The 230,686-nt window shown below is 35.0% G+C and carries 242 protein-coding genes, 5 pseudogenes, 2 riboswitches and 1 other annotated feature; of the genes and pseudogenes, 173 read left to right on the forward strand and 74 right to left on the reverse strand.

What is annotated here, in order from left to right; genetic code table 11:
- Positions 1–336 precede the first annotated feature (336 nt).
- The 3 genes from C794_RS01185 to C794_RS01195 are packed head-to-tail and all read right to left on the reverse strand — an operon-like array spanning position 337 to position 3,181.
- Positions 337–666 carry a thioredoxin family protein gene (locus C794_RS01185; RefSeq protein WP_017795308.1) on the reverse strand — a complete coding sequence of 110 codons (330 nt, stop codon included), beginning with the start codon at positions 664–666 and terminating at the stop codon, positions 337–339.
- Positions 667–684: 18 nt separating this feature from the next.
- Positions 685–2,820 carry a heavy metal translocating P-type ATPase gene (locus C794_RS01190; protein ID WP_017795309.1) on the reverse strand — a complete coding sequence of 712 codons (2,136 nt, stop codon included), beginning with the start codon at positions 2,818–2,820 and terminating at the stop codon, positions 685–687.
- Positions 2,810–3,181, reverse strand: coding sequence for an ArsR/SmtB family transcription factor (locus C794_RS01195; RefSeq protein ID WP_017795310.1), 372 nt, complete (start codon positions 3,179–3,181; stop codon positions 2,810–2,812). The genes C794_RS01190 and C794_RS01195 overlap by 11 nt, the downstream gene beginning before the upstream one ends.
- Positions 3,182–3,338: 157 nt before the next feature.
- Between C794_RS01195 and C794_RS01200 the strand changes: the two genes are divergently transcribed.
- The 4 genes and pseudogenes from C794_RS01200 to C794_RS01215 all read left to right on the forward strand — a co-directional run bounded on the left by C794_RS01200 (position 3,339) and on the right by C794_RS01215 (position 6,236).
- Positions 3,339–4,259, forward strand: coding sequence for an aminoglycoside phosphotransferase family protein (locus C794_RS01200; RefSeq protein ID WP_017795311.1), 921 nt, complete (start codon positions 3,339–3,341; stop codon positions 4,257–4,259).
- Positions 4,260–4,305: 46 nt separating this feature from the next.
- Positions 4,306–4,610 (forward strand): annotated as a pseudogene (locus tag C794_RS21325) (isochorismatase family protein); the annotation flags it as partial.
- Positions 4,611–4,830: 220 nt separating this feature from the next.
- Positions 4,831–5,783, forward strand: a pseudogene (locus tag C794_RS19565) (phosphotransferase enzyme family protein).
- A 123-nt stretch (positions 5,784–5,906) separates the two neighbouring features.
- Positions 5,907–6,236 (forward strand): YflT domain-containing protein, encoded by a 330-nt coding sequence (locus C794_RS01215; RefSeq protein ID WP_017795314.1) that lies wholly within the window; start codon positions 5,907–5,909, stop codon positions 6,234–6,236.
- Between the two features lie 53 nt (positions 6,237–6,289).
- Here the strand turns inward: C794_RS01215 and allD are convergent, their stop codons facing one another.
- On the reverse strand, positions 6,290–7,303 hold the full coding sequence (gene allD / locus C794_RS01220) for an ureidoglycolate dehydrogenase (protein WP_017795315.1): 1,014 nt from the start codon (positions 7,301–7,303) through the stop codon (positions 6,290–6,292).
- A 94-nt stretch (positions 7,304–7,397) separates the two neighbouring features.
- Here allD and C794_RS01225 point away from each other — a divergent pair, with 94 nt between their 5' ends.
- The 17 genes from C794_RS01225 (at position 7,398) to C794_RS01305 (ending at position 23,856) form a co-directional block, all read left to right on the forward strand.
- Positions 7,398–8,072: a GntR family transcriptional regulator gene (locus tag C794_RS01225; RefSeq protein WP_017795316.1), complete on the forward strand. Its 675-nt coding sequence runs from the start codon at positions 7,398–7,400 to the stop codon at positions 8,070–8,072.
- A gap of 28 nt (positions 8,073–8,100) precedes the next feature.
- On the forward strand, positions 8,101–9,114 hold the full coding sequence (locus C794_RS01230; protein ID WP_017795317.1) for a TRAP transporter substrate-binding protein: 1,014 nt from the start codon (positions 8,101–8,103) through the stop codon (positions 9,112–9,114).
- A complete protein-coding gene (locus C794_RS19570; RefSeq protein WP_017795318.1) occupies positions 9,114–9,599 on the forward strand; it encodes a TRAP transporter small permease in 486 nt (161 codons plus the stop codon). Before C794_RS01230 ends, C794_RS19570 begins: the two co-directional genes overlap by 1 nt.
- Positions 9,596–10,870 (forward strand): TRAP transporter large permease, encoded by a 1,275-nt coding sequence (locus C794_RS01240; RefSeq protein WP_017795319.1) that lies wholly within the window; start codon positions 9,596–9,598, stop codon positions 10,868–10,870. The genes C794_RS19570 and C794_RS01240 overlap by 4 nt, the downstream gene beginning before the upstream one ends.
- Before the next feature lie 15 nt (positions 10,871–10,885).
- The gene (locus C794_RS01245; RefSeq protein WP_017795320.1) at positions 10,886–11,902 is read left to right on the forward strand and encodes a zinc-binding alcohol dehydrogenase family protein; all 1,017 of its coding nucleotides are present in this window, start codon (positions 10,886–10,888) and stop codon (positions 11,900–11,902) included.
- 19 nt (positions 11,903–11,921) lie between these two features.
- On the forward strand, positions 11,922–12,995 hold the full coding sequence (gene uxuA, locus C794_RS01250) for a mannonate dehydratase (RefSeq protein WP_017795321.1): 1,074 nt from the start codon (positions 11,922–11,924) through the stop codon (positions 12,993–12,995).
- A complete protein-coding gene (locus C794_RS01255; RefSeq protein ID WP_139136376.1) occupies positions 12,992–13,843 on the forward strand; it encodes an SDR family oxidoreductase in 852 nt (283 codons plus the stop codon). The genes uxuA and C794_RS01255 overlap by 4 nt, the downstream gene beginning before the upstream one ends.
- 182 nt (positions 13,844–14,025) lie before the next feature.
- Positions 14,026–14,265 (forward strand): hypothetical protein, encoded by a 240-nt coding sequence (locus tag C794_RS01260; protein WP_017795323.1) that lies wholly within the window; start codon positions 14,026–14,028, stop codon positions 14,263–14,265.
- A 326-nt stretch (positions 14,266–14,591) separates the two neighbouring features.
- Positions 14,592–15,770, forward strand: coding sequence for a glycerate kinase family protein (locus tag C794_RS01265; protein WP_017795324.1), 1,179 nt, complete (start codon positions 14,592–14,594; stop codon positions 15,768–15,770).
- The gene (locus C794_RS01270; protein ID WP_017795325.1) at positions 15,767–17,227 is read left to right on the forward strand and encodes an SLC13 family permease; all 1,461 of its coding nucleotides are present in this window, start codon (positions 15,767–15,769) and stop codon (positions 17,225–17,227) included. Before C794_RS01265 ends, C794_RS01270 begins: the two co-directional genes overlap by 4 nt.
- An 86-nt stretch (positions 17,228–17,313) precedes the next feature.
- Positions 17,314–17,715, forward strand: coding sequence for a DUF3888 domain-containing protein (locus C794_RS01275; RefSeq protein WP_017795326.1), 402 nt, complete (start codon positions 17,314–17,316; stop codon positions 17,713–17,715).
- 50 nt (positions 17,716–17,765) lie between these two features.
- Positions 17,766–18,024: a binding site (T-box leader), on the forward strand.
- Between the two features lie 73 nt (positions 18,025–18,097).
- Positions 18,098–19,297, forward strand: coding sequence for an MFS transporter (locus C794_RS01280; RefSeq protein WP_017795327.1), 1,200 nt, complete (start codon positions 18,098–18,100; stop codon positions 19,295–19,297).
- A 165-nt stretch (positions 19,298–19,462) separates the two neighbouring features.
- Positions 19,463–20,473 (forward strand): serine hydrolase domain-containing protein, encoded by a 1,011-nt coding sequence (locus C794_RS01285; protein WP_017795328.1) that lies wholly within the window; start codon positions 19,463–19,465, stop codon positions 20,471–20,473.
- 608 nt (positions 20,474–21,081) lie between these two features.
- A complete protein-coding gene (locus C794_RS01290) occupies positions 21,082–21,555 on the forward strand; it encodes a GNAT family N-acetyltransferase (RefSeq protein ID WP_017795329.1) in 474 nt (157 codons plus the stop codon).
- 53 nt (positions 21,556–21,608) lie between these two features.
- Positions 21,609–21,995: a steroid Delta-isomerase gene (locus tag C794_RS01295; protein WP_017795330.1), complete on the forward strand. Its 387-nt coding sequence runs from the start codon at positions 21,609–21,611 to the stop codon at positions 21,993–21,995.
- 66 nt (positions 21,996–22,061) lie between these two features.
- A complete protein-coding gene (locus C794_RS01300) occupies positions 22,062–22,616 on the forward strand; it encodes a TetR/AcrR family transcriptional regulator (RefSeq protein ID WP_017795331.1) in 555 nt (184 codons plus the stop codon).
- 70 nt (positions 22,617–22,686) lie between these two features.
- A complete protein-coding gene (locus C794_RS01305) occupies positions 22,687–23,856 on the forward strand; it encodes an MFS transporter (RefSeq protein WP_017795332.1) in 1,170 nt (389 codons plus the stop codon).
- 301 nt (positions 23,857–24,157) lie between these two features.
- Here C794_RS01305 and hmpA read toward each other — a convergent pair whose 3' ends face one another.
- The gene (gene hmpA, locus C794_RS01315) at positions 24,158–25,378 is read right to left on the reverse strand and encodes an NO-inducible flavohemoprotein (RefSeq protein WP_017795334.1); all 1,221 of its coding nucleotides are present in this window, start codon (positions 25,376–25,378) and stop codon (positions 24,158–24,160) included.
- Positions 25,379–25,509: 131 nt separating this feature from the next.
- Between hmpA and nsrR the strand changes: the two genes are divergently transcribed.
- The 4 genes from nsrR (at position 25,510) to clpP (ending at position 27,804) form a co-directional block, all read left to right on the forward strand.
- On the forward strand, positions 25,510–25,956 hold the full coding sequence (gene nsrR / locus C794_RS01320) for a nitric oxide-sensing transcriptional repressor NsrR (RefSeq protein WP_017795335.1): 447 nt from the start codon (positions 25,510–25,512) through the stop codon (positions 25,954–25,956).
- Positions 25,957–25,973: 17 nt separating this feature from the next.
- Positions 25,974–26,333 carry a DUF488 domain-containing protein gene (locus tag C794_RS01325; RefSeq protein WP_017795336.1) on the forward strand — a complete coding sequence of 120 codons (360 nt, stop codon included), beginning with the start codon at positions 25,974–25,976 and terminating at the stop codon, positions 26,331–26,333.
- Positions 26,334–26,530: 197 nt separating this feature from the next.
- Positions 26,531–27,205: a sigma factor-like helix-turn-helix DNA-binding protein gene (locus C794_RS01330; protein WP_017795337.1), complete on the forward strand. Its 675-nt coding sequence runs from the start codon at positions 26,531–26,533 to the stop codon at positions 27,203–27,205.
- Between the two features lie 26 nt (positions 27,206–27,231).
- Positions 27,232–27,804, forward strand: a complete 573-nt coding sequence (gene clpP, locus C794_RS01335) for an ATP-dependent Clp endopeptidase proteolytic subunit ClpP (protein WP_017795338.1) — start codon at positions 27,232–27,234, stop codon at positions 27,802–27,804.
- A 329-nt stretch (positions 27,805–28,133) separates the two neighbouring features.
- Here clpP and C794_RS01340 read toward each other — a convergent pair whose 3' ends face one another.
- A complete protein-coding gene (locus tag C794_RS01340) occupies positions 28,134–29,291 on the reverse strand; it encodes an acyl-CoA dehydrogenase family protein (RefSeq protein ID WP_017795339.1) in 1,158 nt (385 codons plus the stop codon).
- A gap of 192 nt (positions 29,292–29,483) precedes the next feature.
- Between C794_RS01340 and C794_RS01345 the strand changes: the two genes are divergently transcribed.
- The 6 genes from C794_RS01345 (at position 29,484) to C794_RS01370 (ending at position 34,352) form a co-directional block, all read left to right on the forward strand.
- Positions 29,484–30,104 (forward strand): TetR/AcrR family transcriptional regulator, encoded by a 621-nt coding sequence (locus C794_RS01345; RefSeq protein WP_017795340.1) that lies wholly within the window; start codon positions 29,484–29,486, stop codon positions 30,102–30,104.
- Positions 30,097–30,690 (forward strand): GNAT family N-acetyltransferase, encoded by a 594-nt coding sequence (locus C794_RS01350; RefSeq protein ID WP_017795341.1) that lies wholly within the window; start codon positions 30,097–30,099, stop codon positions 30,688–30,690. The genes C794_RS01345 and C794_RS01350 overlap by 8 nt, the downstream gene beginning before the upstream one ends.
- Before the next feature lie 48 nt (positions 30,691–30,738).
- Complete coding sequence (locus tag C794_RS01355) at positions 30,739–31,404, forward strand: O-methyltransferase (RefSeq protein WP_017795342.1); 666 nt, start codon at positions 30,739–30,741, stop codon at positions 31,402–31,404.
- A 114-nt stretch (positions 31,405–31,518) separates the two neighbouring features.
- Positions 31,519–32,373: an alpha/beta hydrolase gene (locus C794_RS01360; RefSeq protein ID WP_017795343.1), complete on the forward strand. Its 855-nt coding sequence runs from the start codon at positions 31,519–31,521 to the stop codon at positions 32,371–32,373.
- A gap of 35 nt (positions 32,374–32,408) precedes the next feature.
- Positions 32,409–33,545 carry a DNA polymerase III subunit beta gene (dnaN, locus tag C794_RS01365; RefSeq protein ID WP_017795344.1) on the forward strand — a complete coding sequence of 379 codons (1,137 nt, stop codon included), beginning with the start codon at positions 32,409–32,411 and terminating at the stop codon, positions 33,543–33,545.
- A 45-nt stretch (positions 33,546–33,590) separates the two neighbouring features.
- On the forward strand, positions 33,591–34,352 hold the full coding sequence (locus tag C794_RS01370) for an aminoglycoside phosphotransferase family protein (RefSeq protein ID WP_017795345.1): 762 nt from the start codon (positions 33,591–33,593) through the stop codon (positions 34,350–34,352).
- Positions 34,353–34,365: 13 nt separating this feature from the next.
- Here the strand turns inward: C794_RS01370 and C794_RS01375 are convergent, their stop codons facing one another.
- The gene (locus C794_RS01375) at positions 34,366–34,785 is read right to left on the reverse strand and encodes a hypothetical protein (protein WP_017795346.1); all 420 of its coding nucleotides are present in this window, start codon (positions 34,783–34,785) and stop codon (positions 34,366–34,368) included.
- Between the two features lie 174 nt (positions 34,786–34,959).
- Here C794_RS01375 and C794_RS01380 point away from each other — a divergent pair, with 174 nt between their 5' ends.
- From C794_RS01380 to C794_RS01410, 7 genes are all read left to right on the forward strand, one after another.
- Positions 34,960–35,556, forward strand: a complete 597-nt coding sequence (locus tag C794_RS01380; RefSeq protein ID WP_017795347.1) for a DNA-3-methyladenine glycosylase — start codon at positions 34,960–34,962, stop codon at positions 35,554–35,556.
- A 108-nt stretch (positions 35,557–35,664) separates the two neighbouring features.
- Positions 35,665–36,120, forward strand: a complete 456-nt coding sequence (locus C794_RS01385) for a DinB family protein (protein WP_017795348.1) — start codon at positions 35,665–35,667, stop codon at positions 36,118–36,120.
- A gap of 5 nt (positions 36,121–36,125) precedes the next feature.
- Positions 36,126–36,548, forward strand: a complete 423-nt coding sequence (locus tag C794_RS01390) for a VOC family protein (RefSeq protein ID WP_017795349.1) — start codon at positions 36,126–36,128, stop codon at positions 36,546–36,548.
- Between the two features lies 1 nt (position 36,549).
- The gene (locus C794_RS19575; protein WP_017795350.1) at positions 36,550–37,314 is read left to right on the forward strand and encodes an ABC transporter ATP-binding protein; all 765 of its coding nucleotides are present in this window, start codon (positions 36,550–36,552) and stop codon (positions 37,312–37,314) included.
- A gap of 14 nt (positions 37,315–37,328) precedes the next feature.
- Positions 37,329–38,072, forward strand: a complete 744-nt coding sequence (locus C794_RS01400; protein ID WP_195891532.1) for an ABC transporter permease — start codon at positions 37,329–37,331, stop codon at positions 38,070–38,072.
- A 318-nt stretch (positions 38,073–38,390) separates the two neighbouring features.
- A complete protein-coding gene (locus C794_RS01405; RefSeq protein ID WP_139342871.1) occupies positions 38,391–38,612 on the forward strand; it encodes a hypothetical protein in 222 nt (73 codons plus the stop codon).
- A gap of 32 nt (positions 38,613–38,644) precedes the next feature.
- The gene (locus C794_RS01410) at positions 38,645–39,385 is read left to right on the forward strand and encodes an alpha/beta hydrolase (protein WP_017795353.1); all 741 of its coding nucleotides are present in this window, start codon (positions 38,645–38,647) and stop codon (positions 39,383–39,385) included.
- Between the two features lie 463 nt (positions 39,386–39,848).
- Here C794_RS01410 and C794_RS01415 read toward each other — a convergent pair whose 3' ends face one another.
- The gene (locus tag C794_RS01415; RefSeq protein WP_017795354.1) at positions 39,849–40,223 is read right to left on the reverse strand and encodes a hypothetical protein; all 375 of its coding nucleotides are present in this window, start codon (positions 40,221–40,223) and stop codon (positions 39,849–39,851) included.
- Positions 40,224–40,318: 95 nt separating this feature from the next.
- Between C794_RS01415 and C794_RS01420 the strand changes: the two genes are divergently transcribed.
- From C794_RS01420 to C794_RS01430, 3 genes are all read left to right on the forward strand, one after another.
- Positions 40,319–41,068: a nucleotidyltransferase domain-containing protein gene (locus C794_RS01420; protein WP_017795355.1), complete on the forward strand. Its 750-nt coding sequence runs from the start codon at positions 40,319–40,321 to the stop codon at positions 41,066–41,068.
- A 372-nt stretch (positions 41,069–41,440) separates the two neighbouring features.
- On the forward strand, positions 41,441–42,607 hold the full coding sequence (locus C794_RS01425) for a hypothetical protein (protein WP_017795356.1): 1,167 nt from the start codon (positions 41,441–41,443) through the stop codon (positions 42,605–42,607).
- A gap of 18 nt (positions 42,608–42,625) precedes the next feature.
- Positions 42,626–43,858 (forward strand): metal-dependent hydrolase family protein, encoded by a 1,233-nt coding sequence (locus C794_RS01430; protein ID WP_017795357.1) that lies wholly within the window; start codon positions 42,626–42,628, stop codon positions 43,856–43,858.
- A 74-nt stretch (positions 43,859–43,932) separates the two neighbouring features.
- On the opposite strand, the gene C794_RS01435 is transcribed toward C794_RS01430, so the two are convergent.
- Positions 43,933–44,142 carry a zinc ribbon domain-containing protein gene (locus C794_RS01435; protein WP_017795358.1) on the reverse strand — a complete coding sequence of 70 codons (210 nt, stop codon included), beginning with the start codon at positions 44,140–44,142 and terminating at the stop codon, positions 43,933–43,935.
- 152 nt (positions 44,143–44,294) lie between these two features.
- Between C794_RS01435 and C794_RS01440 the strand changes: the two genes are divergently transcribed.
- Positions 44,295–45,281: an aldo/keto reductase gene (locus C794_RS01440; protein ID WP_017795359.1), complete on the forward strand. Its 987-nt coding sequence runs from the start codon at positions 44,295–44,297 to the stop codon at positions 45,279–45,281.
- Between the two features lie 17 nt (positions 45,282–45,298).
- On the opposite strand, the pseudogene C794_RS21330 reads toward C794_RS01440, so the two are convergent.
- Positions 45,299–45,571, reverse strand: a pseudogene (locus tag C794_RS21330) (VanZ family protein); the annotation flags it as partial.
- Positions 45,572–45,724: 153 nt separating this feature from the next.
- Between C794_RS21330 and C794_RS01450 the strand changes: the two are divergent.
- From C794_RS01450 to C794_RS01490, 9 genes are all read left to right on the forward strand, one after another.
- Positions 45,725–46,753: a C45 family autoproteolytic acyltransferase/hydrolase gene (locus C794_RS01450; protein ID WP_017795361.1), complete on the forward strand. Its 1,029-nt coding sequence runs from the start codon at positions 45,725–45,727 to the stop codon at positions 46,751–46,753.
- Positions 46,750–47,184: an aminoglycoside 6'-N-acetyltransferase gene (gene aac(6'), locus C794_RS01455; protein ID WP_017795362.1), complete on the forward strand. Its 435-nt coding sequence runs from the start codon at positions 46,750–46,752 to the stop codon at positions 47,182–47,184. Before C794_RS01450 ends, aac(6') begins: the two co-directional genes overlap by 4 nt.
- A gap of 45 nt (positions 47,185–47,229) precedes the next feature.
- The gene (locus tag C794_RS01460) at positions 47,230–48,018 is read left to right on the forward strand and encodes an MBL fold metallo-hydrolase (protein WP_017795363.1); all 789 of its coding nucleotides are present in this window, start codon (positions 47,230–47,232) and stop codon (positions 48,016–48,018) included.
- Between the two features lie 39 nt (positions 48,019–48,057).
- Positions 48,058–48,489 carry a GrpB family protein gene (locus C794_RS19585; RefSeq protein ID WP_338112042.1) on the forward strand — a complete coding sequence of 144 codons (432 nt, stop codon included), beginning with the start codon at positions 48,058–48,060 and terminating at the stop codon, positions 48,487–48,489.
- Between the two features lie 74 nt (positions 48,490–48,563).
- Positions 48,564–49,220 (forward strand): uridine kinase family protein, encoded by a 657-nt coding sequence (locus tag C794_RS19590; RefSeq protein WP_017795365.1) that lies wholly within the window; start codon positions 48,564–48,566, stop codon positions 49,218–49,220.
- Positions 49,217–49,639, forward strand: a complete 423-nt coding sequence (locus C794_RS01475; protein WP_017795366.1) for a GNAT family N-acetyltransferase — start codon at positions 49,217–49,219, stop codon at positions 49,637–49,639. Before C794_RS19590 ends, C794_RS01475 begins: the two co-directional genes overlap by 4 nt.
- Before the next feature lie 100 nt (positions 49,640–49,739).
- Positions 49,740–50,405, forward strand: a complete 666-nt coding sequence (gene queC, locus C794_RS01480) for a 7-cyano-7-deazaguanine synthase QueC (RefSeq protein ID WP_017795367.1) — start codon at positions 49,740–49,742, stop codon at positions 50,403–50,405.
- A gap of 31 nt (positions 50,406–50,436) precedes the next feature.
- Positions 50,437–50,805 carry an iron chaperone gene (locus tag C794_RS01485; protein WP_017795368.1) on the forward strand — a complete coding sequence of 123 codons (369 nt, stop codon included), beginning with the start codon at positions 50,437–50,439 and terminating at the stop codon, positions 50,803–50,805.
- Between the two features lie 106 nt (positions 50,806–50,911).
- Positions 50,912–51,625 (forward strand): class I SAM-dependent methyltransferase, encoded by a 714-nt coding sequence (locus tag C794_RS01490; RefSeq protein ID WP_017795369.1) that lies wholly within the window; start codon positions 50,912–50,914, stop codon positions 51,623–51,625.
- On the opposite strand, the gene C794_RS01495 is transcribed toward C794_RS01490, so the two are convergent.
- Positions 51,620–52,054, reverse strand: coding sequence for a small multi-drug export protein (locus tag C794_RS01495; protein ID WP_026133682.1), 435 nt, complete (start codon positions 52,052–52,054; stop codon positions 51,620–51,622). The genes C794_RS01490 and C794_RS01495 overlap by 6 nt on opposite strands.
- Positions 52,055–52,173: 119 nt before the next feature.
- Here C794_RS01495 and C794_RS01500 point away from each other — a divergent pair, with 119 nt between their 5' ends.
- Positions 52,174–52,578, forward strand: a complete 405-nt coding sequence (locus C794_RS01500; protein WP_017795371.1) for an NUDIX hydrolase — start codon at positions 52,174–52,176, stop codon at positions 52,576–52,578.
- Positions 52,579–52,601: 23 nt separating this feature from the next.
- Positions 52,602–53,072, forward strand: coding sequence for a metal-dependent hydrolase (locus C794_RS01505; RefSeq protein WP_017795372.1), 471 nt, complete (start codon positions 52,602–52,604; stop codon positions 53,070–53,072).
- A 223-nt stretch (positions 53,073–53,295) separates the two neighbouring features.
- Here C794_RS01505 and C794_RS20610 read toward each other — a convergent pair whose 3' ends face one another.
- On the reverse strand, positions 53,296–53,616 hold the full coding sequence (locus C794_RS20610; protein WP_139136374.1) for a hypothetical protein: 321 nt from the start codon (positions 53,614–53,616) through the stop codon (positions 53,296–53,298).
- A 216-nt stretch (positions 53,617–53,832) separates the two neighbouring features.
- Between C794_RS20610 and C794_RS01515 the strand changes: the two genes are divergently transcribed.
- The 6 genes from C794_RS01515 (at position 53,833) to C794_RS01540 (ending at position 57,886) form a co-directional block, all read left to right on the forward strand.
- Positions 53,833–54,261, forward strand: a complete 429-nt coding sequence (locus C794_RS01515; protein ID WP_017795374.1) for an Rrf2 family transcriptional regulator — start codon at positions 53,833–53,835, stop codon at positions 54,259–54,261.
- 72 nt (positions 54,262–54,333) lie between these two features.
- Positions 54,334–55,239: an NAD(P)/FAD-dependent oxidoreductase gene (locus C794_RS01520; RefSeq protein ID WP_017795375.1), complete on the forward strand. Its 906-nt coding sequence runs from the start codon at positions 54,334–54,336 to the stop codon at positions 55,237–55,239.
- Positions 55,240–55,332: 93 nt separating this feature from the next.
- Entirely contained in the window at positions 55,333–56,442 is a 1,110-nt protein-coding gene (locus C794_RS01525) for a glycerol dehydrogenase (RefSeq protein ID WP_017795376.1), read from the forward strand.
- A 148-nt stretch (positions 56,443–56,590) separates the two neighbouring features.
- Complete coding sequence (locus C794_RS01530) at positions 56,591–57,004, forward strand: YhfM domain-containing protein (RefSeq protein ID WP_017795377.1); 414 nt, start codon at positions 56,591–56,593, stop codon at positions 57,002–57,004.
- Between the two features lie 125 nt (positions 57,005–57,129).
- Complete coding sequence (locus C794_RS01535) at positions 57,130–57,411, forward strand: ArsR/SmtB family transcription factor (protein ID WP_017795378.1); 282 nt, start codon at positions 57,130–57,132, stop codon at positions 57,409–57,411.
- A gap of 76 nt (positions 57,412–57,487) precedes the next feature.
- Positions 57,488–57,886 carry an ArsI/CadI family heavy metal resistance metalloenzyme gene (locus C794_RS01540; protein ID WP_017795379.1) on the forward strand — a complete coding sequence of 133 codons (399 nt, stop codon included), beginning with the start codon at positions 57,488–57,490 and terminating at the stop codon, positions 57,884–57,886.
- A gap of 484 nt (positions 57,887–58,370) precedes the next feature.
- On the opposite strand, the gene C794_RS01545 is transcribed toward C794_RS01540, so the two are convergent.
- A complete protein-coding gene (locus C794_RS01545; protein ID WP_017795380.1) occupies positions 58,371–59,018 on the reverse strand; it encodes a TetR/AcrR family transcriptional regulator in 648 nt (215 codons plus the stop codon).
- A gap of 220 nt (positions 59,019–59,238) precedes the next feature.
- Between C794_RS01545 and C794_RS01550 the strand changes: the two genes are divergently transcribed.
- Both C794_RS01550 and C794_RS01555 read left to right on the forward strand, forming a co-directional pair.
- Positions 59,239–59,973, forward strand: a complete 735-nt coding sequence (locus C794_RS01550) for a glucose 1-dehydrogenase (RefSeq protein ID WP_017795381.1) — start codon at positions 59,239–59,241, stop codon at positions 59,971–59,973.
- Positions 59,974–60,141: 168 nt separating this feature from the next.
- Positions 60,142–61,011, forward strand: a complete 870-nt coding sequence (locus C794_RS01555; protein ID WP_026133683.1) for a YitT family protein — start codon at positions 60,142–60,144, stop codon at positions 61,009–61,011.
- A 151-nt stretch (positions 61,012–61,162) separates the two neighbouring features.
- On the opposite strand, the gene C794_RS01560 is transcribed toward C794_RS01555, so the two are convergent.
- Complete coding sequence (locus C794_RS01560; protein WP_017795383.1) at positions 61,163–61,396, reverse strand: DUF5316 family protein; 234 nt, start codon at positions 61,394–61,396, stop codon at positions 61,163–61,165.
- A gap of 186 nt (positions 61,397–61,582) precedes the next feature.
- Between C794_RS01560 and C794_RS01565 the strand changes: the two genes are divergently transcribed.
- From C794_RS01565 to C794_RS01595, 7 genes are all read left to right on the forward strand, one after another.
- The gene (locus tag C794_RS01565; protein ID WP_017795384.1) at positions 61,583–62,032 is read left to right on the forward strand and encodes a PH domain-containing protein; all 450 of its coding nucleotides are present in this window, start codon (positions 61,583–61,585) and stop codon (positions 62,030–62,032) included.
- A 112-nt stretch (positions 62,033–62,144) separates the two neighbouring features.
- Positions 62,145–62,762, forward strand: a complete 618-nt coding sequence (locus C794_RS01570; protein WP_017795385.1) for a class D sortase — start codon at positions 62,145–62,147, stop codon at positions 62,760–62,762.
- Between the two features lie 163 nt (positions 62,763–62,925).
- Entirely contained in the window at positions 62,926–63,813 is an 888-nt protein-coding gene (locus tag C794_RS01575; protein ID WP_017795386.1) for an ROK family protein, read from the forward strand.
- Positions 63,814–63,907: 94 nt separating this feature from the next.
- Positions 63,908–64,414, forward strand: a complete 507-nt coding sequence (locus C794_RS01580) for a GNAT family N-acetyltransferase (RefSeq protein WP_017795387.1) — start codon at positions 63,908–63,910, stop codon at positions 64,412–64,414.
- Between the two features lie 167 nt (positions 64,415–64,581).
- Positions 64,582–65,157 carry a hypothetical protein gene (locus C794_RS01585; protein WP_017795388.1) on the forward strand — a complete coding sequence of 192 codons (576 nt, stop codon included), beginning with the start codon at positions 64,582–64,584 and terminating at the stop codon, positions 65,155–65,157.
- Between the two features lie 73 nt (positions 65,158–65,230).
- Positions 65,231–65,812 (forward strand): histidine phosphatase family protein, encoded by a 582-nt coding sequence (locus C794_RS01590; protein WP_017795389.1) that lies wholly within the window; start codon positions 65,231–65,233, stop codon positions 65,810–65,812.
- Between the two features lie 280 nt (positions 65,813–66,092).
- A complete protein-coding gene (locus C794_RS01595; protein ID WP_017795390.1) occupies positions 66,093–66,512 on the forward strand; it encodes a YwqH-like family protein in 420 nt (139 codons plus the stop codon).
- A 302-nt stretch (positions 66,513–66,814) separates the two neighbouring features.
- On the opposite strand, the gene C794_RS01600 is transcribed toward C794_RS01595, so the two are convergent.
- Positions 66,815–67,384 (reverse strand): LOG family protein, encoded by a 570-nt coding sequence (locus C794_RS01600; protein WP_017795391.1) that lies wholly within the window; start codon positions 67,382–67,384, stop codon positions 66,815–66,817.
- 183 nt (positions 67,385–67,567) lie between these two features.
- Here C794_RS01600 and C794_RS01605 point away from each other — a divergent pair, with 183 nt between their 5' ends.
- The 13 genes from C794_RS01605 (at position 67,568) to C794_RS01670 (ending at position 81,052) form a co-directional block, all read left to right on the forward strand.
- The gene (locus C794_RS01605) at positions 67,568–68,020 is read left to right on the forward strand and encodes a GNAT family N-acetyltransferase (RefSeq protein ID WP_017795392.1); all 453 of its coding nucleotides are present in this window, start codon (positions 67,568–67,570) and stop codon (positions 68,018–68,020) included.
- A 37-nt stretch (positions 68,021–68,057) separates the two neighbouring features.
- A complete protein-coding gene (gene cutA, locus C794_RS01610) occupies positions 68,058–68,378 on the forward strand; it encodes a divalent cation tolerance protein CutA (protein WP_017795393.1) in 321 nt (106 codons plus the stop codon).
- Between the two features lie 285 nt (positions 68,379–68,663).
- Entirely contained in the window at positions 68,664–68,948 is a 285-nt protein-coding gene (locus tag C794_RS01615) for a hypothetical protein (protein WP_017795394.1), read from the forward strand.
- 166 nt (positions 68,949–69,114) lie between these two features.
- Entirely contained in the window at positions 69,115–70,296 is a 1,182-nt protein-coding gene (locus tag C794_RS01620; RefSeq protein ID WP_017795395.1) for a glycoside hydrolase family 43 protein, read from the forward strand.
- 107 nt (positions 70,297–70,403) lie between these two features.
- Positions 70,404–71,531, forward strand: coding sequence for a GntR family transcriptional regulator (locus tag C794_RS01625; protein WP_017795396.1), 1,128 nt, complete (start codon positions 70,404–70,406; stop codon positions 71,529–71,531).
- A gap of 208 nt (positions 71,532–71,739) precedes the next feature.
- Positions 71,740–73,074 carry an ABC transporter substrate-binding protein gene (locus C794_RS01630; RefSeq protein WP_017795397.1) on the forward strand — a complete coding sequence of 445 codons (1,335 nt, stop codon included), beginning with the start codon at positions 71,740–71,742 and terminating at the stop codon, positions 73,072–73,074.
- 165 nt (positions 73,075–73,239) lie between these two features.
- On the forward strand, positions 73,240–74,757 hold the full coding sequence (arfA, locus tag C794_RS01635; protein WP_017795398.1) for an arabinosylfuranosidase ArfA: 1,518 nt from the start codon (positions 73,240–73,242) through the stop codon (positions 74,755–74,757).
- 308 nt (positions 74,758–75,065) lie between these two features.
- On the forward strand, positions 75,066–76,046 hold the full coding sequence (locus C794_RS01640; protein WP_017795399.1) for a carbohydrate ABC transporter permease: 981 nt from the start codon (positions 75,066–75,068) through the stop codon (positions 76,044–76,046).
- Between the two features lies 1 nt (position 76,047).
- Positions 76,048–76,890 (forward strand): carbohydrate ABC transporter permease, encoded by an 843-nt coding sequence (locus C794_RS01645; protein WP_017795400.1) that lies wholly within the window; start codon positions 76,048–76,050, stop codon positions 76,888–76,890.
- Positions 76,891–76,908: 18 nt separating this feature from the next.
- Positions 76,909–77,541, forward strand: a complete 633-nt coding sequence (locus C794_RS01650; RefSeq protein ID WP_017795401.1) for a YesL family protein — start codon at positions 76,909–76,911, stop codon at positions 77,539–77,541.
- Positions 77,542–77,567: 26 nt separating this feature from the next.
- Positions 77,568–78,770: a sn-glycerol-1-phosphate dehydrogenase gene (locus C794_RS19595; protein WP_017795402.1), complete on the forward strand. Its 1,203-nt coding sequence runs from the start codon at positions 77,568–77,570 to the stop codon at positions 78,768–78,770.
- On the forward strand, positions 78,760–79,014 hold the full coding sequence (locus C794_RS20920; RefSeq protein WP_017795403.1) for a DUF6171 family protein: 255 nt from the start codon (positions 78,760–78,762) through the stop codon (positions 79,012–79,014). The genes C794_RS19595 and C794_RS20920 overlap by 11 nt, the downstream gene beginning before the upstream one ends.
- A gap of 307 nt (positions 79,015–79,321) precedes the next feature.
- Positions 79,322–81,052, forward strand: a complete 1,731-nt coding sequence (locus C794_RS01670; protein ID WP_017795404.1) for an amidase — start codon at positions 79,322–79,324, stop codon at positions 81,050–81,052.
- Positions 81,053–81,378: 326 nt separating this feature from the next.
- Here the strand turns inward: C794_RS01670 and rsgA are convergent, their stop codons facing one another.
- On the reverse strand, positions 81,379–82,434 hold the full coding sequence (gene rsgA, locus C794_RS01675) for a ribosome small subunit-dependent GTPase A (protein ID WP_026133685.1): 1,056 nt from the start codon (positions 82,432–82,434) through the stop codon (positions 81,379–81,381).
- Between the two features lie 313 nt (positions 82,435–82,747).
- Between rsgA and C794_RS19600 the strand changes: the two genes are divergently transcribed.
- From C794_RS19600 to C794_RS01700, 4 genes are all read left to right on the forward strand, one after another.
- Positions 82,748–83,263, forward strand: a complete 516-nt coding sequence (locus C794_RS19600; protein ID WP_017795406.1) for a GNAT family N-acetyltransferase — start codon at positions 82,748–82,750, stop codon at positions 83,261–83,263.
- Positions 83,263–83,415 carry a hypothetical protein gene (locus tag C794_RS20615; protein ID WP_017795407.1) on the forward strand — a complete coding sequence of 51 codons (153 nt, stop codon included), beginning with the start codon at positions 83,263–83,265 and terminating at the stop codon, positions 83,413–83,415. Before C794_RS19600 ends, C794_RS20615 begins: the two co-directional genes overlap by 1 nt.
- A 340-nt stretch (positions 83,416–83,755) precedes the next feature.
- A complete protein-coding gene (locus tag C794_RS01695) occupies positions 83,756–84,238 on the forward strand; it encodes a DinB family protein (RefSeq protein WP_017795409.1) in 483 nt (160 codons plus the stop codon).
- Between the two features lie 16 nt (positions 84,239–84,254).
- Positions 84,255–84,914 (forward strand): HAD family hydrolase, encoded by a 660-nt coding sequence (locus C794_RS01700; protein WP_017795410.1) that lies wholly within the window; start codon positions 84,255–84,257, stop codon positions 84,912–84,914.
- A gap of 419 nt (positions 84,915–85,333) precedes the next feature.
- On the opposite strand, the gene C794_RS01705 is transcribed toward C794_RS01700, so the two are convergent.
- On the reverse strand, positions 85,334–85,906 hold the full coding sequence (locus C794_RS01705; protein ID WP_017795411.1) for a TetR/AcrR family transcriptional regulator: 573 nt from the start codon (positions 85,904–85,906) through the stop codon (positions 85,334–85,336).
- A 153-nt stretch (positions 85,907–86,059) separates the two neighbouring features.
- On the opposite strand from C794_RS01705, the gene C794_RS01710 reads away from it, so the two are divergent.
- From C794_RS01710 to C794_RS01720, 3 genes are all read left to right on the forward strand, one after another.
- Positions 86,060–88,123, forward strand: coding sequence for an efflux RND transporter permease subunit (locus C794_RS01710; RefSeq protein ID WP_017795412.1), 2,064 nt, complete (start codon positions 86,060–86,062; stop codon positions 88,121–88,123).
- Complete coding sequence (locus C794_RS01715; protein WP_017795413.1) at positions 88,110–89,933, forward strand: methyl-accepting chemotaxis protein; 1,824 nt, start codon at positions 88,110–88,112, stop codon at positions 89,931–89,933. The genes C794_RS01710 and C794_RS01715 overlap by 14 nt, the downstream gene beginning before the upstream one ends.
- Positions 89,934–90,064: 131 nt before the next feature.
- The gene (locus C794_RS01720; protein WP_017795414.1) at positions 90,065–90,607 is read left to right on the forward strand and encodes a ribonuclease FAU-1 family protein; all 543 of its coding nucleotides are present in this window, start codon (positions 90,065–90,067) and stop codon (positions 90,605–90,607) included.
- A 325-nt stretch (positions 90,608–90,932) separates the two neighbouring features.
- Here C794_RS01720 and C794_RS01725 read toward each other — a convergent pair whose 3' ends face one another.
- On the reverse strand, positions 90,933–92,219 hold the full coding sequence (locus C794_RS01725) for a helix-turn-helix domain-containing protein (protein ID WP_017795415.1): 1,287 nt from the start codon (positions 92,217–92,219) through the stop codon (positions 90,933–90,935).
- Positions 92,220–92,400: 181 nt separating this feature from the next.
- On the opposite strand from C794_RS01725, the gene C794_RS01730 reads away from it, so the two are divergent.
- The 3 genes from C794_RS01730 to C794_RS01740 are packed head-to-tail and all read left to right on the forward strand — an operon-like array spanning position 92,401 to position 94,447.
- Entirely contained in the window at positions 92,401–92,805 is a 405-nt protein-coding gene (locus C794_RS01730) for an NUDIX hydrolase (RefSeq protein WP_017795416.1), read from the forward strand.
- Positions 92,806–92,827: 22 nt separating this feature from the next.
- Complete coding sequence (locus tag C794_RS01735) at positions 92,828–93,805, forward strand: HD domain-containing protein (RefSeq protein ID WP_017795417.1); 978 nt, start codon at positions 92,828–92,830, stop codon at positions 93,803–93,805.
- Positions 93,806–93,817: 12 nt separating this feature from the next.
- Entirely contained in the window at positions 93,818–94,447 is a 630-nt protein-coding gene (locus C794_RS01740; protein ID WP_397351658.1) for a class I SAM-dependent methyltransferase, read from the forward strand.
- A gap of 43 nt (positions 94,448–94,490) precedes the next feature.
- Here C794_RS01740 and C794_RS01745 read toward each other — a convergent pair whose 3' ends face one another.
- Entirely contained in the window at positions 94,491–94,841 is a 351-nt protein-coding gene (locus C794_RS01745; RefSeq protein WP_017795419.1) for a winged helix-turn-helix transcriptional regulator, read from the reverse strand.
- Positions 94,842–94,990: 149 nt separating this feature from the next.
- Between C794_RS01745 and C794_RS01750 the strand changes: the two genes are divergently transcribed.
- From C794_RS01750 to C794_RS01790, 9 genes are all read left to right on the forward strand, one after another.
- Positions 94,991–96,049 carry an LLM class flavin-dependent oxidoreductase gene (locus C794_RS01750; RefSeq protein WP_017795420.1) on the forward strand — a complete coding sequence of 353 codons (1,059 nt, stop codon included), beginning with the start codon at positions 94,991–94,993 and terminating at the stop codon, positions 96,047–96,049.
- An 11-nt stretch (positions 96,050–96,060) separates the two neighbouring features.
- A complete protein-coding gene (locus tag C794_RS01755; protein WP_017795421.1) occupies positions 96,061–96,627 on the forward strand; it encodes an NADPH-dependent FMN reductase in 567 nt (188 codons plus the stop codon).
- A gap of 207 nt (positions 96,628–96,834) precedes the next feature.
- Positions 96,835–97,545, forward strand: a complete 711-nt coding sequence (locus C794_RS01760) for a response regulator transcription factor (RefSeq protein ID WP_017795422.1) — start codon at positions 96,835–96,837, stop codon at positions 97,543–97,545.
- Positions 97,532–98,533: a sensor histidine kinase gene (locus C794_RS01765; protein WP_017795423.1), complete on the forward strand. Its 1,002-nt coding sequence runs from the start codon at positions 97,532–97,534 to the stop codon at positions 98,531–98,533. Before C794_RS01760 ends, C794_RS01765 begins: the two co-directional genes overlap by 14 nt.
- A gap of 95 nt (positions 98,534–98,628) precedes the next feature.
- On the forward strand, positions 98,629–99,312 hold the full coding sequence (locus tag C794_RS01770; protein ID WP_017795424.1) for an ABC transporter ATP-binding protein: 684 nt from the start codon (positions 98,629–98,631) through the stop codon (positions 99,310–99,312).
- Positions 99,309–101,918, forward strand: a complete 2,610-nt coding sequence (locus tag C794_RS01775) for an ABC transporter permease (protein ID WP_017795425.1) — start codon at positions 99,309–99,311, stop codon at positions 101,916–101,918. Before C794_RS01770 ends, C794_RS01775 begins: the two co-directional genes overlap by 4 nt.
- A gap of 457 nt (positions 101,919–102,375) precedes the next feature.
- Positions 102,376–103,587, forward strand: coding sequence for an MFS transporter (locus C794_RS01780; RefSeq protein ID WP_017795426.1), 1,212 nt, complete (start codon positions 102,376–102,378; stop codon positions 103,585–103,587).
- 350 nt (positions 103,588–103,937) lie between these two features.
- Positions 103,938–107,006 carry an isoleucine--tRNA ligase gene (gene ileS, locus C794_RS01785; RefSeq protein ID WP_017795427.1) on the forward strand — a complete coding sequence of 1,023 codons (3,069 nt, stop codon included), beginning with the start codon at positions 103,938–103,940 and terminating at the stop codon, positions 107,004–107,006.
- A gap of 133 nt (positions 107,007–107,139) precedes the next feature.
- The gene (locus C794_RS01790; protein ID WP_017795428.1) at positions 107,140–107,658 is read left to right on the forward strand and encodes a GNAT family N-acetyltransferase; all 519 of its coding nucleotides are present in this window, start codon (positions 107,140–107,142) and stop codon (positions 107,656–107,658) included.
- Positions 107,659–107,699: 41 nt separating this feature from the next.
- Here C794_RS01790 and C794_RS01795 read toward each other — a convergent pair whose 3' ends face one another.
- Positions 107,700–109,151: a SulP family inorganic anion transporter gene (locus C794_RS01795; protein ID WP_017795429.1), complete on the reverse strand. Its 1,452-nt coding sequence runs from the start codon at positions 109,149–109,151 to the stop codon at positions 107,700–107,702.
- A gap of 213 nt (positions 109,152–109,364) precedes the next feature.
- Between C794_RS01795 and C794_RS01800 the strand changes: the two genes are divergently transcribed.
- The gene (locus C794_RS01800; protein WP_017795430.1) at positions 109,365–109,868 is read left to right on the forward strand and encodes a GNAT family N-acetyltransferase; all 504 of its coding nucleotides are present in this window, start codon (positions 109,365–109,367) and stop codon (positions 109,866–109,868) included.
- Positions 109,869–109,882: 14 nt separating this feature from the next.
- Here the strand turns inward: C794_RS01800 and C794_RS01805 are convergent, their stop codons facing one another.
- Positions 109,883–110,422 carry a dihydrofolate reductase family protein gene (locus tag C794_RS01805; RefSeq protein ID WP_017795431.1) on the reverse strand — a complete coding sequence of 180 codons (540 nt, stop codon included), beginning with the start codon at positions 110,420–110,422 and terminating at the stop codon, positions 109,883–109,885.
- A 210-nt stretch (positions 110,423–110,632) separates the two neighbouring features.
- Between C794_RS01805 and C794_RS01810 the strand changes: the two genes are divergently transcribed.
- The 15 genes from C794_RS01810 to C794_RS01875 all read left to right on the forward strand — a co-directional run bounded on the left by C794_RS01810 (position 110,633) and on the right by C794_RS01875 (position 124,934).
- Positions 110,633–111,373: a class I SAM-dependent methyltransferase gene (locus tag C794_RS01810; RefSeq protein ID WP_017795432.1), complete on the forward strand. Its 741-nt coding sequence runs from the start codon at positions 110,633–110,635 to the stop codon at positions 111,371–111,373.
- Positions 111,374–111,718: 345 nt separating this feature from the next.
- Positions 111,719–113,137, forward strand: a complete 1,419-nt coding sequence (locus tag C794_RS01815; RefSeq protein WP_268258097.1) for a tagaturonate epimerase family protein — start codon at positions 111,719–111,721, stop codon at positions 113,135–113,137.
- Positions 113,138–113,150: 13 nt separating this feature from the next.
- Positions 113,151–114,569 (forward strand): glucuronate isomerase, encoded by a 1,419-nt coding sequence (uxaC, locus tag C794_RS01820; protein ID WP_017795434.1) that lies wholly within the window; start codon positions 113,151–113,153, stop codon positions 114,567–114,569.
- Positions 114,570–114,865: 296 nt separating this feature from the next.
- Positions 114,866–116,455 (forward strand): L-lactate permease, encoded by a 1,590-nt coding sequence (locus C794_RS01825; protein WP_017795435.1) that lies wholly within the window; start codon positions 114,866–114,868, stop codon positions 116,453–116,455.
- Positions 116,456–116,536: 81 nt separating this feature from the next.
- Positions 116,537–117,247 carry a FadR/GntR family transcriptional regulator gene (locus C794_RS01830; protein WP_017795436.1) on the forward strand — a complete coding sequence of 237 codons (711 nt, stop codon included), beginning with the start codon at positions 116,537–116,539 and terminating at the stop codon, positions 117,245–117,247.
- A 43-nt stretch (positions 117,248–117,290) separates the two neighbouring features.
- A complete protein-coding gene (locus tag C794_RS01835) occupies positions 117,291–118,025 on the forward strand; it encodes a (Fe-S)-binding protein (protein ID WP_017795437.1) in 735 nt (244 codons plus the stop codon).
- Positions 118,022–119,458: a LutB/LldF family L-lactate oxidation iron-sulfur protein gene (locus C794_RS01840; protein ID WP_017795438.1), complete on the forward strand. Its 1,437-nt coding sequence runs from the start codon at positions 118,022–118,024 to the stop codon at positions 119,456–119,458. The genes C794_RS01835 and C794_RS01840 overlap by 4 nt, the downstream gene beginning before the upstream one ends.
- Positions 119,445–120,146 (forward strand): LutC/YkgG family protein, encoded by a 702-nt coding sequence (locus C794_RS01845; RefSeq protein WP_017795439.1) that lies wholly within the window; start codon positions 119,445–119,447, stop codon positions 120,144–120,146. Before C794_RS01840 ends, C794_RS01845 begins: the two co-directional genes overlap by 14 nt.
- Positions 120,147–120,529: 383 nt before the next feature.
- The gene (locus C794_RS01850) at positions 120,530–121,429 is read left to right on the forward strand and encodes a cupin domain-containing protein (RefSeq protein ID WP_017795440.1); all 900 of its coding nucleotides are present in this window, start codon (positions 120,530–120,532) and stop codon (positions 121,427–121,429) included.
- Positions 121,430–121,583: 154 nt separating this feature from the next.
- Positions 121,584–121,973 (forward strand): dihydrofolate reductase family protein, encoded by a 390-nt coding sequence (locus C794_RS21135; protein ID WP_017795441.1) that lies wholly within the window; start codon positions 121,584–121,586, stop codon positions 121,971–121,973.
- Positions 121,960–122,166 (forward strand): dihydrofolate reductase family protein, encoded by a 207-nt coding sequence (locus C794_RS21140; protein WP_017795442.1) that lies wholly within the window; start codon positions 121,960–121,962, stop codon positions 122,164–122,166. Before C794_RS21135 ends, C794_RS21140 begins: the two co-directional genes overlap by 14 nt.
- A gap of 1 nt (position 122,167) precedes the next feature.
- The gene (locus C794_RS01860; protein ID WP_017795443.1) at positions 122,168–122,770 is read left to right on the forward strand and encodes a dihydrofolate reductase family protein; all 603 of its coding nucleotides are present in this window, start codon (positions 122,168–122,170) and stop codon (positions 122,768–122,770) included.
- An 88-nt stretch (positions 122,771–122,858) separates the two neighbouring features.
- Positions 122,859–123,230 carry a hypothetical protein gene (locus C794_RS01865; RefSeq protein WP_017795444.1) on the forward strand — a complete coding sequence of 124 codons (372 nt, stop codon included), beginning with the start codon at positions 122,859–122,861 and terminating at the stop codon, positions 123,228–123,230.
- 375 nt (positions 123,231–123,605) lie between these two features.
- Positions 123,606–124,454, forward strand: coding sequence for a GNAT family N-acetyltransferase (locus tag C794_RS01870; protein ID WP_017795445.1), 849 nt, complete (start codon positions 123,606–123,608; stop codon positions 124,452–124,454).
- A 30-nt stretch (positions 124,455–124,484) separates the two neighbouring features.
- Positions 124,485–124,934, forward strand: coding sequence for a GNAT family N-acetyltransferase (locus C794_RS01875; protein WP_017795446.1), 450 nt, complete (start codon positions 124,485–124,487; stop codon positions 124,932–124,934).
- A 143-nt stretch (positions 124,935–125,077) separates the two neighbouring features.
- Here the strand turns inward: C794_RS01875 and C794_RS01880 are convergent, their stop codons facing one another.
- Both C794_RS01880 and C794_RS01885 read right to left on the reverse strand, forming a co-directional pair.
- Positions 125,078–125,569 (reverse strand): GyrI-like domain-containing protein, encoded by a 492-nt coding sequence (locus C794_RS01880; RefSeq protein ID WP_017795447.1) that lies wholly within the window; start codon positions 125,567–125,569, stop codon positions 125,078–125,080.
- Positions 125,570–125,838: 269 nt separating this feature from the next.
- Entirely contained in the window at positions 125,839–127,143 is a 1,305-nt protein-coding gene (locus C794_RS01885; protein WP_017795448.1) for a lysine N(6)-hydroxylase/L-ornithine N(5)-oxygenase family protein, read from the reverse strand.
- A gap of 116 nt (positions 127,144–127,259) precedes the next feature.
- Here C794_RS01885 and C794_RS01890 point away from each other — a divergent pair, with 116 nt between their 5' ends.
- Together C794_RS01890 and C794_RS19610 are read left to right on the forward strand one after the other, a co-directional pair.
- Positions 127,260–127,646: a hypothetical protein gene (locus C794_RS01890; RefSeq protein ID WP_017795449.1), complete on the forward strand. Its 387-nt coding sequence runs from the start codon at positions 127,260–127,262 to the stop codon at positions 127,644–127,646.
- A gap of 28 nt (positions 127,647–127,674) precedes the next feature.
- Positions 127,675–128,211, forward strand: a complete 537-nt coding sequence (locus tag C794_RS19610; RefSeq protein ID WP_017795450.1) for a P-loop NTPase family protein — start codon at positions 127,675–127,677, stop codon at positions 128,209–128,211.
- 27 nt (positions 128,212–128,238) lie between these two features.
- Here C794_RS19610 and C794_RS01900 read toward each other — a convergent pair whose 3' ends face one another.
- The gene (locus tag C794_RS01900) at positions 128,239–128,421 is read right to left on the reverse strand and encodes a hypothetical protein (protein ID WP_017795451.1); all 183 of its coding nucleotides are present in this window, start codon (positions 128,419–128,421) and stop codon (positions 128,239–128,241) included.
- A 130-nt stretch (positions 128,422–128,551) separates the two neighbouring features.
- Here C794_RS01900 and C794_RS01905 point away from each other — a divergent pair, with 130 nt between their 5' ends.
- From C794_RS01905 to C794_RS01935, 7 genes are all read left to right on the forward strand, one after another.
- Positions 128,552–129,316, forward strand: coding sequence for a MerR family transcriptional regulator (locus tag C794_RS01905; RefSeq protein ID WP_017795452.1), 765 nt, complete (start codon positions 128,552–128,554; stop codon positions 129,314–129,316).
- Between the two features lie 174 nt (positions 129,317–129,490).
- Positions 129,491–130,135 carry a hypothetical protein gene (locus tag C794_RS01910; RefSeq protein WP_017795453.1) on the forward strand — a complete coding sequence of 215 codons (645 nt, stop codon included), beginning with the start codon at positions 129,491–129,493 and terminating at the stop codon, positions 130,133–130,135.
- 45 nt (positions 130,136–130,180) lie between these two features.
- Complete coding sequence (locus C794_RS01915; RefSeq protein WP_017795454.1) at positions 130,181–130,660, forward strand: nucleoside deaminase; 480 nt, start codon at positions 130,181–130,183, stop codon at positions 130,658–130,660.
- Positions 130,661–130,753: 93 nt separating this feature from the next.
- Complete coding sequence (locus C794_RS01920) at positions 130,754–131,569, forward strand: NUDIX domain-containing protein (protein ID WP_017795455.1); 816 nt, start codon at positions 130,754–130,756, stop codon at positions 131,567–131,569.
- A 61-nt stretch (positions 131,570–131,630) separates the two neighbouring features.
- Positions 131,631–133,094, forward strand: coding sequence for a nicotinate phosphoribosyltransferase (locus tag C794_RS01925; RefSeq protein WP_017795456.1), 1,464 nt, complete (start codon positions 131,631–131,633; stop codon positions 133,092–133,094).
- Positions 133,095–133,112: 18 nt separating this feature from the next.
- Positions 133,113–133,940 (forward strand): ammonia-dependent NAD(+) synthetase, encoded by an 828-nt coding sequence (gene nadE / locus C794_RS01930; protein ID WP_017795457.1) that lies wholly within the window; start codon positions 133,113–133,115, stop codon positions 133,938–133,940.
- Between the two features lie 272 nt (positions 133,941–134,212).
- Positions 134,213–135,343: a CAP domain-containing protein gene (locus C794_RS01935; RefSeq protein ID WP_017795458.1), complete on the forward strand. Its 1,131-nt coding sequence runs from the start codon at positions 134,213–134,215 to the stop codon at positions 135,341–135,343.
- Between the two features lie 289 nt (positions 135,344–135,632).
- Here the strand turns inward: C794_RS01935 and C794_RS01940 are convergent, their stop codons facing one another.
- The 3 genes from C794_RS01940 to C794_RS01950 form a co-directional block, all read right to left on the reverse strand.
- Positions 135,633–136,475, reverse strand: a complete 843-nt coding sequence (locus C794_RS01940; RefSeq protein WP_017795459.1) for an aldo/keto reductase — start codon at positions 136,473–136,475, stop codon at positions 135,633–135,635.
- 251 nt (positions 136,476–136,726) lie between these two features.
- Entirely contained in the window at positions 136,727–137,080 is a 354-nt protein-coding gene (locus C794_RS01945; RefSeq protein ID WP_017795460.1) for a nuclear transport factor 2 family protein, read from the reverse strand.
- A 68-nt stretch (positions 137,081–137,148) separates the two neighbouring features.
- Positions 137,149–137,949: an AraC family transcriptional regulator gene (locus C794_RS01950; protein ID WP_017795461.1), complete on the reverse strand. Its 801-nt coding sequence runs from the start codon at positions 137,947–137,949 to the stop codon at positions 137,149–137,151.
- A 240-nt stretch (positions 137,950–138,189) separates the two neighbouring features.
- On the opposite strand from C794_RS01950, the gene C794_RS21270 reads away from it, so the two are divergent.
- The 6 genes from C794_RS21270 to C794_RS01980 all read left to right on the forward strand — a co-directional run bounded on the left by C794_RS21270 (position 138,190) and on the right by C794_RS01980 (position 143,824).
- Complete coding sequence (locus tag C794_RS21270; RefSeq protein WP_397351688.1) at positions 138,190–138,306, forward strand: RAxF-45 family protein; 117 nt, start codon at positions 138,190–138,192, stop codon at positions 138,304–138,306.
- A 139-nt stretch (positions 138,307–138,445) separates the two neighbouring features.
- Positions 138,446–140,332, forward strand: coding sequence for a ribosomal protection-like ABC-F family protein (gene abc-f / locus C794_RS01960; protein WP_017795463.1), 1,887 nt, complete (start codon positions 138,446–138,448; stop codon positions 140,330–140,332).
- Positions 140,333–140,498: 166 nt separating this feature from the next.
- The gene (locus C794_RS01965) at positions 140,499–141,659 is read left to right on the forward strand and encodes an AI-2E family transporter (RefSeq protein WP_017795464.1); all 1,161 of its coding nucleotides are present in this window, start codon (positions 140,499–140,501) and stop codon (positions 141,657–141,659) included.
- A gap of 331 nt (positions 141,660–141,990) precedes the next feature.
- Positions 141,991–142,362 (forward strand): GntR family transcriptional regulator, encoded by a 372-nt coding sequence (locus tag C794_RS01970; protein ID WP_017795465.1) that lies wholly within the window; start codon positions 141,991–141,993, stop codon positions 142,360–142,362.
- A 6-nt stretch (positions 142,363–142,368) separates the two neighbouring features.
- On the forward strand, positions 142,369–143,235 hold the full coding sequence (locus C794_RS01975) for an ABC transporter ATP-binding protein (protein ID WP_017795466.1): 867 nt from the start codon (positions 142,369–142,371) through the stop codon (positions 143,233–143,235).
- Positions 143,228–143,824 carry an ABC-2 transporter permease gene (locus C794_RS01980; RefSeq protein ID WP_017795467.1) on the forward strand — a complete coding sequence of 199 codons (597 nt, stop codon included), beginning with the start codon at positions 143,228–143,230 and terminating at the stop codon, positions 143,822–143,824. Before C794_RS01975 ends, C794_RS01980 begins: the two co-directional genes overlap by 8 nt.
- A gap of 199 nt (positions 143,825–144,023) precedes the next feature.
- Here the strand turns inward: C794_RS01980 and C794_RS20930 are convergent.
- Positions 144,024–144,434 (reverse strand): annotated as a pseudogene (locus C794_RS20930) (SDR family NAD(P)-dependent oxidoreductase); the annotation flags it as partial.
- Positions 144,435–144,458: 24 nt separating this feature from the next.
- Positions 144,459–145,199, reverse strand: a complete 741-nt coding sequence (locus tag C794_RS20935) for a TspO/MBR family protein (RefSeq protein WP_017795469.1) — start codon at positions 145,197–145,199, stop codon at positions 144,459–144,461.
- 125 nt (positions 145,200–145,324) lie between these two features.
- Here C794_RS20935 and C794_RS01995 point away from each other — a divergent pair, with 125 nt between their 5' ends.
- Both C794_RS01995 and C794_RS02000 read left to right on the forward strand, forming a co-directional pair.
- Positions 145,325–146,356, forward strand: a complete 1,032-nt coding sequence (locus tag C794_RS01995; protein ID WP_017795470.1) for an AbrB family transcriptional regulator — start codon at positions 145,325–145,327, stop codon at positions 146,354–146,356.
- Positions 146,357–146,375: 19 nt separating this feature from the next.
- Positions 146,376–147,221, forward strand: a complete 846-nt coding sequence (locus C794_RS02000) for a DUF72 domain-containing protein (protein ID WP_017795471.1) — start codon at positions 146,376–146,378, stop codon at positions 147,219–147,221.
- Positions 147,222–147,382: 161 nt separating this feature from the next.
- Here the strand turns inward: C794_RS02000 and C794_RS02005 are convergent, their stop codons facing one another.
- From C794_RS02005 to C794_RS02015, 3 genes are all read right to left on the reverse strand, one after another.
- Positions 147,383–147,757: a DnaJ family domain-containing protein gene (locus C794_RS02005; protein WP_017795472.1), complete on the reverse strand. Its 375-nt coding sequence runs from the start codon at positions 147,755–147,757 to the stop codon at positions 147,383–147,385.
- Positions 147,758–147,811: 54 nt separating this feature from the next.
- Positions 147,812–148,231 carry a YugN family protein gene (locus C794_RS02010; RefSeq protein WP_017795473.1) on the reverse strand — a complete coding sequence of 140 codons (420 nt, stop codon included), beginning with the start codon at positions 148,229–148,231 and terminating at the stop codon, positions 147,812–147,814.
- Positions 148,232–148,437: 206 nt separating this feature from the next.
- Entirely contained in the window at positions 148,438–149,955 is a 1,518-nt protein-coding gene (locus tag C794_RS02015; protein ID WP_017795474.1) for a BCCT family transporter, read from the reverse strand.
- Positions 149,956–150,151: 196 nt separating this feature from the next.
- Here C794_RS02015 and C794_RS02020 point away from each other — a divergent pair, with 196 nt between their 5' ends.
- Positions 150,152–150,745 carry a class I SAM-dependent methyltransferase gene (locus C794_RS02020; protein WP_017795475.1) on the forward strand — a complete coding sequence of 198 codons (594 nt, stop codon included), beginning with the start codon at positions 150,152–150,154 and terminating at the stop codon, positions 150,743–150,745.
- 102 nt (positions 150,746–150,847) lie between these two features.
- Here C794_RS02020 and C794_RS02025 read toward each other — a convergent pair whose 3' ends face one another.
- Positions 150,848–152,122 carry an MFS transporter gene (locus C794_RS02025; RefSeq protein WP_017795476.1) on the reverse strand — a complete coding sequence of 425 codons (1,275 nt, stop codon included), beginning with the start codon at positions 152,120–152,122 and terminating at the stop codon, positions 150,848–150,850.
- Between the two features lie 168 nt (positions 152,123–152,290).
- On the opposite strand from C794_RS02025, the gene C794_RS02030 reads away from it, so the two are divergent.
- Positions 152,291–152,689, forward strand: a complete 399-nt coding sequence (locus C794_RS02030) for a VOC family protein (protein WP_017795477.1) — start codon at positions 152,291–152,293, stop codon at positions 152,687–152,689.
- A 379-nt stretch (positions 152,690–153,068) separates the two neighbouring features.
- Here the strand turns inward: C794_RS02030 and C794_RS02035 are convergent, their stop codons facing one another.
- Positions 153,069–154,070 (reverse strand): LLM class flavin-dependent oxidoreductase, encoded by a 1,002-nt coding sequence (locus C794_RS02035; RefSeq protein ID WP_017795478.1) that lies wholly within the window; start codon positions 154,068–154,070, stop codon positions 153,069–153,071.
- Between the two features lie 207 nt (positions 154,071–154,277).
- Between C794_RS02035 and C794_RS02040 the strand changes: the two genes are divergently transcribed.
- Positions 154,278–154,790 carry a YfiT family bacillithiol transferase gene (locus C794_RS02040; protein WP_017795479.1) on the forward strand — a complete coding sequence of 171 codons (513 nt, stop codon included), beginning with the start codon at positions 154,278–154,280 and terminating at the stop codon, positions 154,788–154,790.
- 281 nt (positions 154,791–155,071) lie between these two features.
- Here C794_RS02040 and C794_RS19615 read toward each other — a convergent pair whose 3' ends face one another.
- On the reverse strand, positions 155,072–156,307 hold the full coding sequence (locus C794_RS19615; RefSeq protein ID WP_017795480.1) for an MFS transporter: 1,236 nt from the start codon (positions 156,305–156,307) through the stop codon (positions 155,072–155,074).
- Positions 156,297–157,334, reverse strand: a complete 1,038-nt coding sequence (locus C794_RS02050; protein WP_017795481.1) for an ArsR/SmtB family transcription factor — start codon at positions 157,332–157,334, stop codon at positions 156,297–156,299. Before C794_RS02050 ends, C794_RS19615 begins: the two co-directional genes overlap by 11 nt.
- 603 nt (positions 157,335–157,937) lie before the next feature.
- Between C794_RS02050 and C794_RS02060 the strand changes: the two genes are divergently transcribed.
- The 4 genes from C794_RS02060 (at position 157,938) to C794_RS02075 (ending at position 160,363) form a co-directional block, all read left to right on the forward strand.
- Positions 157,938–158,636: an SAM-dependent methyltransferase gene (locus C794_RS02060; RefSeq protein ID WP_017795483.1), complete on the forward strand. Its 699-nt coding sequence runs from the start codon at positions 157,938–157,940 to the stop codon at positions 158,634–158,636.
- Positions 158,637–158,827: 191 nt separating this feature from the next.
- Positions 158,828–159,304 carry a DUF2975 domain-containing protein gene (locus C794_RS02065; protein WP_017795484.1) on the forward strand — a complete coding sequence of 159 codons (477 nt, stop codon included), beginning with the start codon at positions 158,828–158,830 and terminating at the stop codon, positions 159,302–159,304.
- A gap of 10 nt (positions 159,305–159,314) precedes the next feature.
- Positions 159,315–159,530 (forward strand): helix-turn-helix domain-containing protein, encoded by a 216-nt coding sequence (locus C794_RS02070; protein ID WP_017795485.1) that lies wholly within the window; start codon positions 159,315–159,317, stop codon positions 159,528–159,530.
- 29 nt (positions 159,531–159,559) lie between these two features.
- A complete protein-coding gene (locus tag C794_RS02075) occupies positions 159,560–160,363 on the forward strand; it encodes a DUF817 domain-containing protein (protein WP_026133692.1) in 804 nt (267 codons plus the stop codon).
- A gap of 78 nt (positions 160,364–160,441) precedes the next feature.
- On the opposite strand, the gene C794_RS02080 is transcribed toward C794_RS02075, so the two are convergent.
- Positions 160,442–161,224 (reverse strand): 2-keto-4-pentenoate hydratase, encoded by a 783-nt coding sequence (locus tag C794_RS02080; protein ID WP_017795487.1) that lies wholly within the window; start codon positions 161,222–161,224, stop codon positions 160,442–160,444.
- Positions 161,225–161,248: 24 nt separating this feature from the next.
- Positions 161,249–162,412, reverse strand: a complete 1,164-nt coding sequence (locus C794_RS02085; protein WP_017795488.1) for a pyridoxal phosphate-dependent aminotransferase — start codon at positions 162,410–162,412, stop codon at positions 161,249–161,251.
- Between the two features lie 234 nt (positions 162,413–162,646).
- On the opposite strand from C794_RS02085, the gene brnQ reads away from it, so the two are divergent.
- On the forward strand, positions 162,647–163,993 hold the full coding sequence (gene brnQ, locus C794_RS02090; RefSeq protein WP_017795489.1) for a branched-chain amino acid transport system II carrier protein: 1,347 nt from the start codon (positions 162,647–162,649) through the stop codon (positions 163,991–163,993).
- Positions 163,994–164,046: 53 nt separating this feature from the next.
- Here the strand turns inward: brnQ and C794_RS02095 are convergent, their stop codons facing one another.
- The 4 genes from C794_RS02095 to C794_RS02110 all read right to left on the reverse strand — a co-directional run bounded on the left by C794_RS02095 (position 164,047) and on the right by C794_RS02110 (position 167,146).
- Positions 164,047–164,610 carry a 5' nucleotidase, NT5C type gene (locus tag C794_RS02095; protein ID WP_017795490.1) on the reverse strand — a complete coding sequence of 188 codons (564 nt, stop codon included), beginning with the start codon at positions 164,608–164,610 and terminating at the stop codon, positions 164,047–164,049.
- A gap of 11 nt (positions 164,611–164,621) precedes the next feature.
- Positions 164,622–165,725: a bifunctional diaminohydroxyphosphoribosylaminopyrimidine deaminase/5-amino-6-(5-phosphoribosylamino)uracil reductase RibD gene (gene ribD, locus C794_RS02100; protein WP_017795491.1), complete on the reverse strand. Its 1,104-nt coding sequence runs from the start codon at positions 165,723–165,725 to the stop codon at positions 164,622–164,624.
- The gene (locus C794_RS02105; RefSeq protein WP_017795492.1) at positions 165,718–166,473 is read right to left on the reverse strand and encodes a GTP cyclohydrolase II; all 756 of its coding nucleotides are present in this window, start codon (positions 166,471–166,473) and stop codon (positions 165,718–165,720) included. The genes ribD and C794_RS02105 overlap by 8 nt, the downstream gene beginning before the upstream one ends.
- Positions 166,474–166,555: 82 nt before the next feature.
- Positions 166,556–167,146 carry a TetR/AcrR family transcriptional regulator gene (locus C794_RS02110; RefSeq protein WP_017795493.1) on the reverse strand — a complete coding sequence of 197 codons (591 nt, stop codon included), beginning with the start codon at positions 167,144–167,146 and terminating at the stop codon, positions 166,556–166,558.
- Positions 167,147–167,320: 174 nt separating this feature from the next.
- Between C794_RS02110 and C794_RS02115 the strand changes: the two genes are divergently transcribed.
- Both C794_RS02115 and C794_RS02120 read left to right on the forward strand, forming a co-directional pair.
- Positions 167,321–168,154, forward strand: a complete 834-nt coding sequence (locus tag C794_RS02115; protein ID WP_017795494.1) for a MerR family transcriptional regulator — start codon at positions 167,321–167,323, stop codon at positions 168,152–168,154.
- Positions 168,135–169,868 (forward strand): ABC transporter ATP-binding protein, encoded by a 1,734-nt coding sequence (locus C794_RS02120; RefSeq protein ID WP_017795495.1) that lies wholly within the window; start codon positions 168,135–168,137, stop codon positions 169,866–169,868. The genes C794_RS02115 and C794_RS02120 overlap by 20 nt, the downstream gene beginning before the upstream one ends.
- Positions 169,869–170,052: 184 nt before the next feature.
- Here the strand turns inward: C794_RS02120 and C794_RS02125 are convergent, their stop codons facing one another.
- The 3 genes from C794_RS02125 to C794_RS02135 are packed head-to-tail and all read right to left on the reverse strand — an operon-like array spanning position 170,053 to position 171,949.
- Complete coding sequence (locus C794_RS02125) at positions 170,053–170,751, reverse strand: hypothetical protein (RefSeq protein ID WP_017795496.1); 699 nt, start codon at positions 170,749–170,751, stop codon at positions 170,053–170,055.
- The gene (locus C794_RS02130) at positions 170,748–171,626 is read right to left on the reverse strand and encodes an ATP-binding cassette domain-containing protein (RefSeq protein ID WP_017795497.1); all 879 of its coding nucleotides are present in this window, start codon (positions 171,624–171,626) and stop codon (positions 170,748–170,750) included. Before C794_RS02130 ends, C794_RS02125 begins: the two co-directional genes overlap by 4 nt.
- Complete coding sequence (locus C794_RS02135) at positions 171,623–171,949, reverse strand: GntR family transcriptional regulator (protein ID WP_083900543.1); 327 nt, start codon at positions 171,947–171,949, stop codon at positions 171,623–171,625. The genes C794_RS02130 and C794_RS02135 overlap by 4 nt, the downstream gene beginning before the upstream one ends.
- Positions 171,950–172,134: 185 nt before the next feature.
- Here C794_RS02135 and aroD point away from each other — a divergent pair, with 185 nt between their 5' ends.
- The 5 genes from aroD to C794_RS02160 all read left to right on the forward strand — a co-directional run bounded on the left by aroD (position 172,135) and on the right by C794_RS02160 (position 176,695).
- Entirely contained in the window at positions 172,135–172,902 is a 768-nt protein-coding gene (gene aroD / locus C794_RS02140; protein ID WP_017795499.1) for a type I 3-dehydroquinate dehydratase, read from the forward strand.
- A 315-nt stretch (positions 172,903–173,217) separates the two neighbouring features.
- Positions 173,218–174,159 carry a metal ABC transporter solute-binding protein, Zn/Mn family gene (locus C794_RS02145; RefSeq protein WP_017795500.1) on the forward strand — a complete coding sequence of 314 codons (942 nt, stop codon included), beginning with the start codon at positions 173,218–173,220 and terminating at the stop codon, positions 174,157–174,159.
- Positions 174,152–174,922, forward strand: coding sequence for a metal ABC transporter ATP-binding protein (locus C794_RS02150; RefSeq protein ID WP_039819562.1), 771 nt, complete (start codon positions 174,152–174,154; stop codon positions 174,920–174,922). The genes C794_RS02145 and C794_RS02150 overlap by 8 nt, the downstream gene beginning before the upstream one ends.
- Entirely contained in the window at positions 174,900–175,814 is a 915-nt protein-coding gene (locus C794_RS02155) for a metal ABC transporter permease (protein ID WP_017795502.1), read from the forward strand. Before C794_RS02150 ends, C794_RS02155 begins: the two co-directional genes overlap by 23 nt.
- Entirely contained in the window at positions 175,811–176,695 is an 885-nt protein-coding gene (locus C794_RS02160; protein ID WP_017795503.1) for a metal ABC transporter permease, read from the forward strand. The genes C794_RS02155 and C794_RS02160 overlap by 4 nt, the downstream gene beginning before the upstream one ends.
- Positions 176,696–177,239: 544 nt before the next feature.
- Here C794_RS02160 and C794_RS02165 read toward each other — a convergent pair.
- Positions 177,240–178,838 (reverse strand): catalase, encoded by a 1,599-nt coding sequence (locus C794_RS02165; protein WP_017795504.1) that lies wholly within the window; start codon positions 178,836–178,838, stop codon positions 177,240–177,242.
- Between the two features lie 197 nt (positions 178,839–179,035).
- On the opposite strand from C794_RS02165, the gene yfkAB reads away from it, so the two are divergent.
- The 3 genes from yfkAB to metA all read left to right on the forward strand — a co-directional run bounded on the left by yfkAB (position 179,036) and on the right by metA (position 182,158).
- Positions 179,036–180,166 (forward strand): radical SAM/CxCxxxxC motif protein YfkAB, encoded by a 1,131-nt coding sequence (yfkAB, locus tag C794_RS02170; protein WP_017795505.1) that lies wholly within the window; start codon positions 179,036–179,038, stop codon positions 180,164–180,166.
- A 161-nt stretch (positions 180,167–180,327) separates the two neighbouring features.
- Positions 180,328–180,819 (forward strand): NUDIX hydrolase, encoded by a 492-nt coding sequence (locus C794_RS02175; protein WP_017795506.1) that lies wholly within the window; start codon positions 180,328–180,330, stop codon positions 180,817–180,819.
- A gap of 427 nt (positions 180,820–181,246) precedes the next feature.
- The gene (gene metA / locus C794_RS02185; RefSeq protein WP_017795508.1) at positions 181,247–182,158 is read left to right on the forward strand and encodes a homoserine O-acetyltransferase MetA; all 912 of its coding nucleotides are present in this window, start codon (positions 181,247–181,249) and stop codon (positions 182,156–182,158) included.
- Positions 182,159–182,178: 20 nt separating this feature from the next.
- On the opposite strand, the gene C794_RS02190 is transcribed toward metA, so the two are convergent.
- From C794_RS02190 to C794_RS19620, 3 genes are all read right to left on the reverse strand, one after another.
- On the reverse strand, positions 182,179–182,970 hold the full coding sequence (locus C794_RS02190) for a DUF3891 family protein (RefSeq protein ID WP_017795509.1): 792 nt from the start codon (positions 182,968–182,970) through the stop codon (positions 182,179–182,181).
- A 71-nt stretch (positions 182,971–183,041) separates the two neighbouring features.
- On the reverse strand, positions 183,042–183,524 hold the full coding sequence (locus C794_RS02195; RefSeq protein ID WP_017795510.1) for a QueT transporter family protein: 483 nt from the start codon (positions 183,522–183,524) through the stop codon (positions 183,042–183,044).
- A gap of 8 nt (positions 183,525–183,532) precedes the next feature.
- Positions 183,533–183,577: riboswitch (PreQ1 riboswitch) on the reverse strand.
- A gap of 326 nt (positions 183,578–183,903) precedes the next feature.
- Complete coding sequence (locus tag C794_RS19620) at positions 183,904–184,098, reverse strand: hypothetical protein (protein ID WP_017795511.1); 195 nt, start codon at positions 184,096–184,098, stop codon at positions 183,904–183,906.
- Between the two features lie 384 nt (positions 184,099–184,482).
- On the opposite strand from C794_RS19620, the gene C794_RS02205 reads away from it, so the two are divergent.
- The 3 genes from C794_RS02205 (at position 184,483) to C794_RS02215 (ending at position 187,031) form a co-directional block, all read left to right on the forward strand.
- Positions 184,483–184,920 carry a VOC family protein gene (locus tag C794_RS02205; RefSeq protein ID WP_017795512.1) on the forward strand — a complete coding sequence of 146 codons (438 nt, stop codon included), beginning with the start codon at positions 184,483–184,485 and terminating at the stop codon, positions 184,918–184,920.
- Positions 184,921–185,142: 222 nt separating this feature from the next.
- Positions 185,143–186,003 (forward strand): VOC family protein, encoded by an 861-nt coding sequence (locus C794_RS02210; RefSeq protein ID WP_017795513.1) that lies wholly within the window; start codon positions 185,143–185,145, stop codon positions 186,001–186,003.
- Between the two features lie 71 nt (positions 186,004–186,074).
- Positions 186,075–187,031: a calcium/sodium antiporter gene (locus C794_RS02215; RefSeq protein WP_017795514.1), complete on the forward strand. Its 957-nt coding sequence runs from the start codon at positions 186,075–186,077 to the stop codon at positions 187,029–187,031.
- A 205-nt stretch (positions 187,032–187,236) separates the two neighbouring features.
- Here the strand turns inward: C794_RS02215 and C794_RS02220 are convergent, their stop codons facing one another.
- From C794_RS02220 to C794_RS02255, 8 genes are all read right to left on the reverse strand, one after another.
- The gene (locus C794_RS02220; RefSeq protein WP_026133693.1) at positions 187,237–187,833 is read right to left on the reverse strand and encodes an alpha/beta hydrolase; all 597 of its coding nucleotides are present in this window, start codon (positions 187,831–187,833) and stop codon (positions 187,237–187,239) included.
- Between the two features lie 4 nt (positions 187,834–187,837).
- Positions 187,838–188,284 (reverse strand): MarR family winged helix-turn-helix transcriptional regulator, encoded by a 447-nt coding sequence (locus C794_RS02225; RefSeq protein ID WP_017795516.1) that lies wholly within the window; start codon positions 188,282–188,284, stop codon positions 187,838–187,840.
- A 192-nt stretch (positions 188,285–188,476) separates the two neighbouring features.
- Entirely contained in the window at positions 188,477–189,412 is a 936-nt protein-coding gene (locus C794_RS02230) for an aldo/keto reductase (RefSeq protein ID WP_017795517.1), read from the reverse strand.
- A gap of 75 nt (positions 189,413–189,487) precedes the next feature.
- Entirely contained in the window at positions 189,488–190,255 is a 768-nt protein-coding gene (locus tag C794_RS02235; protein WP_017795518.1) for an ABC transporter permease, read from the reverse strand.
- Positions 190,252–190,992 (reverse strand): ABC transporter ATP-binding protein, encoded by a 741-nt coding sequence (locus tag C794_RS02240; protein ID WP_017795519.1) that lies wholly within the window; start codon positions 190,990–190,992, stop codon positions 190,252–190,254. The genes C794_RS02235 and C794_RS02240 overlap by 4 nt, the downstream gene beginning before the upstream one ends.
- 109 nt (positions 190,993–191,101) lie before the next feature.
- Entirely contained in the window at positions 191,102–192,697 is a 1,596-nt protein-coding gene (locus tag C794_RS02245) for a Vga family ABC-F type ribosomal protection protein (protein ID WP_017795520.1), read from the reverse strand.
- Between the two features lie 399 nt (positions 192,698–193,096).
- A complete protein-coding gene (locus C794_RS02250; RefSeq protein ID WP_017795521.1) occupies positions 193,097–193,930 on the reverse strand; it encodes an ABC transporter ATP-binding protein in 834 nt (277 codons plus the stop codon).
- Positions 193,931–194,271: 341 nt separating this feature from the next.
- The gene (locus C794_RS02255) at positions 194,272–195,237 is read right to left on the reverse strand and encodes an iron-hydroxamate ABC transporter substrate-binding protein (protein WP_017795522.1); all 966 of its coding nucleotides are present in this window, start codon (positions 195,235–195,237) and stop codon (positions 194,272–194,274) included.
- A gap of 210 nt (positions 195,238–195,447) precedes the next feature.
- On the opposite strand from C794_RS02255, the gene C794_RS02260 reads away from it, so the two are divergent.
- Positions 195,448–196,461 carry a FecCD family ABC transporter permease gene (locus C794_RS02260; protein ID WP_017795523.1) on the forward strand — a complete coding sequence of 338 codons (1,014 nt, stop codon included), beginning with the start codon at positions 195,448–195,450 and terminating at the stop codon, positions 196,459–196,461.
- Positions 196,458–197,480 carry a FecCD family ABC transporter permease gene (locus C794_RS02265; RefSeq protein WP_017795524.1) on the forward strand — a complete coding sequence of 341 codons (1,023 nt, stop codon included), beginning with the start codon at positions 196,458–196,460 and terminating at the stop codon, positions 197,478–197,480. Before C794_RS02260 ends, C794_RS02265 begins: the two co-directional genes overlap by 4 nt.
- Before the next feature lie 149 nt (positions 197,481–197,629).
- On the opposite strand, the gene C794_RS02270 is transcribed toward C794_RS02265, so the two are convergent.
- A complete protein-coding gene (locus tag C794_RS02270) occupies positions 197,630–198,070 on the reverse strand; it encodes a YaiI/YqxD family protein (RefSeq protein ID WP_017795525.1) in 441 nt (146 codons plus the stop codon).
- Between the two features lie 92 nt (positions 198,071–198,162).
- Between C794_RS02270 and C794_RS02275 the strand changes: the two genes are divergently transcribed.
- From C794_RS02275 to C794_RS02295, 5 genes and pseudogenes are all read left to right on the forward strand, one after another.
- Positions 198,163–198,672, forward strand: a complete 510-nt coding sequence (locus C794_RS02275) for a GNAT family N-acetyltransferase (RefSeq protein WP_268258094.1) — start codon at positions 198,163–198,165, stop codon at positions 198,670–198,672.
- Positions 198,673–198,696: 24 nt separating this feature from the next.
- The gene (locus C794_RS02280) at positions 198,697–198,960 is read left to right on the forward strand and encodes a DUF3219 family protein (protein ID WP_230199327.1); all 264 of its coding nucleotides are present in this window, start codon (positions 198,697–198,699) and stop codon (positions 198,958–198,960) included.
- Positions 198,961–199,019: 59 nt separating this feature from the next.
- Positions 199,020–199,580: a GNAT family N-acetyltransferase gene (locus C794_RS02285; RefSeq protein WP_017795528.1), complete on the forward strand. Its 561-nt coding sequence runs from the start codon at positions 199,020–199,022 to the stop codon at positions 199,578–199,580.
- A gap of 33 nt (positions 199,581–199,613) precedes the next feature.
- The gene (locus C794_RS02290) at positions 199,614–200,795 is read left to right on the forward strand and encodes a class I SAM-dependent rRNA methyltransferase (protein ID WP_017795529.1); all 1,182 of its coding nucleotides are present in this window, start codon (positions 199,614–199,616) and stop codon (positions 200,793–200,795) included.
- 13 nt (positions 200,796–200,808) lie between these two features.
- A pseudogene (locus tag C794_RS02295) lies at positions 200,809–201,267 on the forward strand (DinB family protein); the annotation flags it as partial.
- A 194-nt stretch (positions 201,268–201,461) separates the two neighbouring features.
- Here the strand turns inward: C794_RS02295 and C794_RS02300 are convergent.
- Entirely contained in the window at positions 201,462–202,094 is a 633-nt protein-coding gene (locus C794_RS02300) for a FusB/FusC family EF-G-binding protein (RefSeq protein WP_017795531.1), read from the reverse strand.
- A gap of 315 nt (positions 202,095–202,409) precedes the next feature.
- Here C794_RS02300 and argF point away from each other — a divergent pair, with 315 nt between their 5' ends.
- On the forward strand, positions 202,410–203,438 hold the full coding sequence (gene argF / locus C794_RS02310) for an ornithine carbamoyltransferase (RefSeq protein ID WP_017795533.1): 1,029 nt from the start codon (positions 202,410–202,412) through the stop codon (positions 203,436–203,438).
- Positions 203,439–203,496: 58 nt separating this feature from the next.
- Positions 203,497–204,660, forward strand: coding sequence for an ROK family transcriptional regulator (locus tag C794_RS02315; RefSeq protein ID WP_017795534.1), 1,164 nt, complete (start codon positions 203,497–203,499; stop codon positions 204,658–204,660).
- 50 nt (positions 204,661–204,710) lie between these two features.
- Here C794_RS02315 and C794_RS02320 read toward each other — a convergent pair whose 3' ends face one another.
- The 5 genes from C794_RS02320 to C794_RS02340 all read right to left on the reverse strand — a co-directional run bounded on the left by C794_RS02320 (position 204,711) and on the right by C794_RS02340 (position 210,195).
- On the reverse strand, positions 204,711–205,175 hold the full coding sequence (locus C794_RS02320) for a DinB family protein (protein ID WP_017795535.1): 465 nt from the start codon (positions 205,173–205,175) through the stop codon (positions 204,711–204,713).
- Between the two features lie 58 nt (positions 205,176–205,233).
- A complete protein-coding gene (locus C794_RS02325) occupies positions 205,234–206,709 on the reverse strand; it encodes a UDP-glucose--hexose-1-phosphate uridylyltransferase (RefSeq protein ID WP_017795536.1) in 1,476 nt (491 codons plus the stop codon).
- A 3-nt stretch (positions 206,710–206,712) separates the two neighbouring features.
- On the reverse strand, positions 206,713–207,708 hold the full coding sequence (gene galE / locus C794_RS02330; RefSeq protein ID WP_017795537.1) for a UDP-glucose 4-epimerase GalE: 996 nt from the start codon (positions 207,706–207,708) through the stop codon (positions 206,713–206,715).
- Positions 207,705–208,892: a galactokinase gene (locus C794_RS02335; protein WP_017795538.1), complete on the reverse strand. Its 1,188-nt coding sequence runs from the start codon at positions 208,890–208,892 to the stop codon at positions 207,705–207,707. Before C794_RS02335 ends, galE begins: the two co-directional genes overlap by 4 nt.
- A gap of 178 nt (positions 208,893–209,070) precedes the next feature.
- Positions 209,071–210,195 carry an amidohydrolase gene (locus tag C794_RS02340; RefSeq protein WP_017795539.1) on the reverse strand — a complete coding sequence of 375 codons (1,125 nt, stop codon included), beginning with the start codon at positions 210,193–210,195 and terminating at the stop codon, positions 209,071–209,073.
- 128 nt (positions 210,196–210,323) lie between these two features.
- Here C794_RS02340 and C794_RS02345 point away from each other — a divergent pair, with 128 nt between their 5' ends.
- Together C794_RS02345 and C794_RS02350 are read left to right on the forward strand one after the other, a co-directional pair.
- Positions 210,324–212,120 (forward strand): S9 family peptidase, encoded by a 1,797-nt coding sequence (locus C794_RS02345; protein WP_017795540.1) that lies wholly within the window; start codon positions 210,324–210,326, stop codon positions 212,118–212,120.
- A gap of 135 nt (positions 212,121–212,255) precedes the next feature.
- Complete coding sequence (locus C794_RS02350) at positions 212,256–213,851, forward strand: glutathione ABC transporter substrate-binding protein (RefSeq protein ID WP_017795541.1); 1,596 nt, start codon at positions 212,256–212,258, stop codon at positions 213,849–213,851.
- An 86-nt stretch (positions 213,852–213,937) separates the two neighbouring features.
- On the opposite strand, the gene thrB is transcribed toward C794_RS02350, so the two are convergent.
- The 3 genes from thrB to C794_RS02365 are packed head-to-tail and all read right to left on the reverse strand — an operon-like array spanning position 213,938 to position 217,178.
- Positions 213,938–214,822, reverse strand: coding sequence for a homoserine kinase (gene thrB, locus C794_RS02355; RefSeq protein WP_017795542.1), 885 nt, complete (start codon positions 214,820–214,822; stop codon positions 213,938–213,940).
- On the reverse strand, positions 214,819–215,880 hold the full coding sequence (gene thrC / locus C794_RS02360; protein WP_017795543.1) for a threonine synthase: 1,062 nt from the start codon (positions 215,878–215,880) through the stop codon (positions 214,819–214,821). Before thrC ends, thrB begins: the two co-directional genes overlap by 4 nt.
- Complete coding sequence (locus tag C794_RS02365; protein WP_017795544.1) at positions 215,880–217,178, reverse strand: homoserine dehydrogenase; 1,299 nt, start codon at positions 217,176–217,178, stop codon at positions 215,880–215,882. The genes thrC and C794_RS02365 overlap by 1 nt, the downstream gene beginning before the upstream one ends.
- Before the next feature lie 135 nt (positions 217,179–217,313).
- Here C794_RS02365 and C794_RS20780 point away from each other — a divergent pair, with 135 nt between their 5' ends.
- Positions 217,314–217,478: a hypothetical protein gene (locus tag C794_RS20780; protein WP_017795545.1), complete on the forward strand. Its 165-nt coding sequence runs from the start codon at positions 217,314–217,316 to the stop codon at positions 217,476–217,478.
- Positions 217,479–217,859: 381 nt separating this feature from the next.
- Here the strand turns inward: C794_RS20780 and C794_RS02375 are convergent, their stop codons facing one another.
- The gene (locus C794_RS02375; protein WP_017795546.1) at positions 217,860–219,023 is read right to left on the reverse strand and encodes an MFS transporter; all 1,164 of its coding nucleotides are present in this window, start codon (positions 219,021–219,023) and stop codon (positions 217,860–217,862) included.
- A 177-nt stretch (positions 219,024–219,200) separates the two neighbouring features.
- On the opposite strand from C794_RS02375, the gene C794_RS02380 reads away from it, so the two are divergent.
- Both C794_RS02380 and C794_RS02385 read left to right on the forward strand, forming a co-directional pair.
- Complete coding sequence (locus C794_RS02380; protein ID WP_017795547.1) at positions 219,201–220,022, forward strand: squalene/phytoene synthase family protein; 822 nt, start codon at positions 219,201–219,203, stop codon at positions 220,020–220,022.
- A 371-nt stretch (positions 220,023–220,393) separates the two neighbouring features.
- The gene (locus tag C794_RS02385) at positions 220,394–221,944 is read left to right on the forward strand and encodes a BCCT family transporter (protein ID WP_017795548.1); all 1,551 of its coding nucleotides are present in this window, start codon (positions 220,394–220,396) and stop codon (positions 221,942–221,944) included.
- 80 nt (positions 221,945–222,024) lie between these two features.
- On the opposite strand, the gene C794_RS21275 is transcribed toward C794_RS02385, so the two are convergent.
- The 6 genes from C794_RS21275 to thiW form a co-directional block, all read right to left on the reverse strand.
- Positions 222,025–222,678, reverse strand: coding sequence for a hypothetical protein (locus C794_RS21275; protein WP_017795549.1), 654 nt, complete (start codon positions 222,676–222,678; stop codon positions 222,025–222,027).
- A 142-nt stretch (positions 222,679–222,820) separates the two neighbouring features.
- Positions 222,821–223,441 carry a thiamine phosphate synthase gene (thiE, locus tag C794_RS02395; RefSeq protein WP_026133695.1) on the reverse strand — a complete coding sequence of 207 codons (621 nt, stop codon included), beginning with the start codon at positions 223,439–223,441 and terminating at the stop codon, positions 222,821–222,823.
- Between the two features lie 6 nt (positions 223,442–223,447).
- Positions 223,448–224,221 carry a hydroxyethylthiazole kinase gene (gene thiM, locus C794_RS02400; protein ID WP_017795551.1) on the reverse strand — a complete coding sequence of 258 codons (774 nt, stop codon included), beginning with the start codon at positions 224,219–224,221 and terminating at the stop codon, positions 223,448–223,450.
- A 28-nt stretch (positions 224,222–224,249) separates the two neighbouring features.
- Positions 224,250–225,044, reverse strand: a complete 795-nt coding sequence (gene thiD / locus C794_RS02405) for a bifunctional hydroxymethylpyrimidine kinase/phosphomethylpyrimidine kinase (protein ID WP_017795552.1) — start codon at positions 225,042–225,044, stop codon at positions 224,250–224,252.
- Positions 225,037–225,723: a thiaminase II gene (gene tenA, locus C794_RS02410; RefSeq protein ID WP_017795553.1), complete on the reverse strand. Its 687-nt coding sequence runs from the start codon at positions 225,721–225,723 to the stop codon at positions 225,037–225,039. Before tenA ends, thiD begins: the two co-directional genes overlap by 8 nt.
- Entirely contained in the window at positions 225,720–226,229 is a 510-nt protein-coding gene (thiW, locus tag C794_RS02415) for an energy coupling factor transporter S component ThiW (RefSeq protein ID WP_083900544.1), read from the reverse strand. The genes tenA and thiW overlap by 4 nt, the downstream gene beginning before the upstream one ends.
- A gap of 80 nt (positions 226,230–226,309) precedes the next feature.
- Positions 226,310–226,425: riboswitch (TPP riboswitch) on the reverse strand.
- A gap of 94 nt (positions 226,426–226,519) precedes the next feature.
- Here thiW and C794_RS02420 point away from each other — a divergent pair.
- From C794_RS02420 to C794_RS02440, 5 genes are all read left to right on the forward strand, one after another.
- Positions 226,520–227,560, forward strand: a complete 1,041-nt coding sequence (locus C794_RS02420) for a LytTR family transcriptional regulator DNA-binding domain-containing protein (protein ID WP_017795555.1) — start codon at positions 226,520–226,522, stop codon at positions 227,558–227,560.
- 111 nt (positions 227,561–227,671) lie between these two features.
- Positions 227,672–228,520, forward strand: a complete 849-nt coding sequence (locus tag C794_RS02425; protein ID WP_017795556.1) for an ABC transporter ATP-binding protein — start codon at positions 227,672–227,674, stop codon at positions 228,518–228,520.
- A complete protein-coding gene (locus C794_RS02430) occupies positions 228,517–229,218 on the forward strand; it encodes an ABC transporter permease (RefSeq protein WP_011064885.1) in 702 nt (233 codons plus the stop codon). The genes C794_RS02425 and C794_RS02430 overlap by 4 nt, the downstream gene beginning before the upstream one ends.
- Positions 229,219–229,569: 351 nt before the next feature.
- Positions 229,570–229,815, forward strand: a complete 246-nt coding sequence (locus C794_RS02435) for a hypothetical protein (RefSeq protein WP_017795557.1) — start codon at positions 229,570–229,572, stop codon at positions 229,813–229,815.
- Between the two features lie 16 nt (positions 229,816–229,831).
- Positions 229,832–230,200: a spore coat protein gene (locus tag C794_RS02440; protein WP_017795558.1), complete on the forward strand. Its 369-nt coding sequence runs from the start codon at positions 229,832–229,834 to the stop codon at positions 230,198–230,200.
- Positions 230,201–230,686 lie beyond the last annotated feature (486 nt).

Here is a 230,686-nt window from a genome sequence, read left to right on the forward strand (position 1 = left end):
AAAATCTAGCCTCGTTTTCTTTGTGTTTCAGTTTTTAATTTAATGAACCAATTTCATAATTAATATATTTAGTATAAAATTCGAATGTTGTGCTGTTTGATTTCCATTATAGACGGACGCGTTTTTAGCAGGCACGGCCTCAGCTAACTTGAAAAGAAGAACACTTTTCAAGTGGATCTTCAGTTCGTTATTCTGAGCAGGGGTCGCCGTCTTCCATTACAATCAAAGCCGAATCCAAGCAGCTACATTAAAGGAATAATAAACCATACTCAAGGAGTTTTTTCTTGATAACGTCTTTAAATTATTCAATACATGTCTAGTTAAATTGGGTTTGTACTAGATATCTAGTATAGCTCGTTCTAGGTTTTGTTTTAATTGATCGATACGAATAAATCGGCTTTCCCTAAATAATTCTTTTTGCTCTAGAAGCAAAAACATGGTAGGTACCGTAAATACTAGGTATTCTCCTGCAATTTCTTTCACTTCATCTGCATCGACTTTTCCTACTTGGATTTGTGGGTAGTCACTTAATAGCTCTTGAACCTTTGGCCACACGGCATGACAAACACTACAGTTTTCTCTAGAAATATATATGAATGATAATTGATTGTCCCTCGTAAATTCTCTAACCATCTCGATAGAAGTTAGTTGTGTGTATTCTTTCATACAGCGACTCCTTTTTAGTTATGCGTCATCTTTTACTCTAAGCAGGCGTAAGCTGTTGAGTGTTACGATTAATGTTGCACCAATATCTGCAAAGATTGCTAACCAAAGCGTTAACCATCCTGGAATAACGAGTAATAGGGCTGCTAGTTTAATTCCTAATGAAAAGATAATGTTTTCTTTAATAATTCTTAGCGTTTTCTTACTTAAGTTCATCGTATATGGTAATTTATTAAGGTCATCCGACATTAATACGATATCAGCGGTTTCTAAAGCGGTATCGGTACCTGCACCACCCATTGCAATGCCGACAGTAGAAGCTGCGAGTGCTGGAGAATCGTTAATGCCATCTCCTACCATCGCTGTTTTTTGATGGTTAGTTGATAACTCTTTAATGTACTTCAATTTATCTTCTGGCAATAGATTTGACTTAACATTGGTGACACCGACTTGATTTCCAATTGCTGAAGCAGTATTGTGATTGTCACCTGTTAGCATGACAGTATTCATACCAAGCTTATTTAGTTTTATCACTACATTTTTTGATGCTTCTCTAACTTTATCTGCAATGGCATATAACGAGAGAATATCTTGATTAGTTCCTAGAATGATCACCGTTTTTCCTTCTAATTGTAAGTCTTCTATTTGTTTTTGGATAGTTGAATCGATGGATGTGTGTAAATCTTTAAAAAAGTCAGGGCTACCAACGTAATAATCTTTGTTGTCTAGCGTAGCTTGAACACCTTTTCCTGTGATCGATTTAAAGTTTTCCATTTCCACATTTTTAAATATAATGTTATTCTCATCCGCTTTACGTATAATCGCAGCAGCTAGTGGATGCTGGGAACCATTTTCAATAGCGGCGATGAGTGATAAGTTATAATCTTCTTCGCCTTGATAGGATACAATATTGGTTACGTGCGGTACACCTTCTGTTAAGGTACCTGTTTTATCAAAAGCGATAGTCTGTAGTGATCCAGTCTCTTCTAAATACACGCCACCTTTAATCAGTACACCATTTTTAGCGGCATTACCAATTGCAGTAACAATTGCAACGGGAGTAGAGATTACAAGTGCACAAGGGCAACCAACGACTAATATAGCTAATCCTTGATATACCCAAGTACTCCAATCTCCTGTGATAGCTGAAGGAACAATCGCCACCATGAGAGCAACGAGCATGATTACTGGGGTATAGTATTTAGCAAATTTATCTACGAAAGCTTGTGAAGGCGCACGTTCCGCCTGTGCCTCCTCTACAAGATGAATAATCTTGGAGATAGTGTTATCTTCCACTTTTTTCGTAACACGTATTTCTAATAATCCATCTACATTAAATGTACCTGCAAAAACTTCATCGTCCGTCATTCGAGCAACAGGAATACTTTCGCCCGTAATAGCTGATTGGTTAACAGATGAAGATCCTTTGATGACAGTGCCATCCATCGCTATTTTTTGTCCAGGTTTCACAATCATAATATCGTTTATCTGTATGTCGTTGACATCGACTGTTTGCTCTATATTACCTCTGCGTATAAGTGCTTCGTTTGGTGCGATGTCCATTAGAGACTGAATGGAATGTCTCGCTTTATCCATAGAAAATCGTTCTAATGCTTCACTTATCGCAAATAGAATGACGACCGCTGCGCCTTCTAACCATTCTCCTATTAATGCTGCACCAATAACGGCGATAGTCATTAATGTATTCATATCAAACTGGAACTGGATTAAATTCTTGAGTCCTTTGATAAATAGAGAGTAGCCGCCAATCAGAATTGCTGCGCCAAAACCTATAGTTGGTATCATACTTTGTTCATTTAAGGAATAACTAGCGATAAGACTGATAACTATAATAAAAGCGGCAATGTAGAGACGGATATTGTCTTTTTGTTTCCAAAAAGAAATCTTCTTTTTGGATTTACGTTCTCTTTCATCTGAGATTTTTAGATTCTCAAACGAACCTGCTTTTTCTAAATCTTGAATGGTTGTATTTCCCTCAACATATACTTTAGATGCTCCAAAATTTACTTGAGCATTCTCAACACCAGGTAATTGTTTTACATTGTTTTCAAACTTTGCTGCACAGTTTGTACAGCTTAAACCTTGTATTCGATATGTTTCTGCATTAGGATTAGTGTTTATTTGACTATAAGACATGGTTTTCCCCCTCTTGATGATGAATTAGTGCAATAGATACAAGTTGACGAATATGATCATCATCTAGAGAGTAGAAAGCGAGCTTTCCTTCTTTACGGTAGTTCACAATTCCTTGTTTATATAACGTTCTCAAATGATGAGAAGCTGTTGCGACTGATGTCTCGATGATATTCGCAATATCACAAACACAAAGATCATCTTCTTCACATAAAGCATAAGTAATTTTCGCTCTATTTTGATCAGATAAGGCTTTGAATATTTTTGCCATACCTTCTAAATCATTGTTTTTCATCTTGGATTGAACACGATTAACCTTTTCTTCATTATGACAATATATATCGCAAGTATCTTTAGTTATCATAAAATTCACGTCCTTATTCAAATATTCATTTGATTGTATTGTATTACTAAATTTATTTATATTCAAGTATTCGTTTGAATGTTAGTTTGTATACTCTCATAAAGGAAAATAAAGATAAAGATAGAATAGTAAGTAGAGGTGGTTAAAGGGGGATATGATGACTAATCAAGGATTAATAAGAAAAATACCAGAATTACGTGAATGTAAGGAAATTATCCAAATTGAAAAAGGGTTCTCTGCTGATAAGAAATATATTATTCATACAGAGAAAAATCAGAAACGATTACTACGTATATTTGATTGCGCTGATATGAAGCAGAAACAACTAGAATTTATGGTGTTGAAGAAAATGGAAGAAAACCAAGTAGCCTGTTCCAGACCTAAAGCCATTGGTGAGGTGGGTCAGCATGGGTATATGATTACTTCATATATCGAAGGAGAAGATGCGGAAATAGAAGTCCTCAAACTATCTGAAGAAAAGCAATTTCAGGTGGGCGTAGAGGCGGGAGAAGAACTGAAGAAGATACATAGACTTCAAGTGCCACCACAGATTTCTTCTTGGTATTCCAGAAAAGTGATCAAACACCAAAGTTATATGGAAGCTTATCAAAATTGCGGAGTACAAGTAAAGAATGATGAAAAAATCATACGTTTTATTAAAGACCATATGCATTTGATGAAAGATCGTCCGAATGTATTTCAGCACGATGATTATCACCTTTCTAATCTGATTATTAATAACGGCGAGTTCGCAGGAGTCATTGATTTCAATCGATACGATTGGGGAGACCCTGTTCATGAATTCTTGAAAATTGGTATTTTTAGCCGGGAAATTAGTATTCCATTTTGTACTGGACAGATTAAAGGCTACTTCAGTGGAAGAGAACCGGATGAAGGGTTTTGGCGATTATATTCTCTTTATCTTGCAATGTGTGTGTTCTCGACAGTTGTATGGACATTGAAAACGATACCAGAGAATTTGAATCAGATGTTGGATAAAGTATACACATTTCTAGAGGATCACAATTATTTTGAAGAGATTGTACCGAAGTGGTATAGAAGGGAAGGAGGGTATTGATTTGATCAAGCAACTACTTTTAATTATTGATGTGCAACAAGATTTGGTGGAAGGAAATGATACAGAATCGCCTGTTTTCTTGAAGGATCAACTTATAAGTAATGTTAATACTGTGATTGAAAAAGCACATAAAGAAAATATTCCTGTCGTATTCGTGATGTGGCAGGAGGTAAAGGAGAGGGATTTGAAGTTCATCGCAACATACATGTACCGGAAGATGCGAGATTTTTTAATAAATCGGCAACAAATGCTTTCTACGGGACTGGTCTATTAGAGTATGTAAAGGCTGAGGAGTTTAACCATTTAATTATTATGGGCTGTGAAACCCAGCACTGTATTGATAGTGCTGTTCGAACTGCTACTATTAATGGCATGGATGTAACACTTGTCGGAGACGGACATTCAACGAAAGGCAATGAAGTGTTAAGTGGAGAACAAATTATCCGACACCATAATACAACCCTCCACGGTCATTATAATGTAGATCATTTTTCTGTCGTTCGGAATTCAAATGAAGATTTATTTATTCCTACTCATGATAACTATAGGTGAATAAAGAGGGAAATAATATATGAACACAAAAATACTCAAATTATTAAATGAGATATATCCACTGCAGATTACTGAAATTGAAGTGATAACAAATGAACTGTATCGATGTAAGGCGGATAAAGGGCAGTTCTACGCCAGAATTACCAACTATAAATCCTTTGATGAACAAATAGATGAAATTCGTTATACGAAGTTCTTATATGAAAATGGGATTAGCGTCCCTGCTGTTATTCCTTCTTTGCGCCATAATCTCCTTGAAACAATTACATTAGACAAAGCGTATCTCACTGTTATGAATGAAACAGCTCCAGGTGTTCATCTTCAAAGAAAGGAATGGAATAGTTTTATATTAAGGGAACTAGGAAGGCAAATAGGAAAGTTGCATCGAGTATCTCGTCAATATGAACAAGCATTTCCTGAAAATCATATCAATCATTGGTATGACAATGAAGAATATGCGTTTCTGAAGTACATTCCTGAGAAGGAGAAGAAAATTAGAGAAAGACAGCACAACTCTTAAATGAGATTAAAGGATTGCCTAGAGGAGTTATGAACTATGGATTACTTCACGGTGATTTATGTTTAGAGAATGTTTTAGTAGATAAGGATAGCAATATAACGATGATAGACTTCCAAGACTGTGAGAAACATTTTTATATTTTTGATTTAGCGGTTACGATATATTCAGCCATGGAATACTCTTTCACTGGTAATGAAAATATTACGGATTACGGAAGGTCCATTGCTGCCGCAATAATAATTGGATATCAAGAACAGCATCATCTATCACAAGAAATGATAGATAAGTTACCTCTGTTTATTAGATTAATAGAGATGTTTGAATATAGTTTGATGCATATGTATTGGAATCAAGATACGCTAAGTGAGGAACAAGTGTGGATTATGAATCACTTTAGAATTAAGATAGAAAATAACCATACTTTATTAAATCTAAGTGAAATGTATATTTGATCGGCAATTATTGATATTAGCAATCTATTATTAGTTGGCGTATTTTACCTTCCATAAAAATGATTAACTTTATTAAAACTGGGAATACAGATTATATAATCAAATTAATAGGAGGTAAATATCATGCCATTTGTAAAAGCTTATACAAACGATGAAGCACTAGAAAAGGATATTAATACGTTAAAAGAAAGTGATATTAATTCTAAAGAAATTTTTGTGTTATCACATGATGATGATCGTACAGCAAGAATTGTTAGCAATACGGATATTTCAGGAATTGACTATAATAAAGAAAACATCGGTTCCTTTGAAAAACAAGGTGATGAATTAAGAGAAAAGCTTATCGAATTAGGAGTAGCAGACGCAGAAGCTCATGAATTCGAAGAGGATATGGATGAAGGAAAAGTCTTTTTAATTGTCAAAGATGAAAGAGCACAAATAGTGCTAAAATAAAGGATACAATGTAGAAATCGCTTGGAGCTTAAGCTTCAAGCGATTTATTGTGTCTAATAATTTTCTGATTCGTTTTTAATATAGGTATATACTGATTTTGGTAATGGAATCCCTTCTGTTTCTCTCTTTTTAGCTGTTATATTTTCTATCTCTCCTGGAATAAATACTCTTTCTACATGAGTGCTAGGAGTTGTGTTACGTAATTCTTGAATCATAGCGTCGAGTCTTGTTGTGAATACTTCAATTGATACGAATTTAGATGGGTCAATTGCCATGAAGAAGTGTCCAAGTTCCCTGTTTTTATCATAATCTCCATACATTTTAGATATATGTGGTCCAAAAGCAGCTCCTGTAAGCATAGAAGAGAATATTTCTACTACCATTGCTAAGCCATATCCTTTTGGACCTCCGAATGGTGACAATGCTACAACTTCATTAGGATCTATTGTAGCTTCTCCATTGTTGTCTACCCCCCAACCATGAGGAATTTTCTCTCCTTTTTCTTTGGCATTTAATATTTTCCCTAATGCAACAGTGCTTGTAGCGAAATCTAAAATTATTGCTTCTTCTTTATTTGTCGGAAAACCGAAGGCGATTGGATTTGTACCAAAGAATGGTTCTGCCCCACCAAATGGAACAACTACTTTATCCGTATGGGTCATAGCTATACCAATCAAGTTATTCTTTGCAGCTTGTTGAACGAAATACGATAACGCCCCACAGTGACTACTGTTCTGTACTGCAACTGCACCAGTCCCTGTTTGTTTAGCTTTTTTAATTGCTATGTTCATTGCTTCTTTGGAAATATAATGTCCAAACCCATTATCACCATCTAAAATGCTAGTGGACGGGGATGTGTCTGTTTCTTGCAATACCGGCTTAGGATTGATTCCGCCTTCTTTAATTCGTTTAATATAGTGTTCTACTCTTAATACGCCATGTGAATCAACCCCTCTGAGGTTAGCGTGAATAAGTACGTCAGTAATGATATTAGCGATCTCTTCTTCAATGCCATATTTTTCGAATACTTTTTTGGTCATTTGTGTTAACTCATCTTTAAGAATCATATTAAATACACTCCTTTTTTGAAAACGCTTAAATTAATACTAGCATACTTGTATGGTAGTATGGTAGAATTATTTTCAGAAAGGAGCGAATTATATGTTAAACAGGACGAAATTTAAAAATTCAACAAGAGATTTTGTATATGATACAATGCGAGAATCTATCATGAACCTAGAAATGCCACCTGGTAAAGCTATCTCAGAGAAAGAAATTGCTGAAGAATTAGAAGTTAGTCGTACACCTGTTAGAGAAGCTTTCTTAAGGTTAACTCAAGATGAATTATTAACTGTTTTACCGCAAAGAGGTTCGTTTGTTGCACTTATTGATTTAGACCATGTAGAGGAAGCTCGTTTTTTACGTGAGCAAGCAGAAGTAGGGATTATTCGATTAGCTTGTGAAGTGCTAAATGAGAGTTATATAGAAAAACTCCAATCAAATTTGAGTGAGCAGAAGGAAGCAAGAGACAGTGATGATGAAAACACCCTGTACATTTTAGATAAAGAGTTTCATCGTATATTTGCAGAAGGGACGGATAAACATCGTGTGTGGAATGTTGTTCAAAAGATGGATACACATTCCAACAGACTTAGGAAATTAAGTATTGAATTGAAATTAAATTGGAGAAAGCTAGTTGATCAACATGAGGCGATGCTGAATGCTGTTAAATCAAATAAACCAGATTTGGCTGAAGATATAATGCGTGAGCATTTATCACTCTTAATCTATGATCAAGAGGAGCTAAAAGCGAATTATCCTGATTATTTTTATTAAATAAAATGATAACAAGGGGTTGGCAATGATGATCAAAAAGTTAGTATTATTTGTTTTACTTACTTTCCTTTTCTTAAACGGTTGTTCAACAAATCAAAGTTCTGCGAAGGAAGAGGACGTTACACATTGGAAAATGACCCATATTTCCGATTCAAGCCATTTATGGCATCGTACAGCAGTTGAATTTGCAAATCTTGTAGAGGAAAAAACCAATGGAAAGGTAATAATTGAGTTATTTCCTAATAGCCAGCTTGGCAGTGAAGTAGATAATATTAATTCGATTCGTTACGGTGCTACGGATTTAACCATTACGGGGGAAACTTTAGAGGTATGGACACCGAATGCTGTTATGTTAGCGGTACCATATGCTTTTGAAAGCAATAATCATATGAGGGAGGTCATTGAAGGTGACATTGGGGAGAAAATCGAAAACGATATTAAGCGTGATATTGGTCTGACTCCTTTATTTTATATGGAACGTGCTCCACGAAACTTGACTTCAAACTATCCCATCTCAACACCGGATGATTTGCGAGGATTTAGTATGCGGGTTCCAAACGTACCGTTATTTTTAGATTCGTGGTCAGAAGCTGGTGCTCAACCACAAGTAATGAGTTTAAGTGAAGTATTTACTGGATTGCAACAGGGAGTTATTGATGGTCAAGAAAATCCCAATGACTTAATTGAAAGTAATGGATTTTATGAGGTGCAAAATTATTTAAATTTAACAGAGCATGTTCGTTCTTGGATTTATGTGGTAGTAGGTACGGAACAATTGAAAGCGCTACCTGAGAATCAACAAGAAGCAGTCAAAGAAGCTGCTGCAGAAGCAGAGAAGTATGCACAAGATTTATTAGAACAAGAGACAGAAGAAGTCCGACAAAGATTAATTGATGCTGGTATGCAAATTAATGAAGATGTTGATACAGATGCATTTCGTGAAGCAATGTTACCAGCGTTAAAAGAATATTTTAAAGAGGAACAATTAGAGCTTTACCAGGACATATTAGATGTTGCCGATGAAAACGGAGGTAATCAATAATGAATGTAATGAGAAAAATAGATAAAATTCTCGGAATAATAGCAATGTTATTATTTGCTGCTTTATTGTTAGTTGTTATTATTCAGATCTTAAGTCGTTATTTTCCGTATGATTTTATATGGACTGAAGAGCTTTCTCGGTATCTATTTGTCTATTCTATTGTAATAGCAGCACCACTTGCTTTAAGGAAACAAGAATTTATAAAGGTAGATATGCTTATAGAATTCTTGCCGAAGCATGTTCGAAGAATTTATGAGAGCGTAATCGCTGTTTTAATTTTGCTGTTTTCAGTGGTGTTATTCATCTATGGATTCAATTTAGTGACATTGGGTATAGATTTTTATGCTCCTACTTTAGGGTTTTCTATGGCGTATACCTATGCAGCAATTCCGCTATTAGCGGTTTTATTAATTGTTTACTCTGTAGTGTACATCATCGATCAATTTAGTATTGAAAGTCAAGAGAGTGAGGAGGAACAATTATGATGGCTTTATTGCTTTTTGGTCTGTTCTTAATACTCATTGTTACCGGTGTGCCAATTGCATTTAGTTTAGTATTATCTTCATTGGTTTATCTATTAATTGCAGGAGTACCGTTAACCGTTATTCCACAAACCTTATTTGCGGGCTTAGATTCTTTTGTCATGCTTGCGATTCCGGCATTCATTTTGGCAGGTAATTTGATGAATGCTGGTGGGATTACAAACCGTATTATTGACTTTGCGAACGCAGTAGTGGGTCATATAAGAGGTGGCTTAGGCTTAACAAACGTAGCTTCTTCTCTAGGATTTGCAGGAATATCTGGAACAGCTTTATCTGATACAGCAAGCATAGGATCTGTAATGATTCCAGCGATGAAAAAACAAGGGTATGGTGCTGGGTTCTCAGCAGCAGTAACTTCAATATCATCAACTGTGGGACCGATGCTACCCCCATCTTTACCAATGATTATTATTGGAACTTTAGCCAGTATTTCTATTGGTGATTTATTTTTAGCAGGTGCAATCCCAGGTGTATTATTAGCATTAGGATTTTTACTAGTTACATATATTATTTCTGTAAACCGTCAATATCCTAAAGGTGAAAGACAGACAATCGCTGTAGTTGGTAAAACCTTTATGGGAGCGTTTTGGGCGCTATTAATGGTAGTTATTATTCTTTGGGGGATTCTTGGAGGATATTTTACCCCAACAGAAGCAGCGGTAGTTTGTGTGGTATATGCATTTATTGTAGGGAAATTTGTTTATAAAGAACTGGACTTAAAACAAGTACCTGCTATTTTGCTTACAACGTTAAGATCAACAGCTTCCATTTTATTACTTGTAGGATTTGCAAATACTTTTGGTTGGATTTTAGTAAGTGAAGGTGTGCCACTTCTAATTGCAGATGGAATCCTTTCTGTTTCAGAAAATCCAATCTTTGTAACTTTATTAATTATATTGTTGCTCCTTATGGTTGGAATGTTTATGGAAACAATAGCAGCATTAGTTATTCTATTCCCTGTATTGTTGCCAGTTGCAGAAAGTATAGGAATGGATCCAATTCACTTTGGCGTGGTGATGGTATTATCCTTAATGATAGGTTTATCAACTCCGCCTGTGGGTGTTTGTTTATTTGTAGCATCAACATTCGCGGAAGTTTCAATTACCAAAACGATAAGAGAACTACTGCCTTTTTTTGGTATCGCAATTTTTGTGCTACTTGTTGTAGCCTTTGTACCTTCTCTATCTTTGTACCTACCGAGTCTATTTGAATAAAGGATGTGGAAAGTAATGAAAGCAATACAGGTTGAGAAACCAGGGAAATTAGAAATTGTAGAAATGAATAAACCTACTATAAAAGATGACTATGACGTCATTGTAAAAGTGAAAAGAGTTGGTATATGTGGTTCAGATGTTCACATCTACCATGGAACTAACCCATTTACCAAATATCCAAGAGTAATTGGTCATGAAGTATCTGGTGTAGTGGAAGAAGTTGGAAACAAAGTTGTTAGTATAAAAAAAGGTGATTTAGTAGCGTTAGAACCTATTATCTACTGTGGAGAATGTTATGCATGTAGAAAAGGTCAACCTAATGTATGCAAATCATTAGAGGTTTTTGGTGTTCATCGAGATGGAGGGATGAGTGAATGGCTTAAAGCTGAAGAAAAGAATTGGCATAAAGTCTCTAGTCATGTTTCTGAAGAAGCGGCGGCTTTAATTGAACCTTTAACAATTGGAGCGCAAGCAACGTATAGAGGAGAAGTGCGTGAAGGAGAGAAAGTTTTTATTATTGGCGCTGGTCCTACAGGTATTGCTTGTCTGTTATTAGCAAAAGAACGAGGTGCTACAGTATTCATCTCTGACTTCAATCAAACAAGATTAGATTATGCAGATTCTATTGGTGCAGATGTTACCATACAGCCTAAAAAAGTTAATGTAGCATCGGAGATAGATAGATTAACAGATGGAGAGCTAGCAAATGTTGTAATCGATGCCGTAGGATTACCTGAGACTTTTCAACAAGCAGTTGAACTTACTTCAATAGCGGGGACAGTAGTTACATTAGGTTTTAATGAAGAACCATCTTCAATACCGTCTCTGTTATTAACGAAAAAAGAATTAAAAGTTGTTGGATCAAGACTACAGTCACATCAGTTTAAAAATGTAATCGATAAAGTTAATGAAAGAAAGTTAGATCCAAGTAAAATAATTTCTCATCAATATCCAATGGAGCAAATAAAAGGTGCGTTTGATTTATTAGAAAACCATCCAGATGAAGTTAGAAAAATAGTACTAACATTTTAGTTTTAGGAGTGATTGAAGAATGCGAATGACATTTAGATGGTATGGTGAGAATAATGACTCTGTTTCATTAAAACATATTAAGCAAATTCCTGGTGTAGAAGGTTTGGTATGGGCATTGCATCATCGTTCAGCAGGAGAAGTATGGCCGTTAGAAGAAGTATTGGAAGTGAAAAAGCAAGCAGATAAGTATGGCTTTCACTTGGACGTTGTGGAAAGTATTAACGTTCATGAGGATATTAAATTAGGAAAGGAATCAAGAGATCAGTATATAGATAACTATAAGGAAAGTATTCGACATGTTGCAGCTGTAGGAGCGAAAGTTATTTGTTTTAACTTTATGCCTGTTTTTGATTGGACGCGTACCGACCTTTACAAAGAATTAGAGGATGGTTCAACGGCATTGTTTTACGAAACATCAAAAGTGAATCAAATGGATCCGACTGAGTTGATTAAGCAAATAACCAATTCAGGTTATACAATGCCTGGCTGGGAACCTGAACGTTTAAAAACTATTAAAAATTCATTTAAAGCTTATGAAGAAGTAGATGAAGAACAATTGTGGATAAACTTAGAATATTTTTTAAATGAGGTGTTGCCTGTAGCAGAAGAGGAGGATATCAAATTGGCTATTCATCCTGATGATCCGCCATGGCCAGTGTTCAATCTACCCCGAATTATTACGAATGAACGAGCTGTTGAAAGATATCTAGCAATTTCAGATAGCCCATCTCATTGTCTAACTTTATGTAGTGGATCTTTAGGTGCAAATCCTAATAATGATATCCCAGGTATTATACGAAGATTTCATAATCGGATTGCTTTTGCCCATGTTCGTAATGTGAGAATCTATGATAATGGTGACTTTATAGAAACATCTCATCGAACGAAAGATGGATCCGTTCCAATTGACGAAATTGTAAAAGCGTATCATGACACTGAATTTAAAGGATATATTCGTCCGGATCATGGAAGACATTTATGGAACGAAGAATGTCGTCCTGGTTATGGATTATATGATCGTGCTTTAGGTGTAATGCATCTTTGGGGATTATGGGATGCTTATGAATTAGTGAAGCAAGAAAGGAGTGAATGATATTGTTACCAATTTATGAAGGACTAGTTGGAAAAGTAGCAGTTATTACTGGTGGTAGCGGAGTATTATGTCAAGCAATGGCAAAAGAACTTGCACGTCAGGGTATGAAAATCGCTATTTTAAATCGTAATGTTGAGAATGGAGAAAAGGTTGCTGAAGAAATCATAGGACATGGCGGTATAGCAATAGCAGTTGGTTGCGATGTATTAAAGGAAAAGCATGTAAAGGAAGCTTATAAGATAGTAAAAAAAGAATTAGGAGAATGTGATTTATTAATAAATGGAGCTGGAGGAAATCATCCAGATGCTATTACAGACAAGGAGAAGTTTGAAGCAGGAGACATCGATGACAATACTGTAAAATCTTTCTTTGATTTGCAATTAAATGGATTTGACCATGTGTTTCAGCTGAATTTAGTCGGGTCACTTATTCCTACACAAGTATTTGCACAGAATATGGCTACACGCGGAGGGAATGTTATCAATATTTCATCCATGGCGGCACCTGCACCAATGACAAAAGTTCCAGCATATAGTGCTGCTAAAGCAGGTATAGATAATCTTACTAAATGGTTATCTGTTCATTTCGCGGAAGTGGGTATTAGAGTTAATGCGATTGCTCCTGGGTTCTTTTTGACCAATCAAAATAGAAATCTTTTACTAAATGAAGATGGTTCTTTATCTAACCGTGCAGAAAAAATCATTAATCATACACCACAACGTCGGTTTGGGAATCCGGAAGATTTATTGGGCACTTTACTTTGGCTCGCTGATGATAATACATCTGGATTTGTAACGGGAATAACAGTACCTGTTGACGGAGGATTTATGGCTTATTCTGGCGTATAAATATAAAATTATATATAAACCTGCTTGAATTTTGATTCAAGCAGGTTTATTCAAGTTTAATAAAAGTTAGATTTTATTTTTTAGTAGAACTTACCTAAATAGTTATTCGCATTATGTAGTGTTAGTTTAATAGTTTACACATATATACATGGAGGGTCCTCAAATAATAAGGAAGGATCAACATGTCATTAACAAGAAATCAAAAACTAGCCCATTTTTTAATTTTGCCGATAGGATTATTTTTATTTTCTCATTTACTATTTTGGATATTAAATCGTGGTGAAACTCCAGATATATTTCAGCCTCATTGGTTTAATAACGATAATTCTCCTAAAGAACGTCAGTTTATTAGACAGATTATATTTTGGTCATTGTTAATAATGATTTGTGTTTTAATATTTATTGTTGATAAAACATTATAGATTCATAAATTGAAAGCGTGTCGTGATTCCTCATTTTGTGCATGTAACGTACAACTATAAAGATTCACACATTATTGAACCCCATTTATTATTATTTGATAAAAATGGAGTTTATGCTTTCTATAAGATTGACTAATGTGTTGTTACTACTTCTATTTTCCACACCATTTAATTTACACTAAAATCCAGCAGCAGTAATTTTAATTCCCCAATTTCCAAAATTAACCATATTCTAATCTATTTCTAAGAAAGCCCTAATAGCTATCTCATTAATCACAATTAAAATGTTATTTATAACTTATAAAGATGATATTGGAGGCTATCTTATGAAAATTGTAATTATACCATCCGGATTTAAAGAGTGCTTAAATGCAGAAGAAGTTGCTAGTTCAATGGATATGGGAATCCGTCGGTTTGATCGAAATGTAAAAACAGTTGTCATTCCAATGATTGATGGTGGGGAAGGTTTTGCGAAAACAATTATCAATATTAAAAAAGGAGAACTAATTTACAAGAGAGTCACTGGACCAGTAGGTGGACAGATAATGAGCCATTTTGGAGTATATGAAGAGAAAGGAGTAAAGAAGGCTGTTATAGAAATGGCCGCTGTTGCAGGGTTAAGGTTAGTTCCTCGATCCATGCGCAATCCTTTGAAAACGACTACATTTGGTGTGGGTGAACTAATAGCAGCTGCTTTAGATGAAAATGTCGATCAAATTATTATTGGATGCGGTGATTCGGGAACATCCGATGGGGGAGCTGGTATGGCTCAAGCGTTAGGGGTTCAATTTCTCGATCAGCGTCATCAGTTATTGGATATTCGCGGAGGCGGCGACTTAAGCCAAGTCTCACATATTGATCTTTCTCATCTAGATGAAAGAGTTTGTAATGTGAGAATTGATGTTGCTTGTAATTGGCATAATATTCTTTGTGGAGCAAAAGGAGTCGCCCGTGTATTTGCTCCTCAAAAGGGAGCTACTCCTGGAGAAGTAGAGATTTTAAGTCATGGATTAGAACACTATGCATCTTTGATTCAGGAAGCAAAGGGTGTTGATGTTAGGTTTGTACCAGGAAGTGGAGCTTCGGGTGGACTGGGAGCAGGATTGCTTGCCTTCACAAATGCTGTGCTCCATCCTCGATATGATATCATCATGCAATATATTCAGCTTGAAGAGCATATTCAGGATGCTGATTTGGTTTTAACAGCGGAAGGATGTTTAGATGGCCAAACGCCTAATGGAAAGATACCATCGGAAGTTTCAAGAATTGCCAAACTAGCAGGAGTTCCGGTGATTGCTATTACCGGTACCATTGGTGAAGGAGCAAGTATTAATTATACAAGTGGAATTGACGCATATACGAGTATTATCCAAAAGCCGACTTCATTAGAAAGTGCAATGGAAGAAGCAGCTATTTGGATTGCGGATAGTGCAGAAGCAGCGATAAGACAAATACAAATAGGATATAACATCGCGCAACGTAAATATAAGCGGGATGTAATATGATAGGCGATACTCGAATAGAAAGAAGAAATACGAGAATATCTCCGATCACTAAATATTTTAATGAGATGTCTTATCGTTCTGTATTTCTTTACAGTATATTCATCATTTTATTTGTAGCAATCGCATTTACTAGATCGTTAGATTATGAGGCGAAAATTACACTTATTATTTTTATTATTGCGATGGTATTATGGGTGGTTACGAAGCTTCCTGCTGGGTATGTAGCACTTGGATCATTATTATTTATCATTCTATTAAAAGGAGCTAGCCCAAGCTTATTATATGAATCATTTTCACTTGAAATAGTCTGGTTAATGATTGGGGCATTTATTATAGGTGAAGCAGTGAAACGTTCTGGATTAGCTGATCGAATGATGAACTCAATCCTTCACCGCTCTACAAGTTATAATGGGCTTTTATTTTATGTCATGATAGCACTTTTTCCGTTGGCTATTTTTATACCTTCTACATCTGGGAGGGCTGCGTTAACGTTGCCTGTTGTTAAGGAATTGGGTAGACGAATCAAGGATGAGAAACAGAAGCAAACACTAGCTTTGTTTGTCCCCATCATTATTTTGATGACAACTTCAGCTACTATCATTGGAGCGGGGTCACATCTTATAGGAATAGAACTTTTAAACCAAACAACAGGGGGTTCGATTTCCTTTTTTAATTGGCTAATTTGGGGGTTACCATTTGCCTTGTTTATCAGTTTTATTACTTATTTGGTAATAAAACTATATTTTGTACGGCAAGGTTCTAACCCTGTATCCATGGAAGTGGTTAATGATTCAGTTGACCATGAGAAAAAGGTAATGACAAAAAAAGAGTCGCAAACCTTAGTAATCATCGGCATACTTGTTCTTCTTTGGTTAACAGAGGCAGTACATGGATATGAAATTGGATTTGTCACCATTTTTGGGGCAATTGTTTTGATGACTCCTAAGTATGGTCTGATTTCGTGGAAACAAGGGATAAGGGCGGTATCTTGGAATTTAATTATATTTGTATCGGCAGCAACTGCATTAGGGATTAACCTAGTGGAAACGGGGGTTGTTGGATGGGTTGAGGAACATATCTTTCAATACATTTTAAAGTATTCAGGATTCAGTCATTGGGGAATACTTTGCGTAATCTTACTTATTTCCATTACGAGTCATTTATATGTGACCTCTCATACGACAAGAGCCATTGTATTTCTACCTGGATTTCTTATGTTAAGTACCTCGTTAGACTTAAATTCTACTGCAGTTTTGTTTTTATGTTTGATTGGGATGAATTATTGTGTGACTTTTCCAATAAGCTCCAAAGCATTGCTTGTTTATTTTGAACAGGAGGACATGAACTTTGAAGCTCGAGATTTATTGAAGTTAAGCATGATACTAATGCCTGTTTATTTTATTTCTATGTTGATATTCTATTATACGTATTGGACATGGACTGGATTATCACTTTAAAATTTTTTCGCATAACGTTTTTGTGCTAAATATATATTGCATAAGATCATTCTAGTTACAAACGCTAAACAGAGGTGATTTTTTCAATGAAAAGAATTCTTGTTTTAACGTGTATCCTCAGTTTATGTATAAGTGTTCCATCTGCTTTTGCAAAGCCGATTAATGAAGCGGATACGGATTTTACTAAGACTCTCGAGTATGCACTTATCATTAGTCTCATAGAACCAATTGACGAAGCGATTACTACCATATACAAAGATGATAAAAATGCGCCGGAAGATTTAGAGTGGTCCGTCGATGAAGCAGAGATATTAAAGATTAAACAACTCGGCGAAGTTGGAGAAGCATATGAAATCACATTGAAAGTTTTTCCATACTATGGTAATAAACAAATATATGGTGAAGACTTGCTTGTTGTTCAGGCTGGTGGAGAATTAATAGAGTTTCATCATTTGGACACGTATCATGTGAAAGATGAACGGAAATAGGTTTGGTATTTACTTTTTTAAATAAACAAGGTAGAATAATGAAAATTTATACAAATGCGATGAAGAGAAGAGTAAGCATCTGAACAATCTACAGAGAACTCCGGTAAGCTGTGAAGGAGCGTGCGGGAAGATGCTGAATCAAGGCTTGGAGCTGTGTATTGGATTGAAAGAGATTTTTTTCATGATAGTGCAACGGGTTCTCCCGTTATAGAGATAGAGTATCGCAATTATTATTGCTGTACTTGAAGAGGTCTATACAGTGATGTAAAGACAAACAGAGGTGGCACCGCGATTAATCTCGCCCTCAAAACAATTTGTTTTGGGGGTGAGTTTTTTATTTGTTTTCCTAATTTTTGATTCAAATAAAAAGGAAGTGGTGTGATTGTTTAACTGGAAATACCCGCTTTTGTTATTAAGTGGTATTGGTATATCTAACATTGGAGGATGGGTGTATTTAATCGCATTAAATTTAATAATATTAAATGAAACGGGTTCTCCTTTTGCAGTAGCAATTTTGTACATTTTAATACCACTGGCTACAATCTGTTCAAATTTTTGGTCAGGTAGCATGATTGATCGAGTAAATACAAGAAAACTTATGATTATTCTTGATTTATTTCGAGGGGTGTGTATTGCTCTGATTCCACTAATTCCATCATTACCATTGGTATATGTTGTTGCATTTATAATTAATATGGGAACGTCGATATTTGAACCTGCTTCTATGGTTTATATGACGAAGTTAATTCCCAAGAAAGATAGACAACGATTTAATGCCCTAAGAAGTTTTATTAACTCTTGTGGAGCAATGATTGGACCAGTTATTGCAGGAGGTTTGTTTTGGTTAGGAACACCGCCTACAGCTATTTATGTAAATGCTCTTGCAATGTTTTGTTCTGCTGTTATTATTTTTTTCTTGCCAAATGTGACGACATATAAAGCTAAGAATCAAGACTTTAATTTCAATATAATTCGTATGGATATTAAGGTAGTGCTGGATTATAGTAAAAAGCATTTGTTGGTAGCAAAAATATATTTATTTTTCTGTGGTACGACTATTTTTATGGCAGCGATAGATTCATTAGAAGCATCTTTTGCGAAAGGTGTTTTATTAATATCAGACACCAGTTATGGATTTTTACTAAGTTTGTTTGGAGTTGGTATTATAGCGGGGTCTATAATGAATACGATCTGTGCAAGTCGATTTAAAATCAATTATTTAATTGCTTTTGGAACTATATTTACTGCGTTAGGGTATGTGGTTTTTTATAGCTCTCAAGGATTTGTAACGGCCGTTTTCGGAGTAGTTATTATTGGGTTTTCAGTAACTTTTGCGAACACTGGTTACTTAACATTCTATCAGAATCATGTTCCTGTAACTATAATGGGACGTTTTGGAAGTGTATTTAACATCATAGAAGCAATATTTATCATTGGACTAACAATCTTAGTGGGATTCTTTGCGGATATAATAGCTATTCGCTCTATAGGATTAGTAAGTTCTATCTGTTTTTTCGTACTAGGAATTATGGTAATGGTCTCCGTATCCAAAAGTAATCGCAATAATTTTTTCAACATGTAATTCCTTGATTAGTTGGTTATTTCAGAAAAATGAAAAATGTGGTATTCTTACTGCTAAAGAGGGGGGAGATCTCGATGCGTAGATTTTTAGTGTGAACAGTCTAACTAAATGATCCTTACCGTACATTATCAAAAAAATATCAAAGGACATTTAGGAGGATATAAGATGAGTAAACTGATTCAATATGTAGATAAAGTAGCTAATGATATTCAATTTTCAGGTACTATTCATGTGAAAAGTTCTGAAGGAATAACAACGAAAAGTTACGGTTATTCCAATCGTGCGGAAAGAATTAAAAATCAAACCAATACTCGTTATGGTATTGCTTCAGGATGTAAAATCTTTACATCTATTGCCATTTGCCAATTAATTGACGCAGGGAAATTATCTTTTGACACTACATTAAATCAATGTTTAGATGTTGATTTTCCGTATTTTGATGAGAATATCACTGTACATCATTTATTAACCCACACTTCAGGCGTTCCGGATTATTTCGATGAAGATGAGATGGACGATTATGAAGAACTGTGGGTATCCATACCAATGTATCATATAAGAAGTCTAAAGGACTTCTTGCCATTATTTAAAAATATGAAGATGAAGGGGGAAGTAGGAAGCTCTTTTTCATACAATAATGCTGGTTATATTCTGCTAGGATTAATTGTCGAGAAAGTTTCTGGATATGTATTTGGTGATTATATCCAGAAGTATATATTCCAAAAGGCAGGAATGGAAGACTCCGGGTACTTTGAAATGGATGGTTTACCGGAACGAACTGCTTTCGGTTATATTGAAAAGCCGAACGGGGATTGGAAGACAAATATATATTCTCTTCCAGTCAAATCAGCTTCTGATGGTGGTGCATATGTAACAGCTAGAGATATGGCATTATTCTGGGATGCGCTAATGAACAACCTACTTTTATCAGAAGATATGACAGACCAATTCTTAAAGCGAAGAATACATGTAGATGACGATATTTACTATGGCTATGCTGGTTATATGCAAGTAATGGAAAACAAAACAATAAAGCATATTTTGATGGGATATGACCCAGGAGTTAATTTTCGTTTTGTACACTATCCTGCTACGTCGTCAACGATTGTAGTGTGTTCGAATAAATCAGAAGGTGCCTATGAAATTTTAAAGAAGATAGAAGATGTATTGGTATAAGTAAAGAGAAAAGGCTGGGCTAGATTGCCCAGCCCTTTTAAAATCAAGAATTTTTTGGGCAGGAGGAAAGGCTGCTTGAGACCAACTTACGTAAACTGGGGAGATTCTAAAATAAAGTTAACATGAGTGCCGAGTAGGGTGCTACCATCACTTCATCTAATTACAAGTGTACATGGATTATGTTTTCAAGATGGAAAGTTATTAATGATTGATTTGAAACAGCGTGGCTATATCATCATAATTGGAATGCTATTTACGAAGATATATTAAAAGTTGCATTATCACTAGAATAAGAGGCAATAGAAATGAGAGATAATGATATACGGTTACGACCTTTTCGAATGGTTAATCTAACATAGAAGTTGACTGCATCCAGCAAATACACATAAGAGAGCAACGGTTCATACAGTGTATCCTTGAAGCAGGTTTTGTTTAGTAGTTTCTTTGCTTTTTATAATTTTACTTCATGTATAAGTTAAATAGAGGATAAAAAGAAAACATATCAAAACAATATTATTCAACTGCACCCCTCCTTATCGGAATTGAAAGACGGATTTAATAATAGATTATATAATTTCTCATGAGAATACGGGAAAGGAGAAAAATATTTGCAAATAAGAAACATCCAAAGTTCAGATTATTATACTATATCCCCATTAGTAAATGAGTGGTGGGGAGGTAGGGAAATGTCAGATATGTTACCTAAATTATTTTTTAATCATTTTAATGATACAAGCTTTATAGTGGAAGACGATGAAGAAGCAGTAGTAGGGTTTTTAATTGGATTCTTATCACAAAGTAAGAAAAATACGGCATATATTCATTTTGTTGGTGTACATCCCGATTATCGTAACCAGCAGGTAGCGAAAAAATTATATAATACTTTTTTTAAGGTGATTCAACAGAAAGGAAGAAACATTGTCCGCTCGGTAACATCTCCGGTCAATAAAGGGTCTATAGCTTTTCATAAACAGATGGGATTTAATATTGAAGAAGGGGATAAAGAAGTAGAGGGAATTGAAGTTGCTTCTAATTATGATGGACACGGACAAGACAGGGTCTTATTTATGAAAAGAGTTTAGGAATCAACAAATAAGTAAATATGATTAGAAAAGGAAAGGAGCGGTGATTTTACATGCCAACAGAGCAAGAAATGAAAGCAAACCTGCAATATTATTTAGATGGATTTAATGAAGGGGATTCAGAAAAAGTAATTTCGTTATTTGCAGAAGATGCACGTGTAGAAGATCCTGTTGGGAGTGATCCTTTAAAAGGAATAGCATCCATTGCATCATTCTTTCAACAATCTGTTCCGTCGGTTAAAAGATTGGAATTAGCTGCACCGATACGTGGATCACATAGTAATTCAGCGGCGATGGCATTTAACATTTACGTTGAAATAGAAGGTAAAGAATCGGTTATTCGCTGTATTGATGTGATGACATTTAATGATGACGGATTTATTATTGATATGAAAGCATACTGGGGACCAGAGGATATACAGTCAAGCTTAAATTTTTAATTGTATGAGAAAATAATCTATGTTAGCCTTTAAATATAATGAACGTTCTATCTAAGGAGAGTAAGCATGAAGAAATCAAAGAAAAGAGAAGATTTATTGGATGCAGCGGAAGCTCTTTTTTACAAACAAGGATTTCATACGATTGGCATTAAGCAAATTTTAAACGAAGCTAATGTGGCGACAATGACAATGTATAATCATTTCGATTCGAAAGAAGAATTAATTACAGAAGTATTGAAGCGTAGAGAGAAAATTTATTTTGATTTGTTAAAGTCTCATACATCAGGGCAAACAGATGTAGAAGCCTATATAGAATCATTAATTGATTTTCATGTTGACTGGCTTGTAAAGGATGGTTTTAATGGTTGTTTATTTTTACGAGCAAAACAAGAGTACGAAGGAATTAATGAAGATATTACTTCATTAAGTGTTGAGTATAAGCAGAAATTAATTGATAAAATTAGTCAAGACCTGGCTAGTTTAAATATGGAAGATAACTATTCTGCCAGCATGCAAATCACACTTATCTTAGAAGGTGCGACTTCCATGTTTCAAATTTTAGGTACGGAAGTGACCAGAAGAGAAACAAAAAAGGTTGTATCGAAGTTGATTGGAAAATAGATGTTGATCTATTTTCTTTATTTTAAAACTTTAATATAATGAACGTTCTATCTAAAAAGGAGGATGCACAATGAAATCAAGGACATTAATAATGGCTGGATTGCCGATGATAGCAGTAACGTATGGTTTATCAAGATTCAGTTTTGGTTTGATGCTTCCTTATATTCGTGAATCATTATCAATTAGTCAAAGTGTCTCGGGGGTTATTTCATCACTATCGTACTTTGCTTATTGTATTGCCATTATCATGGCGATGATTTTTGCAATTAAGATTGGTTCCAAAAATATCATTATGATAGCTGGTCTTTTTTCTATCACCGGATTAGGGTTGATCGCTGGTTCGACTAATTCTTTGTTATTGGGTATGGGAGTATTTATCGCTGGTTTAAGCACTGGATTAGCTTCGCCGCCTTATGCAGATATTGTTAGTACTAAAATCAATCCAGATAAAAAAGATCAAACAAACTCCTGGATAAATTCAGGTACAAGTATTGGAACTGCGTTTACAGGTATGATCGCACTCACAATGACGAATGATTGGAGACAGGTTTACATTATTTTCGCAATCGTAGCTTTCGTAGTTCTACTACTTAATTATTTTAGTCTTCCACGTAAAAATATTTCTAAAAAAGAGGCATCACCATTATCATTTTTTCCTTACAAAAAGGAGTGGAAAAATGCTATTGGATTAATCAGTGCTTCTATTCTTTTAGGTATCTCTAGTGCCGCATATTGGACTTTTTCACGTGATTATATTATTGGGATTGAACAATTACCAACGTTATTAGGCGATTTATTCTGGGTTCTTATTGGACTATCTGGACTCGCTGGTGGTATGGCTGGTTACTTTGTTTCCAAAATTGGATTAACCAAAGCGTATGTTATAACAATTGTTTTGTTATCCACCGCTTCTTTATTATTAGGGTTATTTCCAACAAATACTCTGAGCGGGATTATTTCTCCCATCCTATTTGGCAGTTCTTATATATTTGTAACAGGATTACTGATAGTATGGGGAACAAATACTTTTATTACTAACGCATCGATTGGTTTAGGTGTGCCATTTTTATTATTAGCTTTAGGGCAAGTGATTGGTTCGATTATTGCAGGAACAATAAGTGAAGCGATAGGTTATCCATTCTTGTTTATTTTTTCTGCTCTAATAGGCTATTTAACAATCTTTATTTGGCCGAAAGAAAAGAATGAGCAAGAAGCTGAACCATTACGTGGCTTACAGTGATTATCCAAGCACTGGCTGGTTAATGATGTGATGACATTCAATAATGTAACATATAGGATTGTCATATGGAGGAACGGAGGATATACACGTTTTGTGAAAGCCATTTTCTAATAGCCATAAAGAGGTGAGTATTTAATGAATAAAGAAGTTGTTGGCAAATGTAAGATATGTGGAGGCAACGTTTATTGTTCTGGTGGTTTTTTAGAAGGAGTTTTACAAGACAATAACACACTTTTATGTTTGTCCTGCTCAGGAAGGGATAAAAAGGATTGACACTCTGACTGTCAATCCTTTTTTATCTTTACTTCGCAATAGGTTCGAGAGGGCCAAATAATTCCATGTGAATATCTTTATCGGAGACATCCATAATTTGTAGGTCATGGTTTATTGCACTCATGAAAGGCTTAGGTCCGCACAAATAAAAGGCAGCATTTTTTGTAGGTATCACTTCTTCTAACCAGTCACAATCGATATACCCTTGTTTATCTCCATCTGTACCATTCTTGGGGTTACTAAATACAACATATTGCTTCACTTGTTCATAAGAATTTGCTATTTCAGATACTCTTTCTCTCATGGCTTGATGATCGATAGATTTGGCAGCGTGAATGAATATAACATTTCTATTTGGCTGAAGTTCTACAACGGATTCTAACATGCTCATGATTGGAGTTAAACCAACGCCACCACTAATTAAAACTAGTGGACGGTGATCACGTTCATCTAAAACAAAATCACCTGCAGGTGCACTAATTGGCAAAACAGATCCCTCCTCCACAGAATCATGTAGATAATTAGATACAATCCCAAACGGATGACTTGAAGCTTCTCGTTTTACACTAATACGATAAAAATTATTATCTGGTGCAGTTGATAAACTATATTGTCGTAGATGATCATATAATTCATTTTCTACCTGAGCTTTTATCGTAATATATTGACCAGGTTTGAAGGTAGAGATTGGTAAATTATCAACAGGTTTTAAATAAAAGGAAGTAATGTCTTTACTTTCTTTCACTTTTTTTATAATCATAAAATCACGAAAACCGGTCCACCCACCAATCTTGTTCTCCTTTTCGTTGTACATCTCTTTCTCTACTGAAATAAAGATGTCGGCGATAACAAAATAAGCTTTTTCCCATGCTTCTATAATTTCGTCGGTAGCTGCATCCCCTAATACTTCTTTAATCGCTATCAGCAAGTATTTACCAACAATCGGATATTGTTCTGGTTTAATATTTAAACTTGTATGTTTATGTGCAATTTGTTTTACATGTGGTAATATTTCTTCCAATTTCTCAATGTTAGCTGCAGCAGCATATACCGTATTTGCTAGTGCTTTAGATTGGGCTCCTTTCCGTTGATTTGTTTGATTAAAGACATTTCTTAGTTCTGGATTGTTTTCTAAAAGTAGCTTATAAAAATGTTTTGTTATGGTTTCTCCATGTTCTTTTAATACTGGTACGGTGGTTTTAATAATTTCTGTCGTTCTTTTGTCTAAAGGTACGGTTGTATTTAACATGAAATCACTCCTAAATAAAAGATGTATTTTCTATACATCTTTTATTTTATATGTTTAAATTGCTATTACAATAAGTCTAATAAACCTTGTGTTACAATAATGTGAAAGATCTATTCGAGTAGGTGTGTAAGATGAATTTAAAAAAATATACCGACTATGCATTGCGAGTATTGATTTTTACTGGTTTAAAATCGGATCAAGAGCTTGCGAATATTAAGGAAATAGCTGAAGTATATCAGATATCACAAGAGCACCTGAGGAAAGTTGTACATGAGTTAACGAAAAAAGAATTAGTTGTCACGATTCGTGGGAGAAATGGTGGGATTAAGCTAGCAAAACCCGCTTCAGAGATAAATATAGGACATTTAATTCGACAGTTAGAGAATGATTTTGTTTTATTGGAGTGCTTTGATAAAGGGACAAACCATTGTGTTATTTCTCCTGGATGTACACTCAAACATGTGATTAATAAAGCATTGGTAGCTTTCTTTAAGGTGTTAGAAGAATATACACTTGAGGATTTAATTAAGAATGAAGAAGAATTACTAGCACTAATGGGAATAGAAAAGAATGATTGATGGAGGAGGGGAATAATATGCCGATTGTCTTACAAAGAATTTATGAACATTCTCAATTAGACGGTTATAGAGTTTTAGTTGATCGAGTGTGGCCTAGAGGAATATCAAAAGTAACCGCTAATTTAGATGACTGGGCGAAAGATATTACCCCTAGTCCAACTCTAAGAAAATGGTTCAATCATGAACCGGAAAAATTTGATCAATTTAAAAAGGAATATAAAAAAGAACTACTTGAAAATCAATCAAAGATAAATAAATTATTAAATTTAAAAGAAATACAGGAAAATCAAAATCTAATTTTGCTTTATGCAGCGAAAGATAAAAAGCATAATCATGTTCTGGTTTTAAAAGAGGTTTTGGAAAATTATCAGCTTTAAATGAAAACTTCTCAGCCAATACACGATAGAACCAGTCAAAATAAATATAAAGTTTCTCATAGTTTTTTAAAGAAGTTGAAATATTTTATGAAAAACGCATACATTAATCAATAAAATTGAAAAATTTTTCGTTACACATATCTTTTTTCTATCATTAATCGTTTATATTGATGAGAAGCGTAAAAGGAGTGATGAATATGTGCGCTAGGCCTAGCACAAGTTTTCGTGAAGAAAAACAAGATTTTTTAAAGATGTATCAGCAACTTTCATATTATTGTTTTTTCTTATCTCAAAATAAATGGGATGGAGAAGAACTACTCCAGGATACGATAGTTAATGCGTTAGCAAAATATAACGATTCACATTTGTGGAATATAGGTTTGCTTAAAAAAATTGCTCATAATAACTGGATAGATAAAATGCGTAGACAACGAACTGCTCCCATACCACAGTTTGAGCATGAACAGATTCATGAAGAAAAACATGGAGAAGCTGAAGCATTAGTAAGGATGTTACTTACTAAATTGACTGAAAAACAACTGTCTGTTTTCTTATTAAAAGAAGTATTTAACTTTAAGAACTTGGAAATAGCGGATATCTGTGGGGCTTCAGAAGTTGCAATAAAAGCTTTATTATATCGATGTAGAAAACATATAAGTGAATTTGATATGACTGATGTTTTCTGTGAAGATTCAATTAAGGAAAAACATGCCAAAGATTTTATCACATTGGTGGTAGGGGTTATTAAAGCAGATGATCCTTATCTTTTAATAAAATGGATTCCAACACTGTTTAAAGAAAATCATCAAGTTAAGATGCTTTCTGTAAAATCATCTACTTCTCCTTGTTGCGCTCTCTCAATGGCAGCTTAATAAAAGCTGATATAAGGAGGAAAACGATGAATACAGTACCTTATGTGATTGAACAATCGAATCGTGGGGAGAGATCCTACGATATTTTTTCCAGACTGTTAAAAGATCGAATTATAATGGTAAGTGATGAAATAAATGATCAGATGGCAAATAGTATTGTAGCTCAGCTATTGTTTTTAGCAGCAGAAGATGCAGACAAAGATATCTCTCTTTATATAAATAGTCCTGGCGGTTCGACTTCTGCTGGCTTTGCGATTTTTGATACGATGCAATATATAAAACCAGATGTTCGAACTATTTGTACGGGAATGGCGGCGTCGTTTGGAGCTATGTTGTTATTGGCTGGAGCCAAGGGAAAACGTTTTGCACTCCCCAATAGTGAGATCATGCTCCATCAACCGCTTGGAGGTGCGCGTGGCCAGGCAACAGAAATTGATATTTCTGCGAAGCGGATAATTAAATTAAGAGAAAAAATCAATCAAATAATTGCTGAACGCACGGGGCAATCCGTGGAGAAGGTAAGAAAAGATACCGATCGTGATTACTTTTTGACTGCAAAGGAAGCAAAAGAATATGGATTGATTGACGAGATTATATAAATAGAACGTAAAGGGGTTGAGTTATATCTAGACGCTTTGATAAAAAAACGTATGATAGCTACAACTAGCGCAAGAAATATACGGAGACTCCTTGAAAATCAAAAATCGATTTTCTGTGTGCGATGCAATGCTGTCGATGTCTTCCTTGTCCTGTGGGAGTGAGGCATAGGTGAGACCCTGGAATGCGGTGTATCCGGAGGCTCACCAGCCGCCCACGGAAAGCGGAGTATATCTCTGAAGCGGGTTTTCAAAACTTATTCATTTGTATATATTTTTTGTCATAAAAAGTCCAAAGAACGAACTTTATGAAAAAGGAGGTTACATAGTAATTAGTTATTCTTTTTCATCGATCTATCAGCTAACTGTATAATTGTCATATCATCCATCGGAGGATTGTGTAATCCCGCTCGAACGTCACGATAGTAGCGTTGTAAATTGTTTTTCTCAGATAAGCTTTTTGCTCCAACAATTCGCATGGCTAGATCAACGGCTTGCGCAGCCTTATTAGTAACCGATAGTTTTGCTGCACCAAGTTCAGGTCCCATCGCAACACGAATATTTTCATCGCCATTATCCCATTGTTGTGCAATGGAATGAAGGAAATGCTTAGATTCCATTAATAACAATTCAAGGTCACCCATCTTTTGTTTTACATTAGGTAAATCAGAAATAGTTCCTTCAATACTATTTGGTGAATAATTCATTGCGAATTGTATAGCTTCTTTTTGTGCTGCTTGAGCAATTCCTAGATAACAAGCGGGTATGTGAAGTAACCAACCAGCTGGTTTTCTTTTCTTACTTGATAGCATCTCAACTAAATCTTTCTCATCTAGGTGAACATTCTTTAATACCAGATCATGACTCCCACTGCCACGCATCGCAATAGAATCCCACGTCTCTTCTACTTTCACGCCCTGTTTATCCCGTTTGATTAAGAAATTGCCGACTTCTCCTGTCTCATCAATGGTTGCACTTACAACAAAGTAAGTAAGAATTGGAGATAGTGTTGTGAATGTTTTTCTGCCATTAATTATCCACTTATTACCTTGTTTAATCGCGTGCGTTTCTGGTTTTCCGCCCCGTGTAGGGCTTCCAGTAGCTGGTTCTGTCGCTGCATTGTTGAGTAGAGCTCCGTTCTGAATAACATCATTTGCTACAGCGGAATACATTTCTTCTTTCCATATTTTATTTTCGCCAAGATATTTCATAATCCCCATATGCCACCCTATTGATAAAGCGGTGGAACCATCTGCATTTGAAATGATTTCTTGATATGTCAGTAATTCATCTAAAGATATCCCGGCCCCTCCGTATTCTTTTGGTATTGTCAAACTAGGATAACCAATCGATTGTAAATCCTTAAAGTTTTCAAATGGAAAAGATACGTCTTTATCATGTTTTTGTGCTCGTTCATTAAATGATGCAACGGTATTTTTTAATAATTGTATGCGTTTATCTGTTGTATTTAGATCGAGTAAATTATTCATTACTTAAAACCTCCTTAAATACTTAGTAAGTCAATAGGTATTATCTTTATTATTTCATTGTTAAAAATAAAATTCAATTAACGGGTACTTGAAAAGAACATAAGAAATATCAGCCCCTAGGTGGATAACATATTGATAATTACTTCATATAATGAACATAAGTTCAATTCATTATAAAGAGGAGGAATATAATTGGTAAGGTCGAAAGAGCAAAATGAACGAATGTCGCATGTTACCAGAGAGAAGATTATAGAAGCAGCATTAAGCCTATTTGCATATAAAGGCTATGCATTAACAACAATCAAAGATGTTTCGAAAACGGCTGGCATAAGTACAGGTCTAATTTATAGGCATTTTCATTCAAAAGAAGAACTATTCGACACACTGATTGAAATGGCCATAATAGAAATAAAAGAACTGATAAACTTTTTAGATACAGATATTAACCCTAAGGATATGATAAATAGCTTGGTAGAGAAGATAATCGCTGGAATTGAGTCAAGTGAACTTATCGCCCATTATTATTTGCTGGTATCTCGTTCATTTATTGATAATGATGTCACTAAGCAACAGGAAAACTTGAAAACAATAAATTTAATATTGTTTCAAAAAATGTCTAATCTAATAGAAAAAGGACAACAACTAGGGGAGCTGAAAGAAGGAAATGCTGATAAACTTTCATTGCTTTTCTTCTCATTAACACAAGGAATAGCTAGTATGAAGTTGTTTTTGGAAGATAAGTTTATCGCACTAGAAAGTCAAGATTTAACAGTATTTCTTATTAACGAAGAGAAAGGAGAAGAATATGTATAAATCTAACGTTGAGGTAAGACTAATGAAGGAATTAAATACTGATGTGAGAAGGGAAGTGGCACAGGTATTTGTAGATGGTTATGATAAGGAGTTATCTTTTCTTTCGAAGGACGAGGAAAAGTTAGTCAGTGCTTTTCAACAAATGATTTGTCCAGAAGTATTTTATATTGGAATTTTAGATAATGAAATTGTAGGAATTCTAGCCTGTTCAAATAATAAACAACGAGCAATAACAATAAAGCAAGAAGTACTCAAAGAACATTTTGGATCCTGGAAAGGTCGTATAGCATACCGCTTTATGAAAGATGAATTTAATAGTAAGCTTCTTTTTGGAAATGAAGCTGGCTATATTGAATGTGTTGCAACTAAGGAAAAATCAAGGGGAAAAGGTGTATCTACGGCTTTATTTAACGATATGTTAGTGCACGCTCCACATCAACACTATATGTTAGAAGTAGTAGATACCAATGTAGCAGCTCGCAAAATGTATTCTAAGTTAGGATTTATAGAAACAAAGCGGAAGAAAGAACGGTTTTCTTCTTTAAAAGGTTTTAAGGAGAGAATCTATATGGAGAGATATTCATAGTTTAATTGTTTATTAGTATATAATAGTATACAGAGAGGAGAGAACTTTATGAAAAATCATTCATTATGGAATAATGTAGACGAGTACTTTGAGGAAAAGCTTTTACCTGAAGACAAAATATTAAATCAAATATTAGAGAATAATCAAGCAGCAGGATTACCACAAATTGATGTGGCACCTTTACAAGGGAAGTTATTATACCTATTAACAAAAATGAAGTCCGCGAGACAAGTGTTAGAGATTGGAACATTGGGTGGTTACAGTTCAATATGGTTTGCCAAAGGAGTAACTCAGAATGGTAAAGTAGTAACTTTAGAAGCAAATCAAACCCATGCGGAAATAGCAAGGAAAAATATAGAGAACGCAGGATTCAAACAAACGGTACAAGTGCTTGTTGGAAATGCAATTGATACTCTTCCAACCTTAGAAAATGCAGGCGAGTCTTTTGATGTTATTTTTATTGATGCCGATAAACAAAATAATCCCAAGTATTTAGAATGGGCTTTACGGTTAGCGAATGAAGGGGCGCTCCTTATTGCAGATAATGTTGTGCGAAATGGAGAAGTAATTGATCAAAAAAGTGAAGATGAACGTATCCAAGGGCTAAGAGAATTTATGAATATGCTTGAAAACGAAGAACGTATTGAATCTACTGCTATTCAAACAGTTGGTTCCAAAGGTTATGACGGTTTCGTGATTGGGATAGTGAAGTAAGCTGGCCCTTCAAAATTTCGAGAAGGAAATCTACTATCAAGTAGAGAAAATTAACTAAGAAAACGGAAACTTGGTGGTGATCATATTACTTTTCTTAAAGGTGTTGAAATTAGTTTGAAAGGATCAACTGGAGCACCAGTTGTCATTTTAACTGGCATGGGTTGTTCTTTTTACGAATGGCACAGTGTTAGTGAATCGCTTTGTAAAACAAATAGGGTGCTAATGTATCATAGACCAGGACTAGGAAGAAGTCAGTTGCAGGATGATAATCGAAATACTAGAAAAGCAGTTCAAGAATTATTTAATCTTATAGAATGCTTGGATTTTAAAGAACCAATAATCCTTGTTGGCCATTCATATGGAGGTTTGTGTGCCCAACATTTTCTAAAAAAGTATCCATATTTAGTAGGTGGATTAATACTAGTAGATTCTACATCTGTTGACTTACATGAGTTAGATGAGCTTGATCTACCTCTTTTGAATAAGGATTCTACAGATGAAATTTGGATACAAAAATGTATGGAATATTCTACTATGAGTGAGGATGAAATATTTCATGAGTTACAACCAAGTTTAACTGAAAAAGAAAAACAATTACCAACTGAAATTCAACGAAACATTTTAACATTTTCTCTAAATCCACTTCTATATAAAGCCATGGCATCCGAAATAAGAAATTGGAAATATGATGCGGAGCACATAAAACACTTGCATAATCCAAAAAACACACCGTTGATTGTTATAGGACGGGACAAACAATTCAATATCCAGACTGGTATAAATGACGGGTCCCCAAAGTCAGAACTGGAGTTGTTTGAAAATACCTGGCATCAACTAATTATTGATCAGCTTTCGTTAAGTTGTCACAGCGAACTAATCATCGCAGAAAACGCGAGTCACAATGTCCATTTGGATAGACCAGATGTTATCGAAAAAGCAGTAGGCAAGGTCGTTTCTCAATTGTATTAAAGGAGTTAATGAACTGATGAAAGGGTTGCTGAAAATTGGAATTTCGATTGAATAAAGAAGTTTTTTATAAAGCACTATCTATAGTGAATAAAGCTGTTTCCTCAAATACCACAATAACCGTATTAACAGGAATAAAATTAGAAGTAACAAATGAAAAGATAATAGTTACTGGAGCTAATTCAGATATGTTTTTAACGAACACCATTCCAATAACTACAGGAAATAAGCATCAACACGTAGTTGATATTATTAATACAGGAACGGTTGTATTACCTGCGAAAATAGTAGTTGCTATTTTAAAAAAATGTGAAAATGAAGTGCATATGAAATTACAAGGTAATCAAGTTTCAATTATGTCCGGGTCGATTCAAACAACTATTAATGGACTGATAGCAGATGAATTTCCACAATTACCTCAACGGGGTAGCGTTGAACCAATAACAATCTCTTCTAATGAGTTAAAAAAAGCTATACTGCAAACTGCTTTTGCTGTTTCTATTAATGAGACAAAGCCAGTATTAACTGGGATAAACATATTGCTCGAAAATAAAAAGCTAAAGTTAATAGCAACGAATTCTTATCGACTAGCAACAAAAGAGATAGACATCGAATCTAGTAATCATCAAGAATCCTTTATTGTTCCTACAGTAGGGATAACCTATTTTGTAAATACGCTTCCTTCTGATTCCGCACACAATACATCTATATACGTATATAATAATCATGCTATATTCAAATATAAAAATGTATCACTTTATACAAAATTAATTAACGGCACATACCCAAATGTGCAAAGCTTATTAAATAGAGATGCTAATTTGGTAATTTCAATGTCAAAAGATAGCTTGATTAAAGGAATTGATCGAGCATGTGTTTTTGCAACTGAATGGGAGAACAACAATGTGAATCTACAAATTTTGGATAAGTGCATAGATATATCATCCAATTCTACAGAGTATGGAACAATTCAAGAACGACAAGAGATTGAAGTAGTCAAAGGAAAATCAAATATTAATCTAACGTTTGATGGTAAATATATGTTGGAGGCGTTAAAGAAAATTGAAGAAGATAGGGTAATGTTGAATTTTGGACAATCTATGTCTCCGGTTTTTATACGACCAACCAATAATTCATCATTGAGGTATTTGATATCACCAGTTAGGACGAAATAGAGCAAAGCAGATGTAATAAATGATTGAACAAGTTGGTGAATAGTAATGAAGCTAGGTGAATTAATAGCAAAAGGGAATACAGCAGATATTTACGCTATGGATGATAAAAAGGTTGTAAAGCTATTCAAACCAGATTTTCCTGGAGTTGAAGCGGAAAAAGAGGCTAGCAAGCAGCAATTTGCTAAAAAATGTGGGTTACATGTACCGAAAATTTTTGATGTGACTATAATAAACAATCGACAGGCGATTATTATGGAATATATGAATGCTACTCCGCTTGGTGAGTATATTTTAGGACAAACAAAGACTATCGAAGAGATTATGTTGATTTGCGTTAAAGTCCAACAACATATCCATCAAATTGCAGTCAAGGACCATTTAATTGAATCGATGAGTGAAAAGCTCGAATACCAAATAACGAACAATGCTGTATTAAATAAGAAACAAAAGAGGGATTTACTAAAGGAATTAAATAAAATCGATTATACAGCATATCTTTGTCATGGTGATTTGCATCCGTTTAATGTGTTAATAGATGAGAAAAAGGATGAAACTATCATTATTGATTGGGTTGATGCTAGTGCTGGAGATATTCGGGCAGATGTTTACCGAACTTATTTATTGCTATCTGGATCCAATCAAGAGTTAGCGGATCTTTATGTAAATCAGTATTGTTCAACTTCAGAAATAACTCAAGATGAAGTTTTTCAATGGGGACCAATTATCGCTGGTGCACGATTATTTGAGGTGGTCCCTTCTGAAAATAAGCAACGTTTAATAAATGTGGTAAATGGGCTTTATCGGTAATTTTTAATTTCTTTTAGTCGATATGGAGAGAGAATATATAAGATGCTTCTCCTTGATCCCAATAACCTATAATTTCATAGATTATCTCTCCTTTATTCATTAAATCTATAGAATCAGAAGAACTTACCACTTGATTATCCTCCCAGATTCTAACAGCATATTTACTAGGTTCCATGTCAAAGTTTAATGTAACTTGAGAGTTTGTAGTCACATTAGGTGAATCGAATTGTTTTGCTAATTCAGATGGCCCGTCTATATCTACCGTAGTATTTGTCATGGGCCCATCTTTATTTTCGTATTCCCAACTGTATGTTCCTTGAATGGTTGTGATTATTTTATTACCAATATCGATTGATAATTGTGGTGGTTCCAGTAATTGATTTTCTTTAGCACTTGAATGAACTGGTTTATCAATAGTTATCGTTTCTTCCACACATCCTACAAGAAAGAGGAAAGTACAACATATAATCAATAATAGAATGTTTTCATGATACACCTCCAATACATCTTTAAATTTAATATATCATAAATAGTTAGAATATTGGTTATATTTATGAACTGCTGAGAACGGGTACACTGAAAGAAAATGAAAAAGGATGTGTAGATAATGGAGCAACAGCAGAATTTCGAACCATTAGTTGAATCATTTTACCAAGTACCAACACTTGAATTAGCGAAAAATCTATTAGGTTGTATTTTAGTGAAACAAACGGAAGAAGGAACAACTTCAGGTATTATTGTTGAGACAGAGGCTTATCTGGGAAATTCAGACCGAGCAGCTCACGGTTATGGAAATCGAAGGACAAAACGTACAGAAATTCTCTATGCTAAACCAGGGCATGCATATGTGCATCTCATTCATAATCATCGTCTGATTAATGTGGTTAGTAGTATGGAAGGTGATCCTGAAAGCGTGCTAATTCGAGCGGTCGAACCTTTTTCCGGTATAGATGAAATGCTTATGCGGAGACCAGTGAAGAAGTTTCAGAACTTAACCAGTGGGCCAGGAAAATTAACACAAGCTATGGGGATACACATGGAGGATTATGGCCGCTACATGCTAGAGCCTCCTTTATTTATATCTGAAGGAAAATCTCCCGTATCAGTGAAAAGCGGAAGTCGAATTGGCATAGAAAATACTGGTGAGGCAAAGGATTATCCTTATCGATTTTGGGTAGATGGCAATCCTTTTGTATCAAAATAAAATATCGCTATTCATTGGAAAGACAAAGGGATTCACATATTTATGTAGAAATAATTAGGTAGATGTATTCATAGACATTATAAATATTAAAAAATAAGGAGGAAATCAATGAATACGAAAGAAGTTTTATTAGCTCAGATTGACGCTTGTTTGGAAAATACATGGTTTGTATCATTATTTTATTCTATAGAAGGACTGACAGAAGAAGAGGCAGATTGGAAACCTTCAAGTGAAGTAAACTCCATTCGAGAAATAGTAAATCATTTGATTTTTTATAATGAACGACATCTAAACAGATTTAAGAACGCACCGACAGACACGAAAAAAGTTGAATCCACTTTTTCGAATAGAGATGGACTTACTTGGGATGATGTACGTGAAAGGATTACAAAGGGAATTGAAAGCTGGAAAATGGAATTGCAAAATGCAGGTATGAATAAAGTGGAGGAGCAAGCAGAGGTAATAGCCCATTTAACTATTCATATAACCTATCATACTGGTCAGATTATTTTCCTTAGGAAATTACAAGGGAGTTGGAATAAAGAAGATGGTGTGAAGGGGTGAAATTGATGAATGAAAAGCTTTGGAGAATTGGAACAACATATATTCCGGTAAGCGATATAGAACTTTCTGCAAATTGGTACGTGGAAAAGTTAGGTGCACGGGTGAACTATCAAGATGATGATAAATGTATTCTAGATCTGGCAAATCAAAGCATTTTTCTTGTTAGATCTCCATCTGGTCAAAATGCTAATTTTATAGATTTAGCTGGAGAAGAACATTTTTCCATAACGTTTGAAGTGGATGGAGTAAAATCACTAGAATTTCTCCGGCTTGAATTAGCGGTAGATGATGTTCGTGTAGGTGAACTAGAAGATAGAGGTCATGCGGGAAGGAATTTCGTGTTTTATGATCCAGATGGCAATAAATTTGATGTGTGGAGTGAATTGAGTCCTCGTTTTAAGGAAAAGTATAGATTATTGGAGGGATGATATGTCTCATTCTGTAAATATTGAAGAAAAGTCAAGTGTCGTTATAAAGGGGCTAACAAAGCGATTTCAGAGTGAAGTAGTTTTAGATAATGTAGATATAACCATTTCAAAAAATGAGATACATGGAATTATTGGTCGAAATGGAGCAGGGAAAACAACATTTATTGAATGTATAACAGGATTTCTACCTTTTGATAGTGGAGAAGTCAAGCTTTTGAACCTTGAGGGTCCACAAAACCAAAAACAGATAATGCAACATATTGGTATACAACCCCAAGTCGGAAACCTATTGCCAAGACAAACGGTTTATGAAACGATCCAATTATTTACAAGCTTTTATAAAGAATCCATCCCTGTTGAAAAATTAATGGATTTACTAGCTTTAAATCAACTGGAAACTAAGAAAATAAAAGACCTATCTGTTGGTCAAAAGCAACGATTACTAGTAGGATTAGCTTTGATTGGTAATCCATCATTAATCATATTAGATGAACCGACAACTGGTATTGATCCTCAAATACGTCAACTAATCTGGGAAGTATTAAAAGAAGTAAGAGATTTGGGAAGCACAATCTTATTAACTACTCACTATATGGAAGAGGCTCATAAGTTATGTGATCGTATTTCTATTTTACATAATAATAGGTTTTTGGTTACTGGAACTCCTGAAGAAATAATAAATGCACATAAAAAGCACTTATCTGATAGTTTAGAAGATGTATTCCTTAATCTTACAGGAACGGATTTACGAAAGGAGATTGATTAAGGATTATGAAAGAAATGGCCATTATTCAAAATTTAGTTGTGGTTGGCTTGAAAGAAATTACTCGTGACCCAAAAATTTTGTTCTTTTCAATGATCTTTCCTTTGTTTTTCCTAGGCTTATTTTATGGAATGAGTTTTGTTATTCCTTCATCAGAAGTAATGGAAATGACGATGATCGAGTTTATGTTTCCTGGTATTTTAATGATGGCATTTGCAAGTATAGGCTTTTTAGGCACATCTGTACCAATTATTGAAATGAGACAAAAAGGGGTATTAAAAACATTTCGAACTACGCCTTTAAAGGAGAATACTTTTGTTTTGTCGCAGGTTATTGTCCGGTTGGTACTTGCCTGCATTCAATTAGTAATATTTGTTGTAATAGGTGTTTTCTTAAATATGATTGATATGAGTAATCTCTTGCTTTTTCTAGTCATTTCATTATTGGGTATTTGTATGTTTTTAATATTTGGGTTTCTATTTGGTGGTCTTTTTAATCATGTTGAACTAGCTTCAGGTGTCTTAAGTTTTTTGATGGTCCCTCTTATCATGTTAAGTGGTGCAATGCTGCCATTATATATTTTACCAGATGTATTTCAAACCATTTCATATTTTATACCAATTACGTATTTAACGGATATCTATCATCAATTTTTGTTTGGTGTAGAAGGAAATATCCCTATTATTGCTGATGTCCTTATTATTATTGGAATCAGTGTCATCTTTTATTGGTTAACTGTTAAGACATTTAAGTGGAATTAGTCTTACCTGATGGAGGTGTTCAGTACTGGATAATTTTTATTGATGTGGTTTTAATTTTTTTGGATATTTAATTTTTCCGGAGTTGTTTTTTTAATTGGAAGTGTCATTGTATTTTTATTTCCTGCATTTTATTTTCTTGGTGCAGAGAATTAGTTCAGAGTTTTTACCATCCTTCCTTTGATTTCTTTTGTTGTGGCATTTTTTCTATATCGGAGAGTTGAATAGTTTGCAAGAAGGTGAATGTAAATGGTTATCTTATTTATTTTAGTTTTTCTCATTGCGTTATATCTTAATAAAGATCGGCTCAAGAAGTTAACGATGTTGCAAATATTTGGAGTTGCACTGACGTTTGTTTTAGGAATATTAATTGGGGCTGGTCTTATTCTTTACTTTGTTTACTTGGTAGACGAGTTTTTCCCTGATGGAAGTATAAGAACAGTATTGAGGGTTTTAGTTGTAATTATTTCATTTTGGGTTATTTTCATGATGATGAGTAAAGTCGTAAATCGAATTATAGGGAAAGATTTTACTGACTTATAGTTCTGTTAAAATTCAAAAATGGAGGGCTAGAGATGCCAGAGCAATATGCCGTATTAGAAGGAGCGGAGCCATTTTATTTTGAAGGGAATCGTGTAGGAGTATTGGTTTCTCATGGTTTTACCGGTACGACACAAAGTATGCGACCGCTTGGGGAAGCATTTGCGGATGCTGGATATACTATATGTAGCCCAAGATTGAAGGGACATGGAACCCATTATAAAGATATGGAGAAAACGACATTCCATGATTGGATTGAATCTATTGAAGAAGGATATCAGTGGCTCCAAGAGCGTTGTGACTCTATTTACATGTGCGGCTTGTCAATGGGAGGAACATTATCTCTATACATGGCAGAGAAGTACAGTGAATTAAAAGGAATTGTCTTAATAAATGCCGCTATAGAAGTGCCAGATATGGAAACAGCAACAGATATAAAAGATACACGTTTTATTGATGCAATTGGATCAGATATAAAAAAGCTGAATGTGCAGGAATTAGCATATGAAAAAACACCAGTTCAATCGATTAGAGAGATTGTAGGGCTGATGGAACAAGTACGATTAGATTTAAATAAAGTTACGTGCCCCACATGTATATTTGTATCGGATGTGGATCATGTGGTACCACCATATAATTCAGAGGTCATATATAAAGAAATCGAATCTAACGTGAAAGAAATAATTCCATTAAAAGATAGTTATCACGTGGCAACGCTGGATAATGACCAGGCTTATATAATTGAGAAAACATTGGAGTTTATAGGTGAGTATTAGTTTGAGGGAGAAAATTTAATACCAAATGTTAATGGTATAAGTATTGTAGATGTTTTAATGTTAAAGGAGTCTGACTTAGCGGGAATTCCTGACCAAGCAGGTATTTTTGTGATAATCGAATGTTGAAGTAACTATCTTATGATGCTTTCATACGTTGAGAAGACAGGGGGAACTACCTGATGGGAAAAAGAAGAAAATTAGATAACGGTATGAAAAGACAGGTCAGTCCATATCGGATATGGCATCTATAGTAATATTAATTTCTAGAGATAGACTTGGAAAAGTTAAATATAATTCATTGTTTTACGCTAGAGTAGAAGAGCTTCAACCATTTATACCTAGGACTTCAGGTTTGAAGCTCTGAGACCAAGCAGATGAAATAAGTCCGATAGTTCCTGTTGAGAAGAACCTTTTACAACGTAACTTTTCCTATTTCAATATGATTCTGTAGAAACGAATTCCATTATCCTTCCACCATCTGTAGATATGGAATCTCTCTGTTTTCTACAATTGCAATAAATACTTGCGTATCGGTTTCATAAATTTTCGTTCCTACAGGCAGTTTATTAGCGGTTCCGTTTTCAAAATCTTTAGCTTCATTCGATTGGAAAGAAATCTCTCCTATTTCCTCGCCAATTGTATATTCTTCTTCTTGAACCCATTCAATGTTTATTGCATTGGAAAAAACAGTATCTTCTAATAGAAAAATGTCTGCGTTTTCATTTTGGAGGAATTCATATGGAGTTGGGTTTTTTGTTACGGATTTTTCTTCTTCCTCAGTACAACCGGTTAATGTAAAGATTGGCACGAAGAGAATGATCATAATGATACGTAACACTGTTTTCCCTCCTTGATAATTTATGTAGGTATTTATTCAATAGTATATCGGATATTCCCTTTAAATGGTAATTATTAATTTGAGGAGGAGATGTAATGAAAGATATAAGAAATCGCATGAATGCAAGAGAAGCAGCTAGGAAAATAGTAGAGCAACATTTCCCCTCTTGTACTGGAGCGGTTTTAGCAGGGAGTGTAGTACGTGGGGAAGCAACAAATACTTCTGATCTAGATATCGTTATTTTTGATAAAAAATTACCAGCATCTTATCGAACTTCATTTAATTCTTTTGGGTGGCCAGTGGAAGCATTTGTACATAATAGTGAATCATACAAGTTTTTCTTTGAGTCTGACCGCAAGCGAGCTCGGCCATCTTTGCCGGATATGGTAGCTAATGGAGTAATTATCAAGAATGAGGATGGGATAATGGATAAGATTAAAGTAGAAGCGAACCAAATTTTAACGAATGGACCTGATAAGTGGACGAAAGAAGAGATTGACTTAAAGCGCTATTTCTTAACGGATGTGTTAGATGATTTTATCGGTAGTGAATATAGACCAGAGGAATTATTTATATTAAATAAGCTCATGGATCTTGTTTGTGAATTTATATTACGAACAAAAAATCAATGGGTTGGAGATTCGAAAGGAATGTATCGTGCTTTACAGAGGCATGATGATACTCTAACTGAAGAATTGATAAGGAGCGTGGATACTTTCTATCAATATAATGAGAAGAAGTCTATGATTGAATTTGTCGATAGAATCCTAGAACCATATGGCGGAAGATTCTTTGAGGGTTTTCTACTGGGAAAGATGGAAAGTGCTCAAAGTAAGGAGATGTAGAAAAAGTTTTCATTCATAAGGAAGATGAGTGCCCATAATCGGAGGGAGAAGTAGAAAATGGTCACTCATAAGGAAGATGAGTGCCCAGAATCAGAGGAAGCAAGAAGAAATGGTCACTCATGTAATTTAAGGAATAGTCTAGTCTTTTTTGGTTATGGGGTTCTATCAAATTAATGTTGGGAATAAGTGGAATAACGAAACTGTTCGATTTTTTCTGAAAAATATGTTGATTTTTGACTAATTATGCGTTTATAATAATTAGCAATCACTCTACATTTTCAGACTTTGGACTATTATATAGATGTAGCCCTATCAACAGAGTGAATTTTCGGAATCATTAATTAATTATCATCAAAGAAGGAGGGCTATTTCATGATCAGTAATCCACTGGTTGCTACAACACTTATTTTTGCATTAATTGCTCTAGGAGAATATATCTCTATTATTACAAGGGCAAGAGTTCCAATGTTGCTTACTGCGATGGTTGGATATCTCATTTGTGTATGGACAGGTATTTTTCCAAATGATTTGCTCGCAACTTCACAGTTCGCAGCGCTAGGGGCTATCTTAGTTGGACCAGCAATTTTGCATATGGGGACGATGATTCCTTTCTCACTTTTAAAAAGTCAGTATAAAGCTGTACTTATTTCATTAGGTGGACTAGTTGTGTCAGGGGCACTCGTATTAATTATCGTGAGCCTAATCTTTGATTATCCTACTGCTGTAGCAGGTGTTGGACCATTGAGTGGAGGTATTGTTGCACTTATTGTTACTTCAGAAAAACTAGCAGAAATTGGTTTAACGAGTTTAGTTGTAATTCCTGCATTAGTTGTCGCTTTTCAGGGTGTACTAGGTATGCCTTTAGCACAGTATTTCTTGCGTAGGTATGCATTTACTATTCAAGAGAAAATCGACAACGGCACTTTTGTACCGATAAACCAAGATGAAGCAAGCGCTACCCAAGAAACAGTGAAGCCAGATGGTCCAATTAAATCAAGTGCGACATTAAAGTTGTTCTTTATATTTGTTGGGGCATCTATCGGTATTGTGCTGGGAGAGTTAACACCAATACATTACAGTCTATGGTGTCTGGCAATTGGTGTTGGTGGCTTGAAATTAGGTATATTCCAGCATAAATCATTGGAGAAAGCCAATTCGTTTAATTTAACGATGATTGGAATTATCTTTGTCGTAATTGGAACCATGGCGGATGTTGGACCACAAGATGTGTTAAACAATTTACCTAGTATTATTGTGTTGCTGTTACTTGGTACATTTGGTCTTTCGCTTGGTGGGTATGTTGTATCTAAGTTGCTCAAATGGCATCCATATAAAGGAATGCCTGTCGCATTAACGGCACTATTTGGGTTTCCTGCAGACTATATACTTTGTGAAGAAGTAAGTAGAAGTATTGCTCGGAATAAAGAAGAGGAACAGACTATTTTTGATGAAATTTTAACACCAATGTTAATCGGTGGATTTACAACAGTAACTGTTGCTTCTGTTGTAATAGCAGGGATATTAGTAGAAACATTATAATATTTGGGGGAAGATATCATGACAAGCTTATTAATAAAAAACGGATTGTTTATAGATGGAAATGGCGGTGAACCAGAGAAAGATGTAATTGTTGTAGTAAAGGATAATCAAATTGCTTACGTAGGATCAGAAACGGCTTATTCTATCAGTGGTGAGGAACAAGTAGTAGATGCCCAAGGTGGAACAATACTTCCTGGGATGATTGATACACATGTGCATATGATGATGGAGTTTTCTCCAGTTGCAGAAAGATTGGAGACACCTTTTTCTTTTATGTATTATCAAGCAGCAAAATATTTAGAGAACACATTAAAAGCAGGAATTACCACTGTAAGAGACGCTCTTGGTACTGATCTTGGTGTGAAGAAAGCGGTAGAAGAAGGTTTAATTTCAGGTCCTCGATTACAGTTAAGTATCAATGCACTTACGATTACCGGTGGACATGGAGATGGTTATACTGTTTCCGGACGTGAAGTCGATTTATTGCCATCGGATTATCCGGGGATGCCAAGTGGTAAATGTGATGGTGTAGAAGAAGTGCGCAAGAAAACACGTGAAATGTTACGTGCCGGTGCAGAAGTTATCAAAGTGCATGCTACTGGAGGCGTTCTAAGTGCTACGGATCATCCAGAATTCACTCAATTTTCGCAAGAGGAACTAGAGACGATCGTAGAAGAAGGACGCTTCCGTAAAGGCGTCAAAGTAATGGCACATGCTCAAGGAGCAGAAGGAATCAAAAACGCAGTAAGAGCTGGGGTACATTCGATTGAACATGGAATATTTCTTGATGATGAGGCAATTGACATGATGATAGAAAAAGGGACTTACCTCGTTCCAACACTACTAGCACCAGTTGCTGTTCTTGAAACAGCCAAAGAGACGGGAATGCCTGATACCGCAGTACAAAAATCAAAAGAAGTTATTGAATTTCATAAAGCAAGTATTGCTAAAGCGCATAAAGCTGGTGTGAAAATTGCAATGGGAACCGATGCTGGTGTGATGAAGCATGGAACAAACTTACGCGAACTTGGTTTAATGACAGAAGCTGGGATGACACCAATGGAGGCTATTATAGCTTCTACTAAGACAGCTGCAGAGTGTCTTGGTTGGGAAGATAAAGTTGGGACCGTTGAAGAAGGAAAGTTAGCAGATATTATTATTGTTAATGGAAATCCATTAGAGGATATTAACTTACTAGCGAATAATGAAAACATAAAAACGGTTATTAAAGACGGGAAAATAGAAAAATAGTAATTAAAATATCCGCCTGAGACCTATACATTAAAGTGTATAATCTCAGACGGTTTTTTTATTTTTTTATGTATTTAACCACCGAAGAATAGATCAAATGCATTACTAGCAGTTGAGCTATCTTTATTATAGAACTCAGAGTAACCGCAATCTTGGCAGTAAACTACGGTGAAACGGTTATTTTGGACATCAAACATTTTTGATAATCCTGAACCAGTCATTGATACATCTTTTTGATCTGCATTTCTACTACCGCACTTTATACAACCTTGACCTTGTTTCATTATCATCACCTCTTATAATGTAATACGATTAAATCATATGAAAAGTTTCATGGGATCTTGATATATAATATCCGCGATTTCTTATGTTTAATTATTCTATTTTATAGGGAAAAAATCAAAAGAAGACGAAAAATATTAAGGGGTGATGAATAGTGAAGCTACATGAAGCTTTAAATAAAAAAATTGGTTTAGGCACTGCTCCGTTAGGAAATATGTTCCGAAAGGTATCTGAAGAAGAAGCACAAGAGACTATCCGAAATGCGTGGGAACAAGGCATTCGATATTTTGATACGGCACCTTTTTATGGAGCGGGATTATCGGAAATTCGTCTTGGAGAAGCATTGTCTGATAAAAAACGAAGCGATTATCTTTTAAGCTCAAAGGTTGGCAGAATTATTTTAGAAGATGAAATGGAAGAAAAATCGGGATTGTTTGAAGATGCGCGTCAAAATAAGATTCTAACAGATTATACAGAGGAAGCGACTTTACGTTCCATTGAAGATAGTCTAAAACGATTAAATACAGATTATCTAGATATGATATTTGTACATGACATTTCACCAGATTTCTTAGGTGATGAATGGATTACAAAATTTGAAGAAGCACGAAATGGTGCATTTAAAGTACTGGATCGACTGCGTGATGAGGGAGTAATCAAATCATGGGGGATTGGTGTTAACACAACTATTCCAATTGAAGTCGCCATGGAATTAGAAGAAGCAAATCCAGATCTTTCCCTGACAGCAACACAATATACACTGATGCAGCATGATCGTGCATTGGAGCGTATGATGTCTCTCGGTGAAAAAACAGGAAAAAAATTTGTGGTTGGTGCACCATATAATTCAGGAGCATTGCTTGGAGGAGATTATTTTGATTATCAACCGGCGACCGAAGAAGTAAAAAAACAAGCACAGCAATTAAGACAAATTGCCGACAAACATGGGATTAGTCTAAAAGCAGCAGCGCTACAGTTCTCTACCGCACATCCTGCAGTTAGTGCAGTAATTCCTGGCTCTACAAGACCGAGTCGTATCAAGGAAGATTTAAGCGCGATGCAAGAAACCATTCCTGCGGTGTTTTGGCAAGAGCTGATTAGAGAAGGATTGATTTCTGATAAAGCTCCCTTACCAAAATAGAATTTATGAAAAAACGCTCAAGAAACTTTGAGCGTTTTTTTCTTACAAACACTTAATAAATATTGTGCAATGATATATCCAATTGCTTCTCCTAAGGTATTTAATATCAGATTATCTACATCAAAACTTCTACTGATTACAAATCCAAGTGAACCCAATGCTAATTGTGAAATTTCAATAGTTAGACTGCTAAGAAAAATAATAAGTGCAACATGCTCTAATCGTAGGGTTTTCCATAATAATGAGATATACACACCTAATGGCAACAGTAAGATTACATTGTATAAGGTTAATTTTACTGCATTCCAAAAAAACCAATCAAAGCCATGATTATACCATTAAGTTGCTGGTAAATTAGTAAATTTATGAATAATTTATGATACAATAAAAATAATCTGAAAATTATAAAATGAGGAATGGAATCATGGAAGGCGTGATGGATAATGAGTGAATTTTATGAAGTAGATATATTTCAATGTAGGGGGAGTTCATTTGACATTGGTTATCAAATTGGAGAACAACTCAAAAATAACAAAATTGTAGATGTGTATAAAGAAAAGATGAAACCAACGATAGATATAGCAAATATGGAATCCGTGTTTTCTACTTACGCGCCACATCTTATAGAAGAATTGAAAGGGATATCAGAAGGATTAGAGATTTCCTATAAGGAGGCTGCAGCAATATTTAGTGGCTATGATATTCCAAAAATGGATGCAATGGGGTGCTCAGCAACAATTACAAATGATTTCTATGTTCGAAACTATGACTTTTCTCCACTATTATATGATCATATATTTAGCTTAGTAGACTCTGAAGTTGCTTATGCATCTGCTGGTTATTCGCAACAAGTTCTCGGGAGGTTAGATGGGGTGAATAGTGAGGGTCTAGTAATGGGGCTTCATTTTGTGAGTTTTAAGGAGTTTCAGAATGGTATATCGGCTTGGACGGCCATACGAATGGTGTTGGATACATGTTCTAGTACTAGTGAAGCGGTTGATCTGTTAAAAGTAATTCCACATGCCGCTTGCTACAATTTTTCTATTGGTGATAAGTCTGGTGATATAGCTGTTGTTGAAGCTAGTCCAAATAAAGTTGTAATGCGTGAAGACAAAAGCTACCTTACTTGTGTAAATCACTTTCAAAACCAAGATTTGCATCAAAAAAATAGAAAGTATATAGAGTTTTCTATGAAGAGAAATATGCATATGCAGGAATTGAATAAAAAAGGATTTTCCGAGAAGCAAATGTTTGAACGATTTAAAGATAGTCATTCTCCATTATTCTTTAAGAACTATGATGATTACTTCGGCACACTTCATACTTTTTGTTATTCCTTCCATGATTCCAAGATAACTACTTGTTTGGCAAAAAGTGAGCACGTATTATCCTTTTACTTGGATGATTGGGTTAATGGAAAAGCGATCTCAAATACTAGCATGTCAGGAAAAATAGAAAGGGAAAGTATATGATTAAAGAAATAATATTAGATGAAGCTAGAATAGCAGCGGTGTTTGCTTGTAAATTATGGCCGAGTCAGACTGTTAACGAATTTGAAAAAGAAATGGAACTACTTATTAAAGATGACCACGCTGCTGTCTTACTTGCTTATCAAAACAATGAAGCAATTGGGTTTGCGCAATGTCAGATAAGGTTTGATTACGTAGAAGGAACAAATTCAAGTCCAGTTGGATATTTAGAAGGGCTGTATGTATTGGAAAGTTATAGAAAGTCAGGAATAGCAAGAGAATTGGTGAAGGAATGTGAGCGTTGGGCAAAAAGAAAAGGATGTTCAGAGTTTGCAAGTGACTGCGAACTGGGTAATGAACAAAGTCTTGCTATGCATCTTCGTCTAGGATTTACAGAGGCGAATCGAATTATATGTTTCCGAAAAGATATATAAAACTAACCTATGAGTCTAGAATATGTTAATGAAAGGAATGCTAAAATGATTCAATTCAAGGATAAGAACCTTACCGTCTTTCAAAGTGCCTTATACAAGACAACGACTGCCGTTATTGACACGGAAGAAGCACTTATTATGACGGATCCGAATTGGTTACCAGAAGAAGTGCAAGAAATTAGAAACTACATATCGCAACATATCGGGAATAAAAAATTATACACCATTTATACACATAGTGACTTTGACCATATTATTGGAGCTAGTGCTTTTCCAGAAGCCTATGTGGTTGCTTCAGAAGAGTTTAGTAACAATGAACATAAGGAAGAAATTAAGAAGCAGATTGAAGAGTTTGATCAAAAATATTATATATATCGAAATTATACGCCGGCGTATCCTAACGTGGATTATCAAGTAGTCAATGATGGAGAAACATTACAGATTGGTAATGTTACACTATATTTTTATAAATCGCCTGGACATACGTCTGATGGAATATTTACGGTTATAGAGCCGTATGGAATTTTTTTGTCTGGGGATTATCTATCAGACGTAGAATTTCCTTTTATTTTTAGTGGTTATCGGGACTATGTTAGTACGGTAGACAAAGGAATAAGGATCTTTAAAGAGCATCCAATTTACTATCATGTTCCCGGACACGGAACAACTACTGTTGATAGAAAAGAAATTACAAGAAGAGTAGAGATATCTCGGTATTATTTAGAACAGTTAGGTAAAGGAAACGAACAGTTAGAGGAATTTTGCCAAAAAGAATATGATTTTTTTGAGGGCATGAGGGATATTCACGAAAGCAATAAAGCAAAAGCAGATTAACAGTATTCAAAACCGAAGTGGGAGGGATACATCTTGAAAGTGAGATTAACAGCGTATACACCTAATTGGAAAACGATGTATAAAGAAGAGCAAGCTAATCTCAGATGTATATTTGGCAAAGAGATACTTTCTTTTGAACATTTTGGTAGCACTGCAATACCTGGAATGCTTGCTAAACCCGTAGTCGATATGATGTGTATCGTAAAAGATATTTATCGAATTGATTCATATAATACCTATATGGACCGTGTAGGGTACGATATAGCTGGTGAATGGGGAATTGAAGGGAGAAGGTTGTTTAGAAAGGGAGGAGTTAACAGATCTCATCATATACATGTATATCAATATGGCAATCCACAGATAGACCGTCATTTAATATTGAGAGATTACTTATTACAACATTCATCTGAAGCAGCACAGTATAGTGCTTTTAAGGAAAAGATTGCGAAAAGGTATACATATACCCTCTGAATATAGTAAGGCGAAAAAACAGTTTGTAAGTGATTTAGAGAATAGAGCACTTTGGTGGAAGGAGAAGTCACTTGATGGATGAATTACTTACACTTGTTGTTAATTGGATTAAAAAACAAGATGGAAAGCTGATAATTGGAATTTCCGGACATGGTGCTTCAGGGAAAACCACTTTTGCTACAAAACTAAAAGCACTTCTACAAAAAGAGCAAGTAAATATTCTAAATACCGATCCATATATTATAGATTCGGTAGTTAGGAAAAAATCTATTATGGAATATACATATAAAGGTAATTTACATCATTATAAGATGACGGCATCTCACCCGTCGGCACACCATCTAGTTTCCCTAACTAGAGATATTCGTATGATTCAGAATGGACTCGATTTATTAACACTAGAAACTCAATATAGTGAAAGCAAACACATTTACGCAAATGTTCCGATAACGATTGTAGAAGGAATGAGTGTGGCTTTTATTGAACCTAATATTTTTGATTTAAGAATATATTTATATACGGATGATGAAACCGAATTTATAAGAAGGATGCACCGAGATGTAGCGGACAGAGGGGCGAATAAAGAATACATTATATTTGCACATAAAGAAAGAAGGGTTCAATACAAGTTATTTATGCATAAATATCACGAAGACTTTGATATTGTGATTAATAATTCCAATACAGGGTGGGCGATTGTTAAGAATGTTTTAATGGAGGGTCCAAAATGAAAGTTACAAGGTTAACAACAAAAGATCAATGGCTAGAAGCTTTTCCAATTATGAGGCAGTTACGAACGCATCTCGATAAAGCATCTTATGTTATCCTCATATCGGAAGCAGTAGAAAAAGATAATTATCGTCTTTATGCGTTGTATGACCAGCAAGAAATTGTAGCTGTTGTAGGATTCAAACCAATGATCACGCTCTATTATGGCAGATTTGTATGGGTGTGTGATTTGGTTACAGATAATATCAATCGTTCGAAGGGCTATGGTGAATATCTATTAAACTATGTACATACGTGGGCAACAGATAATGAATACGAAAGTGTTGCCCTTTCTTCGGGAATCCAACGTCATCAAGCCCATCGTTTTTACGAAGAAAAGATGGGCTATGAGAAAGTTAGTTATGTATTTAAATCAAAATGAAGGCCTCTATCCTATTAGAAAATAAAACCAACCTTCACGTCTAGTCACTAATATGCTAGTTTAGAATAAGTTGGAATTTATTACATAGGAGTGTTAAAAAATGAATAGTAAAAAGGCAATAGTTATTTTAAGTGGCGGATTAGATAGTACGACATGTATGGGAGTAGCTAAAGAAGCAGGGTATGATATCTATCCAATTACTTTCCACTATGGTCAGCGGCATGATCGCGAGATTGAGAATGCTAAAAAGGTAGCTTCCTATTTTGATGCAGCGGAGCATAAGGTATTTTCACTGGAATTTTTAAAAGAGATTGGTGGCAGTTCCTTGACTGATCAATTAATGGAAGTAAATCAAGAAGGCGTTGGTGAAGATGTACCGAATACATATGTTCCGGGAAGAAATACAATTTTCCTATCAATTGCTGCTTCCTATGCAGAGGCGATAGGTGCTGAAAAAATATATGTAGGTGTATCTGCAGTTGATTTCAGTGGATATCCAGACTGTCGCCCAGAATTTATAGAAGCAATGCAACAAACCATATTTCAAGGGACCAATGCAGAACCTACAATAACGATTGAGGCACCACTGATTGATTTATCCAAAGGAGATACAGTCAAGTTAGGTATGGAATTAAACGTGCCTTATCATTTAACTACATCTTGTTACTTAGGTGGTGAAGAAGCATGTGGTGAATGTGATAGTTGTAGATTGAGGTTGCAAGGATTTGAAGAAGCTGGTGCTACGGATCCAATTAAATATATGTAGTAGATTATTTAGATAACAAGGAGGTTCGATTATGAATACATTTGATGAATTTTTAGAGACAATAGAAAATTCTAACCATCGTTCTAGAACGGAGGAAATCCTAAAATGGATAACAAAGAAATATCCTGAATTAAATCAAGAAATTAAATGGAAACAGCCAATGTTTACCGATCATAATACGTATATTATTGGTTTTAGTGTTTCTAAAAAGCATTTAGCCGTTGCCCCAGAACAGGCAGGAATAAATCAGTTTTTAGATGAAATTGTACAGGCTGGTTATGACCACACGAAGGAAATCATTCGTATACCTTGGACCAGTGAGATTGATTATTCATTAATTGAAAAATTAATCAATTTTAATATTACTGATAAAGCTGAATGTACTACTTTCTGGCGATAGTTCAGAAGAGGTATTCCAAATACAAGGAATAGAACATGTTATTGTTGATCGTATCTCTAATGGAGTAGTAGGGAGTTTCAATCTAACTAAGTTGAGGAGGAATAGAATGGATCGTATAGCCAAGATACGTCTTGAAGAGAAATTATATCATGATCACTGTTATGAAAAATTCGCTCTATTTGAAAAAGGGTCTTGGCTATATAAACCTGTTCAAACTGTACTGGATATTATCCCGTATTTTAAAGGAGTAGAGCCGTTAGAGGTGCTTGACTTAGGTGCGGGGGTTGGAAGGAATAGCATACCAATTGCCGAAGCAATTTCTATTCGTACAGGCTGTATAACTTGTGTTGATTTACTAGATTCTGCAATAGAAAAACTTAAAGAGTATAGTAAAATTTATCAGGTTGAAGATCGAATTCAAGTAGTAAAACAAGATATAGCCACTTTTCAAATCAAACCAAATACATATGATTTTATTATTGCAGTTTCCAGTCTTGAACATGTTAGGACAGAGTCAGAACTCGATTACGTTCTCCATGGGATGGCAGAGGGGACGAAACAGAAAGGTATAAATTGCATAATTATTAATTCAGAAGTTGAGGAAGTAGATATAAAAACAGGCCTTCATTTAGAGGCCCAGATGGAAGTGAATTTACGGACAGCAGATATGACAAACAAATTAAAAGAAGCATACCAAAGCTGGTCAGTTATGAAACATGTAGTGAAACCACTCGAGTATACGATTGAAAGACAAGGAAAGCCTGTGTTAATGAAAACGAAGGCGATTACCTATGTGGTAAAAAATGATGCGAGATTATGAAAATAAATCAATCCCAAGTTTTGTAAGGACGCCTATTAAGATTCCATAAATACCAATGCTTATTGCGGATGATAAAAACAGGCGTTTTTTATCCATTCCAATTACTTTACCAACCACTCCAATTGCCCAAGATCCGAATAATGGAGTACCTATAAGTACTATCATAAATCCACCTTTATTTAAACGTTGGCTTGTTTTCGAATGAGTTAACTTATGAAAATATCTTTGAATCCTCTCGAATTTCGTTAACCAATCATAACTATATGCAATAAAAGGAATGGCAAAAAAATTACCAAACCAGGCCCACACAATAGAAGATACCATATCTAACCCTAAACCCATACTAACTGGAATTGCTAAATAAATTTCGAATAAAGGGAAGAAACCCATAAACCAAGCTGTAGCTGCTAATACAATGTACTCCATCATACATATCACCTCTGTATACACAAAATAAAACCTAACGTTCGGTAGTTATATTTTAACATAATTACAATACTTTTAGTAACCATTGAGGCTCAAAAATAATTGTGGGGGGGGGAAGGTTATTGAGAGATAGAGGGTCGATTATATTAGCTGTAAACAATAAAGTGGCAGTCATCAAGAGAGAATTCGGTAATAAAGTTTATTATGTTTTTCCAGGCGGAGGAATTGAAAAAGGTGAAACGCCCCAAGAAGCTGCGAAGAGAGAAGCTTATGAAGAGTTAGGATTACAGGTGACAATTGGAGAGTGTATTGCAGAAATAGCATATAATGGTATACAATATTATTTTGCTGCTCAAGTCATCGATGGTGAGTTTGGAACAGGAAAAGGAGCAGAATTTTTTAATGAAGGTAGAGGGTCATATACACCCGAGTGGATGGAAATCGATAAGCTCTCTATTGTTGATATGCGTCCTCCTGAATTACTGGAAGTAATTCAAGCTCATTATACTGCACAGCATAAGAAATAAATTATAAATCTGAGGAGAAAACAATGACGGGAAAGACACATATAATGGGAGGTATTGCAGCTACGACTGCCTATGCCTATTATTCAAATTATGATCCTACTGCATTAATTATTTCAGGTGCCATTGGTTCCATCATACCGGATATTTGTCATGGTGGAAGTAAAATTGGAAGGCGTTTTCCGATTTTATCAAACATTATCAATGCAATTTTTGGACATCGCACCATTACACATAGTTTGATATTTTTAGTACTAATAGGATATATTCTCACACTAATCACCGATAATCAGTCAATTATTATGGGTGTGGTGATTGGAATGGCGAGTCATTTGATTTTAGACGCATGTACAAAAAATGGCATAAAGCTTTTATATCCTGCTTCGGTAACTGTACGTTTGCCAATAACGACAAAAACTGGAGGGGCAGTTGAGAATATTGTTCTTATTGCTTTAACTATTGTAACGATTTATTTTGGAAAAGAATTTATTCTCTAAACATGTACATAAAAAAAGGAAATGCCGGTCGGAGGCACTTCCTTTTTTAAGATATTGTGACATGTTTATTCTGCTCGTTCTTATGATTTTGATCGTAACATGTCTGCTACGGCATGGAATACTTCTACGCCTTGATACGTAAAGACTGACAAGGCTGTTAATGAAAAGAATCCAACAATGATATAACGAATAATCATTGATTGTTACCTCCCTTGAAAAACTTTTACTTTATGTTTGTCAAAGGAGATTCACCCAGATAACTCGACTGATAAAATATCGGAGTGAACTGAATTCTGCGAGTAATAGATAAAACTTGAAAATTACTCGAAAGTCGTTGAATCAAATTAATTATAATGATAGCTGAAAAAATAGATAAAAAAATAACCTTATCGTTATAGCCGCTTTGAGAATAAGATAAATCAAGTGTGTTCTGATGTTCTACAATGTTTGCTTTTTCTAAACTTACGTGACTATGTGAGCCGACGGTTAATTGAGAAACCGGCAATAAAAGAATCATTAATGCAATTATTAAATATCGATTCATTAAGTCACGTCCTTTTTCATTTATTCTTACAATATGTTATTGAAATGAATTTAGTACTTCAAATAAACTTATTAAATAATTTTTATCATATAAATGTATCATAATTATGAAGTTCACACAATGAAAAATATTCCATTTGCAAATAAGAGAATCTCATTGTAAAATCAATTACAGATAATAAAGGTCTATAATAGTTATTTGAGAAAGGGTAATAACATGAAATTTTCTAAAGCGATAAATTATGCATTACACACAATGGTGTATTTAGCGGATAAGCCAAAAGGAACATCTATTGGTGTGGAACGATTAGCGGAAACACAAAAGTTGTCTCCAACGTATCTATCCAAAATATTGACCAAACTAGTGAAAGCAGGATTAATTGAATCCACACCAGGTGCTAAAGGTGGTTATCGATTAGCGAGAAAAGGGGATAATATTACGTTTTTAGACGTTATTCATGCCATTGAAGGACAAACAGTGTTATTTTATTGTTCTATAGATCATGATGACGACTTTTCTAGAAATGAAGAATGTTTAATAGAGAATGCTATGATTGAAGCAGAGGAAAAAATGAAAGAATCCTTAGATCGTAAATATATCATGGATATTGCAAAGTTAATGCGCTCTCAAAAAAATCTTCAATGAGAGTGTTCTTTTTTAAACCTATTATAGATATTATGAGTCTTTAATATATTTGTTATAAGGAGTGTATGATGAATGTTAGACAGTATTGTTATTGGTGGAGGACCTGCAGGGTTAAGTGCGGCACTTGTATTAGGTAGAGCTGGAAAAAGAGCTGTTGTCTTCGATGATGATAATCCAAGAAATAAAGTCACCCATGAATCACATAGTTTTTTAACGAGAGATGGTATTCATCCTTCAGAACTAAAAGAATTAGGGAAACAGGATATATTAAAATATCCGACGGTTAGTATGGAAATGCAACGTGTGAATGAAATCCATAGGGAGAAGAATCATTTTCAATTAATTACCGAGAAGGGGGATTTATATCAAACAAAAAAAGTTCTCCTAGCAACGGGGCTTAAGGATGTTTTTCCAAAAGTGAAAGGACTCGATAAGTTCTACGGTTCCAGCTTATTTAGTTGTCCGTTCTGTGATGGCTGGGAAATGAGAAATCAAGCTTTAGTAGTCATTTCTGACAATAAAAATGCAGCATTTCAAATGGGTAAAAAGTTATCTAATTGGAGTAAAGATATTATCGTCTGTACGAACGGAAATCAAGTATTAACTGAAGAACAGAAACGTTCTTTTGCTAAAAATGGCATTCAAGTATTGGAAGAGGAGATAGATGAACTTATAGGAAACAATGGACAGCTTCAGAAGATAAGATTTATCAGTGGTGAAGAAATTCTTCGTGAAGGTGGCCTTGTTACAGTAGGTTTAGAGCAAGCTTCTCCATTTGCAGAAAGTTTAGGTTGTGTGATGTCAGATAATGGAGGAATTAAAACGGATGGTTTGGGTAGAACAAGTATTCCTGGTATTTATGCCAGTGGAGATGCTACAATCTCTACTCCTTCCCAATTAATTATGGCTGCTGGTGAAGGTAATAAAGTTGGAGCTATGATTGTTTCTGACTTGATTGATGAATCATTTAAATTATAAAAATAATAAATGTACGCTTATTTAGATTCAATGATTTAAATTTGTAAAACATGGGAATATATAAGTACACATAGGTATAAAGGAGTGTACAAATTGAGTGAACGAATTTTTATAAGTCCAGCAAAATATGTACAAGGAAAGAATGCCATCCAACGAATTGGTGAATATGTGAAAGATATTGGTAATCAAGCCATTGTTATTGCAGATGAAACTGTCTGGGAAATAGCAGCAAATGACGTTGTAAAGCATTTAAAAGAAGAAAGTATTGAAGTAGAGGAAGTAGTATTTAATGGAGAAGCTTCAAAAGCTGAAATGGAACGGATTTCTAAGATTGCAGGTGAATCTAATTCTACTGTAGTTGTTGGAGTTGGTGGCGGTAAAACGCTTGATACGGCAAAAGCTGTTTCTGATGAAGTAAAAGGTCAGACTGTTATTGTGCCAACAACTGCTTCAACTGATGCTCCAACTAGTGCGCTTTCTGTAGTTTATTCCAATGAAGGCGTATTTGAGGGATATCGTTTTTACGATAAGAACCCAGATTTAGTAATTGTAGATACGAAAATCGTAGCAGGAGCTCCTAAACGTTTCTTATCTTCAGGTATTGCGGATGCTCTAGCAACTTGGGTGGAAGCACGTAGTGTAATCGAAAATAAAGGTAAAACAATGGCGGGTGGATATACGACTATTGCAGCACAAGCTATTGCGGAAAAATGTGAAGAAACCTTATTTAAATATGCGGAATTGGCATATGAATCTGTGAAGGCGAAAGCTGTAACACCTGCTCTAGAGAATGTTGTTGAAGCAAATACATTATTAAGTGGGCTTGGATTTGAAAGTGGCGGCTTAGGTGCAGCACATGCAATTCATAATGGTTTCACTGCGTTAGATGGTGACATCCATCACTTAACTCACGGTGAGAAAGTTGCATTTGGTACCTTAGTTCAATTGGCTTTAGAGGAGCGCTCTAAAGAAGAGATTGAACGTTATATAAAATTATATATAAGTCTTGAACTTCCAGTAACACTAGAAGACATCAAGTTAAAAGATGCGTCTCGTGAAGATATTATGAAAGTTGCCGAAGCAGCTACAGTTGATGAAGAAACAATTCACGAAGCTTTTAAAGTAACAGCAGATGATGTGGCAGATGCTATCTATGCCGCAGATCAATATGCGAAGTCATATAAAGAAAAATATCAGAAGTAATTATAATATAGAGAAAGCATATCAACACTCATAGTTGGTATGCTTTTTTTAATGCCATTAATTTATCTTTACAAAGAAAGTAGTGAAACTTTTCTTATATATTAATCGTCTAATTAAATACAATCAGATTGGAAGGGAGAATGTATAGGTGAATATTAAAAAGATATATTTGTATATGGGCTTGTTATTTATTATTATTTTAATAAGTTGCTCTTTTTTAGAGAATGGATTGATCAAGGGAGATGTGCAAAGCATTCAAATAGCTAAATCCAAAGGTTTTGGATCTTATGCTAGTAATGACTTTCTTAATGAAATAAGGGACAAAGAAAAAGTTAAACTTTTTAAGGATGCTATTAATAGTGCTGTAAAACAATCTGGAGTAGTAGATATGATAGATCCAATTTACGATGTGAAGTTGATAAGCGATGATGATCAAACACAAGAATTGTATTTGTGGTTGTATGAAACTTCTGGATCAGTAATGACAGTCGAAGATACGCATACAGTTTATTCAATTTCTGAAAAAAACGCAGAAAAATTATATGATATTGTGAGGGATTAAAAGAAATATTAATAAATTTATTCGGATAAGATTCATCAAAAAAATTTGATATATTTCTTGTGTGATTTATTTTAATATTTTATAATTAATACATCAAGAAAAATTGATGTGAGGGGTTGATCTAAATGAACCAATTTTTAGAGTATGAAAAAAAATTCAAGGCACTAGCTGACCAAAAACGCTTAGAAATAATGTATGAACTTTGTCAAAGAGGAAGAACCTGTGTATGTGATTTAACTGATGTATTTGATGTTTCTCAATCAAAACTTTCTTATCATCTCAAGATATTATTAGAGGCAGGGTTAATTACTAAAGATACAAAAGGTAAATGGAATTATTACGTTTTAAATGATAAGGAAGTAAATAACCTGTTATCAGAAGAACTATGCTGTATTTTTAGGAAATAAGGAGAAAAAGATTTTATTATTTTTTATCTAATACATCAATTTTTTTTGATATAACTATTTAGAGGGGGAATTTTTAATGAAGTATGTTCATGTTGGTGTAAACGTAACAAACCTTAATGAATCTGTAGAATTTTATTCAAAAGTTTTTGGAGTGTCACCAGTAAAATCGAAGTTTAACTATGCTAAGTTCTTACTCGATCAACCTGGCCTTAATTTCACACTTAATGTGAAGGATGACGTAGGAGGAAACCAGATCAACCATTTTGGGTTTCAAGTAGAGACAGCTGAAGAAATTTTATTGCACAAAAAAAGATTAGAAAAAGAGGGTTTTTTTGCTCGTAAGGAAATGAATACAACTTGTTGTTATGCAGTGCAAGATAAGTTTTGGGTGACCGATCCTGACGGTAACGAATGGGAATTCTTCTACACAAAAGCAGATAGTGAAATAGAGCGTAATACATGTTGTGCCAGCTAAATATATACTAGTCTCAATGCAAAGTAACTTGTGTATATACTTAATTAATTGTGATAAAAGAATATAAATAGAAGCGAACTTTTATTCAATCCAATATAATGTTCGCTTTTATTTGGATTCTAGGGAATTTCTAGTTCCCCATTTAGTTTGCACATAACACAAAGCAATTTAAAAATTGAACCTCTGATGGTTTGTTCATAATCGTATTAATTTTAACATGTGTTTGTATCGTTGGAGCCTCCGGGAAAATGATTCTATAATGGGTTTACATAGGATATCTCCCATTGACCATCTTGTAAATATGTCGCATCTTACCAAACGGGGCGAGAGAAGCTATTATATCTCTTTAACCATATCCAATTTCAATAATAAGCATTGCCTTTTCTACTTGAAAAGATTCTACTAGCTCCATTCTGTGAATTTATTTGGACTGTCTGTAAATTAACAAGCAGTAGGAGAAAATTCCCCACTGCATAGTTTCACATTAAGCTTTTATATGAGATAAATAAAGATCTTTCATAATTTCTAACTGACGCCTTGGCTCAACTTCTACATCATAGTAGTTAACAGCTTTCATTAATGCCAATTTGCGAGCGAATAAACCAAAGTTATTTATGAACGATATCATTGTTTCTTTTATATTTAAATTATTACGAATCGATCCATCTCTTGAACCTTCTTGGATAAGTGTAGACATTAAGATATAAATTTCTTCTCTAACTGCATCGTACAAATCTATATCCTCTAAGGGTTCTTTGGAAATAGCTACGTAGTTTTCAAATGAATCAATAAACTTTGTAGAGTTTTTAGAAGCATGTGTAACAATTTGACTTAGGAAATCAAATACCTTTTCAAATTTTTTATATGCATTTTCGGTGTTATTGATAATTAATTGAAACTGATAAAGTTCTTCTTCCATGATGGATGTTGCAACGGCGACGATAAGTTTATCTTTCCGTGGAAAGTATCGAAATAATGTTGCTACTCCAATTCCTTCTTCATCTGCAATATTTTGCATTTTTACATTTTCTAATCCTGATTCCGCAAATAATCGTTCCGCAGTTTGAACGATACTTTGATAGCGCTTGTTTCTATTTTTTTCTCGCAATCCTGTTTTATTGGAAGCGTCCATAACAATCTCCTTCATGATAAATCTATATTTAATTTATACATGGAATAAATTTATTTTGCAATTATATCAGAATTCGTATACAATTTAATTAATGATAGTTGATCTATCATTAATTTATCTAATTAAAGTGATTATGATAGAATTTGCTATTATAGTGTATTTATATATTTTATGGAAATGTTCATAGGTAGAGCATTCCATAATGAATGGAGGAATTACAATGGGGCGATTAGTGAATAAGGTGGCTATTATTACAGGAGGAGCAAGAGGCATGGGTGCTTCTCATGTGAGGCTTTTTGCAAAAGAAGGAGCAAAAGTAGTGTTCACTGATTTAAATGAAGAGGGTGGAATTGCTTTAGCAAATGAATTAGGAGACAATGTTAAATTTGTAAAGCAAGACGTAACAAATGCAGAAGACTGGGCTACGGTTATTTCTGAGACAGAAGAAGCTTTTGGTCCTGTAAATGTATTAGTAAATAATGCGGGAATTAGTTTAAGTGTTCCTTTGATGGAGATGACAGAGGAACAATATCGTAAAATTATTGATATTAACCAAGTATCCGTATTTTTAGGAATGAAAGCAGTAGTTCCTTCTATGCAAAAATCAGGAAGCGGATCGATCGTTAATATTTCCTCTATGAATGGAATTGTAGCAGGTGCAGTAGGATATACAGATTCTAAATTCGCTGTACGTGGAGCTACAAAAGCAGCTGCAGTTCAACTAGGCGGGTTAGGAATTCGCGTGAACTCTGTTCATCCTGGTGTAATCGAGACTCCAATGGTTACGCAAGGCGATGCAATAGAACAAATTAAAGAATTTGCGAAACAAATACCATCTCAACGCATGGCACAGCCAGAAGAAGTTTCCAACATGGTACTTTTCCTTGCATCTGATGAATCTAGCTACTCTACAGGTTCTGAATTTGTCATCGATGGTGGTTTAACAGCAATGTAATAAATAGATTTTTTAAAGTATTACCTCTATGAGAAGAGCGATTCTTTCTTATAGAGGTTTTTGATTTTGTAGTAGTTTTAGCTACCTTAAAACTTTAAGAATAAAAACAGAAGCGTATAATAAGGTCTATACATTATCTATAGAAATTAAAAGAATCGAGGAAGAGTAATGAATGTAAGAAAGAAGCAACAAAGGAAGACTATGATGATTGTGCGTGGAATGATGATTATTATTGGAGGGTTTATCACTGCTTATGGATTAGAAGCTGTGTTAATTCCAAACAGTGTATCCGATGGGGGCGTGACCGGATTAAGTATTGTTGGTTCACAATTAACAGGGTTACCATTAGGTGTACTAATAGCATTACTTAATATTCCTTTTGTTTATTTAGGGTATAAACAAATCGGAAAGAGCTTTGCTGTATATTCTATAATCGGTATTGTTTCATTAGCTGTGAGCACTAGTTTAATGCATCATATCCCAACCATTATTGAAGGAGATACATTGTTGATTACGGTGGTCGGTGGTATTATCATTGGTTTTGGAATGGGGTTAGCACTTCGCAACGGCGGAGCATTAGATGGTATTGATATGCTTGCGGTATTGTTATCTCGAAAACTACCATTCGGTACAAGTGATCTTATTCTATTCTTAAATATGTTTGTTTTTATAATTGTCTCTACAGTATTTGGATTACAAGGAGCGATATTATCAGCCATAGCATATTTTATTGCTTCCAAGGTGATTCATATTGTAGAAGAAGGACTAAGTGGTTCAAAAACTTTCAATATTATCACAGATGAGCCTGAACAAATGGTTAAAACGATTTATGAAAGATTAGGAAGAGGAGCTACGTATAAAACTGTACAGGGAAGTTATTCAAAAGAATCTTATAGAGAAATCTCGTGTGTAATCAATCGATTAGAAGAAAGTAAAATGAAGGAAATTATCCAAGAAATTGATCCAAAGGCTTTTGTGACAGTATACGATGTTGCTGAAGTACGAGGTGGAAACTTTACAAAACATGATGTGTATTAGTGAACAGCCATCAAGGAGTTGTCTTACTCTTTTGATGGCTTAACTGTTTCTAAAAAAAATTTATTTGAACCTGAGGTGTGTGTTTTAGTGCAAGTAAGTTTAGGATTGAGGTTACTTTTATCATGTGAATGTGGATATCCTGTAGGCATTTTCATTGAACGAAATAAATACATACAGCTATTAACGCAGAGAGGATACCAATGCCTCCTGCCTTTAATCCAAAATTAGTGCGATAATGACGTTGTTCTTTTGATTGGGAATAATAATCGGCACGGTTATCGGGTCCTGTCTTCCATGTTCCAAGTACCAGCCCAGATATAATTAAACTAATCAAGCCTATTAAAAAGAATATATAAAACAATGCTTCTAATAATGTGGATAGCAATTTACTTCCTCCTCCTTTTTATTGTTTTGTAATAAATCAAAAAAAGGATATCTGATATAGTATCAAATATCCGCTGTTCCTACCTATCTTATTCAGGATAGTTAAGGGATATGCTTTTTATTGTGGATAATATATAATTACCCGTAATTGAACTATGTAAATCGTCGAAAAGGTGGGGACAATTTAATGAAGGATTTAGAGTTTAAATCAGAAGTAGATGGAGGCTACAAATTAGTTTTATGTATTGCGACGCTCATTTTATTTGTAGCTTGCATATTCCCGCTTATCCTTCTTCCTTTTAATTGGGTAATTTTGATTATACTTGTTAGTGTATTTGTTTTATCTACATTACTTATTTTGTTGCCATACTTTAATCTTCGTTATATTTTTTGTTCTGATCACCTTTTTGTTAAAAGTGGTTTATTCCGTTTTCATATTCAGTATAATCAAATAACCAAAGTAGAAGCGACATCCAACTTTTTAATTGGAACAAGAGCAATGATGGCGACAAAAGGAATTGTTATCTATTATTCGAGTGGGATTATGGGAGAATTAAAATTATCTCCTGTCAATCAAGATACCTTTTTAAAAATTCTGCAGGAGCGGGCTGTACAAGCAGATATTTATGTAAGGTGAAGGTAAATATTTTATTTAATCAAGAGATAAACACATATTGTGATCAAAGGTCATTTCCTATAATATATAGAATATACAGTCTTTAACGAATTCTTTTGTAGAGGGTGATCGGATGAAGCTCATTGGTAGACTGCTGTTAATAGTTGGAATAGTCATGGTTGCGGTAGCTGGATTTCATTTATATCAGACTGAAAAATCCCAAGATGAAGCTTTACTTGAAGCAGAAGAACGTATAAAGCAAGGCCTAACGGAAACTGAAGGGGAAACAGAAGGTTCTGCATCAGTTGATAAAAAGGAACCAATAGATTTTCAAACAGAAACTGGAGAAGCATTTGGGACTTTAGAAATTCCAAAACTAGAAAAAACACTACCGATTGTAGCTGGGACAGATCCAGATTCTTTAGATCGAGGAGTGGGACATTTAGATAATTCTATGTTGCCTAGTCAAGGAGAACAAATCGTCTTATCTGGTCATCGTGATACTGTATTTCGTAATTTTGATCAAATAGAAATAGGGGATCAATATATTGTCCACTTACCTTATGGATCGTACACATATGAAATTAAAGAGACAGAAATAGTTCCAGAGGATGACACATCCGTAATCAGACAAATGGGTGAAGAAGTTCTAGTCGTAACAACGTGTTATCCATTCCACTACGTAGGAAATGCACCGGAACGTTTTGTTACGTACGCTTATCCCGTAGAGATGCATGCAAATAGCGACTAATGAGCATTTTAGGTAGGCACTTGAATTGCTTGCTACGGACATAGATCACTAATCCGGTAAAGAAAGAACGATTTTTGATTCGTTTCACTCGTTCTGTGCTCTTTGATAGGAGAAGTCCTGCTGATGGAATTCTCACTTATTATATTGGGAAGGTGAGAAATATATGGAAAAATCTTTTCTATCTATTGATTTAGGGGGAACATATACAAAATATGGATTGGTTGATCAAAAGGGTAATGTAAGTAAAACATATAAGATAATAACACCAAAGGACTTGTCAGCATTATTAGAAGCAGCAAGAGTAATGGTAAATCAAAATCCAACCATCGATGGTATCGCTATTAGTGCTCCTGGAGCAGTTTCACATTCAGGGGTCATTCACGGAACGAGTGCAATACCATATATACATGGTCCAAACATTAAAAAATTAATGCAGCAATCTACTGATAAAAAAGTTTCAATTGAAAATGATGCAAATTGTGCTGCTCTAGCAGAAAGCTGGAAAGGTAATGCGCAAGAAGTACAAAATGCTATTGTTATTGTTGTAGGAACTGGAATAGGTGGGGCTTTTATTCATCAAGGAGTTGTTCAGCAAGGAAAGCATTTACATGCTGGTGAATTTGGTTATATGCTGCTAAAGCATGAAGGTCAATGGCATTCTTGGAGTGAGGTTGCCGCGATGTCTTCATTAAGAAAAGAAGTTGCTAGGCAAAAAAGTGTTCCGTACGAAAGTATATTCACTGGAGAGCAAATTTTTGAAATGGCTGCAAACGGGGATCCTGAATGTATACGTGCGATTAAACAGTTCTTTTATTACCTTGCAGTGGGAATTTATAATATCCAGCATATGTATGATCCTGATATAATTCTTTTTGGTGGGGGAATCAGCGCGAGAGAGAATTTCATAACTGAGTTATATCGTGAGTATGACGCCTTAACGGAAAATATGCATTTTGAAACGGTTCGACCAATACTAGATACGTGTTCTTTTAAACAACATGCGAATTTAGTTGGAGCAGTAAAGCATTTTCTACAATCAGAAAGAAATTAATCAAACGTTTAATTAAGTTGTATTATTCGTTTGAAAATAGAACTTTGCAATACATTATTTCAAGAGAAAAACTAAACAAAGGTAGGTCCACAGCATGAGTGAAAAATTAACATTTAGAAACGCCACTATAGAAGATTTACCAGAAATAGTTGCTATATATAATTCGACGATCGCAAGTAGAATGGTAACAGCGGATACAGAACCTGTCACCGTAGAAGATAGATATCATTGGTTTAGTGAACATGAATCTGAAAGACGACCTTTATTAGTAGCAGAATTGAATGGAGAAATCTGTGGGTGGATTAGTTTGGAGTCCTTCTACGGACGACCTGCTTATAATCATACTGCAGAGGTTAGTATATATATGAACAGTCGCTTTAGAGGAAAAGGATTGGGAAAGAAATTATTAAGCTATATTATAGAAAAAAGTCCTGTTTATGGAATCGAAATATTATTGGGATTCATATTTGCGCATAATGAGCCAAGCATTAAATTATTTGAGCACTTCGGGTTTGAACAATGGGCTCATCTACCGAGCGTTGCGAAACTGGATCGTGTGGATAGGGACGTTATTATATTTGGGAAAAGCTTAATAAAATAAGTAAGTAAAAGGATTAACTTGTGTAATCCTTTTTTCATGGAAAAAAATGCCTAAAATTCACTTTACAATAGGGGTTATTTGTTTTAATATTAATATTCTGATTTTATACCACATTATGGACGGGTGATTGAAAAGGAAATTGAGATACATAGATGAGGAGTTTTATAATGAGATTATTTCATGGAAAGCAAAAAGGGGTATTGTATTTGCTTGAGTGGGGAGTTGTGATTTTATTGTTGAGCTTCTTTATTATGAAGTGGTTTGATTACACACAATATCATTTTTCTGCAGATGCTGCTTTTGAAGAAGAACAAGATTTAAACTTTTACGGACCATCGAAGAAAGTTGAAAAAGTGGTTATTGATGATCGGGTATTTTACTTGAATACATATGATGATCAATTCTCTGTTGGAATATTAAAGAAAGATTTTGGACTTCTTTGGAAATATGAAAATTCCTTTTTTAGTATTAAAAGGGAAGATGAAGACCCTATAACCTACTTAAACGATGGATATATGGAAAATAATGATGTGTACTCTATTTACCTAGTAGGCGTTGTCAATGATCCGGATATTAAAAAGATACGAATACAGTTTAATGATGAAAAAACATTAGCTTATCCGATAAAAGATAGTGGTATGTTTGCGTTTTTCATTGAAGATAATCATGTTGGTTATGGTAATTGGGAGAAATTACTTGGAATAAATAAAAATGGTAAAGTGATTTATGAGAAAGCATTATAAGTTCATAGCCGTTCACGTATAACAAATGATAAAATAATTAGATAGATGGAAGATGAAGAAAAGAGGGTTTTCTATGACAGAAATATATTTAGTTAGGCATGGGGAAACGAATTGGAATAAGGAAGGAAGAGTACAAGGAAGAACGGACATTCCTCTAAATGAAACGGGAAGAATGCAAGCAAAACTTTGCTTTAACGGAGTGAAAGAATTTGAACCATCGATTCTAATTGCCAGCCCTTTACAACGAGCCAAAGTAACAGCTGAAATTCTAAATGAACAATGGGGTTTACCCATTATTGAAATGGAAGAATTTAAGGAACGGTCCTATGGTGATGCGGAAGGAATGACATTGGCGGATAGGGAACGATTCTTTCCTGATAAAGACATTCCGAATATGGAAAAATTGGAAGATGTAAAACAACGGGGGATTAAGGGAATACAAGAAGTATGTCAACGATTTCCAAATAAAAAAATCGTAATCGTAGCTCACGGAGCGTTAATCAATGCGATTCTATCGGTAATTTCTAAAGGAGAAATTGGAACTGGGAAAACACATTTAAACAATACGTGTATTAATAAGCTCACTTTCGTTGATAAAGTGTTTGTAATTAAAGATTATAATAACACGGATCATCTAATAACTGTGAATGATTAATTTAATAGTGAATTCATTTTAAAAATCCTGAGTAAGTATGTATGAGCTTATTCAGGATTTTTAATCTGTATGGAGTCGGCAGTAATACCATCGAAATGAAGTCTTAAAGTCTTAACTGGTACAAAAGTATGTTCTGCCTTGTTTTAGACAATATTTTCATAACAAAAACAGTACTATTTACCCTGCAAATGGAGAAGGTGTTTTATTATAATGATGCATATAAGTAGGAAAATAAAACCAATATAGAATAATAAATCGGGTATAAAGAGGTGGTAACACAATGGATGTATTTTCTATTAATGCAGAATTAAGCCGACTACAACATCGTATTTATTTAAATAATAACGACTTACAAGCAAAGCAAGAATATTTAGAGCGATTAAAGCGTACATTGCATAGCCTTGATTCCAAACGAGGGGACTTTCGTGGAAATAATCAATTATGTACGAAACCAGAATGTTCAAAGTCTACTTTTTTTGGGAATAATGCAGATACTGTTGAAGGGCTACGTGATAGTGACATCATTCCTAGTTATAAGGACATTACAGATAATCAGTTACATAGGAAGATTGATCAGATTGAAACTAAGATTAAGGAACTTGAAGGAGACATAAGTGCGCTAAATAGTTCTATTAATACCCTGGAATCAAGTAAGAGAAGTTTAATAGATAGGAGAAATGAAATGAGGAGATTATCATGAGTTAGGAAATCCAACTGAATTATAATTTAGTAGGTTTTTAGCGGTTCAGCGTACTAATGATTCTGTAGAAACGAACATAAACAGGAGAATTAATTGATGATACTATACTAAAAACCACGACATTATAAAATAATAATTTTTTTAATTGAGGATATAAAGGGTTATTACATGATAATTTAACAGTTACGCAGATGAATATCCAGTCTTTTGGACAAGCAGAAGAGCAGATGATTAAGGGCCGTTCCGGATATGGTAATAGAGACCCCTTCAAGACTTTGGTTTCGTTAGAAGGGGATTTATAGTCACCATTTTGAAATAGAGTTCATTTCAAAAGCTTCCATTTTTTCTATTAAAGATTTAGGATTTGGGTCGATAATAATTAAATCTAAGTATGATTTTTTCATAAATCCCTCTTTGACCGTGTTTTCCAACATGCTTATTAAAGGATCATAAAACCCATTTATATTTAGAAATCCACAAGGCTTTTTGTGGTAACCTAATTGTAGCCATGTAAAGACTTCAAACCATTCCTCGAGGGTTCCAGCACCTCCGGGTAATGCAATAAAACCATCTGCGAGTTCTGCCATCTTCGCTTTTCGTTCGTGCATATCAGCAACAGTATGTAATTCATTTATATCTTCATGAGCGATTTCAACATCTACCAGTTTTTGAGGAATAACCCCAATGACGTGACCGTGATAAGTAAGAGACGCATTTGCTAATTCTCCCATGCATCCTACTTTTGCACCGCCATAAATTAATTTTCGATTGGTTAATGCCAAGAACTTTCCCATGTCATTAGCTGCTTTTACATAGCTTTCGTTGGCTCCATTACTTGAACCACAGAAGATAGCAATATTATTTAAATTCATTGTTTTTCCCTCCTCCTTCACTAGCATTATAGTATATTTTAGAATTATTTCCACATTGTTCGAGGTGTTTTACTTTTTTAGAATTGAATCAGATGACAATTATGAAATTGACTCAACTAGTAAGCTTAGATATTTTTGTGTCATAATATAAGTATTATAAATTGCTAAAGTGAGGGATTTATTGTGAGAATTAGAAGTTATATGAAGAAAGATAAGGGGAGTTTTTTACGTTTATCTAATCGATTAACAAATGTGGATTTCCCCCAGTATAGAGATATGGAAGTTATGGAGATAAAACAAAAGCAACTTGCTTTGAAAAGTCTTGAGAATAATAAAGATAATATATTTATTGCTGAAGTTGAAGGAGAATGTATTGGTTTTATCGAAATGAAAGAAAAACAAGACTTCTTCTCCGATAAGATATATGCATATGTTGCCACGTTAGTCGTAGATGAACGGGCAGAAGGTAAAGGTGTTGCAAAACGATTGATGAAGCATGCAGAAGATTGGGCCGTGCAACGGGATATATCTGTGTTAACATTAGATGTATTTGCTTCAAATAATCGTGCGAGACAGTTTTATCAACATATGGATTTTGAAGAAGATGTTATTAAGATGACGAAAGAATTACCATGAAAATGAATTGCCTTTAGGATGAGAAGGAGAAAAACAGATGAATGTCGACTATGTAAAAGTAGAGGTATACTTACCAGAAGAATATGTAGAAACCATGAGGAATGAGTTAAATGACCATGGTTTTTTAACCGTCGGTAATTATGATCATATTATTTCCTATTCAAAGGTAAAAGGGTTTTGGAGACCGCTGGAATTTGCTACTCCTTTTGAGGGAGAGCACGGGAAAATAACTCATGGAACAGAGTGTAAAATGGAGTTTAGCTGTATGCGGGATCAAATTGAACAAGTCCGAAAGATAATCATTGATAATCATCCATATGAGGAGCCAATAATTTATTTTATACCTATTTTAGTATAATACGTAGTACAGAGAAAGGTGCTCAGGACGTAACTAGAATTTTTCAGCCAAAAGACGGATTATAATCACAATTAAGCGTAATCGATTTTCTGCGCGTGATGCAATGCTATCGAGGTCTTCCTTGTCCAGTAGGAGTGAAGCTCACCAGCCGCCTCTGATAAGCAGAGTATATTTATGAAGCGGGTTTTCAAAACCCATTCATTCGGATTTATTTTTTGTGTACATACTTTTGTCCTATCCACTCCTTTTTTTCTGAATATTCTTTTTTAAATAGGTGTTGAAAAGATGCAGAAAAAACAACTCCTTATTTTTATCTTCGTCTTTGGCTTATCGTTAACTACTGGTTGTATGCGAAATATGTGGTTGGATATAACGGTTTTTGTTGGTACTAAAAGGGAAAAAAGAAAGGTTTTCTCGTATAACTATTTAAATGAACAACATGAAAAAATAGATAAAATAATACAAATGGTAGTTATTGTACTAGCTCCGATAACATTACAACCAATTATAAATATACGTTGGCTGAGACTCCATTTTGGACAACAATTATTGTTGTTGGCATTTTATTGATTATCGCTTACATTATCTTTAATTCTTAAGCTCTCATTAACGCTGAGATAATACAATTTTTTCAGCTTTTTTACATGTATTCGTGTAAATTATAAAGAGAATAAATAAAAATCTAACTTGTACGAATAACTTTGGCTATGTATAATATCGATAAGGAGGTAATAATATGAAAATTAAAAATATTAACCCAGTCGAATTGGAGATAAATGATAGTAATGATGTGAAATCATCCATTCTTCCACGAAAAGTAGCCGTTGAATTAGAAGATAGTGTGGTTGGAGAAATCGGTGTTTCTTGGGGAGAGTTGAACAAAAAAGAGTTAAAAGAAACAGGAGAAACAGTTGTTTATGGTGAAGTACATGTAAATGATTACCCCAACCCTTTAATTGAACAACGAGCAGATCCCTATATATACAAACATGTAGATGGGTATTACTACTTTACAGCTTCATACCCATTATACGATCGTATCATATTGCGAAGATCGAAATCCATTCAAGGACTTACAGATGCGGAGGAAGTAGAAATTTGGCACAAACATGAAAAAGGAATTATGTCAGAACATATTTGGGCACCAGAAATTCATTTTATAGATAATCATTGGTATATTCACTTCGCAGCCGGTGACCGAGATGATATATGGGCTATACGACCGTATGTGATTGAGTGTACTGACAAAAACCCACTAGATGGAAGATGGGGGGAGAAGGGTCAAGTAAATACGAGTTTTCAAAGTTTCTCATTAGATGCGACAACGTTTGAGCACCAAGGAGAAAGATACCTCGTTTGGGCGCAAAAAGTTAAAGAAGATACAATATCAAACTTATATATTTCTAAAATGGATAATCCTTGGACTCTAAAGGGAGAGCAAGTACTTATAGCGACACCGGAATATGAATGGGAACAACAAGGGTTCTATGTGAATGAAGGACCAGCTTTTATAAGTAAAAATGGAAGGGTTTACATATCGTATTCCGCTAGTGCAACAGATGACCGTTATTGCATGGGATTACTCTATGCCGATGAAAATAGTGATCTATTAGACCCTCATTCATGGATGAAATCGTCAAATCCTGTAATGGAATCGAATCACCATGAATTTGGGCCAGGTCATAATAGTTTTACTGTAGATGATTTTGGAGGGGATGTACTTGTTTATCATGCTAGACCATATAAAGAAATAAACGGTAATCCACTTTATGATCATAATCGTCATGCTCGTGTACAGCAATTATTATGGAGAAAGGACGGTTTCCCATATTTTGCTTCCCCGGGTATGCGATTGGAAAATACTACGTTACAGGCTAAAGCTATCGTAAAAATAAAAAAAGAAGACGTGGTTACATGATGAGTTATCCACTATAATTTGAACGTATAAGTTTTTTGTTGTATTCTGATAGTTAATAACAATCAGAGTACAACTTTTATTTTGGATGAGCGAAAGGGGGAGTTTGATTGAAAACAAAATATAGTATGGTAAAAGAATATATTCTTTCAAAAATCTTAGACGGTACATTTAAACCCAATCAAAAGATTAGTTCAGAAAGTGAATATATGAAGCAATTTAATGTGAGTCGTCATACGGTTAGACTTGCGATTGGAGATTTAGTTAGTCAAGGATATTTATACAGAGAACAAGGGGCAGGTACTTTTTGTGCGGATCGCAAGAATATAATGAATTCAGCATCAGTGGTAAATCAAAAAAACATTGCTATAATGACAACGTATATTTCTGATTATATTTTCCCGTCCATAATTAGAGGAGCTGAATCGGTCCTTAGTCAACAAGGTTATCAGGTAAGCTTGTTTAGTACGAATAACGATCATGAAAAAGAGAAGCAATTTTTACAACAAATCCTAACTCAACATTTCGACGGAGTAATAATTGAACCAACTAGAAGTTCGATATCCAATCCTAATATAAATTATTATTTAAGTTTGGAGAAATCGCAAATACCATATATTATGATTAATTCATATTATGATGAGCTGGAACCACTAAGTCTTACGATGGATGATGAAGCAGGTGGTTATAAACAAACCGAACACCTAATTAACTTAGGTCATAAGAATATCATTGGATTGTTTAAAACAGATGATATTCAAGGAAATAAACGGATGAAAGGTTATTTAAAAGCTCATAGAAAAAATAATTTAACTATTGACCCAACAAACATAATAACGTATTTTACAAATGAAAAAGGAACAAAACCATTAAAAGAACTAAGTAGGTTACTAGATAATTCAACGGAGGAAAGACCTACTGCAATTGTTTGTTATAATGATGAACTTGCAATCAAATTACTTGATGTTCTTAGAGAAAGAAATATATCAGTACCCCATGATATGTCGATCGTAGGATACGACGATTCATTCTTAGCTAAAGTTTCAGAAGTGAAATTGACTACAATTGCTCATCCGTTAAGTGAGATGGGATCAAAAGCAGCTGAAATGATATTGAGTTTGGTAAAAGGTAATAAACCATTAACAAGAAAAAATGAATCGATTGTATATGAGCCAGAATTAATTATAAGAAATTCAACGATTTCCATTAATAATCAAGAAGAAGAGATGCCTATATAAAGGCATCTTTTTTACTTATGCGTATAAGTTGTAAATATAATTCAAGTAAGTTATTGACTAATTTTTGTTAAAGTGCTAATATTTACACAATAAACAACTTATCAGTCTAACTAGAATTCATACGTACATTTAAGGTGTATATCTTTCTTAATAAGGGGGATAGAGTTAATTAGATAAATTGTAAGCGCTTAATAAAAGGAGGGTTAAAATGAAAAAGTTTTATTTACTTATTTTATTAATTATTTCCACCCTATTAGTTGCATGTGGTGGTGGCGGTGATGAAGAAGCACAGGCTGATGAAACTAGTGTTATTGGTGATGATATTGAAGGAGCTACAGAATTAACCTATTGGACATTTGCGACACAACATGTCGATTTATTTGAAGAATCTGCTAAAAGATGGAATGAAGAAAATCCGGATAATCCTATTAAATTAGTTGCAGAGGCTTATCCATTTGATCAAATGCATAATAATCTTTTACTGTCTTTACAATCAGGAAAAGGCGCACCAGATATTGTTGATATTGAGCTTGGTAGATTTGCAAATTACTTACAAGGTGAACCTCAATTAGAATCAATGAATGAGTATGTTGAACCTATAATCAATCAAGTGGTAGACTCACGTTTTGAAATTTATGCAAAAGATGGAGAGTATTATGGTATCCCAACGCATGTGGGAGCAACAGTGATGTATTACAATACTGAAATTATGGATGAAGCTGGTGTAGATATTGATTCTATTAAAACTTGGGACGATTTTGTAAATGCTGGTAAAGAAGTTGTCGCGAATACAGATTCAGTTATGTGGAATGTCAGCACAACGGATTGGTTAATGGACTACTGGCCAATGATTTCCCAACAGGATACGGATATGTTTGATGAAAACGGCAATCTAATCATGGATAGCCAGACACATATTGATACATTACAATTCTTACAAGATGTCATTTATGAACATGAAATAGCAGAGTTAACTCCTGGTGGTATGAACCAATCTGAAGAATTCTACGGATACATGTCGGAAGGAAAATCAGCAAGTATATTAGCTCCTATTTGGTATATGGGACGTTTTCTTGATAATATGCCGGAATTGGAAGGTAAGATTGCAATTAGACCAATGCCTGCATGGGAAGAAGGTGGAGATCGTTCTGCTGGAATGGGGGGAACTGGGACTGTAGTTACGAACCAAACCGAAGAGGTAGAACTTGCTAAAGAGTTTTTAGCATACACAAAATTATCTGAGGAAGGTAGTCAAGATCTTTGGACGGTACTTGGATTTGATCCTCCGAGATGGGATGTATGGGAAAGCGAAGCGGTGAGAGAAAATAATAAATATTATCAATATTTTGGGGATAACATATTCGATGTATTGTTAGATGTACGAGAGGAGATCAATGTATTAAATATTACAGAATATACTCCAGATGTAGTAACGGAGTATAATACAAACGTGGCGGAGAATGTTTTAAGGCAACAAGCACAAACGCCGGAAGAAGCGCTTAAACAAGCTTCCGAGACGATTAAGTCTAGTATGAATGAATAAACTTAAGAAGAGTAGGATGGTCATACCTGCTCTTCTTTTATGTAAAATAACAAAAATATTGAATTATAAGAAAAATGATGTATAATAACCATATTGCAACTTATACGTACAAATTAATAACTGCAAATGAAACCGTATACAAATATGGATTGAGGAGAGTGACATATGGTAAATCAATGGAAAGCGAAAATGTTATTGGATAAAAACTATAAAATTGGAGTGATTGATAAAAGAATCTATGGTTCATTTATCGAACATCTTGGTAGAGCGGTATACGGTGGGATTTACGAACCTAATCATCCAGAAGCTGATGAGCAGGGATTTCGAAAAGATGTTATTAATCTTGTAAAAGAATTACAAGTTCCGATTGTTCGCTATCCTGGTGGAAATATGGTTTCTGGTTATCATTGGGAGGATGGAATTGGTAATGCGAGTGACCGACCTAGACGACTCGAATTAGCCTGGAGAACAATTGAAACAAATGAAGTAGGTACAAATGAATTTATGGATTGGTCAAAAAAAGTACATGCTGATGTGATGATGGCAGTTAACCTTGGTACTAGAGGAATCGATGCAGCCCGTAATTTAATTGAGTATACAAACCATTCGCATGGAACTTACTGGAGTGATTTAAGGAGATCACATGGCTACGAAAATCCGCATAATATAAAAACTTGGTGTCTCGGAAATGAAATGGATGGGCCATGGCAAGTAGGGCATAAAACGGCAGTTGAATATGGAAGAATTGCACAAGAAACAGGTAAGGCAATGAAGCTTGTAGATTCATCAATCGAATTAGTTGCCTGTGGTAGCTCAAATACGGATATGCCAACTTTTCCTGAGTATGAAGCAACTGTATTAGATTTAGCTTATGACGAAGTAGATTATATCTCGCTTCATCAATACTATGGAAACAAGTCTGATGATACCCCTAACTATTTAGCAAAAAGTATGGATATGGACCACTTTATTCAGACAGTTATATCTACATGTGATTATATCAAAGCGAAAAAAAGAAGTAAGAAAAAAATCATGTTGAGTTTTGATGAATGGAATGTTTGGTACCATTCCAATGAAGCAGACCAAAAGGTAGAACCATGGAGTGTTGCTCCTCCTTTATTAGAAGATATTTACAATTTTGAAGATGCTTTATTAGTTGGAAGTATGTTGATTACACTTTTAAAACATGCAGATAGAGTGAAGATGGCATGTATGGCTCAACTCGTAAATGTTATTGCACCTATTATGACAGACAATCAAGGTTCTTCATGGAGACAATCTATTTTTTACCCATACAAACATGTTTCTGTGTTTGGGAGAGGTATCTCCTTACACTCAATAATAGATTCTCCTAAATATGATAGTAAGGACTTTGCAGATGTCCCTTATATAGATAGCGCAGTTGTATATAACGAAGAAAAGGAAGAGCTTACTATTTTTGCTGTGAATAAACATCTAGAAGAAAATATAGTACTAGATGTCGATATACGTAGCTTTCAAGGTTACGAGTTAATAGAACATATCGTTCTTGAAAATAATGATTTAAAAGCGACGAATACCGTTCATCGTTCAAATGTTGTCCCTCATAACCAAGGGGAATCTGTTATAGAAGATGGAGAATTGCAAATTCAATGTACATCGGCATCATGGAATGTTATTCGGTTAAGAAAGAATCATGAATAACGAAATTGAATTGAAAATGAGTCAATTTCATAATTGCCAATTATTATTAAAAAAAAGAATAATTAGTAGTTATATATTATTGATCGGAATATAGGAACAACTTGATTTTGATTGGAATGGAAGGCGGCGACTCCTGGTCAGAACAGGGAGTTTGAAGATTCTCTCAGAAATTGTGTTCTTCTTTTACAAGTAAGCTAAAACCCAGTGTCTTCGGAAAGCGTCGTCTGCAATGGAGATCAAACAGCATCACATTCGAATTTCATATAAATTATCTTATTATGAAATTGGTTCAAATAGGAGGGAATAAAATGGAGTCAATGTCAAATTCTGAAGAACTCTCGCATCAAAAACCTGGATCTATTCAGAAAGGCAAACCACCAAAACCAAAAAAGCCAAACAATAAATTTCTCAATTTTATTAATTCGAGAAAAGTTGTACCATATTTATTTGTTTCGCCATTCATATTGTCTTTCTTGGTGTTAACGTTATATCCAGCAATACAAGGGATAACAATGAGTTTTCAGCAAATCCTCCCTGGACAAAATACATTTATTGGTTTTTCTAATTATGAACGATTGTTCAATCCAGTATTTTTCAAAGCACTTTCTAATACATCACTTTATGTATTATTTACTGTGTTGATTCTAACAGTATTACCATTGTTTTTAGCAGTGTTTTTAGATTCAAAATTTGTGAAGTTTAAGACTCTTTTCCGTGCCTCTCTATTTATACCTGCATTAACATCGACGATTGTCGGCGGTATGATTTTTCGGTTAATGTTTGGTGAACAGGATACAGCTGTGGCAAATCAAATTATTAATTTTCTTGGATTTGAGACCATGAATTGGAGGTTTACAGCTTGGTCGGCTATTTTCTTAATGGTTATTTTAGCATCTTGGCGCTGGATAGGGGTTAATATTTTATATTTTCTTGCCGCCTTACAAAATATTCCACGAGAGTTATATGAAGCAGCTGAAATCGACGGTGCATCGAAATGGCAAAAACTTCGATTTATTACTGTTCCGCAATTAAAACCGATAATTATTTTTGTTAGTTCGATTACGATTATTAACGGATTTAGAATGTTTGAAGAGAGTTTTGTATTTTGGGAAGCTGGTTCGCCTGGAAATATAGGCCTATCGGTTGTTGGTTACATCTATCAAGAGGGAATCCGTCAAAATGATATGGGGTTCGGAGCGGCAATAGGAGTAGTTTTAATGTTGATAATTGCTGTTGTAAGTATGATTTACTTGATTGCAACAGGGGCCTTTAAGAAGGGGGATCAGTAAAATGGTAGAAAAAAGAAAGAATACAATACTTACATGGATAGGCACAATTAGTTTTACTATTATATCCCTTATAGCGTTATTCCCAATTATTAGTTTGATTATATCATCGTTTCGTCCATCTTCAGAATTAATGCGACAAGGAATATCTTTTAAAATCAATTTGAGTGAATTAAGTCTCGATAATTATACTTATTTATTTACTCAAGCAGGCGAATATTGGGCATGGTATGGAAATAGCTTGGTTATCTCAGCTTTGACCATCATTCTTTCATTATTCTTTTCTTCAATGGTTGGATATGCATTAGCAGTATATGATTTTAAAGGAAAAAATTTATTCTTTGTCTTAGTTTTATTAATACTTATGATACCTTTTGAAATTTTGATGCTACCTCTCTATCAGCTTATGATAAATACACAATTAATTGATACTTATTTTGCGGTTATATTACCAATGGTGGTGGCTCCAGTTGCTGTATTCTTCTTTAGACAATATGCGTTAGGATTACCAGTACAGTTAATGGATGCAGCTCGAATTGACGGAAGCACCGAATATGGCATTTTCTTTAAAATAATGTTGCCTTTAATGGGTCCTTCCTTAGCAGCAATGGCAATTCTGCAAGGTTTATCAAGCTGGAATAACTTTTTATGGCCGTTATTGGTACTCAGATCTAACGATATGTTTACGCTTCCTTTAGGATTAGCTACTTTACTTACACCATATGGAAATAATTATGACGTACTTATTGTTGGATCAGTCTTAACAATTATACCAATTGTAATTTTGTTTATTTTCTTCCAACGTTATTTTATTGCAGGATTAACGACCGGTGGAGTAAAAGGTTAAAGACAAAGGTGGAGATATATGATGTACTCTGGTGGTTTGATACATTCAATCGATCGAATTTTTGTTTGGATTTCTAAAGCAGCGTTACTCCAGCTAATCTGGTTATGGTATACCATTGCTGGATTAATAGTTTTGGGTATATTCCCTGCGACGATTGCTGCCTTAGGAATAGCTAGAAAATGGCTGCAAGGAAATGACGATATTCCGATTTGGAAGACATTCAAACAAATATATGTTGATGAGTTTAAAAAATCAAATGTATTAGGATGGGTGCTACTTACGGTAGGAATAGTTCTATATTTAAATTTCAAAGTCATAGAGAGTTATCCAATGAATTTGCCAATAGTAGTACCATTTTCATTTTATTTGATTATACTTTTTTATTTTATCGTATTTGTTTGGTCCTTTCCGCTGTTAACACACTATAATACTTCTGTTTTAAAACTGTTGAAGATTGCTTTTATTATCGGAATCTCAAAAATTCATGTTTCTCTATTGATTATGATTAGTTTATTTTCCGTTGTATATGTTTCATTGCAATTTCCTGCATTTTTATTTTTGTTCTTTTCTAGTTTAATTGCAGTAGTGTGGATTTGGTTCTCCTTACGTGTTTTTAAGAAGATGGATAAAGAACAAACGAATGAGATGTAACGATTTAAAACTATTGGAGGGATAGTATGGTAAGCTTAGAAAAAATCAATATTCTTGCTCAAAATTTAAATTTGGAACATGTCGAATTACCGTCTATTTTTCTTGGTCAAGGAGTAATAAAGGAAATAACGGAGTATTTAAAACAAAAAGAGTTCCAACATATTACGATTGTTGTAGATAACAATACGTATGAAGCTGCAGGTAATAGAATTAAATCAAATGTAATAAATGAAGGAATTGAAGTCAATGTAGTGGTTCTGACAGACAATGAACATCAACAAGTTATTGCTGATGAACAAACGTTGGTGGAACTTTTTACAAAAACATCAGTGTATACGGATGTGTATATTGCTGTTGGATCCGGTACTATTCATGATATTACTCGTTTTTGTGCTTACTATATGAAACTGCCATTTATATCCGTGCCGACTGCTGCATCTGTCGATGGATTCACATCGAAAGGGGCACCTGTCATCTTGAAAGGAGTGAAGAAAACACTTCAAACTTCCTCACCGATAGCAGTTTTTGCAGATACAAACATTTTAGCAAACTCTCCAAAAGAACTTACAGCAGCAGGATTTGGGGATATGATTGCAAAATATACATCGCTGATAGATTGGAAGATTTCAGCATGGATAGCAAATGAACCATATAATCAACAGGCTGCAGATATTACAAAAGCTTCTTTACAACTTTGTGTAGATCACCGTGAAGAAATCGCGGACCGGAGCAGTTATGGATTGGAAATCCTAATGAAAGCATTAATTGAATCTGGATTAGTTATGCTATTATTGAATTATTCTCGACCAGCTTCCGGAGCTGAACATCATCTGTCTCATTATTGGGAAATGTCCTTATTAGAAAAAGATAAAAAACAACTATTACATGGAGCAAAGGTTGGGGTCGCTAGTACGATTATTATCAATGAATATAAGAATGAATTGGCAACAAAAAGTTTCGATTCATTTATTGGAACAACTTTTGAACAACAACTAAAGCAACATTGGCCAGAGATAATGACTCTAATAGATAAGCTACCTTCAGTAAAAGAAGTAGCTGAGATGTTATCACTTGTTCATGGACCTTCAACGGTTGAAGAATTAGGATTAGAGAAAGAGTTAGTACTAGAAAGTCTACAGAATGCGCACACGTTGCGAGAGAGATGTACAGGTCTCTTTCTATTAAATACATTATCAACTCATAATCGGATAATAGGTTATGAGTTGTAAAGGCTGCAATAGGAAAACTGACTTTTCCTCAATTCAAGTGGATGAACTTGTAAAAGAACAGCTTGCTTTGGAAGAGGATTTAGTTGATGACGCAATATTTGAACATAGACTAGACAAGTGTAATCAATGTACAGCCTTGCTCAATCAAACCACTTGCAGTTATTGTGGTTGCTTTGTAAAGTTTAGAGCGCGATTAGCTTATAAAACATGTCCCTATCCATCTGGAGGAAAGTGGGATATCTGATGTTAGGTTTGGGAGGAATAGAGATGGAAAAACCTCTTATAATTGCGATATCTTCTGTTTCAGGCCAAAACGTATTTAGTTAACAGAACAGTATCAATTATTGACATAGGAAAGAAGTTATCTAAATTTATTTGATAGCTTCTTTTTGTGTATTATAACTCATGAGTAAAAATAAGAATTCGTTCTATTAGCTTATTTTTTCCATTTTATGTAAGGAAATCTGACAAACTCCTAGATATCTATTTGGATAAAGATATGATTTTAGTAGAATCATTCTTTCAAAATAGATTTACAGGAGGCGGAAACCATGAGAATTAAAGCAATGATGAACAACACTGTAGCGATCTTTGTACTTTCATTTACACTACTGATAGGAGTTGCCTTTACTCCTACTGTTTTCGCAGAAGAACAATTCAGCCTTGAAGAGATTACTGTTAAGGAGTTAAAGCAGGGCTATCAAGATGGTGATTTTACAGTAGAAGAAGTAGTAGCGGCATATCTAGAAAAAATTGAACAATATGAGAATACGTACAATGCATTCACATTTATGAATGAAGATGCATTAGAACAAGCAAAAGAAATGGACCAACGAATACAGAGCGGGGAAGCTGAAGGCGAACTTGCAGGGGTACCAATTGTAATAAAAGAAGCAGTAGATGTAGCTGGTTTTCCTTCCACTTTTGGATGGGAAGGTTTTAGTAAAGCGAATGGGGGCGTTGAAATTATGCCGGAGGTGGACGCACCTATTGTACAGGAGTTAAAAGAAGCTGGAGCTATTATTTTAGGTAAGACAAATATTCCTGCATTTAGTGCTTCTGGAACAAATGCTAGTTCAAGTTGGGCAGGAGATACTTATAACGCTGTTAATCCTAAATTTGCACCGGGTGGAAGTAGTTCGGGTACAGCAACAGCGATTTCTGGTAACTTCGCAGTTCTAGGTATTGCTGAAGAAACTGGTGGATCGATTCAAAATCCAGCAGCCGCTCAAGGTATTGTAGGGGTGAAACCGACGTTTGGTTTGGTTACTAGTGCTGGTACAACACCTTTAGCAGCTAATACTAGGGATGTATTAGGTCCACATGCTAGAACAGTGGAAGATGCTGCAGCGATGTTGGATGTGATTGCTGGGCAAAATGACCAGGATGAAAATACAGAGCAAGCGGTTATTCCAGAAGAGGGTTACTCAAGCAGTCTTGATGCTTCAAGTTTAGAAGGAAAGCGTCTAGGAGTTTATGGTGACGGTTGGCGTGATGAAGAACTTTCTAAAGAGACTCAAGAGATGTATGATCGTGAAATCAAAGAGTTAGAAGCACAAGGAGCAGAGATTGTCGAAGACCCATTTGCTAATTCGGGATTTAAGGAGTTTGTGGAAGAGTCAGGAAATATCGGATACGATGCACTAGTAAGTGATATGCAAAGCTATTTGGATCGTATGGACCTAGACGGGAATATGCCCACAATATCAGAAATATTTAATCAAGTAGAAGAAGTCCCTTGGGCGGAAGGTGGCCCTCTGAATCACTTTAAAGAAGAGCGCGGAATTAATTTTGAAGAGGATTTAAAAGACCCTTACGAAGTACCAGACCAAAATGAATTTGAAGAGGTTAGAAATAAGTATATCGAAATAATAGATCAAGTTATGGAGGAAAACGATTTGGACGGTTTCGTTTATCCTCAAATGTCACAAGAAACACCTCTTTTGCATGATGAAGAGGGAAGCATTGAAGCAACAACAGTATCAGAAATTAACATAAGTGGGTTACCACTTGTGACAGTTCCTGCAGGTTACTATGAAAGTGGATCACCATTTGCATTAGCATTCTTCGGTAAACAATGGAGTGAAGCAGAATTATTAGCTATGGCGTATGATTATGAGCAAGCTACGCAACACCGTGAAGCACCTGCACTACAAGAAGGTGAAGAACTGCCTCAAACTGCTACAAATAACTTAAATTATGTTATGTTCGGAGCAATGATTATCGTAGTGGGTGTTATATTACTCACAAGCAAAAGAATAGCTATAAGAAGAGCGAACTAAGTAGCTGTTACTAAGACTAGGGATGAGAGAAGAGATTAATTTATAGATAAAGTGAACTTGATTCAGGAAGAATCCTGTGCGCAATATGTGGAGTAGGCTTTTGAAAAGTGTAACAAAAATATACCCCACTCATCACTAGGAAAGTTGGCGAGACCCTATGCAATTATAGAAGGGGTTGGCCCAATCGAATTTTAAGAGAGATTATGTCTAGCGGTTGTCATACCTGTTTCAAATGGATTAAAACCGTATAGCAAATCCTAAGTTATTAGGATAGCTATACGGTTTCCCGTCTTTAATGGGGCATCACCACGGAATAAAGTTTCATTTTATCTTTTCTTTTTATGCTGCATGCTGATTTTCTTCCACTTCTTTTTTTCTTCAGAAGCTAATTTTGCATTTTGTTTTCGTTCGATATAAGCTAACTCACGTTGTAACTTAAGATAACTATTCCAACGCCCTTCATCAAGATCACCCGTTTGCAAAGCTTCTTTAACTGCGCAGCTTGGCTCCGTATCATGTTTGCAGTCTGTAAATCTACATTCAGCTATCAAATTATTAATATCTGAGAAAGTATGGCTTAATGTATCGCCATCTTCTGTCCATAATTGTAATTCTCGCATTCCGGGAGTATCAATAATTACCCCGCCAGTTGGTAAGATAAATAATTCTCGATGTGTAGTGGTATGCCTACCGCGTTTATCATCTTCTCTAACAGATCCCGTCTTTAGAACTTTTTCCGTCAAAAGTGCATTAATAAGTGTAGATTTCCCAGCGCCTGAACTTCCAATTAAGACGACAGAATCATCCTCGTGAATATTGGCCAAAATGTTTTCCTTGCCTTCTTCAGTAGTCGCATTCCATTTGAATATTGGAATACCAAAAGCAATACTGTCAGCATGTTCAATGTTTGTATCAATATCGCTGGCGAGGTCTACTTTCGAAAATATAATACATGGTGAGGCTCCGCTCTCCCAAACAGCAGTTAAATAACGTTCTAATTTCCGTTCATTTAATTTTTCATCCGCACTAATGACAATAAATACTTTTGTAACATTACTAGCAACGATTTGTGCGTCTGTCTTCAAGCCAGCAACCTTTCGTACAATACTACTAAATCTAGGTAGCACTTTATCAATAATTACGATATCATTAGAGTCTTTTTCTTGTAAGGTCACCCAATCTCCAACTGCTGGATAATCTTCTCTAGAGATAGCTTCATGTCGCAATTTTCCTTTTATTACTGCGGGTTTGGAACCATTTATCGTCTGTAAGATGTATCGTTCTTTTTGTTCCGTTACTACACGAGCTAATAGATCCATTTGTCCGTTATAATTGATTTCTTCTCGATATGCATATTTTTGTTGAAATTCGTTCAAGTTCATTTCCTCCTAGTGTTTTGTTGACATAAAAAAATTCGGATAGGCACTCGCCAACCGAATAAGACAAAACACTAGAATAAACATGTATAAACAATTACATGTTAATGGGCGTCCGGCGTATAGGTAGGCAAGTGCATAAGAAAAATACGATAATTTACATTTATCATTTTCATCACACATCACCTTCCTCCACATTATTTTCATTCATCATACAACAATTTCGGAATAATGTAAAGAAAATATAGAAAAATTAGGCGATTATACTGATTTTTCATGGTAAAGTAAAAGAACGAGAATAAATTAAAGGATGATTCTAATGGAATATGTTTTACTAGAACCTTTAAAGTTAGAGGATGCATATGAACTTCTTTCATTTGAAAAAGAAAATAAAGATTATTTTGAGAGGTTTGTCCCTTCAAGAGGAGAGGACTTTTATGACCATTATAGCTTTATGCACCGTATGGAAAATTTAATTAAAGAGCAAAAGGCTGGAATTGGAATTTACTTCTTAATTAAGAATAACCATGGAAATATTTTAGGGCGTATCAATGTTGCTGAATTCGATAGAGAAAGTGGGCATGGAATTCTGGGTTATCGAATTGGGAAACTATACATAAAACAGGGAATTGCTAGTAAAGCTCTACAAATGTTATTAGATAATGCTGATACTTTAGCAATCCATAGTTTAAGCGCTCAAACTACGATAGAAAATAAAGGATCGCAAAAGGTATTACTGCGAAATGGTTTTGTAGAGGATACATCTGTGGCGAAGTATAAAGTATCGTTTAATAATTCAACTGACGATTTAATTACTTATAGGTGGGTGCGGTAGTGTTAAGTGAACAGGATTTTAAAACTAAATTAAAACAATTGTATGATGAAGAAAAAATTAGATTAAAAGATAATGATTTAGAATATGTATTAATCCATATGCTACGTTATATCGGTAGTACGGACAGTGAACTGCGGGATAATCTTATTTAGTTATTAAGGGATGATTGCTTAAACAATTATGGTTGAAAATCCTTATATAGATGATGAAGAAGTAAGACTTTCTTATATACTTCCAATATTATTAAAAAAAGAATCAGGAGAGAATATCATTTTAAATTGGCTCGATGGGATCAACAAAAAGTAGAAATGTTGATAGCTGGAAATAAACAAAGTAATAGGTCTTATCGACTTAAGTGGAATGTTATCAATTTTTATAAAGTAGCATATTTCTTTTTGAATCAAAAAAATTTATCCGTAAATATACAGGAGAAACTGTTGGATTACATACATGAATGGTATGTGAAGGCCTACAGTTAATGGAGGAAAAGATTTGTTAAAGTTCTTTGAGTATAATTGGCAAGTTCGTGACGAGTGGCTTAATTGGTGTGAAACTCTACCTGAAGATGAGTTGTTTAAAAGAAGAGTCGGTGGAGTAAATAGTATTCATTATACGTTATTTCATATTATTGAAGTGGAGTATAGTTGGCTCAGAGCCATTCAAGAGAAGCAAGATGTTCCGATAAACTATAAAGACTATTCATCTATTGCGTCATTACAATCCTTATCAAAAGAATGTCGGCTTGAAATAGCTAGTTTCTTCGTCGACAATCCTACTTTTGATAGTAACAAACAAGTTCAGCCAGAATGGGAAAAAACAAGCCTATCCATACAAGATATCTTATACCATATCATTGTTCATGAAATTCATCACATTGGTCAATTATCTATCTGGGCGCGGGAAATAGGACTAGAACCTGTCTCTGCTAATTTTGTTGACAGGGATATGATTCAAGTATCACATTATTTGGAATAGAGGGAAGTGAACAAGTTTGATAAAAGCGGTCCTATTTGATTTGGATAACACATTATTAGACCGAGATGAATCCATTATCCGATTTATCGAGAGCCAATATAGTCGTATGAAATATATATTTATTGATATTAGTCAGTATTATTATGTCAATCGTTTTATCGAATTGGATAAACAAGGATATGAGCCCAAAGAGAAGGTATATAATGTGCTAACTCAGGAACTTTCCTTACCTGTTTTTGCTAGAGATTTACTTTATGAAGACTACATGAATCATTTTCATCAATATTGCGTACCATTTTCCCATATAATTGATACATTGAGTAATTTGAAACAATCTGGATATCAATTAGGGATTATAACTAACGGGTTGACGGATTTTCAGTCGGCAAGCATTAAAGCTTTACGAATAGAACGATTTTTTGACCTAATCCTTATATCTGAAAAAGAGAAAATAAAGAAACCAAACGCTAAGATATTTCAACGTGCTTTGAATCGGTTACAACTATCACCGGAAGAGGCAATATTTATAGGTGATCATTATGAAAATGATGTGAAAGCTGCGGAAAATGCAGGTTTACGTAGCATATGGAAAATTAGAAATCAAGAAGTCGAAAGCCAATTTCCAACATTTAGCGATTTCACTGAACTCATTTTCATAATTGAGAAGCTACAGTAAAGAAGTGATTTATTATTTAAATTAGTAATGAAAGACTGCGTCCCCGTAAAAATAAAGAGCTGAAACTGAACTGATTGTTTCTGTAAAAACCGATGCCTGTTCTTTTTAAAATGAACGATAGAGGATAGGACATAATATAACGTTTTGTTTAAAAGACAAATGATATTTAGAATAAGCGAAAAAAATATATGGAGATACTTTGAAAATCAAAAAATATTTTCTGCGTGTGATGCAATGCTGTCGAGGTCTTCCTTGTCCTATAGGAGAGAGGCATAGGCGAGACCCCGGTGCATAAGCGTCTGAAGGCTCACCAGCCGCCTTAAGATAAGCGCAGTATATTTCTGAAGCGGGTTTTCAAAATCTATTCAGACGGGTTTAACTTTTGTGTAAAAACCTTTGTCTCAACTTCTTTTGTTATCCTATAAATTAGCATGTAGCATACCATTGTTGCTGACTTCTGTAATTATTTTAGTCATTTCTTCAGTTGACTCCTTCATTCCATCTTCTAGCCAACGCTCAATGACGTTAATACTACCACTAATCACATATAGACTAATATACTTGGAACGGGTTTTATTGGATATTATATGGTCATGAGTTAATGAACTCATGATATGCGACTGGGCAGCTTCCATTACTCTATGCTGAAAACCCTTGTTACCATGTTCACTAAAAAGAATTCGGAAATGCTCACTTCTATTAACTACATAGTCCAGTAAGTATTTTGCCATTGCAAACATTTCTTTTTTATTTTGATAATTATATTGCAGTAAACTTTGATCCAATTCTTCAATTATCTCTTCTTCAATATGATTAAGTAAATCATATTGATCCGTGAAATGGCTATAAAAAGTGGAGCGATTGATATCCGCTTGAGAACATAGTTCTTTAATAGTAATAGAAGAAATGGGTTTCTCATTTAAAAGTTCCATTAAACTGTTTTTTAATACCATTCGAGTATATTTTTTTCTTCGATCTAATTTCTTTTCCATATAAAAACCCTTTCATTTTGTGTTTTCCAACATTTTTCAGATAAGTGTTGTTAAAGTAACACAAGTTAAACAACTGTTTGTTGTGTAACTAACATCATGTATATATAATGTTAATGTAAAATCATTAAATCATCAAGATGTGGGGAAATTACATTGTCAAATATAATTATTCGATTTAAAAAATCTGTGGTCATTCTGTTCTTCGTATTAATGGTGATCTCAGCAGTTGCTTTCTTATTTGTAGATGTTAATTATAATATGCAAGATTATTTACCAGAGGATGCAGAATCAACTGTAGGATTAGACGTAATGGATGAAGAGTTTTCAAGCGGTGTTACTAATACGAATGTAATGATTGAGAATGTCACGATTCAAGAAGCAATAGACTATAAGCAAGAAATAGAGTCACTTGATGGTGTCACCGAGGTGTTATGGCTAGATGATGTCGTCGACCTGCGTGAACCAATCGAAGTGGCTGATACTGATACTGTAGAGAATTACTATAAGGATAATAAGGCACTTTTGGCTGTTACGATAGAAAGTGGTAAAGAAGTAGAAGCTACCGATCAAATTTACGAACTAATCGGTGAAGAAAATGCCATCTCTGGTGAAGCAGCGAATACAGCGACACAACAGAAGATGGCTGGTAGTGAAACAATGTATGCTGCAGCTTTACTAATCCCGATTATTGTTATCATACTTGTTCTATCGACAAATTCATGGTTAGAACCGGTATTTTTCCTAACTGCAATTGGTGTATCTGTACTGATTAACCTAGGTACAAATATCTTTGTAGGTGAAGTTTCTTTTATTACTCAATCGGTAGCGCCAATCTTACAACTAGCAGTCTCACTGGATTATGCCATATTCCTATTACATAGTTTCCAGGATTATCGTAATAGGGGAAATAGGCCTGAAGAAGCTATGAAACTGGCAATGAAAGAATCTTTCCCAGTTGTTAGTGCTAGTGCCTTAACTACTTTCTTTGGATTCACAGCTCTAATGTTTATGGACTTTGGAATTGGTGCTGATTTAGGATTAAGTCTTGTTAAAGGTATTTTATTGAGTTTCATTAGTGTCATGGTGTTTCTACCAGCATTAACATTATTATTCTATCCTTTGATTGATAAAACACAGCATAAATCACTTATTCCAAGTTTCAAAGGTGTAGGAAAGAAATTAATCAAATTACGAATTCCGGTATTTATTCTTATAGCACTGGTAATTGTTCCGAGTTTTCTTGCTCAAAGTAGTACTGAATTCACTTATGGTATGGGTGAGCAGCCAGAAAACACTCGCTTAGGTTCTGATATAAATCAGATTGAAGAGATTTTTGGAGAATCAACATCTGTCGTTCTATTAGTGCCAAATAATGATATTGGAAAAGAACAAGAAATGATACAAGAAATTGATACGATAGACCATGTAACATCTGTTGTGGGTTACGCTAATATGGTTGGAAGTACAATTCCACAGGATTATTTAGAGGAAAATGTAACCGAACAATTTCTTTCGGAAAACTACAGCAGAATTATTATTAATACTGACGTTGGTGCAGAAGGAGATGTACCATTTTCGTTAGTTGAAGAAGTTCGAAATGTAGCCTCCTCTTATTATGGAGATGAAGCATTAACGCTTGGAGAAAGTGTTGCGCTCTATGATATGAAAGAAACGGTCACGGCGGATAACAAATTAGTTAATATCCTTACAATTGTAACTATAGCAATTGTTTTGTTATTCAGCTTCCGTTCGATATCTATACCTGTTGTATTATTGCTGACTATACAATCAGCTGTATGGATTAACTTATCAGTACCATATTTTACAGATACATCCCTCGTATTTGTAGGATATTTAATTGTGAGTACGGTACAATTAGCTGCAACGGTAGATTATGCAATTCTTTTAACCGAGACGTATAAACAAAATCGTAAAGATATGGCCGCCTTACCTGCCATTAAAAAGACGATTGATGATAAATTATTCTCGATAGCGGTGTCTGCATCGATACTATCTAGTGTAGGATTTATTTTGTGGTTAACTTCATCGAATCCGATTGTAGGATCGATTGGTCTATTGCTAGGTAGAGGGGCGTTATTAGCCTTTATTCTAGTAATTACATTATTACCAGCATTACTTGTTATTGGAGATAAGTTGATATGGAAGACTACACTCGGTACGAGAGTTTATAAGGAGGAAAAGCATGAAGATAATTAAATGGTTATGGCTTACACTAGCAATCTTTTTCTTTCCTGTATTGATTACAAATGCAGAAGCGAATACTTCTGATTCTAATAATATAGATAGTGAAAATACAGAAGCTGGAGAGATTTCTAGCAAAAATGAAGTTATTTATGCAAATTTACAAGCCGGTGGAAGCTTGAAAGATATGTATGTTGTTAATGCTTTTGAATTATCAAAGCCTGGTTTGATTGAGGATTATGGTAATTATCAAGGTGTGAAAAATCTAACAGATACGTCACCTGTAGAACAGAATGATAATAAGATTTCTATGATAGCAGAAAATGATACTTTTTATTATCAAGGCAATATTGCTAAAGAGTTACCTTGGGCTTTTGATATCACGTATTTTCTAGATGGTAAAGAAATGGAACCTAAAGAGATGATTGGTAAACCTGGAGAAGTTGAAATAATCATTGATGTTCAAGAAAATGATATGGATACATCTGCATTCTTTGAAAACTATATGCTTCAAATTTCATTACCATTGAATACAGATCACTTTCAAAAAATAGAGGCACAGGATGCAACCATAGCAAATGCAGGTAAGAATAAGCAAATTGCGTTCACCGTAATGCCTGAGGAAGAGGAAACGTTTTCCATTAAAGCACAAACAGATAATTTTGAAATAGATGGCTTAGAAATTTCTGCATTACCATCTTCTATGTCTATAGATAGTCCAGATACAGGTGAAATAACGAGTGAGTTTGAATCTCTAACGGATGCTGTTGGAGATATCGATGATGGCGTAGGAGAATTAAATAATGGCATAACTGGATTAGCTTCTGGATTGTCAGAACTAGAAAATGGCTCATCCCAATATAAAAATGGTATGGATGAATTGAACCAATCTAGCAGTCAATTAACAAATGCTTCGTCTCAAATCAATGATGCATTATCTGCGATTCAATCCCAAATAGGGCAAGCAAGCGGTGCAAGTGGATTAGAGCAATTGGAAGAATTAGAGACTGCTGTAACTGAAATGTCCGATGGATTAGAAGAATTAGCTAATGGCATGGATCAATTAGCTTCCAACTACAGTGACGCAAATCAAGCTTTAAAGAATGCAATTAACCAGATTCCTGACAGTTCAATTTCAGACTCAGATATTGAGGAGTTATACCAAAGTGGTGCAGATCAAGAAGTTGTTGATGAATTGGTAAAAACATACGAAGCAGCTCAGGCGGTAAAAGGAACGTTTGATTCAGTTGGAAAAGCGTTCGGTGCAATTGAACCTAGCTTAACTACTTTTAGTGAGTCTACAAGAGAAGTATCAGGTCATTTACGTGATTTAGGAGCCGGTTTAGAAGAATCTATGAATCAAGTGGATGTTGATGAAGGGCTGAATGAACTTACGTCTGGCTTAGAGGAAATGTCTGCTAATTACAGCCAATTTCATGATGGATTGATAGAATATACAAATGGTGTTAATGAATTAGCTAATTCATATGGTGATATTCATAATGGAATCGGTGAATCTGCTGACGGTGCAGACCAAATTGCTGATGGCGCTAGTGAATTAGAAGATGGTACTGGACAGCTTTATGATGCAACCTCAGAAATACCTGATGAAATGCAAGAAGAAATTGATTCTATGATTTCACAATATGATAAATCGGATTTTGATCCAATTTCATTTATTTCCGATAAGAATGATGAAATAACGGATTCGGTTGAATTTGTTATTAGTACGGACAGTCTTGTAAAAGAAGAACAAGAAAATACGGAAGAGGAAACTGAAGAAGATAAAGGGTTCTTAGAAAAATTAAAAGATTTATTTCGATAAAATATATATGAGGACTATCGAGTTTAATAGCTTGGTAGTCTTTTTTAGTTGAAGTGAGATGATGAATTACAGATGGTATTCAGAATTTTATAACATGAATAGTATAATGATATATAAAGGGGAGAACAAGATTGAAAAGAAAATATGGTGATCGAGGTAATTGGCAGAGGATTCTAGAGAGAAGATATGCTCAAGCCTACTTAAACGAAAAAGACTTTAAAGGATATATAACATTAATTCATATGAAAAAAGTGGCCCAACCGTTGGTTATTAATTATGAGCAAGGAGAACAATTGAGCATTGTTGAGGATGGCTATATGTGGTTACAACAATTTCCAGATTGTAAACATTTTGCTGTTACTACAACATTTGATGATAATGGTAATGTGAAGCAGTGGTACATTGATATTGCGTGGACTAATGGGGTGGAAGAGGGGATTCCATACGTTGATGATTTATATCTTGATATCGTTCATTTGCCATCCGGAGAAACGTTTATGTTAGACGAAGATGAACTAAAGGATGCCTTATTAAATAATGAAATTAATCACGGTATGTATGATTTGGCACGAGAGGAATCTAACAGAATACAAGAACAAATTAAGAAGAATTCATTTTCAATCTTATCATTATCATATGAACATATGGAGTATTTAAAACGTAGATTAGTCTAAACGGTTTGAGCAAACGTTTGATTTAAGTTGACATGGTTGAATAGGAGCAAGAAGTATGGGTAAAGCAGCATATTAGAATAGAGAGTGTGACAAAAGGACTTAATACTGAAAAACAACTACTTTACTACCAGTGAAGTGTGAAAAACATCTAGGAAACTCATCCAACAAAATTGAAAAATATCTTGAAAAATGAAAGGGAGTTTCCCAACTTAATTGTCTATAAATCTAATATTATCAATGATAAGATTAAAGTAGAAAAAGTAAACATGTGGTATTAGCATAAAAGCTTCCCCCCACTCACATGTTTACTCTTTTTATGTACAATCTATAAATCGCCAATATATTCAATGTTCATACGTTTTAATAGGTATTCTTGAGACATTTGAAAGTATATAGAAGCAAGCTTATACTTTCCTCTTGTTTTGAATCCATTAGCAAGCCATCCGGAATACTTTAAACAATGTCTCAGGTCTTGAATTTCATCAAAGTAATTAATTGCTGCAACTCCTACCTCTTCCGTTATATATTGATAATTGGCAAGGTCTTGATACACTTTCAAATGATACGTGTATTTTGGGTGAGCTTCCGGTGCGTCTTTTATTAAGGCAAATCCTTGATCTATCCAATAAGAAACCTTATCCCATTTCTCATATTTTGCATATTCAATTACGATAGAGAAAATGGTAACAAGTTTGTTGTTTGCTTTTTGTTTATAGGATAGGCTTTTTTTATAATATGGAATGACCTTTTCTGGCTGTAAATGAGAACTCAATGAACCTAGATTTTGATAAATTACTCCTTTTAAGAGTTCAACATCCTCTAACATTCGAGTTTCATTTGTCATTTTTAAAGCTAGCTCATAAGAATCGAGTGCTTCTTTAAGATTATTTCCTTTCTTATAAGCAATTCCAATTAACAGATAACAGTCAATGGTCCGGTTGATAATGAAGGCACGTTGAAAATACTTTAAAGAAAGTTTTCCGTATTCTATTGTATTAATTACTTCGTCACAGGAATTATATGCAATGGCAAGCATGTAGTGATGATCAGCTCTCTCCCATCCTTCTAGTACTATATCATCTGATACTACTAAAGCCTCTTTAAAACACTTTAAGGCTTGATGAATATCTGCATAAGTATGGTGAAAAATCGCTTTGCACTGTAAAAATAAAAATTTTTGATTTGGTGTAAAGTTGTCTTTTTCTTGTTCTAAGTATTCTAGATAAAAAGTACTACGTTCTTTGTCTTCAAAGAAAAGTGTTAATCGTAAAATCAGTAATTGCAATTCTAAAAATGTCGTTTTACGGTAAATATTCTTTATATATTGCAGTTCATTTAATTTTTCTTCTATAAATTTGGATTCTCGATAAATTCGAGCTCGCTTAGAAATGGCGCGTATTTCCTCAATAAATGCATCCTCATTTTTTTCCTGATCGGAAAGCTCAATATTCAATTTTTGTAATAAAAGGTTAATGACCTCATCACTTGCTGTAGTGGTATTGTTTTCAATTTTACTTAAATAGGATGTGGAACAAATACCTTTTGCTAATTGAGTTTGTTTAATTTGCTGCTTCAGCCGTTCTAGTTTAATAATGTCCCCAATGTTATTCATAGTTCTCCCCCACATTGCACGTATCTATAAAATTGTTATTTTGTATATTAATTAGAATTGTCTGTTATTATTAGTTTAACGGTAATCTTATAATTGAACAATAAAAATAGGTAAATTTGTATAATTTTGAATGAAAAACCAATAAATACTCCTAGAGTAGTAGATTTTGGAGTGGATATAATTGAACAAATGGATAGGTGCAGCGGCAGTTTGTATAAATAATCAGAGAGAAGTTTTAATGGTTTTTCAAGGAAAGACAAAAGAAATCAAAACGTGGTCAATTCCTTCTGGCGGAGTGGAAGGTGGAGAAACATTTGAGGAATGTTGTATACGTGAGTTAAATGAAGAAACGGGATATATTGGAGAATTAATTGGTTCACACCCTATTAAAACTAAAAACAGAATAGAAAAAGATATATCTATAAAAGTAAAATATTATGAAGTTAAGATTATTGGCGGAAGTATGCGTATACAGGATCCAGATGAATTAATCTATGATATTAGGTGGATAAATTTACAAGAGTTACGAGATCTAAATTTAACATTTCCAGAAGACCGCAAGTTTTTAGAAGGATTGCTAGAGTAAGTTCAATCAGGGGGTAATTTGTTTGTTGTATGTAGATGAGATATATGGTGAGTTTGAAATTGGTGGAGTACTTGTTGATCTAATAGAAAGCGATTCTATACAACGATTAAAAGGAGTCTATCAAGGTGGTGCCAGTGCACTTGTAAGTGATAAATGGAATGTTACTAGGTTTGAACATTCTCTCGGTGTTATGCTACTGGTAAAACAATTAGGGGGATCATTGGAAGAACAAATCGCAGCTTTACTCCATGATGTATCACACACTGCTTTTTCGCACGTCATCGACCATGTGATGGATAATAGACAAGAAAACTATCATGAGTTAATATTTCAGAGACTTATTGAAGAATCTACTATTCCAACTATATTAGAGAGTTATGGATACGACTACCAAACGATTCTTTTCCATATTGAACAATGGAGAATACTCGAACGAGATGCTCCTCACTTATGTGCAGATCGTGTGGATTACACCTTGCGAGATCTATATCGTTCGAGACAGGTTGAGTGTCAAGATATCGAACGATTTTTAGAAGACCTTACAATAATAGATGGTTATATGCATTTGCGTACAATTAATGTCGCAGAGTGGTTTGTTCAAATATACTATCAAGAGGTGTTAGATTATTTTTTGCATCCGAAAAACATATACGCCTATGATCAGTTATCAAAAGTATTAAGAGATGCGTTGGATGAGAAAGTGATTGTTGAGGATGATTTTCTAAAGCGAGATAACGAAGTGTTAGAGTTACTGAAGAGATCGGGAAATAAGGATATAACAGAAATGTTGAAGTCTATTCATAAAGATATTCAAGTGGTAACCGTTGATGATAATTTCGATATCTACATAAAAATGAAACCACGCTTAATTGATCCAGATATTATAATTGGCGACGAAGTTATTCCGGTGTCACATGTTTCCACGAAAGCGCAACAAATGAATAACTATGCTAAAGAAAGAGCTGAAAAAGGAACTGGGATACGTATTATACAAAGCTAAATATGGGGGAGAGTGATCGTATTGAAGAGAATCGAAAATAACTTGATAGAATCTTATAATAAAATGGCTGAGGAAAGAGATAAGCTCCATATTAGTGAATGGAAAAAGCGGGAAAGAGACGTTTTCAAGCGTTTTATATTGGAGAAAGAAAGTAAAAATTTACTTGAAGTTGGTGCTGGGACAGGTCAGGACAGCCTTTATTTTCAACAACTAGGATTAGAGGTAACTAGCGTGGATTTGTCGCCAGAGATGGTAAAGCTTTGTATAGCCAAAGGGCTACATGCAAAAGAAATGAGTGTCTTTGATTTGGAATTTCCAGACGATATCTTTGATGTAGTGTGGTCATTAAACTGTTTACTACATATTACGAAGGAAGACTTACCACGGGCATTACATGAAATTAAACGAGTCCTAAAGCCAGACGGTATATTTTACATGGGTGTATATGGAGGTAAAGACTCTCAAGGGATTTGGGAAAAAGATACGTATAATCCAAAAAGATTTTTTTCTTTCTACCCCGATGAAAAGATAAGAGATGTTGTAGAAAAAGTCTTTAAAGTAGAGTATATCAACATTATTCCTAAAAATATTATTGGTGGAGAGCGAGAGCTAAGTTTTCAATCAATGATATTAAAGAAATAAAAAAAACCTCCATATCTATGAGAAGAATGCATGGATTGGAGGTTTATGTCTTTAAATTCTCTTGAAGTTTCTGTTGTTTACGTTTAGTGTGAGCTTGTCCCCATTCATGCATTGCATGAAGCAAATCTTCTAAGGTTCTTCCATATTCACTTATAGAATATTCTACACGAGGAGGAACTTCAGGGTAGACGACGCGATCAATGATCTCCTCACTTTCTAACTCTCGTAGATGTTTGGTAAGCATTTTTTGTGTGATTCCTGGAATACTACGTTTAAGATCACTAAAACGAACGGTTCCTTTTTCCATTAAATGTAATAGAATAATTGGCTTCCATTTTCCGACCAATATACCTAGGGCATCTTCTACACTACAATGATTTGCATCAATGTTCATCTGCTCATCCCTTTCAAAATAACAATAGTATCTTTTAGGAAACTATGTTTCTTCTAGGTGCGTACTTCTAAAATAACACTATATCATTCATAATAGCATTAATAGAAAATATGGTACAGCGACAATTCAAAATATTAGAGGTGTTGGTAATGGAGAAATATCGTATTAATCCGAACCAAGGATTAGAATTTGGTTTATATACATTAGGGGATCATATGACAGATCCAAACACGAATAAGCGCATTTCTGCTGAACAGCGATTAAATGAGATTATTCGTCTTGCTCAACTTGCAGAACAAGCAGGGATAGATTTTTTTAGTGTCGGTGAGAGTCATCAAGATTATTTTGCTACGCAAGCACACTCGGTTGTACTGGGCGCCATTGCACAGGCAACAGAGAAAATAAAAATCGCTAGTTCTTCTACAATCATTAGTACATTAGATCCAGTAAGAGTCTATGAAGATTTTGCGACGATAGACCTTATTTCTGGTGGACGTGCAGAGATTATTGCTGGACGGGCATCTAGAGTGGGAGTTTTTGAGTTATTAGGCTATGATTTACGTGACTATGAAGAATTATATGAGGAGAAGCTGGATTTATTATTACAGCTTAATGAAAATGAAGTTGTAAACTGGGAAGGGGAGTTTCGTGCCCCTTTAAAAGACGCTAAAGTGCTTCCACGTCCGAAAGAAGGAAGTATGCCTATTTGGCGTGCTGTCGGAGGACCTCCCGCTAGTGCCATTAAAGCTGGTTATGCTGGCGTGCCAATGTTCTTAGCGATGCTTGGAGGACCAGCACAAAGTTTTAAAACATCCATAGATGCGTACCGTGAAGCTGCACGTCGTGGGGGACATGATCCTGAACAACTTCCAATTGCTACAGCAGGATTCTTTTATGCTGCGGAAACAACACAGCAAGCTCAACGTGAAATGTATCCTTTTATTAACGAAGGAATGAAGCTTTCAAACGGAAGAGGGTTTCCGAAGCAACATTTTGCTCAAGGGGCAGACCCAAGAGATGTAATGAATATTGGTAGTCCTCAAGAAATTGTCGAGAAAATTCTTTATCAACATGAAATGTTTGGTCACCAACGATACATTGGCCAAATGGATTTCGGCGGTGTTCCATTTGAAAACTTGGAGCGGAATATTGAATATATTGGTAATGAGATACTACCTCAAGTACGAAAATATACAGCGAAGAAATAGGAGGACGTGTCGTGAAGATAGTAGGATTATCAGGGTCGGTAGTTGGATCAAAAACGAGAACGGCAATGAGTTTTACGATAGATAAGTTTAAAGAAAAATATCCAGAGGAAGATATTTCACTCATTGACTTAGCGGACTATGACGTGCAAATTAGTGATGGCAGAAACTATTTGGACTATACAGGTGATACAGGATATGTTGCGAAAGAGCTAATGGGAGCAGATATAATTATTATCGGTACCCCAATATTTCAAGCATCAATACCTGGTGCATTGAAAAATATCTTTGACCTTTTACCAGTGCAAGCTTTCCAAGATAAAGTTGTAAGTATAATTGTGACAGCAGGTTCGACCAAGCATTTTCTAACGGTAGAACAACATTTGAAACCGATTCTTGGTTACATGAAAGCAACAATTGTACAAACCTATGTATTTATTGAAGAAAAAGATTTTTATCAAAAAGAAATCACTAATGTCGATGTACAATTCCGTATCGAACGATTAGTGGAAGACTCCATAGATGTAACGCGTGCATTTCAAAAAATTCGAGAAGAAAAAGATGACAAATATGATTTTTAAATAGCGGTTAAGTGCAAAAAACTTATCTCTTAGGAGGTAAGTTTTTTTTAGTCTGCAGGCTTGATTGCTGAGTGTCCAGAGTGCAGAAGAGTAAGGGGAAATGGTAACTCATAAATGTTAGCAATCGATTGTAGTGAGGATGATAATTAAAGAGAAAAAATGTAGAATAAAAGAAATGCTAAAACCTTAAAGGTGGATGAATATAATATGAATATATTAATTGTGGAAGACGATAAGACCATTGCGGCAGGATTAGAGTACTCGTTAAAACAAGAAGGCTATGATGTGATGGTTTGCCATAAAGTTCAAGAGGCACAGATGAAAATAAATAATGATTTAGATGATATATCATTGTGCTTGTTGGATTTGTCCTTACCTGATGGGAGCGGCTATGAACTTTGTGAAATGGTGAAGCAACAAGCAGATATCCCGGTGATTTTTCTTACGGTAGTGGATGATGAAGTAAATGTTGTTATGGGGCTTGATATGGGTGCTGATGATTATATAACGAAGCCTTTTCGAATTCGTGAATTAATCTCTCGAATAAAAACAGTACTTCGGCGATATGAAAGAAGTAAAATAAATAATGACCAATCATCCAGCATTATTCCTATTGGCCCGATCAACGTTCATACATTGGAAGGAAAAGTATATAAAGGGACAGAAGAAATACTATTAACAGCTTTACAATATCGTTTGTTAATGATTTTCGTTAACCATCGTGGACAAGTTTTGTCTAGAAAACAATTGCTTGAATTAATATGGGATGTGGCTGGTGACTTTGTGAACGATAATACATTAACCGTATATATTAAGCGCCTAAGAAAAAAGATTGAAAATGATGCACAACATCCTACAGTAATTGAGACTGTTCGAGGGATGGGATATAGGATGGTAAATACACATGTTAAGAAATAATGAGGTTCAGAGATATTTGTTTATCTCAATTGGCATTCTAATAATTAGTACGATTTCGATATCATTTATTTCGACTGTAGCTGCTGTATTTGTTTTTGTATCGACTTCTCTAATTATTACTGTTTTTTTATGGATGACATACTGGAGATATAAACAAATTAAAAAACTTTCTCATTATTTGCGACAAATATCAGCTGGGAATATGTCACTTGATGTACGGGATAATCGGGAAGGAGAACTGAGCATATTAAAAAATGATATTTATAAAATGAGCTTAATGCTATCTGAGCAACGTGAAGACCTAAAAAAAGATAAACAAAAATTAACAGATGCTATCTCTGATATTTCTCATCAGCTAAAAACTCCACTTACATCGATGACGGTAATGGCAGAATTACTTAGTGATGAGACGATGGATGATGATAAACGATTGGAGTTCACACATAATATTCGTAAACAACTTGAACGTATGGACTGGTTGGTGTCTTCTTTATTAAAGTTATCAAAAATAGACGCAGGTACCATTCAGTTTGCGAAGGAACGAGTAATTGTATCTAATCTAGTTGATGAAGTCATTGCTTCTTTGGAAATACCGATGGAACTAAAAGACATCAGTTTCCAAAAGCTAGGTGATAGAGAAGTTACTTTTTTAGGGGATTACAATTGGACGAAAGAAGCGTTGATTAATATTATGAAAAATGCGATTGAGCATACACCTGAGGCTGAACGTATCGCCATAAGCTTTAAAGAGAATGCACTTTATACAGAGATTATCATACAGGATACTGGGAAGGGAATTGCAAAACAAGATATTCCTTATATTTTTAAGCGGTTTTATAAAGGTGGAAATGCCATAGATGGAAGCGTAGGAATCGGATTAGCAATGGCGCATAGTATTATTACAAATCAACACGGCGATATTGAAGTAGTAAGTGAAGAAGGAAGGGGAACAACGTTTACTATAAAATTATATAAACAAGTGATTTGATTTAGAAGGTGACAATATTGTCACTGAATTAGTCACTGAGCCGTCATTTTGGACAAGTATGATAAAGATAAAGCAATACGAGGAGGAAGATTCACATGGAAATGTTAAGAATAGAAAACTTGTCTAAAGTTTATGGGAAAGGTGACACTGCGGTAAAAGCACTAGATGATATATCATTCTCTGTCGACAAAGGAGAATTTGTAGCAATTATTGGTCCATCCGGTTCTGGTAAATCTACGTTACTTCATTTACTTGGAGGCGTAGATCGTCCTACAGAAGGAAAGGTATTCGTAGATGGAACGGACATGTATCAATTGAATGAAACACAATTGGCGATTTTTCGAAGAAGGCAAATTGGATTGATATACCAATTCTATAATTTACTACCAATACTAACAGTTGAAGAGAATATTACATTGCCATTACTATTAGATTCTCATAAAGTGGATCAAAAACACTTTAAAGAGATTGTAGACATTTTAGGTTTACAAAAACGTATCGAGTACTTGCCTAATCAATTATCAGGAGGGCAACAACAACGTGTTTCGATAGGAAGAGCAATAATTAGTAACCCTTCTATTATTTTAGCAGATGAACCAACAGGGAATTTAGATAGTGAAAATAGTAAGGAAATCGTGGATTTATTGAAAATGTTTAATCGAACTTATAACCAGACACTTGTAGTTATTACACATGACGATCGAATTGCACTACAAGCAGATCGTGTTATCTCAATTGAAGATGGAAGGATTGCTAAGGATGAGGTGATCCGTCCGTGAATATCGTAAATAAAGTAACGATAAGGCATTTGAAAGAAAATAAACGACGAACACTTGTAACCATTATAGGAGTAATTATCTCGGTAGCTATGATTACCGCAGTTGCAACGTTAGGTCTGTCCTTTCTAGATTTAAATCAGCGTCAAACTATTGAAAATACAGGAGAATGGCATTATAGCTATAACGATTTAAATGAAGAACAATATCAAGCAGTGAAAGATCATGATAAAACGGAATCTATTGCTCTTATGAACGAACTCGGGTTTGCACCACTAGAAGGAGAAGGTAGTAAACCATATGTGTATGTGCATCAATTAAATAAAGCAGGAATGGACCAATTTCAAGTGAAATTACAGGATGGTAGACTTCCTAAGAAACCAAACGAAGTTGTTCTATCTGAAGTGTTATTACAGTCAGGCTATGATAAGGAAATTGGAGATACAATCCATTTAGAAGTTGGAAAACGTTATTCATTATCTGAAGAAATGGCAGGGGAAGGCCCACTAAATCAAAATACTTCAGCTTCCGTGGCCGAAGGTGAATTGGAAGAAGAGTTAAGAAATACAGAAGAATATACGTTTACAGTTGTCGGTACGATAGAAGAGCCTTTATGGGATTATTCTTGGGCACCGGGATATAGTATGCTTTCGTATATTGATGAGGACATTCTCGCCACAGAGGAAAATGTAACCGTCTTTGTGAAAAGCAATGATATCTCAACTTCGCTTTTTGATGCTATTCCAGTGTTTGCTAAGAATCAAAACATAGACCAAAATCAAATTGAATTTAATTACAACCTTCTCGAAGCATATGTTGTATCTCCGAACGAAGGAGCAATGACAACTGTTTTTGGCTTAATAGCGATTATCATTGTCATTATCATGATTGGCTCTGTTGCCTTGATTTATAACGCATTTGCCATCTCAGTATCAGAACGATCACGTTACTTAGGAATGTTATCTAGTATTGGGGCGACAAAACGACAAAAGCGGAATTCAGTATTTTTTGAAGGAATTATTATTAGTTTAATTAGTATTCCTTTGGGAGTTGGAGCAGGACTTTTAGGGATCGGCATTACTTTATACTTTGTTAATCGTATCCTTTCGGAAGCACAGTTTGATGTGGATTTACAGCTCATTGCTTCGTTTGGCTCGATCGGAATTGCGGTTGTAATTTCTTTTATCACGATTATGATTTCAGCATATATTCCAGCAATTCGTGCCTCAAAAGTAACGGCGATTGATGCTATTCGTCAATCGAAAGATATAAAACTAACTAAGAAAAAAGTAAAAGCAAATCCACTTGTGCGAAAAATATTTGGCTACGAGGCGGAAATAGCTTTAAAAAATCTTAAACGAAATAAGAAACGGTATAATGTTACAGTTTTATCTTTGATTGTGAGTATAGTTTTATTTTTATCCGTAGGGTATTTTTCCAACACAATGACAAAATCATTTGAGTTACAATCAAATCAATTAAATTATGATATAGCAGCTTCTTCATCTACTGGTTATGGTGGAGTAGAAGAATTGAAACAAGTAATGGATAATATCCAAGGACTTCAAGAAGTAAACAACACGATCATGTATCAAAAAATGAATATGAGTGGAATCGTAAAAGAGGAAATGGCAGGGGAGCCAATTACTTCTTTGGAAAATGCTTCTGATTATATTAGTGATCAAGGAGTACAATATTTCATGCAGTTTATTGCTTTGGAGGATAAAGCTTTACAAGATTATGCCGAAGAAAATGGAATCTCATACAGTGATATAGATGAAGGAGAAGGTATACTGATTAATCATGTATCTTATCCAGATGATAATCAGGGTAAGTATGTAGAAACAGAAGTACTTGATGCAGAAGTTGGAGATTCGGTGATAGCAGCTCAAGAAAATTACGATGAAGAGACTGGAGAAGTTTCTTTTGAAAGAGTATCCCAAATAGATATAGCTGGTCTAGCCGATCATTTCCCGATGGGTAATTTTTATCCCTCACCGGACACATTATTTTTTGTAGTATCTGAAAAGACATTGGCTAACATTGATGAACAGACAGATTATCAACCAGATGGAATGACATTATATATTCAAACGGAAGATCCAGTAAGTACACAAGAGTATATAGAAGAATTAGAAGTGGCAAGTGAACTTAATATAGCCAACCAATATTTTTATGAACAACAAGATAGACAGATGACACTAATCCTTTCCATATTTGTTTATGGATTCATTACTTTAATCACATTGATTTCTGTCGCGAATATCTTTAATACAATATCAACGAGTGTGGCATTACGTCGAAGAGAATTCGCAACCATGAAGTCGATTGGAATGACACCTAAAGCCTTCCGTAAAATGATTCAATTTGAAAGTGTTTTTTATGGATTGAAGTCTCTTTTATACGGGTTGCCGATTAGTATAGGTGTTATGTATTTAATTTATAATCAAACACAGAATACTTTTTCTTATTCGTTCTCCATACCTTGGATAAATATTGCAATTGCTATATTGGCTGTATTTGTCATTGTTAGTGTAGCTATGTTATATTCGATTTCGAAAATTAAAGACGATAATATTATTGAAACATTAAGACAAGAAAATATTTAATTAGGAAGCGCATGTAATATGATGACCACTTATCATATTACATGCGTTTTTTTTACAGGTAAGACAGTATATAAATTTGGACCTCATATTTGTAGGTAGAAATTGCCACGTCCAGATCCAGCGCCCAAAAACTAGGCGACTTCACGAAATCGCCCTACGATACAGAAGACTTGCCGAATGTTCTTTATGAGGCATAGCCGCACTTATACCCTTGCGGTGAAAGTCATTACGGCTCGTCCCTCACCGTGATTCCTTTATCTCAAAGGAAAGAGGAAGTTCGACCTTCGTTGAACCACCCCCCTAAAAAACAGGGGGCGCACTCGCTACATTTCTAAACGGGCGCTTGCGCTTTTGGTCTTTTTCACTATGCTATAAAAAAGAACATTTTGTGAATGTAGAGGGATTATTAAGCAGTGTATAGAATATAAAACTATATCGGAATGATTGAGGTGATGGTATGAACCTACAAAAATGGAAGAATCCTTCTTTACTTCTTACTTCTATTGGAATTGCAAATATTGGTGATTTTATTTACTTAGTTGCGATCAATATTCTAGTATTTCAAATGACAGGGTCTGCAGCAGCAGTAGCTGCATTGTGGTTAATCGGACCATTGACAAATATATTTGCAAAGTTTTGGACAGGGAGTTTTATTGATTATCGTAGTAAGCGAAAAGTGATGATGTCTACATATGCAATTCGAGGTATATTTATATTCATTCTCCCATTTATGGATAATTTGTTTTTGTTATATAGTGTTTTAATAATATTAAGTATTGCTAAGGCATTCTTTAACCCGGCATCTATGACATATATTACAATAGTCGTACCGAAAAAAATGAGAAAAAGGTTTAACTCTATTCGCGCTTTTGCATCTTCTGGTGCCTTTATTATTGGCCCGTCTATTGGAGGAGCATTAATCTATGCGACTTCTATTGATGTAACATTATGGATTAATGCGATCTTTTTCTTACTGTCTGCTGGTCTATTATGGTCGTTGCCGGAAGAAAGAAAGCGTGCAGAGCAGATTCCACAATTGACAATCAAACAAGTTATGAAAGATTTCACCGTCGTCCAGAACTTTATGAAACATAACCGATATGTAACTGGTATATATCTAGGCTTCATTGTTGTATTATTATGTACATTTGCCATGGATGCACAAGAAGTAGTCTTTACTCAACAAGAGGTTGGTCTGTCGGAAGTGGATTATACGTTATTGATTAGTATTACAGGGATTGGTTCAGTTACCGGTGCAATTTTGCTATCGATCATTTCTAATAAGTTATCTTTACGAATGATGATTGTTGTGGGATTAACATTTGTGGCAATTGGATATATCATATACGCGTTTTCTTGGTCTTTTATATCGATTACGATTGGGTTTATCATTTTAGGTTTCTTTCTTGTATTCTTAAATGCTGGAATGATGACGTTTTATCAAAACAATATCCCAATTGATTTAATGGGGAGAGTGACGAGTATCTTTGATTTGATTCAAAGTACGTTGCAAGTATTAATTGTTCTAGCGGTAGGATTACTGGCAGATATTATATCATTGCGTGGTACAATCGTTAGTTTATCAATTTCAATGTTCATATTATCGATAATGTATATGTTTTTTGTATTAAAACCAACGCATGTAAAACTATATCAAGATGCTTCCTAGTTCATTATATTGACTTTCTTTCTTGCATTCGATACTATATTCTTACGGTCAATAAAATGATGAATTCGATGACGAGAACGAGTAATTAGGAACGTCTTATCTACAGAGAGTTGACAATAGCTGAAAGTCAATGGTGAGAAGCTTAATGAAAATCATCTCCGAGAAGCAAAGTTGAACGGTTACTGGTAAACTTTGACGGTCTCCAACCGATATCTTGGACGCGTATGATGGTACGTAGTGCTAATTAGAAAAAACCGCTACGATGGTTTTTTATTTTTGTCTAATAATGGTAATACTCGATTCTACGTGGTGGATTCGAGTTTTTTTAATTTAATGAAGAGGTGAATGGAATGGATCACGCACAACGTGAACGAAGCATGAGGGCACATTGGAAAGACAATAAAACGTTTCAACGCTCCATTGAAAATAGAGAAGGTCAACAAACGTATGTATTTTATGAAGGACCACCAACGGCAAATGGAATGCCACATGCTGGCCATGCGCTAGGTCGTACGATAAAAGACTTTGTTGCCCGTTACAAAACAATGTCTGGTTATCAAGTATTACGTAAAGCAGGCTGGGACACACATGGTCTACCAGTAGAATTAGAAGTAGAAAAACAGCTTAATATCCGCGGAAAAGATGATATTGAGAAGTTCGGTGTAGAGAAATTTATTGAGAAATGTAAAGAAAGCGTCTTTGTTTATGAAAATGAATGGAAGGAATTCACGGATAAGCTTGGGTATTGGGTAGATATGGAAAATCCATACAAAACATTAAATAACCCATATATTGAGTCTGTTTGGAATATCCTTGCTACTATTCATGATGAAGATTTACTTTATAAAGGCCATCGTGTAGTTCCATATTGCCCAAACTGTGAGACATCTTTAAGTTCTCATGAGGTGGCACAAGGTTATAAAGATGTGACGGATTTATCCGTAACTGCTAAATTCCGAGTTAGTGACAAAGAAAATGAATTTATCCTTGGATGGACAACAACTCCTTGGACATTACCCGGAAATGTTGCGTTAGCGGTGAATCCGGAAATGACCTATGTAAAAGCAAAACAGGGTGAAGAAATCTATGTCGTTGCTAAATCGTTAGTGAACTCTGTTCTAGGTGAAGCGTATGAAGTGGTAGAAGAACTAGCTGGAGAAGATTTAATCGGTATCAATTATGAAGCTCCATTTGACTTTATTTCTTTAGATAATGGTCATTACGTTATCGGTGCAGATTTTGTTACCGATACAAGTGGTACGGGTATTGTTCATTTAAACCCAGCACATGGGGAAGACGACTATAATGCTATCCAGGCAAAAGGCATGGATTTTGTAAATGTAGTCGATTCAAAAGGAAGATATAAGGATGAAATCGCTCCACTTGTAGGACAGTTTGTGAAGGATAGCGATGTAGATATCATTAAAATGCTAGCAAAAGATGGAACACTATATGAAAAGCAAAAATATGAGCATAGCTATCCTCATTGCTGGAGATGTGATACACCATTACTTTACTATGCAATGGAAGGTTGGTTCATTAAAACCACTGCAGTAAAAGAAAAAATGCAGGAAAACAATCAATCTGTTGAGTGGTTCCCGAACCATATGCGTGATGGGCGTTTTGGTAACTTCTTAGATAATATGGTCGATTGGAATATTGGACGTAATCGCTATTGGGGAACACCATTAAATGTATGGGTATGTGATGATTGTGGTAAACAAAAATCTCCTCACTCAATCCAAGAATTACGTACTTTTGCAGATAGTGACGTACCAGAAGATATTGAATTGCATAAACCATATGTTGATAAAATTACGTTTGACTGTGAATGTGGCGGTAAAATGCATCGTACGAAAGAAGTTATTGATGTTTGGTTCGACAGTGGATCGATGCCATTTGCACAGTATCATCACCCGTTTGAAAACGATGAACTATTTAATAAACAATTCCCAGCGGATGTGGTTATTGAAGGTGTCGATCAGACACGTGGCTGGTTTTACAGTCTCCTAGCGGTATCTACACTGTTTACCGGAAAAACACCGTACAAACGAGTATTGTCGCTTGGCCATATTCTAGATGAACATGGGCAAAAAATGTCTAAAAGTAAAGGGAATGCTTTAAATCCTGTAGAACTTATTGAAGAGTTTGGTGCAGACGCACTTCGTTGGGCACTACTTGCTGACAGTTCACCATGGAATAATAAGCGTTTCTCAAAAAAGACAGTTAGTCAAGCAAAATCAAAAGTGATTGACACCATATTAAATGTGTTTTCATTCTACTCTATGTATGCTGACATTGATAAATTTACTGTTGAAGAACATGCAAGTGATGCTAAAACGACAATGGATCATTGGATTCTGTCCCGATTAAATTCGGTGATTAAAGAAGTTACCACAAGTCTCGATCAATATGATATTACAAAAGGTGCTCGATCCATTGCGTTATTTGTAGATGAATTAAGTAACTGGTATGTACGTCGTTCTAGACAGCGTTTTTGGAGCAGTGGCATGAATGAAGATAAGAAAGCTGCCTTCACTACATTGCACGAAGTACTAACAAAACTCACTCAGTTAATGGCGCCATATACACCATTCGTTGCAGATGATATTTATACAAATCTGCAAGGGGACAGTGTTCATGTATCGGACTTCCCGAAAGTGGACGAAGATGCAATCGATGAGAAACTAGAAGCAGATATGCAGGGTGTGCTTGAAGTCATTGAGGGAGCACGTTCACTCCGTAATGAAGTAAACATTAAAACAAAGCAACCTCTAGCAGAACTAGTGGTTGTACCAAATGACGCCCAACTTCAATCTGGGTTACAGGCATATACCTCTATTATTGAAGAGGAAATTAATGTAAAACAAGTTAGTTTTAAGAAAGACACTGCTGATTTCTTGGATACAGAGATGAAACTTAATTTCCCAGTTGCTGGACCAAAACTGGGTAAACAAGTTGGCCAAGCAAAAGGAAAAGTAGAAAACTTTACGGAACAAGAAAAAGAAGCATTCTTAGTGGACGGTACAATTACTGTTGAGCTTCAAGATGGTAGTAAGGCCACTCTTGAAAAAGAAGACATTATAGTAGAGAAAAAAGGCCAAAAAGGATATCAATTATTTGAAGGCAATCGATTTGTGCTTTTATTGGATACCAACTTGACGGAGAAGTTAAAGGAAGAAGGTTTTGTAAGAGAGTTTATTCGTGCGGTACAAACATATCGTAAAGAACTTGACCTTCCAGTTGAACAACGTGTGGATGTGTACGTAAATTCCAATGAAAATGCAGAGCGGATTTTATCAGAATTCGATTCTCTAATCCATGAGGGATTAATTGTTAACAGTATTCAATTTTTAGAAAAAGAGAATATGAAGCAAGTAACAGTAAATGATACGGAGATGGGTTTATCTATAGTATAAGCAAAAGCAGGGGAGGTCCCCTGCTTTTTTGTATGCATAAGTATATATAATCATTTATAAATACTTCGGTAAAAATAGCAGGAATCTTCTTAATTCATGTCGAATATTAAGTAGGATTAAGGAGGAAATAAAAATGTCTAAACATATAGGTTCTATCAATAAAGATCAACACGTTTACATTGCAGAAAAGGATGATATGAAAGGCATTGTTCGCTTGTTGAAAGGAGTCTCTTCATGGTTACAGGAGAGTCGTTTAAAACAATGGGAGTTTCTAAATGAAGGCGGAGAAGATCCAGAAATTAAACAGGCGATTGAGGATGAGAATACGTTTGTAGTTAAAGAAGGTGACGATTTAATAGCAACCTTTACGCTATATGAAATTCAAAATCCTTGGGATAAAAATATTTGGGGGCAATCCAGCGATGATGCCTTTTACTTACATAGGCTATCCGTTGATTACTCTCGATTAGGAACAGGTCTAGGTCGTGATGTCATTGCCTGGATGGAAACATATACAAAAACACAAGGAATGAAACGCATTCGCCTAGATTGTGTAGAAAATAACGAAAAGCTTAATTCCATTTATCAAAACCTTGGCTATGATTATAAAGGAACTAATCACGAACACTGCCGTTATGAGAAGATGTTATAAATGAGACGCATATCCCTTTGTCGGATATGCGTTTCTCTATGTTAGTGCATGGAATTATTCGAAAGCTTATCCATTGATTGAAGAAGTTGTGTACTCTCTTTGTTCATACCTCTAATTCGTACAACAATATCGTTTGCCTCAAACTTTGTTTTAATCTTGTCTAATGCACCGACTGCAGAATCATCCCATAAATGAGATTCGCTTAGGTCGATTTCTATATTATTTACACTGTCATGAAAATCAATCTGTAATAAAAAGTCCGTAACGGATGCAAAGAATAGCGGACCTTGTACTTTATAATAACGTGTGTCATGATTTAATGTTTTAATTACGTTTACTTTTGAGATTTTCGCAGCGAAGAATATCATGCTGAGAAGGACCCCTGCAAGAACTCCGTATGCAAGATTATGAGTTAATACAACCGTACCAACAGTAACAATCATTACTATAGCGTCAGTACGTGGAATACGGTGAATGTGTAGTACCGAATTCCAATCAAATGTACTCACTGATACCATAATCATTACTCCCGCTAGAGCTGCCATTGGAATTTGAACTACGATATCTCCTAAAATTAATATAAGGAACATTAAGAACACACCAGCAACAAATGCAGATAGTCGCCCACTTCCACCAGACTTCACATTAATAACGGATTGTCCGATCATGGCACATCCAGCCATACCTCCAAAACAACCTGCTACAATGTTAGCAATTCCTTGCCCTCTGGTTTCTTTGTTTTTATTGCTTTCCGTATCTGTCATATCATCAATAATATTGGCTGTTAATAATGATTCCAGAATCCCAACAATTGCTAAAGCGAGGGCATACGGCAAGATAATCATTAATGTCTCAAAGTTTAGTGGTATATTAGGTAGAGCAAACATAGGTAAAGATTGTGTTAACTCTCCCATATCGCCAACATTACGTACACCTATATTCATTGTTAATGCAATAATTGTAACAACAATAATTGCTACTAAAGTAGATGGCACAGCTTTCGTTATTCGAGGGAAAATATAAATTATTGTTAGAGTTAAGGCTACTAAAGCATACATAATCCATGTCTCGCCTACAAAATGCTGTAATTGTGAGGTGAAGATAAGAATTGCTAAAGCATTAACAAATCCTGTCATTACAGTTCTAGGAACAAATTTCATAAAGCGTGCTAATTTAAAAATGCCAAATAAGATTTGAAGAATTCCCGTTAAAATTGTAGCTGCTAACAAATATTCAATTCCGTGATTAGCTACCAAAGTTACCATTACTAATGCCATTGCGCCAGTTGCTGCAGAAATCATTCCAGGACGTCCGCCGACGAATGAAATCATCACTGCAATACAAAAGGATGCATAAAGTCCAACCATTGGATCTACACCTGCAATTATAGAAAAGGCAATCGCTTCAGGAATTAAAGCAAGTGCGACAACGATTCCTGCCAATATATCTCCTTTGATGTTTCCAAACCATTGTTCCTTCCATGTTTGTTCCATATTTATACCTCTTTCAATCTATTAAAATTTATTAAACCAAAATGATAAACACCATAACAATTTATAACAGATGACAACAATATACAAGTTATCAACCTGTTTATAATTTAATTATTAATAATTCGAAACAATTTAATAAATAATTGAAAAAGTAGTATTATAAAGATAAAATAATATTAATTTAGTATAAGGATGAATGGAAGTGAGGAGAAAGTGATATTTCAGTCGAATCAAATATACATAAGAGAAGCAACGAACAATGATATAGGGTATATAACAAACGTAGAGAATAGTGAAGAGAACAAACCTCATATTCTACCTTGGACAGAGGACCAGCATCGCAAGACTATGCAAGAGGAGGATTCCTATTATTTGATTGTTGTTGAGAAAATTACGAATCGCAATGTCGGATTTATTATTTTAAAAGGATTGACCAGTACGAATAAAAGTATAGAGCTCGTCCGTATTGCCATAGAAGAAAAAGATAAAGGCATTGGCAAAGAAGCATTGAGCTTAATTAAAGTATGGGCGTTTAATTCCTTTGAAGCGCATCGATTGTGGTTAGATGTAAAAACCGATAATAAAAAAGCAATTAATATTTACAAAACAGAAGGATTTACTTTAGAAGGAACATTACGAGAGTGTTTGAAAGTAGGAGAAACATATGAATCACTACATGTAATGTCCCTATTAAAACATGAGTTTCAAAGTAATTAGGTCTTTCTTTTAAACTATTTATATTGCAGAAGAACATTTCCTGACTTAAACCGATGCATTAAACTTAATTTTAATTCTTTTGAGTGACTGTGAGACAGTCTCTTTCCACCACCTAATATAACGGGATTAAAGATACATTGATACTCGTCAATAATATCATTTTTGATAAGCGATAGGGCTAGATCTCCACTTCCTAATAAAACGATATTTTCGTTACTGTTCTTGTATTGCTCAATACTATTTTGATAATCTGAGCCTAACAATGTAGTGTTCTTCCAATTTGCTTCAGTCAGAGTTTTCGAAATAATAAGTTTAGGTTTTTCGTTCATAATTTTTGCAATAGACGGGTTATCATCTAGTGCTACTTCTGTATTCCAGTAAGCTTCCATATGTTCATATGTTTTCCTACCAAATAGAATAAGATCAGCTTGTTGAAGGTTTTGAAAAGCAAAAGAATGGTACTCATCATCGACGTGATGCCAGGATAAGTCACCTGCGATTCCTTCATAATAGCCATCGATACTTAGCATAATGTGCCACGTTAATTTTCCCACGATTACCACACTCCTTAGACATATTTTAATGAATTTAGATATATCAAATTTCTTTTTAATTGCTTTATTATCAAAGGGGGTACACATCGAAAGCAGGAAACTAGAGAAAGAAGAAAATACTATCAAATATGTTTACCATCGAGAATTTGCAAAGAGATACCATTTGGTTGCTAACCAGTGAAATAAAACAACAAATATAAAGGTGATAACATGAAACAAAATAAATATGATGACCCGACATTTTTCAAAGCATATGCAGAGATGGCAAGGTCGAGGGGTGGGCTTGCTGCAGCTGGAGAATGGCCAGAGTTCCAAAAGCTTCTACCTGAAATGGGAGGCAAAAGTGTTCTCGATTTAGGTTGTGGATATGGCTGGCATTGTAGGTATGCCCGAACTCAAGGTGCAAGTACTGTCGTTGGAATAGATATTTCAGAGAAAATGCTCACGAAAGCCAATGAATTAACCAATGACGATGGAATAAGGTATGTAAACTCTGCAATTGAAGATATGGAGTTTTCTAATCAATCCTTTGATATTATTATTAGTTCCTTAGCATTTCATTATATTCAATCTTTTGATGAGGCTTGCACAAAGGTGTACAATCTTTTAAAGAAGAATAGTACATTTATATTTTCTGTAGAGCATCCGATCTTTACATCAAGAAACGACCAGGATTGGATTTACATAAGCGATTCTAGTGAACCATTATATTGGGCAGTAGATAATTATCAGTATGAAGGGAAGAGAAAGACTTCTTTTTTAAATGGGGAAGTAATAAAATATCACCGAACGTTATCGACTTATATAAATCAATTAATTAAAGCCGGCTTTCGGATCAATAATGTCGTAGAGCCAGGGCCAACGGAAGAATTGATATGCCAAATTCCTGAAATGGTGCATGAAAACCGAAGACCAATGTTTTTGCTTATTGCTGCGGAAAAGCGCGAATAGTAAGTAATAAGGTGACCTAATTAAGGTTACCTTATTTATGCAATTGATCGGATATTTCCTTGTAACACAGAAATTTTACGCCTTTTAAACAATAAAGTAACTTGCATTTGTACTTTTGTGAATTCTTTTATGGTTCCACCCTTGCACCCATCTAACTGTTTTTAGCAATTAAGCATGAATTATATTAAACATTTTTTAGAAAAGGTTGTTAAATCTAAATATTTGTATTATTATAAAATAACAACGTTGTTATTATGTAGTAAAAGAAAGGGGTAGTTTTCCATAGAAACTTTATTAAGTAATTTAAAATTAGGTGAAATTGGAGAGGGAACTGAGAACATAAAAATATACAAACGATCATTTACACATTATCAAGGAACATTTCTTTTGATGATAAAAGAAAGCGCTAACAAATTTTTGTTAGCATCGGGTGAAGGACCATTATATAGTGAATTAAATGGGCAAGAAATTGGTGATGAGGGTAAAGTTTGTCCGTTGACTCACCATAATCGATTGGTGTTAAATCGCTATTTTGATTATACAGTACCAAGTGCATTTGGAAAAAACACAGCAACTATAGGGCTCGGTGACCGACTTGGAATAGCTTCCCCTGGTCACATTGAAGCAATTAAAAATCGAGATGTAAAACCGATATTAGGTCAGCAAAGTATCCGCGAGCTAACTTTAACAAAACGTACTCTGGAAGATATGATTGATACAGCAACATTTGCCGTATTTCAAGAAGGATATAAAGACGGGTTTGGAATAGATGCAGACCATATTAAAAAAGAGGAAGATATTAAACGTTCACTAGAATTAGGAGTAACGATGCTGACACTAGATTGCTCAGATTATATTCAAAAAGACGTGGAGTCAGCATCTAAAAAACAAGTGCAAGATGAATTTGCGAAGCTAGATGTAAAACTTAAAAAATATTACCTTAATACCTATTCCAATCAAGTGTTTTCTCTCAAAACGAGAAAAATAGCAGTTAATGAAATTGATGTTATGCGCAATGTTTTAATATACGGAAAAGCGGTTGCTTACATGATACATGTATTTAACACTTATGTTCGACATTTAGATAGAGATTTTGATTTTGAAATATCGATTGATGAAACAGAGGCGATTACTTCTCCAGAAGCACATTTTTTTGTTGCAAATGAGTTGCGAAAGTCTCAAGTTGAAGTAACCAGTCTTGCTCCTAGATTTTGTGGAGAGTTTCAAAAAGGAATTGACTATATTGGTGATATAGATCAATTTGAAAAGGAACTAAGTGAACATGTAGATATTGCAAAACATTTTGGTTATAAATTAAGCATTCATTCCGGAAGCGATAAATTTTCTGTATTTCCAATTATTTCAAAGCATACAGAAAGGATTTTACACATTAAAACAGCCGGTACTTCATGGCTAGAGGCATTAAGGGTAATTGCGAATAAGAATCCATCGTTATATAGAAAGATACATGCTTATGCTGAAAAAAATGTAGAGCAGGCTTTGAAATACTATCACATTACTCCAAATTTTGAAGCGATTACTCCTCTTGAAGACACAAAGGATTCAATGCTTTCTGAGTATCTTAATGATGATAATGCGAGACAATTACTGCATATCACGTACGGATTGATTTTAACTGCAAATAGAAATGAGAGTTCTCTTTTTAAGGATGAAATATATTCGATGCTAAGTGAAAATGAAGATGTTTATCGTGAATATCTTATTAAACATATAGGTAAACATGTGGAAACATTAGATCTATAAAGGAGGATTTATGGTGAAAAAGTTTATGGATGATAATTTCTTACTAAGCAACAATATTGCAGAAGATTTATTTCATAATTATGCTAAAAATATGCCAATCATTGACTACCATTGCCATTTAAGTCCAAAAGAAATTTATATGAATAAAAGGTATTCAAACATTACAGAAGTTTGGCTGTATGGAGATCATTATAAATGGAGAGCGATGCGAGCAGCAGGTGTAGATGAGTCACTTATAACTGGTGATGCAAATGATTATGATAGATTTATGGCTTGGGCTGAAACAGTTCCTAAATTAATTGGTAACCCGCTTTATAATTGGACTCACCTTGAGTTACAAAGATATTTTGGTATAAATGAAATTTTAAATAAGGAATCCGGACCATCAATTTGGAAGAAGGTAAATAAACTTTTAATCCGTGATGATTTTGGTGTTAGAGATTTAATTAATCGGTCTAATGTACAAGTCGTTTGTACAACTGACGATCCAATTGATGACTTATCCTTTCATCAGATGTTAGTTGAAGATGACGAATTTTCGGTAAAGGTGTTACCCGGTTTTCGGCCAGATAAAGCAATAGAAATAAATCAGGATGGGTTTATTGACTATGTAGATTTGCTTGAAAAAGTTACTTCTCATTCTACAAAAACATATGATGGTTTTTTAAGAGCTCTTAGATCTAGAATAGATTATTTTCATCAAAATGGATGCAGAGTCTCTGATCATGCATTAAATACGATGATGTTTACGGAAACAACGAAAGAAAACGCCAGCAATTATTATGAAAAAGCTATTAGTGGTCAGAAAATTTCTCTTAAAGAAGAAAGTGATTTTAAAAGCTTCACACTAGTATTTTTAGGAGAACAATATGCAGAAAAAGAATGGGTAATGCAATATCATATAAATGCATTGCGTAATAATAATTCTAGAATGTACAATTATCTTGGACCAGATACTGGATACGATGCCATGAATGACGAAGTAATTTCTAAACCATTAGTAAATCTATTAAATGAGCTTGAAAAGAAGGATAGACTTCCAAAAACGATTTTATATTCCCTTAATCCAAATGATAATCCTGTTATTGCCTCTATAATCGGAAGTTTTCAAAGTGGGAGAGTTCCAGGAAAGCTCCAATTTGGAACAGCATGGTGGTTTAATGATACAAAATCAGGGATGATAAAACAAATGCAAACGTTAGCAGATATTGGTGTGTTCAGCCAATTTATTGGTATGCTTACCGATTCAAGAAGCTTTTTATCGTATCCTAGGCATGAATACTTTAGGCGCTTAGTTTGCTCCCTGGTTGGTGAATGGGTTTATAACGGTGAAGTTCCTTACGACCTAAAATTACTAGGAAAGATTATTCAAGATATATCCTACTACAATGCAGCAAGATATTTTGACTTTGGGCTTATATCAGATGAATAATCATAAGGTGGTTGTTTTGATACAAAACAACCACCTTAATTTAAATTGCTTGGGATTGTTGATGAAGTGGCTAGGTTTTTGAGAGTATGCTACTTTAAATAGATAATATATAGAATAAACAAGAGTTTATTATAGTTGTAATTTTTCTAAATGGAAGGAAGAATCATAGAAAAAATAATATAATACTATCTTGAATTCTTATAAATATCAGAGTAAACTATAAATAAGGTCATCAGATGACCTTATTTATTTTGTCATCTATGAAATCGCTTCATTGGGGAGAAAGAGGGGTTTTGATGTATTTACTTATAGCACTAAGTGCGATTATTGCACCGTTTATTTTTTTAGTGTTATTACGTTTTCCGGCAACAAAAGGAATGACGTGGAGTGCGTTAATTGTAATTTTATTCGCAATTACTGTATGGGGAATGGAAGGGGAAGTTATTGTATCATCTATTTTCCAGGGGACGCATAAAACATTAACTATTTTATGGATTTTATTTGGAGCACTTGTATTGTTGAATACTCTCCGCAATACGGGAGCAGTTGATCGAATTAATCAAGGTTTTCAAAGTATTTCAGCAGACATGCGAGTTCAAGTGATTATTGTTGCTTTTTTATTTGGGGCTTTAATTGAAGGGGCAGCGGGATTTGGTACTCCTGCAATGGTAACCGGACCTTTGTTAGTAGCACTAGGTTTTAGGCCATTGGCAGCAGCTACAATTGCTTTAGTAGCGGATAGTGCTTCGGTTGCTTTTGGAGCTGTAGGAACGCCGATTGCCGTTGGATTAAGTAATGTTCCTATAGCAAATGCTACGTTCTATGATGATATCGGTATCATGGTAACAACATTGGATCTTTTTGCTGGTACCTTTATTCCATTTGTATTGGTTATATTATTAACCATCTTCTTTGGAAAAAACAAAAGTCTCAAGCAAGCTTTACCTATGCTTCCATGGTCTCTAGTGGTTGGTCTCTCCTATACAGGTTCTGCTTTATTATATGCAGTTGTATTTGGACAAGAATTTGTTGCCATATTGGCTTCGCTAACAGCATTAGTCATCGCTACACTTACAGCAAAAAAAGGATGGATATTACCAAAAGAAACGTGGAGAGAGGCTGTGCGAGAAGGGTTTGTGGTTAAGGAAAAGAAATCAGAGATGGGTATTATAGCAGCTTGGTCACCGTATGTTGTTGTCGTTGTTTTATTACTTATGACTAGAATTATTCCTTGGCTAACCGAATTTACACAATCAGCAATAGATTTATCTTGGACGAATATTTTGGGTGTAGAAGGCGTTTCATCCAATTGGGAGTTTCTGTACTCGCCAGGTACGATATTGGCAGTGGCAGCGGTTCTATCTGTATTTTTACATAAAAAATCGTTCCGGACCTTTTTAACCGCATCTAAAGACTCACTATCAACCATGAAGACAACATCCATTTCATTAATTGCTACCTTAGCAATGGTTCATGTATTTACGAATTCGGGAATGAATCTCAATGAACTAGCAAGCATGCCACAATACATTGCAGAATCATTAGCAAATTCATTAGGATTTATTTGGTTGCTTGTTGCGCCATTTTTAGGAGAATTAGGTTCTTTCATTACAGGAAGTGCTACGGTATCTACACTTACATTTTCTCCGATTCAATATAGTGTAGCGAATCAAATAGGATTGGATGTAAATGCAGTGCTTGCAGCTCAGGTAATTGGAGCGGGAGCTGGCAATATGATTTGTGTGCATAATGTTGTTGCAGCTAGTGCCGTAGTAGGGCTGAGTGGTAAAGAAGGGGATATTATACGAAAGACCTTACTTCCTGCCATTCTTTATGCATTAATTGTTGGAATCGTTGGATTTATTATTGCTCATTTCTTTTTATAGATTATCGTGGTCCTTACCATCAGCTTTTCAAACCGGTTCGTTTCCATTAAAATGGTCTCAAGCGATGAGGAGTTGAAATAAATGGAGTATAAACGTATTAAATCCAAAAAAATATATGAACAAGTTGCAGATTCATTAATAGAGATGATTAAACAAGGACGTATACAGCCTGGAGATAAACTAGATTCTGTAGAACAATTAGCACAAAACTTTGGAGTAGGAAGATCTGCTATTCGTGAAGCACTAAGTGGCTTAAGATCTATGGGATTAGTAGAAATGAGGCAAGGTGAAGGTACATTTATTAATACCTTTAATCCAAAAAGATTCACACTACCTGTAAGTACAGCATTTCTCATGAAACAAGATGATGTAAAAGAATTATATCAAGTGCGTAAAATACTTGAAGGTGGTACGGCGAGGTATGCTGCTACCAGCTATGAACAGTTAGATTTAGACAAGATGGAAGAAGCATTAAACGTAATGAAAAATGCTAAAGGGGATGACGTATTAGCAGAACAAGCAGATACAGAATTTCACTTAGCGATTGCCCAAGCGACACATATGGATTTATTAATCCATTTAATGGGCAGTGTGTCTGATTTGATGTCAGAGACAATTCGAGAAACTAGACAGATTTTATTATATTCAGAAGACCGAGCGGATGCGCTATATGAAGAGCATGCACGCATATATCAGGCAATAAAAAATAGACAACCAAATGAAGCGAGAGACGCAATGTATGATCATTTAGAAAAAGTAGAAATGCTCTTGTTTAAAAATCTAGATATGTAATTCTAGCCTCGGTCATAGTTTAAATTAGAAGAGGTGTAACCAAATGAAAGTATCGTTATTCATTACATGTGTGAGTGATATTGTATTTGCAGATGTAGGTAAACATACTGTGGAAATTTTAGAACGAGTAGGTTGTGAAGTTGATTTTCCAGCTGCGCAGACATGCTGTGGTCAACCTGCCTATAACAGCGGCTACCTACAAGAAGCTAAAAAATCAATGAAACAGATGATTAAAGCATTTAAAAATTCAGAGTATGTAGTTGGTCCTTCTGGATCTTGCGTAGGGATGTTAAAAGAATACCCTCATATTTTTCAAGGGGATCCAGAATGGGAACAACCTGCTATTGATCTTGCGAATAAAAGCTATGAAATTACTCAATTTTTAGTAGATGTATTAGGAGTAACGGATTTAGGCTCAACTTTCAAAGGAAGAGTTACGTACCACCCTTCCTGTCACATGACGAGGGTACTAGGAGTAAAAGACGCACCACAAAAACTATTGCAAAGCGTAAAAGGTATTGATTTTGTTGAACTTCCTGTAAAAGAGGATTGCTGTGGATTCGGTGGAACTTTCTCCGTGAAAAACCCGGAAATATCAAGAGAAATGGTAAAAGAGAAGTCTCAGCATGTGTCCGAAACAAAGGCTGAATACCTAGTAGGTGGAGATATGGGTTGCTTAATGAATATCGGTGGCAGAATGCGCCGTGAAGGTAAAGATGTCAAGGTGGTTCACATTACAGAAATACTAAATACACATAGTGAAGGAGGAAAAGCATGAGCGTAAAAATTGGTGATGTTTCCTATAAAGATCGAATTGATAAGGGAATTGAAAACGACTTTATGCGTCAAGCCGTTTCTTCGGCACAAGGGAGATTTCGTAAGGGACGACTTTCCCAAGCAGAGGAGTTAGGAAATTGGGAAGATTGGCGCCAACTAGGTTCGGAGATTCGAACACATACATTAGAAAATATAGATTACTATCTTTATCAATTGAGTGAACAAGTAGAGAAACGCGGAGGTAACGTATTTTTCGCACAAACTGCTGAAGAAGCCAATGAATATATTGAAAATGTTGTGAAAAAGAAACAAGCGAAAAAAGTTGTAAAAACAAAATCCATGGTTACCGAAGAAATTGGATTAAATGAAGCTTTAGAAAAATCGGGCGCAGAAGTAGTTGAATCTGATTTAGGTGAATGGATCCTCCAATTAGATGAGGATCCTCCATCGCATATTGTTACACCTGCTTTGCATAAAAACCGTCAACAAATTCGTGAAACATTTGCAGATAAACGTGGATATGATAAGACAGATTCACCAGAAGAACTGGCAGCCTTTGCCCGTGAGCAACTACGTCACGATTTTCTAACTGCTGATGTCGGTATAACAGGTTGTAACTTCGCTATTGCAGAATCTGGAGCAATTACATTAGTAACCAATGAAGGTAATGCAGAAATGGTTACTTCACTACCAGATACACAGATTACAGTGATGGGGATGGAACGATTAGTGCCAACATGGGAGGACATGGAAGTACTTGTTAGTTTACTAACACGTGCAGCAGTTGGTCAAAAGCTTACAAGTTATATTACAGCCTACACCGGAACTAGATTGGAAGAAGAGATAGATGGTCCAAATGATTATCATCTTGTAATTGTTGATAATGGTAGATCCAAGATATTAGGAACAGAATTTCAATCTGCACTTCATTGTATTCGCTGTGCTGCATGTATTAACGTATGCCCAGTTTATCGTCATGTAGGTGGTCATGCGTATAACTCTATTTATCCAGGTCCAATTGGTGCCGTATTAACACCGCTTCTCGATGGATATGACGATCATAAGGAATTACCATATGCTTCTTCTCTTTGTGCAGCCTGTACAGAAGCTTGTCCGGTGAAAATTCCATTGCATGAGCAATTAATTCGTCATCGTGAAATCATTGTAGAGGAGGAAAAGAAATCTCCAGTTTCCGAAAAAATTATGATGAAAGGTTTTGCTCAATGGGCTTCGAATCCAGCAGCTTATAAGTTAAGTACGAAAGTGGCTAGGACCGCATTAAAACCATGGACAAAAGATGAGTTTGTCGAGAATGGACCAGGACCATTAAAAGGTTGGACAGATGTACGTGACTTTCCTGCTCCAGGTAAACAATCTTTCCGTGCTTGGTGGAATGAACGTGCGAAGGGAGAAAAGCAAAATGCCAATTCATAATCGAGATAAATTTTTAAGTAATTTAGCTGCTAACCTTGGCCGACCTCGAAAAATAGAAGGCGTAGAAAGACCGGAGTATAGTGTGCAGCCACAATATGAAGTTCTACAAGGAGCTTCGCAAGATGAGTTAATTGACGTATTAGAAAAACATTGCGAAGTCATCCATACAGACTTTGTGCGCACGAGTAAACAGGAGCTACCTAATGTTGTACGACAAACTATTGATCGATATGAAGCAAAGTCCATCATTGTTTCTAATGATAAACGTAACGTGGAATATGGGATGGATCAAGCTTATAATCAGTATGCAGAAGAACTAGATATGCATATTTGGGATGCTTCTATTGGTAAAGAAAACCAGGTTATTGCAGAGAAAGCGGATGTTGGAATTTCCTTTAGTGATATAACACTTGCAGAGTCAGGAACGGTAACCTTAAAGAACGATAAAAATAATGGTAGATCGATAAGTTTAATGCCTAAAAGTTATATCGCTATTATTCCAAAAGAAACAATTGTACCTCGAATGACCCAAGCAGCAAAACAAATTCATGATGATCATGTCAATGGAATAGAGACACCTTCAAGTGTTTGTTTTGTCACAGGGCCTAGTAATAGCGCCGATATTGAAATGAATTTAATTGTAGGTGTCCATGGTCCAGTAAATGTTACGTATATTGTGGTAGATTAAAAAAGAAGTTTTTTAAGAAACTTCAATCGTTTTTTAAATGAAATTTAGCAATTAAGAAATTGATTTGAATATAAAAATACGACAATTCAATAATAAATCGAGAGAATTCATTAGATTAACAGATACATGATAGCAGATGAAATATGAGAGATTCCTAGAAATAGAGAATTCAATTACAAAGCATTAATGTTTGTATATTGAAAAGGATGGGGACATAATCATATTTCATCTGCTTTTTTTATTTAGAATTGCTTTTTTACATCTTTTTGTAAGTTATTTTCTGTAGTTACTCTCCCTTTTAAATCAGTAATTAAAATAAGAACGATTTCCTCATGTGGGCATATGCTGATTGTAGATTCTATGAAAGGTGGGTTAATGAATACATGTATTATATTCCATATTATCCAAATGATCTTCGTTATGCTTCTCAGTCTCCCTTAATTACGGAAAAAGAGAAAGAAAAGTTAGCAGAAATTACATTAGAGAACTTACAAAAAGATGCTGTAACCATTCAATTATTAGATCAGTTAAGCTCATCTACGAATGAACAGCAATACTTGAATACACTAAATTACACACGTGAGGTCAAATTGAGAAACATAAATCAATTGGATTATTTATATAGAAATATCACTGGTAATGCCCCGAATTATCAGAAATCCAGTGAAGCAAGCAGAAATACAGAAATAGGCATACAAGATGTTGTAGAACGATGTATAGAAGATTATGAAGAAAATTATAAAGCTAGTCTAAGAAGTAGTAGCTCGGCTGTTCAACAATTATACTATCAATTATCTTCCGTAGGTTATATGGCTGCTAACCAATTGTATAATTATCATAATTCGAGAAATAGTGAATTAGGCATCACTCTGAATAGACAGTTGGAAGATCAGGGTGGATACCCATTTGTTATTGATATAGAGGAAGCCGCTGAACAAAATACAGCTTACCGTACAGCAATTTGGACCGGAGAACATTTACAAGTCACATTAATGAGCATTCCTGTTGGTGATAATATCGGTTTAGAAGTACATCCAACTCACGATCAATTCGTTCGAATAGAAGATGGAGACGGATTGGTTCAGATGGGGAGTCAAGAGAATAATTTAACATACCGACGACAACTTTCTGATAGTAGTGCTGTGATGATACCTGCAGGAACGTGGCATAATATAACTAATACAGGAGATGAACCACTGAAATTATACACCATTTACGCCCCACCAGAACATCCTTTTGGTACTCTACATCAGACAAAAGCGGATGCACTCGCTTCAGAATAAATAAGAATATGCTAAAAACGCATGAAATCAGAGCTCATGCGTTTTTTTATAATAAAAGGAGAGTAATTTCAACTTGTTCGCAAATAAAAAGAAATAGGGCATGGGTAATTGTGGTACATTCCTTTATAAGCAATTAATAGAAAGGGGGAAAAGGGTGAGTAGGAAAATTATTTATTCACAAATGGTTTCATTAGATGGCTTTATTGAGGGGATTAATGGTGAATTGGACTGGAGCATACCAAGTGATGAATTATTTCGATTTATAAATAAGCAGGAGGAAAATATAGACACACATTTATATGGAAGGAAAATGTATGAAAATATGTCTATATGGCCAAGTAAAGGACAATCACCAAATGCTTCACAAGAAGAGAAGGATTGGGCAAAACACTGGATGAACGTAAAAAAATATGTGATATCAAGTAAATTAAAGCAAGAGGATCTTAAATGGAATACAGAGTTGCTGAATGGTGATATGGTGTCATCCGTCTTACAATTAAAAGGAACTACAGGCAGGGATGTTTCTCTAGGTGGGGCGAGCTAGAGAATTTATTCATCATGACTTAGTAGATGAAATTTGGTTATTTATTTTCCCAATATTGCTTGGTGATGGCAAGCCAATGTTTCCTATTATGCCAAATCAAAGAAAATATTATTTAAAAGAGTACAAGCGATTTGATGAGACTGTTTTTTTAAACTATGCACGAATAAATAACATTCTAAAGGGAGATTTATAGTATGGGAAAGGTGTATGTAGATATTTCCATGTCACTAGATGGGTATATCACTGGAAAAGATGATTCTATGCAACAACCATTGGGAATAAGTGGAGAAGCATTACAGAATTGGATGTTTCAAGGATCATTTGCTAGTGAATACAATGCTTTTTTTACCATGTCTGAAATAAATCGACGTGTATTTGATAAACCAATCGGGTCGTTAGGTGCAATGATGGTAGGAAGAAGAACCTTTGATATCGTAAACGGATGGAATGGCAGTCATCCAATAGCAGGTATTCCTATCGTAGTTGTAACACATGAACCACCGAACGAATACGCGAAAAAAGATACAACATTTCATTTTGTAAGTGGTATTCATCAGGCAATTGATACTGCAAGACAAATTGCTGGGGATAAGGAAATTAGTATTGGAAGTGCAAGTATCGCACAGCAATGTTTAGCAGAAAAACTAGTAGATGAACTACATTTACATATTGCGCCTGTACTATTAGGAGATGGTAAGAAATTATTTGCAAGAAACAATCAACAAACTCCACTTAAATTAATAAAAGCAATTGATGGGGAATTAGTCACCCATCTTTATTATCAGATAATTTCATAGGCAACTGAAAAAGGATTAACCTCCTCTCGTATGGGTATATTGCAAAATACTGAATAGTATGAATGTATTAACGGGAGGGGATTGTTGTATGTCTATCAAATTAAAGCGTAATACTGGGATAATGGGTGGAGCAACTAGAATTATCGTTAAAGCTGACAGCAAGAAGTTGACAAGTTTAAAGCAGAATGAGGAAACACTCGTCGATTTGCCTGAAGATCAAGCGAAAATTACTGCGAACCAATGGTTTTTGGGAAGTAAGCCAACATCAGTAAAAGATGGTGACAACGTGGTAGTGCGCATGAACAACTCTGCCCTTTTATTATATATCATTTCCATGGTTGCATTATTCACCGGTTTGTTTACCAGCAATTTAATTATCCTCATTATTGGAATCGTATTAATTTTTATTACTACTATTTTTGCAATTAAAAATTGGTTTGTGGTTAATGTGGAATCCTAATATAATACGCACTAATCTATATTATTGAGTGGAATCAAAGAAAGACTGGAACGAGAGGTGCTCTAACACCAAAAAATCCGAAGGAGTATAAGAAAGTCGATAATAAAGTCGTTCTAAAACCCAAACGGAGCTAGAAAATTGGAAAGAGTAGTAAATAGACTTGTTCTATAAATCAAACTAGGTTGACAAATTGGGTAAAGTATTTCTATAAAATTAATAAGTCTCCTATTCCTAACAAATAATGGGCTAGTGGTTAAATCGATAATTGACATTTATTGGCGAAGAATAAAATAGCATTTAAAACATTCTGAAAAATAAAACGGATTCGTGTATAATAATTTAAGTAATAAAGGTATACGTATGGAGGCGAACAAATTGGAATTAATAAAAGCAACGTCATATTCGAACCTAGCCGCTTTTCTAGCAAAAGTAAATTCTAACCCTGCAAAAAAGTGTGGCTATATTGGTGAGGATCTTAATCAGATCGAAGAAGTGTTGGTAGAGGATTTTAAACTAGATGAGATAATCATTGCGGTTGAGGGAGACCAAATTGTAGGTATGGTTGCTTTTGATTACGAAGATGAAGAAGCAGAAGTTTGGGGTCCAGTCGTAACAAGTGAAAATCCAAATCAAACTGCAAATAAACTCTGGTCTCACCACCCGTTTACAAAACAAAATTGGAACTTACATTTTTTTTACCATGTTAATAACGTTGAAATGAGAACATTTGCGGAAAACTTAAATGCGAGTATACTTGGATATCATACCGTACTGCAATGCAATCAATTAGGTAGCACAGGCAAAACAAATTATGAAGAAATAGATTTAAATAATAAAAAAATGATCGGAAGTTTTAAGACATTACATGATACGCTTTTTCCAGATACATATTATCCAGCTAAAACAATTCTTGAGCGTCTCACGGATGAACATCGATTATTAATACGAACTAATGATGTCAATGATGTAATTGGGTATGCTTATTTAGAAGGCAGTAAACAGTTTAAAGAAGGAAGTGTGGAATTTATAGGCGTTGATTCTGATTATCGAAAACAAGGTGTAGGAAAGCAATTATTACAGCAAAGCATGACACTACTTATGCAAGAGATGGAAATACCATCTTTGTATTTGACAGTTAATGATGAGAATATAGGTGCAATACGTCTTTATGAATCAGTAGGTTTTAGACAGGTGAATAATTTTGTGCACTATGAATTAGGTTGAATATATAAAGGAATTAGAGAGGGAATTTTAATGATACAACGATTAAAAGAGATAGAAAATGCTCCAATGAAACTACTATTATTGGCGGATCCATCTGAAAGTATTGTAATCGAGTATTTGCAAAGAGGCTCTTGTTATGTATTAGAGAAAAATAACCAAGTAATTGGAGAATATGTGCTTATCCCAACAAGACCAGAGACTATAGAAATTGTTAACGTGGCAGTTGATGAAAGCTTTCATGGTCAAGGATTTGGAAAGAAACTTATACTTCATGCAATTGAAGAATCAAAGAAACTTGGATATAAAACGATTGAAATAGGTACGGGTAATAGTGGTGTTAATCAACTAGCATTATACCAAAAATGTGGATTTCGAATGATCGGCATTGATCGTGATTTTTTTGTGCGACATTATGATGAACCGATTTTTGAAAATGGAATTCAGGTAATTGATATGGTTCGGTTATCGATGGATATATAGAAAGTTGGAAACATACAATGACCTCAACTTTAACTGAAGAATGATGCAGTGCAAAAATCTCAACAAGTTAATCAGCTAGCACATTGAACATCAATGTATATTTCCTTAGTGGAAACTTCATCTGCTTTTTTGCATCTTTCAAATTAATCAATTTGTCTTGTTATAGGAATCATAATATTGAAGTGAGGTTGTTCGAGATCTCGATGTACAGGATAAACTTCATGTTTAATTGGTAAATCATCGTAGTATTCAATGTTCGGTTCAGTGTAAGGGATATAGGTACAATCTTTTAACCAATGATAAATCTTCATATATGTTTTTCCTATATCATCTCCTGCTTGATGAAATGTAATAAGATAAGTTAACTCAGGAATATAAATGTCGATCATACCAAGAGGAATTTCCGTATTCTCTTTCACTTGAAATCCTGAGTAATGTACAAATCCATCTGGCCGAGTATGGTAGGACAGACCAAGTTGTTTTTGAGAATCTATGATGTCTTTTAACTCAGTGGAGCGGTTATACATGTTTTCAATAGTATGTTTTAGCTCGTTGACTTGAGTATATGGCCCCTCCCATTTTAATCCAATTAATCGGTATCCGGGTAAGGTCCTTATATGGAATGTGTCTTCCATATCAATTGCCTCCTTTGCTCCAGAATTTATTTTAATCTATTTTCGACAAATTATAATGATATTCCTTCTTAGTCAAATAAAAAGCTAAAAACTCTAACTTTTTCATCCCGTAAGTAACGGGGCAGTAACCCGCTTAACCAAGAAGTAAGCGGGTTACTGCCAATAAAATGTTTGTTTCTGTTCAGGGCCTTTAGGTTATACCTTTGTGGTATTTATATAGAGTGAGAATGGAGAAGTAACGCCCACACCCCCGTTCAATGAATTTCGCTTTATTCAAATCGCTGAAAAACTGCCTGTTTTGGAATAGGGTAAATACTTTTTCCAGCAATAGAATTAATAATCTTTTGATTGCGAAGTACAGATAAGCCTAAGTTAGTCGCACTAGAACCATGAGAATGCTCCAAGTTAGTTAATGTATAGATATGATTATTGCGTTCCTTTTTAAAAGTTAAACGATAATCTTTGGTCACTTTATACAAATTTTTATCTTCCCATATAATCTGTTCTGAAAAACGTTCTAACCAATCCGGAAGATTCGGCTTATACCCCGTTGCAAGAATGACTTTATCAGAAGTATATGTAAAATCCTCTTTCTTTTGCCATTGCTCGCAGGTTAGCAAATAAGTCGATCGGAACGTATCTTTTTTTATATCCTGGACAGCAGTGGACGATTGGATAGTTACAGATGGATTGGCTGGATGAATAGAACGGTTATACAGAATTTCATAAATCTTATTTAACATGGTCGGGTCGACACCGTTTCGAACACTATCCAATGTTTCCAGTGATTCTTGTCTTCCTTCAAAAGATAATTTATGGAAGTAATCGATAAACTCAGGTGAAAAAACTTCTTTACCAAGACTTGTTTCATCTTTTTGAAAGAACCCACCCGAACGAGTGAACCAGGTTAATTCATAACCATGCTTTTTTTGATCTTTTAACAAATCATAAAAAACCTCTGATGCACTTTGCCCAGAACCGACTACCGTTATAGAATTGGATTTTTTGAATGAATCTTCAAGATACAAATATCTGCTTGTGTGTGTGACATCTTCATCTGGAAAACCTTGTAATGGTTCAGGGATATTTGGAATACTACCTGTACCTAATACGATATGACGAGAGAAGTAAGATGCTATTGTTTGATCAGCGAGATTTTCCACAACCACTTCAAAATGAGACGGTTTCTCATTTTGATGGTCAATAACATCAACTACGCGCATCCCAAAATAACAGTGATTGAGGTTAGAGACCACCCACTGACAATAATCATTATACTGTTCCCTTGGTATGGTAAAACGATTAAAGAAATAAAATTGATAGAGTTGATTATGTACATGTAAATAGTTTAAAAATGTATGAGGACTTGTAGGATTAGCAAATGTTACTAAGTCTGCTAAAAATGGGGTTTGCATATCCATTCCTTCTATAAGCATGCCCGGATGCCAATTAAACTTCATTTCTTGCTCGAAGAATATTGCATCAACTTCTGCTGTTTCTTCTGTTAAAACAGCAAGGCTTAAATTAAATGGACCAACTCCGATGCCAATTAAGTCGTGTATTTTCTTGTTCATTTGTTTCCTCCGAATAATGTGATTATTTAAAAACATCATATATAATTTATCTATAGTTCAATCTATGTTATTTATTCCCTAATCGAATACGATATAAACGAAAGGAGGGGAAAGAATTGGAACTATACACTGTTATTGCTTTTATCGTTGTTATTTTGTTTTTGGTTGTTGCACTATTTCAAATTCTATTGGTTATTGGCTGTCCATTAGGTGAGTTTGCCTTAGGAGGAATGTATAAGGTTTTGCCTAAGAAGTTGCGATTTATAAGTGGTATTAATGCTTTAGTACTGTTGGTTATGTGTGGAGTATTTGCTGCTTACACTGGTTTGTGGAGTGTATCCTCTTCTATTAATTTCCACATGATGGCCAGTATTATCACAGGGTTCTTAGTGTTAAACACGATTGCCAACCTTTTTTCGAGGAGTAAAAAAGAAAAGTATGTTATGACACCCTTATCTGGGGTAATGTTTTTATTTTGTTTGTATCTCGTTTTGTTTACATAAAAAAAAGGATTGAAGGGGTCTCTAAGGAATGAGTAAGGTACATATAATTGGTTCAGTGGGTAGTGGAAAAACTACCATGGCAAGAGCAATAAAAACGATTTTGGATATTCCTCATATAGAGTTAGACAATATTGTTTGGATACGAGATAGTACAGGGGATAGAAGGAGAGATTTGGAGGATAGAGATGCTTTATTACAGTCTTATGTTCAACAAAATCATTGGGTTATAGAAGGTGTTCATATTTCCTGGGTGAATTCTAGCTTAGAAAATGCAGATGCAATCATCTTTTTAGATATGCCATACTATATACGAATCTATCGAATTATACGTCGGTTCATATTGCAGAAGTTAGGAAAAGAATCAGCCAATTATAAACCAACATTATCCATGTTTTTTCATATGATTCGGTGGAATCATGATTTTGAAAATAAAAGTAGGGAAACTATTCTAACTCAATTACAACCTTATCGTGAAAAAGTACATATTCTACGATATTCTAAAGAAGTAGAAAATTTCTTGCATCATTCAACGGTGTTATGTAAAGCAAATGAGAAGATACTATGAAGATGAGTAAGCCTGAAAAATACAGGCTTATTCTGTTTTTATAGAGAAGTATACAATTAACCCTATAGTTGTTGCTAGTAAAATCGCAAATATAGAAACAAATAAGTATCCGACTGGTATTGATACGACAAAAAAGTCGATAATGAACAACAAGAATACTAATATAATCGAAATCGTATAGGTACTGAGTGTAACTTTTCGTTTATTCATGATGTGTCCCCTTTCGGATTGTCCTTAAGTTCTATTTACCCGATGAACTTTTTTTTGAAACAAATTAAAAGATGGTATTGACCTTTACGCAACGTAAACCCTTAAACTGAAATTGTCAGGAGGTGATGAAGTGGATTATACGGTGAAGCAAGTGGCAAAAATATCGGGTGTTAGTGCACGAACATTGCGATATTATGATCAAATTAATTTGCTCAAGCCGAAGTTGGTGAATGATTCTGGTTATCGCATTTATGGAGAGGAAGAAATTAATCGTCTGCAGCAAATACTCCTTTATCGGTCAATGGGTATGAAGCTGAATCAAATCCAATCTGTTCTTGATGATTCAACCTTTGATATTCATAACGCTTTAAAAGAACATCGTAAACAACTGCTGGCACAACGGAAGCAAATTGACCACTTATTACTGACTGTCGATAAGACAATACGTTATCAAAAAGGAGAATTGAATATGTCTAATAAAGAGAAGTTCGAAGGGTTTAAGAAAGAACGACTGGAAGAGAATGAGAAGGTATTTGGCAATGAAATTCGTCAAAAATATGGGGAAGAGACAGTAAATACCTCTAATCAACAATGGATGAATATGAGTGAAGAAGAATTCAAACAAATGCAAGAGATAGAAAATGAATTGTTTTTGTCATTAGATAAATTATATCAATCAAAAGATTTAGATTCCAAAGAAGCGAAACAAGTTTTTGACCTTCATAAGAATTGGTTAATGTTTAGTTGGGCGGAATACTCTGCTGAAGCACACAAAGGGTTAGCGGAAATGTATGTAGCAGATGATCGTTTTAGAAAGTATTATAACGAAAAGGCTGATAAAGAAATTGTAGATTTACTTCGCGACATAATAGTGAAGTATGCGAACCAACAATAATTGATTAAAAAGAGCCTCTAGTCATTGGTACTAGAGGCTTATAAAATTTTTTAGAAACTTTTTTAGCGCTGAATCGTACAACAGTTGATAATTTTTTTAATGATGAAAAGATGCAAAAGGTCGTCTGTAAAAAAATTAGATTTTAAATTGTAGAATTAAGTTTGGGGGGCCATTGTGGAATCTATATTCACTTACCAATGGGAGATATTTATCGCAGCAGAAATCTTATCTGTGATAATGCTCTTGTTATTTGGAATAACAAGATATCTTCTAGATAGAAAACAGCTTAGTGTCATTTTTATAATTTTATTTTTAGTACTTCTTATTATGGAAGCTATACTTGGTATTTGGGTTTATCAACAAACGGGAGAAATTTCTAACTTTCAAATCATTATTACAATATTTGTAGTTTATGCTTGTACATTTGGTATCATCGATTTTAAACGGTTAGATCGCTGGATGAGAAAAATAATAGGAAAATGGAGAAGCAAAGAACTCTTAACGGAAAGAGATAGAGCGATAATGGCAAAACAAAAGAATCCAACGTATATTGCCAGAAAATATCGTTATTCTTCTATCATTCATCTTATTATTTTTGCTTCTGTCCAATTCATTTTATGGATATATGGACTAGGTGGTACGGAAAGTATTTTGGATTATATCACCGACTTATCATGGATTGAAAATGGTGACTATAGACAATCTCCATATGCGAACGAAACAGCATTTGGATTATCCATGGTTTGGGGGATTATTTTTATTGTTGATTTTATTTATTCATGGTCGTATACTATCTTTCCAAGTAAAGAGGATAAATAATTCCGATAATTTGGTAAACTGTTATAAAGGGGTGAAGAAGATAGCATGCAAATAAATCAAAATCATCATCTATTTATGGCAAAGGCTATTGAGTTAGCGGTTAGTAACATCTCTCAAGGTGGGGGACCTTTTGGAGCAGTCATTGTAAAAGATAATGAAATAATAGCTGAAGGGTCAAATCAAGTAACCAATCACAATGATCCAACTGCACATGCCGAAATTCAAGCAATACGCCAAGCTTGCGAGAAGCTTTCGACGTTTGAATTAAATGGCTGTACCCTTTATACAAGTTGTGAACCATGTCCAATGTGTTTAGGTGCAATCTATTGGGCGAGAATCGATGCGGTATATTATGGGGCTAATCGGAAAGATGCTGCCAAAATTAATTTTGATGACGATTTAATCTATCAAGAAATTGAACTTTTGCCCAGCGCACGCAAACTTCCGTTTATCACAATTCCTACAAACGATTCCTTACTTCCATTTGAAACATGGGAAAAGTATACGAAAAAGACTCATTATTAGATGTCAAATATGAATTTGACATCTTCTTTTTTTGACGTATAATAATTAGTAATTATAAAATTACAAATTACTTCTGAAAATTGAGGTGAAGTTATGCCCAAATTCGATCAAGAACAAGAGTTTTTCCAACCGCACACTACAAATAATTATATAACTCCAGATGGGTATACAAGCGATATTGCTGTTTTTACAATCGTATCAGATACGATCGGTGAGAATGCAAGCAGACGAAAAGTACTACCGAAAAAATTATTAAAACTACTTTTAATTCGTAGAGTTGAAATAGACAAGCATGGAAATCCAAATGTTGAGGGTGGGAAATGGGCTTTGCCAGGAGGTTTTGTGGATGCAAAACAGCAGGAGACGGCCCATGAATCAGCTATTAGAGAATTAGATGAAGAAACTGGTGTAGATAAAGTATACCTAAAACATTTTGGTGTTTATGATGCATGGGGGCGTGATCCAAGAGGGTGGATTATATCCAATGCGCACTACGCTATTGTTCCTGAAGATAAATTAACTAATTGCAAAGCAGCAGACGATGCAGCTGAAGTAAAATTGTTTTCTATCGAAGAAGCATTTGCATTATCATTAGCGTTCGATCATCGTCAAATTATTGAAGATGCCTTAAAGCGGATTGAAAGAGATATGTTGAATACAGATATAGCGAAGAATTTTTTATTACATGAATTTACTTTGTCAGAACTTCAAGGAGTATTACTTACGGTATCCGATCATCCAAAAATAGCAAATAAATCTGTTTTCTTCACGAAAGCACCGAAGCTACCTTTTATAGAAAAAGTAGTTGATGAAACTGGAAATTGGAAGAAAACAGCACGCAATTCTTATCGCCCATCTCAATTATATCGCTTTACGAATCAAGTAATAGTACCATCCATCTGGGAATAAATTGATTTTCGCGCTTATGAATATATAGAAAGTAGCGCATTCTATATTTAGGAGGAGAACTATGAATTATATCGATGACAGCTTGGCACTACATACAGACTTATATCAAATTAATATGGCAGAAACATATTGGAATGATGGGGTTCATAACAGGAAAGCTGTGTTTGACCTTTATTTCCGTAATCTCCCATTTGGCAACGGATATGGCGTATATGCTGGATTAGAACGAATAATTGAATATATGAATAATTTTCGATTTACAGATGCAGACCTAACTTATTTAAGAGAGATTGGTTATCAAGATGATTTCATTGAATATTTAAAAAGTATACGCTTTACTGGTGCAATTAAGTCAATGAAAGAAGGTGAAATCGTATTTGCGAATGAGCCGATTCTTCGGGTAGAGGCTAGTCTTGCTGAGGCACAATTATTAGAAACGGCTTTATTAAATATTATTAATTACCAAACGCTTATTGCTACCAAAGCATCACGTATTCGTCAGCTTGTAGGAGATCAGCTTGTAATGGAATTTGGAACGAGAAGAGCACAGGAAATGGATGCAGCAGTTTGGGGTACACGAGCAGCATTTATTGGAGGATTTAGTGCAACAAGTAATGTCCGTGCAGGAAAATTATTTGGAATCCCTGTTTCAGGAACCCATGCGCATTCGATGATCCAAGCATATCGAGATGAATATAAAGCGTTTATGAAGTACGCAGAACGACATAAAGACTGCGTGTTTCTTGTAGATACATACGATACATTACGGTCAGGAGTTCCCAATGCAATCAAAGCAGCAAAAGATTTAGGCGATAGTATCAATTTCCAAGGAATACGATTAGATAGCGGAGATTTAGCTTATTTGTCAAAAGAAGCAAGAAGAATGCTTGATGATGCTGGTTTTCCTAATGCAAAAATTTATGCATCGAATGATTTAGATGAATATACCATTGCAAGTCTTCTCGCACAAGGGGCGAAAATTGATGTGTGGGGAATTGGTACAAAGCTAATTACTGCATATGATCAGCCTGCACTTGGGGCAGTTTATAAACTTGTGTCAATTGAAGATGAAAATGGTGAGATGAAAGACACCATTAAATTATCTGGAAACCCAGAAAAAATGACAACACCAGCTATGAAAAAGGTTTACCGAATAATAAATAAGGAAAATCAACATAGTGAAGGAGATTATCTTACGCTTGAAAATGAGCATCCAAATGAACAAGAAGAAGTAATGTTATTCCATCCGGTACATACGTACTATAAAAAGTTTGTTACTAATTTTGAAGCTGTAAATCTTCATCATGATATTTTCGTCGATGGGGAGATTGTTTATGAATGTCCTGATCTCTCAGAAATTCAAGCGTTTACTGCGAATCAACTCAATTTATTCTGGGATGAGTACAAAAGAACAAACTATCCAGCAGAGTATCCAGTCGATTTAAGTGAAGCATTATGGAATAACAAGATGAATCATATCGAACGAGTGAAACAAGCAGTAAAAGATAAAATTAATAAAAGATAAATTGAAGGAGGAATAAGTATGAGCGATTTGCAAAAAACTATTATTGAAGATCTGCATGTAGAACCTGAAATTGATCCAAAAGAAGAAATTCGTAAGCGAGTTGACTTTTTAAAAGCGTATCTAAAAAAACATTCATTCTCAAAGGGATATGTACTAGGTATGTCTGGTGGACAAGATTCTACATTACTATCAAAGCTTACTCAAATCGCTGTAAATGAACTAAACAAGGAAAACGCTACAGATACATACCAGTTTATTGGTATGAAGTTACCTTATGGTGTTCAAAAAGATGCGGGTGATGTGGATGATGCCATTAAGTTTGTTGAACCAAGTAAAGTAGTAACAGTAAATATTAAAGAATCTGTAGATGCAAGTGTGAAAGCTTTACAAGAAGCAAATGTAGAAATTAATGATTTCCTAAAAGGGAATGAGAAAGCAAGGGAACGCATGAAAGCTCAGTATAGTGTAGCAGGAGCACTTCATTGTTTTGTCTTAGGAACTGATCATGCTGCAGAAGCGGTAACAGGTTTCTTTACGAAACATGGTGATGGCGCTTGTGATTTAGCACCTTTATTTGGTCTTAATAAACGTCAAGGAAAACAGATGTTAATCGAATTAAACTGTCCCGAGCATCTATATAATAAGAAGCCGACTGCCGATTTAGAAGATGATCGTCCAGCTCTACCAGATGAAGAAGCATTGGGAGTTACTTATGAAGAAATTGATGATTTCTTAGAAGGAAAAGAAGTTTCGAAAGACGGTAAAAAAATAATTGAAGGACATTATCTAAAAACCATGCATAAACGTGAAGGCGAAGTAACGTTATATGATCAATGGTGGAAGTAAAAATAGTAAAGAATGAGCGCATACAAGCTCATTCTTTTTTGGTTGACTTGTTACTATACTCCAGACTAGTAGTATGATTTTAGCTAAAAATGAACAGACTTAGAGTGAAAAAGAAGCTATAAGTTGCGTTATAGTTAACTCTAAGTTATAAAATAATAATATAAAAGTGGGAAATAGCTTTAATCTATTAATATAAATAAAAACCTAGGATAAAGCAATTAACCCAATGAAAATCCAAATATCAAAAGGTTGGGATAGAAATTTTAAAGCGCTTGTTTTTACTGCTGTTAATTATAATATTGGCTTTTTGGACAAAACCATATTGGGAAGATACCGTACGTGAAATTATTCCTGAATCAGTTAGTGATACTTTTCATTCCGCAACGGATCTTGCTACTCAAAATATAGATTATGAAATTAACTTTGACTTTGATAGAGTGAAAGATCAAGTCTCTATGCTTTACTCCTCTGTAATTGATTCTATTCAAAATTCAGAACAAGAACCAGAACCAGAACCAGTAGAAAAGCCTGAACTGACAACTCCTGATGAACAATCATTTTCTGTTGGGAATGTAGAACTTGGAGATACAAAAGCTGTGGTTGAAGAAATGTATGGAGAACCTATGCGTGAAAATGAAAATGAGTATGGAGTAAAATGGTCGACCTATCATGAAAACTATCAAAATTTTATGATGGTTGCATATGATGAGCAAGACGTTGTGCGAGGGTTATTTACCAATCAGGATTTGATTTCTTCCCAGCATGACTTAGAATTAGGTGTTCCGAAATCGGCTGTAAATGAAACACTAGGTGAGCCGGAAGAAGTAATTCGTAACGGTTGGTTTAATTATCAAATCAACAGCAAAGGAGAATATGATATCTATCACATGGATGGGAGTTATGTTACTATTTTCTACGATATTCATGAAGATGATGAAATGACGGCTATTCAATTAATAGATGAGAACTTAGAATCCTCAAAAAGAGCGCTCTATACACCAAGTAGTGAGCCATTAAAAGAAGCTTTTGAATATCAGTTATTTGACTTAACCAATGCTACTCGGGTAAACCATGGTTTATCTGTCCTAGAATGGAACGAAGACGTAAGGGGAACTGCAAGGGATCACAGTACGGATATGGCAGAGAATCAATATTTTAGTCATACTAATCTAGAAGGCGAATCTCCTTTTGATCGAATGCGAGAAGATGAAATTTCATTCATAAGTGCTGGAGAAAATCTAGCTTATGGGCAGTTCAGTAGTATTTTTGCTCATCAAGGTTTAATGAATTCGCAAGGTCATCGTGAGAATATAGTAAACAATAGATTTACCGAGTTAGGAATTGGTGTTGACTTTAACGAAGACAATCAGCCGTTTTATACGGAGAATTTTCTAGATAAGTAATTATGTATTTTGATCGTTTGGAGTTGATAGCCAAGCGATTTTTTATTAGTTATGGATAAAAGAATTTGAATGATCTAAGCTTTGAAAATCGCCCACTCAATTAGATAACTTCATCTATCTGATTGGGTGGGCGATTAGTGAATCTACGTATGCTTAAGAATTGGAGTATTTCTATTGAACAAATAAATGTTTTTCTAAGATCGTTTTAGTTAATAGAAGCACTCTATTGTACAATTTAATACTTTTCTGAATGTGTTATGGTTAATAAGAAGCCCTTATTGTATATAACCTAAAACTCTTCATAAACTGCTGGGTCTTGATCTTTCATGCGACCATCAGCTTTTGACAATTGATTTATGATAGACATTTCTTCGTTGGATAGTTCAAAATCAAAAATTGAAATGTTTTCAAGCTGTCTTGAAGGCGTCGCAGATTTAGGTATAGCAATCGCATCGAGTTGATAATGCCAACGCAATATAATTTGAGATACCGTTCGATTATGGTTCTTAGCAATCTCCTGTAAAACAGGGTGATCTAGCACATCATTCGTGCGTGCCAATGGACTCCAAGATTCAGTTACAATTTGATGATCTTGATGCCATTTTCGTTGCTCCTCTTGGTTAAAGAAAGGATGTAATTCAATTTGATTTATAGTTGGTAATACCCCAGTTTCTTTTTTAAGTCGTTTTAAATGATTTGGGAGAAAATTGCATACTCCGATAGAACGAATATAACCCCAGCGCTTCGCATCAATTAACGCTTGCCATGCTTCTACATATACATCCTGAATTGGATTTGGCCAGTGAATTAGATATAAGTCATAATAATCAAGGTTTGCTCGATATAAGGATTCTTGAATCGTAGTAACTGCCTTATCATAATGATGATATCGACCTGGGAGCTTAGAAGTAATAAGCAATTGTTCTCGAGGTGTGGAACTTCGTCTAACAGCTTCCCCAATAGTTCCTTCATTCTCATAATTATAGGCAGTATCAATTAAGCGATATCCATTATCGATGGCATTATTGATGGCTTGTACACCATCGTTACCATTCAAACGATAGGTTCCAAAACCTACTTTCGGAATAGTTAGTCCATCATGTAATGTAATGTTTGGGATCTGATTTGCCATGTAATCCTCTCCTTCCATATATAAACTTTAGATTACTCTTCAATTAACGAAAATTCAAACCATTTACATGAGTTCAAACAAGGTTATGAATAATTTAGTACAATCTTTAATCAAACGCTTGATTAAAGGAGTTAGACTGGTAAAAGTTGATTGAAAAATTATAGGTGCCCTTACAAAATTGCTAAACCCAAAAACATAAAAACCGAATAGTAAAAGAGTAAATCCATTTACCATTCGGTTTTTATGTTTTATTAATTGTTTATTGGAATCATAAAAGCTGTCAGATTGTTGATTTTATTATCCGTAAAAGTGTAGATGTCACAAAACCCATAGGCGTTCACGTTACCATTTTCATCTGAGAAACTCATCTCACCTTCTACAATTGCTGAATTTTTATCTGTGAATATACGGTTGACCTCATATTTATCAGCTACAACTCCGCGCATTGGTTCCATGTTGTTAATAAAAGCTTCTCTGCCTTGTAATGAGGAATCACCTATTTGATTTAATACTACATCATCTGTAATATGATCGTATAAAAAATCAACATCTCCTACAGAAAATGCTTTATTGATTTGCTCTATAAATACCGAATCGATCGACATCACATCTCCTCCTTCATTTTCATATTTATAAAGCCATTTTAAATAATTATGGAGGTTTCTATTTCTTTTCATTTGCTAACTTTGCTACTATTCCTCTCTCTTGTTATAAAGTTTTGCATGAGCAATGAAAGAGAAACTAAAATTGGTGGATCGGAAATCCTAGGTTCATGAAGGATTAAATGTTCGGGTGAAAGTTTTGATATTCCATCGACTGTAATAGGGTCTACTTTTCGCACTCGCAATGTGTGATGAGGTATGAGAATAGATGTAGAAGTACTACTCCATGGAAACCCCGTTGCCATAAGATAATAAATTCCTATAGGGATATTTTTGAGATGAAAATTGCCTGTATTCCTAAGTACCGTTCCAACTATAGGTAGCCCTTCTGGTATTGGTTTAGAGAAAAGGCCAATGAAGATAATGCCTTCAAATTCCGTTTCAGCTTTAATAGTTCCAGCTAGAGTATTTGTAACTGGAGAGTGTAATTTCAATTGTTCAGTAGGTAATTGTTCAATTTGTTTTACATATTCCCCTGTGGTATTGTACATTCTGCGAAATTGATTTGGAGAGACACCAACACTTTTAGTAAATCGAGAAGTAAAGGTACCTAAGCTTTGCTGTCCTACTTCTAATCCAATATCACGAATGGTGAAGTTAGTTTGTAATAGTAATTCCTTTGCTTTTTGTAAGCGTACGGAAGAAATATAGTATTGCGGCGATACGCCAACGTGTTTTTTAAAAACACGCGAAAAGTGATAAGGACTATAGGCTGCATATTGAGCAAGCTTAGATAAAGTTAAATCCTCATCTATATGTTGATGAATATAGAGTAGTGTATGTTGGATGGAATCGTTTTGAAAAGTAGTCATAGTGTGGCACCTCCCAAGAAACATCTATAATACATATTCCATTAAAAGAGAAAAAACCCTTTATAAAAATAATTATTCAACAGTATAGAATCTTCCTAGCTTTCACTTTAGAAAAAGTATCTTGGAAATAAGATAATATAAGTTCGTGAATTTTACCTTGTTATTGAATTTTTTTTACAGTATAATCAAATTATTCGAAGAAATGGACGGAGGTGAGTAGAGATGTTTTTTCATGAAATGATGCGTGCGAATTGGATAGAGTTCCTTTATTTTTGTCGTGCGAAATTTGCTGTAGTTGCTAGCAACGGGATACGTGTGTCCTTTTTTAGTAACTTAATAAAAGTGAATGAATCGTGAAAAAGCATCTCTACATGCACGTAAGAAGTAACTCCTATTAAAATATGGAACTTTTTTAGCACAAAGAGGTTACGATGCTCTTTGTGCTTTTTCTTTTTATTGTCATGAGAGGTGACTTGAAAGTAAAGGAGATATTTACATGATTACGTGTAGTATACAAAATATTAAAAAGATGTACGGTGGAAATATTATTTTTGAAGGGATTAATCTGGAAATAAATGAAAAAGAAAGAGTTGGACTCGTTGGTAGAAATGGAGCTGGAAAATCGACGTTGCTCAGATTGATGGCAAAGATAGAAGAACCTGATGAAGGTAAGGTTCATTGGAAAAAGAATATCCAAGTTGGTTATTTAGCACAAATACAAGAAGAAATGAATGGGTTAACCGTTTATCATGTATTGAAAAATGCATTTGAGACTCTAAACGACTTAGAAAAGCAAATGCAGGAATATGAGGAAAAGATGCAAGACCCTTTAAATGAAAATGTATCAGATATCATTATCCAATATGGAGAGGTTCAAGAACGATTCTCTTTTTTAGGTGGCTATGAAATAGAAGCGCAAATTGAAAAAGTCTGCCGAGGATTAAATATAATTTCATTGTTAGAGCTGTCTTTTCAACAATTGAGCGGAGGGGAAAAGACAAAGGTTGCCTTAGCAACAATCTTATTGAAACAACCTGATCTTCTCTTGTTAGATGAACCAACCAATCATCTTGATTTAGTTGCAGTTGAATGGTTAGCTTCATTTCTAGACGATTATCCGGGCACGGTGGTTATCGTGTCTCATGATCGTTACTTTTTGGATGAAACAATAACCAAAATTATTGATTTAGAAGATGGAGAGGTAGTTATTTATGAAACCAATTTTAGTAATCACATAAAGGAAAAGGAATCCAGGTTGTTAAAAGAGTTCCAAGACTATCAAGAACAGCAAAAGAAAATTAAAAAAATGAGAGAGGCTATAAAACGACTACGTGAATGGGCAAATCGTGCTAATCCACCAAATGAAGGCTTGCATAAACGTGCAAGAAATATGGAACGTGCTATAGAGCGAATGGAAAAGATAGATAAACCACTACTTCATCGTAATAAGATGGGGTTAGATATGGAAACAACAGATAGAAGTGGAAAAGACGTTGTTAGAATGGAAGACGTAAAGAAGCGATTTGAAAACCATCTACTCTTTGAACATGTTGAGATGCACATTCGTTATCAAGAGAGAGTAGCAATTATAGGAGAAAATGGAACAGGGAAATCTACCTTGATTAAAATGTTATTACAGTCTCAACACCCTGATGCTGGAGCTGTTTATATCGGTAATAATGTAAAGATAGGTTATCTATCGCAACATATTTTCCAAGATATCGATCCTGCTTTAACGGTAATAGAAGCCTTTCGTAATGAAGTAGCTGTTGTAGAAGGAAAGGCAAGACATATACTTGCGCGATTTTTATTTTATGGATATGCGGTGTTTCGTAGGGTCTCTGAACTGAGTGGAGGAGAAAAGATGCGACTTCGATTAGCTCAACTTATGTATCAAGATATGAATACACTCATATTAGACGAACCAACGAATCATCTCGATATAGATTCCCGAGAAGTGCTAGAAGAAGCTCTAGAAAACTTCCAAGGGACAATAATTGCAGTAAGTCATGACCGATACTTCCTAGATAAGATATTTCAACGAATCTATTGGATAGAAGATAAAAAGGTCCATGTTTACGATGGAAATTACTCTTGGGCTAGAGAAAAAATGAGAGAGCAACGTTTGAAATTAAAAGATATGCTGGTGACGCGGGATAATAAAACAAATATAGATATCTCACCGTCACAAGTGCATAAACAATTAAAGGGAAATGACAAGAAAATTCTTCTGGAGGAGATCGATAACCTGGAGAAAGAATTGATTATTATCGAAAGAAATATGGAAGTATCAACCGATGTGGATCAATTAATGCAGCTTCAAGAAAAAAAGGAAGAGATTGAAGAGCTCTGGGAGAAGAAATATCTTTTAATAGAAAAGTAAAATTATAGAAGGCAGGTATTGTAGGCGGTTCCTGCCTTTTTATGCTAGGATATAAGTAGGAGGTTAAAACTACTTCCTTATGGAAAAAATAAATATTATATCATATTCTAATAATTAATATTATTCATTTATTGCTATTGAATTTACTGTTAAAGAAGGTGCCGATTTGGGAATTAATGATAACAAAATAGGATTATTTAAACGTTTTTTTCTTAACAATCGCTTTGTGTTATTTCTCACAATTCTATTGTTAATTGGTTTAAACATACTTATCTTCACAAATATTTCTTTTGTATTTACACCTTTTGTTGTGCTTGTGAAAACAGTAGTTTTGCCTTTAGTATTATCAGCAATAGCTTACTATCTATTAAATCCAATTGTAAATTATTTAGAGAAAAAAAATATAAAACGGATCTACTCGATATTTGGTTTGTTTATTATAATTATTGGCCTTCTGACAGTTCTAATTGTTTCAGTTATTCCGGTTCTACGCGAACAAATAATGAGTTTAATTGAAAATTTACCTCCTTTTATTAATGATATTGAAGATATGGTAGAGAGTTTAGTAGGAAGTCAAGTGATAAATCAGTCTCAAATATTGAGTAGTTTAGATATTTCTAGTTTTGTTACACAGATATCTGAGAAGTCATTAGACTTGGTAGACACTGCCTTTAGTAATATTGGTGGTGTGATAGGAGCGGTTACAGAAATTGTCCTTGCAATTGTAACGTTACCTTTTATTTTGTTTTATTTATTAAAAGATGGAGATAAACTACCAGGATATTTCCTTAAGTTTTTACCAGTATCATTACGTGATCAAACATATACAGTGCTTAAAGAGATGAATACACAAATTAGTGCATATATTAGAGGACAGATTATCGTTGCTTTTTGTATCGGCCTTTTAATGTATATAGGTTTTACTATTATTCAATTGGATTATGCTCCAGTACTAGCATTAATTGCTGCATTTACAAATGTAGTGCCTTATTTAGGACCAGCGATTGCTATAACTCCTGCATTAATCGTTGCTCTGGTAACTTCCCCTTTTATGTTGTTCAAATTAATTGCGGTATGGACAGTAGTACAGCTGATAGAAGGAAAGTTTATTTCTCCGCAAATTATGGGAAGAAATCTACGTGTTCATCCCATTACAATTATCTTTATCATTTTAACTGCTGGTAACCTATTTGGAGTAGTTGGTATCTTGTTAGCAGTACCAGGCTATGCTATATTAAAGGTTATTATTACGCATCTATTTGAATTCTTTAAACGAAGAAGTAACTTATACAATGAGGATAATATGTCTCAGGAATCAAAACAATAAAAGCGATGATAAGGAAAAGTAAATCGCAGCAAGGTAGCAGTAAACATCGTTCAAGAAGATCCGCATATTAAGTGGATGCAAAGGGCAATTATCTAAGAACTTTCTATGAAAAAGTAATCTCGGCCAAAATCGGGGTTGCTTTTTTAATTTATATAATTATTGCATCTTTCATAAAGTGTGTATATAATGTATATACTGTATATATACATTATTCATCTAAACAATGTCTAATCAGAAGGAGAGGATACCTTTAACGAAAATATGTTAACTATTAATTACTAGATACTCAATTGAACCATATATAAAAAACATAAAATTAAGAGGGATTAGCATGAAAGTAATAATTTCAAACAGCTCAAAAGAGCCTATTTATGAACAAATCACGAATCAAATTAAATCGTTAATCTTATCAGGTGAATTGCAAGAGGGGGCTGCATTACCTTCTATACGCCAACTTGCAAAAGATTTGAAGATAAGTGTAATCACTACAAAACGTGCTTATGAAGAACTAGAAAAAGATGAATTTATTTATTCTATCGTCGGTAAAGGATCTTTTGTAGCGGAGCAAAATCTAGAGGTTATTCGTGAAAAAAAATTAAAAGTAATTGAAGAACAATTAAATGCTGTCATTACAAACAGTAAAGAGATTGGTCTATCATTAGAAGATTTACAACAATTATTAGACATTTTATATGAGGAGTGAACTATATTGGAGAATGTGGTGGAGATAACGAATTTGTCGAAAGAATTGAAAGGTTTTTCTATTAGAAATATGGACTTACATATTAAAAAGGGATTTATTACTGGATTTATCGGTGCAAATGGGGCGGGAAAATCTACTACAATTAAATTGATGATGAATTTATTGCGACCTGACAGTGGAGAAGTGAAAGTGTTTGGTTTGGATTATGCGATGCATGAAAAAGAAATTAAAGAGCGTATTGGCTTTGTTTATGATGGAAATGTGTTTTTTGAAGGATTAAATCTAAAAGATATTAAGCGGATTGTTGCGCCAGCTTATAAGAGATGGGATGATAAAATCTTTCATCAATATGTGAAGCAATTTGATCTACCTCTAAACAAACCAATAAAGAATTTTTCCAAGGGGATGCAAATGAAGGCGTCTCTAGCTATAGCTTTATCCCATCATGCGGAACTCATTATTATGGATGAGCCTACATCTGGACTAGATCCAATTTTTCGTAGAGAGCTGTTATCTATATTACAAGATTTGATGGTAGATGGAAATCGTACTATTTTCTTTTCAACACATATCACATCTGATTTAGATAGAATAGCAGATTATATATCATTTATTCGGAATGGAGAAATTGTATTTACTCAAACAATTCATGGAGTCTCAGAAAGTTATGCATTAGTAAAGGGCGGGGTAGAACTTTTAGATAGAGATACGGAGCAGTACTTTGAAGAAATACAACGTTCATCTACAGGGTTTGAGGCATTAACGAGTGATGTTGATCAAGTAAAGCAAATTTTTGGAGATGAAGTTATTATTGATCCAGCTTCTCTTGAAGATATTATGTTTTATTTAAAAGGGGGTAAACAGCATGTTTAATCTGATTAAAAGAGATTTAATCCTTCAGAAGAAGCTAATAATCTTATATATGCTTATCTCAATTGGTTTTATTATGTTAGATAAACATCATCCTGCATTTATATTTTTAATTTCTAGTATATTTATTCCATTTAATACACATGCCTACGATGAAAAAACGGAAACGAACTTACTTTTGAATTCTCTTCCATATACGCGTAAACAAATTATCGCGGCGAGATACATAGGTGCTGTTGTATATATGTTGTTAGCAATGGGATGGACGAGTATTGGTTTTATTATTTTTGGTAAATCCTTTACATTGACTGATATTGTTATAGGTATAGGCTTATTTCTTACTTTTGTTGCATTTGCATATCCATTATTTTATATCTTTAAACCAGGTTATATTACTATTGTCATTATTATTAGTTTTCTTGTCTTATCTGCTTTGTTACCATTTATTTCTACGCTTTTATCGAAACACGCAACATTTTTAATGCAACTAACCGAAATAATGCTATATATTTTTGGGGCAATGTTCACCATTCTTGTTTATCTACTATCGTGGGGTATTAGCCATTGGATTTACCAACGTAAGGCATTTTAGATATCGTTAAAAAAGGGTAATAGTTCCTTTAAATCGTGTTAGATGGAAGATGGAGAAAAGCTATTGACAACGCAAAAGCGAGCGCATAACGCTCGCTTCTTTTAAAGTATTTTTAAATTATTTTGAGCAGTTTCTATTTGTATAAAATAGTTTATATTTCTCTTATTGTTTATATTAAGTGTGGCGCTCTGTCTGCAAGTTATGCCCCCATACCGCCGTCAACTCGATACTGACCACCAGTAATAAACGTACTATCATCAGAAGCTAGGAATAATACTAATTTTGCAATATCATCAGCTTCTCCATAACGCTCCAATGGAATTCCTTTGGACATTGTTGCTTCATCCGCTTGTAATCCTTCTTCTAAGGAACGCATCATTCTTATATTTACAGGAGAAGGATGAATTGAATTAACGCGAACATTAGCGCTAGCTACTTCAAGGGCTGCTGTTTTTGTTAAACCAACTACTGCATGCTTCGAAGTAACATATGGTGCTACGCCAGCACTTCCAGCTAATCCCGCAACAGAAGATGTATTGATAACACTGCCATAGCCTTGGTTAGTCAATACTGGGAGTACGTATTTCAAGCCTAAAAATACCCCACGCAGCCAGAAAGGCGGTAGATTCAAGAGTTAATCAGCATTTTTAATTTTTTTCCATTGTTTTAGGTAAAGAAACGAAATTATAATTAAGAAAATCATTAAAATAATTGTTACAAAACTTAGTGTCCATTGATCAGAAAAGTTTTTAACTGCAATACCGCCCATTGACCATAAGAAAACAAGTAATATAATCCAATCGCGTACAGAGAATAGTATAGCCATACTAATTAAGATAATTACTGTAAGTGCGAGGTAAGCAAGTAATAATTGTGTAGAATCAGTAACTTCTAACGTTGCCACACTAAAGTAAATTATGTTGGTTGTAAAGGCAATAATTAACCAGCCAGAATAAATGGAAATAGGAATTATCATTGAATAACTTGCTCGTTGTTGGCGTTGGTAAGCATACAATATTAATACTGAAACAAGATGTAAGCCAAGGATAATCAGTGCAATTCCATCAAATAAATAATGCCAAAATACAATCCAAAGTGCGTTAAATACACATGTTGAAATAAATATCCACATTAATGTAGCAGTGACTGGCTGTTTATGAAAGCTAATTCTAATCAACCAATAAAGTAGCCCGATATAAATAACTGTCCAAATGCTAAACGTATAACTTGCTGGTGTAAAATATACGGTATACATGCTAGATACTTCACCTGTATTATACCCGTTTAATGGTAGGATATTTGCTAATGCATTGACTGCAATCATAGCAAAGAAGGCTATGTACATAGATATAAGTTGTATCGTTCGTTTTTCCATCGTATCACTCCAAACTGCTTTTCATATATGTACCCAAATTTTTACAATTTTAATCATGTTTGCTAAACCATTTAAGATTGAAGGTAAGAGAGTTATAATGTAATAAAAAAGAAGAAGTGAACATCATGTATAGAACAATGATAGTAACGTTTATAGTTGGACTAATTGGAGCTTCTGTATTTTCAGTTATAGGTTTACCTATGCCGTGGTTATTAGGACCACTATTTTTTGTTTTAATCACTCAATTAAAGGCCCCGATTTCGTTAACATGGCATCCTTTCTTTAGAAATACAGGATTAGTTATAGCCGGTTATGTTATAGGATACGCATTTACATTGGAAGCATTACAACAAATGGTACATTTTTTTCCGCTAATGATAGCTATTAATGTATTATTTTTTCTATTATTTTTAGTTATTAGTTTTGTATTATCTCGATTATCACAGATGGATTTAGGTACTGCAATGACATGCTGTGTCCCAGGAGGATTACAACAAGTCATTGTATTTGCTGAAGAACAAAAAGAGATGGACGTAACACTAGTGACGTTTTATCATGTATTACGCGTGCTTGTTATTGTTTCAATGGTTCCATTTATTGTATCAATACAAGGACCAAACCTTCCGGTTGAAACTTCTCATGATGAGCAATATAGTTTAATACTATTGGGTTTAATGATCGTAGCATATTTTGTTGGTATGCTGTTTAAATTGATTAAGGTGCCTACAGCTTATTTATTGGGTCCAGTATTCTTTGTGATGTCATGTAACCTACTTGGATGGCAAGTGCCAGTAATGCCAGATTCGGCTCTACATATAGCTCAACTTTTTATTGGTATTTATATAGGATTATTGCTAAAACGAGATAGCATTAAAAAAATGAACAAACAATGGATGTATGCTCTACTGTCATGCGTCATATTAGTTAGCTTTGCGCTCGGTATCAGTTGGTTTGTAAAGCAAAGGTATTTTGATTTTTCTACAAGCTTTTTAAGTGTTGTTCCTGGAGGCTTAGATCAAATGGGTATTATTGCAGCTTCTGTACAAGCAGATGTCACGGTTGTTACTGCATTTCAATTATTCCGGATTTTATTTTTATCCGCACTTGTGATTCCTTTTGTGCAATATCTGGTGAGAAAAAAACGGATTAGAACATGATAGCAAGGAGGTTAAATAGATGATTTATATTGGTTTAACTGGTTGGGGAGATCATGAAACTCTGTACACAGCCGATACAAAGCCTCAAGAAAAATTACAGGATTATAGTAGTCACTTTCCAGTCGTGGAATTAGATGCTTCCTTCTATGCAATTCAACCGAAACGTAATATCGAAAAGTGGATAAAAGAAACCCCTGAGAAGTTTCAATTCGTAGTAAAGGCATACCAAGGAATGACTGGTCATCAGCGTGGGGAAAGTCCATTTGAATCTAAGCAAGCGATGTTTGAAGCGTTTAAAGAATCAATTATTCCTTTTCAAAAAACAGGTAAATTAGCAACAGTATTATTCCAATTTCCGCCTTGGTTTGATTGTAAAAAAGAACATGTACAATATATTAGATACTGTAAAAGACAGATGGGGGATATACAGGTTGCGCTAGAGTTTAGGCATCAATCATGGTATAGTGATTCCTTTCGTGAACAAACGATTGCTTTTATGAAGGACGAGGGATGGATGCATTCTGTTGCAGATGAACCTCAGGCTGGTAAAGGGTCAGTACCTTTTGTTCCTATCACTACACACCCTGATACAACAATTATTCGATTGCATGGACGGAATTTTCATGGATGGACAAGATCTGGGAATGAAAACTGGAGAGAAGTTCGTTATCTCTATGACTATAACAAAGAAGAATTATTAACAGTAGCGAATGAAGTGACTCAATTAAATCAGTCTAATCACGATGTTATCGTACTATTTAACAATAATTCTGGGGGACACGCTGCAAATAATGCAAAACAATTGCAAGAGATACTGGGGATAGATTATCAAGGTTTGGCTCCTAAACAATTAGACTTATTTTAAATAGAGTTGGGGCATAACATAGGAAAAAGACAGATGATAGCTAATAAACGTAAGAAATATACGGAGACTCACCAGCCGCCGTTGGATAAGCGTAGTATATTTCTGAAGCGTGTTTTTAAAAGCCAATTATCTTTTACGTGAATACTTTTGTCCCAACCCTATTACGATATATTTTGATTGCTCCCGAAAAATTTTTGATATATTTTCGTAGCATAACGTTTAAATGTTTTTGATTTGTCTAGACTTCGTTCTTTCGTAAATGATTGAAAGGCTGCTCTTTTATCTGCGTCTTTCTTTTCAACTTTACTTTCAGTCACAATTTGTAATAAGTCACGTTCAGATAGATGTGAAGCGTTTTTTTCCTGTTCTTCATTGAGATAACCAGCTCTTTTTAAAATCCGCAAAGGTTGTTTCATTGATTCGGGAATGCCCGCAAACTCATCACATAGATCTAATCTTTTACCTTTTCCAGGGAGATTATCAAATTCACCATTTTCGATCGATTCTTTAATTTTATCTTCAACGAAATGATACATAAGTTTCCTCCTCTTCTTACTTCAAAGTATGAAGTAAGTGTAGAGGTCAATCAACTATAAATTATTGTCAATATGGTTAATAATTTGTTGAACAGCATGCTCACCGTTTTTCTGCCAATAAGATCTATCATCAATTTCTCCATCTGCATCTACGGGTTTTTGGAATTGACTAAGGCCTGTAGCTGTTGCTAAGTCTGAGCCTTCTTTTTCTAATCCTGTATTTACTACATGTTTAATAAGAAAAGGTGTATCAAACTCGAGTAGTGCATGATCATTGTCTAATTCACCACTAATAACATGAAAGGGGAGGCGTAAATAAATCGTCTCTGCTCCTTCTCGAGAGAGTATCCCATCGAAATATCCTTCATCATATTGCCATGATCCAGAAAGGCCAAACCCTAGTTCTTTCAATCCTCCCTGTAATTTTCCAAAATAAGCTTGCTTTCCTTCAATGTCTGTTTCTAATTGAATCATACTAACTCACCTCGTACTTCCATTTTAGTTTTATTGTTACCACTTCTAATGGAAACATACGGATATCTAGGCATAGAAAAAGTGAAGGCTGTAAAATTTGCCTCCACTTTTTGATTTTTATTTAATAGTAGTCAATTAATTGTCCAATTCTGTTCAAGAGCACCTAGGTCATGCCCTTGTGATAACATTACTAATGAAGTTACGCTTTATGCCTCCTCATTTTTCTTTAGTGAAGTCTTCCTTCTTTTGATGTAAGCATCCTCTTTTAAGGCTCTGTATAGGGAAATAACCATCAATATAACCACAAAGGAGAATGGCAATGCCGCAACAATAACTGTATTTTGTAGCGAGCTAAGGCCTCCTACATATAAAAGAATTAAAGCCACTGCTGAAATAGATAATCCAAGTGCGACTTTAACAGAATTTGGGGGTGAAAGTGATCCTCCAGTTGACTGCATTCCTAATACAAATGTCGCTGAATCTGCAGACGTGATAAAGAAAATAACCAATAAAAATATGGCAAGCAGTGAGATGATCGTTGATAAAGGTAGGTAATCAAACATATTAAATAGAACGAGTTCTGTTGAAAATTGAGTTAAATCAACAATCCCTTGTTGCTGCATTTCTCCTGCGGTAGTACCAAAAACAGTAAACCATGCAGATATTACAAGAACAGGTACAATAATTACGCCAAAGATGAATTGACGAATGGTTCTACCTCTAGATATACGTGCAACAAAGATACCAACGAATGGTGCCCAAGATATCCACCATGCCCAGTAAAATATTGTCCATATATCTAACCACGCTCGATTATCCGATGCTAGAGGAGCGGATCGGAAGCTCATCCGAATGAAATTTTGAAAATACAGGCCAATTGATTCCGAGAACATGTTAAATATTAATAATGTAGGTCCGACGGCTAATACAAAAATAAAAAGTGTTAAAGCAAGTAAAAGATTAATATTTGATAATGTTTTAATCCCTTTGTTTAACCCGCTCCAAGCAGATATGATAAATAATACTGTTACAATTAATATGATAATTGCCTGTACTCCGATGTTTACTGGAAGACCAAATAAATGGGATAACCCAGCATTGATTTGGATTGCCCCTAATCCAAGTGACGTAGCTACACCAACGACAGTTGCGAAGATTGCTAAAGCATCAATTGCTTTACCGAATCCCCCATTCATCCGATCTCCAAATAAAGGTTTTAATGTAACGGAGATAAGTCCAGGTTCATCTTTTCTAAACTGAAAGTACGCAATAGCAAGAGCAACGAGTCCATACATGGACCAACCATGTATCCCCCAATGAAAGAATGAATGCGATAAAGCTTCTTTGAATGCTTGTGCGGTCCCTGGTTCGGATAGCGGTGCATCAACCATAAAGTGGGCAAGCGGCTCAGATGCTCCGTAAAAGACTAAACCAATACCAATTCCCGCAGCAAATAACATCGCCACCCAAGAAATATTAGAAAAATCAGGACGATCGCTGTCTTTTCCTAGGCGGATATTACCGTATGGACTAACAGCAATAAATATTGCTACAGCAACTAAAACAGACATAAGCAACAAATAATACCAACCAAAAGTTGAAGATACCCAAGATTGAACGTTTTGTGAAATTTCTTCAAATTTCACTGGAAAAATGGCACCAAGTGCTACCATAATACCAACCAAAATTACTGAGAAGTAAAAAACATTCGTGACTTTTTTCATGTGTTCCCCTTTCGTTAAAGAAAAGCATTTATTTATAGATATATAAAACTACCCTTTTTTGAATATTTTTAAACTTTATCTTTTATTATTCAACTTGATACGAATAGTATGGAACGAATATAATTTGATATGCAAAAACACGCACAAGAAAATCTTATGCTATAGTAAAAGAATCAATGTACAAAGGAAGAAGCAGATGAAAGATTATCGATATGATAAATATTTGCATATACGAACACAACCTCAGAAGCACTTAAATTATCCAGATGAATTACAATATAACCCGTATGAACCAACTCCCTATGGTGCATTAGAAGAATTAAGTCGTGTGTATTCTCCTACAAACGGTTACCTTGTTGATTATGGATGTGGAAAAGGGAGGGTGAGTTTTTACTTTCATCATTATTACAAGATGAAGGTAAAAGGGGTGGAAATGGATGAAAATATAATTGAAATAGCGATGGATAATCATAATCGTTATGGTAGTGATGATATAGAATTAATTTGTAGTCTTGCGGAAGAATATTTTGTCTCAAAAGACGACTCCAATTTTTACTTTTTTAACCCATTTACAATTCATATATTTCGAAAAGTTATACAAAACATACTAACTTCCATTGAAACACATCCAAGAAATGTAGATATAATCATGTATTATCCACATCAAGAATATATTTATTTTCTGGATAATTCTACACCATTTGAATGTGTTCAAGAAGTTCCTTACTCGATCCTATATGAAAATAATCCGGATGAACGTTTTCTAATTTACCGTTTTTCCCGCAAATAACGGGGCAGTAATACCCGTACTTCTCAGCTATGAGGCAAGGCCGAGTGGGCTAAGTGAGTAAAACGAATCCTCACAAAATGAAGTTTCACTGTATCGTCTAATTTATATAGATAAGGTTTGTTCTTCGCTAGCAGGTGGTTCTTTAATTTGTTGGATATCTTTATCAAAAAAAACATATACTCCTGTACAGAAAATCCAAGCTCCTGAAAGAAGGAATACAATGTTCACATGGAGTGTGTCTGCCAACCAACCACCGAGAAGAGAACAAATTGGAATTAAGAATCCTGAAATGGCTCCTATAATTCCAAAAACACGACCGCGTACTTCATCATCGACCATTGTAATTAAATAGGTATTGAACTTAATGTTTAAGGCTACAATTACAAAAGTGAATGAAAAATATAGGATGATTCCAATAATAGGGATACTTGTTAGAGTAAGGAGCATTAATGTAATCCCAGCAATCAAAAAGGAATAAGAAAAAATTTGAGCGACAGATAACTTTGCGGTGAGTTTTGTAATCATCAATCCAACAATAATACTTGCAATAGAGGCGGCGGCTGAAAAGAGTCCGAACATGACTGCACCGCCATTATATTGAACTTGCACTAGTACAACGAATAAAGGAAGTACCATTGTACTAACATTTACTACCATTGCAAGGATAATAAGTTTAAATACTTCCGTCTTCATGCGCAGATACTTATAACCTTGTACTAACTCTTGAAGAATAGATGTTTTTTTATTTGTTGTTATTTCTTCATTAGATGCAGCAACCGCTACCTCACCTATATTCGTAGGCTGTACTTTACTAGTAATCTCAACTAAAAACATAAGAATCAGGCTAGCTATTAAATAAATAAGTGAATGTGATAACATAACACCTACAAATCCAATAAGTGCGATTGCAAAACCGCTAATCGAGGTCCCAATCAATGTTGCTACTTGCCCTGATGAACTAATGAAACCATTCACTTTCAATAGATTTTTTTGAGCAACAATTCTTGGTAGTAATCGGTTCTTAGCCGGAGCAACTATAAACATTCCTACATCATGCAATATAAGCCCAAAATAAACTACGATTAAAAAATAATCAAAAAAGAAATGAAAACTAATCGCCATAAAAATTCCTACAGTTAGCATGACAAGAAATCCAATTTGCATAAATCTCTTCGGTTCAAAACGATCAGCGAAAGTCCCGAGCAATGGACCAACTAATATTTGTGTGGCAAAAGTTAACGCTGTAATAATCGAAGCTAACAATGCTGATTGTGAGACTTCATAAACATACCAAAAAATTGCGATATCATATACACTATCTGCTAATTGAGTCAATAATTGATTGGAAACAATTACTTTCATGTTTCGATTTTTCATTATAAACCCCTCCGCTACCTAATCTGATTTTAGTTTAAGGGGGAAAGTGCTTTTTCTAAACGGTAACTGGATGGAGTTTATCTAAGTCTAAAGACTGATATTGTAAATAAATGCAACGTACTATTTTTGATATAACAAAACTTAATTAGAAACGGAGGGTTAAGATCTATGGTAAAACAACAAGTACACCCATTTTTAATGTTTCAAGGAGAAGCTGAAGAGGCTGTAAACTTATACCAATCAGTATTTACTGATGTCGATATTCCTTTTATCGAAAGATATGGTTCAGAAGTGGAAGGTATGGAAGGGAAAATATTGCGAGCAGTTATTGTAATTAAAGGGCTAGAAATAATGTGTAGTGATAGTTCCATTCAACATGATTTTACTTTTACTCCATCGATGTCTCTTTTTATTACATGCCATGATGAACAAGAATTACAAGATGTTTTTACAAAGCTTTCGCAAGGTGGAGAAATCCGTATGCCAATCGATAACCATGGTTTTAGTAAGCAATTTGGCTGGGTGGAAGATAAATTTGGTGTTAACTGGCAATTAAATGTCGAATAATGATCCATGGAATTGTTATTGTACAGAGTTTGAACAAAATTGGTGTTTCTATAATCAATCGAGGATGAGGCCAAAGTATTTAATCAAAAGAGAAAACCGAATCAATAGGTATTGAAACCTGACTTCAAAAATTATACTCCGCTTATTCTAAGGGAGCTGGTGAGCCTCCGGATCTTATGCATCGAGGTTCTTCTAGGCCTTCCTCCCACAGGACAATGAAGACCTCGACAGCATTGCATCGCACGCAGAAAATCGATTTTTGTTTTCAAGAAGTCTCCGCATATTTCTTACGCTTATTCTAGCTATCATCCTTCTTTTGACAAAAACTTTGTGTTAAGTCCCATCCTTCTTTTAACAAATTATAGATTATTCTTTTAATCTAAGTTAGTTGGAATTCTTTAGCGAGTAACTTGATTGCTGTTTTTCTATTTTCGATTCCTGGAATGTTAGGAATCAATATCACTTCATCACAATTATATTTGGCGATCAGTTTTTGAATCTCTTCCTTTACGTAACTAGAGTCGCCAATAATAGCTCGTTTACGGATATTATTTATTTTCTGCTTTTCAAAAGGACTAAAATATTTTTTTGAAGCAGTGATTACATTTGGGAAATATGGAGGATTCTTAGCAGTCTCTAATGATGCCATCCATAAATCAAAGGATTTAGCAAGCTGTTCAGCTTCATCTGTTGTTTTTCCGACAACAACAAAAACTGCAATAGAAACGATGGGTTTGTCATGAAATAAGGATGGCTTAAATTGTTTTCGATACGTATTAATGATTTCAATTCCTACATCAAAAGGTTTAATGAAATGAGCATATGTGTAAGCAGTGCCAAGTTCAGCAGCAATTTTTGTGCTAGAACCTCCTGCACCTAACATCCACATTTCTGGTTGTGTATTAGTCACTGGTGTAGCGATTAGCTTTTGGAAACGATGACTAGATTCTTTGTCGTCACTCAAATATTTTTGGATATCTCTTACTTGTTGCTCATACGTTAATCGTTCTTCTTTTTCCTCATTTAAAGCATGGTTAACTAGTCTTCCTCCCGTACTATTCCCCATACCTAGATCAATACGGTTAGGGTGAATTGCTTCCAATGTACGAAAAATCTCGGAAACTTTGAAGGGGCTATAATGCGGAAGCATAATTCCTCCAGAGCCAATTCGTATATTGTTCGTTTGTCCAGCTAGATGCATCATTAATAATTCAGGTGAACTACTGGCAATCGAAAGTGCATGATGTTGCTCCGGTACCCAAAAACGATGATACCCTAAATCATCAGCCAGTTTTGCCAATTCTGTAGTGTTATGAAATGCATCTATAGCTGTTTTTCCTTCATCAATTAATAGATAATCTAAGATGTTTAGACGTGTCATTACTTTCTATCCTCCGTATGTTCTTTTATTAATTATTATTTGCTTATACAATCTATTCTAAACGATTGAGGTGAAAGCGTAGAGTTTCATCACAAATTTTTTGACTTATTTGTATTTGAATGCTTATAGTTTACAAAAATGTTGAGGTATATTGATGGTTAATATAGAATGATAATGAAATATATAATAAGGGAAAGAGGGTTGAAAATGGACGTTAAATTTCCAATTGGCAAATTACAAGTTCCCGAAAAAGTAACATTTGAAAATATTCACGAATGGCTAAAACAAATCGAAACATACACGAATCGATTAGGAGAAACGGTCAACTCATTAAATGATGAGGAATTAAGCAAAACTTATCGTGAAGGGAGCTGGACCATTCGTCAACTTGTTCATCATATTGCTGATTCTCAGTTGAACATGTATCAACGCTTGAAGTTGGCTTTAACAGATGAGAGTCCAACAGTACCTGCTTTTGATCAAGAAAAGTGGGCTATTCAACCGGATGTAAAACTGCCTATAGAAAGTTCTATTAAAATGTTGGAAGGTATAAATGAGCGCATTGTATCATTGGGATATAGTTTAACTGAAGAGCAATTAGATGAATCTTTTGTTCATCAGATAAATGGTGAAATATCAGTTGCTACAAAGTTTGCAAAATTAGCTTGGCACGAAGAACATCATTTAGCACATATAAAAATCGCATTATCTAAAGCATAATTGGTAAGGATATGATTTGGGTAAAGGTGACATTATCGAATATATATATAAATAATGGATAGTAGTAGATAAAAATAAACCTCCTAAGCATAGAAAAGTTTAGGAGGTTTATTTTTAACAGAAATATCCTTTTTTCCATGAATGTAATTAATTTGTTTCGAATACAGACAGATAGTTTGTACGATGATGAAAGAATTGCTGGTGATCTACTGCTCTAATTCTAACCTGACTTCATTGAGTATGGCATGGGTAATTAAATTATAGAATACAACTATTTTCAATTATCCTTTTTTATCGTGCAAGTTTCGTAGAGTCCAATACCTGATTGGATTTAAACGGAAATAGAGTAAACCGAGTGTTGCAGATATACAAGTGATCAAACCCATTATGATAAATGCTAAACGTATAGTAAAAAGTTCACTTATGAATCCACCAATTAGTATTCCTATAGGTAACATAATTCGAATAATTAGCATTCGTATCGATAGTAATTGAGTGCGCTGATTATCGTCAATCTTTTGCTGGAACATGGTAAGATGCCAAATTGTAAATATACTCATTGCAATTCCTGCTAAGATTTCAGAGCTAATGGCAACCCAAACATGGGATGTGACCCCATTAATAATATAAGTACAACCACCAATAATTAAACATAATAACATCCAACGTGGCTTATTGTTTACGTTTATATATTTAATACATAATGAACCAATCACATACCCAAGTGGAAATCCAGCCATGAAGAATCCGTACATAGACATACTACTCCCATGGACAACGGTGATATAAGGCAAGTTCAAAACGATGGATGCGCCTACTCCTAATTGCACAATTGCAAGAAATCCAGCTAGTATAAATAATAGTTTTTGTTGAAAAAAGCTATTCCATCCATTCTTTAGTTCGTCTTTCCAAGCTTGCTTTTGTATCTGTAGTTGTCTTTTCTCGGTAACGCTAAATAAAATAGCTCCGGAGATAGCAAATAAACCAATAATGACGATTAGAGTTGTTTCTATACTTAGAATATCCATGATAAACCCTGCGATAAGCGGCGCAACAAGCATCATAGTTCTTGTTAAACTATCGAGATAGGCGTTACCTTCAATTAATTGATTACTACTCACTACTTGCGGTAATAGTGACTGAGAAGCGGGTACATATAATGGTGTTAGTAATCCAACAAAAAATTGAATAATATAAATACTCCATACTGAGGGAGAATCGAGAAGTAGCAAAACCAATGGTATGATGAATAAGAAAGCTCTGCACCACAGTACAGAGATCATTATTGTTTTCTTTCTCCAATGGTCTAGGTAGGGACCGATAAAAAATTGTATTAGTATGGATGGTACGTAATATAGTAACCACATACTGCCTAATGCCAATTCTGAACCTGTTAGCATATATACATATACTGAATTACAAAAAGTACCGAGGGCACCACCTAATTCAGATATACCGCTACCAAACCATAAAGAGCGAAAAGAAGAGTTTTGCCATATCGTTTGATTATTCTTCATGTAGATAGTCCTCTAATTTCCTCCAATTTTTATGCAATGTATCCTGATTGAGGTGATATTTGGATTGGTTTGTTTCAAGTATGCGTGCGGATCGCATAAGCTTTAAATGATGGTGAATGGTTGTTTTCCCTATATTTGTTTTTGAAGCAAGCTCAGATAAACTATAATCTCTTTTGGATAAGAGTTTTATCAGTCGTAATCTTGTATCGTCACCTAATATTTTAAACACTTGTAGCATTTGATAATCTGGAACTAACGTATCTTCAGGATGAATACTTTCATTTGTCACCGGATAATAAAGCACTTGATATGAAGGTAATTCCAAATAGATAACCCAAGGTCGATAAGTAATTTGTGGAATCAGTATAATATTAGTCTCTGCATCTTCTAAACGGAATTTTTGATCGTCTAGTACCCACTGGATAAATGATAGCGAATCCTTTTGTTTCTGAGCATGTTTTTTTGATTTAATATCTCGTGCCAAGACGGCTTCTATACTGTCTTGAACGGGATAAACAACTTCTTTTAACCATAACTGTAGTACATTGATGAGGTGATGTTTTAATTGACTGATCTCACAATTTACAATAAACGTAATATAACCTGGTAAGATATTCGATGTAGCTTTTTCAAATAAGTTAACACTTTCCTTCTCTCCCCGAGCAGCCATTTTTCGGTTTTCCTCATAATTTTTTCCAATGAAAGGGATGACAGAGTACCTTAATTCCACATCTGATGTTTCTAATATTCTATCTTTAAATTCATCGATATGTTGAATATTCCAGGTATGAATTAATAATAAAAGAGACTTCCATGTGTTATGTGTTTCAAGATAGTTTAATTCATGAAGAAGTGCAGATGATAAATCTTTTCGAAGCTTCTTAAACTCAGTTTCTTTTTCTAAAGTAGATAATATAGGTTTGTTCGTAATTGCGGCTATGCCTAAGACGGCTTCATGAATAATGGAATAGTCCATAGTTACATGAATGTGATTTTCCTTTGTTGAGCTCCAATTTAATATATCCATAACCTCACCTTTTTTCTTTTTTTATAAGTATACTTCTATAACACTATTTATTCAATATTTTTTGAACTTATAATTCGAAAAAAATTGAATTTAAAAGTTGATTAATGAGATTTGAACTCTGACGTTTAGATAGGAGGGAATTTATCCGATGATAAATTACTTTAGTCTCAGTCTTATTGAATGTATAATGATAGTACAAATTGATTTTTCTGAAAAAAGGTGATTGATAGAATGATAATAAAAATATTAATTTTGATACTGTCGTATGTTTTCATCGGTATCATTGTTGGTTTATTTTACGTGGCAGTGCTTCTTTCCATATTCTACCTTATGAAAAAAATATTCCATATGAACGAATCAAAATGGACATCTCTTTTCAAGATACATAATGGGTTAGGAGTGTATTATACTTTAATCATTCCATGGATAATAACGATACTGATAATGTTTCCAATCATTGTATCGTGGTTTGAATTAATTGGGCTTGAATATAACATTCTTGCTTCTGTGTCTATCGTACTATTGTTGCTCATAACAACTGCATGGAAATTTTATAAGGGTAGAGAAGTTCTTGCCAGAATTAGTAGATAGGGGATTTGTTTTGTGGAATGGGTGAGAGGATTTTATGAAAAGCAGTATAGTTTGTGGGAAGTGAGTGATACAGAAGAGCTTGAATCTCAACAGAAATTACTGAATAAATTGAAAAAATACACACCATCTTCGTGTAAAAAAATCTTGGAATTGGGTGGCGGACGAGGTTATTTTGCAGTCGCTGCAGCAAAGTTAGGATATGAAGTTACTGTTATAGAGTTAGCGGAAAATGCTGTACATTATATATACCAACTTGCTAAGCAAGAAGGTGTACTATCTAAAATCACCATCATACATGAGAATTTTTATAAAACGGAACTAACCGAGCATTTTGATGTGGTATGTTATTGGGATGGATTCGGAATAGGAGACGATCAAGAGCAACAGGTTTTACTAAAACGAATACATCGCTGGCTGAGACCAGGTGGAAAAGTGTTGATTGATATATATACGCCATGGTATTGGGCAAAAATTTCGGGAAGGGCAATGCAGATAGAGAAAGGGTTATTTAGGAAATATGACTTTGATGCAATAAATTGTAGAATGATAGATTCTTGGTGGAAGGAAGGTAGAGAAACCGAGAAAGTCACGCAATCTTTAAGGTGTTATTCTCCGGCTGACTTAGAGCTGCTAATCAGTGATATTCCATTGACGCTAACACAGTGTGAACCAGGCGGGGAAATGAATTATGATAGATATATATATATATAGAATCGGTTTCGTTAGCTAGAGCGATGAGTTATCTGGCTATTTTTAGTTATGAATAATATTTTACTAAATAATAGTGGAGTAGAGTATTCCTGTAATTACAAGGAATGCTTTTTATTTTCGATAAATATTTATTGAAATTCGATAAATATATGTTAATATATAATAAATAAATGGTTGATGAGGTGGTTTTGATGAAGCGAGAAACACAAGTGTTGAAAGTTGCCGTATTTCTTATTGGTCTTCCGGTTTTAGCTTTATGTATATTTTTAATACCTGAAGTTATTTCGATAACTGAACGTAATGGAGAATTTTTTTATCTACTTCCTTTGTTTATAATTTATTTGTATTTCACAGCTATTCCATTTTATTACGCATTGTTACATGCCTATAAGTTATTACAGTATATAGATCAAAACAAAGCATTCTCTGAACGGTCGATAAAATCTCTGAAAATTATCCGATATTGTGCAACGATTATCAGTGTGATGTATGTAATTAGCTTGCCCATTTTCTATATAATAGCTGAAATGGATGATGCTCCAGGGTTGTTGGTAATTGGTTTAGTAATTACTTTTTCTTCATTGATAATCGCAGTTTTTGCTGCTGTATTACAAAAGTTATTTAAAAATGCGAACGATATAAAATCCGAGAATGATCTAACAGTCTGAGGTGAATAACATGGCAATTATCATAAATATTGATGTAATGCTCGCAAAACGGAAAATGAGTGTTACAGAATTATCAGAACAGGTAGGAATTACGATGGCTAACCTTTCTATATTAAAAAATGGTAAGGCAAAAGCTATTCGTTTTTCGACGTTGGAAGGAATTTGCAAAGCTTTAGATTGTCAGCCTGGAGATATATTAGAATACAAGTCTGATTCAGGAGATTAATGTTTGTTATTTGTGAGAGGGGTGGAAAGGTGAGGGCATTAAAACAATTCATTCGCTTTGGTTGGGAGCAAGCTTTATCTTGTTTATTTCCAGTGGTTATCTTTGCTTCACTTGCAATTACGCAAATCATCCCACTACCTTTTTTGCCACGATATGATTGGTTATTAATAATTTGTATACTCATGCAGTGGTTCATGTTGAGATCAGGTTTGGAAACAAAAGATGAATTAAAAGTAATTACATTGTTTCATATAATTGGCCTTTGTCTAGAACTGTTTAAAGTACATATGGGTTCTTGGGCTTATCCTGAGGAAGGGTATACGAAAGTCTTCGGGGTACCTTTGTATAGTGGTTTTATGTATGCCAGTGTGGCAAGTTATCTATGTCAGGCATGGCGTAGGCTTGATATTCAGTTAATGCAATGGCCTTCATCCTATATAGTAGCGCCTTTAGCATTAGCTATTTACTTGAACTTTTTCACACATCATTTTTGGGTAGATATTCGATGGGGTTTATCTATTCTAGTTGTGATTATTTTTTGGAAATCGTATGTTGTTTATAAAATAGATAAGTCTAGATATCGTATGCCGATTGTATTTTCTTTTATCCTGATTGGATTTTTCATATGGATTGCAGAAAATATAGCAACCTACTTTGGTGCATGGGAGTATCCAAATCAAGCGAATACGTGGAGTTTGGTTCACTTAGGAAAGATAAGTTCCTGGTTGCTACTAGTGATTGTTAGTTTTCTAATTGTTGCAACATTAAAACGTGTGAAAGAAAAAGATCCGAGTACATTGGAGGCTAACGTAAATCGTTATTATGGATCTTAGTTTCAGCCTAAACCTATTGTAATTATAAAAACACCCCTAAAAGTAGATTTTCTCTACTCTTTGGGGTGTTACATTTATTTAGTTCACAATCGTTATTTCTGCTTTTCCAACTCCAGGATATACTGCTTCGTAATGACCAATTTTTAATGGGATTGGAGAAATAAAAGTGCCTGAAGAAATGATCATTCCTTTTTTTAGGGTTGTTCCGTGTAGTGCTAATTTTTGACTTAACCAACGTACAGCATGAATTGGATTGTCTAATACAGCAGAAGAGAATGCTTCTTTAATCTTCTCTCCGTTATGATATAGTTTTAATGGAATGTTTCCTAATTGTTCTAACGCTAATATAGGTACTGGTTCAGCAATTATTACTCTACCAGTTGCTGTGTTATCGCTTAATAAGTCGATAAGAGAAAAGTTTGGGAACCAATCAATATAGCGTGCATCAGGAATCTCGATTCCAGCAGCCATACTTGTTTTTTGAAGAATCTCGGCTTCTTCTGCGTCTAGTGTTAAATCTTCGTTTACAATAAAGATTAATTCAGGTTCAATTAATGGCTGAAAAAGTTCCGACTTTGATAATTGTCTTCCTGATGATATTACATGATTCGATAACAATGTGCCGTATGCAGGTTCATGTGTACTTGCTATTGCTTGGGTCTCTTTACTTGTCATACTAACTTTATATCCTGAGATATGTACGTTATTTTCTTCAAGCTGATGTTTAATATATAACTCCTGAACTTGATAAGCTTCTTCTTCTGTTAGATCGAACTCATCTCGAATAAAAGGAATAGGCTGTTTGGAATGATGCGCTTTTTTAAGTTGATGAACAATTTCAAGTATGCTCTCTTTACTCATGTATATCTTTCCTTTCGAGTTGATTTAAAATAGGTTTAATCTTTCTATACGTTTCATTGCTTCCACAATACGTTCTTCATCGACAAGTAAACCTATGCGTATGTAGCCTTCACCGAAAGTTCCAAATCCATTTCCAGCTGCAACAGCTACATCGACCTGATTCAATAAATAATCAGCAAAAGTCTCACTGGTGAATCCTTTTGGTACAGGTAACCAAGCGAAGAAGGAGCCTTTTGGTGCTTTTATATCCCAGCCAATACGTTTACATTCAGTAATTAACGTATCTCTTCGTTTTTGATATAGGGTAACTAAATCTTGTACACTGCTTTGATCACTTAATAATGCTTCTGAAGCGGCTCTTTGTATTGCAGGAAAGATACTGACGAATAAATGATCTTGTAAAATATTAATGGCTTCAATCATTTCTTTATTACCAGCTGCAAAGCCGATGCGCCAACCTGCCATATTATACGTTTTAGATAGCGTATATAGCTCAATTCCTACTTCTTTTGCCCCTTCTGTTTGTAGAAAACTAATCGGTTTTTCTTCGTTGAAACCGATTGCTCCATAAGCAAAATCATGAACAATTCCAATATCATAATTCTTTCCAAGTGCCACAGTTTCTTTAAAGAAATCACTATGTGCAGTAGCTCCAGTCGGATTGTTTGGGTAATTTAAATATAATAGCTTCGTGCGTTCTTTTTGGCTTAGGGTAAGTTGTTCATAATTTGGTAAAAAATTATTTTCTTCTAAAAGAGGCATAGTATCATATTGAATATCAGCTAATGGTATGCTCGACAAATAATCGGGGTATCCTGGATTAGGGAGCATCATCCATTCATTAGGGTTCATCAGTGCTAATGGAAGTTCTACAAGTCCAATTTTACTTCCAAATAATATAGCAATTTCTGTGTCAGGATCCAAATCTACTTGGTATTCTCGTTTGTAAAACGTAGCAGCTGCTTTCCGAAAATCTTCGGTTCCGCGAAAAGGGGAATACTTATGAGTTATAGGATCTTCTGCGGCTGATTGTAAAGCTTTTATAATATGAGATGGAGTAGGTTGGTCTGGATTACCTTGACCTAAATTAATAACATCTCTTCCTTCAGAAATGGCTTGATTTACTTTTTGTACGAGAGATGCAAAGAATTGTGGAGGTAATTGTTTTAATCTTTTGGATTGTTTCATGTTGTATCCTCCTTTGTTTTGGAATGTTCAAATTACTATAAATATTAACTTCATTCCTTATATCTGTCTACCTTAAAACAAAGAAAATTTTACCATGAAATAAATTGTAGAAACTTGTCAAAATATGTTGCATTTATATGAGGTAAGGTGTATGATTATTTTCGTTGTACTTCTTATACTAAAAAATCAGATAATTCCAAGAATTTTTCGGCTATGTTGGAGGGAATCACAGCTATGGATAATAAATTACAAGTAAAACAATACTTAGCGATTGCATTTATGCTTTTCGCATTGTTCTTTGGGGCAGGAAATCTTATTTTTCCAGCACAACTAGGGCAACTGGCAGGAGAAAATATTGTTCCTGCGATCATTGGATTTTTAATAACCGGTGTAGGCTTACCTTTACTTGGAATATTAGCAATGGGATATTCAGGTAAGAAAAATCTTCAAGAATTGGCGAGCAGAGTACATCCAATTTATGGGGTTGGATTTACTGCATTACTTTATCTTACAATTGGACCATTTTTTGCAGCACCGAGAACGGGAACGGTAGCATTTGAAGTAGGGATTGGACCGTTTATTAAAGAAGAATCATTTCAAACGGGTCTACTCATTTTTACAATCGTATTTTTCCTAATTACTTTATTATTTTCATTATATCCAGCGAAAATTGTTGATAATATTGGAAAAATCCTTGCACCACTGTTAATCATTTTGTTAGCAATACTATTGATTGTTTCATTTTTCAATCCAATGGGATCTATTCAAGAACCGCAAGAAGCTTATCAAGCATCTAGTTTCTTTAAAGGTTTTTTAGAGGGATATAACACAATGGATGCACTGGCAGCGCTGGTATTTGGAATCATCGTTATTCAATCCATTCGTGCTTTAGGAGTAAAATCGAAACAGGGGATATTAGTTGCTACAGCGAAAACAGGGATTACTGCTATTTTGCTATTAGGGGTAATCTATGTTGGTATTTCATATTTAGGAGCAACGAGTGTAAGTACTATAGGATATTTTGATAATGGTGGACCGGTATTAAGTGGCGCAGCGAGTCATTATTTTGGAACGTTCGGTAGTTTATTAATGGCAGTTCTGATTTCATTAGCTTGTTTGACCACTGCGATTGGTTTAGTAACGGCAAATGCAGAGTATTTTAATACATTATTTCCGAAAATAGGATACAAACCTTTTGTTTTCTTCTTCTCTATTTTAACGTTTATCGTTGCTAATTTTGGATTGACGAACATCATAACGTTCTCCATCCCTGTATTAATGTTCTTGTATCCTTTAGCAATGGTGCTTGTCTTATTAACATTTGTATCTCCATTATTCTATCACTCTCGATGGGTGTATTTACCAACTATTGGTATTACGTTTATTCTCAGTATTTTTGATGGCTTAAAAGCGTTGTGTGATTCTTTAGGAATCGAGAACTTTGCTTGGATGCAACCGATTCTTAATGTATTTGAAACGGTATTACCATTTTACAATGAAGGTTTAGGATGGATAGTACCAGCGCTAGTAGTTACCATCATCATGATGGCTGTTGTTCGCTTTCGCCAGACCAACGCTTAATAAAGTGAATATCAAAAACGCCCGAAACCTAAAATTGGTTATCGGGCGTTTTATTACATTTTATTCTGTAAAAAGTCATGCCAATCAATGATACGTGAGAATTTATTAAAATTTCGATTGTAAGATTGGTCTTTAATAAGAAGGTTCGTATTTGTTTTAGCCAGTGTATCTAAAACAGCGGGTTTGTCATCCACATAGTAGTCTAAGTCAAGCTGTTGAATTACCTTCACTTTTTCAGTATCCTTCATTCCATGAAAAAAACGACTATCTAAAACAGGGAACCCATTTTGACGTAACCAAGCTTTCGTTTGCTCACCATGTGGCTTGGGGCGAGCAGTGATATAATAAATTTCAAGGCTACGTTCTTCAAGTTGTTGAATGGCCTCCAATGCCCCAGGGTAAAGTGGGCAATCCGTAAAGTATATTTCTTCTAGTGAATCCTCCCACATCTGTTTGCCTTCCTGCTCGTTCAGGCTGAATAATTCATGAATTTCTACACGGTCAAGTTGATCAAATTTTTCTTTTTCAACTTGTTGGTTTAGCTTTCTTTGATAAATGTGAAAAGCATGTTCGCGTAATCGTATCAGTGTATCGTCAATATCAAAACCAAATTTCATCTATGAAACTCCTAATCATTTAATTCTTTAAAAACCGGATATCCGATAAATCTAAAATCAGATCCAATCTGATCTACGCTTAAGTTAATTAAATCAATAGAATCTTCCATCCATTCGATACCTGTCCCTTCAAAGAAGGTAGGTGCATCTTTTCCACCACTTAATTTTGGAGCCATGTAAAGGACTATTTTATCAACGAGTCCAGCTGCTAAGAAAGAAGCATGGATATTTCCTCCACCCTCTAATAATAAGGAGGAAATTTGTTGGTTTCCGAGATGATTAACAACATCCTGTATGTCAGTCTGTTCCTTGCCAGAAGTTATAACTACCTCGACACCAAGCGATTCTAACTTTTCCTTTTTTTTCAGATCTACTTCTTCTTTTGTAAATATCATTGTGTGAGCTTGTTGATCTTGAATAAGTTGTGAATCAAGAGGGATACGTAAATTTGAATCAAGTACAATTCTGATTGGATTCCGTCCATTTGGTATTCTGGTGGTAAGTGCTGGATTATCATGAAGTATAGTTTGAATGCCAACTAATATTGCAGCATGTTCATTTCTAAGATGGTGAACATCTTCACGTGCTTCTTCAGAAGTAATCCACTTACTATGGTTGGTCTTTGTTGCTACTTTTCCGTCTAATGTAGAAGCGGCCTTCATTGTAATAAAAGGCAATTTTTGAGTAATAAATTTATTGAACACTTCATTCATCGAAATAGATTCTTCTTCTAGTACACCGACTTCTACTTCGATTCCAGCATCTTGTAGTATTTTTACACCAGTTCCTGCTACCAAAGGATTTGGATCAAGAGTTGCGATAACAACGCGTTGTATACCTGCTTCAACTAGTGCACGGGCACAAGGGCCTGTTCGACCTTGGTGTGAACAAGGTTCTAGTGTGACATAGACCGTTGCTCCTTTGGCATTATTACCAGCCATTTGTAGCGCATGAATTTCTGCATGTGGTTCACCGGCCTTGAGGTGGGTTCCTACACCGACAATTCGATTATGATTAACAATAACCGCACCGACTAAAGGATTTGGGTCTGTTTGACCTTTCATCGCTTTTGCATTCTCTAAAGCGAGTTTCATATATTGCTTATCATTAGTCATTACTGCATTTTCCATCCTCTCGTAAGTGACCGGATTTTATCACTTTAGTGTCTAGATATTTTTGGTTATATTCTGAACGGTCGCCCCACAAAGGAGTTCGTCCAGATAGGTGTAACCCAGCATTTTCAAGAGCTTCTACTTTGAGTGGGTTGTTTGTGATCAGTGTAACTGGCTTGCTGCGAAGTGTCCGCAAAACTGCAATTGCATCTTTATAATCTCTTGCATCATTTACGTACCCAAGACTTTCATTTGCTTCCACAGTGTCATAACCATTCTCTTGTAGTACATAGGCCATCGCTTTACTAAATAAGCCTATACCGCGTCCTTCGTGATTTGCTAAATAAAATAAAGCACCAGTACCATGTTCTCTAATTTTCTTCAATGATTCCTTTAATTGAAAGCCACAGTCACAACGTTTGCTACCAAAAATGTCACCAGTATGGCAAATCGAATGCATACGAATAAGTGCATCTTCTGTCTGAGCAAAATCTCCATAGACCAAGACACTAGATTGTTGATATTCTGCCAGATTTGCAGAAGATAGCTTTTCAATCATTCTTTCATAATCCTCTGTTACTTCATCATAATTTAACCAACAATACCATTGAAAAACAGTAGTCTCTCCTTCTAAGTTTATCGGAAGTTGGATTGGCCCAACCAAATATATTGCATGATCGTTTTGTTGAATAAGTTGAATTTTATCTTTTAAAAGGGCAAAAGCCTGTGATTCTAGTTTTGTATTTAACATCTGAAAGACTCCTTTCAATTGATTCATAGTATAGTGTATTACTGTTATCAAATCAATTGTTCCAACTCCGGCTAATAAGGGCTTACACCCTATTTTTGTTTCCTGTAATTCCGTAGAAAAAGATTTGCGTTAATTCTTCCTTAAGCGGAAGTGCTTGTGAAATAACATCTTCTCTTCTTATATAATCTGTAAACATTTGCATATAAAAGAAAATCGCTTCGTTATTTAGATTCGGTTCGATTTCCTTTGCTTCTCGACCTTGGTTGAATAATTCCATAACGGAGGGGATTATCTCTTTTTGATATAACTTGGTTAAATAACTGTTATTTTTAGACAACTCATCTATTAAATAAGCATAAAATTCCGTATGAATATTACTTGCTGCTTCCATTTTATCAAACATTACCATTCTTAATTTCTCTGTAAATGATAAATTACTGTCAATCAATGTTTTATATTCATTCCAATATTCATGGATAAACTGAATGAGTACTTCGTATTGTAACTTTTCTTTACTCTCAAAGTAATTGTATATGGTCACTTGCGATACATTTGCGTGTGTTGCAATTTCATTTATAGATACATTTTTAATTCCATTTTGTTGGAATAATTCTAAACCCGCATGGATAATGGCCTGTTTCTTCATCTGTTTTCTTCGCTCAAAACCATCCACATAGACACCTCCACTATTATCTTAATAGATTTTTTGAAATATAACAATGAGATTATTTCAAAACTTTTGGAGGAGTTCTATTCTATAGAAAAGGATGTTTCTTTTTCTATAGAGTTTTTATTGCGCCTAACGTAACGTGAGGTGATATGATTTACTTAGGAAAGGGGATAATTCATGACAAACGATATTTTTTCTGTGAGTGAATTTGCTGAATACACAGGTTTATCGATACGAACATTGCACTATTATGATGAAAAAGGGATATTACAACCAAAAAGGGATAAGAATACAGGACATCGTAAGTACGTAAAAGAAGATATGCTTCGTCTGCACCAGATTTTAACACTGAAATTTTTGGGATTTACATTAGAAGAAATTAAAGAAATCATCATCTCAACAAGTGTTGATTTGAGTTTTATTGAAACATTAAGATTACAAGAAGCAAAATTAGTAGAAGAGAAAGAGAAAATTGAAGTGTCTTTGGAGATGATACAACGATCAGTACAACTTATTGAAGATGAAAAAGAAATTGACAAAGACATGTTAGTAAGTTTGCTTGCAAGTATGCAAACGGAAAAACAACAGAAAGAAATATCAAAAGGGATTATGTCAGACCAAGCGATTGATGAATTATTTAAAGCAACTAGTAGTGAAAAGTTGCTCTGGGAGAAAGAAATGTTGCATTTCTATAAAGAAACGAAACGATTAGTAGGAAAGTCAAGTGATGATTCAGAAGTAATGAATCTATTTCAGCGTTTTTTAAATTTTGTTCTAGATATTTTTAAAGTGGAAGGATTTGAGGAGCTTGAAAGCATATTAAAATCTGAAAAAGTGCAAGACGTCAGTGATGAAGAGTTGAATCGTTTTATCTTAGAAATGGAGAAGCTAGTTCCGACACCGTTAACAAAGGAAGAAGAACAGTGGCTCGATGAAATGATGACAACATATATGACAGAAAACAGCGATTTCTGGAAGGGAGAAGCATGGAATGGAAAAATATCAACGTAATAAAAAAGCATTTCTATCTTTAATTTTGACTGCGAATATCCCAAAGTTTATTCTTGCTTTAGGATTAATTGGAAGTATTATCACGACGTTGGTAGGACTTACAATACCACTGTTAACAAGGGAGTTAGTCGATGGATTTTCATTAACTTCACTAACCTTAAACTTTATCTTACTCATTATAGGTATATTTGTATTACATGCACTGATTGATGGTTTTTCTACTTATGCATTAGCCTATGTCGGGCAACGAGTAGTGGCGTATTTAAGGGAGTCTATTTGGCAAAAGATGATTCGTCTACCTGTCAGGTATTTTGATCAACAACCCAGTGGGGAATCCGTTAGTAGAGTAATTAATGATACGGGTATTGTAAAAGATCTCGTATCGCAGCACTTTCCACAATTTATCTCCGGACTAATATCTATTATCGGTGCAGTCACCATCTTATTAATAATGGATTGGCGTATGACATTAATGATGCTGGTAGCTGTACCGGTTACAGTAATTGTAATGATTCCATTAGGAACACGAATGTCAAAAGTTTCACGTAAATTACAAGATGAAACGGCTTCTTTTCAAGGGGATATTCAACAAACGATTAGTGAAATTAAGTTGATGAAATCATCTACCGCTGAGGAAGCAGAACAACAAAAAGGTTTAAAGGGTATTGGTAATTTGTTTCGCACAGGATTAAGGGAAGCCAAAATCTTCTCTGTAATTGGTCCGTTTATGTACATGGTCGTGATGCTCGTTATTGTAGTTATTATAGGGTATGGCGGAATTCGAGTAGAAGAAGGAACGATGACGACTGGGGCATTAGTCGCTTTCTTACTCTATTTATTTCAAATTACATTTCCAATAACTACATTTGCCATGTTCTTTACTGAATTACAAAAAGCAAAAGGTGCTACTGGAAGAATTGTAGAAATTCTGGATGAGGATGTAGAAGAGACACATAAAGGAATCGATAAAAAAATTGATAATGAAGCTTTACAGTTTTCCGACGTATCCTTTTCTTATGAAAATGGGGAAGAGGTACTTAAAAATATTTCTTTCCAAGCAAATCCAGGTGAGATGATTGCTTTTGCTGGACCAAGTGGTGGAGGGAAGACAACGGTATTTGGTCTTATTGAGCAGTATTATCAACCTGGTAAAGGTGAGATTTTAATTGGAAGTCAACCGATTAATGAAGTATCCATGTTATCTTGGCGTACTCAGTTAGGGTATGTTTCTCAAGAAAGTTCTATGATGTCAGGGACAATCAGGGATAATTTAACTTACGGGCTTCGAGATGCGGATAAAATAAACGATAGTCAGCTGTGGGAAGTTGCGGAAATGGCATATGCTGACCAATTTATTAAAGAACTTCCAAATGGTTTAAATACTGAAGTAGGGGAGCGGGGAACGAAATTATCTGGTGGACAACGACAGAGGATTAATATAGCAAGAGCTTTTTTACGTAATCCAAAGTTGTTGCTTCTAGATGAAGCGACAGCTAGCCTTGATAGTCAATCTGAACAAGTAGTTCAAAAGGCGTTGCAGCGTCTAATGGAGGGGAGAACAACATTTGTTATCGCCCATCGATTGTCAACGATTGTAGATGCGGATCAAATTATTTTTATTGAGGATGGACAAATAACAGGAAAAGGAAATCATCAAGAGTTGATTGAATCTCATCCATTGTATCGACAGTTTGCGGAACAACAGTTGACTTGATGATACAAATGCAAACCATTGATTCTGCTGGATTTGAATAATGTCACAGCGTAAAATGTGAGATGCTCCTCCCTGCAAGCACGAAACTATGGGAAATGATTTCGGAGCTTGTGCTTTCCGTGTGGAGACACTCACATTTTATTGCTGTAACAAATTTGAAAGCCATTAAGATTTTAAATAGTTGTTACATTACAACTGTAATCTCTTTAATGAGTCGGTGATTAATGTACAACAAAATTCCTGCAAACACAATACTCAATACAATGGATAATGGGAAGGATTGTAAAGATAAATGTGGGAAGAAATTAATATGAGATAGCCCCCACAGTAAACCAGTAATATTTACAAATATTAGTGCTAGCGGTACAAAAGCTAATGTACCGAGAACCCAGCCCAATCGATAATATCCTAAACCAATCATCCAACCAATCAAGTAGTATAGTGCGTGGATTAGTGTGTAACTAATAAACACTTCGATAAAGGAAAAGAACCCTGTGGGTGATACTTCATTTGTCCATGTAATATCCCATCTAGCATTCTGAACTAATAGGTGCAACAATCCATTCATAAGAAATATGGTTATAGAAATTGCTATAGCAAGTAACACTGAGGCACCAATGGTTGCCTTGAAAAAGTTTCTCCGTGTAATACCTTGTTTTGCAAAGTAATCGAAAAAGCTATAAGTGGATAAAATTCCAATTATTAACATAAATATAGAAGACGATCCATTAGAAAACATGGAAAAATCTGTGAATTCAATTGCTTCTACATATACTTGATATAATAATACAGCAATATAGATAAGAAGAATTGTAAATGTGTACCATAAAGACCATTTGAATTGCTCTCTGAATATGCCTAACCCAAGTTTTTTTGTATTCATGCTTCATCTTCCTCCTTTGTTAAATGAATAAATAAATCATGTAATGAAAGCGGACCAATATCCAAGTCTAAATCTTTTGCTTCCCTTCTTTTTTGTTCAGATAATTCTCCGAACACCATTACTGATTTTGTTCCACCTAAAATTTGACTATTTAAAACTTCAAGTTCATTGGTGAATGCATCTACATGGTCTTTATTTCCAGTAATGGAAAAACCTTTAGAAATAACATTTTCATTTGTGTCTTGTAAGAGAATTTTACCGTGATGAATGATGGTAACTTCATCAAAAAGGTAATCCATCTCAGATACTAGGTGTGTGGATACGATCATCGTTCTAGGATGTTTTTCTTGATCAGCCAACAATTCTTTGTAAAATAATTCTCTTGTTGGAGCATCCATTCCTAAATATGCTTCATCGAAAATGGTTAATGGCGTACGGCATGCTAAACCAATAGTTACTTGTAGCGCAGACTGTTTTCCTTTGGATAATTGATTAATCTTCTTTTTTAATGGAAGCTTGAATTTCTTGACTAATTCATTGGCATAGGATGCGTCAAAATTTGGACGAAAGTCGGAGAGCTCTTTTAACACGTCGCCTACTTTTTCGTATTCATACGTTTGATCTTTATCATAGATAAAAGCAGTACCTTGCATAATACGTGGGTGGTCGAAAGGATCTTCCCCATCAATTGTAATCGTTCCTTCCTCTGCTTTGCGGAAGTTAGAAAGAATCGATAGTAAAGTTGTTTTACCTGCTCCATTTCTTCCAAGCAATCCATGGATTTTTCCTTTGTTAAGTGTAAAGCTAACTTGATTAAGTGCTTTAAAATCTTTATATCGTACTGTTAAATCATTGACTATTATTTCATAGCTCATGATTGAATCCTCCTTTTCGCTTGTTTTATTAAATCGAATATTTCTTGCTCTGATACTTTTAACTTCTCTGCTTCTTGAACGAGACCGATAACATAGTTATCCATAAAAGATTCTTTTCGTTTTTGAATCAACTTCTTTTTGGCTCCTTCCATAACGAACATACCTACACCTCGTTTTTTAAATAAGATATCTTCCTCAACTAACTGATTGATTCCTTTCGAAACTGTCGCATGATTTATTTTGTAAAACTGAACAAGTTGATTAGTTGAAGGAGCTTGATCTCCTTCTTTCAACTGGTCATTCACAATTTGATCTTCAATCATTTCTCGAACTTGGATAAATATTGGTTTATCACTATCTAACTGGTTCAATGTTTTCACCACCTACTATACCATTATGGTTATATGGTTATATACTCATGTGTATAACTATAAAACTAAAAAAGATTAAAGTCAATAGGCAAGTGAAATATTTTGATATACTATGGTGATAAGAGGGGTGAGCGTCAATGAAAAACGTTGTTCGTGTGAAGAATTTATCTATCGGAGAGGGAAAACCGAAAGTGTGTGTTCCGATAACAGGAGCTACTAAGAAAGAAATAAATGACGAGTTAGATTTACTACAAACAATCAAAGTTGATTTAGTCGAGTGGAGAGGAGATTTATTCCAAGAAATTGAAAATAAAGAAGCGGTAAAAAGTATGCTACAAAAAATAAACCAAGAAATACCCAATTTCCCTCTATTATTTACTTTCCGGACAAAAGAAGAAGGTGGAGGGAGAAAAGTCACTCTGGAAAAATATAAGGAAATTAATCGTTTCGTGATCGAGTCAGAGCTGACCAACATGATTGATGTTGAACTGCATCGAGGTGAGAAGTTAGTAAAAGAGCTTGTTTCTTTTGCTCATTTGCATAACCAAAAAGTGGTTATTTCTAATCATGATTTTAATCAGACGCCTTCACATGAAGAAATCATATCGCGTCTAAAATTAGCAGCTGATTACGAGGCTGATATTGGAAAAATTGCTGTGATGCCTCATAGTAATACAGATGTTCTAACTTTGCTTTCTGCAACATCTGATATGAATGAACAAAGTAAGATACCAATTGTTACCATGTCAATGGGAGGAGAAGGAGTAATAAGTCGTTTAGCTGGAGAAGTATTTGGTTCAGCAATCACATTTGCTTCAGGTAAACAAGCTTCAGCACCGGGACAGGTTGAAGCAAAAAAATTACATTCGATTTTAAATGTTATTCATGATTCCTTGAAAGGATAAGAGGTTGAGGCATAAAAAGTTTTGTTCAAAAGACGAGTGGATTAGAATGAACATAAGAAATATACGAAGATTTTTTTTGAGGAATACAAAGGTAAGTTTCCCGATGCATAGTGCAGTATATTTCTAAAGCAGTTCATTTAAATGTATCTTTTGAGTAAATACTATTGCCCTGACCTCTTTTTTTATAGTAAAAAAGTTTCCTTGACGCAAAAAAGTATCCTACATAAAATTTACTTGACAAAATAAAAAACTAAGCATAATGTAGGGATTAACGAATAAAGTTTACCTAAGGCAAAATTGAAAGGGGAATACAAAATGAAAAGTTTTAAGAAAAACATATGGGGATTAGCAATGATTGTTGGACTATTATTTTTAGCAGCATGTGGATCAAGTGAAGAGACTACTAGTAATAAAGAGGAAAAAATAAATGTAGTCACGACTATTGCGCAAATCGGTGAACCTCTATCTGTAATTGGTGGAGAACATGTAAATGTTGAAAGTTTGATGGGACCTTCGGTGGACCCGCATTTATACAATCCGACACAAAGCGATATCTCAAAAGTCGATAGTGCAGATTTAATCTTTTATAATGGGTTAAATTTGGAAGTGAATATGGTCGATGTATTTGATTCTATCGGTACTGAAAAACCTGTCTTAGCAATTGGAGATACACTTTCAGAAGAACAATTACTAGAAGACGAAGAAGGGGCGGTAGATCCGCATATTTGGTTTGATATAGACCTTTGGGAGAGCGCTCTAAATGCAGCGGTTGAAGAATTAAAAGAATATGCACCAGAACATGCAGACGAATTTGAAGCGAATAAACAAGCCTATTTTGAAGAGTTAGATAGCTTACGAGAGAGTGCAGAAAAGCTAGAAGAAATACCGGAAGAGCAACGTGTGTTAGTAACTGCTCATGATGCATTTGGTTATTTTGGAAACCAGCATGACATGGAAGTAGTTGGACTACAAGGTCTAAGTACAGAAGGTGAAATTGGCGTTTCAGATATTAATGAAACTATTGGATTAATTGAGGAATACAAAGTGCCGGCAATTTTTGTTGAAAGTAGCGTAAACCAAGATTCCATCAATGCAGTTATTGAAGGTGCTTCGAGTAATGGTGTAGATGTACAACTTGGTGGAGAATTATTCTCGGACGCAATGGGTGAAAAAGGTACAGATGAAGGTACTTATATTGGCATGTATCAGCATAATATAGATACCATTCATGAAGCATTAACTAGAGGAGATGATTAAAGTGGGGTCATCTGTCATACATGTAGATGATTTATCTGCTTCTTATCAAAAAAATAAAGTATTAGAGAATGTTCAGTTTCGAGTGGAAGAAGGTACACTAACAGGAATCGTTGGACCAAATGGTGCAGGAAAATCAACTTTAATTAAAACGATGCTCGGACTTCATCCAATATTAACTGGTAAGGTAAACTTTTGGGGACAGACGTTCAAAAAAACGAAGAAAAAGATTGGATATGTACCGCAGCGTGGTTCGGTTGATTGGGATTTTCCTACTGATGCCTTAGATGTAGTGACGATGGGGCTCTATGGCAAGATCGGTTGGCTTCGTACACCTTCGAAAAAAGACAAAGAGAAAGCGATGGAAGCGTTGGATAAGATGGGGATGAATGCCTATGCGCATCGTCAAATCAGTCAACTTTCTGGAGGGCAACAACAGCGTGTCTTTTTAGCACGTGCTTTAGTTCAAAATGCTGATTTATACTTTATGGATGAACCACTAGCTGGAGTAGATGCGTCTACAGAAAAAGCAATTATGGCAATTCTCCAGGAATTAAAACAACAAGGAAAAACAGTAATGGTTGTGCATCATGATTTACAGACAGTTCCGGAATATTTTGATCATGTACTATTTTTAAATCGTACAGTATATGCGTATGGAAAGACGGACGACATCTTTACCAAAGAGAACATAGCGAAAACATATGGCGGTAATATGCAATGGATTGGAGAGGGAGATCAGTATGTGGTCCACACTACTTCATAGTAATACAATGTGGGTACTACTTAGCACTGCTATCTTAGGAATAGCAGCAGGTGTTATTGGCTGCTTAGCTTATTGGAAAAAACAAAATCTAATGAGTGATGCGCTTTCTCATGCCGCCTTACCTGGAGTAGTTATTGCCTTTTTAATCATTGGCGAGAAAAATTTATTATTGCTAGTGCTTGGAGCGGCTACGAGTGCGTTGCTTGGGGCCTTTTTAGTCCAATGGATAACAGGATCTAGTCGAATAACCGAGGATACAGCAATGGGTATGGTTCTTTCTGTATTTTACGGTGTTGGAGTAATGCTGTTATCTATTGCTAATCGTTCTGCGGGTGGTAATCAAAGTGGATTAGACAGCTTCATCTACGGGCAAGCTGCCGCAATGGTTCGCTCTGACGTAGTGACAATGATTGTACTTGCTGGGATTGTTATATTTATCGTATTTATTGGATTTAAAGAATGGAAGCTTTACTTATTCGATGCTTCTTTTGCAAAAGGAATAGGGATGTCTATACGTGGAATGAATGCACTTTATACACTTGTTCTCGTAACCACGATTGTAATCGGGATTCAGGCAGTTGGAGTCATTTTAATGGCAGCGATGCTTATTATTCCAGCAGTTAGCGCAAGATACTGGACGCATTCCTTTAGATATATGATTCTACTATCTGCAACATTTGGAGGGATATCGGGAGCAGTTGGTTCATGGATTAGTTCAACAGGTAGTGGCCTGCCAACTGGACCATTTATCGTTGTAGCTTCTGCGATATTCTTTATTGGTTCTTTATTATTTGGAAAAGAGAAAGGTATTATCATTCGTTATATTCAATTTAAGATACAACAACGAAATTCCAATAGTATATTAGCTATAAAAGATGGTGATGCATCATGACGTATACAGCTTGGATTATTTTAACTGCTGCACTTGTTGGCCTTTCCTGTGGATTAATTGGTGTATTTCTGATTTTGAGAAAGCAAGCGATGATGGCGGATGCAATAAGTCATACGGTTTTATTAGGAATTGTGTTGGCCTATATGGTTACACAACAATTAAGTGGAACTGCGATGCTAGTTGGAGGAATTTTAGCTGGAATATTAACAGCATTTCTTGTTCAAATGTTAAACTCCCTAAAAGTACAACATGATGCCTCACTAGGGATTGTATTTACTACGTTATTTGCTATCGGTGTCATCTTAATATCTACTTCAGTTGGGAATGTTCATCTTGATGTAAAACACGCATTAATGGGTGAAATTACGTTTATTCCGTTTACAACTGTAAGTCTCCCGATAATCGGAGATATACCTCGGGCTACGGCATTATTAGCGATAGTATTATTGATTGTTATTTTCTTTATCGTTGCTTTCTATAAGGAATGGAAAATAACGTCCTTTGATCCAGCTTTAGCTGCAAGTATTGGTATACCAGTATTGTTACTACATTATGTGTTTATGACACTAGTCTCGGTAACCACTGTAGCTTCTTTTGATGCGGTAGGTGCGATACTCGTTGTGGCCATGTTAATTACTCCAGCAGCAGCAGCGTATTTATGGACAGATAAGTTGATTGTTATGTTACTGTTGAGTGGAAGTTTTGGTGTATTAGCAGCTATCGTTGGATATTGGATTGCAACTTGGCTAGATACATCTATTTCTGGATCAATGGCATTTGCAACTGGACTTATTTTCTTAATAAGCTTTCTTTTATCACCAAAGCATGGATTAGTATCAAGATGGATGAAACCATCTGAAATAGTAGAACATTCATCTTAACAGGAAAAATGCCGATGAGATGAGTGCCCATAATACGGAGGACGAGGCTGATAAGGTAACTCAAAAGCTTAATGAGTGCCCATAATACGGAAGACGAGGCGAAAAAGGTAACTTATAAGCATGATGAGTGCCCCATAATACGGAGGGCGAGGCGAAAAAGGTAACTTATAAGCATGATGAGTGCCCATAATACGGAAGACAAGGCTGATAAGGTAACTCAAAAGCATGATGAGTGCCCATAATACGGAGGACGAGGCTGATAAGGTAACTCAAAAGCTTAATGAGTGCCCATAATACGGAGGACAAGGCTGATAAGGTAACTCAAAAGCTTAATGAGTGCCCATAATACGGAAGACGAGGCTGATAAGGTAACTCAAAAGCTTAATGAGTGCCCATAATACGGAAGACGAGGCGAAAAAGGTAACTTATAAGCATGATGAGTGCCCAGAATTCAAGAGACGAAGCGGAAATGGTAACTCATTAACATGGTCATATAAAAACCCGAACTACAGATTTGATAGTTCGGGTTTTTATATTTTTCAACTTAATACGGATCAGCCTCATGTCCTTTGTCTATTGCTTTTTTCGGCGCTTGTTCAGCATCTTTTGCACCTAAAGGATTATGTGGTGTACCCATTTTCTTCGCTTCCGCTAATCCTTCACGTAAACGTCTGCCATATTCTTCGTCTGCTTCTTCTGCTAACGCAATCATTTTATCTTGAATGCGTTGGTCACTTACAGATAAGTCACCGACTAAATTGGAAATTAATTCTGCTTTTTCCCATTCCTCGAATTCACGGAATGTATGTCCAGCTTGTTTTGTATTATCGTTCCGATCAATGGATTCGCGTACAAGATTCCCCTCAATGTGAGGCGTGTATTCTTTACCGGTTTGTTCTGTTTCTTCTAGGCCTCCAAGTACAGATGGCTCATAGTTGATATGTGGATTTTGTGCAGGTGCTTTATCATTTTTCTGACGCAGTTGACCACCTTCATGGTTGGTAGCGACACGTTTCTTAGATTCATTAACTGGTACTTGCAGATAGTTTGCTCCTACACGATAGCGTTGAGTATCGGAATAAGAGAACGTCCTTCCTTGCAGCATTTTATCGTCAGAGAAGTCTAATCCATCTACTAAAACGCCAGTTCCAAATGCGGCTTGTTCTACTTCTGTAAAGTAATTTTCAGGGTTTTTATTTAATACCATTTTACCGACTGGATGCCATGGGAACTGATCCTCTGGCCACAATTTAGTATCGTCTAAAGGGTCAAAGTCTAGTTCTGGATGTTCACCATCACTCATAATTTGAACAAATAACTCCCATTCTGGGTAGTCTCCATTTTCGATTGCATCGTATAAATCTTGTGTCGCATGGTTGAAGTTGGTAGCTTGAATCTCTTCAGCTTCTTTGGTAGTTAAATTTTTAATGCCTTGCTTTGGTTCCCAGTGATACTTCACAAGTACAGCCTCACCATCTTTATTAACCCATTTATACGTATTCACTCCAGAGCCTTGCATCATCCGGTAATTTGCTGGAATTCCCCAAGGTGAATATACAAAGGTCACCATATGAAAGGATTCAGGAGAGTTTGCACAAAAATCAAAGAATCTTTCAGAATCTTGGATATTAGTTACTGGATCAGGACGGAAGGCGTGAATCATATCTGGGAATTTCATTGCATCACGAATAAAAAATATTTTGAGGTTATTTCCTACTAAATCCCAGTTTCCGTCCTCAGTATAAAATTTCACAGCAAACCCACGTGGATCACGAACCGTTTCTGGAGAGTGATTTCCATGTACTACTGTAGAAAAACGTACAAATACAGGAGTTTGTTTACCTTTATCTTGAAATACTTTTGCTCGTGTATATTTGGACACTGGATCATTTCCAACAGTACCATACGTTTCAAAGTATCCATGGGCTCCAGCTCCTCGTGCATGAACGATTCTTTCTGGAATTTTTTCACGGTCAAAATGACTAATTTTCTCAATGAAATCATAGTTTTCTAATGTAGCAGGACCTCGGTTACTCACTGTGCGTATGTTTTGATTGTTTGTGACAGGATGACCTTGACGATTTGTAAGTGACATATCATTTTCTAAGTTACTTTTGTTCATAGATTCATCTTTTTTTGTCATGTTTGTTCCTCATTTCATTTGATTTTAGTCAATACAAACAAATATATTCTTTTTTATCTTTTCCAATGGGATTAAAAATAATCGGAATTTCAGTATTTTTTCTGTGTAAATCTCGGTCAATTATAAATGAGGGGTAAGCAAGAAATGGTAGGCATGTTAAAATGAATAAGGTAAATAGAAAGGAAGTTTTGTAAAAAATGAGTGTACGTACAATAAATCAACCAATGTCACCAACCAATGATCCATGGGAAGCTTACATGGATGTAAAGGAACACGGGAAAATGACATTATCTAATATTGAATTTACAACGACGTATATGTGTAATATGCGTTGTGCACATTGCGCTGTAGGGTATACCTTACAACAAATGGATCCAGATGCATTGCCAATGGAACTGATAGAGAAGCGATTAGATGAAATCCCACATTTGCGAACGTTAAGTATTACAGGTGGGGAACCAATGATGAATAAAAAATCGGTTCGTCAATATGTCTTGCCTTTACTGAAATATGCCCATAGGCGTGGCATTAAGACACAGATGAATTCCAACTTAACTTTGCCATATAATCGATATGAAGAAATTGTTCCCTTTTTAGATGTATTACATATTTCACATAACTGGGGAACGGTTGAAGAATTTGCGGAGACAGGATTTGCATTAATGGACCGAAAACCTTCTGAAGAAAATCGTGCCAAGTATTTTGAAAGGATGGTAGAAAATGCACAACGATTATCCAAAGAAGGTGTGATGGTTTCTGCTGAAACAATGTTGAACAAACGAACATTTCCGCATTTAGAAAGTATTCATAATCATGTACTGGAAATGGGTTGTGCTCGCCATGAAATCCATCCAATGTATCCAGTAGATTTTGCAGAAAATCTAGAGATTCTGTCCTTAGATGAGATGCGAGAAGGGATTACTCGATTGTTAAATCATCGAAACCAAGACTTATGGATGTTATTTGGGACTTTGCCATTCTATGCATGCAGTGGAAATGATAATGATATCGAATTGCTCAAGCGTCTATACAAAGAACCCAATGTTTCCGTTCGTAATGACCCAGATGGTCGTTCCCGGTTGAATGTAAATATTTTTACGGGTGATATAATTGTTACGGACTTTGGTGATGAACCAAAGCTAGGAAATATAAAAGCGGATTCTTTACCTAACACATACGATCGTTGGATGGAGACAAAGACTGCTAAAAGCTTAAATTGTCATTGTCCTGCAGTATCTTGCTTAGGACCCAATGTACTTGTTAAAAATGCATACTATAAAGATGTTGATTTTCAACAGCGAAAAGCACGAATAAGTCAATCGAATTAGAAGGGCTACCAAAAGGAGTATCTATTAGATCATTATTGTACTTCTTTAATTTGCCTATTAACTTTCAGGCACTTCAAAGATTCAACCACCTAGAAACATAGTTAGGAAAGTTAGACCGTAAATAGACAACTATATTCTCACAGTAAAGGTGGCTTAATCTAATGGAAATATGGGATTTATATGATATAAATCGAAACAAAATAGGGAAAACACATCAAAGAGGAATAGAGATTCCCGAGGGGTGTTTTCATCTTGTGGTTCGTGCATGGGTAAAAAATGATAAGGATGAAGTTTTGTTATCAAAAAGGCATCCACATAAGCCTTTCGGAGGATTCTGGGAGAACACTGGAGGCTCAGCTATTCAAGGTGAAAATAGTCTCCAAGCAGTATTAAGAGAAGTATCGGAGGAAATAGGGTTGCAATTAATACCAGAAGATGGGAAGTTAATTCTTCAACAAACTAAAAATGTCTCGCATCAAGATATTTGGTTGTTTCGTTCGAATGTAGCTATTGATGAGCTATCTTTTCAAGAAGATGAAGTTGTCGATGCTATGTGGGTGGATAAAGGTAAATATTATGATATGCAAAATGAAGGTTTGATTGTTCCTACCATTTCAGTATTTTCGGCTTGGGAGGATAAACCATACATCTGAAGTTACAGAAAATGCTACTGTCCTAGTAGCATTTTTTTGTGCATGCATAGAGTTTATAAAAATTTGTGTACTGTGTATAACTAAATAACTTAAATAGCCATGTCCGGCGCATGCGCCTTTGTTCTATAAAATCGGTCCACTAGCCGACGACGAAAATATCCCGAGTTAATAGAATAAAGAGTGTGAGAAATATTCGAGGAGGAGCATACAGATGTTTATTTCAATAGATGTTTATAAAAGTTATGTAGATTATAAAATGGAGGACCTTCGTAAAACATCGGAACTCATCAAAAAAAGTAAAAAAAGTAAGTGAATGAAAGGGTAATTATCTGTATCTTTTAGATGAAATTTTCAAAATAGGGTTGAACTTTTCACGTGAGGCTTTACAATAAATATAACTTATTTGTAATTGTGGAGGGTACGAGAGATGCCGATTAAAATACCGATACACCTACCTGCAAAAGATATATTAGAAAAAGAGAATATTTTTGTGATGGATGAACAACGTGCGATTACGCAAGATATACGACCACTGAATATATTAATCCTCAATTTAATGCCTGAAAAGCAAAAGACAGAAACGCAATTATTGCGATTTCTAGGTAACACACCTCTGCAAGTTCATATTTCATTTTTACGAATGTCCTCGCATGAATCAAAGAATACGAGTAAGTATCATTTGGATACTTTTTATAAGAAGTTTAAAGAAATAAAATCCAAGAAGTTTGACGGGATGATTATTACAGGATCGCCTGTAGAGCATTTGCCATTTGAGGAGGTAGATTATTGGAAAGAATTACAGGAGATAATGAATTGGTCTAAAGATAATGTTACGTCAACATTGCATATTTGTTGGGGGGCACAGGCAGCTCTTTATCATCATTATGGTATTGATAAATATCATTTGCCACAAAAGTGTTTTGGTGTATATGAGCATAAGCTGCTTCATCCGCATGAACGTTTAGTGCGAGGGTTTGATGATTATTTCTTTGCACCACATTCTAGGTATACTGATGTATCTATAGATGAGATTGAAACACATCCAGATCTACAATTATTAGCAAAATCGGATGATGCTGGGGTATTCTTACTCGCTTCAAAAGATGGAAAGCACATTATGGCAACGGGGCATCTAGAATATAGTGCAGAGACTTTAGCAGAAGAATATCTTCGTGACCATCAAAGAGGTATTGATACGGCCATTCCAGAAAATTATTTTCCCGACGACAATCCGAAAAAGGATCCGAAATATCGTTGGAAAAGTCATTGTAGTCTACTATTTTCCAATTGGTTAAATTATTATGTTTATCAAGAAACTCCATATCAGTGGGGGGGATAGCACAGAAAAAGGCTTTCGAATTACTCGGAAGCCTTTTTAATATGACTTGGAGAAGAAATAAGTACGGGATGCTGTTCTAGAGTTGCTTGTTCATAGGCTTCTACAAGACCATGTTGTTGAATTTTTTGTCTGGATACTTGTTTATATTGAATAGAAATAGGAAAAGGTTTATCAAATGGAAAGTTATCCATAACAATGGTGTCTTCATTTTGCCAGTTTATTTGTAGCTGTTCATTGAGTACATGATGTAAAGTATGATTCGTTGGAATTCCTTTTTTGAAAAATGGATGTTGTTTTTCTCCGGTAGCACCAGGCTCGTTCATACAAGCAAATAATGAAAGATTATCTGAAATTTGGAGCAGTCCGTAATGAAATTCAAACAAACGTTTGTTGAAATTCGGAAGTGTCCCTATGATACGTTCTTGTCTTGTTTCTTCATGTTCAACAAAAGCTTGTGCTTCAAGAGAAGTATTATTAGCTAAAAATCTTTTGTAATGTTCACTACACAGTAATGCAGCGTATAAATCCACTTTTTCTACTTCATTAATTCCATACTTATATAATACGGTTTTAGGTACATTAGGGAAATCGGCAAATGTATAAGGTTGATTGGTGACATCATTCCAAAATGGTTGGCGATCAAATTCTTTCCACCCCAAATCATGTTGGTAAGCAGCATAAAGAACAGAATCTCTCCATTCTTCACCTTGAAAGTGATCCAAATTCCAATTATCGAGTATATCTCCTGATATTTGAGCATGATCATCTTGTGTTATTAATATCAATTCATCTTCTCTTTCTCTAACAATCATTTTGTCCCATCCTCTCTTAAATGGTAGACTTTCAAAAAAGAACCTTAGACTTGTCTAAGGTTCTTTTTACTTTATATGAGCTTATCAAAACGTAGTCGCTTGTGCAAAGCAAAGAATAATGGAATACCGATTAATAGTACACCAAATTCTCCAATTGCAGTTGTTAACCAAGTAAACCAGAAAGGAAGTTCTAGTGCAAGGTTCAATGCAAACGCAATGATAAACATATTAAACGTAAATACAATCGTATTTAGAAATAAGAGCGTTAATTTGTCCTTAATATATTTAGATAAGATAATAATAATTCCTAGTGAAATAACAGAGTGAGCAACCCCGAATACGAGGTCATACCAACCAAGTGGTGAATTAAGATTAACGATAAACACTCCAATTACAATTCCAAAGAAATAACGCTTATCAAATACGACTAAATGATTAAACATTTCTGAAATGCGAAATTGTATATTTGTAAAACCGAATGGTGCAATAGCTATAGAGACAACGACATATAAAGCCGCTATTAAGCCATTAATTACTAACGTTTTTACGTTCATATTTAATTGTCCTCCTAGTTTTTTTGCGTGGGATGGTTACGAACCACGTTAAACCTAAATTATGATAACAGTGTTTATCTAGATTTGTAAATAGTATTGTGTAAAATTTGTGTAAAAAGCATTCATAGATTCTCAAAAAACTAATTGCATTGTTTATTACTTTTTGTCCCTTACTAAATTTATAATAGTTGGACAAATATCTATATGAGGAGGGTTGATAAGTTATAGTAATATTTTTGCTAACATAATGTTTTCCCTACTAATTATGTTTTTTTTCGTACATGTATAATCTACATTTTTCTCGTAATTAACGATGAAAACTCTACTAAATCTCCATTAAAAAGAAGCGTGTTTAGGAACACGCTTTTTTAACTTCTTTTTATTTTTCTTTTATACTATAAATAACGTAGGCAATGATTCCGCTGGCAAAACCTAGTATAATTCCTATAGTTATTGACAAGAGTAAGTTTAATTGAAAGACAATGCCTAAAATGATACCGATAATACAACCTAATACCATACATAAAGGCATCACAATAGTCATGAGGTTATTAGCATTTTTTGAATTATCCATATCAAAACTCCTTAAAGCAAACTTCAAATAGTAACTTTTTCAATTATTCATAAAATTCTAATATAAATTTACGTCTTAGACAACCATTAATACAATAGTTGTAATGAACTATATTTGACAAAATTTCATTTAATTACTTATAATCGGTCAAAATGCATATAATCATTATAATTTAGTAAATAATATTTCTAACGGATTGTTAAGTATAGTAAAATTAATTTGATATTTAATAAAGTAGAAGTAGGAAAACTAGCTTCTACGATTTTTTCACGATTCTGTACTTTTGGTTGAGATAGGTTAGGCAATAGTAACTTGTAACTTTTTTTAAAGAAAGTGTGCTTTCTTACCCCTCTCTACGATAAAAAAATAAAAGGAGTGATAAAAATGACTGGAGTAGAAATTGATTTAGTAGTATCAGATAGCTTAAAAGCATTGGAGTATTACGAGAAGATATTTGATATTGAGCGAGTCGAGGTTTCAAAATTCTCGAAGGGTGAGAACGAGGTTATTTTCAGTCTCTATGGAGTACGTTTTCATATGCTGGATGAAAATCCAAAATTTGAATTAATAGCTCCAAGCCAAGATGATCCTAAAACAATATGGTTTAATGTATTAGTTCCTGACATTAATGACACATACACTAAGGCGATGGAACTGGGATGTGTTGAAGTACAAGCCGTGACAGACCTTCCTGACTACGGCGTTTCGAATGCTATGTTTATTGACCCTTTTGGATATTTATGGATGTTACATCAAGTATACAAAGAAGTATCACATGAAGAACGTTTAAAACTTTGGGAAGAAAAAAGAGATAGTATGTAAAAGAGTTTGTTTAAGGTGCTACTTTAACTTTTAAACATGAATGATATTGAATAGAAAACAGACTTTTTAAATGAAGGTCTGTTTTTATTTTACTGCAAATTATTTATCCCACAGGTAACAATAGATGGTAAGCTGGACAATATTGACCAGGTTCAATTATAAAGATATAATTAATTACATAAAGTAAGTTACTATTTAAACATAATAAAAGAGGGAATAAATATGGAAAATAAATTTTTTGAAACACCAACAATGTATATCCAAGACGTTACACTTCAAGTAAGTGATTTAGAAAGATCGATTTTATTTTATGAAGAGGTACTTGGGTTACATGTATTAAGAAAAGAGAATAATCAAGTAAAACTCAGCGCCAATGGTCAAGATGTAATCCTAACCTTGGAGCAACCAACGAACGTAATCTCAAAACAACGAAGAACCACAGGCTTATATCATGTGGCTATATTACTTCCAACCAAGGAAGACCTAGGAGCTTTTTTACGTCATTTTATGCAATTGGATATTTCAAATCAGGTGAAAATTGGAGCTTCTGATCATATTGTAAGCGAAGCGATATATATTTCAGATCCAGATGGAAATGGCTTAGAGATTGCAAGGGACCGTCCTTCCTCTGAATGGTCATGGAATGTAGATAATCAAGTCACCATGAGCACAGAACCCCTTGATGCGCATGGTTTATTAGAAGCTGCTATTCAACATAAATGGAATAGTGCTCCAGAGAATACCATTGTTGGGCATCTTCATTTACATGTGGACGATTTATCAAAAGCTAAGGAATTTTACACAGAGGGTCTAGGGTTTCAAATTGTCACAAGATACCCAGGTGCATTGTTTTTATCCGATGGGGGCTATCACCATCACTTAGCGGTTAATATCTGGAATGGAGAAGGTGCACCTAGCCCGCAAAAAAATGAAGTCGGGATAAAATATTATACGTTGCGTTATCCTTCTGAAGATAAAAAACAAGCTGCTATTCACCGATTAACTCGTTTAGGATATAAGGCAGAGGATGATATCGTCATAGATTCAGCAGGGAATATGATTTTATTAAGTAGTAAACAATAGAAATGGACGCAGTAACCATTAGAAGATAGAATGGATACAAGTTACTTTTTATAATCGAAAGGGTGGAAAACGTGGAGTATGTTTGGTTGGTAGTAGGATTTGCATTGTTAGTAAAAGGAGCGGACTGGTTTGTTGATGGTTCATCTAATATTGCAAAACTACTCCGGGTACCACCGATATTAATTGGGTTAACGATTGTTGCATTAGGAACGAGCTCACCCGAAGCTACTGTTAGTATTATTGCGGCATTACAAGGAACTGCAGATGTATCCATTGGTAATGTCGTAGGAAGTAATATTTTTAATATAACACTCACGGTTGGTTTAGCAGCTTTTATTTTTCCGCTTCGAGTACAAAATGAGACAATAAAAAAAGAAATTCCATTTACTTTACTAGCAAGTGTCGCTTTACTTATACTTATGTCCGATGTTTTTCTTCAAGGTCTTTCTTCGAATATGATAACAAGAAGTGATGGATTTATTCTGTTACTATTTTTAACTATCTTTATGTATTATATTATCGAAGTTGGCTTAAAAAGCCGGAAAGAATCGAGTGAGGAAGATTTTTCAAATGAAGATATTTCGTGGGGGAAGAATGGACTAATTACCATTATTGGTTTAGCTGGAATCATTGGTGGAGGTCAACTTGTTGTAACGAATGCTACTGAAATTGCTTATTCATTAGGGATGAGTGAAACACTTGTCGGTTTAACGATTGTTGCAATTGGAACTTCCCTGCCTGAATTAGTTACTTCGATATCGGCTGCGTTGAAAAAAGAAAGTGAAATTGCACTTGGTAATATTGTTGGAAGTAACATCTTTAACATTTTATTTGTGTTAGGTGCATCATCCGTAATTACACCGCTTGCAGTAAATGAAAAGATATTTACGGATATATGGCTTATGATTATTTTAACTGTCTTACTTCTTATTTTCTCAAGAACGAAATATCGAATTGGAAGAAAAGAAGGATTAGTTTTAGCTTTATTTTACATTGCCTATATGGTGTATATCATTATCCGAAATTAAAGGGGATTGGGGTCTAGAATAAGCGTAAGAAATTTACTCCTGGGAGTAAGGCATAGGTGAGACCCAGATGCATAAGCATCCGGAGGCTCGCCAGCCACCGCTGGATAAGCGAAGTATCTTTCTGAAGCGGGTTTTCAGAAGTCATTCAATCTGATTTATGTTTTGAGTAAATACTTTTTTGTCCCGACTTCTTAAATTATATCATTTAGTTGTACCAGCTAGCTGCAGTTCTAACTTCGCTAATTGTTAACTGATGTCCATGATTCTCCCAATGAAGCTTTGTTTCAGCACCAGCTTCTTTGAGTAATTGTTCTAACTCCTCAGATTCCTTTGGCGCGCATATTGGATCATTGGTTCCAGCTGCGATAAATACACGTTTACCAGTTAAATTCGGAAGCTCGATCCCTCTTCGTGGCACCATTGGATGATGGAGAAGTGCTTGCTCTATAGAGTTTTCATAATGGAATAATAGACTTGCTGCTATGTTCGCCCCGTTAGAATAGCCAACTGCTGTTATTTTATTGCGGTCAAAATTATATTTCGCACTTGCTTCATTCAGAAATTGATGCAATTCTTCTGTTCGTTTAATTAGGTCCTCCTCATCAAACACACCTTCTGCGAGTCTACGGAAGAATCGAGGCATGCCATTTTCTAACACGTTTCCTCGCACACTGAGTATATTTGCTTCGTTATCAATAATTTCAGCTAGTGGCAGTAAGTCGTTTTCTGTTCCACCTGTACCGTGTAATAATAAAAGAGTAGGTTTATTTTTATTCGAACCTGGTTTGAAAATATGTTGCATTCTTTCACTTCCTTTCATTTATTTCTCCCATATTTTTTGTTCCTACTTTTTTTAATACATCAATAACAGTTTGTTTTTCTTCTTCTGAAATTCCATCAAATAGTTCTTCGATTACCCGTTGGTGTTTTGGAAAAATATCATCCATAATCTCTTTTCCCTTATCGGTAATTTCGATATAAACGGCACGACGGTCATCAGGATTACTCGAACGGGTAAGAAGTCCGTTATTCTCTAATTTATCAATGACATATGTGATAGAGCCAGTATTAATTAATACTGCTTCTGAAATTTCTCGAATAGTTTGCTTGCCTTTATGATACAATGCTTCTAATATCGTAAAATCTGAAGTGCGCATTCCGTGCTTTTTGATATCTTTTTTTGTAATTTCCTCTAGTGTGCGGGAAGCCTTCATAATGACAACAAATGCTTTTAATGAAAAGTTCTCAGACATTATTATTCCTCCTTAATATTTTTAATTAAACTATCTTTAATTAAGTTTATTTTATCGAATGTATATTACCTTGTCAACTAATCTGAAAAAAGAAGCTTGTACAATGATCACATGCTCCTCTAAAGAAAAATCTTACATGCTTTAGAGTGCAGTAAATTCTGTACAAGCTTCTTACTTTTTATACATCAACTATTATTTTGCAAAAAGCTCACTAATTATACTGAATTCATTATCAGTAAGTGTTACATCTAGTGCCCTAAGGTTATTAATGACTTGTTCAGGCCGTTTAGCACCAGGGATGACAGCATCAATTGCGTTATGCTTTAAATACCAAGCTAATACAATATGAGCAACTTCGGTATTTTTATCAGAAGCAAGCTGTTTTAACTGATCTACTTTGGCCAGTATTTGTTTAAATTGATCACCTTGATAATGTGGCATATCAGAACGGAAGTCTTCGAACGTACTGTTTACAGAATATTTACCTGCTAAAATTCCAGAAGCGAAAGGGAAGTAAGGGATAAAGGTAATATGATTATCCAAAGTGTAAGGGAAATAATCTGTCTCTGCATCTCGTTTTAATAAATTGTAATGTCCCTGTAGTACATCAACATATCCATCCTTATTGGCTTCTTTCACTTGTTCTGGTGAAAAATTTGATATTCCTATAGCTCGTATTTTTCCTGCGTCTTTTAATTCTTTCAGTGCCCCGACTGCTTCATCTTTAGGCGTCTTTTCATCAGGAAAATGGATATAGAATAAATCAATATAATCGGTTTGCAGTCGTTTTAGACTGTCGTCAACAGCTTCTTTTAAGAAGGTTGGAGAATTATTAACTCCTGCTTCTCCATCTATGACTGTTTGTGCAGCCTTGGTAGCAAGAACAACATCTGATCGATTTCCCATACTTGTTAATACTTGTCCAATTAACTCTTCTGAGCGACCATTTCCATAACCATATGCTGTATCAATAAAATCTAGCCCGTTTTCTATTCCAGTTTGAACCAGAGATTTTCCAACTTCTTCATCTAAATTTGGATAAATATTGTGGCCGCCAACTGCATTAGCGCCTAAACCAATCGGGTTAATGATTACATCTGACTTACCGAGTTTTACGTTTTGGGTCATTTGTATCTCTCCTTTAGGTTTTGATATTACTATTGTAAAAGTCTACAAGCGCATATACAAGCAAATAAACTTCAATTAGTTTCCTTGTTTCGTACGTAATTTTATCATTTGCATTTTTTCATTAAAGAGCGTTGGGTAAGATAAGAAACCGAGCATAATACTTGTTACGGAAGCAGTTGTTAGTAATAAGAATAAGATAAGTAATTGAAATTGAACCGCTTGAATTGGATCTGCACCAGCAATTATTTGTCCACTCATCATACCAGGTAATTGAACCAATCCGATCGTTTTCTGACTCTCGATCGTTGGAATCAGGCTTGCCTTAATAGAATGAATTAACGAAGTATGGATTGCTTGTCGGGGAGTACCTCCAAGCGAAAGAATTAATTCCGTTTCATTTTCTCTCGTTTCGATCTCAGAGGTGAAACGATTTAAAAATAAAATTGATAATACCATGGAATTCCCAACCATCATTCCGCTAATTGGAATAATATATTGCGCAGTTGCTGGTGTAATTTGAAATCCTAATAAAATTGTTTGCGTGAGCACTTCAATAAGGACAAAAGTTGTAACGAGCTTCCAAGTGATACCCTTAATAGAAGCTCCTTTTTTTCGAGCATTGTGTGTGGCTGCTGTAATCATTAATACAACCATAAGTATAATAAAAATGTAGTTGTCAGCTTCAAATACTAAAGCAAGCACATAACCAACTGCAAATAATTGAATGATGGAACGAATCGTTGCTATAAGTGTGTCTTTTTCTAATCCTAAATTTAATGATTTAGACAATACAAGGGGAATAAGGACGAAAATTAATGAGAGTGCCAGCGCTGCTATGGTCATGATAATTCCCCCTTTACAAATTCACGAACTGCTGGACTCTTAGGATTTTCAAGAAGTTTACTGTCACCTGATTCCAATAGTGATCCGTTCATCATTACCCAACTGTAATCACCGATGGATAAAGCTTGTTCAATATTATGCGTAATCCAAGCAATTGTAACGCCATTTTCTTGGTTTAGCTTTTTAATCAATTGCTCGATGTCTCGTTTAGATATACGATCTAACGAAGAGGTGATTTCATCAAGTAAAAGAATACTCGGTTCATTCACCAATGTTCGTGCGATTGATATTTTTTGCTTCTGACCTCCGGATAAATCTGCTACATTACGATGTAATAATCCCTTATCCAGTCCTACTTGTTCAAGAAGAGAGAGGGCTGTCAATTCATCTAGCGATTCTCCTTTTAATGTTTTAGGTAAAGCAAGATTTTTCATAACTGTTCCACTAAGCATAGTCGCTTGTTGCAAAGCTAGTCCCACATTTCTTCTTACGGTCGTAGGCTCTAATGTGGAAATAGATTCTCCAAAAAGACGGATTTCACCTTTATCAGGTGAAATTAGACCATTACACAGACGGAAAAGAGTTGTTTTTCCAGCTCCAGATGGTCCTACAAAAGTGGTGATTTTTCCTTTTGGAATCACCCCTGATACTTGTTTTATAATCGATATGTCACCATCAGAGAAGCTGACATTCTCTAAATGGAGGGCTGTTTCTTCATGATTGTGTGAATCTGACATGGTATGTTCCTTTCTTAGTTCAGTTTCGGTGTATATGTTTAGTTATACCCTTAATATAATTTATCAAAAGTAAAAAGAGAACGCATTTCGAAAAGAAATGCGTCGTCAGTTACATTTTATTATTAATTTGCTCAATAACTGTTTTTTTCTCTTTTAGTAGTTCTTGAAATTGTTGATCTAATTCTTCAGATGGGTTTAAGCTAAGTTTCCCTAATACTTCTGTGATTTTATTTTCGATAATCAATTTTTGCTGCTCAAGAGCATCTTCTTGTTCATGGGTTTTAGTTTGTACATCTTGATATGATGAATAACTACCATCGAAGGCATGCAATTGTTTTTCTTTGATTTCTACTATTCGGGTTGCTATTTGATTAATGAAATGACGATCGTGAGATACAAATAGTATGGTTCCTTCATACCCTTGTAATAAATTTTCTAGTGCTTCAACTGCTTCAATATCGAGAAAGTTCGTCGGTTCATCGAGGACAAGCATATTAATATCACTCACAAACAGTTTTGCAAAAGCTACTTTGACTTGTTCTCCGCCACTTAATACATGTACCGGTTTATGCACATCTTCATGGAAAAAGTGCAGTCGAGCTAAAACGGTGCGAATCAGTGATTCTTGTTGCTTCGATGTTTCCTGAACGTTTTCAAGAATGGATTTCTCTGTATTAAGCACTGATAGATTTTGACTGAAATAACCAATTTTTATGGAGGGATTAATAGTAATTCCATTGGGATTATTACTAATGATTTTTTTTATAAGAGTCGTTTTTCCAGTTCCGTTTTCTCCTATGATTGCTAGTTTATCTCCACCTTTAACATAGAGGCTTGTGGATTCCCATAATAGTTTTCCTGATACCTTTCCTTCTACATCTTCCATTCGTATGATGATTTTTCCAGATATTTTATCTTGCATGGGTAAGGCCATTTTTATAGGAGGGGTATCATTTACTTTTTCTACTTTTTCTAAATTTTCTAGCCGTGTTTCCAGTGCTTTTGCTGTCTTCTGTAATTTCTTTTGTTTTTTCGCAAAGTAAGGTTTTGCACCTGTGATTTTAGCTTCAGAGCGGCTTACTTGTTTCGGTTTTTTGGTAGCTCTTTGTGCTCGATGCTCTTTTTTTTCGATTGCGGTTTCAAGTTGTTGTTTCTTTTGTTGATATTGTTCGTACGCATGTTGTTGTTGTTGTACCTCAAGATCTTTTTGTTCTCGGTAGTCAGAATAATTTCCTTTGTAGATTTTTATCTTACTATCTTCTAGTTCCCAAATGCTCGTGCAAAGCTTATCTAAGAAAAAGCGGTCATGGGAAACAATGATTAATGCACCTTCCCAAGCAGATAATTTTTTCTCCACCCATTCAATGTGTTTGGTATCGAGATTCGTTGTTGGTTCATCTGCTAATAAAAGTCCTGCCTTGGATTTTAAGGAATTAGTAATATATTCTTGGGTAACCTCGCCGCCACTTTTTGTAGTGTCTTTTCTTTTTAGTTGAGGTAAAAGTTCAACTTGAGTATAGATCTCTATGCTTCCGGAATCAGGGTTTCGCTTTTTTGCCAATAATTCTAAAAGTGTTGATTTTCCAGTTCCATTGTGACCAACTAATCCAATGCGGTCATTGTCCGAAATAGACAGTTGATCAATATTTATTAATGTTCTTTCTTTTATCGCATACTGAACATGATTGATTTCCAATATTGTCATATAATCATCTCCTTTTTATTTTTAGGAGACAAAAAAGCCCCCGTTCTTTTCCAGAACAGGGGGTAGCACCGGGTATTGTCTATGGGAAATAGAGCTATCCCATAGCACAAATACAAGGAAAGATAGAAGCTAATCCTGTTCTGGAAAATCCAATTAAACACAACAAAACATATCGATGGTGTTTACACACGATAGTCTCTTATGTCAATATGAATTTTCTTTGATTAATAACAGGATTAGTACTTCATGTTCCCTTGATTCACCCTTTCGATTCAAATGTTATTGTCATTATAACGGAAAGAAAAAAGAATGTCATCCTTATTTTGAAAAATAGGCGATAAAAAGAAGTAAAAGATACCCCCTCAAAACGATGAGTTTTGAGGGGGTATAAATAACAGCTTACAAAGCCGTTGAAGCAGGGTTATTCATAGATTCTTTTATAGCGCAATTTCTTCCTCTTCCATGGGGAATACACATTGGTGTTCCAAAAATTGGATCACAGGCAATATTGCAACGCATACGAAATACGTCAGAAACCAACTCGCTTGAAATTGTATCTTCTGGTCTGCCTTGTGCATAGACCTTTTTATCTTTTATTGCTATGATGTGATGAGCATAACGGCTAGCAAGATTCAAGTCATGTAATACCATTATGATCGTACGATTATCTTTTTCATTTAGTTCGAATAGTAAATCTAGAACATCAATCTGATGAGTTAAGTCTAAATAAGTAGTTGGCTCATCCAATAGAATGATATCTGTTTCTTGTGCCAGTGTTAAAGCAATCCACGCACGTTGGCGTTGACCACCTGATAAAGAATCAACTGGTTCATTCATTAATTCACGCATATTGGTATCTTCAAGTGCACGTAAAACTGCATCTTCATCTTCTTGAGACCATTGTTTCATCATTTTGCGATAAGGATGTCTGCCTTGTTTTACTAGTTCATAAACAGTAAGCCCTTCAGGACTTGCTGGAGATTGTGGTAATATAGAAAGGTTTTGAGCAACCTCTTTCGTTCGCATTTTTGCTATATTTTGCCCGTTTAGGACAACCGATCCGTCCTTAGGCTTCAATAATCGAGCTAAAGAACGTAATAACGTTGATTTCCCACATCCATTTGGGCCGATGAATACAGTGATTTCTCCTTTTGGTATGGAGATATCTAGTTCATCGATGATGATACGATCACCGAATCCGAGTGTTAAGTTGTTCGCTGTCAATGTATCCAACGTAATCGCCTCCCGGTTCAAAACACGTACATTTTGACGCTATTATCATTTTATTGGTTAAAATGTCATTCGTCAATGATAATGATTTTCAATTAGATTAGAATGTCTCTAATTTATCATAAAAAGTTAACCTTCGACTCTTTAATTATAGCTAAGGAGAAATATCCATAAATGAGGAATCAATGAATAATTGGAAAAAGACTGAAACATAAGTAATCAATCAAAAGATAAATCCAAATAAATGACGTTTAAAATCTACTCAGCTCTTAAGTCTTTGAGTATTTCTTAATATCATTCGTCTTTTGAGCAATACTTTTTTGTCTCAGTCTCTTCTAGTTTTTTTATTTAAAGATATTAATTAATTCATCGATTGTTTGTTCATACGCTTTAATACCACTGTTTGTCCAATTGCTTTGGTCTTCTATGTGATAAACTTGATCATTTTGAACGGCTTTTGTATTTTGCCAAACATTACTATTGTTTAACGTTTCAATACCTTCGTCGTCTTCAAGTCCAAGGATGACTACATGATCTGCATCGAGTTCTGATAACTTTTCTAGAGAAATAGGGTCCCAAGTAGCTTCTGTCTCGCCTAAATCTTTCACTAGTTGAGGAACTTCTACCCCTAATTCTGAGTAAACCATGTTAGCAGCGTGACGATTTTCTTCAAATAAGAAGTATTGACCACCAACTACCCACATAAATGCTACTGACTCGTCTTCTAAAATATCCTCAAGCTCCGTATTTGCTTCTTCTACTTTAGTTTCATAATCAGCTATTGCTTGCTCAGCTTCATCTTCTTTACCAAGTAGCTCTCCAAAACGTGTCAATTGTACTTGCCAGTCTGAAGTTTCTTCTTGGCTCATCACATAGGTAGGTGCGATTGCTGAATAATCTTCATAAGTTCCTTCATAGCTATCAAAACTATTTTCTAATATAATTAGGTCAGGTTCATAGCTTAGTACTTGCTCTAAAGGCATTGTCCATTCGATTGTTTCTACATCCTGAAGGTCTTCTTCTAAATAGTTTTGTACACTTTCACCAATTGCCCATTTTGCTGTAGGTGTAATTCCAAGCGCTAGCAGTGTGTCTTCGTGATAAGGGGCTAATATTTTTTCCGGATTCGCAGGGATGGTTACTTCTCCCATTTCAGAATCTACGGTTTGCTCTGTATTTTCTTCGGTATTACTGTCCGAATCGTTATCTGTAGCATCATTATTGTCATCGCTACCACAAGCAGCTAAAAGCAATACTATAGCAATGAATAATACGGCATACAGTCTATTTTTAGATAAGTAATTATACATGATTCAATCTCCTCTATGTTATAATGTTCACCTAACGCCAATGATAATTACTTTCAATTAGAAAGTCAATGTAATCTTCTGTTGTCAGGCAGACGTTTTATTACTTTGAAAAAACGTTCATAAGATACGTAGTTTAAATATATCAAAAAAGCTAAATGGAGCTTGAACACAATTATTCAAAATATGCTTATCTTACTTAGGAGTCTTTACATGAAAACTTTTACACAATCTACCATATCAAAATTGGGTTTAAATATAATTGGTTTATGTTTAATCGTTTTTTCAATTGGAATATCTATTTCCTATGGTGCCACAAACATAGATTTACATACAGTTTGGAACGCTGTTGTAAATTTTAATCCAGATAATCAATCTCACCAAGTTATCCAGGAGTTACGCATTCCTAGAGCATTATCTGCTGCCTTAGTTGGTGCATTTTTAGCAGTATCAGGTACTGTAATGCAAGGGATGACTCGAAACCCATTAGCTTCTCCGTCCATTATGGGTGTTACCGATGGTGCTGCATTTGCTCTGGTTATAATGATGGCTTTTTTTCCTTCAGTATCAAGTGGAGGACTGACGCTAGGATCGTTTATAGGTGCGGGTGTGGCTGTTACACTTGTATTTTTAGTTGGTTCGTTCTCAAGTAGTGGGCTAACTCCAGTGAAATTAGCTCTAGCAGGTGTAGCTATTGGTACGCTTTTACGATCTGTATCATCTGTAATTTCATTGCATTTTCAGCTGGAAAAAGATATTGGTTTTTGGCTTGCGGGTGGATTGGATGGATCAAACTGGGGATCCGTTCAGCTGTTAGTCTTGATTGGCATTTTAGGAATGTTGATTGCATTATCTATTTCAAAATCTATTACAGTCTTAAGTCTGGGCGATGATTTATCAACAGGTCTAGGTCAAAATAATATGGTAATTAAGATAATGGGTATTATTTCAGTATTATTATTAACAGGAGTGGCGGTATCGATTGCAGGTTCTATTGGGTTTGTGGGTTTAATTATTCCTCATATCACTCGGTTTATTATTGGCACAGACTATCGATGGGTCATACCTACTTCAGCTGTGTTTGGATCTCTCCTTTTAGTAAATGCAGATTTAGTTGCGAGAATGATTAACGCACCGTTCGAAACACCAGTTGGTGCAATTACATCTATCATTGGAGTACCATTCTTCCTCTACTTAGCAAGAGGTAGCGGGGGTGACAAGAAATGAATGAATTAGAACAGGTAAAGTGGAAACGTTTTTGGACGATTAGTGGAGTATTAATTGTATTAATGATAGGTTTTTCTTTTCTCAGTTTAAATTTGGGAATAATCTCTATATCCCCAAAAGAGGTAATACAAACACTAATGCAAAATGGTACGGATCGGCAAGAACTGGTGTTATTTAATTTTCGGTTACCTGGAATTATTCTTGCATTATTAATTGGAGCAGGCTTAGCAGTTTCTGGAGCTATTATGCAAGGGATTACCCAGAATGGATTAGCCGATCCTGGTATTCTGGGAATTAACACAGGAGCAGGATTTGCGATTGTATTATTCTTATTTTTCTTTCAAGGTGTTATACCGAGTTCAAGCCCGCTGTCTATATTTGCAATGCCGTTTGTTGCTTTAATTGGAGCATTAACAGCTGCAGTAATTATCTATGCGTTAGCTTGGAAAAAAGGAGTTACAGCTATTCGTTTGGTGCTTGTTGGAATTGGTGTAAATGCAGCTTTTAGTGCATTACTGACTATTATGCAATTGAAAATGGACCCGCAGAATTACCGACAAGTAACTATTTGGTTATCGGGTGATATATGGAATGCTAGCTGGAATTTCGTATTTGCTTTATTACCATGGATGCTTATACTCATTCCTATTGCCATTAAAAAGTCAAAATCGCTTAACGTTTTTAACTTAGGAGATGATGTAGCTTCTGGCTTGGGTATCAAAGTGGAAAAGGAAAGAGGATTACTTTTATTCATTGCGGTTGCGTTAGCTGGAGCATCTGTAGCTGCAGGAGGAGCAATTGCTTTCTTAGGGTTAGTAGTACCTCATATAGTTAGAAAAATAGTTGGGCCCATGCACCAATATGTAATACCAATCTCAGCTTTACTTGGTGCAGTTTTATTAATGGTAGCCGATATAATGGGAAGCAATTTATTAGCTCCAAGTTCTGTTCCGGTTGGTATTGTAGTTTCGATAGTAAGTACTCCATACTTTATCTATTTATTAATGAAAACAAAGTAGGATAAACTAGAAAGAAGTTAGAGTTGTTCTTATTAGCCTAAATTTAGTTTTTGTGGCAAATTGGAAACCAATTAAAGTACGGATAGAAACGCCTCCATTGTTGCTAGTGTATGTGCAACAATAGAGGCGTTTTTTCAAACATAGTTGGATTACTTAGTAATATACTGAAGAAATAATTGATTGAAATTCATTCGATCTTCTTCCGTCAATGCTTTAGGTCCTTTCGTACGTTTCCCGCTTTTTCTCTCTTTTGCACTTAAGTATCGAGATTGTAATAATTGATCGATATTATGATTTGTGTAGGCAAATCCTTTATGATGAAGTACATAACAACCTTTTGCTAAAGCTAGAGAGGCTAACCCATAATCTTGTGTGACGATGATATCTCCTTTGCGTGCTAATTGCATAATCCGATAATCCGCAGCATCTGCACCAGTATCTACATAAATAGTTTCGACATGAGCCGGATGTTCATGAAGGGAATAATGAGATAGACTGGTTACAAGAGTAACGGATATATTATGGTTTCCAGCTTCTTTAATAATAATGTCTTTCACTGGACAAGCATCCGCATCCACATATACTTTCATTTATTTCGCTCCCTCATATATACTAAATATATTGTACCGAAATCACCGCTAATTGGAAAATATAAATCAAAAGAAGATTTGAGGTGTCCGATGTGATAATAGTAGAAAAAATGAAGAAATCAGATTGGAATGCAGTATTGAACATATATATTGAAGGAATGGAAACAAAGAATGCAACCTTTGAAACAAAAAAACCAGAATGGGAGAGCTGGGAAGATTGGGACAAGGATCACCTAACAACCTGTAGATTAGTTGTAAAAGAGGGAGCCAAGGTATTAGGTTGGGCTGCATTATTACCTATATCATCTCGACAATTTTATTCAGGGGTTGCAGAGGTTAGTATTTATTTAGATAAGGATAGTCTTGGAAAAGGTATTGGTTCCATGTTAATGGAATCATTAATTGTACAAAGTGAAAAAGAAGGGTTTTGGATGTTGCAATCCGAAATTTTTCCTGAGAATATAGGCAGCATCAGGTTACATGATAAATTTTCCTTTCGTAAAGTAGGAGTTAGAGAAAAGATTGGAAAGATGGAAGGAATGGATAACGGATGGCGAGATGTAGTTTTAATGGAAAGAAGAAGTGAAAAAGTAGGAGTATAATTAGGAGGCAATACTTTGGTAATTGTGTTAAACAACCATGAATTAATTGCTAGAGATGTTAAGTTAAAGGATCAAAATGAAAAAACAGAGTTGTCGTTTTACTTTAAAGTGACGAGTGAAACCTATCACGATATTACGGTATTATTATATGAAAATGATTTTCGAGTACAAATACCAGAAAAAAATATAACGTTTTCAGCCACAATTGGGCAATACGCAACATCAATTAATAATTTATATGAAGAAGGAAAAGAAGGGGACTTTTTCTTATTACTTGTTGAAAAATAAGCTTCAATATTTCATAGTAAACCGTTAATAAGTGAATAACTATATTTGGGGGAATGAGGATGGAACCGATATTAATAGAGTTTCCCGATTACGTGGAGACAGAGAGGTTATTGATTCGAGCACCGAAGTTAGATGATTGGAAGGAATTACATGAGGCAGTACGTGCTTCCAAAGCAGAGTTAGAACCATGGCTTCCGTTTGCACGAAATGATGAATCAGAAGAAGAGCGTAAAGCAAATACGAAGGAAGCATATGTAAACTTTATTGCGAGAAAAGATTTGCGTTTTCATGTTTACAGTAAAGAAACGGGGAAATTTATTGCTTCAACCGGATTACATCGAATTGACTGGAAAGCAAGAAAGTTTGAAATTGGTTATTGGGTAGATTCCCGTCAAAGTGGTAAAGGATACGTGACAGAGGTTGTCCATGGATTAACCCGGTTTGCATTTGAACAATTAGAAGCAAATCGAGTAGAAATTCGTTGTGACTCTAAAAATACAAAAAGCAGAGCAGTTGCAGAAAGAGCTGGATTTGATCTTGAGGGAATCTTGAGAAATGATGAGATTGATTATAGAGGAAGTTTACGTGACACATGTATTTTTTCAAAAATAAAACTATAAAGGGTTTCCTTTAGAGGTAGTTAGGATGACAATATGAAACAATTAAAAGTTAAGCAAAACTATGTGAAGAACTTTAAAAACCAGACCCCATTAATTTTAAGTGAAGCGGTAGATAATACTAACCATTTTATAGAAGGAGATATTATTGAATTAGTAGATCCTCGTGGAAGTTTTTTAGGAAAAGGGTATGTTGGTTTTCAAAATAAAGGAATGGGTTGGGTACTAACATTTAAAGAGAACCAACCGATTGATCGATTATTATTCAAACAAAAGATACTTACAGCACTAAATAAACGTACTTCCTATTATCAGGATGAAATGACAAATGCTTTTCGTATTTTTAATGGGGAAGGAGATGGCATAGGCGGACTAATCATCGATTATTTTGATGGATATTATGTCATTCAGTGGTATAGTGAAGGCATTTATCAATTTAAAGAATGGGTACTTGAAGTGTTTGAAGAACTTGGTGACTACCGTGCAATTTATGAAAAGAAACGTTTTGATACGAAGGGTAAGTATATTGATGATGATGACTTTGTAAGAGGAGAGCGCGGGGAGTTTCCGATTATTGTACAAGAAAATGGGATGAACTATGCTGTTTATTTAAACGATGGCGCTATGGTAGGTATTTTCCTTGATCAGCGTGATGTACGAAAGGCAATAAGAGATAAATATGCCAAAGATAAGCATGTATTAAATACATTTTCGTATACCGGTGCTTTTTCTGTAGCTGCAGCATTAGGTGGAGCGTATAAAACAACTAGTGTTGACTTAGCAAAGCGCAGTAAGGCTAGAACGATTGAACAATTCAGTGTAAATGGAATTGATTTTGAGCAGCAAGATATTATTGTTATGGATGTGTTTGATTACTTTAACTATGCGAAGCGTAAAGAACTGCTTTTTGATGTAGTAGTACTCGATCCTCCAAGTTTTGCGAGGTCCAAAAAGCGTACGTTTCGAACAGCAAAGGATTACCCAGAATTAATTAAGAATTCCATTGATATAGTACAAAAAGATGGGATGATTATTGCATCTACCAATACAGCATCATTTGGTATGAAGAAGTTTAAAGAAATGATTGATCGAGGTTTTAAGGATAAAAATAAAAAATACGCTATTGTAGAGGAATTTACACTACCTGGAGATTTCTTGGTGAATAGCCGTTATAAACAAGGCGATTATCTGAAAGTGGTTGTATTGCAATTGAAATAGACATGAGAGGGAGGAGTTATTATTGTCTAATATTCAGGATTTAGAAAATATGATTCAAAAAGTGGAAAGCATTCGTTCGGAGAATAATGAAGTTCTTCAAGATCCTATTAAAGAAGAAAAGTGGTCGATACGGGAAATTATCGGACACCTTTATGGATGGGATATATACAATGCAGAAGAAATGGTACCTTTGATGAAACGTGAAGAGACACTACCTGAGTTCCCAGAACACGATTTATTTAATGCACAAGTGATTCAAGGATTAGATGGCTTCTCTGTCGAGGAAATTATAGCTATGTTTATTGATGAACGCAGAAAACTTGTGGAAAGACTTGAAAATGTAGATCCTAATGCGAGATTTACGATTGGATCAGGGAAGAGACGTTTTTCCGCAGAGAGCTTTGCGAGCATATTTGTAAAACATGATAACCATCATTTGAAACAAATACAACAAAAAATAAGTGAAGTATAGGTAATCGATAATAGCTGATATATATTTATAGTTGAAGTGAATTAGAAGAAGCAGGCTTCACTATATTATCTATTTATAATAATATAGCAGGAGAAGCATTTATCGAGGGAAATGATACGATTGCCCTGTTAGTTGAAAAATAATAAGTAATGTACAAAGGAGATAACACACTAGTTATCTCCTTTGTACATTACTTATTTTAATTGGGTCTCTATAAATTTTTCCATATACTGTAAGTTGGTTATTTGTGCATTACAATTGTCACTATCGCTACAAATATAATTTCCTCTGTTCACATAGGTTTCTTTACCACTTTTTGCACGTGCCATAAATAGCCCGACATCATTAAGTTGATTACATAATGAACAAATTCCTTTTGTGTAAAGGGGTTTAAATGTTCCTCCAAACCCTTTAAAACCATTTTTATATTCAAAAATGATATATTTTCTCTGAGCGCGAGTATCAAACCAACTTAAATAGGATAGTTTTGAAAAATTACTTTCTTGAAGATTTGGAAGCTGTAATTTTTTAGCTTTCGGAAATTGTTTAAGAATACTTTTTTCTGTAATTGGACCAAAAGGTATAATATAAGGGATTATCCCTTCCAGAAATTGTTCAATGTGTTCTTTTTCTTTTAGATGAACTATATGTTTTATCAGTGTTTCTTGTTCATCATCCAAATAAATTTCATTCGTTATTTTTTCTAATGCACTAAACTTTACTGCTTCAATAACTTTCTTATCTTGAATAGTGGAATATGCATTCACGATGTTGAGTGCTTGATTTTTAATGTGATTATACTGATGATTTTTTATGAATTTTTCCATTTCTGAAGACTCCTTTTTAATTGAATTTACATATTCAATGGAGCAAAGCCATATTCAGAAATGAGATTGGCGATTAATTACGAACTATCTCACACAAAGTATCGCCATTCCAAATAGGCTTTGCATGAGAGTTCACCAATTCTGGGTTCAGAGTTTTTCTAATACCCATCAGTTATCACCTCCACTTTTATCATATATTACTCCTTTCACCACTTCAATAAAATAATATTACTAATTTATATATATCTATTGTATATTTATTCTTTTTGTTGCATAATAATTCATACAACCAATTTGGAAAGGTGTGCGTGAAGAATGGCGACGAATACTCAGGAAATTCATTTTCAACAACAGGAGTTAAAAGGAAAAGATTTCTTAACTTTAGCGGATTATACAAAAGATGAGATCGAATACTTAATTGATTTAGCGGATTACTTGAAAAAACAACAAAAAGATAGAGTTATTTTTGAGCCTTTAAAAGGAAAAACATTAGGTATGATCTTTGAAAAGTCTTCCACGAGAACAAGAGTATCTTTTGAAACGGGAATCTATCAACTTGGAGGCTTGGGGATTTTTCTGAGTTCCAAAGATATTCAGATTGGCAGAGGAGAGACCATTGCCGATACGGCGAAAGTTCTTTCTGGATATTTAGATGGTATTATGATTCGAACGTTTGCGCAAGAAGATGTGGAAGAACTAGCCAAGCATGCTAGTATTCCTGTTATTAATGGATTAACTGATTTGTATCACCCTTGTCAAGTATTAGCCGATTTACAAACGATTAAGGAGGTTAAAGGTAAACTTCAAGGAGAAAAATTGGTATATATTGGTGATGGTAATAATATGACTCACTCTTTAATGATAGGAGCTTCATTAACAGGCATGCATATGGTAGCCGTAACACCGGATGGATATACACCTAATAAAGAGGTACTAACTAAAGCCAAAAGTATAGCTGATCAACATGGAGCAATTATTGAATGGACAACGGATGTAGAGACAGCAGTACAAGGCGCAGATGTTCTTTATACTGATGTATGGGCCAGTATGGGGCAGGAAGAAGAGCAACAGCAACGAGAAAAAGATTTTGAAAACTATCAAGTAAATGAAAGGTTGTTAGAAAAAGCAAAAACAGATGCAATCTTCATGCATTGCTTACCAGCTCATCGTGGAGAAGAAGTGACTACAGGAGTAATCGATGGAAAACAATCTGTCGTATTCCAACAAGCAGAGAATCGTCTACATGCACAAAAAGCATTAATNNAATTTACAAGGTGCTTTCTATGTTTTTTAGTTGAGTCAATTTCATATACTGCTCGATGTTTTTTCTTTATTTGTTTATAAATTAAGTTAACTAATTATGTTATAATTACTGCAAACCATTGATGACGGAGGACTTTTCATGCAACGAGGAACATTTCAATTAATGAAGTCAGTGAATAAATCAATTGTATTAAATACCATAAGAATAAAAGAACAAATCTCTAGAGCCCAAATAGCAAAAGATACTTCTTTAACGCCGCCGACAGTAAGTAGTATTGTTAGAGAATTAATGGAAGAAGGCTTAGTAGTGGAAAGCATATTGGGGAATTCAAGTGGGGGAAGGAAACCAACTTTATTACATATTAATAGAGAATTGTATGTGATAGGAGTCGATGCAGGACCGGAAACCATAGACTGTGCAGTAACGGATGTAACGGGGAAAATTATTACACGAATATCTAATGTCTTGTCCGAAAACATAAGTAAGGAAGACTTTCTTGCGTTACTAGTGTCCTCTATACAGTCTGTAGTCAATGATAAATACATTAATACATCAAAAATCATTGGTATTGGTGTAGCCATGCATGGTGTGGTCGATGTGGACACCGGAACATCATTAATTGCACCAAACCTTCATTTACATGATATTCCGATAAAATCTCGTTTAGAGGAAGTATTTCCATATATGGTAAAAGTGGAAAATGATGCACGAGCAATGGCACTAGGAGAAGCATGGTTTGGTGAACATAGTGATACAGATAGTATGCTGGCGATTAATTTTGGTAATGGCGTAGGTGCAGGTATTGTAATTAAAGGAGAACTGTTACATGGAGCGCAGGATATTGCTGGAGAAGTAGGGCATATGACAATTGATTTGAAAGGGGATATTTGCTCTTGTGGCAATCGAGGTTGCTTTCAATCTTATGCCAGTGGTCCAGCAATTGCTAGTCGGTTTTCGAATAAGTTTCATACTAAAGAAGCTCTAACTGCTGCAGATATATATGAACAAGCAATTGATGGAGAGAAGCAAGCAATGGAACATCTGGAAAACACAGGAGAAATTATGGGAATAGCAATTGTTAATGTTATCCATACCTTGAACCCAGAGAGGATTGTTCTAGGTGGGGGCGTTATGAAAAGTAAACAATTTATACTTCCATCTTTGATTCAAACAGTAGAAAAAAGAGTGTTAACAGAAAGGGCGAAGAATACACAAATTGTAGTATCTGAACTAGGGGATGATGCAACGATGTATGGTGCGGCTTCCTTAGTATTAGTAGAGTTATTTGACCAACAAGCATAGGGAAAGCGTATGAGTTCACATCAAATGTGAATTCATACGCTTTTAATTTATTATTTCTCAATCAGATCGGTATCGGGTGGAATATATCCGAGCCTTCTACCTAATTTAACGATCTGGCCTTTATGATGAAATTCATGTGTAACGGTGTGGGTATATAGCCAAAGTGTTGTAAATGTTGCTTTGTCTCCGTTACGAAAGATAACAGGAATTTCTTTATCCCAGTTTTCATTAAACTCTGTTAAAAATTGTTCTACGAGACGGTCCGTTTCTGTATAAACTATACGCATCTCCTTTACGTCTTGAATCGATGCACCATCTATAGAAGGAAGTGATTTTCCCATTGCTCGATTACCTAGCCATACATGATAACAATCTGCTACGTGAGCATGTAAACTACAGATAGAATCCCCATCAATTTCTACCTTATAGTCCTCGAATGACATCGTCTCACAGTATTTAAATAGTATTTCTCTGGTTTTTTGCACCCATTGATATTGTTCTAATAGTAGATTCATAGTATTCTCCTCATGAATACATGTAGTAAACTTATTTTATAAAACTATTTTTGGTTTGTCAGCTATTCATATAGTCGATAAAGCGATTAAAATCATCACGGTTCTTACATACACCTGCATCTTGTAATACTTTAACGAATTTATTTCCTAGTTCTTGTTTAATAACTATATCTAACTCATTCGCATCGGATAGATTTGTATATTTCTGTTTTAGTTCATTGGCCCATTCCTGATGGTATAATGTTACGGATGTAGTGTTGCCAGCGATAAATTCTTTTATTTCTTTTAGTTCGTTAATTAGCCTAGGCGGCAGAACAGCTAATCCCATTACTTCAATTAAACCGATATTTTCTTTTTTTATATGATGAACATCTTCGTGGGGATGGAAGATACCCATTGGATGCGTCTCGTCAGTGCGATTATTTCTCAGGACGAGATTCAGTTCAAATTGATCTTGTCGTTTTCTTGCAATAGGTGTGATTGTATTATGCGGTGTGTCATCAGTGAATGCTCGGATGTTTGCTTCTTCATCCGTATAATACTTCCATTTTTCTCTGATGAATTCGGCAGCTTTGATAATCTCTTCCTTTTTTTCACCCTTTAGTCGAATCACTGACATTGGCCATTTAATGATTGAGGACTTTACGGTTGGAAAAGCATTCAGTTCAAATGTAAAGTCATCTACGGCATTTGGCATAGCAAACTCGTAGTTGCCACCTTGATAATGGTCATGGCTCAATATAGAGCCTCCTACAATTGGTAAATCGGCATTTGAACCGATAAAATAATGTGGGAATTTCTCTGTAAACGTAAGTAAGCGAAAGAACGTATCTTGATTAATTTTCATATCTCGATGCTTTTCTGATAATAAAATACAATGCTCATTATAATAGACATATGGAGAGTATTGTAGATACCATGTTTCATCTTGAAGTATTACTGGTATAATGCGATGGTTTGATCTGGCTGGATGCCCAATACGTCCTCCATACCCTTCATTTTCAATACAGAGAAGGCATTTTGGGTAATTAACATGGGAATGATTCTCTTTCTCTCGCTTAATTTGTTCTGGTTCTTTTTCAGGTTTTGATAAATTAATAGTTATATCCATAACTCCATATTCAGTATCCACTTTAAAAGAAATATTTTTGTTGATTCGATTCATTTGAATATAATTGCTGTTCTTACTTAATTCATAAAAATAGTCTGTAGCAGCTTTAGGAGATTTCAAATAGTATTGTTGAAATTTATTTCTTATTTCAGATGGTTTTGATAAAAAACAATTCATAATATCGGCAGTGAGTATTTCTTTTTCATCCAAAACATTGTCTATGATCTTTTCATTTACTGCATATTCTATAATATGATCTAGTAAGTTTGGTATAGTATCTTCCTTTGGACGTATGATTTGTGGAGAAGACTCTAATTTTAAAAGGTGGAGGACTTGATTTTTAACATAAATTCGGTCCTCTTCTAAGATTAAATTTTTTTCTATGCTTTGTTTAAGTAGTCCAGAAATCAATGAAAAAATCATTGTTTAATCTTCCTTTCCATAACCGTTCGGGTGATTTACATGCCAATTCCAGGCATCGATAATAATTTTTTCAATCGAAGTTCTTTTTGGATGCCAATGAAGTTGATTTTGGGCTTTAGATGCACTGGCAATTAATTTACTCGGGTCTCCAGCACGCCGTACACCAGTTTTTATTGGTATGTTTTTGCCAGTAACTTTTCTTGCTGTCTCGATTATTTCTTTTACAGAAAATCCATTATTACTACCTAAGTTGCAAATAAGGCTATTACCACCTTGATTTAGATAATTCCATGCAAGCAGATGTGCATCAATTAAATCTTCTACATGAACATAATCCCTTACACAGGTTCCGTCAGAAGTGTCATAGTCATCACCAAAAATCGTGATATTTTCTCGTTGTCCTAAAGCCACTTGTAAAACGATTGGAATTAAATGGGTTTCAGGGTGATGATCTTCGCCAATTTCGCTGCTTTCTTTTGCCCCAGCAACATTAAAGTAGCGTAAAGAAACATATTTGATACCATGTGATTTTTCTGCCCAACGCATCAACTTTTCCATCATGTGTTTTGATTCCCCGTAAGGACTAGTGGGTATAGCGGGCATGTCTTCTGTAAGAGGAATAGAGATTGGTTCGCCATAGGTTGCTGCAGTAGATGAAAATATAATTTTGTCTACATGCGCTTTAACCATCGCTTTTAGAACTTGCTGTGTCCCATAGACATTATTATCAAAGTAGTTTAGTGGCTGTTCCATCGATTCACCTACAAGTGAACTAGCTGCAAAATGAAAAACAGCTTCGATATCTTCTTTTTCAAAGACGGTGTGGAGAAAATGTAAGTCACGAATATCTCCATTATAAAAAGTAGCATTCTTATGAATGGCCTTCTTATGTCCTGTGATTAAATTATCAATAACAATGACTTGATGACCTTCTTCGATAAGCTGATAAACTGCATGAGAGCCAATATACCCCGCACCCCCTAAAACTAATACACTCATGCCTTCACTCCTTTAGTGATTTCTTTTGCACCATCATGCATCGTGACGGTATAAAAAGTAGCATCTAACTCAGTTCTTTCTTGATAGATTTGTTGAACCTGTTGTTGAAATTGTTCTTTCTGACTAGTCTTCACAATGGCAATTGCACAACCTCCAAAACCTGCGCCAGTCATTCTTGCTCCAATCACACCGGATTGTTCCCAAGCAGCTTCCACAATTGTATCGAGTTCCTTTCCTGTTACTTCATAATCATCACGTAATGAAATGTGAGATTCCTTCATTAATTGTCCGAATGCTTTTAGGTCATGTTGTTTGAGTTTTTCAAGAGCTTGTAGAGTACGAGCGTTTTCATAAACTACATGTTTGGCTCGCTTTCGATAAATTGGATCACGAATAAGGTGTTTATTTGCTTCATAAGTATCTGTAGTTAAATCTGCTAATGAATCAATATTCAAGTTAGATTGGAGATCTTGTAGTGCGTTTTCACATTGTAAACGCCGTTCATTATATTTAGATCCAGCCAATGTACGGGCTTTATTTGTATGGATTATTATAAAATTATAACCATCTAAGGGAAGAGGAGCGTAATAATATTGCATAGTGTCACAGTTTAATAGAATCGCATGGTTTTTCTTCCCCATACCAACTGCAAATTGATCCATGATACCACTGTTTACACCAATATATTCATTTTCTACTTTTTGTCCTATTTTTACCATTTCAAGTCGATCTATTTTTTTGTTATACAATCCTTCAAATACTGTACCAGTAGCTAATTCTAATGATGCAGAAGAGGATAATCCTGCGCTATTTGGGATATCGCCATAAAATAATATATCCGCACCAGTACGGATTTCGTAACCAGCGTTCATTAAGTAATGAAACATTCCCTTTGGGAAATTAGCCCAACGATGATGTTCATGATATGCAAGATTGGAAAGATCACAATCGATAATTCCTTCATCAGGGAAATTAGCAGAGTACATGTTTAGTTTATTATCACTGCGTTTGGCAGCTAATGCATACGTTCCCATATTAATGGCTGCAGGAAAGACATGACCACCGTTGTAATCTGTATGTTCACCTATTAAATTGATTCTGCCGGGCGAAAAGAATATACGTGGTTGTTGAGTAGTGTTAAAAATGGAAGAAAATAATTGCTGTAATTGAATTATAGATTTCAATAAAAACCCTCCTCAAATAAATGTTAATTTCTATAGACTTAATTAAATTAATTAACTAAGTTGTTGTTAGTTTACTATTTTAGCTAAATAATTGCAATAGGCTAAGTTAAAAAGGGGCTGAGTAAGAAGAAGTATTTAATCAAAAAAATAAGCGCCCCCACTGAATGAAATTTTTGTTTTATGATACTTTGGTTCCGTCGATATAGACATCAAGTAAACTAGTTTGTAAGTCAAATGGGTTCCCGTCCCATAGAAGAAAATCAGCATCTTTTCCGGCTTCTAATGAACCTACACGATTATCTACACCTAGGTGTTTAGCAGCATTCGAAGTGATTGTTTTTAATGCTTGTTGTTCGGTAAGTCCATTTTTAATTGCATGAATGGCGCTAGTTAATAAATACTCAATACCGACAACTGGGTGATCGGTAGTTATAGAACATGAAATCCCAGCATCTGTCAATGTCTTGATGGTTTTCCAATTTTTATCCTTTAACTCCACTTTAGATCTTGTAGACATCGTCGGTCCTACAGAAACCATGACATCATGTGTTGCAATATAATCGGCAATAAAGTGTCCTTCTGTACAGTGTTCAATCGTTACATCGATGTCAAATTCTTTTTTTAGCCTTAATACGGTCACGATATCATCTGCACGATGTGCATGAACACGTAGCGGAATTTCTTTATTTATAACTTTTGCTAATTGTTCCAATCCAAGATCAAATGAAGCGTTGCTATTGTTCGAATAGTATTTTGCTTCAAATAATTTCTGTCTTATTGTAGCTGCTACTCCCATACGGGTAGTAGGCATTTTTCCTTTAGACCCGTGGAAAATTTTAGGGTTCTCTCCAGTAGCAGCCTTCATACCTGAAGTTGAACGAATGACCATCTCGTCAATAACAGAGCCAGTTGTTTTTAACACTGACATTTCACCACCGATGACGTTTGCACTCCCAGGCATTACTTGGACAGTAGTAATGCCTGATTCTCTAGCTACTTCAAAGCCATATTCTCGAGGATTGATTCCATCAATCGCACGAACTTCAGGAGATGTAGGGCTCGAAGTTTCATTAAAGTCAGCACCTTCTTTGCCAACGCCCTCTTCAGAAACGCCTAAATGTGTATGTACGTCAATAAGTCCTGGTGTAATGGTTAGTCCATTTCCATCAATAGTTTGATAGTTAGATGGTATGGTAATGTTTTTCGAGATTCGCTCAATTTTTCTGTCTTTAATAAGTATTGTGTATCCTTCCAGTACATCCTCGTTTCCGTTCCATATCGTTGATCCAGTTATAGCAATCATGGTTTCTCCCCCCTATAAGACGTATGATGAAATTGATTTATTAGTTTATTTCATCTATACTTTATTGTTATATTAATAGTTTTAAAAATACAACAAAAAATTAGAATATTCAACATGGAGGTGTCAACATGTCAAAAAAACAAGATGAAAACAAGTTATTGTCATTCTTGAATGCAAAAGGTGCATACCAACCTAGAAAAATTGGGAAGAATAGGGGCTTTACGTTTTTGGCAAATCTTACGGGAAGACCACAAGTATGGAAGATAGATGAAAGTGGAGAAGTCTCTGCTTTTCATGAGTTAAAGGATAGAGTATTACAGGTTTATCATTCTCCTTCTGGGGAGCACACAATACTAGCCTCTGACTTTGAAGGGAACGAAAAGCAACAATTCTATTTAACATCAGACAAAGGAAACACAATAGAAGAGTTAGTACTGTCTCCTGAGCATTTTCACCAATTTGGTGGTTGGTCTCCAGATGGGAGCAAAATCACTTACGCAAGCAATAGGAGAAATCCTGGATATTTTGATATTTTTACATTAGATATTGAAACAAAAGAAGAAGTCACTGTGTTTGAATCGGAAACAAATTGTACTCCATTAATTTGGACGGCAGATGGTAAAGGTATTATTTTTTCGTACGCTGTTTCTAATATTGATAATCAATTACATATTCTAAATCTTGAATCAGGAAAGACGACGCCAATTGGTAATGTAAATGTCCCAGCTAGATACCATTCTGTTCAGATAACAAAAGATAATATGTCAGGATATGTTGTAACAGATGAAGGCAGAGACACTTTAGCAATTGCAAAGTTCGATCTTGAAAAACCGAATTTATTAGAATTTATCTATAAAAGTGAACAATGGGACATTGAGGAAGTAAAGATATCTGTTGATGAACAGTATCTTGCATTCTCACTAAATGAAGGTGGAAGTTCACAATTAGGAATCTATTCTTTAGAAAAAAACGCAGTAACAAATATTAAAGATGTACCAGTTGGAGTCTATCAATCATTACAATGGATAAATGATCGAGAACTATTAGTAGGAGTAACGAGTTCTACATTACCAGGTGACATATGGAAAGTAGATATAATAGACGATGAATCAGAGCGATTAACGCATATTGGTGAAAGTCCTGAAGTTGGTCACCTGTGGATGGAACCTGAGGTCTGTCATTTTTCTTCGTTTGATGGATTAGAAGTTCCTTATTTTCTATATGGAGAGAAAAGAACAAATCAACCTGTAATGATATATGTCCATGGTGGGCCTGAAAGTCAAATTCGCAATGAGTATAACCCCGTGATTCAGTACCTTGCTGCATTAGGATATACAATTGCAGCTCCTAATGTTAGAGGGAGCATGGGATATGGTAGAAAGTATGTTCAACTAGATGATATTCGGAAAAGAATGGATGCTGTGGCGGATTTAAACTATCTTGTAAAAGATTTAGTATCAACACATCAAACAGACAGGGATCGTGTTGGAATTATGGGGAGAAGTTACGGTGGATTTATGGTATTAGCTGCTATTACGCATTATCCTAAGGTATGGGCTGCAGCAGTAGATATTGTAGGTATCAGCCATTTTCGCACGTTTTTAGAAAATACCGGTCCATGGAGACGAAGACTACGTGAACAGGAATATGGTTCGTTGGAGCATGATAGTGATTTCTTTGAAGAAATTGCACCATTGAATCATACAGAAAAGATTCAAGTACCATTACTTATTTTTCATGGGAAGAATGATACTCGTGTACCAGTTTCAGAGGCTGAACAGCTTACTAAAGATTTAGAGTCTCAAGGAAAAGATGTTGAGTTAATTATTTTTGAAGATGAAGGGCATCAAACGGAAAAACTCGAAAATCATGTGCTGATGAATAAGAAAACGGTAGAATTTATGGACCAATGGTTGGATAAATAACGCAATATTTTCCAATTGAAAGAAAATTCCTTCAAATACATTGTCAATCTATTATTATTTGTGTATATTTAAAATTAATATTTTCATCATTTTTTGACAATTTAATCAACATGATAAAACAAGGAGGAATTTCAAGTGGGAAAAAGAAGTATCTGGCTTATTTTTAGTATGGTTGTAATTGGATTTATTTTAGTTGGTTGTGCTAGTGAACCAGATGAATCTGGAGCAGAAGGAAATGGGGATGGACAGGATCAACAAGAAGGTGGAGATTTGGTGATTGCAACTGTTTCTGATGCGGTTGCTTTAGATCCTGCAGGAGTAAATGATGTACCTTCCTTTGATGTACAATACAATATTTTTGAAAAGTTAGTGAAACACGATAGCGATATGAACTTACAACCTAGCTTGACTAAAAGCTGGGAAACAGTGGATGATAATACCTGGCAATTTGAACTGCAAGAAGGTGTAACTTTTCATGATGGCGAACCATTTAATGCGGAAGCTGTCAAAGCCAATATCGAACGAATGTTAGATCCAGAAGTAGCTGCGCCTCATTCCTATTTATTAGATGGAGTGGAAGAAGTTGTAGCTGTGGATGAATATACCGTTCAATTTAAAACAGAGTACCCAATTTCTGGACTACCTTCTAATTTAACACATCCAGTTGGATCCATGATTTCTCCAAAACTAATCGAAGAAGATTATGCAGCTATGGAGAATGGTGAAAATCCAGGTTCTGTAATCAATGAAAATCCAATTGGGACAGGTTATTTTAAATTTGATGAATGGAATACAGGGCAATACATTCGTTTAGTGAAAAATGAGGATTATTGGGATGGAACGGCTAATATAGATACAGTTACATTTAAAGTTGTATCTGAGGACCTAACACGAATCGCAGAACTACAAACTGGTGATTCACATATATCGAATCCGCTTAGTGCATCTGATGTAGAGCAATTAGAGCAATCAGAGGAAATGTTTGTAAATCAACAAGGTAGTGTTTCTTTAGATTATTTAGGTTTTAATATGGAACAAGAACCATTTGATGATAAGCTTGTTCGCCAAGCTATCTCGATGGCAATTAATAAAGATGAGATCATTGATGGAATCGCAAATGGTTATGGGAAAAAAGCGATTGGTCCTCTAGCTCCTGGAGTTGCTGATTATGATGAAGATCTAACTGGATTAGAATATGATGTTGAACAAGCAAAAGAATTATTAGCAGAAGCTGGTTATCCAGATGGTTTTTCTGCAACTATATGGACGAATGAAACGAGAGAGCGTTTAGATATTGCTACGAATGTCCAGGCGCAACTAAAAGCTATAGGGATTTCTATAGATATTGAAGTATTTGAATGGGCAGCATACCTGGAGGAAATAGGAAAAGGTAACCACGATATGTTCATCTTAGGATGGTCAAATAGTACAGCAGAAGCGAATAATGGTATCGCGCCATTATTCCACTCAGATAACATTGGACCTTCTGGGAATCGTACATTTATGCAAAATGACGAGCTGGATCAACTGCTAGATGAGGGTCTCACAGAGATTGATGAGGAAGAGCGATTCAATAAATATCAGCGTGCGCAAGAGATACTAGTAGAGGAAGCTCCGGTAGTTTATCTTATGCATAAAGATTATTTAATGGGTGTACATGAAAGTGTAAACAACCTAGAAATGTTACCCACAAAAATGTTGTTATTAAAAGATGTTACGATTGAACAGTAAAGTTAAAAGATTCTGAGGGAAATCCTCAGAATCTTTTTTCGAATACATACATATAGTAATTATTTTAGTTATGATCCAACCTCAACTTAATCTTGAATGGTGATACCTTGATAGTCGATAGGTATGTAATTAATTTGGTAATCCGCTAATAAAGACAAATTAGACATATAGCGTTGTAACGTTGCACCTTTTCCTTTTGAAGTTATTGATAGCATAGTTGGTCCCGCTCCACTTAAGATAGTGCCAAATGCACCATGTTTTTTAGCTTCCTCTCGAATATAAGAGAAGTTAGGAATTAGTTCCGAGCGAAAAGGCTCATGAAAGAGATCTTCTTCCATTAATTTCCCCGCTAACTTATAATCTTTACTGTATAAGGCAGCTATAGTTAAATTACTAATGGCGCTTGCTTTAGCTGCATAATCTCGTTTGTAGCTATCAGGTAAGCAATTTCTCGAGACGGAAGTCTTTAATTCTACATTTGGAATATAGGCAACAATATCGACATCAATGTCTTTCAACTGAATATGTTCAATTTTCTCTTCAAATACCGTTGAAATGATTAATCCGCCATATATAGAAGGTGCAACATTATCAGGATGCCCTTCAATCTCCGTACCATATTGTAATTTTTGTTCCGGTGTTAAATGTAGATTTCCTAATTGATTGGCAAGCTCGATACCTGCAACAATAGCAGAAGCGCTGCTTCCTAAACCGCGAGCCAAAGGAATATCGTTTGCTTCCTGTACTTTACAAGCTGGTAGAGTAATACCATGTTTATGAGCAATATGTTCTGCAATATTCCATATAAAGTGGTTTTCTGTAGAAATGGACTCACCGTCAGAATAAAATTGTAAGCTATTTGCCTCCAGTACATTGAGGTGTAAATATAAGCCTAATGCAAGCCCTGTTGAATCAAAACCAGGGCCAACATTACCACTGCTTGCTGGAACAGAGATACGGAAAGGCTTCATGATGTGATCAGCTCTTCAAGATAGTCCATAACTGCTTTTTCGTTGTTTGGTAAGTTAACAGGATCAATCGATAATTGATCGATTGCAGTTTGTGGATCCTTTAATCCATTACCAGTCAATACAGCAACAACTTTACTTCCTTTTGGAATACTCCCACTTTTAACTTGTTGGATCACACCAGCTATAGATGCTGCTGAACCTGGTTCTGCAAAAATACCTTCTTTTTGTGGAAGTAGTTTGAATGCATTTACGATCTCATCATCCGTTACATACCCAATACTACCATTCGATTCTTCTTTTGCATTTAAGGCAAGCTCCCAGCTTGCTGGGTTACCTATACGAATGGCAGTGGCTATTGTTTCTGGTTGCTCAATGACTTTATTTTTTACGATAGCTGCAGCACCTTCTGCTTCAAATCCCATCATTTTTGGTAATCCTGATTGATATTTTTCGTTATATTCTTTAAACCCTTTCCAATATGCACTAATATTTCCCGCATTACCTACTGGAATAGCAAGAATATCAGGAGCCGAACCTAATTGATCGCAGACTTCGAATGCGGCAGTTTTTTGTCCGTCAATTCGATATGGATTAACAGAGTTAACTAATGTAACGGCTGATTTTTCACTGATTTTACGAACCATTTGTAGTGCCTCATCAAAATTACCGTCTATCTCAACAATCTCTGCACCGTACATGACTGCTTGAGCTAATTTTCCTAGAGCAACTTTTCCTTTAGGGATGACAATAATTGCGCGTATACCAGCTCTAGCAGCATAGGCTGCAGCTGCAGCTGATGTATTTCCGGTAGAAGCACAAATAATTGATTTGCTGCCTTCCTCTATTGCTTTTGCAACTGCCATGACCATACCTCTATCTTTAAACGAGCCAGTTGGGTTTAAGCCTTCAAATTTTCCGTATAACTCTATTCCCAATTCCCTTGATAAAGTTGGAAAAGACAATAAAGGAGTGTTTCCTTCCATTAGACTTAATGGTGGTGTCTGGTCGGTGACTGGTAATAATTCCGCATATTCCTTTAATAATCCTTGCCAAGTCATTACATCACTTCCCCTTCCACTTTATAATAGCTTTTGACTTCAATAACTGCTTCAAAACTTCGCAACTTCTCTAACGTATGTTGGAAATTGGATAAAGATGTATCATGAGTTACGACGACAATTTCAGCTGACTCATACTCATTTACAGGCGTCTGTACAATACGTTGGAAGCTTATATCTTGTTCATGGAATAATGATGATATTTTAGAAAGTACACCAGTTTCATCTTTTACATAAAGTCGAACATAATATTGGCTATGCCGTTTATTGACTGGTGTTAAAGTTTTAGAGAACTGCATTTCATTTGATTGATTGCCAGATACACCGAGACGAAGTCCTTTTATTGCTGCACTGACATCAGATAGTATTGCTGTAGCAGTTGGTAAACTACCGGCTCCAGGACCATAAAACATGGTTTCACCTACTGCCTCGCCATATACATAAACAGCGTTGTATTCGTTCTTTACACTAGATAATGGGTGATTTTTTGATAAGAGAGTGGGTTGTACATTTACTTCCAGCTCTTGATCGTTAAAATTCGCAAAACCAATAAGTTTCATTGTATAACCGAGTTGCTTTCCGTAACGTAAATCTTCTAATTCTATTCCTCGAATGCCGTTTACTTCTACATCGCTTAATTCAACAGGAGTTGAGAAAGCAAGTCGACCGAGGATGGCCATTTTTCGTGCAGCGTCTAAGCCTTCAACATCTGAAGTAGGGTCGGCTTCCGCAAATCCTAACCGTTGTGCTTCTGATAGAGCGTCCTCATAACTCATGCCATCTTCATCCATTTTCGTTAGAATGTAGTTTGTTGTACCATTCACAATTCCCATGACACGTTGAATATGGTCAGTGGATAATCCTTCCGTAATCCCTCTTAGAATAGGAATACCTCCAGCAACGCTTGCCTCATAATAGAAGTCACAACGATTTTTTGTTGCTTCAGCTTGTAACTCAGGACCATGTAATGCGACTAAATCTTTATTCGCAGATACTACATGTTTTTTATTTTTAAAGGCACGTAAAATATATTCTTTTGCCTGGTCAATGCCACCCATTACTTCTACTATAATATCGATAGATGAATGATCTAATACATCACTCGGATCTGTCGTGAGCAAATCATCATTAATATGTATATTCCTTGCTTTATCTAAATTTCTTACCAACACTTTTGAAACTTCTACTTCGCAACCAAGTTGATGAGTTAATTTTTCACGATGATCGTTAATTAATTGAATAACACCAGACCCAACAACTCCTAAACCTAATAAACCAACAGATACTTTATCTTTCACACTTTCACCCCTCTACGATGATATATTGAATACATTTAAACACGAAAACCAATGTATGGCAATAGTGAATTATTTGAAATTAACAAATAAATGTTGTGTTAATACACTAATAGAAAGAGAGTAGGAGGAAAGCAGATGAGAGAAGCAGTGATTGGAGCAATATTTCTTGTTTGTTTAGCAATCGGTTGTATACTTGGTTATTTTTTCGGAAGTACAGAAACTGGGGGAACTATTGGTTTAGCTTTTGGGCTAGGAAGTATTTTATTATTTCGAAAACGTAGAAGAAAAGATGGCATATAACTAAGAACATTCGTTGGCGTTTCTCAACAAATCATAGAAAAAGCTCTTGAAGTTATTGAGAAGTATTATAGAGAGATTGGGACAAAGGCATTTAGGCAAAAGATAAATCCGAATGAGTAGGCTTTGAAACCCTGCTTCAGAAATATACTACCCTTATCCTAAGGCGGGTGGCGAGCCTCCGGATGCTTATGCATCTGGGTCTCGCCTAGGCCTCTTTCCTATAGGACAAGGAAGTCCCCGGCAGCATTGCATCGCATGCAGAAAATCGATTTTTGATTTTAAAGGAGTCTCCGTATATTTCTCAAGCTTATTCTATCTATCATAAGTCTTTTAGCAAAACTTTTTGATATGCCTCAACTTCTCCTTGCTTTTTGATTAATACTAAGAAACAGCCGATTGTTTATCTTTATATCCTTTTAAAGCAATAATCGATACGATAAGACCGATAAATACAATTGCTCCTCCTACATATGCATTTGCTTGTACATGAGACTTTTCAATGACAAAGCTACCTATAAATGAACCAATTGCTATTCCGAAGTGTAATGCAGAATTATTTAGACTTACTAATATATCTGCATTTTTAGGTGCAGTTTCAATTAATAAGCTTTGGATTGGTGGTGACACTGCCCAGCTCATCATGCCCCAAATAATTAATACAACAAAGAAGATAATTATATTAAATGTAGCAAAAGGCAATGAGATAATCGCTAAAATAAAGAGCGTAATCACTGTAAGAATAGTACGTTTCGGACCAAAATGATCAGATAAAGCTCCGCCAGCACCACCGCCACTAACTGCAGCGATTCCAAAAGCAAAATAGACAACACTAAGCCAGAAACCATTCATATCCATCGTTTCACTAACGAAAGGGTTTAAGTAAGCATACAATGTAGTATGTCCAGCCAATACAAATAAGGTAGTTAGTAATGCGAATAAAACGGATTTGCTACTAAGCATTTTAAGCTGGGTTTGTAATGGTAAAGGTTTTTCGGATGTATAAATCCTCGTCATAAAGAAATATACGCCTATCATTGATAAAACGGTTAATATTGCTATGAGTACAAATGGTGCTCTCCATCCGAATGCTTCTCCAAGTATTAAACCAAAGGGGATACCAAACACTAATGAACCACTTACGCCCATACTAACAATTCCAATAGCTCTCCCGCGGTATTCGGGTTGAACAATGGATGATGCCATCATGATACAAAGCACAATAAGTATCGAAGCACTTGCTGCAGAGACAATTCTACTTATAAATAGCATTGTATAGGAAAAACTAAATACAGCAATTAAATTACCAATAAAAAAAGTACTTAAAGCTATTAATGTTAATTTTTTTCGTTCAATTGAAGCCGTTAGAAATAATAAAATTGGTGCTGATACTGCAAATACAAGTGAAAAGATGGTAATAAGCAATCCAGCCTGTCCCATCGTAACATCAAGATCATTTGCTACTAAATCTAAAATACCACTTATAATTAATTCTACCATTCCAACTACAAAGGAAATGGTCATTAATAGATACACTCGTTTATCCATATTAACACAGCCTTACATAAAATTTCGCAACATGACTATCGTAGACTTATTTTTACAGAAGTACAAGAGAATAGTATTTATTTACAAATTTTTTACACAGCACAGTTAAAAAGGAAAAAAAGTGTTGTATTTGTTATACTTGTAATATCGCATGAATCGGACAAGGAGGAGTCTTTGGTGAGTAATCAAGCAACATTAGATAAAGAAGCAATGAAGGTACTCAAAGAAACTAGTCGAACATTTTACATTCCAATAAAGCTGCTGAATAAAACATTAAGGAAAACAGTTGGTTCAGCATACCTTTGTATGCGTGCGATTGATGAAATGGAAGATCATGAAGCTTTGGATTCTTCTAGTAAGCAGGAATTACTAATCCAAACAAGTCGATTATTACAAGCGGAATCGTTTGATAATGTTGCTTACCAATCATTAATTGATCCGTATCGTAATATTCTCCCAGAAGTAACAATTAGATTAAATGATTGGTTGCTTTATTGCCCTTCAAATATTGTTACGAAAGTTAAGGCTTCTACTAGTGAGATGGCGGAAGGAATGGCAAAATGGGTAGCTAGAGACTGGGAAGTAAACACCAAAGAAGACTTAGATGAATATACGTATTATGTGGCTGGGCTAGTCGGTGTCATGCTATCAGATATTTGGCAATGGTATGATGGAACAGAAACAGATCGTGAGTTAGCTATTGGGTACGGTCGAGGATTACAAGCTGTCAATATATTAAGGAATATTGATGAAGATGCTGAACGCGGAGTAGGTTTCTTCCCGGATGATTGGACTAAAAAAGAAATGTTTGAATATGCAGAGATGAATTTACATATGGGAGATCAATATATGGAACAAATTTCCACAAAGAATATTTTGTTATTCTGTCGTATTCCATTAGCACTTGCGCAAAAAACATTGGACGCATTGAAAAAAGGGAAAGAAAAAATATCACGGGATGAAGTTGAAAACACAGTTGATCACATTATAAATTCATAAATGAAGATATTTTATTCGTGCATAATTTATCCATGCTTCGAACAGATTTTAAAATTAATCCATTTATAAAAAGAATTCTGCTAAAAATTGCAGGATTCTTTTATTTTGGTGTAAATAAAGTGATTTGAGGGAAGATTTTATTCTAATTCTTCTCTTTCCTTCTGTATTTAACGAGAAACTATAGGGGATATTATTTGTATGAACAAAAATAAAAAACTATAATTAAAAACTGTGTTTAATAAATGAGCAAGTTGGTGGAATTCTGTTGTGATTCACGTTTTCTCTGTTTTCATTTATCCATCCAACGGTCTTTAAGAACAGTTTATACTACTAACTTTAGGCGACTTGCTGTAAAAAACAGGAGGTAAAACGTGAGATCCAAAAATAAAAAGGAACTCGATTGGCCCGTTTTTTATATAAGCGGCGGTTTTTTAATATTATTTATCATCCTTTCATTATTAAGTAAGGAGAAAGTTGGAGAGTGGGTAAATACTTTATTTACTTATTCCTCAGATTGGTTCGGGGCATATTGGCAAATATTACTATTACTTAATTTCTTAATCGGACTAGGATTAGCCGTATCAAAATATGGAAAAGTTCGTTTAGGGAAAATGGATAAACCAAAGTATAGTTATTTTGGTTGGGTAAGTATGATTTTGGTGACATTACTCGCGAGTGGCGGTGTCTTCTGGGCAGCTGCTGAACCGATGTATCATTATATGGATACACCACCTTTGTTTGGTGGTGGAGAGTTTAACTATTTAGACGGTGCAATGGCTCAAGCTTTTGTTCATTGGGGGTTCCTTGCATGGGCGATTCTCGGTACTTTAGCAGTGGTAGTCATGATGTACGTCCATTATCACAAAGGATATCCATTAAAACCTAGAGGATTACTATACCCAATATTTGGTGAAAAAATTTTTGAAAAGAGTGTTGTCGGAACACTTGCAGACAGCTTTTCAATTATAGCAACAGTAGCAGGTACACTTGGCCCATTAGGATTTCTAGGGTTACAGATTTCTTATGGATTAAATCATTTATTTGGAGTACCCAATACACTTGTGATAAGTATGTTAGTAGTGCTTGGATTAGTCACAGTTGCTGCAATATCTGCTGCGACAGGCGTAGATAGAGGAATTTATCATTTAAGTAATTGGAATGTACAATTTACGATTCTTCTAGCATTACTTGTATTTCTAATTGGTCCAACAACATTTATTATTGATGCTTTTATCGGTGGAACAGGGGCTCATTTACAAAATTTCTTTACAATGAATTTGTTTCGTGGAGATGAAGGTTGGTTATCTGGTTGGACGATATTTTTCTGGGGTTGGTTTATTGGCTATGCTCCAATGCTTATTGTATTTATAAGCCGTATTTCCAGGGGTCGAACAATTCGTGAACTAATTATTGCGGTATCCGTTGTTGCACCATTAGTTACAAATTTCTGGTTCTCTGTTGTAGGAGGAACGGGGATATTCTTTGAAAATGAAAACCCAGGTTCTGTTTCCAATGCTTTAACAGAGGGGGGAATGCCTGCAGCTGTTATGGCAATAACGGATCAATTACCTATGGGAGTTATATTTGGAGTAGGATTTTTATTAGTATCGATTATATTTGTAGCTACTACTACGGATACGATGTCATATACAGTCGCTGCGACATTATCGGGTCATGATAACCCGAAACGTTGGTTACGTGTGTTCTGGGCAATCATCTTTGGTGCTACAACAGCTGTAATTTTAACGATTGGGGAAGACAGTATTACATCGATACAAAATTCTATTGTTATTACTGCAGTTCCTGTATCTTTCTTGTTGTTACCACCATTGTGGAATGCGCCAAAAATTGCAAAGAAAATGGCATTAGAACAAGGGTTAATATGGCAGCGTGAAATGAATAAAAAAGTGGATAAAGATTAAAAAAATAAATATCAAAAAGACGGTCTCATAAGGGCCGTCTTTTTGATATAAACTAATTTTTCCTTAAAAAGGCTTTGTTGTTAATAACATTGAAATGATTCAATTCGACCTAGATCCATTCCAAAGTACACCCAACGGAATCCACTCCAACGGAAACCTGCAATAGAATTTCTTCCCACGAACGTAGGGAAGTACCAAAAACCTCTTCCTCTTTCTGGCCAAATGTAAGTGAAACGGAAAAGACAACGTCTAATTCCACCAGGATCTACTGCAAAAGTTTGGAATGCTGGTTTCTCTGGTGTGAAGCTAGGAGGAGCTGATGTTGGAGCTTGTTGCCCATCTTGGCCACCACCGCCGGGAAAGCCACCGCCCGGGAATCCACCACCCGGGAATCCATCAAAAATTCCTCCAGGAAATCCCCCCGGGAATCCACCGCCCGGGAATCCACCACCAGGTCCGCCGCCCGGGCCACCCGGGAATCCACCACCCGGGAATATTCGACCAGGCGTATTTGGATCGTCATTGAAATATTCATAAGGATTATTCACATCTGACTCATCAACTTCATGATATCCTTCTGAACTTTCGTAAGGTGTTCCAGTGAACTGCTGTTGATTATAATCGTCACGCTGTTGATTAAAATACTGATTTAACATATCACCAGGTAAGTTATTATTTTGTCTCTGATCTTGTTGAGGTTGCTGATGATATGGATGATTATTATAGTAATCCATTATTTTCCTCCTCATATGCAAAGTTTCATCACATTAGCATATGGGATAAGAGCACAATTTGGGATACATAATTATAATATTGGGCTTATCCAAGAAAAAATAAAGGAAGAAAGCGAAAACCCCACTGAATGTAGGCTTCACTTTATAATCGTTGTACTGCTTGTAAAATATGATTTGTTTCTGTTATTGCTGTAATAAAAGATACACCATCAGCTCCAGCTTGGATGACTTCTTGTGCATTTGTAGTATTAATTCCTCCAATTGCAACTATTGGTAGAGAAGGATGCTGTTTTTTTAAATTTTGAATCCATTCAAGACCAACCGCTTTTTTAGCATCTTCTTTTGTATTTGTTGCAAATATTGGACCAGCTCCAATGTAATCGACTATTTCTAATGGACTATGATTCAACTCTTTATTCGTTGATATGGACAATCCAATTATCTTATTTGGGAATTGTTTCCGCACAACTTCTACAGGTTGATCATCCTGACCGACATGAATACCATCTGCATCCAATTGTTTTGCTAAATCAACATCGTCATTAATAATGAAAGGGATCTGAAAATCATGGCAAATAGCTTTTAAATCTTTTGCAAGTTCAACTTTTGCAGCGCCTTTTAAAGAATGCTTACCTTTCTCACGGAATTGAAAAGCAGTAATTCCCGCAGCTGCTGCCTCTTGTAAAATCTCTCGTGGGTCTCTATGGCAATTTTGACTTCCCATAATAAAATACTTCCGAAGCATATTTTTTTGGAATTTCATAAGCATTTATTCTCCTTTCGTAAGGTCTTGTGGCATTTTTGAAAGAGAATCAATGAATACAGGTAAGAAACTGCCTGGACCACGAACACTTTCTTGATTAGCTGCATACGAAGCTGAAAGTCCATAGAACGAAACCGCTGTAATTAATTGGTCTTTCAATGGTGCTTTTGTGGTTAAACATGCTGCAATAATCGAACCTAATAAACAACCAGAACCGGTTATGGTTGATAGGTAATGATGTCCTGTACCATTATGAATCAAATGATTATCCACATAAATAACATCTGTTTCTCCGGTAACAATAACGGCAGTGTTATATTTTCGACTTACTTTTTGCGCGATTTCATCTAAATTACCGTCACCAACGGAGTCAACTCCCTTTGCTTCGAGTGTGATATCAACTAGACTTGCTAGTTCACCACCATTTCCTTTTATCACAGTGGGACGAACTTCCTCTAAAATTTTATCAATAGCTTTTCGTCTAAAAGAAGTGGCAGCAACTCCGACAGGGTCTAATAATACAGGAATATTATGTTCATTTGCTGTTTTTCCAGCAGCTATCATAGATTCCAATTCAATGGAAGTTAACGTACCGATGTTAATTAAAACGGCATTTGAAATTGCGGCAATTTGTTCTGCTTCTTCTATCGCTTTTGCCATTATTGGCGAACCGCCGAATGAAAGTAACCCATTAGCTGAGAAGTTCATTACTACTTGATTGGTTAGGTGATGCACAAGTGGTTTAGTATCACGAACTTGTTTAATAATATCGACTTGCATATATATCTCCCTCTCCTTAGTTTCTCCTTTATCTTTCCCGAATTGCCCAGTGATTTGTCGGCCCATTCCCATAACCGAGCTCAAACGATTGGGATATTGCAGCAGTAACAAAGTCTTTTGATTTCTGAACTGCCTCTACCATGGAGTACCCCTTAGCGAGATAACTAGTTATAGCAGCAGAATAAGTGCAACCCGTACCGTGAGTGTTTTTTGTATTAATTCGTTTAGCTGAAAATGTATGCATCGCAGATCCATCATATAGAAAGTCTACTGCATCTGCTTTCATATGGCCCCCTTTTATTAATGCGGCATCCGCATTGAAATGATCAACGATATGTTTTGCCGCATCTTTCATGTCTTCTAATGTTTCAATAGAATGACCAGTAATAAATTCTGCTTCTGGAATATTAGGAGTCACTAGTGCGGTTTGGGGGAGCAAATATTCTCTTAAAAATGATCGGGCCTCTGTATCTATTAGCGAGTCACCGCTTGTTGCAACCATAACTGGGTCCATAACATAAGGTGCATCCATTTTCTCAATTTTTTTGGAGATTATTTCCATCATTTGTTTATTGGCAATCATTCCCGTTTTAAGGGCATGAATAGGCATATCCTTTATTATAACTTCAAGTTGATCTTCAATCATATTGATTGGCATATGATGGACGGAAGTTACACCAGTAGTATTTTGAGCTACTACGGAAGTAATGACAGACATGCCGTATGTTTGAAGTTCTTGAAATGTTTTTAAATCTGCTTGTATTCCAGCTCCACCACTAGGGTCTGTGCCGGCAATCGTTAATGCACATGATACATTATTCATTATTTATATCCTCCTTCAATGACGGCCACTCCTCAGTAGACATAGCCATTTCCCAAAATAAGTATTCTAATTGACAACTCTTTCGGAAAGCAATTTTCATACTTGCTTTTTCTTTTTCTGAAGCATGACTCGCATGTTCATCAAGTCGTTCACACATTTCCTCAACATCTTGTTTGGTATTTGCATAACATTGAATCCATATTTGAAATGGGTGATTATCCGATACTTGCCACGTTTCATTTAGATATTTTCCGATCTCATAATACGTCCAAGGGCATGGCAAAAGCGCACTAATTGCTTCACCTGTAGTTCCTGTTTGGGCATGATACATCATATGTTTAACATAATGATCTCCTGTTGGAGGTAATGGCTGTCCTTGTAAGTCTTCGTAGTTTACATTAATATACTCACAGAAACACAGATGGGCTTGGATTTCGTCATGTAATGAAAACAGCATTAGAGCACTAAAGTAAGCGATGTCGTTACGATGATTTGCATTACCAATAGCTGAGCCAATAGTTTTCATAAATCCATTTAAATAAGCATAATCCGCTTGAACATAGTGACGAACTGCATCTACGGATAGTATTCCCTTTCCTATCCCTTCTACAAACGGGTGATTTTTTATAAGTGTAAAAATATCTTTGTTTTCTAATCTTAGTTCTTCTGAGAATTTCATGAGTAATCTCTCCTCTGAGTGTGTGAGAGTTCTGGTTTCACTTTATGAACTCGAGATAAAATAAACCAACCTATGGACGCTCCTGAAACACTACTAATGATGAATGCTGGTAGAAATGCAAGCGCACCAACACTCGATCCCATTAAAAAGTTAGCAAAAGGAACAGCAAGAAAAGAACCAATAATCCCGGTTCCAAGTATTTCTCCTGTTACTGCTAAACGATGACGCCGCCATTTTCGATAAAGTATCCCTGCAAAAAAAGCGCCAATCATTCCTCCGGGAAAAGCTAGTAATGTTCCTATCCCTAAGAGATTTCGAAGTAAACCAATCATTAAAGCAACACCAACAGCAGGTCCTGGACCAAGTAACACTGCTGCCATAACATTTACTGCATGTTGAACAGGATACGCTCGTGCGACACCAGCAGGGAACCATAATAACTGTGAACCAATCGTTCCAATGGCAACAAGGACAGCCATCAATGTTAAGACGCGGGTGTTTTTCACTTTATCTCTCCTTTCTAAAACAAACAAAAAACCAGGTCCAATTAAAGGACCTGGTTTTGGTATACTGAGAATGTAATCATCAAAATTATTGACTACTTCCCTACGCTGGTATTAACCAGATCAGGTCCATAAGAGTCGGAAAGTAGGTGCTTTCCTCTCAGCCCACACATAGTACTGGGCACCCCTAGTAGTTGCTTTTCGTATTTATTTACTTCATATTAACTGTAACAAAATAAATAAATTCTGTCATCTGAATACATAAAATTGGGATTCAAAGGGGACTGAGATAGATGCTTCAATTAAGAGAACTAGAATATCGACAAGGTGACCACATCTTGTTTTCGACGTTTCATTTAACGATTCAAGAAGGGGAAGTTGCAGCGATTCATTCCTCCTTAAATGTTAGGCAGATGTTAATAAAAATGATTGTTGGAGATAAAAAAATTAATAACGGTAGCATCGAATTAAATGGAATTACATTAGAAGATAAAGTGAAGTATTTTCAAGCGTTAGGACTACAACTATTGAGTAACGGTCTTTACGAACGAATGAATACAAAAGAGTATTTTCGATTTATTGAACAACTATATCAAACAAAGGTCAACCATCAAGAATTGATTGAAAAACTACAATTACATGAAGTGAAGGATAAGCCAATTAGTAAATTAACAGAGTCTGAACAAAAGCGGGTTCATTATGGGAAAACAATTATTCAGGATGCATGTATTTATCTTTTTGAAGAGCCGGATTTGAATGTTGACTTAGAAACGAAACGAGTATTGGTTCATGTTTTAAACCATCTTAAGCAGAATAAAAAAGGTGTATTAATACTGACATCTAATATGGAAAGTGCAATTACATTAGCAGAAAGAGTTTACCGACTTAACGAGGAAGGGTTACAAACAGTTGAAATTAAAACAGAAGAAAATGAAGAGAAGCAAGAGATAGACGAAGTTTCAGAAGAAGAGTTAGGAAAGCAAGATTTTTCTTTTCAGCTAAATAAAATACCTTCGAAAGTAAATGACAAGATAGTACTACTTGATCCTCCAGAGATTGACTACATTGAAAGTGATGAAGGTCAAGCTGTAGTACATATGAAAGGGTCATCGTTTCGAACAGCATTTACGCTTCGTCAATTAGAAGAAAAATTAGAACATCAAGGATTTTTCCGATGTCATCGATCTTATATCGTAAATTTACAAAAAGTACGAGAAGTAATTACCTGGACGAGAAATAGTTACAGTCTTGTTTTGCAAGATAAAGAAAAAACTCAAGTACCGTTATCGAAAGCAAAGTTGGTTGAATTAAAGCAAATTTTAGGAGTCGATTAAGCTCCATTTAACCTATTAGGTACTCCATTCATCGGAAATTTAGTGCGAATACCTTGATATAACAGTATTCTGAAGATGCAAATGAAAATTGGATTTTCAGGAGGGAATTACATGACTTCAGTCATTGAGGTAAGTCATTTAGAAAAAGTTTATCAAAATAAGCAAGCACTTAACGATGTAACTTTTCAAGTCGAGAAAGGAGAGACATTCGGTTTTTTAGGACCAAGTGGCTCAGGAAAAACAACCACAATAAAAATATTAACTGGACAATTAACACACACTTCTGGAATAGCAAAAGTATTTGGTGTACCAGTTCAACAATTAAAATCGCCAGCTCAACGAAAACGATTTGGAGTGGTTACAGATAATAGTGGTTTGTATAACCGTCTCACTATCTACGATAATTTAAAAACGTATGCGCAATTATATGATGTGCAAGAGAACCGCATTAATGAAGTGTTAGAGATGGTTCGTTTACAAAATGAAGCAAAGCAACAAGTTGCCAAGTTATCAAAAGGTATGACACAGCGCGTGCTCTTGGCAAGAGCATTACTTCATAACCCTGAAATATTATTCTTGGATGAGCCAACTTCAGCATTAGATCCCGTGAACTCGAAGCACATTCATGAAGGATTAAAAGAATTGAATAAACAAGGAACAACGGTATTTTTAACAACACATGATATGGAAGAAGCAGATCATTTATGTCATCGTGTAGCATTTTTGAATAAAGGTTCTGTGCAGTTATTGGATGGCCCTAAAAATTTGAAGAAGCAATATCGTGAAGAGAAAGTGTTGCTAGAGCTAAGGGATGGTAGAGAATTGGAATTACCTTTAGCCCCTTCTATTGCTAATGATATTCAACGATATATTTCAGAAGATCGTATAGAAACCATCAGCACAAAAGAACCAACTTTAGGGGATATTTTCGTAGAAGTAACGGGGAGGGAACTAGTATGACTTTTTCTGTAAAACGTTTTATGGCAATTTTTCAAAAGGATTTAAAAGACTTATATCGTAATATGTATGTCTCTTCAACGATTATCTTACCACTCGTATTTGCGCTCATATATGGACGGATGGATGTTGTTCCATTAGAAATTCATATATTTATTATCAGCATTTCTTTATCTATGGTAGGTGCCTTTCTTCAATGTGCAATTATTGCGGAAGAAAAGGAAAAGAATACACTTCGTGGTTTGATGCTTTCACCTGCTACCATTACGGAGATACTAGCAGGAAAAAGTGCCGTAACAATAGTTATCACATTAGTAATTACGTATATCTCTATGTTGATTTCAGGATTTTCACCTTCTAATCTTATACCGGTAATAGTAGGAGTTGTATTATCTCTTGTATTCTTTATTGCGCTAGGAACTTGGTTAGGATTAATCACTCGTTCTGTTTTAGAAGCTTCCATCTATATTTTACCTGTAATGTTTATATTTGGAATGTCTAATATGTTTATTGGGTTTGCAGAAGAATATCCTTTTCTGAAAGTGTTAGAATATACACCAGCTATTCAGTTATTTGAAATAGCGAATATAACGAACGGGACTATTGCCGATTATTGGCAACCTTTTGCAATTATTGGTGCTTGGATAGTTGTTGGTGCTGGATTAACAATCTTGTCCTTCAAGAAACGAATGATGGATTAATATAATTGCCACGTTTTATTTAATAAACGCAAAAGAATAGTTTTATAATTGACTGGAGTCCTTCGTTTGCTTAAGTAGCGGAGGACTCTTTATGTTGTGCCCGAGAAATTTTGAGTCACTCTATAAGGGGTAGCGTCAGGAAAATGCGGATTTACAACGTTAAGGAAATTTTCAATATTAAAAAGCCTAATTTCTCAATTGAGAAATTAGGCTTTCATTGCTTCATTAAAGCGCCCGATTCTTAAAGATGTAACCTGTTTCCAATTTTAAAAAAAAACATTAAAGAATATTCACTCCTATTTTTGGAACAATACAATTGATTGTATTAACGAATAAGGAGGTTAATTAGAAATGGATAAACAAAAATTAGCTGATCATGAATCAATGGATTTACATGAAGTTATTAATTTCAAAACCCTGTGCTTAGCGAAATCAAAACTAATGCAAGGACTCGTATTTGATCAAGATTTGAGAGCATTAATGCAAAAAGATGTTGAACAATCCATGCAAGCGCTTGGAGAATTACAGGCAATTTATCAACGTGCACCTTTTGAAGCTCCTGTTCCACAAAACCGACCAACACCGATAGTAAATTGAAAAGGAGGCAAATTCATTGAATAATGACTATTTAGACCCTATAAACTCATTACATGTACCTGAGCTAGCTGATACCACATTTGCCATGGATTTCCTCCTTCGTGCTAAAGAAGGTGTGCGCAATATTGCTGTCGCATTAACGGAGTCCGCATCTCCTGATGTTAGAACCCTCTTAAGAAAACAGTTAATGCAAGGTATTGCCATGCACCAGGAAATTTCAGAATTAATGATTAATAAAAAATGGTTCCACCCATACGAATTAAGTGAACAGTATAAACTAGATCAACTCTCTGCCAACAATACATTGAAGATTGGCAAAATGAACCTATTCCCTGTTGAAACCAATAGAAAAGGTATGTTTGACCGGACACCTGATGATCACTAACACTGGAGGCTGTAACCAATGAAGGCAGTAACGTATCAAGGTATTAAAAATGTTCGTTTTTGAGATGTTATAAACGCTCCGATCAATGGTTAAAGGTAATCAATTATAAATATATTGACGTGATAGTAACAGGGTTGGTTAAGAAAGATTGTTCTTTCTTATTAAACTCAATGGAAGACGGAAAACCAATTGGATTAATGGAAATGGAATTTGTACCTGTGCATGAGAGAAAAAGGATTTATAGAGAATTGGAAAATAACGGAGTGAAAGAAACTGATAAAATTGTACGCTTTAACCAAGGGATTCCTTGTAATGTGAAGTTTCGAAACTGGACCAGTACTAATAAATTAAGAATACCATCATTCCATAAATTTGTTTCTTAGAAAGGGCATACATATGCTCTTTCTTTATGACTGTGTCTCCGTTGTATCGATGTTATGAATAGAAGTCTAATAGAAATAGGTCAAAAAATAATATCAGAAAGAA

Origin of the sequence: Oceanobacillus kimchii X50 (genome assembly GCF_000340475.1) — a bacterium.
GTDB lineage: Bacteria > Bacillota > Bacilli > Bacillales > Amphibacillaceae > Oceanobacillus > Oceanobacillus kimchii.

What these genes read in the sequence shown, in the direction of transcription:
- C794_RS01185 (WP_017795308.1), bottom strand. Translation starts at nt 666, where the DNA reads ATGAAAGAATACACACAACTAACTTCTATCGAGATGGTTAGAGAATTT.
- C794_RS01190 (WP_017795309.1), bottom strand. Translation starts at nt 2,820, where the DNA reads ATGTCTTATAGTCAAATAAACACTAATCCTAATGCAGAAACATATCGA.
- C794_RS01195 (WP_017795310.1), bottom strand. Translation starts at nt 3,181, where the DNA reads ATGATAACTAAAGATACTTGCGATATATATTGTCATAATGAAGAAAAG.
- C794_RS01200 (WP_017795311.1), top strand. Translation starts at nt 3,339, where the DNA reads ATGACTAATCAAGGATTAATAAGAAAAATACCAGAATTACGTGAATGT.
- C794_RS01215 (WP_017795314.1), top strand. Translation starts at nt 5,907, where the DNA reads ATGCCATTTGTAAAAGCTTATACAAACGATGAAGCACTAGAAAAGGAT.
- allD (WP_017795315.1), bottom strand. Translation starts at nt 7,303, where the DNA reads ATGATTCTTAAAGATGAGTTAACACAAATGACCAAAAAAGTATTCGAA.
- C794_RS01225 (WP_017795316.1), top strand. Translation starts at nt 7,398, where the DNA reads ATGTTAAACAGGACGAAATTTAAAAATTCAACAAGAGATTTTGTATAT.
- C794_RS01230 (WP_017795317.1), top strand. Translation starts at nt 8,101, where the DNA reads ATGATCAAAAAGTTAGTATTATTTGTTTTACTTACTTTCCTTTTCTTA.
- C794_RS19570 (WP_017795318.1), top strand. Translation starts at nt 9,114, where the DNA reads ATGAATGTAATGAGAAAAATAGATAAAATTCTCGGAATAATAGCAATG.
- C794_RS01240 (WP_017795319.1), top strand. Translation starts at nt 9,596, where the DNA reads ATGATGGCTTTATTGCTTTTTGGTCTGTTCTTAATACTCATTGTTACC.
- C794_RS01245 (WP_017795320.1), top strand. Translation starts at nt 10,886, where the DNA reads ATGAAAGCAATACAGGTTGAGAAACCAGGGAAATTAGAAATTGTAGAA.
- uxuA (WP_017795321.1), top strand. Translation starts at nt 11,922, where the DNA reads ATGCGAATGACATTTAGATGGTATGGTGAGAATAATGACTCTGTTTCA.
- C794_RS01255 (WP_139136376.1), top strand. Translation starts at nt 12,992, where the DNA reads ATGATATTGTTACCAATTTATGAAGGACTAGTTGGAAAAGTAGCAGTT.
- C794_RS01260 (WP_017795323.1), top strand. Translation starts at nt 14,026, where the DNA reads ATGTCATTAACAAGAAATCAAAAACTAGCCCATTTTTTAATTTTGCCG.
- C794_RS01265 (WP_017795324.1), top strand. Translation starts at nt 14,592, where the DNA reads ATGAAAATTGTAATTATACCATCCGGATTTAAAGAGTGCTTAAATGCA.
- C794_RS01270 (WP_017795325.1), top strand. Translation starts at nt 15,767, where the DNA reads ATGATAGGCGATACTCGAATAGAAAGAAGAAATACGAGAATATCTCCG.
- C794_RS01275 (WP_017795326.1), top strand. Translation starts at nt 17,314, where the DNA reads ATGAAAAGAATTCTTGTTTTAACGTGTATCCTCAGTTTATGTATAAGT.
- C794_RS01285 (WP_017795328.1), top strand. Translation starts at nt 19,463, where the DNA reads ATGAGTAAACTGATTCAATATGTAGATAAAGTAGCTAATGATATTCAA.
- C794_RS01295 (WP_017795330.1), top strand. Translation starts at nt 21,609, where the DNA reads ATGCCAACAGAGCAAGAAATGAAAGCAAACCTGCAATATTATTTAGAT.
- C794_RS01300 (WP_017795331.1), top strand. Translation starts at nt 22,062, where the DNA reads ATGAAGAAATCAAAGAAAAGAGAAGATTTATTGGATGCAGCGGAAGCT.
- C794_RS01305 (WP_017795332.1), top strand. Translation starts at nt 22,687, where the DNA reads ATGAAATCAAGGACATTAATAATGGCTGGATTGCCGATGATAGCAGTA.
- hmpA (WP_017795334.1), bottom strand. Translation starts at nt 25,378, where the DNA reads ATGTTAAATACAACCGTACCTTTAGACAAAAGAACGACAGAAATTATT.
- nsrR (WP_017795335.1), top strand. Translation starts at nt 25,510, where the DNA reads ATGAATTTAAAAAAATATACCGACTATGCATTGCGAGTATTGATTTTT.
- C794_RS01325 (WP_017795336.1), top strand. Translation starts at nt 25,974, where the DNA reads ATGCCGATTGTCTTACAAAGAATTTATGAACATTCTCAATTAGACGGT.
- C794_RS01330 (WP_017795337.1), top strand. Translation starts at nt 26,531, where the DNA reads ATGTGCGCTAGGCCTAGCACAAGTTTTCGTGAAGAAAAACAAGATTTT.
- clpP (WP_017795338.1), top strand. Translation starts at nt 27,232, where the DNA reads ATGAATACAGTACCTTATGTGATTGAACAATCGAATCGTGGGGAGAGA.
- C794_RS01340 (WP_017795339.1), bottom strand. Translation starts at nt 29,291, where the DNA reads ATGAATAATTTACTCGATCTAAATACAACAGATAAACGCATACAATTA.
- C794_RS01350 (WP_017795341.1), top strand. Translation starts at nt 30,097, where the DNA reads ATGTATAAATCTAACGTTGAGGTAAGACTAATGAAGGAATTAAATACT.
- C794_RS01355 (WP_017795342.1), top strand. Translation starts at nt 30,739, where the DNA reads ATGAAAAATCATTCATTATGGAATAATGTAGACGAGTACTTTGAGGAA.
- C794_RS01370 (WP_017795345.1), top strand. Translation starts at nt 33,591, where the DNA reads ATGAAGCTAGGTGAATTAATAGCAAAAGGGAATACAGCAGATATTTAC.
- C794_RS01380 (WP_017795347.1), top strand. Translation starts at nt 34,960, where the DNA reads ATGGAGCAACAGCAGAATTTCGAACCATTAGTTGAATCATTTTACCAA.
- C794_RS01385 (WP_017795348.1), top strand. Translation starts at nt 35,665, where the DNA reads ATGAATACGAAAGAAGTTTTATTAGCTCAGATTGACGCTTGTTTGGAA.
- C794_RS01390 (WP_017795349.1), top strand. Translation starts at nt 36,126, where the DNA reads ATGAATGAAAAGCTTTGGAGAATTGGAACAACATATATTCCGGTAAGC.
- C794_RS19575 (WP_017795350.1), top strand. Translation starts at nt 36,550, where the DNA reads ATGTCTCATTCTGTAAATATTGAAGAAAAGTCAAGTGTCGTTATAAAG.
- C794_RS01400 (WP_195891532.1), top strand. Translation starts at nt 37,329, where the DNA reads ATGGCCATTATTCAAAATTTAGTTGTGGTTGGCTTGAAAGAAATTACT.
- C794_RS01405 (WP_139342871.1), top strand. Translation starts at nt 38,391, where the DNA reads ATGTTGCAAATATTTGGAGTTGCACTGACGTTTGTTTTAGGAATATTA.
- C794_RS01410 (WP_017795353.1), top strand. Translation starts at nt 38,645, where the DNA reads ATGCCAGAGCAATATGCCGTATTAGAAGGAGCGGAGCCATTTTATTTT.
- C794_RS01420 (WP_017795355.1), top strand. Translation starts at nt 40,319, where the DNA reads ATGAAAGATATAAGAAATCGCATGAATGCAAGAGAAGCAGCTAGGAAA.
- C794_RS01425 (WP_017795356.1), top strand. Translation starts at nt 41,441, where the DNA reads ATGATCAGTAATCCACTGGTTGCTACAACACTTATTTTTGCATTAATT.
- C794_RS01430 (WP_017795357.1), top strand. Translation starts at nt 42,626, where the DNA reads ATGACAAGCTTATTAATAAAAAACGGATTGTTTATAGATGGAAATGGC.
- C794_RS01435 (WP_017795358.1), bottom strand. Translation starts at nt 44,142, where the DNA reads ATGAAACAAGGTCAAGGTTGTATAAAGTGCGGTAGTAGAAATGCAGAT.
- C794_RS01450 (WP_017795361.1), top strand. Translation starts at nt 45,725, where the DNA reads ATGAGTGAATTTTATGAAGTAGATATATTTCAATGTAGGGGGAGTTCA.
- C794_RS01460 (WP_017795363.1), top strand. Translation starts at nt 47,230, where the DNA reads ATGATTCAATTCAAGGATAAGAACCTTACCGTCTTTCAAAGTGCCTTA.
- C794_RS19590 (WP_017795365.1), top strand. Translation starts at nt 48,564, where the DNA reads ATGGATGAATTACTTACACTTGTTGTTAATTGGATTAAAAAACAAGAT.
- C794_RS01475 (WP_017795366.1), top strand. Translation starts at nt 49,217, where the DNA reads ATGAAAGTTACAAGGTTAACAACAAAAGATCAATGGCTAGAAGCTTTT.
- queC (WP_017795367.1), top strand. Translation starts at nt 49,740, where the DNA reads ATGAATAGTAAAAAGGCAATAGTTATTTTAAGTGGCGGATTAGATAGT.
- C794_RS01485 (WP_017795368.1), top strand. Translation starts at nt 50,437, where the DNA reads ATGAATACATTTGATGAATTTTTAGAGACAATAGAAAATTCTAACCAT.
- C794_RS01490 (WP_017795369.1), top strand. Translation starts at nt 50,912, where the DNA reads ATGGATCGTATAGCCAAGATACGTCTTGAAGAGAAATTATATCATGAT.
- C794_RS01495 (WP_026133682.1), bottom strand. Translation starts at nt 52,054, where the DNA reads ATGATGGAGTACATTGTATTAGCAGCTACAGCTTGGTTTATGGGTTTC.
- C794_RS01505 (WP_017795372.1), top strand. Translation starts at nt 52,602, where the DNA reads ATGACGGGAAAGACACATATAATGGGAGGTATTGCAGCTACGACTGCC.
- C794_RS20610 (WP_139136374.1), bottom strand. Translation starts at nt 53,616, where the DNA reads ATGAATCGATATTTAATAATTGCATTAATGATTCTTTTATTGCCGGTT.
- C794_RS01515 (WP_017795374.1), top strand. Translation starts at nt 53,833, where the DNA reads ATGAAATTTTCTAAAGCGATAAATTATGCATTACACACAATGGTGTAT.
- C794_RS01520 (WP_017795375.1), top strand. Translation starts at nt 54,334, where the DNA reads ATGTTAGACAGTATTGTTATTGGTGGAGGACCTGCAGGGTTAAGTGCG.
- C794_RS01535 (WP_017795378.1), top strand. Translation starts at nt 57,130, where the DNA reads ATGAACCAATTTTTAGAGTATGAAAAAAAATTCAAGGCACTAGCTGAC.
- C794_RS01540 (WP_017795379.1), top strand. Translation starts at nt 57,488, where the DNA reads ATGAAGTATGTTCATGTTGGTGTAAACGTAACAAACCTTAATGAATCT.
- C794_RS01545 (WP_017795380.1), bottom strand. Translation starts at nt 59,018, where the DNA reads ATGGACGCTTCCAATAAAACAGGATTGCGAGAAAAAAATAGAAACAAG.
- C794_RS01550 (WP_017795381.1), top strand. Translation starts at nt 59,239, where the DNA reads ATGGGGCGATTAGTGAATAAGGTGGCTATTATTACAGGAGGAGCAAGA.
- C794_RS01555 (WP_026133683.1), top strand. Translation starts at nt 60,142, where the DNA reads ATGAATGTAAGAAAGAAGCAACAAAGGAAGACTATGATGATTGTGCGT.
- C794_RS01565 (WP_017795384.1), top strand. Translation starts at nt 61,583, where the DNA reads ATGAAGGATTTAGAGTTTAAATCAGAAGTAGATGGAGGCTACAAATTA.
- C794_RS01570 (WP_017795385.1), top strand. Translation starts at nt 62,145, where the DNA reads ATGAAGCTCATTGGTAGACTGCTGTTAATAGTTGGAATAGTCATGGTT.
- C794_RS01575 (WP_017795386.1), top strand. Translation starts at nt 62,926, where the DNA reads ATGGAAAAATCTTTTCTATCTATTGATTTAGGGGGAACATATACAAAA.
- C794_RS01580 (WP_017795387.1), top strand. Translation starts at nt 63,908, where the DNA reads ATGAGTGAAAAATTAACATTTAGAAACGCCACTATAGAAGATTTACCA.
- C794_RS01585 (WP_017795388.1), top strand. Translation starts at nt 64,582, where the DNA reads ATGAGATTATTTCATGGAAAGCAAAAAGGGGTATTGTATTTGCTTGAG.
- C794_RS01590 (WP_017795389.1), top strand. Translation starts at nt 65,231, where the DNA reads ATGACAGAAATATATTTAGTTAGGCATGGGGAAACGAATTGGAATAAG.
- C794_RS01595 (WP_017795390.1), top strand. Translation starts at nt 66,093, where the DNA reads ATGGATGTATTTTCTATTAATGCAGAATTAAGCCGACTACAACATCGT.
- C794_RS01600 (WP_017795391.1), bottom strand. Translation starts at nt 67,384, where the DNA reads ATGAATTTAAATAATATTGCTATCTTCTGTGGTTCAAGTAATGGAGCC.
- cutA (WP_017795393.1), top strand. Translation starts at nt 68,058, where the DNA reads ATGAATGTCGACTATGTAAAAGTAGAGGTATACTTACCAGAAGAATAT.
- C794_RS01615 (WP_017795394.1), top strand. Translation starts at nt 68,664, where the DNA reads ATGCAGAAAAAACAACTCCTTATTTTTATCTTCGTCTTTGGCTTATCG.
- C794_RS01620 (WP_017795395.1), top strand. Translation starts at nt 69,115, where the DNA reads ATGAAAATTAAAAATATTAACCCAGTCGAATTGGAGATAAATGATAGT.
- C794_RS01630 (WP_017795397.1), top strand. Translation starts at nt 71,740, where the DNA reads ATGAAAAAGTTTTATTTACTTATTTTATTAATTATTTCCACCCTATTA.
- arfA (WP_017795398.1), top strand. Translation starts at nt 73,240, where the DNA reads ATGGTAAATCAATGGAAAGCGAAAATGTTATTGGATAAAAACTATAAA.
- C794_RS01640 (WP_017795399.1), top strand. Translation starts at nt 75,066, where the DNA reads ATGGAGTCAATGTCAAATTCTGAAGAACTCTCGCATCAAAAACCTGGA.
- C794_RS01645 (WP_017795400.1), top strand. Translation starts at nt 76,048, where the DNA reads ATGGTAGAAAAAAGAAAGAATACAATACTTACATGGATAGGCACAATT.
- C794_RS01650 (WP_017795401.1), top strand. Translation starts at nt 76,909, where the DNA reads ATGATGTACTCTGGTGGTTTGATACATTCAATCGATCGAATTTTTGTT.
- C794_RS19595 (WP_017795402.1), top strand. Translation starts at nt 77,568, where the DNA reads ATGGTAAGCTTAGAAAAAATCAATATTCTTGCTCAAAATTTAAATTTG.
- C794_RS20920 (WP_017795403.1), top strand. Translation starts at nt 78,760, where the DNA reads ATGAGTTGTAAAGGCTGCAATAGGAAAACTGACTTTTCCTCAATTCAA.
- C794_RS01670 (WP_017795404.1), top strand. Translation starts at nt 79,322, where the DNA reads ATGAGAATTAAAGCAATGATGAACAACACTGTAGCGATCTTTGTACTT.
- rsgA (WP_026133685.1), bottom strand. Translation starts at nt 82,434, where the DNA reads ATGAACTTGAACGAATTTCAACAAAAATATGCATATCGAGAAGAAATC.
- C794_RS19600 (WP_017795406.1), top strand. Translation starts at nt 82,748, where the DNA reads ATGGAATATGTTTTACTAGAACCTTTAAAGTTAGAGGATGCATATGAA.
- C794_RS01705 (WP_017795411.1), bottom strand. Translation starts at nt 85,906, where the DNA reads ATGGAAAAGAAATTAGATCGAAGAAAAAAATATACTCGAATGGTATTA.
- C794_RS01715 (WP_017795413.1), top strand. Translation starts at nt 88,110, where the DNA reads ATGAAGATAATTAAATGGTTATGGCTTACACTAGCAATCTTTTTCTTT.
- C794_RS01725 (WP_017795415.1), bottom strand. Translation starts at nt 92,219, where the DNA reads ATGAATAACATTGGGGACATTATTAAACTAGAACGGCTGAAGCAGCAA.
- C794_RS01745 (WP_017795419.1), bottom strand. Translation starts at nt 94,841, where the DNA reads ATGAACATTGATGCAAATCATTGTAGTGTAGAAGATGCCCTAGGTATA.
- C794_RS01750 (WP_017795420.1), top strand. Translation starts at nt 94,991, where the DNA reads ATGGAGAAATATCGTATTAATCCGAACCAAGGATTAGAATTTGGTTTA.
- C794_RS01760 (WP_017795422.1), top strand. Translation starts at nt 96,835, where the DNA reads ATGAATATATTAATTGTGGAAGACGATAAGACCATTGCGGCAGGATTA.
- C794_RS01765 (WP_017795423.1), top strand. Translation starts at nt 97,532, where the DNA reads ATGTTAAGAAATAATGAGGTTCAGAGATATTTGTTTATCTCAATTGGC.
- C794_RS01770 (WP_017795424.1), top strand. Translation starts at nt 98,629, where the DNA reads ATGGAAATGTTAAGAATAGAAAACTTGTCTAAAGTTTATGGGAAAGGT.
- C794_RS01780 (WP_017795426.1), top strand. Translation starts at nt 102,376, where the DNA reads ATGAACCTACAAAAATGGAAGAATCCTTCTTTACTTCTTACTTCTATT.
- ileS (WP_017795427.1), top strand. Translation starts at nt 103,938, where the DNA reads ATGGATCACGCACAACGTGAACGAAGCATGAGGGCACATTGGAAAGAC.
- C794_RS01790 (WP_017795428.1), top strand. Translation starts at nt 107,140, where the DNA reads ATGTCTAAACATATAGGTTCTATCAATAAAGATCAACACGTTTACATT.
- C794_RS01795 (WP_017795429.1), bottom strand. Translation starts at nt 109,151, where the DNA reads ATGGAACAAACATGGAAGGAACAATGGTTTGGAAACATCAAAGGAGAT.
- C794_RS01810 (WP_017795432.1), top strand. Translation starts at nt 110,633, where the DNA reads ATGAAACAAAATAAATATGATGACCCGACATTTTTCAAAGCATATGCA.
- C794_RS01825 (WP_017795435.1), top strand. Translation starts at nt 114,866, where the DNA reads ATGTATTTACTTATAGCACTAAGTGCGATTATTGCACCGTTTATTTTT.
- C794_RS01830 (WP_017795436.1), top strand. Translation starts at nt 116,537, where the DNA reads ATGGAGTATAAACGTATTAAATCCAAAAAAATATATGAACAAGTTGCA.
- C794_RS01835 (WP_017795437.1), top strand. Translation starts at nt 117,291, where the DNA reads ATGAAAGTATCGTTATTCATTACATGTGTGAGTGATATTGTATTTGCA.
- C794_RS01840 (WP_017795438.1), top strand. Translation starts at nt 118,022, where the DNA reads ATGAGCGTAAAAATTGGTGATGTTTCCTATAAAGATCGAATTGATAAG.
- C794_RS01845 (WP_017795439.1), top strand. Translation starts at nt 119,445, where the DNA reads ATGCCAATTCATAATCGAGATAAATTTTTAAGTAATTTAGCTGCTAAC.
- C794_RS01850 (WP_017795440.1), top strand. Translation starts at nt 120,530, where the DNA reads ATGTATTATATTCCATATTATCCAAATGATCTTCGTTATGCTTCTCAG.
- C794_RS01860 (WP_017795443.1), top strand. Translation starts at nt 122,168, where the DNA reads ATGGGAAAGGTGTATGTAGATATTTCCATGTCACTAGATGGGTATATC.
- C794_RS01865 (WP_017795444.1), top strand. Translation starts at nt 122,859, where the DNA reads ATGTCTATCAAATTAAAGCGTAATACTGGGATAATGGGTGGAGCAACT.
- C794_RS01875 (WP_017795446.1), top strand. Translation starts at nt 124,485, where the DNA reads ATGATACAACGATTAAAAGAGATAGAAAATGCTCCAATGAAACTACTA.
- C794_RS01880 (WP_017795447.1), bottom strand. Translation starts at nt 125,569, where the DNA reads ATGGAAGACACATTCCATATAAGGACCTTACCCGGATACCGATTAATT.
- C794_RS01885 (WP_017795448.1), bottom strand. Translation starts at nt 127,143, where the DNA reads ATGAACAAGAAAATACACGACTTAATTGGCATCGGAGTTGGTCCATTT.
- C794_RS19610 (WP_017795450.1), top strand. Translation starts at nt 127,675, where the DNA reads ATGAGTAAGGTACATATAATTGGTTCAGTGGGTAGTGGAAAAACTACC.
- C794_RS01900 (WP_017795451.1), bottom strand. Translation starts at nt 128,421, where the DNA reads ATGAATAAACGAAAAGTTACACTCAGTACCTATACGATTTCGATTATA.
- C794_RS01915 (WP_017795454.1), top strand. Translation starts at nt 130,181, where the DNA reads ATGCAAATAAATCAAAATCATCATCTATTTATGGCAAAGGCTATTGAG.
- C794_RS01920 (WP_017795455.1), top strand. Translation starts at nt 130,754, where the DNA reads ATGCCCAAATTCGATCAAGAACAAGAGTTTTTCCAACCGCACACTACA.
- C794_RS01925 (WP_017795456.1), top strand. Translation starts at nt 131,631, where the DNA reads ATGAATTATATCGATGACAGCTTGGCACTACATACAGACTTATATCAA.
- nadE (WP_017795457.1), top strand. Translation starts at nt 133,113, where the DNA reads ATGAGCGATTTGCAAAAAACTATTATTGAAGATCTGCATGTAGAACCT.
- C794_RS01940 (WP_017795459.1), bottom strand. Translation starts at nt 136,475, where the DNA reads ATGGCAAATCAGATCCCAAACATTACATTACATGATGGACTAACTATT.
- C794_RS01945 (WP_017795460.1), bottom strand. Translation starts at nt 137,080, where the DNA reads ATGTCGATCGATTCGGTATTTATAGAGCAAATCAATAAAGCATTTTCT.
- C794_RS01950 (WP_017795461.1), bottom strand. Translation starts at nt 137,949, where the DNA reads ATGACTACTTTTCAAAACGATTCCATCCAACATACACTACTCTATATT.
- C794_RS21270 (WP_397351688.1), top strand. Translation starts at nt 138,190, where the DNA reads ATGCGTGCGAATTGGATAGAGTTCCTTTATTTTTGTCGTGCGAAATTT.
- abc-f (WP_017795463.1), top strand. Translation starts at nt 138,446, where the DNA reads ATGATTACGTGTAGTATACAAAATATTAAAAAGATGTACGGTGGAAAT.
- C794_RS01970 (WP_017795465.1), top strand. Translation starts at nt 141,991, where the DNA reads ATGAAAGTAATAATTTCAAACAGCTCAAAAGAGCCTATTTATGAACAA.
- C794_RS01980 (WP_017795467.1), top strand. Translation starts at nt 143,228, where the DNA reads ATGTTTAATCTGATTAAAAGAGATTTAATCCTTCAGAAGAAGCTAATA.
- C794_RS20935 (WP_017795469.1), bottom strand. Translation starts at nt 145,199, where the DNA reads ATGGAAAAACGAACGATACAACTTATATCTATGTACATAGCCTTCTTT.
- C794_RS01995 (WP_017795470.1), top strand. Translation starts at nt 145,325, where the DNA reads ATGTATAGAACAATGATAGTAACGTTTATAGTTGGACTAATTGGAGCT.
- C794_RS02000 (WP_017795471.1), top strand. Translation starts at nt 146,376, where the DNA reads ATGATTTATATTGGTTTAACTGGTTGGGGAGATCATGAAACTCTGTAC.
- C794_RS02005 (WP_017795472.1), bottom strand. Translation starts at nt 147,757, where the DNA reads ATGTATCATTTCGTTGAAGATAAAATTAAAGAATCGATCGAAAATGGT.
- C794_RS02010 (WP_017795473.1), bottom strand. Translation starts at nt 148,231, where the DNA reads ATGATTCAATTAGAAACAGACATTGAAGGAAAGCAAGCTTATTTTGGA.
- C794_RS02015 (WP_017795474.1), bottom strand. Translation starts at nt 149,955, where the DNA reads ATGAAAAAAGTCACGAATGTTTTTTACTTCTCAGTAATTTTGGTTGGT.
- C794_RS02020 (WP_017795475.1), top strand. Translation starts at nt 150,152, where the DNA reads ATGAAAGATTATCGATATGATAAATATTTGCATATACGAACACAACCT.
- C794_RS02025 (WP_017795476.1), bottom strand. Translation starts at nt 152,122, where the DNA reads ATGAAAAATCGAAACATGAAAGTAATTGTTTCCAATCAATTATTGACT.
- C794_RS02030 (WP_017795477.1), top strand. Translation starts at nt 152,291, where the DNA reads ATGGTAAAACAACAAGTACACCCATTTTTAATGTTTCAAGGAGAAGCT.
- C794_RS02035 (WP_017795478.1), bottom strand. Translation starts at nt 154,070, where the DNA reads ATGACACGTCTAAACATCTTAGATTATCTATTAATTGATGAAGGAAAA.
- C794_RS02040 (WP_017795479.1), top strand. Translation starts at nt 154,278, where the DNA reads ATGGACGTTAAATTTCCAATTGGCAAATTACAAGTTCCCGAAAAAGTA.
- C794_RS19615 (WP_017795480.1), bottom strand. Translation starts at nt 156,307, where the DNA reads ATGAAGAATAATCAAACGATATGGCAAAACTCTTCTTTTCGCTCTTTA.
- C794_RS02050 (WP_017795481.1), bottom strand. Translation starts at nt 157,334, where the DNA reads ATGGATATATTAAATTGGAGCTCAACAAAGGAAAATCACATTCATGTA.
- C794_RS02065 (WP_017795484.1), top strand. Translation starts at nt 158,828, where the DNA reads ATGAAGCGAGAAACACAAGTGTTGAAAGTTGCCGTATTTCTTATTGGT.
- C794_RS02070 (WP_017795485.1), top strand. Translation starts at nt 159,315, where the DNA reads ATGGCAATTATCATAAATATTGATGTAATGCTCGCAAAACGGAAAATG.
- C794_RS02080 (WP_017795487.1), bottom strand. Translation starts at nt 161,224, where the DNA reads ATGAGTAAAGAGAGCATACTTGAAATTGTTCATCAACTTAAAAAAGCG.
- C794_RS02085 (WP_017795488.1), bottom strand. Translation starts at nt 162,412, where the DNA reads ATGAAACAATCCAAAAGATTAAAACAATTACCTCCACAATTCTTTGCA.
- brnQ (WP_017795489.1), top strand. Translation starts at nt 162,647, where the DNA reads ATGGATAATAAATTACAAGTAAAACAATACTTAGCGATTGCATTTATG.
- C794_RS02095 (WP_017795490.1), bottom strand. Translation starts at nt 164,610, where the DNA reads ATGAAATTTGGTTTTGATATTGACGATACACTGATACGATTACGCGAA.
- ribD (WP_017795491.1), bottom strand. Translation starts at nt 165,725, where the DNA reads ATGACTAATGATAAGCAATATATGAAACTCGCTTTAGAGAATGCAAAA.
- C794_RS02105 (WP_017795492.1), bottom strand. Translation starts at nt 166,473, where the DNA reads ATGTTAAATACAAAACTAGAATCACAGGCTTTTGCCCTTTTAAAAGAT.
- C794_RS02115 (WP_017795494.1), top strand. Translation starts at nt 167,321, where the DNA reads ATGACAAACGATATTTTTTCTGTGAGTGAATTTGCTGAATACACAGGT.
- C794_RS02120 (WP_017795495.1), top strand. Translation starts at nt 168,135, where the DNA reads ATGGAAAAATATCAACGTAATAAAAAAGCATTTCTATCTTTAATTTTG.
- C794_RS02125 (WP_017795496.1), bottom strand. Translation starts at nt 170,751, where the DNA reads ATGAATACAAAAAAACTTGGGTTAGGCATATTCAGAGAGCAATTCAAA.
- C794_RS02130 (WP_017795497.1), bottom strand. Translation starts at nt 171,626, where the DNA reads ATGAGCTATGAAATAATAGTCAATGATTTAACAGTACGATATAAAGAT.
- C794_RS02135 (WP_083900543.1), bottom strand. Translation starts at nt 171,949, where the DNA reads ATGATTGAAGATCAAATTGTGAATGACCAGTTGAAAGAAGGAGATCAA.
- aroD (WP_017795499.1), top strand. Translation starts at nt 172,135, where the DNA reads ATGAAAAACGTTGTTCGTGTGAAGAATTTATCTATCGGAGAGGGAAAA.
- C794_RS02145 (WP_017795500.1), top strand. Translation starts at nt 173,218, where the DNA reads ATGAAAAGTTTTAAGAAAAACATATGGGGATTAGCAATGATTGTTGGA.
- C794_RS02150 (WP_039819562.1), top strand. Translation starts at nt 174,152, where the DNA reads ATGATTAAAGTGGGGTCATCTGTCATACATGTAGATGATTTATCTGCT.
- C794_RS02155 (WP_017795502.1), top strand. Translation starts at nt 174,900, where the DNA reads ATGTGGTCCACACTACTTCATAGTAATACAATGTGGGTACTACTTAGC.
- C794_RS02160 (WP_017795503.1), top strand. Translation starts at nt 175,811, where the DNA reads ATGACGTATACAGCTTGGATTATTTTAACTGCTGCACTTGTTGGCCTT.
- C794_RS02165 (WP_017795504.1), bottom strand. Translation starts at nt 178,838, where the DNA reads ATGACAAAAAAAGATGAATCTATGAACAAAAGTAACTTAGAAAATGAT.
- yfkAB (WP_017795505.1), top strand. Translation starts at nt 179,036, where the DNA reads ATGAGTGTACGTACAATAAATCAACCAATGTCACCAACCAATGATCCA.
- C794_RS02175 (WP_017795506.1), top strand. Translation starts at nt 180,328, where the DNA reads ATGGAAATATGGGATTTATATGATATAAATCGAAACAAAATAGGGAAA.
- metA (WP_017795508.1), top strand. Translation starts at nt 181,247, where the DNA reads ATGCCGATTAAAATACCGATACACCTACCTGCAAAAGATATATTAGAA.
- C794_RS02190 (WP_017795509.1), bottom strand. Translation starts at nt 182,970, where the DNA reads ATGATTGTTAGAGAAAGAGAAGATGAATTGATATTAATAACACAAGAT.
- C794_RS02195 (WP_017795510.1), bottom strand. Translation starts at nt 183,524, where the DNA reads ATGAACGTAAAAACGTTAGTAATTAATGGCTTAATAGCGGCTTTATAT.
- C794_RS19620 (WP_017795511.1), bottom strand. Translation starts at nt 184,098, where the DNA reads ATGGATAATTCAAAAAATGCTAATAACCTCATGACTATTGTGATGCCT.
- C794_RS02205 (WP_017795512.1), top strand. Translation starts at nt 184,483, where the DNA reads ATGACTGGAGTAGAAATTGATTTAGTAGTATCAGATAGCTTAAAAGCA.
- C794_RS02210 (WP_017795513.1), top strand. Translation starts at nt 185,143, where the DNA reads ATGGAAAATAAATTTTTTGAAACACCAACAATGTATATCCAAGACGTT.
- C794_RS02220 (WP_026133693.1), bottom strand. Translation starts at nt 187,833, where the DNA reads ATGCAACATATTTTCAAACCAGGTTCGAATAAAAATAAACCTACTCTT.
- C794_RS02225 (WP_017795516.1), bottom strand. Translation starts at nt 188,284, where the DNA reads ATGTCTGAGAACTTTTCATTAAAAGCATTTGTTGTCATTATGAAGGCT.
- C794_RS02230 (WP_017795517.1), bottom strand. Translation starts at nt 189,412, where the DNA reads ATGACCCAAAACGTAAAACTCGGTAAGTCAGATGTAATCATTAACCCG.
- C794_RS02235 (WP_017795518.1), bottom strand. Translation starts at nt 190,255, where the DNA reads ATGACCATAGCAGCGCTGGCACTCTCATTAATTTTCGTCCTTATTCCC.
- C794_RS02240 (WP_017795519.1), bottom strand. Translation starts at nt 190,992, where the DNA reads ATGTCAGATTCACACAATCATGAAGAAACAGCCCTCCATTTAGAGAAT.
- C794_RS02245 (WP_017795520.1), bottom strand. Translation starts at nt 192,697, where the DNA reads ATGACAATATTGGAAATCAATCATGTTCAGTATGCGATAAAAGAAAGA.
- C794_RS02255 (WP_017795522.1), bottom strand. Translation starts at nt 195,237, where the DNA reads ATGTATAATTACTTATCTAAAAATAGACTGTATGCCGTATTATTCATT.
- C794_RS02260 (WP_017795523.1), top strand. Translation starts at nt 195,448, where the DNA reads ATGAAAACTTTTACACAATCTACCATATCAAAATTGGGTTTAAATATA.
- C794_RS02265 (WP_017795524.1), top strand. Translation starts at nt 196,458, where the DNA reads ATGAATGAATTAGAACAGGTAAAGTGGAAACGTTTTTGGACGATTAGT.
- C794_RS02270 (WP_017795525.1), bottom strand. Translation starts at nt 198,070, where the DNA reads ATGAAAGTATATGTGGATGCGGATGCTTGTCCAGTGAAAGACATTATT.
- C794_RS02285 (WP_017795528.1), top strand. Translation starts at nt 199,020, where the DNA reads ATGGAACCGATATTAATAGAGTTTCCCGATTACGTGGAGACAGAGAGG.
- C794_RS02290 (WP_017795529.1), top strand. Translation starts at nt 199,614, where the DNA reads ATGAAACAATTAAAAGTTAAGCAAAACTATGTGAAGAACTTTAAAAAC.
- C794_RS02300 (WP_017795531.1), bottom strand. Translation starts at nt 202,094, where the DNA reads ATGGAAAAATTCATAAAAAATCATCAGTATAATCACATTAAAAATCAA.
- C794_RS02315 (WP_017795534.1), top strand. Translation starts at nt 203,497, where the DNA reads ATGCAACGAGGAACATTTCAATTAATGAAGTCAGTGAATAAATCAATT.
- C794_RS02320 (WP_017795535.1), bottom strand. Translation starts at nt 205,175, where the DNA reads ATGAATCTACTATTAGAACAATATCAATGGGTGCAAAAAACCAGAGAA.
- C794_RS02325 (WP_017795536.1), bottom strand. Translation starts at nt 206,709, where the DNA reads ATGATTTTTTCATTGATTTCTGGACTACTTAAACAAAGCATAGAAAAA.
- galE (WP_017795537.1), bottom strand. Translation starts at nt 207,708, where the DNA reads ATGAGTGTATTAGTTTTAGGGGGTGCGGGGTATATTGGCTCTCATGCA.
- C794_RS02340 (WP_017795539.1), bottom strand. Translation starts at nt 210,195, where the DNA reads ATGATTGCTATAACTGGATCAACGATATGGAACGGAAACGAGGATGTA.
- C794_RS02345 (WP_017795540.1), top strand. Translation starts at nt 210,324, where the DNA reads ATGTCAAAAAAACAAGATGAAAACAAGTTATTGTCATTCTTGAATGCA.
- thrB (WP_017795542.1), bottom strand. Translation starts at nt 214,822, where the DNA reads ATGAAGCCTTTCCGTATCTCTGTTCCAGCAAGCAGTGGTAATGTTGGC.
- thrC (WP_017795543.1), bottom strand. Translation starts at nt 215,880, where the DNA reads ATGACTTGGCAAGGATTATTAAAGGAATATGCGGAATTATTACCAGTC.
- C794_RS20780 (WP_017795545.1), top strand. Translation starts at nt 217,314, where the DNA reads ATGAGAGAAGCAGTGATTGGAGCAATATTTCTTGTTTGTTTAGCAATC.
- C794_RS02375 (WP_017795546.1), bottom strand. Translation starts at nt 219,023, where the DNA reads ATGGATAAACGAGTGTATCTATTAATGACCATTTCCTTTGTAGTTGGA.
- C794_RS21275 (WP_017795549.1), bottom strand. Translation starts at nt 222,678, where the DNA reads ATGGATTACTATAATAATCATCCATATCATCAGCAACCTCAACAAGAT.
- thiE (WP_026133695.1), bottom strand. Translation starts at nt 223,441, where the DNA reads ATGAAATTCCAAAAAAATATGCTTCGGAAGTATTTTATTATGGGAAGT.
- thiM (WP_017795551.1), bottom strand. Translation starts at nt 224,221, where the DNA reads ATGCAAGTCGATATTATTAAACAAGTTCGTGATACTAAACCACTTGTG.
- thiD (WP_017795552.1), bottom strand. Translation starts at nt 225,044, where the DNA reads ATGAATAATGTATCATGTGCATTAACGATTGCCGGCACAGACCCTAGT.
- tenA (WP_017795553.1), bottom strand. Translation starts at nt 225,723, where the DNA reads ATGAAATTCTCAGAAGAACTAAGATTAGAAAACAAAGATATTTTTACA.
- C794_RS02420 (WP_017795555.1), top strand. Translation starts at nt 226,520, where the DNA reads ATGCTTCAATTAAGAGAACTAGAATATCGACAAGGTGACCACATCTTG.
- C794_RS02425 (WP_017795556.1), top strand. Translation starts at nt 227,672, where the DNA reads ATGACTTCAGTCATTGAGGTAAGTCATTTAGAAAAAGTTTATCAAAAT.
- C794_RS02430 (WP_011064885.1), top strand. Translation starts at nt 228,517, where the DNA reads ATGACTTTTTCTGTAAAACGTTTTATGGCAATTTTTCAAAAGGATTTA.
- C794_RS02435 (WP_017795557.1), top strand. Translation starts at nt 229,570, where the DNA reads ATGGATAAACAAAAATTAGCTGATCATGAATCAATGGATTTACATGAA.